The sequence below is a fragment of the Nonomuraea sp. NPDC050790 genome (assembly GCF_044456745.1).
Taxonomy (GTDB): Bacteria; Actinomycetota; Actinomycetes; order Streptosporangiales; family Streptosporangiaceae; genus Nonomuraea.
The window spans coordinates 1-229,722 of sequence record NZ_JBITGF010000003.1; the positions used below are offsets into that span (position 1 = coordinate 1).

At 70.9% G+C, this 229,722-nt stretch carries 199 protein-coding genes and 1 other RNA gene (1 of these 200 only partly in view); 85 read left to right on the forward strand and 115 right to left on the reverse strand.

What is annotated here, in order from left to right; translation table 11 throughout:
- Positions 1-90: 90 nt before the first annotated feature.
- Both ACIBEJ_RS14920 and ACIBEJ_RS14925 read right to left on the reverse strand, forming a co-directional pair.
- The gene (locus ACIBEJ_RS14920; protein ID WP_397183265.1) at positions 91-3,195 is read right to left on the reverse strand and encodes a DUF4153 domain-containing protein; all 3,105 of its coding nucleotides are present in this window, start codon (positions 3,193-3,195) and stop codon (positions 91-93) included.
- A complete protein-coding gene (locus tag ACIBEJ_RS14925) occupies positions 3,192-3,866 on the reverse strand; it encodes a response regulator (protein ID WP_397183266.1) in 675 nt (224 codons plus the stop codon). Before ACIBEJ_RS14925 ends, ACIBEJ_RS14920 begins: the two co-directional genes overlap by 4 nt.
- A gap of 73 nt (positions 3,867-3,939) precedes the next feature.
- Between ACIBEJ_RS14925 and ACIBEJ_RS14930 the strand changes: the two genes are divergently transcribed.
- A complete protein-coding gene (locus ACIBEJ_RS14930; RefSeq protein WP_397183267.1) occupies positions 3,940-4,800 on the forward strand; it encodes an arylamine N-acetyltransferase in 861 nt (286 codons plus the stop codon).
- Here ACIBEJ_RS14930 and ACIBEJ_RS14935 read toward each other — a convergent pair.
- Positions 4,760-6,055 carry an alpha/beta hydrolase gene (locus tag ACIBEJ_RS14935; RefSeq protein ID WP_397183268.1) on the reverse strand — a complete coding sequence of 432 codons (1,296 nt, stop codon included), beginning with the start codon at positions 6,053-6,055 and terminating at the stop codon, positions 4,760-4,762. The two genes, ACIBEJ_RS14930 and ACIBEJ_RS14935, sit on opposite strands and share 41 nt — an antisense overlap.
- 378 nt (positions 6,056-6,433) lie before the next feature.
- Between ACIBEJ_RS14935 and ACIBEJ_RS14940 the strand changes: the two genes are divergently transcribed.
- Positions 6,434-8,701 (forward strand): protein kinase, encoded by a 2,268-nt coding sequence (locus ACIBEJ_RS14940; RefSeq protein ID WP_397183269.1) that lies wholly within the window; start codon positions 6,434-6,436, stop codon positions 8,699-8,701.
- 91 nt (positions 8,702-8,792) lie between these two features.
- A complete protein-coding gene (locus ACIBEJ_RS14945) occupies positions 8,793-8,984 on the forward strand; it encodes a hypothetical protein (protein ID WP_397183270.1) in 192 nt (63 codons plus the stop codon).
- Between the two features lie 49 nt (positions 8,985-9,033).
- On the opposite strand, the gene ACIBEJ_RS14950 is transcribed toward ACIBEJ_RS14945, so the two are convergent.
- Both ACIBEJ_RS14950 and ACIBEJ_RS14955 read right to left on the reverse strand, forming a co-directional pair.
- Complete coding sequence (locus ACIBEJ_RS14950; protein ID WP_397183271.1) at positions 9,034-9,342, reverse strand: DUF3817 domain-containing protein; 309 nt, start codon at positions 9,340-9,342, stop codon at positions 9,034-9,036.
- 8 nt (positions 9,343-9,350) lie between these two features.
- Entirely contained in the window at positions 9,351-10,133 is a 783-nt protein-coding gene (locus ACIBEJ_RS14955; RefSeq protein WP_397183272.1) for an SURF1 family protein, read from the reverse strand.
- 103 nt (positions 10,134-10,236) lie between these two features.
- Between ACIBEJ_RS14955 and ACIBEJ_RS14960 the strand changes: the two genes are divergently transcribed.
- The 5 genes from ACIBEJ_RS14960 to ACIBEJ_RS14980 all read left to right on the forward strand — a co-directional run bounded on the left by ACIBEJ_RS14960 (position 10,237) and on the right by ACIBEJ_RS14980 (position 16,677).
- The gene (locus tag ACIBEJ_RS14960; protein WP_397183273.1) at positions 10,237-10,404 is read left to right on the forward strand and encodes a hypothetical protein; all 168 of its coding nucleotides are present in this window, start codon (positions 10,237-10,239) and stop codon (positions 10,402-10,404) included.
- 124 nt (positions 10,405-10,528) lie between these two features.
- Positions 10,529-11,347 (forward strand): M24 family metallopeptidase, encoded by an 819-nt coding sequence (locus tag ACIBEJ_RS14965; protein ID WP_397183275.1) that lies wholly within the window; start codon positions 10,529-10,531, stop codon positions 11,345-11,347.
- On the forward strand, positions 11,344-12,219 hold the full coding sequence (locus tag ACIBEJ_RS14970) for a metal-dependent hydrolase (protein WP_397183276.1): 876 nt from the start codon (positions 11,344-11,346) through the stop codon (positions 12,217-12,219). Before ACIBEJ_RS14965 ends, ACIBEJ_RS14970 begins: the two co-directional genes overlap by 4 nt.
- The gene (locus ACIBEJ_RS14975) at positions 12,212-13,666 is read left to right on the forward strand and encodes a flavin-containing monooxygenase (RefSeq protein ID WP_397183277.1); all 1,455 of its coding nucleotides are present in this window, start codon (positions 12,212-12,214) and stop codon (positions 13,664-13,666) included. The genes ACIBEJ_RS14970 and ACIBEJ_RS14975 overlap by 8 nt, the downstream gene beginning before the upstream one ends.
- Positions 13,667-13,722: 56 nt before the next feature.
- The gene (locus ACIBEJ_RS14980) at positions 13,723-16,677 is read left to right on the forward strand and encodes a hypothetical protein (RefSeq protein ID WP_397183278.1); all 2,955 of its coding nucleotides are present in this window, start codon (positions 13,723-13,725) and stop codon (positions 16,675-16,677) included.
- A gap of 273 nt (positions 16,678-16,950) precedes the next feature.
- Here the strand turns inward: ACIBEJ_RS14980 and ACIBEJ_RS14985 are convergent, their stop codons facing one another.
- Both ACIBEJ_RS14985 and ggt read right to left on the reverse strand, forming a co-directional pair.
- Positions 16,951-18,471 carry an alkaline phosphatase family protein gene (locus ACIBEJ_RS14985; protein ID WP_397183279.1) on the reverse strand — a complete coding sequence of 507 codons (1,521 nt, stop codon included), beginning with the start codon at positions 18,469-18,471 and terminating at the stop codon, positions 16,951-16,953.
- Positions 18,468-20,195, reverse strand: coding sequence for a gamma-glutamyltransferase (ggt, locus tag ACIBEJ_RS14990; RefSeq protein WP_397183280.1), 1,728 nt, complete (start codon positions 20,193-20,195; stop codon positions 18,468-18,470). The genes ACIBEJ_RS14985 and ggt overlap by 4 nt, the downstream gene beginning before the upstream one ends.
- 94 nt (positions 20,196-20,289) lie before the next feature.
- Here ggt and ACIBEJ_RS14995 point away from each other — a divergent pair, with 94 nt between their 5' ends.
- Together ACIBEJ_RS14995 and ACIBEJ_RS15000 are read left to right on the forward strand one after the other, a co-directional pair.
- Entirely contained in the window at positions 20,290-21,390 is a 1,101-nt protein-coding gene (locus tag ACIBEJ_RS14995; RefSeq protein ID WP_397183281.1) for a sensor histidine kinase, read from the forward strand.
- Positions 21,387-22,034, forward strand: coding sequence for a response regulator (locus ACIBEJ_RS15000; protein WP_397183282.1), 648 nt, complete (start codon positions 21,387-21,389; stop codon positions 22,032-22,034). Before ACIBEJ_RS14995 ends, ACIBEJ_RS15000 begins: the two co-directional genes overlap by 4 nt.
- Before the next feature lie 9 nt (positions 22,035-22,043).
- Here the strand turns inward: ACIBEJ_RS15000 and ACIBEJ_RS15005 are convergent, their stop codons facing one another.
- On the reverse strand, positions 22,044-22,427 hold the full coding sequence (locus ACIBEJ_RS15005) for a helix-turn-helix domain-containing protein (RefSeq protein WP_397183283.1): 384 nt from the start codon (positions 22,425-22,427) through the stop codon (positions 22,044-22,046).
- 133 nt (positions 22,428-22,560) lie between these two features.
- On the opposite strand from ACIBEJ_RS15005, the gene ACIBEJ_RS15010 reads away from it, so the two are divergent.
- From ACIBEJ_RS15010 to ACIBEJ_RS15025, 4 genes are all read left to right on the forward strand, one after another.
- Entirely contained in the window at positions 22,561-22,785 is a 225-nt protein-coding gene (locus ACIBEJ_RS15010) for an SHOCT domain-containing protein (protein WP_397183284.1), read from the forward strand.
- Positions 22,786-22,885: 100 nt separating this feature from the next.
- A complete protein-coding gene (locus tag ACIBEJ_RS15015) occupies positions 22,886-23,827 on the forward strand; it encodes a sulfite exporter TauE/SafE family protein (RefSeq protein ID WP_397183285.1) in 942 nt (313 codons plus the stop codon).
- Positions 23,828-23,884: 57 nt separating this feature from the next.
- Entirely contained in the window at positions 23,885-25,267 is a 1,383-nt protein-coding gene (locus tag ACIBEJ_RS15020; protein WP_397183286.1) for a sel1 repeat family protein, read from the forward strand.
- Positions 25,268-25,672: 405 nt separating this feature from the next.
- Positions 25,673-26,569 carry a hypothetical protein gene (locus ACIBEJ_RS15025; RefSeq protein WP_397183287.1) on the forward strand — a complete coding sequence of 299 codons (897 nt, stop codon included), beginning with the start codon at positions 25,673-25,675 and terminating at the stop codon, positions 26,567-26,569.
- A 481-nt stretch (positions 26,570-27,050) separates the two neighbouring features.
- Here ACIBEJ_RS15025 and ACIBEJ_RS15030 read toward each other — a convergent pair whose 3' ends face one another.
- Positions 27,051-27,422, reverse strand: a complete 372-nt coding sequence (locus ACIBEJ_RS15030) for a VOC family protein (RefSeq protein WP_397183288.1) — start codon at positions 27,420-27,422, stop codon at positions 27,051-27,053.
- A gap of 60 nt (positions 27,423-27,482) precedes the next feature.
- On the opposite strand from ACIBEJ_RS15030, the gene ACIBEJ_RS15035 reads away from it, so the two are divergent.
- Together ACIBEJ_RS15035 and ACIBEJ_RS15040 are read left to right on the forward strand one after the other, a co-directional pair.
- Positions 27,483-27,800 (forward strand): PadR family transcriptional regulator, encoded by a 318-nt coding sequence (locus ACIBEJ_RS15035; RefSeq protein ID WP_397183289.1) that lies wholly within the window; start codon positions 27,483-27,485, stop codon positions 27,798-27,800.
- A complete protein-coding gene (locus tag ACIBEJ_RS15040; protein ID WP_397183290.1) occupies positions 27,797-28,246 on the forward strand; it encodes a VOC family protein in 450 nt (149 codons plus the stop codon). Before ACIBEJ_RS15035 ends, ACIBEJ_RS15040 begins: the two co-directional genes overlap by 4 nt.
- A gap of 332 nt (positions 28,247-28,578) precedes the next feature.
- On the opposite strand, the gene ald is transcribed toward ACIBEJ_RS15040, so the two are convergent.
- Entirely contained in the window at positions 28,579-29,694 is a 1,116-nt protein-coding gene (gene ald / locus ACIBEJ_RS15045; protein WP_397183291.1) for an alanine dehydrogenase, read from the reverse strand.
- 49 nt (positions 29,695-29,743) lie between these two features.
- Positions 29,744-31,126, reverse strand: a complete 1,383-nt coding sequence (locus ACIBEJ_RS15050) for an aspartate aminotransferase family protein (protein ID WP_397183292.1) — start codon at positions 31,124-31,126, stop codon at positions 29,744-29,746.
- A gap of 222 nt (positions 31,127-31,348) precedes the next feature.
- Between ACIBEJ_RS15050 and ACIBEJ_RS15055 the strand changes: the two genes are divergently transcribed.
- The 3 genes from ACIBEJ_RS15055 (at position 31,349) to ACIBEJ_RS15065 (ending at position 34,197) form a co-directional block, all read left to right on the forward strand.
- Positions 31,349-32,704, forward strand: coding sequence for a dipeptidase (locus ACIBEJ_RS15055; protein WP_397183293.1), 1,356 nt, complete (start codon positions 31,349-31,351; stop codon positions 32,702-32,704).
- Between the two features lie 154 nt (positions 32,705-32,858).
- Entirely contained in the window at positions 32,859-33,707 is an 849-nt protein-coding gene (locus ACIBEJ_RS15060; RefSeq protein ID WP_397183294.1) for a lysostaphin resistance A-like protein, read from the forward strand.
- Between the two features lie 16 nt (positions 33,708-33,723).
- Entirely contained in the window at positions 33,724-34,197 is a 474-nt protein-coding gene (locus tag ACIBEJ_RS15065) for a hypothetical protein (RefSeq protein WP_397183295.1), read from the forward strand.
- Here the strand turns inward: ACIBEJ_RS15065 and ACIBEJ_RS15070 are convergent.
- The 7 genes from ACIBEJ_RS15070 to ACIBEJ_RS15100 form a co-directional block, all read right to left on the reverse strand.
- Positions 34,092-35,093, reverse strand: a complete 1,002-nt coding sequence (locus ACIBEJ_RS15070; RefSeq protein WP_397183296.1) for a hypothetical protein — start codon at positions 35,091-35,093, stop codon at positions 34,092-34,094. The two genes, ACIBEJ_RS15065 and ACIBEJ_RS15070, sit on opposite strands and share 106 nt — an antisense overlap.
- A 43-nt stretch (positions 35,094-35,136) precedes the next feature.
- A complete protein-coding gene (locus tag ACIBEJ_RS15075; RefSeq protein WP_397183297.1) occupies positions 35,137-36,291 on the reverse strand; it encodes an MFS transporter in 1,155 nt (384 codons plus the stop codon).
- Positions 36,292-36,313: 22 nt separating this feature from the next.
- Positions 36,314-36,775 (reverse strand): RrF2 family transcriptional regulator, encoded by a 462-nt coding sequence (locus ACIBEJ_RS15080; RefSeq protein WP_397183298.1) that lies wholly within the window; start codon positions 36,773-36,775, stop codon positions 36,314-36,316.
- A gap of 23 nt (positions 36,776-36,798) precedes the next feature.
- Positions 36,799-37,365: a TetR/AcrR family transcriptional regulator gene (locus ACIBEJ_RS15085; RefSeq protein WP_397183299.1), complete on the reverse strand. Its 567-nt coding sequence runs from the start codon at positions 37,363-37,365 to the stop codon at positions 36,799-36,801.
- Positions 37,362-39,605 (reverse strand): YhgE/Pip family protein, encoded by a 2,244-nt coding sequence (locus ACIBEJ_RS15090; protein WP_397183300.1) that lies wholly within the window; start codon positions 39,603-39,605, stop codon positions 37,362-37,364. The genes ACIBEJ_RS15085 and ACIBEJ_RS15090 overlap by 4 nt, the downstream gene beginning before the upstream one ends.
- Positions 39,602-40,168, reverse strand: coding sequence for an ATP-binding cassette domain-containing protein (locus tag ACIBEJ_RS15095; RefSeq protein ID WP_397183301.1), 567 nt, complete (start codon positions 40,166-40,168; stop codon positions 39,602-39,604). Before ACIBEJ_RS15095 ends, ACIBEJ_RS15090 begins: the two co-directional genes overlap by 4 nt.
- Before the next feature lie 189 nt (positions 40,169-40,357).
- Entirely contained in the window at positions 40,358-40,879 is a 522-nt protein-coding gene (locus ACIBEJ_RS15100) for a cysteine dioxygenase (protein WP_397183302.1), read from the reverse strand.
- Positions 40,880-40,978: 99 nt separating this feature from the next.
- Here ACIBEJ_RS15100 and ACIBEJ_RS15105 point away from each other — a divergent pair, with 99 nt between their 5' ends.
- Together ACIBEJ_RS15105 and ACIBEJ_RS15110 are read left to right on the forward strand one after the other, a co-directional pair.
- The gene (locus ACIBEJ_RS15105; RefSeq protein ID WP_397183303.1) at positions 40,979-41,845 is read left to right on the forward strand and encodes a LysR family transcriptional regulator; all 867 of its coding nucleotides are present in this window, start codon (positions 40,979-40,981) and stop codon (positions 41,843-41,845) included.
- A gap of 273 nt (positions 41,846-42,118) precedes the next feature.
- Positions 42,119-42,736, forward strand: a complete 618-nt coding sequence (locus ACIBEJ_RS15110) for a LysE family translocator (protein WP_397183304.1) — start codon at positions 42,119-42,121, stop codon at positions 42,734-42,736.
- Here the strand turns inward: ACIBEJ_RS15110 and ACIBEJ_RS15115 are convergent.
- The 6 genes from ACIBEJ_RS15115 to ACIBEJ_RS15140 all read right to left on the reverse strand — a co-directional run bounded on the left by ACIBEJ_RS15115 (position 42,717) and on the right by ACIBEJ_RS15140 (position 49,545).
- On the reverse strand, positions 42,717-43,340 hold the full coding sequence (locus ACIBEJ_RS15115) for an HAD family hydrolase (protein ID WP_397183305.1): 624 nt from the start codon (positions 43,338-43,340) through the stop codon (positions 42,717-42,719). The two genes, ACIBEJ_RS15110 and ACIBEJ_RS15115, sit on opposite strands and share 20 nt — an antisense overlap.
- Before the next feature lie 69 nt (positions 43,341-43,409).
- Positions 43,410-44,984, reverse strand: a complete 1,575-nt coding sequence (locus tag ACIBEJ_RS15120; RefSeq protein ID WP_397183306.1) for an acyl-CoA synthetase — start codon at positions 44,982-44,984, stop codon at positions 43,410-43,412.
- A complete protein-coding gene (locus ACIBEJ_RS15125; protein ID WP_397184309.1) occupies positions 44,984-46,132 on the reverse strand; it encodes a thiolase domain-containing protein in 1,149 nt (382 codons plus the stop codon). The genes ACIBEJ_RS15120 and ACIBEJ_RS15125 overlap by 1 nt, the downstream gene beginning before the upstream one ends.
- Positions 46,132-47,115 carry a lipid-transfer protein gene (locus ACIBEJ_RS15130; RefSeq protein WP_397183307.1) on the reverse strand — a complete coding sequence of 328 codons (984 nt, stop codon included), beginning with the start codon at positions 47,113-47,115 and terminating at the stop codon, positions 46,132-46,134. The genes ACIBEJ_RS15125 and ACIBEJ_RS15130 overlap by 1 nt, the downstream gene beginning before the upstream one ends.
- Positions 47,115-48,011, reverse strand: a complete 897-nt coding sequence (locus ACIBEJ_RS15135) for a Zn-ribbon domain-containing OB-fold protein (protein WP_397183308.1) — start codon at positions 48,009-48,011, stop codon at positions 47,115-47,117. Before ACIBEJ_RS15135 ends, ACIBEJ_RS15130 begins: the two co-directional genes overlap by 1 nt.
- Positions 48,001-49,545, reverse strand: coding sequence for an acyl-CoA synthetase (locus tag ACIBEJ_RS15140; RefSeq protein WP_397183309.1), 1,545 nt, complete (start codon positions 49,543-49,545; stop codon positions 48,001-48,003). Before ACIBEJ_RS15140 ends, ACIBEJ_RS15135 begins: the two co-directional genes overlap by 11 nt.
- A 288-nt stretch (positions 49,546-49,833) precedes the next feature.
- On the opposite strand from ACIBEJ_RS15140, the gene ACIBEJ_RS15145 reads away from it, so the two are divergent.
- From ACIBEJ_RS15145 to ACIBEJ_RS15165, 5 genes are all read left to right on the forward strand, one after another.
- Positions 49,834-51,591, forward strand: coding sequence for a hypothetical protein (locus ACIBEJ_RS15145; protein WP_397183310.1), 1,758 nt, complete (start codon positions 49,834-49,836; stop codon positions 51,589-51,591).
- Positions 51,592-51,661: 70 nt separating this feature from the next.
- Positions 51,662-52,291 (forward strand): class F sortase, encoded by a 630-nt coding sequence (locus ACIBEJ_RS15150; protein ID WP_397183311.1) that lies wholly within the window; start codon positions 51,662-51,664, stop codon positions 52,289-52,291.
- A 47-nt stretch (positions 52,292-52,338) separates the two neighbouring features.
- Positions 52,339-53,148, forward strand: coding sequence for a crotonase/enoyl-CoA hydratase family protein (locus tag ACIBEJ_RS15155; protein ID WP_397183312.1), 810 nt, complete (start codon positions 52,339-52,341; stop codon positions 53,146-53,148).
- A 60-nt stretch (positions 53,149-53,208) separates the two neighbouring features.
- Positions 53,209-54,117 carry an RNA polymerase subunit sigma-70 gene (locus ACIBEJ_RS15160; protein WP_397183313.1) on the forward strand — a complete coding sequence of 303 codons (909 nt, stop codon included), beginning with the start codon at positions 53,209-53,211 and terminating at the stop codon, positions 54,115-54,117.
- A gap of 38 nt (positions 54,118-54,155) precedes the next feature.
- Complete coding sequence (locus tag ACIBEJ_RS15165; protein ID WP_397183314.1) at positions 54,156-54,557, forward strand: hypothetical protein; 402 nt, start codon at positions 54,156-54,158, stop codon at positions 54,555-54,557.
- Here the strand turns inward: ACIBEJ_RS15165 and ACIBEJ_RS15170 are convergent.
- Together ACIBEJ_RS15170 and ACIBEJ_RS15175 are read right to left on the reverse strand one after the other, a co-directional pair.
- Positions 54,544-55,647, reverse strand: a complete 1,104-nt coding sequence (locus ACIBEJ_RS15170) for an NAD(P)H-dependent flavin oxidoreductase (protein WP_397183315.1) — start codon at positions 55,645-55,647, stop codon at positions 54,544-54,546. The genes ACIBEJ_RS15165 and ACIBEJ_RS15170 overlap by 14 nt on opposite strands.
- A 167-nt stretch (positions 55,648-55,814) precedes the next feature.
- A complete protein-coding gene (locus ACIBEJ_RS15175; protein ID WP_397183316.1) occupies positions 55,815-56,726 on the reverse strand; it encodes a DUF3068 domain-containing protein in 912 nt (303 codons plus the stop codon).
- Positions 56,727-56,875: 149 nt separating this feature from the next.
- Here ACIBEJ_RS15175 and ACIBEJ_RS15180 point away from each other — a divergent pair, with 149 nt between their 5' ends.
- The gene (locus ACIBEJ_RS15180) at positions 56,876-57,595 is read left to right on the forward strand and encodes a methyltransferase domain-containing protein (RefSeq protein ID WP_397183317.1); all 720 of its coding nucleotides are present in this window, start codon (positions 56,876-56,878) and stop codon (positions 57,593-57,595) included.
- Positions 57,596-57,972: 377 nt separating this feature from the next.
- Positions 57,973-59,184 (forward strand): acyltransferase family protein, encoded by a 1,212-nt coding sequence (locus ACIBEJ_RS15185; RefSeq protein WP_397183318.1) that lies wholly within the window; start codon positions 57,973-57,975, stop codon positions 59,182-59,184.
- Here the strand turns inward: ACIBEJ_RS15185 and ACIBEJ_RS15190 are convergent.
- The 5 genes from ACIBEJ_RS15190 to ACIBEJ_RS15210 form a co-directional block, all read right to left on the reverse strand.
- Complete coding sequence (locus ACIBEJ_RS15190; protein WP_397183319.1) at positions 59,111-63,502, reverse strand: alpha-(1->3)-arabinofuranosyltransferase family protein; 4,392 nt, start codon at positions 63,500-63,502, stop codon at positions 59,111-59,113. The genes ACIBEJ_RS15185 and ACIBEJ_RS15190 overlap by 74 nt on opposite strands.
- On the reverse strand, positions 63,499-64,629 hold the full coding sequence (locus ACIBEJ_RS15195) for a glycosyltransferase family 4 protein (protein ID WP_397183320.1): 1,131 nt from the start codon (positions 64,627-64,629) through the stop codon (positions 63,499-63,501). The genes ACIBEJ_RS15190 and ACIBEJ_RS15195 overlap by 4 nt, the downstream gene beginning before the upstream one ends.
- Positions 64,626-65,429 carry a glycosyltransferase gene (locus tag ACIBEJ_RS15200; RefSeq protein WP_397183321.1) on the reverse strand — a complete coding sequence of 268 codons (804 nt, stop codon included), beginning with the start codon at positions 65,427-65,429 and terminating at the stop codon, positions 64,626-64,628. Before ACIBEJ_RS15200 ends, ACIBEJ_RS15195 begins: the two co-directional genes overlap by 4 nt.
- A gap of 10 nt (positions 65,430-65,439) precedes the next feature.
- Positions 65,440-65,574: a hypothetical protein gene (locus tag ACIBEJ_RS15205; protein WP_281395023.1), complete on the reverse strand. Its 135-nt coding sequence runs from the start codon at positions 65,572-65,574 to the stop codon at positions 65,440-65,442.
- A 149-nt stretch (positions 65,575-65,723) separates the two neighbouring features.
- Positions 65,724-67,262, reverse strand: coding sequence for a hypothetical protein (locus ACIBEJ_RS15210; RefSeq protein ID WP_397183322.1), 1,539 nt, complete (start codon positions 67,260-67,262; stop codon positions 65,724-65,726).
- A 73-nt stretch (positions 67,263-67,335) separates the two neighbouring features.
- Between ACIBEJ_RS15210 and ACIBEJ_RS15215 the strand changes: the two genes are divergently transcribed.
- Together ACIBEJ_RS15215 and ACIBEJ_RS15220 are read left to right on the forward strand one after the other, a co-directional pair.
- The gene (locus tag ACIBEJ_RS15215; RefSeq protein ID WP_397183323.1) at positions 67,336-69,156 is read left to right on the forward strand and encodes a hypothetical protein; all 1,821 of its coding nucleotides are present in this window, start codon (positions 67,336-67,338) and stop codon (positions 69,154-69,156) included.
- A gap of 51 nt (positions 69,157-69,207) precedes the next feature.
- Positions 69,208-70,614: a serine hydrolase gene (locus ACIBEJ_RS15220; protein WP_397183324.1), complete on the forward strand. Its 1,407-nt coding sequence runs from the start codon at positions 69,208-69,210 to the stop codon at positions 70,612-70,614.
- A gap of 49 nt (positions 70,615-70,663) precedes the next feature.
- Here ACIBEJ_RS15220 and ACIBEJ_RS15225 read toward each other — a convergent pair whose 3' ends face one another.
- On the reverse strand, positions 70,664-72,844 hold the full coding sequence (locus ACIBEJ_RS15225; RefSeq protein ID WP_397183325.1) for an acyl-CoA dehydrogenase: 2,181 nt from the start codon (positions 72,842-72,844) through the stop codon (positions 70,664-70,666).
- A 60-nt stretch (positions 72,845-72,904) separates the two neighbouring features.
- A complete protein-coding gene (locus tag ACIBEJ_RS15230) occupies positions 72,905-74,050 on the reverse strand; it encodes a hypothetical protein (RefSeq protein ID WP_397183326.1) in 1,146 nt (381 codons plus the stop codon).
- Between the two features lie 67 nt (positions 74,051-74,117).
- On the opposite strand from ACIBEJ_RS15230, the gene ACIBEJ_RS15235 reads away from it, so the two are divergent.
- The gene (locus ACIBEJ_RS15235) at positions 74,118-75,539 is read left to right on the forward strand and encodes an AMP-binding protein (protein WP_397183327.1); all 1,422 of its coding nucleotides are present in this window, start codon (positions 74,118-74,120) and stop codon (positions 75,537-75,539) included.
- 19 nt (positions 75,540-75,558) lie between these two features.
- Complete coding sequence (locus ACIBEJ_RS15240) at positions 75,559-76,626, forward strand: S1C family serine protease (RefSeq protein WP_397183328.1); 1,068 nt, start codon at positions 75,559-75,561, stop codon at positions 76,624-76,626.
- A gap of 13 nt (positions 76,627-76,639) precedes the next feature.
- Here ACIBEJ_RS15240 and ACIBEJ_RS15245 read toward each other — a convergent pair whose 3' ends face one another.
- Genes ACIBEJ_RS15245 through ACIBEJ_RS15260 form a run of 4 tightly spaced genes read right to left on the reverse strand, consistent with a single transcriptional unit; the run spans position 76,640 to position 82,119 of the window.
- Positions 76,640-77,179, reverse strand: coding sequence for an OmpA family protein (locus ACIBEJ_RS15245; protein ID WP_397183329.1), 540 nt, complete (start codon positions 77,177-77,179; stop codon positions 76,640-76,642).
- Positions 77,163-77,765: a hypothetical protein gene (locus ACIBEJ_RS15250; protein ID WP_397183330.1), complete on the reverse strand. Its 603-nt coding sequence runs from the start codon at positions 77,763-77,765 to the stop codon at positions 77,163-77,165. The genes ACIBEJ_RS15245 and ACIBEJ_RS15250 overlap by 17 nt, the downstream gene beginning before the upstream one ends.
- 24 nt (positions 77,766-77,789) lie before the next feature.
- Entirely contained in the window at positions 77,790-80,546 is a 2,757-nt protein-coding gene (locus tag ACIBEJ_RS15255) for a BTAD domain-containing putative transcriptional regulator (RefSeq protein ID WP_397183331.1), read from the reverse strand.
- A gap of 58 nt (positions 80,547-80,604) precedes the next feature.
- On the reverse strand, positions 80,605-82,119 hold the full coding sequence (locus ACIBEJ_RS15260; protein WP_397183333.1) for a protein kinase: 1,515 nt from the start codon (positions 82,117-82,119) through the stop codon (positions 80,605-80,607).
- A gap of 85 nt (positions 82,120-82,204) precedes the next feature.
- On the opposite strand from ACIBEJ_RS15260, the gene ACIBEJ_RS15265 reads away from it, so the two are divergent.
- Together ACIBEJ_RS15265 and ACIBEJ_RS15270 are read left to right on the forward strand one after the other, a co-directional pair.
- The gene (locus tag ACIBEJ_RS15265) at positions 82,205-82,909 is read left to right on the forward strand and encodes a helix-turn-helix domain-containing protein (protein ID WP_397183335.1); all 705 of its coding nucleotides are present in this window, start codon (positions 82,205-82,207) and stop codon (positions 82,907-82,909) included.
- A 55-nt stretch (positions 82,910-82,964) separates the two neighbouring features.
- Positions 82,965-83,510: a dihydrofolate reductase family protein gene (locus ACIBEJ_RS15270; RefSeq protein ID WP_397183336.1), complete on the forward strand. Its 546-nt coding sequence runs from the start codon at positions 82,965-82,967 to the stop codon at positions 83,508-83,510.
- Positions 83,511-83,567: 57 nt separating this feature from the next.
- Here ACIBEJ_RS15270 and ACIBEJ_RS15275 read toward each other — a convergent pair whose 3' ends face one another.
- Genes ACIBEJ_RS15275 through ACIBEJ_RS15290 form a run of 4 tightly spaced genes read right to left on the reverse strand, consistent with a single transcriptional unit; the run spans position 83,568 to position 88,886 of the window.
- A complete protein-coding gene (locus tag ACIBEJ_RS15275) occupies positions 83,568-85,283 on the reverse strand; it encodes an ABC transporter ATP-binding protein (protein WP_397183337.1) in 1,716 nt (571 codons plus the stop codon).
- Positions 85,283-87,028 carry an ABC transporter ATP-binding protein gene (locus ACIBEJ_RS15280; protein WP_397183339.1) on the reverse strand — a complete coding sequence of 582 codons (1,746 nt, stop codon included), beginning with the start codon at positions 87,026-87,028 and terminating at the stop codon, positions 85,283-85,285. Before ACIBEJ_RS15280 ends, ACIBEJ_RS15275 begins: the two co-directional genes overlap by 1 nt.
- The gene (locus ACIBEJ_RS15285; protein WP_397183340.1) at positions 87,025-87,399 is read right to left on the reverse strand and encodes a cupin; all 375 of its coding nucleotides are present in this window, start codon (positions 87,397-87,399) and stop codon (positions 87,025-87,027) included. Before ACIBEJ_RS15285 ends, ACIBEJ_RS15280 begins: the two co-directional genes overlap by 4 nt.
- Positions 87,396-88,886, reverse strand: coding sequence for an MFS transporter (locus ACIBEJ_RS15290; protein ID WP_397183341.1), 1,491 nt, complete (start codon positions 88,884-88,886; stop codon positions 87,396-87,398). The genes ACIBEJ_RS15285 and ACIBEJ_RS15290 overlap by 4 nt, the downstream gene beginning before the upstream one ends.
- Before the next feature lie 232 nt (positions 88,887-89,118).
- Between ACIBEJ_RS15290 and ACIBEJ_RS15295 the strand changes: the two genes are divergently transcribed.
- Positions 89,119-89,760 (forward strand): DUF2306 domain-containing protein, encoded by a 642-nt coding sequence (locus ACIBEJ_RS15295; protein WP_397183342.1) that lies wholly within the window; start codon positions 89,119-89,121, stop codon positions 89,758-89,760.
- 184 nt (positions 89,761-89,944) lie between these two features.
- Positions 89,945-90,346, forward strand: coding sequence for a hypothetical protein (locus tag ACIBEJ_RS15300; RefSeq protein ID WP_397183343.1), 402 nt, complete (start codon positions 89,945-89,947; stop codon positions 90,344-90,346).
- Here the strand turns inward: ACIBEJ_RS15300 and ACIBEJ_RS15305 are convergent.
- The 7 genes from ACIBEJ_RS15305 to ftsE form a co-directional block, all read right to left on the reverse strand.
- Positions 90,334-91,386, reverse strand: a complete 1,053-nt coding sequence (locus tag ACIBEJ_RS15305) for a hypothetical protein (RefSeq protein WP_397183344.1) — start codon at positions 91,384-91,386, stop codon at positions 90,334-90,336. The genes ACIBEJ_RS15300 and ACIBEJ_RS15305 overlap by 13 nt on opposite strands.
- Before the next feature lie 139 nt (positions 91,387-91,525).
- Positions 91,526-92,137, reverse strand: a complete 612-nt coding sequence (locus ACIBEJ_RS15310; protein WP_397183345.1) for a dihydrofolate reductase family protein — start codon at positions 92,135-92,137, stop codon at positions 91,526-91,528.
- A gap of 808 nt (positions 92,138-92,945) precedes the next feature.
- Positions 92,946-93,330: a transfer-messenger RNA gene (ssrA, locus tag ACIBEJ_RS15315) on the reverse strand.
- Positions 93,331-93,626: 296 nt separating this feature from the next.
- Complete coding sequence (locus ACIBEJ_RS15320) at positions 93,627-95,489, reverse strand: penicillin-binding transpeptidase domain-containing protein (protein WP_397183346.1); 1,863 nt, start codon at positions 95,487-95,489, stop codon at positions 93,627-93,629.
- Positions 95,486-95,953 (reverse strand): SsrA-binding protein SmpB, encoded by a 468-nt coding sequence (gene smpB, locus ACIBEJ_RS15325; RefSeq protein WP_397183347.1) that lies wholly within the window; start codon positions 95,951-95,953, stop codon positions 95,486-95,488. Before smpB ends, ACIBEJ_RS15320 begins: the two co-directional genes overlap by 4 nt.
- A gap of 23 nt (positions 95,954-95,976) precedes the next feature.
- Positions 95,977-96,882 carry a permease-like cell division protein FtsX gene (ftsX, locus tag ACIBEJ_RS15330; protein ID WP_397183348.1) on the reverse strand — a complete coding sequence of 302 codons (906 nt, stop codon included), beginning with the start codon at positions 96,880-96,882 and terminating at the stop codon, positions 95,977-95,979.
- A 19-nt stretch (positions 96,883-96,901) separates the two neighbouring features.
- Positions 96,902-97,591 carry a cell division ATP-binding protein FtsE gene (ftsE, locus tag ACIBEJ_RS15335; protein WP_091079803.1) on the reverse strand — a complete coding sequence of 230 codons (690 nt, stop codon included), beginning with the start codon at positions 97,589-97,591 and terminating at the stop codon, positions 96,902-96,904.
- Between the two features lie 202 nt (positions 97,592-97,793).
- Here ftsE and ACIBEJ_RS15340 point away from each other — a divergent pair, with 202 nt between their 5' ends.
- Positions 97,794-97,985 carry a hypothetical protein gene (locus ACIBEJ_RS15340; RefSeq protein WP_397183349.1) on the forward strand — a complete coding sequence of 64 codons (192 nt, stop codon included), beginning with the start codon at positions 97,794-97,796 and terminating at the stop codon, positions 97,983-97,985.
- Here the strand turns inward: ACIBEJ_RS15340 and prfB are convergent.
- Positions 97,971-99,086: a peptide chain release factor 2 gene (gene prfB, locus ACIBEJ_RS15345; protein ID WP_397183350.1), complete on the reverse strand. Its 1,116-nt coding sequence runs from the start codon at positions 99,084-99,086 to the stop codon at positions 97,971-97,973. The two genes, ACIBEJ_RS15340 and prfB, sit on opposite strands and share 15 nt — an antisense overlap.
- 47 nt (positions 99,087-99,133) lie before the next feature.
- Here prfB and ACIBEJ_RS15350 point away from each other — a divergent pair, with 47 nt between their 5' ends.
- Positions 99,134-100,159, forward strand: a complete 1,026-nt coding sequence (locus tag ACIBEJ_RS15350; protein ID WP_397183351.1) for a hypothetical protein — start codon at positions 99,134-99,136, stop codon at positions 100,157-100,159.
- A 169-nt stretch (positions 100,160-100,328) separates the two neighbouring features.
- Here the strand turns inward: ACIBEJ_RS15350 and ACIBEJ_RS15355 are convergent, their stop codons facing one another.
- Genes ACIBEJ_RS15355 through ACIBEJ_RS15370 form a run of 4 tightly spaced genes read right to left on the reverse strand, consistent with a single transcriptional unit; the run spans position 100,329 to position 106,821 of the window.
- Positions 100,329-105,197, reverse strand: coding sequence for an NAD-glutamate dehydrogenase (locus ACIBEJ_RS15355; protein ID WP_397183352.1), 4,869 nt, complete (start codon positions 105,195-105,197; stop codon positions 100,329-100,331).
- A gap of 47 nt (positions 105,198-105,244) precedes the next feature.
- Entirely contained in the window at positions 105,245-106,039 is a 795-nt protein-coding gene (locus ACIBEJ_RS15360) for a tryptophan 2,3-dioxygenase (RefSeq protein WP_397183353.1), read from the reverse strand.
- A 60-nt stretch (positions 106,040-106,099) separates the two neighbouring features.
- A complete protein-coding gene (locus ACIBEJ_RS15365) occupies positions 106,100-106,279 on the reverse strand; it encodes a zf-HC2 domain-containing protein (RefSeq protein WP_397183354.1) in 180 nt (59 codons plus the stop codon).
- Positions 106,279-106,821, reverse strand: coding sequence for a sigma-70 family RNA polymerase sigma factor (locus tag ACIBEJ_RS15370; protein ID WP_397183355.1), 543 nt, complete (start codon positions 106,819-106,821; stop codon positions 106,279-106,281). Before ACIBEJ_RS15370 ends, ACIBEJ_RS15365 begins: the two co-directional genes overlap by 1 nt.
- Before the next feature lie 109 nt (positions 106,822-106,930).
- Here ACIBEJ_RS15370 and ACIBEJ_RS15375 point away from each other — a divergent pair, with 109 nt between their 5' ends.
- The 5 genes from ACIBEJ_RS15375 to ACIBEJ_RS15395 all read left to right on the forward strand — a co-directional run bounded on the left by ACIBEJ_RS15375 (position 106,931) and on the right by ACIBEJ_RS15395 (position 111,863).
- Positions 106,931-107,542, forward strand: coding sequence for a DUF4142 domain-containing protein (locus ACIBEJ_RS15375; protein WP_397093965.1), 612 nt, complete (start codon positions 106,931-106,933; stop codon positions 107,540-107,542).
- Between the two features lie 17 nt (positions 107,543-107,559).
- Positions 107,560-109,005 carry a DUF1996 domain-containing protein gene (locus ACIBEJ_RS15380; protein ID WP_397183356.1) on the forward strand — a complete coding sequence of 482 codons (1,446 nt, stop codon included), beginning with the start codon at positions 107,560-107,562 and terminating at the stop codon, positions 109,003-109,005.
- Positions 109,006-109,062: 57 nt separating this feature from the next.
- Positions 109,063-109,785, forward strand: coding sequence for a hypothetical protein (locus ACIBEJ_RS15385; RefSeq protein WP_397183357.1), 723 nt, complete (start codon positions 109,063-109,065; stop codon positions 109,783-109,785).
- Between the two features lie 16 nt (positions 109,786-109,801).
- Complete coding sequence (locus ACIBEJ_RS15390) at positions 109,802-111,274, forward strand: NADH-ubiquinone oxidoreductase-F iron-sulfur binding region domain-containing protein (RefSeq protein ID WP_397183358.1); 1,473 nt, start codon at positions 109,802-109,804, stop codon at positions 111,272-111,274.
- Positions 111,275-111,395: 121 nt separating this feature from the next.
- The gene (locus ACIBEJ_RS15395; protein WP_397183359.1) at positions 111,396-111,863 is read left to right on the forward strand and encodes a hypothetical protein; all 468 of its coding nucleotides are present in this window, start codon (positions 111,396-111,398) and stop codon (positions 111,861-111,863) included.
- 5 nt (positions 111,864-111,868) lie between these two features.
- Here the strand turns inward: ACIBEJ_RS15395 and ACIBEJ_RS15400 are convergent, their stop codons facing one another.
- From ACIBEJ_RS15400 to ACIBEJ_RS15420, 5 genes are all read right to left on the reverse strand, one after another.
- Entirely contained in the window at positions 111,869-112,153 is a 285-nt protein-coding gene (locus ACIBEJ_RS15400; protein ID WP_397183360.1) for a hypothetical protein, read from the reverse strand.
- 196 nt (positions 112,154-112,349) lie between these two features.
- The gene (locus tag ACIBEJ_RS15405) at positions 112,350-113,312 is read right to left on the reverse strand and encodes an ABC transporter permease (protein ID WP_397183361.1); all 963 of its coding nucleotides are present in this window, start codon (positions 113,310-113,312) and stop codon (positions 112,350-112,352) included.
- Positions 113,309-114,796 carry a sugar ABC transporter ATP-binding protein gene (locus ACIBEJ_RS15410; protein WP_397183362.1) on the reverse strand — a complete coding sequence of 496 codons (1,488 nt, stop codon included), beginning with the start codon at positions 114,794-114,796 and terminating at the stop codon, positions 113,309-113,311. Before ACIBEJ_RS15410 ends, ACIBEJ_RS15405 begins: the two co-directional genes overlap by 4 nt.
- Positions 114,793-115,767 (reverse strand): sugar ABC transporter substrate-binding protein, encoded by a 975-nt coding sequence (locus tag ACIBEJ_RS15415; protein WP_397183363.1) that lies wholly within the window; start codon positions 115,765-115,767, stop codon positions 114,793-114,795. The genes ACIBEJ_RS15410 and ACIBEJ_RS15415 overlap by 4 nt, the downstream gene beginning before the upstream one ends.
- A complete protein-coding gene (locus ACIBEJ_RS15420; RefSeq protein WP_397183364.1) occupies positions 115,764-116,792 on the reverse strand; it encodes a LacI family DNA-binding transcriptional regulator in 1,029 nt (342 codons plus the stop codon). The genes ACIBEJ_RS15415 and ACIBEJ_RS15420 overlap by 4 nt, the downstream gene beginning before the upstream one ends.
- 194 nt (positions 116,793-116,986) lie before the next feature.
- On the opposite strand from ACIBEJ_RS15420, the gene ACIBEJ_RS15425 reads away from it, so the two are divergent.
- Together ACIBEJ_RS15425 and ACIBEJ_RS15430 are read left to right on the forward strand one after the other, a co-directional pair.
- Entirely contained in the window at positions 116,987-118,351 is a 1,365-nt protein-coding gene (locus tag ACIBEJ_RS15425; protein WP_397183365.1) for an FAD-binding oxidoreductase, read from the forward strand.
- A 19-nt stretch (positions 118,352-118,370) separates the two neighbouring features.
- On the forward strand, positions 118,371-119,003 hold the full coding sequence (locus tag ACIBEJ_RS15430; protein WP_397183366.1) for a GNAT family N-acetyltransferase: 633 nt from the start codon (positions 118,371-118,373) through the stop codon (positions 119,001-119,003).
- On the opposite strand, the gene ACIBEJ_RS15435 is transcribed toward ACIBEJ_RS15430, so the two are convergent.
- Entirely contained in the window at positions 118,960-119,934 is a 975-nt protein-coding gene (locus tag ACIBEJ_RS15435; RefSeq protein ID WP_397183367.1) for an AraC family transcriptional regulator, read from the reverse strand. The two genes, ACIBEJ_RS15430 and ACIBEJ_RS15435, sit on opposite strands and share 44 nt — an antisense overlap.
- Positions 119,935-120,023: 89 nt before the next feature.
- On the opposite strand from ACIBEJ_RS15435, the gene ACIBEJ_RS15440 reads away from it, so the two are divergent.
- Positions 120,024-120,581, forward strand: coding sequence for an NADPH-dependent FMN reductase (locus tag ACIBEJ_RS15440; protein WP_397183368.1), 558 nt, complete (start codon positions 120,024-120,026; stop codon positions 120,579-120,581).
- Here the strand turns inward: ACIBEJ_RS15440 and ACIBEJ_RS15445 are convergent.
- The 3 genes from ACIBEJ_RS15445 to ACIBEJ_RS15455 are packed head-to-tail and all read right to left on the reverse strand — an operon-like array spanning position 120,571 to position 124,346.
- On the reverse strand, positions 120,571-122,517 hold the full coding sequence (locus ACIBEJ_RS15445; protein ID WP_397183369.1) for an acetoacetate--CoA ligase: 1,947 nt from the start codon (positions 122,515-122,517) through the stop codon (positions 120,571-120,573). The two genes, ACIBEJ_RS15440 and ACIBEJ_RS15445, sit on opposite strands and share 11 nt — an antisense overlap.
- A gap of 57 nt (positions 122,518-122,574) precedes the next feature.
- Positions 122,575-123,432, reverse strand: coding sequence for a serine hydrolase (locus ACIBEJ_RS15450; RefSeq protein ID WP_397183370.1), 858 nt, complete (start codon positions 123,430-123,432; stop codon positions 122,575-122,577).
- Positions 123,429-124,346 (reverse strand): LysR family transcriptional regulator, encoded by a 918-nt coding sequence (locus ACIBEJ_RS15455; protein WP_397183371.1) that lies wholly within the window; start codon positions 124,344-124,346, stop codon positions 123,429-123,431. Before ACIBEJ_RS15455 ends, ACIBEJ_RS15450 begins: the two co-directional genes overlap by 4 nt.
- An 87-nt stretch (positions 124,347-124,433) precedes the next feature.
- On the opposite strand from ACIBEJ_RS15455, the gene ACIBEJ_RS15460 reads away from it, so the two are divergent.
- Positions 124,434-126,068, forward strand: coding sequence for a penicillin-binding transpeptidase domain-containing protein (locus ACIBEJ_RS15460; protein WP_397183372.1), 1,635 nt, complete (start codon positions 124,434-124,436; stop codon positions 126,066-126,068).
- Between the two features lie 572 nt (positions 126,069-126,640).
- On the opposite strand, the gene ACIBEJ_RS15465 is transcribed toward ACIBEJ_RS15460, so the two are convergent.
- Complete coding sequence (locus tag ACIBEJ_RS15465; RefSeq protein WP_397183373.1) at positions 126,641-127,348, reverse strand: HAD family hydrolase; 708 nt, start codon at positions 127,346-127,348, stop codon at positions 126,641-126,643.
- Between the two features lie 188 nt (positions 127,349-127,536).
- On the opposite strand from ACIBEJ_RS15465, the gene ACIBEJ_RS15470 reads away from it, so the two are divergent.
- The 3 genes from ACIBEJ_RS15470 (at position 127,537) to ACIBEJ_RS15480 (ending at position 130,743) form a co-directional block, all read left to right on the forward strand.
- Positions 127,537-128,883: a sensor histidine kinase gene (locus tag ACIBEJ_RS15470; RefSeq protein WP_397183374.1), complete on the forward strand. Its 1,347-nt coding sequence runs from the start codon at positions 127,537-127,539 to the stop codon at positions 128,881-128,883.
- Positions 128,873-129,568, forward strand: coding sequence for a response regulator (locus tag ACIBEJ_RS15475; protein WP_397183375.1), 696 nt, complete (start codon positions 128,873-128,875; stop codon positions 129,566-129,568). Before ACIBEJ_RS15470 ends, ACIBEJ_RS15475 begins: the two co-directional genes overlap by 11 nt.
- Before the next feature lie 107 nt (positions 129,569-129,675).
- Positions 129,676-130,743, forward strand: a complete 1,068-nt coding sequence (locus ACIBEJ_RS15480) for an ABC transporter permease (RefSeq protein ID WP_397183376.1) — start codon at positions 129,676-129,678, stop codon at positions 130,741-130,743.
- A gap of 4 nt (positions 130,744-130,747) precedes the next feature.
- Here ACIBEJ_RS15480 and ACIBEJ_RS15485 read toward each other — a convergent pair whose 3' ends face one another.
- The 12 genes from ACIBEJ_RS15485 to ACIBEJ_RS15540 form a co-directional block, all read right to left on the reverse strand.
- Positions 130,748-131,701 (reverse strand): DNA polymerase domain-containing protein, encoded by a 954-nt coding sequence (locus ACIBEJ_RS15485; protein ID WP_397183377.1) that lies wholly within the window; start codon positions 131,699-131,701, stop codon positions 130,748-130,750.
- Positions 131,702-131,717: 16 nt separating this feature from the next.
- Complete coding sequence (locus ACIBEJ_RS15490) at positions 131,718-132,344, reverse strand: HAD family hydrolase (RefSeq protein ID WP_397183378.1); 627 nt, start codon at positions 132,342-132,344, stop codon at positions 131,718-131,720.
- A 112-nt stretch (positions 132,345-132,456) separates the two neighbouring features.
- A complete protein-coding gene (locus tag ACIBEJ_RS15495) occupies positions 132,457-132,909 on the reverse strand; it encodes a DUF2690 domain-containing protein (protein ID WP_397183379.1) in 453 nt (150 codons plus the stop codon).
- Positions 132,910-133,007: 98 nt separating this feature from the next.
- The gene (locus tag ACIBEJ_RS15500) at positions 133,008-133,517 is read right to left on the reverse strand and encodes a DUF6912 family protein (RefSeq protein WP_397183380.1); all 510 of its coding nucleotides are present in this window, start codon (positions 133,515-133,517) and stop codon (positions 133,008-133,010) included.
- A 32-nt stretch (positions 133,518-133,549) separates the two neighbouring features.
- Entirely contained in the window at positions 133,550-134,218 is a 669-nt protein-coding gene (locus tag ACIBEJ_RS15505; RefSeq protein ID WP_397183381.1) for an HAD family hydrolase, read from the reverse strand.
- Between the two features lie 30 nt (positions 134,219-134,248).
- Positions 134,249-135,535, reverse strand: a complete 1,287-nt coding sequence (gene nagZ, locus ACIBEJ_RS15510; protein ID WP_397183382.1) for a beta-N-acetylhexosaminidase — start codon at positions 135,533-135,535, stop codon at positions 134,249-134,251.
- A 44-nt stretch (positions 135,536-135,579) separates the two neighbouring features.
- Complete coding sequence (gene ptsP, locus ACIBEJ_RS15515; protein ID WP_397183383.1) at positions 135,580-137,253, reverse strand: phosphoenolpyruvate--protein phosphotransferase; 1,674 nt, start codon at positions 137,251-137,253, stop codon at positions 135,580-135,582.
- Positions 137,250-137,507: an HPr family phosphocarrier protein gene (locus ACIBEJ_RS15520; RefSeq protein WP_397183384.1), complete on the reverse strand. Its 258-nt coding sequence runs from the start codon at positions 137,505-137,507 to the stop codon at positions 137,250-137,252. Before ACIBEJ_RS15520 ends, ptsP begins: the two co-directional genes overlap by 4 nt.
- A gap of 44 nt (positions 137,508-137,551) precedes the next feature.
- Positions 137,552-138,172 carry an HAD family hydrolase gene (locus tag ACIBEJ_RS15525; protein WP_397183385.1) on the reverse strand — a complete coding sequence of 207 codons (621 nt, stop codon included), beginning with the start codon at positions 138,170-138,172 and terminating at the stop codon, positions 137,552-137,554.
- Positions 138,173-138,177: 5 nt separating this feature from the next.
- A complete protein-coding gene (locus ACIBEJ_RS15530; protein ID WP_397183386.1) occupies positions 138,178-138,624 on the reverse strand; it encodes a PTS glucose transporter subunit IIA in 447 nt (148 codons plus the stop codon).
- An 11-nt stretch (positions 138,625-138,635) separates the two neighbouring features.
- Positions 138,636-138,872, reverse strand: coding sequence for a glucose PTS transporter subunit EIIB (locus ACIBEJ_RS15535; RefSeq protein WP_397183387.1), 237 nt, complete (start codon positions 138,870-138,872; stop codon positions 138,636-138,638).
- A 50-nt stretch (positions 138,873-138,922) separates the two neighbouring features.
- On the reverse strand, positions 138,923-139,957 hold the full coding sequence (locus ACIBEJ_RS15540; protein ID WP_397183388.1) for an SIS domain-containing protein: 1,035 nt from the start codon (positions 139,955-139,957) through the stop codon (positions 138,923-138,925).
- Between the two features lie 104 nt (positions 139,958-140,061).
- Between ACIBEJ_RS15540 and ACIBEJ_RS15545 the strand changes: the two genes are divergently transcribed.
- From ACIBEJ_RS15545 to ACIBEJ_RS15560, 4 genes are all read left to right on the forward strand, one after another.
- Entirely contained in the window at positions 140,062-140,799 is a 738-nt protein-coding gene (locus ACIBEJ_RS15545) for a GntR family transcriptional regulator (RefSeq protein ID WP_397183389.1), read from the forward strand.
- A gap of 11 nt (positions 140,800-140,810) precedes the next feature.
- Positions 140,811-142,151 (forward strand): PTS transporter subunit EIIC, encoded by a 1,341-nt coding sequence (locus ACIBEJ_RS15550; RefSeq protein WP_397183390.1) that lies wholly within the window; start codon positions 140,811-140,813, stop codon positions 142,149-142,151.
- Positions 142,152-142,523: 372 nt separating this feature from the next.
- Positions 142,524-143,819, forward strand: a complete 1,296-nt coding sequence (locus ACIBEJ_RS15555; RefSeq protein WP_397183391.1) for a PTS transporter subunit EIIC — start codon at positions 142,524-142,526, stop codon at positions 143,817-143,819.
- A 227-nt stretch (positions 143,820-144,046) separates the two neighbouring features.
- Entirely contained in the window at positions 144,047-144,466 is a 420-nt protein-coding gene (locus ACIBEJ_RS15560) for an Rv3235 family protein (protein WP_397183392.1), read from the forward strand.
- A 137-nt stretch (positions 144,467-144,603) separates the two neighbouring features.
- On the opposite strand, the gene secA is transcribed toward ACIBEJ_RS15560, so the two are convergent.
- Positions 144,604-147,396: a preprotein translocase subunit SecA gene (secA, locus tag ACIBEJ_RS15565; protein ID WP_397183394.1), complete on the reverse strand. Its 2,793-nt coding sequence runs from the start codon at positions 147,394-147,396 to the stop codon at positions 144,604-144,606.
- Between the two features lie 228 nt (positions 147,397-147,624).
- Here secA and ACIBEJ_RS15570 point away from each other — a divergent pair, with 228 nt between their 5' ends.
- A complete protein-coding gene (locus ACIBEJ_RS15570; protein ID WP_397183395.1) occupies positions 147,625-147,867 on the forward strand; it encodes an HGxxPAAW family protein in 243 nt (80 codons plus the stop codon).
- Positions 147,868-147,937: 70 nt separating this feature from the next.
- Entirely contained in the window at positions 147,938-149,137 is a 1,200-nt protein-coding gene (locus ACIBEJ_RS15575) for a winged helix-turn-helix domain-containing protein (protein WP_397183396.1), read from the forward strand.
- 793 nt (positions 149,138-149,930) lie between these two features.
- On the opposite strand, the gene ACIBEJ_RS15580 is transcribed toward ACIBEJ_RS15575, so the two are convergent.
- The 6 genes from ACIBEJ_RS15580 to mtrA form a co-directional block, all read right to left on the reverse strand.
- On the reverse strand, positions 149,931-150,632 hold the full coding sequence (locus ACIBEJ_RS15580) for a response regulator (RefSeq protein WP_397183397.1): 702 nt from the start codon (positions 150,630-150,632) through the stop codon (positions 149,931-149,933).
- A 374-nt stretch (positions 150,633-151,006) separates the two neighbouring features.
- The gene (gene hpf / locus ACIBEJ_RS15585) at positions 151,007-151,669 is read right to left on the reverse strand and encodes a ribosome hibernation-promoting factor, HPF/YfiA family (RefSeq protein WP_397183398.1); all 663 of its coding nucleotides are present in this window, start codon (positions 151,667-151,669) and stop codon (positions 151,007-151,009) included.
- A gap of 609 nt (positions 151,670-152,278) precedes the next feature.
- Positions 152,279-153,058 carry a ComF family protein gene (locus ACIBEJ_RS15590; protein WP_397183399.1) on the reverse strand — a complete coding sequence of 260 codons (780 nt, stop codon included), beginning with the start codon at positions 153,056-153,058 and terminating at the stop codon, positions 152,279-152,281.
- 112 nt (positions 153,059-153,170) lie between these two features.
- Entirely contained in the window at positions 153,171-154,847 is a 1,677-nt protein-coding gene (locus tag ACIBEJ_RS15595; protein WP_397183400.1) for an LpqB family beta-propeller domain-containing protein, read from the reverse strand.
- Complete coding sequence (gene mtrB, locus ACIBEJ_RS15600) at positions 154,837-156,579, reverse strand: MtrAB system histidine kinase MtrB (protein WP_397183401.1); 1,743 nt, start codon at positions 156,577-156,579, stop codon at positions 154,837-154,839. Before mtrB ends, ACIBEJ_RS15595 begins: the two co-directional genes overlap by 11 nt.
- 19 nt (positions 156,580-156,598) lie before the next feature.
- Complete coding sequence (gene mtrA / locus ACIBEJ_RS15605; protein WP_043620615.1) at positions 156,599-157,276, reverse strand: MtrAB system response regulator MtrA; 678 nt, start codon at positions 157,274-157,276, stop codon at positions 156,599-156,601.
- A 271-nt stretch (positions 157,277-157,547) separates the two neighbouring features.
- Here mtrA and ACIBEJ_RS15610 point away from each other — a divergent pair, with 271 nt between their 5' ends.
- The 5 genes from ACIBEJ_RS15610 to ACIBEJ_RS15630 are packed head-to-tail and all read left to right on the forward strand — an operon-like array spanning position 157,548 to position 162,951.
- On the forward strand, positions 157,548-158,858 hold the full coding sequence (locus ACIBEJ_RS15610) for a glycerophosphoryl diester phosphodiesterase membrane domain-containing protein (RefSeq protein WP_397183402.1): 1,311 nt from the start codon (positions 157,548-157,550) through the stop codon (positions 158,856-158,858).
- The gene (locus ACIBEJ_RS15615) at positions 158,855-159,460 is read left to right on the forward strand and encodes a DUF4129 domain-containing protein (protein WP_397183403.1); all 606 of its coding nucleotides are present in this window, start codon (positions 158,855-158,857) and stop codon (positions 159,458-159,460) included. Before ACIBEJ_RS15610 ends, ACIBEJ_RS15615 begins: the two co-directional genes overlap by 4 nt.
- The gene (locus tag ACIBEJ_RS15620) at positions 159,457-160,596 is read left to right on the forward strand and encodes a DUF4350 domain-containing protein (protein ID WP_397183404.1); all 1,140 of its coding nucleotides are present in this window, start codon (positions 159,457-159,459) and stop codon (positions 160,594-160,596) included. The genes ACIBEJ_RS15615 and ACIBEJ_RS15620 overlap by 4 nt, the downstream gene beginning before the upstream one ends.
- Positions 160,586-161,572, forward strand: a complete 987-nt coding sequence (locus ACIBEJ_RS15625; protein ID WP_397183405.1) for an AAA family ATPase — start codon at positions 160,586-160,588, stop codon at positions 161,570-161,572. The genes ACIBEJ_RS15620 and ACIBEJ_RS15625 overlap by 11 nt, the downstream gene beginning before the upstream one ends.
- Positions 161,572-162,951, forward strand: coding sequence for a DUF58 domain-containing protein (locus ACIBEJ_RS15630; protein ID WP_397183406.1), 1,380 nt, complete (start codon positions 161,572-161,574; stop codon positions 162,949-162,951). Before ACIBEJ_RS15625 ends, ACIBEJ_RS15630 begins: the two co-directional genes overlap by 1 nt.
- 18 nt (positions 162,952-162,969) lie before the next feature.
- Here ACIBEJ_RS15630 and ACIBEJ_RS15635 read toward each other — a convergent pair whose 3' ends face one another.
- Entirely contained in the window at positions 162,970-163,962 is a 993-nt protein-coding gene (locus ACIBEJ_RS15635) for a stage II sporulation protein M (RefSeq protein ID WP_397183407.1), read from the reverse strand.
- A gap of 30 nt (positions 163,963-163,992) precedes the next feature.
- Here ACIBEJ_RS15635 and ACIBEJ_RS15640 point away from each other — a divergent pair, with 30 nt between their 5' ends.
- Positions 163,993-165,255 carry an RDD family protein gene (locus tag ACIBEJ_RS15640; RefSeq protein ID WP_397183408.1) on the forward strand — a complete coding sequence of 421 codons (1,263 nt, stop codon included), beginning with the start codon at positions 163,993-163,995 and terminating at the stop codon, positions 165,253-165,255.
- Between the two features lie 86 nt (positions 165,256-165,341).
- Here ACIBEJ_RS15640 and ACIBEJ_RS15645 read toward each other — a convergent pair whose 3' ends face one another.
- From ACIBEJ_RS15645 to ACIBEJ_RS15655, 3 genes are all read right to left on the reverse strand, one after another.
- The gene (locus tag ACIBEJ_RS15645) at positions 165,342-166,643 is read right to left on the reverse strand and encodes an LVIVD repeat-containing protein (RefSeq protein ID WP_397184310.1); all 1,302 of its coding nucleotides are present in this window, start codon (positions 166,641-166,643) and stop codon (positions 165,342-165,344) included.
- 398 nt (positions 166,644-167,041) lie between these two features.
- On the reverse strand, positions 167,042-168,430 hold the full coding sequence (locus tag ACIBEJ_RS15650) for an LVIVD repeat-containing protein (protein WP_397184311.1): 1,389 nt from the start codon (positions 168,428-168,430) through the stop codon (positions 167,042-167,044).
- Between the two features lie 22 nt (positions 168,431-168,452).
- Complete coding sequence (locus tag ACIBEJ_RS15655) at positions 168,453-169,865, reverse strand: LVIVD repeat-containing protein (protein WP_397183409.1); 1,413 nt, start codon at positions 169,863-169,865, stop codon at positions 168,453-168,455.
- Between the two features lie 164 nt (positions 169,866-170,029).
- Between ACIBEJ_RS15655 and ACIBEJ_RS15660 the strand changes: the two genes are divergently transcribed.
- Positions 170,030-170,662, forward strand: a complete 633-nt coding sequence (locus tag ACIBEJ_RS15660) for a DUF305 domain-containing protein (RefSeq protein ID WP_397183410.1) — start codon at positions 170,030-170,032, stop codon at positions 170,660-170,662.
- Between the two features lie 92 nt (positions 170,663-170,754).
- On the opposite strand, the gene ACIBEJ_RS15665 is transcribed toward ACIBEJ_RS15660, so the two are convergent.
- The 3 genes from ACIBEJ_RS15665 to ahcY all read right to left on the reverse strand — a co-directional run bounded on the left by ACIBEJ_RS15665 (position 170,755) and on the right by ahcY (position 175,024).
- Positions 170,755-172,065, reverse strand: a complete 1,311-nt coding sequence (locus ACIBEJ_RS15665) for an LVIVD repeat-containing protein (RefSeq protein ID WP_397184312.1) — start codon at positions 172,063-172,065, stop codon at positions 170,755-170,757.
- Between the two features lie 147 nt (positions 172,066-172,212).
- On the reverse strand, positions 172,213-173,439 hold the full coding sequence (locus tag ACIBEJ_RS15670) for an adenosylhomocysteinase (protein ID WP_397183411.1): 1,227 nt from the start codon (positions 173,437-173,439) through the stop codon (positions 172,213-172,215).
- A gap of 157 nt (positions 173,440-173,596) precedes the next feature.
- Positions 173,597-175,024 (reverse strand): adenosylhomocysteinase, encoded by a 1,428-nt coding sequence (gene ahcY / locus ACIBEJ_RS15675; protein WP_397183412.1) that lies wholly within the window; start codon positions 175,022-175,024, stop codon positions 173,597-173,599.
- A gap of 101 nt (positions 175,025-175,125) precedes the next feature.
- Between ahcY and ACIBEJ_RS15680 the strand changes: the two genes are divergently transcribed.
- Genes ACIBEJ_RS15680 through ACIBEJ_RS15695 form a run of 4 tightly spaced genes read left to right on the forward strand, consistent with a single transcriptional unit; the run spans position 175,126 to position 179,846 of the window.
- Complete coding sequence (locus ACIBEJ_RS15680; protein WP_397183413.1) at positions 175,126-175,497, forward strand: MerR family DNA-binding transcriptional regulator; 372 nt, start codon at positions 175,126-175,128, stop codon at positions 175,495-175,497.
- 12 nt (positions 175,498-175,509) lie between these two features.
- The gene (locus ACIBEJ_RS15685) at positions 175,510-177,213 is read left to right on the forward strand and encodes an asparagine synthase-related protein (RefSeq protein ID WP_397183414.1); all 1,704 of its coding nucleotides are present in this window, start codon (positions 175,510-175,512) and stop codon (positions 177,211-177,213) included.
- 5 nt (positions 177,214-177,218) lie between these two features.
- Positions 177,219-177,695: a hypothetical protein gene (locus tag ACIBEJ_RS15690; protein ID WP_397183415.1), complete on the forward strand. Its 477-nt coding sequence runs from the start codon at positions 177,219-177,221 to the stop codon at positions 177,693-177,695.
- A 24-nt stretch (positions 177,696-177,719) separates the two neighbouring features.
- A complete protein-coding gene (locus tag ACIBEJ_RS15695; protein ID WP_397183416.1) occupies positions 177,720-179,846 on the forward strand; it encodes a protein kinase in 2,127 nt (708 codons plus the stop codon).
- A gap of 84 nt (positions 179,847-179,930) precedes the next feature.
- Here ACIBEJ_RS15695 and ACIBEJ_RS15700 read toward each other — a convergent pair whose 3' ends face one another.
- Genes ACIBEJ_RS15700 through ACIBEJ_RS15720 form a run of 5 tightly spaced genes read right to left on the reverse strand, consistent with a single transcriptional unit; the run spans position 179,931 to position 183,908 of the window.
- Positions 179,931-180,851: a cation diffusion facilitator family transporter gene (locus tag ACIBEJ_RS15700; protein WP_397183417.1), complete on the reverse strand. Its 921-nt coding sequence runs from the start codon at positions 180,849-180,851 to the stop codon at positions 179,931-179,933.
- Between the two features lie 41 nt (positions 180,852-180,892).
- On the reverse strand, positions 180,893-181,993 hold the full coding sequence (locus tag ACIBEJ_RS15705; protein ID WP_397183418.1) for a bifunctional phosphoglucose/phosphomannose isomerase: 1,101 nt from the start codon (positions 181,991-181,993) through the stop codon (positions 180,893-180,895).
- Entirely contained in the window at positions 181,990-182,163 is a 174-nt protein-coding gene (locus tag ACIBEJ_RS15710; RefSeq protein ID WP_397183419.1) for a Trm112 family protein, read from the reverse strand. Before ACIBEJ_RS15710 ends, ACIBEJ_RS15705 begins: the two co-directional genes overlap by 4 nt.
- The gene (locus ACIBEJ_RS15715) at positions 182,160-183,509 is read right to left on the reverse strand and encodes a phosphomannomutase/phosphoglucomutase (protein WP_397183420.1); all 1,350 of its coding nucleotides are present in this window, start codon (positions 183,507-183,509) and stop codon (positions 182,160-182,162) included. Before ACIBEJ_RS15715 ends, ACIBEJ_RS15710 begins: the two co-directional genes overlap by 4 nt.
- Before the next feature lie 30 nt (positions 183,510-183,539).
- Positions 183,540-183,908 (reverse strand): DUF3499 domain-containing protein, encoded by a 369-nt coding sequence (locus ACIBEJ_RS15720; RefSeq protein WP_184957752.1) that lies wholly within the window; start codon positions 183,906-183,908, stop codon positions 183,540-183,542.
- Positions 183,909-184,056: 148 nt separating this feature from the next.
- On the opposite strand from ACIBEJ_RS15720, the gene ACIBEJ_RS15725 reads away from it, so the two are divergent.
- Entirely contained in the window at positions 184,057-184,479 is a 423-nt protein-coding gene (locus tag ACIBEJ_RS15725) for a metallopeptidase family protein (RefSeq protein ID WP_397183421.1), read from the forward strand.
- Between the two features lie 64 nt (positions 184,480-184,543).
- Here the strand turns inward: ACIBEJ_RS15725 and ACIBEJ_RS15730 are convergent, their stop codons facing one another.
- Positions 184,544-184,804: a WhiB family transcriptional regulator gene (locus ACIBEJ_RS15730; RefSeq protein ID WP_049564653.1), complete on the reverse strand. Its 261-nt coding sequence runs from the start codon at positions 184,802-184,804 to the stop codon at positions 184,544-184,546.
- Positions 184,805-185,121: 317 nt separating this feature from the next.
- The gene (locus ACIBEJ_RS15735) at positions 185,122-187,083 is read right to left on the reverse strand and encodes a hypothetical protein (protein ID WP_397183422.1); all 1,962 of its coding nucleotides are present in this window, start codon (positions 187,081-187,083) and stop codon (positions 185,122-185,124) included.
- A 167-nt stretch (positions 187,084-187,250) separates the two neighbouring features.
- On the opposite strand from ACIBEJ_RS15735, the gene cofD reads away from it, so the two are divergent.
- The 4 genes from cofD to ACIBEJ_RS15755 all read left to right on the forward strand — a co-directional run bounded on the left by cofD (position 187,251) and on the right by ACIBEJ_RS15755 (position 190,605).
- Positions 187,251-188,189, forward strand: coding sequence for a 2-phospho-L-lactate transferase (cofD, locus tag ACIBEJ_RS15740; protein ID WP_397183423.1), 939 nt, complete (start codon positions 187,251-187,253; stop codon positions 188,187-188,189).
- Positions 188,186-189,343 (forward strand): coenzyme F420-0:L-glutamate ligase, encoded by a 1,158-nt coding sequence (locus tag ACIBEJ_RS15745; protein WP_397183424.1) that lies wholly within the window; start codon positions 188,186-188,188, stop codon positions 189,341-189,343. The genes cofD and ACIBEJ_RS15745 overlap by 4 nt, the downstream gene beginning before the upstream one ends.
- A gap of 97 nt (positions 189,344-189,440) precedes the next feature.
- Positions 189,441-190,178, forward strand: a complete 738-nt coding sequence (locus ACIBEJ_RS15750; protein WP_397183425.1) for a lytic polysaccharide monooxygenase — start codon at positions 189,441-189,443, stop codon at positions 190,176-190,178.
- A gap of 4 nt (positions 190,179-190,182) precedes the next feature.
- On the forward strand, positions 190,183-190,605 hold the full coding sequence (locus ACIBEJ_RS15755; protein WP_397183426.1) for a DoxX family protein: 423 nt from the start codon (positions 190,183-190,185) through the stop codon (positions 190,603-190,605).
- A 55-nt stretch (positions 190,606-190,660) separates the two neighbouring features.
- On the opposite strand, the gene ACIBEJ_RS15760 is transcribed toward ACIBEJ_RS15755, so the two are convergent.
- The gene (locus ACIBEJ_RS15760; protein ID WP_397183427.1) at positions 190,661-192,388 is read right to left on the reverse strand and encodes a substrate-binding and VWA domain-containing protein; all 1,728 of its coding nucleotides are present in this window, start codon (positions 192,386-192,388) and stop codon (positions 190,661-190,663) included.
- 81 nt (positions 192,389-192,469) lie between these two features.
- Positions 192,470-195,016: a bifunctional FO biosynthesis protein CofGH gene (locus ACIBEJ_RS15765; protein WP_397183428.1), complete on the reverse strand. Its 2,547-nt coding sequence runs from the start codon at positions 195,014-195,016 to the stop codon at positions 192,470-192,472.
- Positions 195,017-195,152: 136 nt separating this feature from the next.
- On the opposite strand from ACIBEJ_RS15765, the gene ACIBEJ_RS15770 reads away from it, so the two are divergent.
- Both ACIBEJ_RS15770 and ACIBEJ_RS15775 read left to right on the forward strand, forming a co-directional pair.
- A complete protein-coding gene (locus tag ACIBEJ_RS15770; protein ID WP_397183429.1) occupies positions 195,153-196,679 on the forward strand; it encodes an alpha/beta hydrolase in 1,527 nt (508 codons plus the stop codon).
- Between the two features lie 61 nt (positions 196,680-196,740).
- Entirely contained in the window at positions 196,741-197,637 is an 897-nt protein-coding gene (locus ACIBEJ_RS15775; protein WP_397183430.1) for a DNA-3-methyladenine glycosylase family protein, read from the forward strand.
- Between the two features lie 401 nt (positions 197,638-198,038).
- Here ACIBEJ_RS15775 and ACIBEJ_RS15780 read toward each other — a convergent pair whose 3' ends face one another.
- The 4 genes from ACIBEJ_RS15780 to ACIBEJ_RS15795 form a co-directional block, all read right to left on the reverse strand.
- Complete coding sequence (locus tag ACIBEJ_RS15780; protein WP_397184313.1) at positions 198,039-199,130, reverse strand: sugar phosphate nucleotidyltransferase; 1,092 nt, start codon at positions 199,128-199,130, stop codon at positions 198,039-198,041.
- A gap of 20 nt (positions 199,131-199,150) precedes the next feature.
- A complete protein-coding gene (locus ACIBEJ_RS15785; protein ID WP_397183431.1) occupies positions 199,151-200,269 on the reverse strand; it encodes a glycosyltransferase family 4 protein in 1,119 nt (372 codons plus the stop codon).
- A 94-nt stretch (positions 200,270-200,363) separates the two neighbouring features.
- Entirely contained in the window at positions 200,364-201,260 is an 897-nt protein-coding gene (locus ACIBEJ_RS15790; protein ID WP_397183432.1) for a lysylphosphatidylglycerol synthase domain-containing protein, read from the reverse strand.
- The gene (locus ACIBEJ_RS15795) at positions 201,257-202,078 is read right to left on the reverse strand and encodes a methyltransferase domain-containing protein (protein WP_397183433.1); all 822 of its coding nucleotides are present in this window, start codon (positions 202,076-202,078) and stop codon (positions 201,257-201,259) included. The genes ACIBEJ_RS15790 and ACIBEJ_RS15795 overlap by 4 nt, the downstream gene beginning before the upstream one ends.
- A 92-nt stretch (positions 202,079-202,170) precedes the next feature.
- Between ACIBEJ_RS15795 and ACIBEJ_RS15800 the strand changes: the two genes are divergently transcribed.
- The 3 genes from ACIBEJ_RS15800 to ACIBEJ_RS15810 are packed head-to-tail and all read left to right on the forward strand — an operon-like array spanning position 202,171 to position 205,277.
- Positions 202,171-203,223 carry an SPFH domain-containing protein gene (locus tag ACIBEJ_RS15800; RefSeq protein ID WP_397183434.1) on the forward strand — a complete coding sequence of 351 codons (1,053 nt, stop codon included), beginning with the start codon at positions 202,171-202,173 and terminating at the stop codon, positions 203,221-203,223.
- A gap of 20 nt (positions 203,224-203,243) precedes the next feature.
- Positions 203,244-204,314 carry a hypothetical protein gene (locus ACIBEJ_RS15805; RefSeq protein ID WP_397183435.1) on the forward strand — a complete coding sequence of 357 codons (1,071 nt, stop codon included), beginning with the start codon at positions 203,244-203,246 and terminating at the stop codon, positions 204,312-204,314.
- A gap of 9 nt (positions 204,315-204,323) precedes the next feature.
- Positions 204,324-205,277, forward strand: coding sequence for a YbhN family protein (locus ACIBEJ_RS15810; protein ID WP_397183436.1), 954 nt, complete (start codon positions 204,324-204,326; stop codon positions 205,275-205,277).
- Here the strand turns inward: ACIBEJ_RS15810 and ACIBEJ_RS15815 are convergent.
- From ACIBEJ_RS15815 to ACIBEJ_RS15830, 4 genes are read right to left on the reverse strand one after another with little or no spacing between them, the layout of a single operon-like run.
- Complete coding sequence (locus ACIBEJ_RS15815; protein ID WP_397183437.1) at positions 205,184-206,239, reverse strand: glycosyltransferase family 4 protein; 1,056 nt, start codon at positions 206,237-206,239, stop codon at positions 205,184-205,186. The two genes, ACIBEJ_RS15810 and ACIBEJ_RS15815, sit on opposite strands and share 94 nt — an antisense overlap.
- Positions 206,240-207,169 (reverse strand): glycosyltransferase family 2 protein, encoded by a 930-nt coding sequence (locus ACIBEJ_RS15820; protein ID WP_397183438.1) that lies wholly within the window; start codon positions 207,167-207,169, stop codon positions 206,240-206,242.
- Positions 207,170-207,211: 42 nt separating this feature from the next.
- Positions 207,212-208,114: a hypothetical protein gene (locus tag ACIBEJ_RS15825; protein ID WP_397183439.1), complete on the reverse strand. Its 903-nt coding sequence runs from the start codon at positions 208,112-208,114 to the stop codon at positions 207,212-207,214.
- Positions 208,115-208,160: 46 nt separating this feature from the next.
- Entirely contained in the window at positions 208,161-210,689 is a 2,529-nt protein-coding gene (locus ACIBEJ_RS15830) for a hypothetical protein (RefSeq protein WP_397183440.1), read from the reverse strand.
- Between the two features lie 110 nt (positions 210,690-210,799).
- Between ACIBEJ_RS15830 and ACIBEJ_RS15835 the strand changes: the two genes are divergently transcribed.
- The 4 genes from ACIBEJ_RS15835 to ACIBEJ_RS15850 all read left to right on the forward strand — a co-directional run bounded on the left by ACIBEJ_RS15835 (position 210,800) and on the right by ACIBEJ_RS15850 (position 216,524).
- Positions 210,800-212,359, forward strand: coding sequence for a hypothetical protein (locus ACIBEJ_RS15835; RefSeq protein ID WP_397183441.1), 1,560 nt, complete (start codon positions 210,800-210,802; stop codon positions 212,357-212,359).
- A gap of 215 nt (positions 212,360-212,574) precedes the next feature.
- Positions 212,575-214,197, forward strand: coding sequence for an LCP family protein (locus ACIBEJ_RS15840; RefSeq protein WP_397183442.1), 1,623 nt, complete (start codon positions 212,575-212,577; stop codon positions 214,195-214,197).
- A gap of 170 nt (positions 214,198-214,367) precedes the next feature.
- Entirely contained in the window at positions 214,368-215,507 is a 1,140-nt protein-coding gene (locus ACIBEJ_RS15845) for an acyltransferase family protein (protein ID WP_397183443.1), read from the forward strand.
- 108 nt (positions 215,508-215,615) lie between these two features.
- The gene (locus ACIBEJ_RS15850) at positions 215,616-216,524 is read left to right on the forward strand and encodes a glycosyltransferase (RefSeq protein ID WP_397183444.1); all 909 of its coding nucleotides are present in this window, start codon (positions 215,616-215,618) and stop codon (positions 216,522-216,524) included.
- Here the strand turns inward: ACIBEJ_RS15850 and ACIBEJ_RS15855 are convergent.
- The gene (locus tag ACIBEJ_RS15855) at positions 216,521-217,441 is read right to left on the reverse strand and encodes a hypothetical protein (RefSeq protein WP_397183445.1); all 921 of its coding nucleotides are present in this window, start codon (positions 217,439-217,441) and stop codon (positions 216,521-216,523) included. The two genes, ACIBEJ_RS15850 and ACIBEJ_RS15855, sit on opposite strands and share 4 nt — an antisense overlap.
- Positions 217,438-217,896 (reverse strand): RNA polymerase sigma factor, encoded by a 459-nt coding sequence (locus tag ACIBEJ_RS15860; RefSeq protein ID WP_397184314.1) that lies wholly within the window; start codon positions 217,894-217,896, stop codon positions 217,438-217,440. Before ACIBEJ_RS15860 ends, ACIBEJ_RS15855 begins: the two co-directional genes overlap by 4 nt.
- Positions 217,897-218,033: 137 nt before the next feature.
- Here ACIBEJ_RS15860 and ACIBEJ_RS15865 point away from each other — a divergent pair, with 137 nt between their 5' ends.
- A complete protein-coding gene (locus ACIBEJ_RS15865; protein WP_397183446.1) occupies positions 218,034-218,693 on the forward strand; it encodes an acetoacetate decarboxylase family protein in 660 nt (219 codons plus the stop codon).
- Here the strand turns inward: ACIBEJ_RS15865 and ACIBEJ_RS15870 are convergent.
- The 6 genes from ACIBEJ_RS15870 to ACIBEJ_RS15895 form a co-directional block, all read right to left on the reverse strand.
- A complete protein-coding gene (locus ACIBEJ_RS15870) occupies positions 218,690-219,571 on the reverse strand; it encodes a glycosyltransferase family 2 protein (protein ID WP_397183447.1) in 882 nt (293 codons plus the stop codon). The two genes, ACIBEJ_RS15865 and ACIBEJ_RS15870, sit on opposite strands and share 4 nt — an antisense overlap.
- Before the next feature lie 187 nt (positions 219,572-219,758).
- The gene (locus ACIBEJ_RS15875; protein WP_397183448.1) at positions 219,759-220,526 is read right to left on the reverse strand and encodes a CDP-alcohol phosphatidyltransferase family protein; all 768 of its coding nucleotides are present in this window, start codon (positions 220,524-220,526) and stop codon (positions 219,759-219,761) included.
- Entirely contained in the window at positions 220,504-221,562 is a 1,059-nt protein-coding gene (locus ACIBEJ_RS15880; RefSeq protein ID WP_397183449.1) for an iron-containing alcohol dehydrogenase family protein, read from the reverse strand. Before ACIBEJ_RS15880 ends, ACIBEJ_RS15875 begins: the two co-directional genes overlap by 23 nt.
- An 11-nt stretch (positions 221,563-221,573) precedes the next feature.
- Positions 221,574-222,305: a sugar phosphate nucleotidyltransferase gene (locus ACIBEJ_RS15885; protein WP_397183450.1), complete on the reverse strand. Its 732-nt coding sequence runs from the start codon at positions 222,303-222,305 to the stop codon at positions 221,574-221,576.
- A 78-nt stretch (positions 222,306-222,383) separates the two neighbouring features.
- Positions 222,384-223,007, reverse strand: coding sequence for a DUF5941 domain-containing protein (locus ACIBEJ_RS15890; RefSeq protein WP_397183451.1), 624 nt, complete (start codon positions 223,005-223,007; stop codon positions 222,384-222,386).
- Positions 223,004-224,458 (reverse strand): CDP-alcohol phosphatidyltransferase family protein, encoded by a 1,455-nt coding sequence (locus tag ACIBEJ_RS15895; RefSeq protein WP_397183452.1) that lies wholly within the window; start codon positions 224,456-224,458, stop codon positions 223,004-223,006. Before ACIBEJ_RS15895 ends, ACIBEJ_RS15890 begins: the two co-directional genes overlap by 4 nt.
- 95 nt (positions 224,459-224,553) lie before the next feature.
- On the opposite strand from ACIBEJ_RS15895, the gene ACIBEJ_RS15900 reads away from it, so the two are divergent.
- Both ACIBEJ_RS15900 and ACIBEJ_RS15905 read left to right on the forward strand, forming a co-directional pair.
- Positions 224,554-225,945, forward strand: coding sequence for an SDR family NAD(P)-dependent oxidoreductase (locus tag ACIBEJ_RS15900; RefSeq protein ID WP_397183453.1), 1,392 nt, complete (start codon positions 224,554-224,556; stop codon positions 225,943-225,945).
- 20 nt (positions 225,946-225,965) lie between these two features.
- Complete coding sequence (locus ACIBEJ_RS15905; protein ID WP_397183454.1) at positions 225,966-227,693, forward strand: CDP-glycerol glycerophosphotransferase family protein; 1,728 nt, start codon at positions 225,966-225,968, stop codon at positions 227,691-227,693.
- Here the strand turns inward: ACIBEJ_RS15905 and ACIBEJ_RS15910 are convergent.
- Complete coding sequence (locus tag ACIBEJ_RS15910; protein WP_397183455.1) at positions 227,656-228,672, reverse strand: glycosyltransferase family 2 protein; 1,017 nt, start codon at positions 228,670-228,672, stop codon at positions 227,656-227,658. The genes ACIBEJ_RS15905 and ACIBEJ_RS15910 overlap by 38 nt on opposite strands.
- Before the next feature lie 82 nt (positions 228,673-228,754).
- Here ACIBEJ_RS15910 and ACIBEJ_RS15915 point away from each other — a divergent pair, with 82 nt between their 5' ends.
- On the forward strand, positions 228,755-229,722 hold the 5' portion of the coding sequence (locus tag ACIBEJ_RS15915; RefSeq protein WP_397183456.1) for an LCP family protein. The gene runs 487 nt beyond the window's last position; 968 of the gene's 1,455 nt are visible here — the first part of the coding sequence; the start codon lies at positions 228,755-228,757; its stop codon lies off the right edge, out of view.

Sequence of the window (229,722 nt, forward strand, 5' to 3'; positions counted from 1 at the left end):
TCAGAAGGGCGTCTAAGTCTGTCTTCACACACCGACCATGGACGCCCTTCGCCATGCTCGCAGACGATTACCGACTTTCACATCAACGATCTAGCTGCCCCTGGTGCCCGGCACGCAGTTGGCCCGGACGTTCACCGGCTGTTTGGCGAGCAGTTCGCGGGCCTGCGAGCGGGCCAGGTTCCAGCCGTTCCACGGGTCGGGACGGTCCAGCTCGTTGGCCTGGACCACGTTGAACAGCACGCAACTGCGCTGCGGCTCCGGCAGCCTGACCAGCGCGGGCACGGCCTCCGCGCCCAGGTCGCCCAGGTAGTCGGAGTCCATCTGCGACACGCCGCGCACCGCCACCTGGGTTTCGGCCACGCGCAGGTCCGGGTTGACCATGGCGAAGGCGCCCAGGCCCAGGGCCGTCACCAGCACGATCGTGCGCGGCAGCCAGCCCGAGCCGCGGCCGGCCAGCCGGACCGCGCCGGCCAGCAGCACCAGCGCGAACACCGCGCCGAGCCACCAGACCGTGGCCTGCACCGAGATCCGCAGCCGCGACAGCCCGTACACCTCGGTGTAGAGGTCGATGCGGTGCAGCGCCGAGGCCAGGATGACCAGCGTCAGCGCGCACAGCACGCCCAACTGACCGGCCAGCAGCCAGCGCTCGCGCCGGCCGGTGCGCAACACGCCGCCGGCCACCGCCACCATGCCGAGCACGATCATGCTGACCAGGACGAGCTGGAAGAAGCCCTCCCTGGCGTACTCGGCGTAGGTCAGGCCCTCGGTGTTGAGCACGGTGGAGGCGCCGCCGAACAGGAACCTGATCTGCACCGCCACGAACGCCCCGAACAGCAGGTTCAGCGCGGTCAGCGGGACCAGCCAGACCGTCCGCGCGACCGCGAACTTGGCCCCGGGGCCCACCGGGTCCTTCACCGGCCGCAGCGCGACCAGCACCAGCGCCGACAGCAGCGCGCCGAACACCGCGAACAGCACGATGCGCGACGGCAGCGACTCCATCCAGTCGGGCGTCGCCGTCAGCCGCTCCAGGTAGGCGGCGAACACGCGGTCGGCCGAGGCGAACAGCAGCCCGAACCCCCCGACCAGCACCACCGCGATGCCCACGCCGACCATGGCCGGCATGATCCGCCGCCGGGCGACCAGGCGCTTCATGGGCCCGGCCAGCAGCCATGGCACCGGGCCCAGCGCGAGCAGCACCGACATGCCGCCCCTGATCACGCCCAGCCAGCCGGTGCCCGCGCCCGAGACCGCCAGCCCGATCAGCCCCGCCCCCGCCGTCACCATGAGCAGCACCAGCCAGTCGGCGTCCCTGATCACCGCCGTCGAGATCAGCCAGTAGCCGGTCAGCCCGAACGCCAGCGTCCACGGCGTCGCCCTGCGCAGCACCGCGGGCAGCGCCGCCGCCCCGAGCACCAGCGCGACCAGCACGAGTCCGAGCCCGCTCTGCGCGTCAGGCAGCGCCACCGCGGCGAACACCCCCGCTCCCGCCGCCGCCGGAAGCAGCCAGCGCGGCGTGTCCGGCAGTTCGGGCCGCGGCAGCAGGGGCGGCGGGGTGTAGGGGGGTGGCGGGGGGCCGTAGGCGCCCGGCGCGAGGGGCTGTGGAGGCTGCGGCCTCTTGTACGGCTGCCGCGCCGCCGTGTCGGCCGCCAGGACCGCGCCCACGGCGCCGCCCGCGGCCGTGGCCAGGACCAGCGTGACCACCGCGGCAATGCCACCGAACATGACACCCATGACACCGGCGGCGAACAGCCCGACCATGAAGCCGGCCACCAGCCCGATCAGGATCCCCCAGATCAACCGCCCAAGCCAGTTCCCCTGCCCGCCCCCGGCCGCCGCCCCTTGTCCCGGCGCGGCTCCCTCCCGTGGGCCGGGCCGCACGGCCGCCCCGTCTGCGGGAACGGCGGGCGGGCCGGTCCGGGTCACCGCCGCGGCCGCCGCCACCCCGGCTCCCACGGGCACTCCGCCTTCCAGCACGCCCTTCTGCGGCGGTGCGGGCACGGAAGGGGCGACCTTGGCCGTCGCCCCCGCCTCCGAGACCGCCCGGCTCGAGTCCGCCGCCACTGCCGCGTGAGTCGAGGTCGCCGCCGGGATCAGGTCCGCCGCCACGGCCGCCTGATCCGAGGTCGCGGCCGTGGGCGTCTCCTCAGCCTCGGTGAGTGCCCGGTCCGGGCGCTCACCCCCGCTCTCGACAGATGTGTCCGCCATCGAGGTCCTCCCCGGTAAGTCGACGACCATCCGGCATCCCGTGCCGTCGCCGATGTGGATGGAGCCGCCGTGCAGTTCGACGATCTCCTTGACGATGGCCAGCCCGAGCCCCGAGCCACCCGAGTCGGCCGCCCGGCCGGAGTCCAGCCGGGAGAAGCGTTCGAAGACCCGCGTCCTGGCCTCGGCGGGAATGCCGGGCCCCTCGTCGGCGACGGTGATGCGGACCCCGGCGCCCTCCCCGGTGCCCGTGATCGTGACCAGGGCGCCGGGCGGGCTGTGCCGTACCGCGTTGTCGAGGAGGTTGGCCAGCACCTGGGCCAGCAGGTCGGGGTCGGCGCGCACCACGAGGTCGGGCGGGATCCGCCCTTCCAGCCGCACGTCCTCGCGCGCCAGCCCCGCCTCACGCAACGCCTGCTCAAGCAGCGGCCCGAGCTCGATCGCCTCGGGCTCGATCAGCCTCGCGCCCGAGTCGAGCCGCGACAGGTCGAGCAGTTGCGTGACCAGGCGGCCGAGCCGTTCGGTCTGCGCGAGCACGGTGCTCATCGTGACGGGGTCGGGCGCGGAGACGCCGTCGACGACGTTCTCCAGTACGGCCCGCAGCCCCGTGATCGGCGTGCGCAGCTCGTGACTGACGTTGGCGATCAGCTCGCGGCGCTGTCTGTCGACCTCGGCCAGGTCGGCGGCCATCGCGTTGAACGCCCTGGCCAGCTCCCCCACCTCGTCGCGCGAGGTGGCGCGCACCCGCAGCGTGTAGCGGCCCTTGGCGATGGTCTGGGCCGCGGAGGCCATCTCGCGCAGCGGCTTGGTCATGCCTCTGGCCAGCCACTGGACCATGATCAGCGCGAGCAGGGCGGCGACCGCGATGCGCACCTCGCGCCCGAGGCCGGAGTTGATGCCGACCTCGTTGACGACGAACGCCACGCCCACGGCCAGCACGATGACCAGGCCCAGCTTGACCTTGATGCGGCCGAGGAAGTCGAGCGGCCTCATCGGCGCACCAGGGCGTAGCCCACGCCGTGCACCGTGCGCACGACGTCGGGGCCGAGCTTGCGGCGCAGCGCGCGCACGTGGCTGTCGACGGTCCTGGTGGCGGCGGCCTCGGAGAATCCCCACACGTCCGACAGCAGCCGGTCGCGCTCGAACACCTGGCCGGGCCGCTCGGCCAGGCGGCGCAGCAGGTCGAACTCGGTCCTGGTGAGCTGGGCCTCCACGCCGCCGACGAACACGCGGCGCGCGGCGGTGTCGATCTCCACCTCGCCCACGCGGATCACCGTGTCCTCCACGGCCAGTTGGGCGGCCCGCTCGACGCGGCGCAGCAGCGCGTGGATCCTGGCCACGAGTTCGCGCATGCTGAACGGCTTGGCGATGTAGTCGTCCGCGCCCACCCCCAGCCCGACCAGCACGTCGGTCTCGTCGCCGAGCGCCGTCAGCATCAGGACCGGCACCGGGCGGGCCGCCTGCATCCGGCGGCACACCTCCAGCCCGTCGAGGCCGGGCAGGAGGCGATCGAGGATGACCAGGTCGGGCTCGGCTCTGCCGTAGGAGGCCATCGCGCTCTCGCCGTCGCCGGCCACCTGGACGTCGAACCCCTCGGCGGCCAGCCGGTCGCGCAGCGCACGTGCGATCGTCTCGTCGTCTTCGACGACCAGGACCCTTTTCACGACTCGAAGCCTAGAAGGGGACTGTGCAGACGACACTCCGCAATTTGTGGACATCCCGTGCAGACTTGTCCTCGTGAACGTCGCCGCGTACCTCTCCCGCATCGGCCGCCCCGACCTCCTCAACGTCCCGCCCAGTGCCGACCACCTGCGTGAACTCCACGTCGCCCACATCGAACAGGTCTCCTACGAGGCCCTGGAGATCTGGCTCGGCCGGCCCACCACCGTCGACCCGCTGGAGTCCGCCGCCCGCATCATCGGCGGCCGTGGCGGCTACTGCTTCCACCTCAACGGCGCCTTCTCCCTCCTGGCCACGGCGCTCGGCTACGAGGTCACCAGACACGTCGGCGGCGCCCAGCAGGACGCCGCCGCCGGGCCGCGCGTCACCGGTAACCACCTCGTGCTGACGGTCCGCCTGCCGGACGGCGACTGGCTGGTCGACCTCGGTCTCGGCGACGGCCTGCACGAGCCGCTGCCGCTGGTCGCCGGAACCTACCGGCAAGGCCCCTTCGAGTACGTGCTGCGCCCCTCGGAGATCGCGCCCGGCGGCTGGCGCTTCGACCACGACCCGCGTGGCTCGTTCGTCGGCATGGACTTCGATCCCGCCCCCGTGGAGATGTCCGCCTTCGCCGCCAAGCACCACGAGCTGACCACCTCGCCCGACTCCGGCTTCGTCCGTGTCGCCGTCGCGCAGCGCCGCGACGCCGGCGGCGTGGACACCCTGCGCGGCCTGGTCCTGACCAGGGTCGGCGACCGCTCGCTCAGGACGACGATCACCACGCAGGCCGACTACTTCGCCGCGCTGGCCGACGTGTTCGGCCTGCCCATGGCCGACGTGGGGCCGCGCGACCGGGAGAAGCTGTGGCGCAGGCTCCAGGACGCCCAGGAGCGCTGGCTCAGCGGCAACGGCTCCCCGGCGCCGGCAGCGAGCCCTTGATCAGGTAGGCGTCCACGGCGGCGTCCACACATGGGTTCTTGCCGCCGTACGCGCCGTGGCGGTCGCCCTCCCAGGTGAGGAGCCGGGCCGAGGAGAGCTGCCCGGCCACGTCGCGCGCGTACGCGTAGACGCCGTCCGGGTCGCCGGTGTTGCCGACGACCAGGATCGGCGCGGCGCCCGCCCCGCTCAGGCGGCCGGCGTGCGGGTCGGCGGACCTCGGCCAGTAGGCGCAGTTGAGCAGCGCCTGCCAGACCGAGGACGGTCCGAACCTGGGCGAGTCGGCGGCGATCTTCCCGGCCAGGCGGTCGAGGTCGCGCCTGCCGTACCTCTCGGTGTAGTCCGCGCAGTTGATGGCGATGTTGGCGTCCTGGAAGTTGCTGAACCCGCTCTCCTGGCTGCCTCCGGCCAGCCACGCGGACATCTCCAGCATCGGCCGCCCGTCGCCCTCGTACGCCCTGGCCAGCGCGTTCTCCAGCTTGGGCCAGCCGTCGGGGCGGTAGAGACCGTACAGGACGGCCAGCCGCGCGGCCGGCTCGGTCAGCTCGCCGACCGGCAGCCCCGTGTCCAGGAAACGGTCGAAGCGGGCGAGCACCTCCTTTCCGCTCGCGCCGATCGGGCAGTCCGCGCGTGCCCCGCAGGCGTCGGCGAAGCGGCGCAGGCCCCTTTCGGTGCCGGCCATCTGGAGCCTGATCACCTCGTACTGGCTGAGCGTCGGGTTGCCGGGCGAGTCGAGCACCAGCCGCCCCACGTTCTGGGGGAACATGTCCGCGTACGTGGCCATGAGCGAACCGCCCCACGACAGCCCGAACGCGGTGAGCTTGTCCTCGCCGAGCGCCTGTCTGATCCGGTCCAGGTCGCGCGCGTGGTTCCTGGTGCCGAGGTACGGCAGGAGCGGCCCGGCGGCCTTCTCACAGGCGGCCGTCACCTTCTTGGCGGCGGCGAACGCGGCGTCCTTCTCCCTTTCGGTGTCCGGGGTTGGGTCGGCGGTGAACGCGGCGGCCAGGTCCTCCTCGGTGAGGCACCGGACCGGCGTGCTCCGGCCGACGCCGCGCGGGTCGTAGCCGATCAGGTCGTAGCGCTCGCCCAGGGTGTCGTGTGCCTTCGTGAGGATGCGGGGGAAGTCGAGGCCGGTCGCGCCGGGTCCGCCCGGGTTGAAGACCAGGCTGCCCAGGCGTCTGGCGGTGTCGCGGGCGGGGATGCGGGTGAGCGCCAGCGTGACGGTGCGGCTCTGGGGGTTGGCGTGGTCGATGGGCACGTCCAGGGTGCCGCACTCACGCGGACCGCACGGCGTCCACGCGATGGTGGTGTCAGACGTTGTCGAGGATGACGTGCCGTGGGATGACGTGCCGTGGGATGACGTGCCGTGGGATGACGTGCCGTGGGATGACGTGCCGTGGGATGACGTGCCGTGGGATGACGCTTTATGGGGTACGGCGGGCGGTGCGGCCTGGCAGCCGGCGGCCAGGATGAGGGCGATGGGAAGGAGTTTGCGCATGCTGTCGAGGGTGCCGGGAAGGCTGGGGGCCAACCCACCTCACCAGGCACGATTCCGGGTAAACACTTCGGTGTACCCCCCGTGCATGGCTATGCCCGGAGATATCCCGCTATCGTGCGTTGCGAAATGGGAGAAAGCATGAAGCTGGGCGGGCGCTATCGGCTGCTGAACCCCTTGGGCGAAGGGACGGTACGGCTGGCCTTCGACGAGGTGGCGCACCGTGACGTCGCCGTCAGGGACATGCGGGCGCAGCCGGCCGAGGAGGCCCGGCGGGCGCTCGGACTGCGGCATCCATCGATCGTCCCACTCCTCGACCTCGTGGAGGAGGAGGGCGGGCCGTGGCTGGTGACGGAGTTCGTGTCGGGGGCGTCGCTGGCGCGTACCGTGGACGCGAAGCGGCCGTTGCCGGAGCTCCAGGCCGCCCGCGCCGGGCTCTGCCTCCTGGAGGCGCTGACCACCGCGCACAGCGCCGGAATCGTGCACGGCAACCTCAACCCCGGCAAGGTCATGCTGACCGCCACCGGCCGAGCCGTCTTGACCGGCTTCGGCCTGCCGCACCCCGGCCTCCGCCCACCCGCCGACCTGTGGTCACTGGCGGCGACGCTGCACTTCGCCGTAGAGGGCCGCCCCCCAGGCACCGCCCCGGCCCCCGACCCCGAGCCGCTGCGCGCCCTGATCCGCGCCATGCTCGACCCCGCCGGGCCACCGTCCCTGGACGACATCACCTCCACTTTGACCCGCCTGGCCCTAAACCACCCCATCACCACAACCCACCCCCTCTCCTTCCCCACCAACCCATCACCCCCCACCCTCGCCCACCCGTCGCCCCCCGATCCTGGCCACCCCTCATCCCCCACCTTCGACCACCCCGCACCCCCCGATCCTGGCCACCCCTCATCCCCCACCTTCGATCACCCGGCGGCGCCCGTCCCCGGCTACCCGTCACCACCCATGCCCGGTCAGCCCTCACCCGCCGGCCCTGGCCACCCGGCGTCGCCCGACCCCGGCCAGCCGGCGGCACCTGACCTCGGCCACCCGGCGTCACCTCCCGACGCCTCGCCGCCCGCGGGCTTCGGTCACCCGGGCGACTCGGTGCCGCCTGTACTCGGTTACCCCGGCGAGACCCTGCCTCCCACCCCACCCCTGGGCGGTGATGCGGCCCACCCCGGCGGTGACGCGGCACACTTCGGCGGTGGCGCGGCCTACCTCGGCGGCCAGAGCGCCCCGGCACCCGACGCGCAGCCCCAGGCACCCACGCCGCCCGCCAAGTCCCGGCTGCTGGGCCTGCGCAAGGTGTTCGGCCGACGCCGCCAGTCTCCGCCCACTCCCGAGAACCCGCCGCCCCCCGAGCCGCCGCTCCCCGCACCACCCGTCATCACGCCCGCCCCCTACCCGCACCCCCAGGACGCCCCACCCCAGGGCAGCCCTTTCCCGCCACCCCAAGACGTCCCGCCCCAGGCCCCCATCACGCCACCCCAGAGCGGCCCTTCCCCGCAGTCCCACGACGCCTTCCCCACGCCTCCGGACGCGGCCTTCCCACCGCCTCCAAATGCGCCGTTCCCCCTGCCTCAGGACGCCCCGCACCAGGGCGCCCCCTTCCCGCCGCACTCCGACACGCCCTTCCCACCGCTTCGGGACACGACCTTCCCGCCCCCGGACGCGCCCTTCCCACCATCCGGCGCGTGGCCACCGCCCGCGCCCATGGCTGACGACGCCTACCCCACGCCTCCGGTCCCCGCCTCGCCCCTGTCGCCTGTCGACAGTTACCCGACACCGCCGGGCGACGGGTTCCCCACGCCGCAGCCCTTCACGCCGCAGCCCGACTTCCCCACGCCACCCGCCGAGCAACACACGGGCGGCACCGGTGACCTGCCCTACCCGTCGCCCTCGTGGCCCGTCGCCTACGACCCCGCCCCACCGCCCAGCGCGCACAAGCCGCGCCACGCCGCCCCCACCGACAAGGCCCTGGACCAGGTGATCGGCAAGACCGGCCCACTCCCCCCGGCCCAGGTGGCCGCGATCGGGCTGGCCGTACTGGATCAGTTGGTGGGGCTGCACGCGCGCGGCGAGCACCACGGCGACATCCGCCCCGGCAACATCCTGCTGTCGCCGTCGGGCCAGGCCATTCTCGTCCCGCCGCTGATGCCGAACGGGATCTCCGCCTACACCGCCCCCGAGGGCGCGACCGGCCCGGCCGCGGACATGTGGTCGCTGGGCGCGACGCTGTTCGCCGCGGTGGAGGGGCTGCCGCCGGCTCCGGGCGCGCCGCTGACGCGGGCGGGCGCGCTGGCGGCGGTCCTGTACGCGCTGCTGTCAGGCGACCCGGCGGCCAGACCGGCGCCGGGTCCGCTGCGCCAGGAGTTCCTGACCGTCTCCCAGAGCCTCGACCCACGCGACATATCGTGAATGGAACCCCTTCGGTCCCCCACTCGTTGGACCGAAGACGCACAATGTGAGAGAGGCGGGGCGCGGGCTCCGCGTTCGGAGGAAGTTGAGGATGTCGCCAATCCAGAAGTACGCCATAGGCGCGGGCGCCGCCGTACTGCTCTCGTGGATCTTCCTGCCGGGTTTCGTCACCCTGCTGATCCTCCTCGGCGTGGTCGCCGCTCCGGTGGTCGGCTACTTCATGCTCGACCCGTCCCAGCGTGAGCGGCTCAAGCGGGTGCGCAGGCGCGGCATCGGCAGCTAGCCAGGGAAGAAGGAGCGCGGCGAGGGCCAGGAGAGGGCCCTCGCCGTACTCACGCCTGCGCCAGCGCGGCCTGCACGCGCAGGGTCACCCTGCGCTCCACGTAGAACGACAGGAACGGCACCGTCCCGCCGAGCATGATCCCCAGCATGTACGGCCAGCTCCACCGCGCCTTCATGCCCAGGTTCATGACGGTGACCAGGTAGACCATGTACAGGAACCCGTGCACCTGCGCGATCACCAGCCCCGGCCACCACGTGACCTGGACGACGTAGTTGAGGAACATGCCCACGCAGAGCACGAGCAGCATCACGCCCACCATGTAGGCGAGCACCCGGAAGGGCTTGAGGGCGGACTCCACTTGTTTTCCTAACCTTCCAGAACCATCTCAGGGGACTGTCGAGCACGGCCCCGATCACCCCGTACGGCGTCGCGTACGAAGTGGAACCACATGAAGACGGCGAACCCCGCGAAGATCCACCAGTTGGCCGCATAGGCCGCGTTGCGCCACGTGAACGTGCCGCCGACGATCGGCGGTGACACCGAGACCGGGGCGAGCGCCCCGGAGGCGGGCTGCGCGACGACGAACCCGTTGCGCACCTTCTCGCCCTTCCACAGGTTGATCAGCTCACCCGTGGAGACGGTCTGCACCTGCCCCGCGGGCAGCCCTTCGGCGCGCCGCTGCACGCTGTCGGTCCCCTGCGGCGGCCGCAGCCTGCCGGCGACGTTCACGGTCCCGGCCGGTACGGCGGCGCCCGCGTCCCCGGCCGTCGCCACCCACCCGCGCACCACGGGCATGAGCGTCCCGTCGGCCAGCCGGAGCGGCGTGAGCACCCAGAACCCCTTGTCCCGCGCGACGTTGCCGCCCGGCGTGTCCACGCTTGGCTTGCGGTCGGCGACGAGGAGCTGGCGCCGCTCGTCGTAGACGCCCCGCGCGGTGACCTTGCGCCCGACGGCCGCGTTCTCGAAGCCCGCGCCCACCTTGGCCAGGCTGTCCACGGCGACCGGGGCGGGGTCGGTGGCGGCGTGCGGCTTGCCCGACTCCTGGAAGACCCCGAGCTGCCAGCGCCCGAGCAGGATGAACGCGACCAGGACCCCGATCGTGAGCAGATGCAGCCCGATCAGTCGTGGGGAGAACAGGGTCCTGAGCATGCTTCAAAGCTATCCGCCTGACCGGGTGGTCCGTCATCAGGGGCACCTACCAGTCCTGGCAAAAGGTGCAAACGGCTCACCCGTTCCGGCTAGAGTGCTGCGCATGTCTGACCAGCATCCCGACCCGGCCGGCAGCACGCAGCAGTTCCGGGCGTTCGCACAGCAGAACGAGCAGGACGGCGCGCGCAAGCGCTCGGCTGCCCTCCCCATCATCGCCGGCGTGGTCGTCCTCGCGATCATCGCGGTGGCGGTCTACCTCGTCCTGAAGTAACCCGACTCTGACCCAGCCAAGCGCCGACGGCCTCGCTCTCGGCGCTTTTCGTGTGCCCGGAGACGACTGGTGTGACCTGGCTCACTCTGGACCGGGCAACTCCGGCTGACTTACATTGGACAATGTGTCCAATAAGACTGCGGACCTTGAGCGCTTCCGCGAGCTGCAGCAGCTCGCCTACCGGGGCGCGGAGCACGTCGCCTCGCGGCTCGAACCCGGGGTGACCGAGCGCATGGCCGCCACCGCCCTGCGCAGGTGGCTGGAACGGCAGGGCGCCGACGACTGGTTCCATGTGCCGTTCGCGTGGTTCGGCGACCGGACGGCGTTCCGGAGGTTCCGGGTTCCGACCCAGTTCCTGCCGACGTCGCGGCGGCTCGAAGAGGGCATGCCGTTCGTCCTGGACTGCGCGCCGATCAAGGACGGGTATGTCGCGGACATCGGGTACTCGGGCCGCCTGGGCGACAACGCCGGCTGGGAGTCGCTGGACCGCGACCTGGCCGGGTTCCGGGGGAAGATCCTGGAGCTGGTGCGGGCCCGCCGTACCTTTCGCGACATCTACGCGGAGGTCGACCGGCTCATCGCCGAGCAGGGGTATCGAAACCGGCACAAGGTTTATCCCGGGCGGGTGATCGGGCATCAGGTCGCCCGTATCCGGCTGGGCGGGCCGCGTTTCGTGGTTTTCCGGTCGTTCGGCTTCAGGACGCTGCGTACCATCGGGCGCGAGCTCGTCAAGGAACGCCTGGAAGGCCGCTCGCCGCTCTGGGCGGGCGGGAAGGCCAGCGACCATCCGCCCACCCCCGGGCTGTGGGCCGTCGAGCCGCACCTGGGCACGGCGGACGACGCGGTCGGCGCCAAGTTCGAGGAACTGCTGGTCGTCACCGAGGATGACGCCTACTGGCTGGACGACGACCTCCCCCACGTCCACCGCTGGGAGTCCCGATGAGCGACACCTCGATCAGGCCGCGCCGGGTCAGGTTCTCATGGGAGGAGACGCCGCTGCACTGGGTGCCCGGCGACCCGTTCACCACACATCTGATCAACGGGCTGCACATGCTGTTGCCCGCCGGCGAGCGGTGGTTCGTGCACGTGTTCAAGCAGGCCCTGCCGTACATCCGCGACGAACGGCTGAAGGCCGAGGTCAAGGGCTTCATGGGGCAGGAGGGCACGCACGCGGTGGCGCACCAGCGCGTCCTGGAGCACATGAAGGAGCAGGGGCTCGACCCCGGGCCCTACGTCGAGAACGTCGAGTGGATCTTCGAGCGGATGCTCGGCGACGGCACGATGCCGCCGCTCGCGCGGACGTTCTGGCTGAAGGAGCGCATCGCGATCATCGCGGCCATCGAGCACTACACCGCGGTGCTCGGGCAGTGGATCCTGGACGCCCGGCCGCTCGACGAGGCGGGCGCCGACGCGGTCATGATGGACCTGCTGCGCTGGCACGGCGCCGAGGAGGTCGAGCACAGGAGCGTGGCGTTCGACCTGTTCACGCACCTCGACGGCTCCTACGCGCGGCGCACGCGGACGATGCTGGTCACCGGGCCGATGATCGTCCTGCTGCTGAAGCGGGGCGCCGGGTTCCTCATGGCCAACGACCCGATCGTGCGCGGGCGGCTGCGGGCGAAATGGACGCATTACTTCTACCGGGCCCACCAGGGGCGCGTGCCGACGATGCGGAGCCTGGCGCTGGCCGTACCGCGGTATCTGCGGCCCGGTTTCCACCCCAGCCAGGAGGGCGACCTGCGGCAGGCGCTCGACTACATCGCGATCTCCCCCGCCCACGCCGAGTTTGATTCTTACAGGAGGGCCAGTGACTAAACCGGGCATCGTGATCATCGGCTCGGGCTTCGCCGGCATCGGGATGGCGATCAAGCTCAAGGAGGCCGGCCACCACGACTTCGTCATCCTCGAAAAGGCCGACGACCTGGGCGGGACCTGGCGGGACAACGTCTACCCCGGCTGCGCGTGCGACGTGCCGTCGCACATGTACTCGTTTTCGTTCGAGCTGAATCCCGGCTGGTCGCGGATGTTCTCCCCACAGGACGAGATCTGGGAGTACATGCGGGCGTGCGTCGACAAGTACCACATCGGGCCGCATATCCGGTACGGCAGGCGCGTCGCCGGCCTGGAGTACGACGACGAGGCCAGGGAATGGCAGATCACCACCGAGGACGGCGCCACCCTGAGAGCCAATGCCGTGATCTCCGGCATCGGCGCCCTCCACATCCCGAAATTTCCCGAAATCAAGGGACGTGAGCTCTTCGCCGGGCCGTCCTTCCACTCCAGCGCCTGGGACCACTCCGTCGACCTGGCCGGAAAGCGCGTGGCCGTCATCGGGACCGGCGCCTCGGCCATCCAGTTCGTGCCCCAGATCGCCCCCGAGGCCGGGAAGCTCTTCCTCTTCCAGCGCACCCCGCCCTGGATCCAGGCCAAGCCCGACTTCGCCGTCCCCGGCGCCGTGCGCAAGGGACTGGCCCTGCCCGGCGCCGCCCGCCTGCTGCGCAACGCCATCTACTGGGGCCTGGAGACCCGCGCCCTCGGCTTCGCCGTAGACCCGAGGCTGATGAAGGTCCACGAGACCATGGCGCGCAGGCACCTCGCACGCCAGGTCGCCGACCCGCTGCTGCGCGCCAAGCTCACCCCCGACTACACCATCGGCTGCAAGCGGATCCTGCTGTCCAGCGACTACTATCCCGCCCTGACCAGGCCGAACGTCTCCCTGATCACCGACGGCATCACCGAGATCCGGGAGCGCTCGATCGTCGACGCGACCGGGACCGAACACGACGTCGACGTCATCGTCTACGGCACCGGCTTCAAGGTCACCGACTCCCTCCAGGAGCAGCGCATCGTCGGCAGGGGCGGCCGCAAGATCCAGGACGCCTGGCAGGACGGCATCGAGACCTACTACGGCATCACCACGGCCGGCTTCCCGAACCTGTTCTTCCTGCTCGGCCCCAACACCGGGCTCGGCCACAACTCGGTCGTCTTCATGATCGAGTCGCAGGTCCGCTACGTCATGAACTGCCTGCGCCTGCTGTCCAGGACCCAGGCCAGAGCCCTCGACGTCAGGCCCGGCCACCAGCGCGCCTTCCAGGACCGCCTGCACCGGCGCCTCGACCCGCTGGTCTGGAACTCCGGCGGCTGCCGCTCCTGGTATCTGGACGAGCACGGCGTCAACCGTACGGTCTGGCCCGGCTTCACCTTCGAGTACTGGGCCCGCACCCTCCGCGTCGACCCGGCCGCCTACGATCTCATCTACTGACCGCCGCTCGAACTCACCTACGAAAACTGTCGGTGACGATCTTTACAGTCTTCCGCATGACGACTGGGGCATGGGAGGCGGTCCGCAAGGCCGTCGACGCCTATGACATGCACGCGGTGGCCCGCCTGGCCGCCGGTTTCGGCGTGGACGAGCGCCGCGAGGTGGCCGTGGAGCTGGCGGCGTACCTGCCGGTGGCCCGCGCCAACGGCGAGCAGGACGAGGCGCGCCGCCGCGAGCGCGACATCGAGCGGTGGCAGGAGCTCCATGCCCGCGAGCCGGGGACGTCCATCTACAGCCTCCCCGAGGCCCAGGAACTCATGCGGCCCCGGGTTCTCGACCGCTGGATCGAGCCGATGCGCGTCGCCGGTGCCGCCACCCTGCCCGGCGCCGCCGCCGTGGCCGCCTGGCTCGGCCGCCGCGAGCTGCGCCGCAGGACCGCCCGCTGGGAGGAAACGGTCGACGACGTCCCGCACCTGCTCGCGGTCCTGACGGCCCGTCCCACCGCCTGGCAGTCCGATCTCGCGGTACGGCTCGCGCTCCGGCTGCGCGGCGCCCGCTTCGAGCCGGACAACCAGGTGCGGCTGGTGCTGGAGATGCTGCGCCGTACCGGGGCCGAGCCGCCCGCGCACGACCCGCTGACGCTGGCCTGGCTGGCCGCCTCCACCCCGTCGTCCGCGACGCTGGCCAAGGACGTGCTGCTCGACGCGATGGTGCCGCGGCTGTTCGAGACCGAGGGCGTGGGCAGGGCGCTGCGCGACTCCACCGAGTGGCCCAAGGCGCTGCACAAGCTAACCGCCCTGTCGCTGACCGGCGCGGCGCGGGTGTCCAGGAAGGCGTTGCTGTCGGGCTGCGTGGGCCGGTTCCTGCGCGGCGGGCAGGCGGCCGACCTGCGTTTCTTCGTACGACTGCACGACCTGCTCGACCCCACCGACGGCGAGGTGGCCGAGCGCGGGCGCGACTACCTGCGGCTGCTGCACTCCGCGCCGGGCAACGTGGCGGAGCTGGCGCTCAAGCGGGTGCGCAGGCTGGGCGAGCTGCCCGTCCAGGAGGCGGGCGAGGCGGTGCTGGGGCTGCTGTTCCGGCCGGAGGGCAAGCTGGTCGTGGCGGGGCTCGGCTGGCTGGAACGGCTGCTGCGCGACCCCGCCCACGATCTCGACGCCTACGCCGCCGCCCTGGCCACGGCGCTGGCGGGCGAGTCGGCGGCCGTGCGTGAGCGAGCGGTGAAGCTGGCGGTCAAACACCAGGCCCGCTTCAGCCCGCTGGGCGCCGAGACGATCCGGCAGGCCCTCGAACTCCTGCCCGCCGACCAGGGCGACACCCTCGCGGCGGCGTTCGGCGGCGAGGCCAACTCCCCCGAGCAGGCGCCCGCTCCCCTGCCGCCCCGATCGCTGCCCCGGCCCCCCGAGCCGGGCCGGTTCGAGAGCGCGCCGGCCACGCCGGAAGAGCTGGCGGAGCTCAGGCCGTCCCCGTACGACTGGGTGAGCTCCGAGCTGTGGCTCGACGCGTTCGTCCGGCTGGCGGACCGCGACCGTGCCGCGCTGGCCGCCGGGCTGGCGCCGCTGGCCGTTCAGTGCGACGACCTGCGGTACTGGACGTCGCCGTGGGGGGAGCCCGCCGACTGGGCCGTCGCCATGGCCAGGGAACTGAACGAACCGGGCGCGGAACGCACCGCCCCGTCCCGGGCGGGCCGTCCCGCGAGCGAGACGAGCCCGATGAGGGAGCAGATCCTGTCCAACCTCGGCGGCGTCCCGACCAGGACGATGGCCGAACGACTGCCCGAGCCGGAGATCTGTGACGCCTCGCGGTACGTGCCGGTGGCCCGGTTCGCGGAGGTCTACTCGGCGCTGCTGGACGGGCGGCTTCCGCCGTACCTGCTGGGCACGCCGAGCCGCGCGGACGGCGGGCTGGACGCGGCGGTGCTGGTGGAGCGGCTGGAGGGCTACCCGGACGGTGTCGTCCCGCTGCCGTGGGACCTGCGCCAGGCGTTGCTACGGCTGCGGCGCTCGGGCCGGGAGGAGCTGGTGGATCGCGCCCGTCGCCTACCCGGCGAGGCAGGCCGCCAGATCGCCAAGCGCCTGACCGACCGCCCCGCGGAACCCCGGGTCACACTGCGCTGGACAACCCAGGGCGACCACCCACATGTCGCGGCCGACCCGCAGGGCGACCACCCTCAGGGAGACAACCCGCACGGCGCAGCCGACTCGCAGGGCGCGGCCGACTCGCATGACGAGGCGGGCCAGCGCGCCGCCACCGACCCGCACACTGTCACCGACCCGGGTGTGGCCCGCGACCAGCGCGTCGTCTCGGGGGTCACCGGTGACCCGCGCGTCGTCGCCGAGATCATCCTCGCGCCGGAGGACCAGGCCCTGTTCGGCGACCTGCTGGCGGGGCGGGCGCGCGAGGAGTCGTGCGAGCGGCTGCTGCCCGTGCTGCCGGGGTACCGGGAGGTGGTGGCGGCGCGAACGGTGTACGCGCTGCTGTCCTCCTGGCCGATCAGCAGACCGGATCGGCAGGACCTGAATCGGCTGGCCTGTGCGGAAGGCCCCTGCGGGCCGGGCATGGGCCTGCTGCTGGCCTGGTCGCTGCTGTCCGGGGACCACGCGCCGCCGCCCACGAAGCAGTTCCTGTGGATGGCGGCCTCCGGCGATCTGCCGGGTGAGGAGGTGGGCAGACAGCTCGCGATCCTGCTCCCCCGCCTGCGGTCCAACCTCCCCGACCTGCTCCGCACCCTCGGAGAGCTGGCCGAGCAAGGGGCGCACCAGGAGGTGTGGCAGGTGATGACCGGCCTGCTGCCCGCCTACCTGCCCAGCGAACGCGCCACGACCGCCCACACCCGCCTGGTCGCCTTCGCCGCCGACGCCGCCGCCTGGGCGGGGGCACGCGGCGAACTCCCGGTGATCGCCGACCTGGCCGCCCGCACCCGCACCAGCGACCTGGTCCGCCACGCCCGCCGCCTCCACACCCACCTCACCAACCCACCCCCCGACCAACCCACCGCTCCGAACCTCTGATCATCCAGGACAAGGACAAAGACCCCTCGGGCCAACAGCACCGAGCTGAGGGCCCGCCGCCTAGGGCACGGGCCGAGCCGGGGGGTGGTGGGCCGGAACCCAGCGAGCCAAGCCACTGCCCCGGGCCGCACCACGGTGCCGAGGGTCATGACGTTCCCCCCGGGGGCGCGGGTGGGCCGAGAGTCTGCGGCGGGCCAAGGGTGTGCGGGCGGAGGGCAGGTGCGGGTGGGGTGCGCGTTGGGAGGTGGAGCGAGAGCGGGGTGATCGGGTGGGTTAGGGGTGGCGGGCTTGGGTGGCGGCGGTGCGGAAGGCGGGTGGGGTCTGTTCCAGGGCGCGGCGGTCCCGGGCGGGCCAGCTCACCCCCGCGAACACCGCAGGACGTCCCCGGAGCCGGGCGCGGACGCGGCGGGACAGTACGGCCAGGTCGCGGCAGTGGTCGGGCAGCGGGCCCTCGTACGGCTGGACAAGGGCGGCGTGGGCGGGGTCGGCCAGGCCACCGCCCAGCGGGAGGGCGTGGGAGGACAGGTCGGGCAGGTCGGTGCGCGGAGTGGAAAGGGTCAGGAGGGTGTCGAAGCGGGCGGCCGCGGCGTCCCGGGCGGTCAGCGGGGGATGGCCGGGGGCGAACAGGGCGCGCAGCGTGGCCGGGACGCTGGCGTGTTCCAGCGGGGCGGCGCACATCGTGCCCTTGGGGATCAGCGGGGAGACGATGACGGCGGGCACGCGGGGCCCCGAGGAGGAGAAGTCGAAGGCGGCGCTCTTCTTGTGGGCCAGCAGGCGCAGCAGGCGGGTCAGCAGCCCGGGAGACGAGCCGGGGTCGGGCAGGCCGGTCAGCGGCGGGGCGTGGTCGTACAGGCCGCCGTGCTCGTCGTAGGTGATGACGAACACGGTTCGGCCGAACGCCGAGGGGTTCGACCTCAGCGCCTCGTACACCGCGGCCACCAGCGACTCGGCGCGGGCGAAGTCGGTCGAGGGGCCGACCTGGTCCTTGGTCTGGTTGTTGCCGGGGTGCTGGCTGTTGGACGGACGGTCGTTGAGGCGGATCGGCGGCCGGTGGTTGGGCTCGATGAAGGAGTACGCGGGCAGCTCCCCGGCCGCCGCGTGCGCGGTGAACTCGGAGATGTCGAACCAGCGGGCGATCCTGTCGGCGCTGTTCCACAGGTTGGAGAAGGCCCACACCTGCGGCACGTCGTCGTGGTAGACGTGCCAGCCGTGACCGGCCGCCTCCAGCGTCTCGAAGATGGTCGGGTCGGTGTAGAAGCGGGGCTGGATGTTGGTCATCCCGTCGGAGGTGGCCGCGTGCAGGTAGTTGCGGTTGGGCCAGGTCTCCCCCGGCACCGAGCAGTGCCAGCGCGTGCACACCGCGAACTCCAGCGCCAGCCGCGCCAGCACCGGCACCCCAGCCGGGTCCTGGCAGCGCATGACCTCGGGCCCGACCCCGTGGACCGGCTCCTTCTTCGCGAACTTCGGATACACCCACTCGATCAGCGGCCCCAGCAGCCCGCCGAACCGCGGCTCGGCCAGCCCGCGCGCCTTGCGCTCGTGCGCGCTGACCCAGCCGCCGCCCAACTGCTCCATCGCCGCGTCGTGCGAGTGGTCGAAGTCCATCGTGGCGAGCGGCCCCGCGTCCGCGGAGGCCGCCACGGGCGGGCCGCCGTCCCAGCCTGGGCTGGTGTACGGCCCGCCGCCAAGCAACCCGTCATACCCCGGATCGGGATGGACGAGGTAGCCGAGCATGTGGTCGAAGGAACGGTTCTCCAGCATCAGCACGACGACATGCCGTACCTGTGAACTCATCGCGACGGATGCACCACCAGCGCGCTGCCGCCGCCGCGCCGGGCGGGTTCCGCGACCGCCTGCACCCGTCCCCGGCCGAGGAACTCGAGGGCGGTCGCCGCTCCGATCTCGGGGTTGGGCGCGAAGACGTGCCCGCGTTCCTGCAGGGCGGGTCCGTGCTGGGTGAGGAAGGCGGGCTCGGCCTGGGTGGCGGCGGTGTTGCGCTGCGTGGCGCGGGGTGCGGCCAGCGCGTCGGGCAGGTTCATGCCCAGGTCGTAGCGGTTGACGAGGATCTGCAGGACGGTGGTGATGATCGTGGAGCCACCGGGCGAGCCGACGGCCAGGACCGGCTTGCCGTGCTTGAACACCAGCGTGGGCGCCATCGAGGAGCGGGGGCGCTTGCCGGGGGCGGGCAGGTTGGGGTCGCCGGGCGCGGGGCCGAAGGTGAAGTCGGTCAGCTCGTTATTGAGCAGGACGCCGCGGCCGGGCACGACGATGCCGTTGCCGCCGGTGGACTCGATGGTGAGGTTGTAGGCGACGACGTTGCCCCATCTGTCGGCGACCGTGAGGTGGGTGGTCTCCGGGCCCTCGTCGGTCACGTCGGGCGCGGTGCCGGTGGACTGCTCGCAGTCGGAGTAGTCGCCGTCGGGCGAGCCGGGCGGCGCGGGGTGCGGCATGGCGCGCTCGCCGATGAGGCAGGAGCGCTCCTTGGCGAAGCCGTCCGACAGAAGCTCGCGCATGGGGACACCGGGGATGTCGCCGACGTACTTGCCCCGGTCGGCGAAGGCCAGCCTGGACGCCTCCAGGTACTCGTGCAGGCCGACCTGGGGCAGCGCCTCCAGGATGTTGAGCGCCTCGCCGACGGTGGAGCCGCCTGAGGACGGGGGCGCCATGCCGTACACCTGGAGGCCCTTGTACTCGACGCGGGTCGGTTCGCGCATCACCGTGCGGTAGGCCCGCAGGTCGGACATCTCCATGAGGCCGGGCCGCACGTTGCGGGTGGTGCCGGGGGTGAGCGGCGGGTTCTTGACCGTGGCGACGATCTCCTGGCCGAGGCGGCCGTCATAGAGCCAGTCGGTGCCGCGTCTGCCCAGCTCGCGGTAGGTGTCGGCGAGTTCGGGGTTGCGGAAGACGGAGCCCACGGGCGGTGGCGCGCCGTTCGGGAGGTAGAGCTTGGCGGTGGAGGCGATGTCCTTGAAGCGGGCGGCGTTCGCGGCGGTCTGGTCGTGGAAGGTCTGGTCCACGACGAAGCCCTTGGCGGCGACGTCGATGGCGGGTTTGAGCGCCTGCTTCAGGCTGATGGTGCCGAAGCGGCGCAGCGCCGTCTCCCACTGGGCGACCGTGCCGGGCACGCCCGCCGACAGGCCGCTGGTGACCGCCTCGTCGAACGGGATGCCTTCGAGCGAGGTCGGGGTCATGGCGCGCGGCGCGGTCTCGCGGCCGTCGATCGTGTAGACCTTACGGCGGGAGGCGTCGTAGTAGACCATGAAGCCGCCTCCGGCCAGCCCGGAGGAGTACGGCTCGGTGACGCCCAGCACCGCGCCCGCGGCTACGGCCGCGTCGATGGCGTTGCCGCCCCTCTTCAGCACGGCCACCGCGGCCTTGCTGGCGTCGAGGTCGACGGTGGACACGGCGCCGCCGTACCCCTCGGCGACCGGGACCTTCTGCTGGGGCTCGGCCATGGCGGGTGGCGCGGTGGTGAGCGTGAGGACGACTGCTGCTGCGGGAACGATCACTCGGCGCATGGTTCCCACAATCCACCAGGTACGCCTCCGGTGGTAGGGCCCCCTGCCACATCCAGAGGATGCGCTGGTCAGAATGCTGAAATAGCGTGGGGCCGTGAAGTCCCGACTCGACCCTTATCTGGCGCTCGTGCTGGCCGTCGCCCAGGTGGTGATCGGACAGGGCGCCGAGTGGGGGCAGCGCCTGGAGCGGGCCGCGCTCGACCCTTACGCCTACTCGCTGCTCCTGATCGGGCCCGCGCTGATCCTGGTGCGCCGCCGCTATCCCGTCGCCACGACCGCGATCACCCTGCTGGTGACCGCGGCGTACGTGGTGGGCGGCTATCCCTACGGGCCGATCTTCTTCACCCCCGCGGTGATGCTGTTCTGGCTGGTGATCGACGGCCGGAGGCTGGTCGCCTGGCTGCTGGCGGCGGGCATGTTCAGCTTCTTCGAGGCGTACGCCTGGGTGATCGGCAACCGCAGCCTCTTCCACGCCGTGTGGATCTCCACGGCGATGATGCTGCTGATGGTCATGGCCGAGCTGGTCAGGATCCTGCGCGAGCGGCGGGCCGAGCGGGCCAGGGCCGAGGAGGAGGAGGCCAGGCGGCAGGCCAGCGAGGAACGCCTGACGATGGCGCAGGAGCTCCACGACGTGCTCGCGCACAACATCTCGCTCATCCACGTCCAGGCCTCGACCGCGCTGCACCTCATCGACGACCGTCCCGACCAGGCCAGGACGGCGCTGGCCACGATCAAGACCGCCTCCAAGGAGGTGCTCGGCGAGATGCGCTCGGTCCTGAACGTGCTGCGCGAGGGCGCTCCGCGCTCCCCCACCTCGGGCCTGGACCATCTGGACAACCTCATCGAGCGCTCCGGTCTCGACGTCACGCTGAAGCGCGTGGGCTCGCGGCCGCTTCCGCCGCAGGTCGAGCGGGCGGCGTACCGGATCGTGCAGGAGTCGCTCACCAACGTCACGCGCCACGCCCCCGGCGCGAAGGTCACGGTCAGGCTGGAGTACGGCACGGCCGAGCTGACCGTCCTCGTCACCGACACGGGCGCCACCTCGCCCGCCCACCTGTCGGAGGACGGCAGCGGCAACGGCATCCCCGGCATGCGCGAGCGGGCCGCCGCCCTGGGCGGTTCGCTGGTCGCCGGCCCGGTCGGCAACGGCTTCCAGGTCGAGGCCAGACTGCCCCTACCTGAGGAGAACGCATGATCAAACTGCTGCTCGCCGACGACCAGGCGCTGGTGCGCGCGGGGTTCAAGGCGCTGCTGGACGCCCAGCCCGACATGAGCGTGGTCGCCGAGGCCGCCGACGGCGCGGAGGCGGTACGGCTGGCCGCCCAGCACACCCCCGACGTGGTCCTCATGGACATCCGGATGCCGGGCACCGACGGCCTGACCGCCACCCGCCAGATGCCGCCCGGCCCGAAGATCATTATTTTGACCACGTTCGAGCTGGACGAGTACGTCTTCGAGGCCCTGCGCGGCGGCGCCAGCGGCTTCCTGGTGAAGGACACCGAGCCGGCCGAGCTGATCCAGGCGGTCAGGGTCGTGGCCGACGGCGAGGCGCTGCTGTCGCCGAGCGTGACCAGGCGGCTCATCGCCGAGTACGCCACACGGGCCAAGGCGCCGGTCGCGACCGAGGGCCTGGACCAGCTCACCGACCGGGAGCGCGAGGTGCTGGCGCTGGTCGGCACCGGGATGACCAACGACGAGATCGCGGCCAAGCTGTTCATGTCGCCGGCGACGGCGAAGACCCATGTGAGCCGGGCGATGATGAAGCTCCACGCCAGGGACCGGGCACAGCTCGTGGTGATCGCCTACGAGTCTGGGCTGGTCAAGCCGGGCTGGCTCTGAGGACGCGGCTCAGGTCAGCGCCTCGACCAGCCGCAGGACGTCGGCGACGCGTCCGGGCCCGCCCAGGACGATCAGCTTGAGCGTGGCGCGTTCCTCGTTGTAGACCATCTCCAGCCGCAGCCCGGCCGCGGTGGCGGTCAGGGCGGTGCTCAGCCGGTCCATGTCGGGCCGGCTGACCGCGTCCACCTGGACGATCGCGGAGACCTCGACGTAGCGGTCCTGGCGGGGGCGCGAGGCGAGGGGCGCGCCGGTGAACTCCTCCAGGTCATCCCTGGAGATCCGGTACTGCTTGCCCACCTTCACCGCTCTCAGCCGGCCGTCGCGGACGTAGCCGCGCACGGTCTTGACGTGCAGATCCAGCAGGTCGGCGACCTGGCCCACAGTGAAGTCCATTCCCTATCACCCCCTCCAAGAGGGCAGTATAGGGATACGGCCAGCGTTGTACAGGCGAGCGCGACCGCCGTCCGATTCGCCCGCCGGGCTTGACGCCGACTCTGGAGGTACGACACCGAAGGAGGAGAGCGACATGTATGGACACTTCTTTCCGATCTTCCCGGTTTTCTGGGGGCTGTTCTGGGTGGCCGTGGTCGGGCTGGTCATCTGGGCCAAGCGCACCGGGCGGTTCGGGCCGCGCCGTACCGCGCCCGTCAGTCCCACCGCGTCGGCCGAGCAGATCCTCGCCGAGCGTTACGCGCGCGGCGAGATGAGCGACGACGAGTACATGGAGCGCATGGCGGTGCTCCGCTCCTAAACGCTCCACAGAGTGAAACCAGTGTCACTGGCCGCGTCTGAAAGGCCGGGGTTAGGCTTGTTGTCATGCGGCCCGACATCCCGGCTCCCCCGCGCTGAGCGTGGAGCCGGGCGCACTGTTCGTCAGTGGCCTCGTCGCCGGGCTGGTGGCGGGGACGGCTTCCTGCACTGCCGTGCAGGGTGGCCTCCTGGTCGGCCTGACCGGCGACCGATGCCGCGACGACCCCGGGCACGCCTGGCCGGTGGCCCAGTTCCTCACCGGCCGCCTGGTCGCCTACGTGCTGGCCGGAGCGCTGCTCGGCTGGCTCGGCGCCGCCGTGAAGCTGCCGCCGCAGGCCCGCGCGGGGCTGCTGGTCGCGGCCGGGATCATCGTGATCGTCTTCGCCGTCCGGCTGTTCCGGCGGCACACGGCCTGCACCCCACACAGAGCGCCACACAGAGCGCCACACAGCGCACCGCACAGCGCACCGCACAGGGCCCCGCGCAGGGGCGCCGCGCCGATCATGGGCGCGGCGACGATCCTGCTGCCGTGCGGGGTCACGCTCGGCACCGAGATGGTGGCCGTCTCCACGGGCTCCGCGCTGTCGGGCGCGGCCGTGATGGCCGGGCTGGTCGTGGGCAGCTCGCCGGCCTTCGCCCTGCTCGGCTACCTGTTGCGACGGCTGTCACGCACCCGCCTGGCCGCGTTCGCGGGGGTCGCCGCGGTCGCCGTCGGCCTCTGGACGATCGGCTCGGGCATCAGCCTCGGCGCGAGCTCCGGCTGGGCGCCCTCGCCCGCCCTGGCCATGACCGCGCGCGGCGAACAGAAGGTGGCGATCTGGGCCATGCAGGACGGCTACCGTCCCGCGATGGTCGAGGCGCGCGCGGGCGTACCCGTCGAGATCACCTTCCATCTGACCGGCCAGGGATGCACGCGCACGGTCACGCTCGCCGGCCGCGACCACACCCTCCCCGCCACGGTACGGCTCCCGCCCCAGCCCCCCGGCACCCTGCGATACGTCTGTTCCATGGGCATGTACACGGGTTTCATCCGCTTCTCCTGAGGCACCAGCTCTGCGATTACATTCCGCAGTCACCCGATTACATGTCACGCTGAGTGGATGTCGTGGTGGCAAGGAGAGGTGGCGGAGGCGGCCGTTCCGGCGCCCCGTACCGGAGACGAACCCGAGCTGATCGCCGACGCCCAGTCAGGCGACCCGCAGGCGGCCCATCGCCTGGGCAAGCACTACGCCCAGCGCGGCGACCGCTCGGCGGCGCGGCACTGGTGGGAGCGCGCCGCGGCGGCCGGCAACATCGACAGCGCCTACAACCTGGGCGTCTGGCACGAGAAGCACGGCAGCCTGGAGGAGGCCGTGTCCTGGTACGAACTGGCCGCGGGCACCGGCGACGCCGAGGCCGCGCTCAACCTCGCCACGCTCCTGCTGGAACAGCGCGGCGACCTGCCCGGCGCCAGGGCCTGGTACGACAAGGCCGCCCGCGCCGGCTCCCGCCAGGCCGCCCGCCGCCTGGCGCTGCTCAGCGAGGACGCCGGCGAGCAGAGCGCGGCCCGCGACTGGCACCGCAGGGCCGCCACCGACGGTGACGTCGCCTCCGCCCACGACCTCGGCTTCCTCGCCTACTCGGCCGGCGAGGACGAGGAGACCGTCAAGTGGTGGGAGTTCTCCGCCCGGGGCGGCCACGCCGAGGCCGCCTACCACCTCGGCCTGTTCCTCCAGGCCAGCCGCGACCCCGAGGGCGCCGAGGTCTACTACCGGCTGGCCGCCAAGAGCGAGCACCCCGGCGCCGCCTCCCAGCTCGGCGGCATCGCCCTGTCCCGGCGCGACCTGCGCACGGCCCGCGCCTGGTTCGAGCGCGCCGCCAACGCCGGTCGGCTGGAGGACCAGCGGATGGCCGGCTTCGTCTGCGTCGAGCTGAGCGACTCCCCCGCCGCCAGCCACTGGTTCGGCCGCGCCGCGGCCAGCGGCGACGCCGAGTCCGCCTTCAACTTCGGCCTGCTGCTGATCGCCGAGTTCGGCGACCTGGCGGGGGGCCAGCACTGGTTCCGCCAGGCCGCGCTGGCCGGCCACCACCGGGCGGCGATGGAGCTCGGCGGCCTGCTGTCGGCAGCGGGACACAACCACGAGGCGGAGCAGTGGCTGACCGACCCGCCGCCGCCCACCTGGGACCGCCTGGCCGAGCCCGAACTCCACGCCCGCGCCGAACTCGCCGCCGCCGCGACCGGCCGCCGCGGCGGAGTGGCGCTGAGCGTTGCCGAGCTGACCGAGATCCTCGGCACCTGGGACCTCGTCACCCGGCCGTTGCGCGACCACGCGGACGTGGTGGTGTGGCTGGTGGAGCGGAGCGGGTTGCACGCGGCGGCCATCGACCACCTGGCGTCGATCCGCACCACCCTCCTCCGCCCCGGCACCGCCCCCTGGCCCAGCCCCACCGAAGTCACCCACGTCCTCTCCACCGCCCGCGACCTACGCGCCCGCCTGCGCTGACGCCCCTTTTTCGTCGCTTCCGTTCTCTCCCTTCTTCCTCACCGTTTTCCGTTACGGCCAGCGCCACCCCACCCGCACCACCCCACCCGCACCACCGCACCCGCCCCGCGCCCGTCTGCGCTGACGCTTGTCTCTCGCCCCTTTCCGTTACGGCTAGCGCCACCCCACCCGCACCGCCGCACCCACCTCGCGCCCGTCGAGCGATGGTCGTGAGGGCTCACGGGGTTCTCGCCGTAACAACTACGCTCTGGGCCGGCTGGGCGTGCGGTTCTTGGCCGGGTGGCTCTTCGGGTGGCTTGGGCCGGGGCACAAGGGGGGCCTTGCTCTGCTTGGCCGGGGCACAGGGCCGGGCAGGGGGTGTGGTGCGTCCTATGTGAGGTGCGTTTCTGGGCTTGGGTGGGGTTGATGGTCAGATATTTCGTGATCCTGGTGCTGTTGGCGGTCGTGGCGCCGGGTGGACGGAACGAGGCTGGGCCGTCGGCGTCGTTCGAGGGTCGGGCGGAGCGGGCGTTGATGACCTGGCGGGGCGGGCCTGACGCGGTGTGGCAGGCCGGGTTCCATCCCCGTCAGGACTTGACCCTCATGTCGCCCGAGGTCACCGCTGCCCTGTCCGCCGACCCGCACCTCGGCCTCGACTACGACCCGCCCACCGCGACCGGCCCCGCCACAGGCACGATCCGCTGGGCCGACGGCGGCACGCTTGAGGTGCCGCTCGTCCCCGCCGACCAGGCCGCGTCCCGGCTGGCCAACCAGCGCCGGCTCCCCGGCAGGCCCTCCCTGAACCCGGTCTGCCAAGGCGGCCTCTCCACGGACGAACGCGAACGTCGCGCCGAAGAGTCGGGCACCGACCCGGCAAGGTGCAAGCAGGTGAAGGTGACCCGGATGACAGTGGAGACGGTCCCTGTGCGCACTCACCGGGGACTCGCCGACACCCCCGCCTGGCGTTTCGACATCGAAGGTCTTCCTGGGCCGATCCGGCAGGTCGCGGTCGCGGACGAGGCACTCGACACGACCCCGCCCGGCCTCGGCCCGACGACCCCGTTCGACGGCACCTTCGAGCAACGGCCGGACGGCGCGCTGACGATCCACCTCATTCACCTGGAGTGCGGCCGCCTGCTGGGCATGAACGTCCGCGAGGCGCCCGACGCCGTCGTGATCGAGCCCCGCACCCAGCCGTATGGCCCGCCCTGCTCCGGTTGGGCGTCGATCAAACAACGCCCCGTCCAGCTCACCAAGCCGCTCGCCAACCGCCCCCTCCTGGACGCCCGCACCGGCCGCCCCATCCCCCACGGCGCGCTGTAGCCCCTCTCTCCGGCCGCCTCTCCGCCAAGACCACCCAGCTGTAGCTCCTCTCTCCGGCCGCCTCTCCGTCAAGACCACCCGCTGTAGCTCCTCTCTCCGGCCGCCTCTCCGTCAAGACCACCCATCCGTTACGGCTGCCGCCACCCCACCCGCACCGCCGCACCCACCTCGCGCCCGTCGAGCGATGGTCGTGAGGGCTCACGGGGTCCTCGCCGCAACAACTCCACTCTGGGCCAATCGATCAGCCCGCCAGAGATCCCTCGACCTGTCACCCGAGACACCCGGAGAGCTGCCACCCCGAGACTTGGCCAGCACTGGACCGGGCGGGCGACACAGCACCGGACCGGGCGGGCGACACGGCGCTGGGTCGAGTGGGCAGGCGGCACGGCGCTGTGCCAGAGGGGCAGGCGGCACAGCGCTGGGCCGGAGGGGCGGGCGACACGGTGCTGGGTCAGGTGGGTGACGCAGGCTGGGTCAGGGGTTAGCGCTGGGTTAGGTGGAAGCGGTGGGACTCGTTGTCCAGGAAGACGGCCGACCAGCCCCACGGCTCCTGCTTGGGCGGGGTGTCGAAGACGACGCCGCGGGCGGCCAGGTCCTCGTGGGTCTTGACGATGTCCTCGGTGTCGAACAGCACGTAGTTGGGCTGCTCCTCGCTCAGCGCCGGCCACTCCGGGCCCGCCTTGAACAGGACGAGCCCGGGACCGCCCCCAGGCGGGGAGACCTCGATCCACCGGGTGTCGGGCCCGTAGGGCTGGTCCGTGGTGACCTCGAAGCCGACCTGGCGGGTCCAGAAGTCGAGGGCGGCGGCCTGGTCCTGGACGTAGAGCGTGACCTTGCTGACGTTGATCGCCACTGTGTCCTCCTCGGTTATATCCAGTTCGGATATAACCACTGTGGTGCTATGGTGTCAACCATGCTCACCACCGCCGGGTTTCACGTGCTCCTGGCACTGGCCGGCGAACCGGCGCACGGATACGCGATCATGCGGTTCGTCGAGCACGTCAGCGGCGGAGCGGTCAAACTGGGTCCTGGCACGCTCTACCGGACCATCAGCCGCCTGCTGGCCGACGGCCTGGTGGAGGAGACGGACGAAGGCGATCCGGCAGCCCCCCACGACGCCAGGCGCCGCTACTACCGGCTGACCCAGGCGGGTGAGGCGGCGGCCCGCGCCGAGGCCGAGCTCATGGCCCGCCTGGTGACGGCCGCACGAGAGGCTGGATTGGTCACGTGACGACGCTGAGGCCGCAGGGGCTGAGCCCGCACCTGTTCGTGCTCGACACCGAGAGCGCGATCGTGTTCTACAAGGCCGCGTTCGGCGCGGTGGAGGTGTTCAGAAACACGCTGCCCAACGGGGTGATCCTGTTCGTCGAACTGCAGGTCGGCGCAGGCCGCCTGCTGGTGAGCGAGGAGACACCGGAACTGGGCGCACTGGCACCCCCGACGGTGGGCGGCAGCCCGGTGCTGATCCTGCTGGAGGTGGACGATCCCGAGGCGGTGGAACACCAGGCCCTGGAGTCCGGCGCCATCTCGGAGATGCCCGTCCAGGAAGCCTTCTGGGGAGAAAAGTACGGGGTGCTCAGAGACCCCTTCGGCCACCGCTGGGCGGTAACGACAGCCCGCGAACAACTAACCCCAGACGACATACTCCACCAAACCCCAGACAACCCCACCCAATAACCCAAGCCCACAGCTCCGGGCAAAGCCATACAGAGCCCGACCGGCAAGCGAGCCAAAACCGGCCAGGAAAAGGACCGGCCCGGCGGAGAAGCGGGCCGGCAGAGGGACCATCCGGCAGAGGGCGGAAAACCCCGAGTCGCAGAAGCGGCTTAACCCCGGGGCCGGGCGAGGGTGGCCGACAAGTGGCGGGCGGGGCGCGCGTTGCGGTGGCCCGCCCCGCGCGGCCTGCCTGCCGTCACCCTGGAATGCCCCCGACCCCGTGCGGAGGGTGGGGGCAACCGGGCCGGCCGTAACAGAAAAGCCGTAACAGAAAGCCGCGACAGAAACAGCGGCTAGGCGGCGAGAACCTCGGCGACGGAAACGAACGGAAGAGAAAGAGCAACTCCAACCGGCGCGTTGGTGAGGGCGCCGTCGTGGGTGTTGAGGCCGAGGGCGAGGGCGGGGTCGGTTTGGAGGGCTTCCTTCCACCCCAGGTTGGCCAGCTTGACCGCATACGGCAGGGTCGCGTTGGTCAGCGCGTAGGTGGAGGTGTTGGCCACCGAGCCCGGCATGTTCGCCACGCAGTAGAACACCGAGTTGTGCACCATGTACGTCGGCTCGGCGTGCGTGGTCGGGCGGGAGTCCTCGAAGCAGCCGCCCTGGTCGATCGCGATGTCGACGAGCACGGAGCCCGGCTTCATACGCGACACCAGTTCGTTCGAGACCAGCGTCGGGGCCTTGGCGCCGGGGATGAGGACCGCGCCGACCACCAGGTCGGCCTGCAGGACCTCGCGCTCGATCGCGTAGGAGGTGGAGACGAGCGTCTTGAGCCGCCCCTGGTAGATGGCGTCGATGAAGCGCAGGCGGTCGACGTTGGTGTCGAGGACGGTGACGTCCGCGCCCATGCCGACGGCGATCTGCGCCGCGTTGAGGCCGGACACGCCGCCGCCGATGACGACGACCTTGGCGGGCGAGACGCCGGGCACGCCGCCCGGCAGCACGCCGCGCCCGCCGTTGAACCGCATCAGGTTGTACGCGCCGACCTGCGGAGCCAGCCGACCGGCCACCTCGGACATCGGGGCGAGCAGCGGAAGGGCGTTGCCCACCTGGACGGTCTCGTAGGCGATGCCGGTGACCTTGTTGTCGAGGAGCGCCTGGGCGCACTCCTTGCCCGCGGCCAGGTGGAGGTAGGTGAACAGCACCTGGCCCTCGCGCATGCGGTGGTACTCCTGGGCGATGGGCTCCTTGACCTTGAGCACCATGTCCGCCTCGCCCCACACGGCGTCGGCCGTGTCGAGGATCTTCGCGCCCGCGCCGAGGAACTCCTCGTCGGTGATGGACGAGCCGAGTCCGGCACCACGCTGGACGAAGACCTCGTGGCCACCGCGGGTGAGCTCGTGGACTCCCGCGGGGGTGGCGGCGACGCGGTACTCGTGGTTCTTGACCTCGGCAGGCACGCCGATCTTCATGGGTGGATCCTTTCGTTCTCCGGCACCACGCTGTGCCGGACGGAGGGTGTCAGAGGCGTTTCCACGCCTCGGTGAGGACGGAGCGCAGGATCGACTCGATCTCGTCGAACTCCTTCTCGCCCGCGATCAGCGGCGGCGCGAGCTGGATCACGGGGTCGCCCCGGTCGTCGGCGCGGCAGTAGAGGCCGGCGTCGTAGAGGGCGTGGGACAGGTAGCCGCGGATCAGCCGCTCGGACTCGGCGGCGTCGAAGGTGGCCTTGGTGTCCTTGTCCTTGACCAGCTCGATGCCCCAGAAGTAGCCGGAGCCGCGGACGTCGCCGACGATCGGCAGGTCCTTCAGGCTCTCAAGCTTGGCGCGGAAGACGGGCTCGTTGCGGGTGACGTGGCCGAGCAGGTCCTCGCGCTCGAAGATGTCGAGGTTGGCGAGGGCCACGGCGGCGCTGACCGGGTGGCCGCCGAAGGTGTAGCCGTGGGCGAACATGGTGTCGCCGCTCTTGAACGGCTCGAACAGCCGCTCGTGCACGATCGTCGCGCCGATCGGCGAGTAGCCGCTGGTCATGCCCTTGGCGCAGGTGATGATGTCGGGGACGTAGTCGAACTTCTGGCCGCCGAACATCGTGCCGAGCCGGCCGAAGGCGCAGATGACCTCGTCGGAGACGAGCAGCACGTCGTACTCGTCGCAGATCTCACGCAGGCGCTGGAAGTAGCCGGGCGGGGGCGGGAAGCAGCCGCCCGCGTTCTGCACCGGCTCGGCGAAGACGGCGGCCACGGTGTCCGGGCCCTCCATCTCGATGGCCTGGGCGACGCGGTCGGCGGCCCAGCGGCCGTACTGCTCCGGAGTCATCCCGGCGACGCCGGAGATCTCGTCCGCGCGGTAGTAGTTGGTGTTGGGCACCCGTACCGAGCCGGGCACGAGCGGCTCGAACATCTGCTTGAACGCGGGGATGCCGGTGATCGACAGGGCGCCCTGCGGGGTGCCGTGGTAGGCGATCTGGCGGCTGATGACCTTGTGCTTGAGCGGCTTGCCGACCATCTTGTAGTACTGCTTGGCCAGCTTCCACGCGGTCTCGACGGCCTCGCCGCCGCCGGTGGTGAAGAAGACGCGGTTGAGCTCGCCCGGCGTGTGCTCGGCCAGGCGGGCGGCCAGTTCCGCCGCCTTGGGGTGCGCGTAGGACCACAGCGGGAAGAAGGCCAGCTCCTGGGCCTGCTTGGCGGCGGCCTCCGCCAGCTCGCTGCGTCCGTGTCCGGCTTGGACGACGAAGAGCCCTGCCAGACCGTCGAGGTAGCGCTTGCCGTGGATGTCGTAGATGTACGAGCCCTCACCGCGCACGATGGTGGGGATCTCGTTCTGCTGGTAGGCGCTGTGCCTGGTGAAGTGCAGCCACAGGTTGTCTTGCGCGGCCTTGAGGACGTCGGATTCCGGCTGCGTCATGGTTATCTTCCCTCGTGTCTGAGCTCCCAACAGTCTGCCCTTTCACCTGCGGGATTGCCAAGTGAAAGCGTCGCATCAATATGCAAGAAAACCGAGATCCGCAGAACCTATATGTAACGGCAACGAAATCCGCAGGTAGATTGGCTTGGTCGGTTTCCACCCTGTGGAACCTTCTGTGATCCAATGAGTTGTTACTGTTAGACCGACCCGGGGGACCGTCCCGTGACTCCTGACCAGATCGAGAGCGCCGTCGCCGCCGCGATGCCGCAGGCCGTCGAGGAACTCAAGCGCCTCGCAGCCATCCCCTCCGTGGCCTTTCCCGGGCACCCCGCAGAGCCGGTTCACGCCGCAGCGGCGCTGACCGAGGAACTGCTGCGCTCCGCCGGCCTGCCGCGCGTGCAGCAGATCGCGGTCGAGGGAAGCTTCCCCGCGGTGTACGGCGAGGCGCCCGCCCCTCCCGGCGCCCCCACCGTCCTGCTGTATGCGCACTACGACGTACAGCCCGCCGGCGACCCGGCCGCGTGGCGCACCCCGCCGTTCGAGCCGACGCTCATCAACGGCCAGCTTTACGGCAGGGGCACCGCCGACGACAAGTCCGGCATCATCAGCCACGTGCTGGCGCTGCGCGCCTTCCAGGGCCGGTTCCCCGTGGGCATCAAGGTCATCATCGAGGGCCAGGAGGAGTACGCGGGCGAGCGCCTGGAGGCGTTCGTCGAGCGCAACCCCGACCTGCTGCGCGCCGACGCGATCGTGGTGGCCGACACCGGCAACCCGAAGATCGGCGACCCGTCGGTGACGACGTCGCTGCGTGGCATGGCCGCCTTCACCGTCGAGGTGCGCACGCTGAAGGAGGCCGTCCACAGCGGCTCGTTCGGCGGCGCGGCCCCCGACGCGCTGGCGGCGCTGATGCGCATGCTGACCTCCCTGCACGACGACAACGGCGACATCCGCGTCCCCGGCCTGCCGCGCGGCACCTTCCTCGGACAGGGCCCCTCGGAGGAGGAGTTCCGCCAGACCGCCGGCGTCCTGGACAACGTGGGCCTGGTCGGCTCGGGCACCCTGGCCGACCGCCTCTGGTCGTCCTACGCGATCACCGTCACCGGCCTGGACGTCCCGTCGGTCTCGGGCGCGATCAACGCCGTCCAGCCGGCGGCCAGGGCGCGCGTCACGGTCCGCATCCCGCCGGCCGCCGACCCCAAGACCACGGTGGACGCGGTCGTGGACTTCCTGCGCCAGGCGACCCCGTGGGGCGCGCAGGTCGGGTTCACCGACTTCACGGTGGGTTCCGGCTTCCAGGCGGACTCGGGCGGCAAGGCCCGCTCCGCCCTCAACCGCGCCATGGACCGCGCCTTCGGCCGCCCGCCGCGCGACGTGGGCGCGGGCGGCTCGATCCCGCTGGTGAACACGCTGCTCAAGCAGTTCCCCGCGGCGGAGATTCTGCTGTTCGGCGCCGAGGACGAGGACGCCGCCATCCACGCGCCGAACGAGCGGGTGGACCTGGAGGAGCTGCGCCGCGTCGCCACGACGGAGGCCCTGTTCCTGCACGAGCTGAGCCTGCCCTCAGCCCTGGGCGTCTAGCGTCTGGCTTCGACCGACCGGCCCGCTCCCCATCCGGGGGCGGGCCTTCAGCCGGGATCAGCACAAAGGTGGCCTGGGACATCCTGCTTTTGGAGGAGTGTCAGGTGGGGCGGATGCCGGAATGATGGTTGCCATGCCGTCCCCCGTGTCGCAAATGTCCCGTTCTCGCCTCGCCTTCGTGGTGGTGGGTGGTGCGCTGTTCCTTCTCGCGTACGGCTGGCTGATGCTGACCGGTCACACCGAGATCGTCCCGTCGTCCGACCCCGGCGCGCCGGGCATCACACTGTGGTCGGCGTTCGTGCCGGCGCTGGCCGCGATCGTGCTGGCGGTGCTGGTGCCGCCGAAGTCCGAGCCGCCGCTGCCGCTCCAGGAGTTGCCCCGCGCGCGGCTGGTCAGGGAGACCCAGGTCCTGGTGGCGGCCGCCGTGCTCATGGGGATCGCCGCGCCGTTCGCCGAGGGTCTGCTCTACCAGGGCGCGAAGGTCGTCTTCCTGCTGATCGTCCCGCTGGTGGCCTTCCGCCTGATCCGTGGCGGCGAGCCCAAGGCGAGGGCGATCCCGAAGCCGGTGACGTGGCTGGCGCCGCTGCCCGCCGTGGTCGCCTGGTTCGTGCTGTCGCAGCTCGGGCCGCTCGCTCCGCCGCCGCTGCCCGCCGAGTTGCCCGACATGGTCACGCTCGTCGTGCTCTCCCTGCTCACGATGCTGACGGCGAGTGTGCTGGAGGAGTTCTTCTACCGGGCGTGGCTGCAGACGCGGCTGGAGGTGCTGTTCGGCAGATGGCCGGCGATCATCGGCTCGTCCCTGGTGTTCGCGTTCATGCACACCACCCGGATCGACCCCGCCGACCCGCTGCTCGGCATCGCCACGATCATCGCCTTCCAGGGGGTGTTCGGGCTGCTGACCGGCTTCCTGTGGTCGCGCTACCGCAACCTGTGGGTGCCGATCTTCATCCACGTGGTGACGAACCTGATCTTCGTTCAGATGTTGCTGGGAGCGCTGACCTGACGGGATGATTCCGGGTATGGCACGTCACGACGCGCTGACGGCCGCGGTGATCGCGGCCGAGCGTGACGCCGACGCCGAGGGCTGGGACGGCTCGCACCGCCTGTATGCGCTGGCCGACCGCGACACCTACCTCGACGTCGCCTACCCCCTGGACGAGCCGCCGGACCTGCCGCCCGGCACGCTCGTGGCGATCCCGCTCACCCCGCTCGGCGCCGCCGTCCCTCTGCTGACCGAGCTGACCAAGGTGACCTGGCCGGCCGACGTGCGCGGGTGCGTGCTGGTCACCGAGGTGAGCGCCGGAGCCGACCTGGTCAGCGGGCCGCGGGGCAGGCGCATCCGCTGGGGCGCGGCTCATCTGGCCGTCGGCGTGCTGCGCGACGGCTATCACCTGTCCCTGTTGAGATTCCGCGACTCGCCCGAGCTGCGCTCGGCCTCCCGGGCGGCGGGTGACGTGGTGTCGTCCCTGCTGGCGAGCTTCGGCAGCGACTGACTCCGGACTGTCGGGCGGCGCCGGTAGGGGCGCGGGGCGAGGACCTCGTCGGTGCGGGTGTTGCCCGCTCCGAGCATCACGCCCGTCGCCGCCCGCGCGTGCTCGACCGCCGCGCCGTGCTCCCGGGTGATCCGCTCCACGCTCGTCCTCGTGGTGATGAGCTCTCTCAGCTCGTCGGCCAGCTTCCGGTCGTCGGCGCGGTCCTCGGGGGCGCCGTAGAGCTCGGCGATGCGGGTCAGCGCGCCCTCGTTCTGGGACAGCGACCTGGCCAGCAGCGCCTCCGGCTGTTCGATGCGGTAGTGGAAGTGGTTGTTCTGGACGTTGCCCCGGCCGACGACGACGCCGCGCGACTTGTTGACCACGATCTCGCCGCTCGGGCCGAGCACGCCCGTCAGCCGGGCCTGCTTCGGCGCCGACCTGGTGCTGACGGCGCTCCTGCCGGACAGGAGCCTGTCCGCCTGCCGGGCGAGCAGGGCGCTCATGGCCCGCGTGGCCGCGGCGTCGCCCGGGTCCCTGATGAGGGCGGAGAGCGCGCGGGTGTGGGCGGGGGTCGCGGTGAGCAGCTTCGGCAGCGAGACCGGGCGGTCGGCGAGCTTGTAGTGGTAGCGGTTGTGCTGCCGGTTGCGGTCGCCGACGACCACGCCGCAGGATCCGTTGATCTCGACCCGGCGCGTCCGGGCGTCCAGCACGGTCTCCTCGACGGTGACGCCGCCCGCGGCCTGGCGGCCGACGGTCAGCCTCGTCGCCGGTCGTTTCTTCGCCGCGCGCGTGGTCAGCAGCAACCGCCTGAACAGTTCGGCGCGCGGGGAAGGTCCCGGCGTCTCCTCGCGGGGTTCCGGTTCGGCCGCCTTGGGCGCCGGGCGCGTGACGGGTCGCTGGATCTGTCTTCTGTACATGCCATCCCCTCGGATCCACATGTCCCGCATGGATCCGCCGCCGTCAAGACGACATCTCGGTTACGGCATGGCGTGCCGTCCAGGCGAGGGAGAGGACGGCCAGCAGGGCGGCGGCGCCGTACATCCAGGTGGTGCCCGCGCCGAGGGCCAGGCCGCCGAGGACGGTGCCGAGCCCGATGCCGGCGTAGATCGCCGAGGAGTTCAGCGAGACGACGAGCGCGGACTCCGACGGCGCGGCGGCGATGAGGCGGTGCTGCTGCGGCGGGGTCTGGCACCAACTGCTCGCGCCCCACGCCGCCATCAGCACCCCGACCAGCACCGGCAGCCGCACGCCCGACGCGGCCAGCCAGGCCAGGACGGCCATGGTCGCCGCCATGAGCGTGTATCCGGTGGCCAGGACCCGGCGGGCGCCCCACCGGTCGGTGGCGTAGCCGGACAGCAGGTTGCCGGCGACGGCGCCCGCGCCGTACAGGAACAACATCGGGCCGATCGCCCCCACCCCCACGCCCGCCAGCGCGGGGACGCTGTAGGCGTAGGCCGTGTACGCCGCCCCCATCCCCAGCACGGTCAGCGGCAGCACCCGCACGACGGCGGGACGGCGCAGCACGGCGAGCCGGTCCCGCAGCGGCACCCTCGGCCCGCCGGGCAGTCCGGGCAACACGGCGCGGACCGCGGGGGCGGCGGCCAGCGCGAGCACGGCCACCAGCGCGAGCGCGCCCCGCCAGCTCAGTCGCTGGGCGGCGAGGCTGCCCAGCGGCACGCCGAGCGCGGTGGCGATCGTCAGCCCGCCCACCACCACGCTCAACGCCCGCGCCCGGTGCATCGGCGCGGCGAGCGAGGCCGCCACCGCGCCCGCGTTCGGCGTGTACGCGGCGGCGCCCAGCGCGGCCACCACCCGCGTCACCATGAGCACGGCCAGATCGGACGACAGCGCCGAGCCCAGGTTCGCCACCCCGAGCACGACCAGGGCGGCAACCAGCAGCGTGCGCCGCGGCACCCTGGCCGTGAGCGTGGCCAGCACCGGCGAGCCCAGCGCGTACGCCACCGCGAAGACCGTCACGGACTGCCCCGCCGCCCCCTCGGAGACCCCGAGGTCGGCGGCCATCTCCGGCAGGAACCCGGCCACCACGAAGGCGTCGGTCCCCACCGCGAACGTGCCGAGCGCCAGCACCCAACTTCTAATCGGGATAGTAGACATCCCCACTCTCCTCACGAAAAAGCTAGAGCCGGTCGAAGCGCTGACGCATCCGGTCCGCCGCACCGCGCGGCGCCGTGGCCACGAGGTCGGCCACGGTCTGCCCGGCCAGTTCCCGCCGCCAGGCCAGCTCCGCCCTGCGCATGGCCGTGGCCACCCCGCACGGCCGCTCGAACTCCGGCGACGGCTCCACCCCGCGCTGCCGGATCTCGGTGCAGCGAAATGCCTCGTCCGGCCCCTCCATCGCGGTCACGACGTCCATCAGCGTGATCCGCCCAGGCTCTCTGGCCAGCAGGAAACCACCTCCGGCCCCCGGCGCGGAGGTGAGGATGCCCGCCCTGACCAGCGCCTGAAGCCGCTTCTTCAGGTACTCCGGCGGCAGCTCGAACAGCGTCGCGAACTTGGCCGTGGACACCGGCCGCTCGCCGAGCCAGGCGAGCGTGAGGCAGCAGTGCAGCCCCCACTCCACTCCTTCACCGATCCGCATAACCGGGATAGTACACGTCCCGGTTAGCGGACCCTGCCGTGCAGGAGCTCGACCAGGGTCGCGTGGGTCTCCTCCAGCGGCCGCTCCGGGTGCATGACCCTGCGCTCGATCGAGACCGTCAGCACCATGCCGAAGATGGCCGTGGCCGCCGTCTCCACGTCGAGGTCGGCACGGACCTCGCCGCTCCTCGCCGCCTGGCGCAGCACCTCGGCGTAGACGCCGAGCGCCCGCGCGCGGAGCTGGGCCACCGCCTCCTGCCAGGCGGTACGCCACATCTCGGCCAGCAGCACCCGGGCGAACGGGCCGTACTGCTCGAAGAAGCGCAGTTGCCCGAGCACCACCGCGTCCAGGCGCTCCAGCGCGCTCGCGCCCACCGCCGCCGCCGACAGCGCCTCGGCCAGCTTGCCGATCGAGTGCTCCAGCAGGGCGCCGAACAGCCCTTCCTTGCTGCCGAAGTTGTAGAAGACGGTGCCCTTGGCCACACCGGCCCGGTCGGCGATCGCCTCGACCGTCGTGGCCGAGTAGCCCTGCTCGGCGATCAGCTCGATGGCCGCGCCGAACACCTTCATGCGGGTGTCGGCACGGCTCACAGCGACAGCTCCGGGTGCAGGCGCTTCACGGTCCAGACGCGGCTGCGCTCCACGGCGAGCGCGGTCAGCGCGAGCGCGAGCACGAGGAAGGCGGACAACACCCCGCAAGCCTGCCACACCACGGTCAGGTCGCCGCCGCTGATGAGCCTGCGCAGCGCCGAGACCACCCAGCTCATCGGCAGCCACGGCGAGATCGTCTGGAAGAAGCCGGGCGAGGTCTCGATCGGGTACGTGCCCGCCGCCGAGGTGAGCTGCAACATGAGCAGCGCCAGCGCGGCCACCCTGCCCGGCGCGCCGAGCAGCGCGTTGACCGCCTGGACGATCGCCATGAACGCCGCCGCGGTCAGCAGCAGCAGTCCTGCCACGCCCGCCCAGTGGGCCGCCTCCAGGCCGAGCGCGAACCGCAGCACCGCCAGCAGCACGCCCACCTGGGCCGCGCCCAGCGCCAGCGCGGGCAGCCAGCCGGACAGCACGATCCGCAGCGGGCCCGAGGTCCCGGCCAGGAGCCGCTGGTTGAGCGGCTTCAGCACCATGAACGCGATCATCGCCCCCACCCACAACGCCAGGGGCAGGAAGAACGGGGCGAACCCGGTTCCGTAGTTGGGCACCTCGTTGTCGACCGTCTTGGCCAGCCGTACCGGATCGCTCATGACGTCGGTGCGGGAGTCGCGCTGCTGGTCGGAGTAGTCGGGGATCTTCTCGGCGCCTTCGCCGAGGCCGTCGGCGAGGTCCTGCGAACCCTTGGTCAGCTTGGTCATGCCGTCGTCGACCTTGCCCGCGCCGTCGTGGAGCTTGTCCACGCCGTCGTGGAGCTGGGTGGCGCCGTCGCCGAGCTTGACCAGCCCGCCGCCGAGCTTGCCGATCCCGGCGGTGACCTGCGCGGACCCGTCCTGGAGCTTCGTGGCGGCGCCGTGCAGCTTGGTGACGCCCTGCCCGGCCTTGGTCGCGCCCGCGCCGAGCTTCGCCGCGCCGTCGGCCAGCTTGGACAGTCCCGCGTCGAGCGCGTCGACCTGCTCCCTGACCTGGTCGAGCTTGGGGCCCAGCTCGGGTGCCAGGGCGGCGATCTTGCGGGCGTTCGCGGCCAGCTCGCGGGCGCGTTCGGGCAGGGTCGAGGTGCCGCCGAGGCGTTCCTGGAGCTGCCCGGCCTGCTCGGCGGCGCGCTCCGCCGCGTTCGCGGTGCTCCTGAGCAGGCCGCGCAGCCGGGGATCGGAGTCGGCGTCCAGCAGGTCGAGCGCGGCCCGCGCCTGGGAGGCGGCCTCCTGGGCGTTGCCGCCGGTGCGGCCCGCCAGCCCCTCCAGGCCGTCGGCGAGCCGGTCGGCGGCGTCGGCGACCGCGTTGGCGGACTCGGCCACCCTGGGCCCGTACTCGTTGAGCACCGGCACGTACTTGCCGGCCAGCCGGTTGACCGTCCCGCGCTGCGCGTGCACCTGCTCGTATGCCTGCCGGTTGCCGTCGGCCAGCTTCCCCGCCCCGTCGCCAAGCTCGTCCAGGCCGCTCTTCAGCCTGCCCATCGCCTCCGTGGCTTTCCCGATGCCCTGGGTGACCTTGGCGGAGCCGTTCTGGAGCTTGGCGGTGGCGGCGTTGGCGCTGCCGAGTCCGACCGAGAGCTGCCTGGCGCCGTCCTCCGCGCTGCCGAGGCCGGTGTTGAGCTGGGAGACGCCGTCACCGGCCTTGACCGTGCCGTCGTGGAGCTCGCCCGCGCCGTCGGCCGCCTCGGTGGTCTTGTCGTGGATGTCGCCGATGGAGACGAAGACCTTGTCGAAGTAGTCGCGTACGGCGGTGCGCGCGGCGGCCGAGCGCACCTCGTTGAAGACCGCGTCGGAGATGGTGCCGACGATGTAGCTGCGGCCGGTGTCGACGCGCAGCCCGAGCCGCGCGGGCGACGGCGTGCCCTTGTCGTCGGAGGGCGAGGCGAGGTTGGCGCTGAAGTCGGCCGGGATCGTCAGCGACAGGTAGAAGCCGCCGTCGTTGACGCCGTCGGCCGCCTCCTGAGCGGTCACGCGGCGCCAGTCGAAGACCTCGCGCTCGGTCAGCTCGTCGGCCAGTTCCCGCCCGGCGTTGACGGTCTTGCCGTCCACGGTGGCCGGGCGGTCCTCCATGACCAGGGCCACGGGGACCCGGTCGAGGTTGCCCTGCGGGTCCCAGAACGACCACAGGTACAGGCCCGCGTACAACAGCGGCAGCACCACCACCGCCGCCAGCGCCGCCCTGGTCAGCCGGGAGCGCAACATCGCCTTCATGACAGCTCCACCAGCGTGTCGGCGTGCGCGGGCGCCTCGACGGTGGAGGCGACCACGGTGTGTCCCGCCGCGGTCAGGTCCCGCAGCGCCTGCCACACGGCCAGCCGCCGCTCGCCGGGCAGTCCGAGGTCCACGTTGTCGGCGACGATCACCTGGGGCTCGTCGAGCAGGGCCAGGGCGAGGCCGAGCCGTACCCGCTGCTCGCGGTCGAGCTCCCGCGTGAGCGCGCGCTCGTCCGCGACCACCCCCGCCGTCCGCAACACCTGGGTGTACGGCTTGCGCCGCCGCTCCCGCAGATGCTCCCTGACGGTGAGCGAACGATCCAGGTCGGTCACCCCGTCGACCAGCGCCAGCGCGGCGGCCCTGCGGATGGCGCGCGGCCGGGTCTGCCCGGCGACGCTGAGCGCGCCCTTCGTCGGCGTCATCCGCCCCGCCAGCGTGAGCAGCAGGCTCGTCCGCCCGCTGCCCGCCGGACCCGCGACCACCGTCAGAGTCCCTTTCCCGGACTCGAACGTGACCTCCGGGAACACCCCGTCCACCGCCAACCCCCTGGCGACAATCACGACACTCACCTCTTGAACTGACCAGTCAGTACAAAAGCGAGAGTACACCCGATTCCGGACCGGTGCGCAGGCGGGGACGGCGAAGGGCCGCCCGGGTGTGCTGGGCGGCCCTTCAGGTCCTGCGGTTGACGGATCGCGCGGCCGGCGGGTGCCGCCGCCGGCGGGTCGTGCGGCCGGCGGGTCGTGCGGCTAGCGGATCGGCAGGTCGTAGTAGCGGCGGACGCTGGAGCCGAGCCGGCCCACGTCGGCCCCGTAGACGTGGAGGGAGACGCCGATCTCGTCGCTGGTGTTCTCGACCTTGTGGATGTCGCCGGGCGGGGCGAAGCCGCTGACCTCACCGGGCTGGTTGGCGGCCCGGCCGATCTCCACCAGGTGGTCGCCCATGTCCCGGTAGAGCGTCTCGTACTCCACGCCGCTCAGGATGCCGAACGCGCACCAGGACACATGGTCGTGAATGCGCGTGTACTGGCCGGGCCGCCACACCACGGCCACGACGGAGAACTCCTCCTGCGTGTGCAACGGGAAGGAGTAGTAGGTGTCCGGGTTCCCGGCACGCTCCTCCTCGGTCAGCAGGTCGAGGCCGGGAAGGTTCAGCCGGAGGAAGTCCGCCACGGCGAAGGCGGTGTCCCGCGACTCCAGGTCCTTGGCCACGATGTCCCTGATTCCGGACACGAGCTGGTCGAGTCCGGGCCTGGCCAGCACGATTTCCATGGTCTCCCCCTCGGGAATGGTGTTATTCCGCCTTCCCCTTCTACGGTGCTCTAATGAGATTCATAGGTCCAACAGAAGTATTTGGGGATATTCATAGACATGCTTGATGTCACCCGGCTACGCGTGCTTGTCGCCGTTGCCCGCAGGGGCTCCCTGACCGCCGCGGCCAAGGATCTGCACTACTCGCAGCCCTCGGTCAGCCATCACCTGTCCCGCCTGGAGGCCGAGACGGGGGCCCAGCTCATCCAGCGCGCCGGCCGCGGCATCCGGCTCACCGAGGCCGGGCACCTGCTCGCCGAGCGGGCCGCCGAGATCATCACCCGCCTCGACGCCACCGCGGAGGAGCTCGCCGCCCACGTCGGACTGCGCTCTGGCCGGGTACGGCTGGCCGCCTTCCCCTCCGCCCTCGGCACCTTCGTTCCCCGGGCGGTCCGCCGGCTGTCGGCCGAGTACCCAGGACTCCAGCTCAGCCTGACCGAGACCGAACCGCCCGAGGCGCTGCGGCTGCTGCGGGCCGGGCGGGTGGACGTGGCGGTCATGTTCCGCTACGACGACACCGCGCCCGAGGACACCGGCGTCAGGATGCTGCACCTTCTCGACGACCCGAGCTACCTCGTCTCCCCCGAACCCTCAGGCCCGCTGGCCGAGCACGCCGATTCCCCGTGGATCGCCGGGTGCGACCGCTGCCGCAGCCACCTGCTCGACATCTGCGCCAAGGCGGGCTTCGAGCCGCGCATCTCCTTCACCAGCGACGACATCGTGGCCGTTCAGGCGTTGGTGGCGGCGGGGATGGGGCTGACGGTCCTGCCGGGCCTGGCCCTGAGCGCCCACCGCAGCTCGGCGGTGGAGGTGGCCGAAATACCCGGCTCGACCCGGCACGTCTTCGCCGCGACCTACGGCGACCCGCCCTACCCACCCGCCACCCAGGCCCTCCTCACCGCCCTCACCAACGCCTGGCCCGGCTGAACCGCACGTGGGGACGCGAGCTAACGACCGGCCCGTGCGGACGAGCCGGGACGTCCGCACGGGCTGGCAGACGGCCGCGCGGGACGAGCGCGGGGTGAGGGCCACGCGCGAGAACCACACGTATGGACGAGGAGCGACGAGCGCGCGGGGACCGGGACGGCCGGGGTGTGCGGACGGGACGGGCAGGATCGCCGGGGCGGGGCAGCCGGGGGTGGGGTGGGAAAGGTGTGGCGGGGGTGGGGGTGGGGACCCTACGCTCGGGTTATGCCGGACATGTCGACGCTTGCTGTGTTCTGTGTGGCCACGCTGGCCATCCTGGTCGTGCCGGGACCGGCGGTGCTGTTCATCGTGACCAGGAGCGTCGCGCAGGGCAGGGCGGCCGGGATGGTGTCGGTGCTCGGTGTCCACGCGGGCTCGCTGGTCCACGTGGCCGCCGCCGCGCTCGGGATCAGCGCGCTGCTGGCCGCCTCCGCCACCGCGTTCACGATCGTGAAGTTCGCCGGCGTCGCGTACCTGCTGTTCCTGGGGGTCAGGAAGCTGCTGTCCAAGCCGGTCGCCGAGGAGGCGGTCGAGTTCGCGGTGCAGTCGCGGCGGCGGATGTTCTGGGAGGGGTTCGTGGTCAACGTGCTCAACCCCAAGACGGCCATCTTCTTCCTGGCCTTCCTCCCGAACTTCACCAACCCGGACGCGGGCCCGATCGGCCCGCAGATCCTGCTGCTCGGCGCCATCTGGGTGGTTCTGGGCCTGGCCTCCGACGGCGTGGTCGCGCTGGCCTCGTCGGCGCTGGCCGGGCGGATGCGCCGGTCGATCCGGGCCAGGCGCCGGCTCGACGTGGGCAGCGGCGTCATCTACATCGGCCTGGCCGCGCTGCTCACCGGCGAGAAGGCATAGGCATGCCGTAGGTGCGGGCCAGCAGGTGCGCGCGCAGGGTGGGCAGTGAGGTGTAGTGGTGCGCCTGCAGCCCTTCGGCCAGCGCGCCCGCCACGTTGGCCGGGCGCGCGTCGACGAACATGATGCGGTCGGCGGGCAGGCCGAACCGCTCGACGCACCAGTGGTACGCCTCGGGTGACGGCTTGGCGTGGCCGATCCGGCTGGAGAGCCCGAGCACCTCGAAGCTCTCAAAGACTTCGGCATGATAAGTCGCGAAATATTGGGACAAGTCGCTGGGGATGTTGGACAGCAAACCCACTCGAATGCCTCGGTCGGCGAGGGCCCTGATGTAGTCCAGGAGTTCGCCGTCCACCCGGCTCCAACTGGCCACGTCCAGCGCGACCAGCGCGTCCGCGTCCTCGAACGACCTGCCCAGCCGCTCGCCCACGGCCTGCCAGTACTGCCGTCCGGTCAGCTCGCCCCGGTCGTAACCGTCGCGCGCGTCCCAGTAGGCGTTCCAGAACGCCGACCCCCTGACCCCCGCCGCCGCCTCGATCCCGGCACGGTCCTGCGCGGTCTGGCCAGGCGCGATGACCCCGAACAAGTCGAACAGCAGCGCTTCCACTCTTCCCCCGACATAGATGGCGGTATCGGGGGGCCATGGCACTCTATAGAGGCCCTGGAGCGATGGCCGTCACCGCCACGCCTGTTCGGCCGTCTCGCGTGCCCAGCGGTAGTCGGCCTTGCCCGCGGGAGAACGGACGATCTCCTCGACGAACGCGTAGGTCCGCGGCACCTTGTAGCTCGACAGCCGCTCCCTGCAGTGCGCGTCGAGGTCGGCCTGGGCCACCTCGACACCCGGTCTGGGCTCGACCACCGCGGCCACCCTGCTGCCCCAGCGCTCGTCCGGTATCCCGGTCACGACCGCGTCGAAGACCGCCGGATGCCCCTTGAGCACGGCCTCCACCTCTTCGGGGAAGACCTTCTCGCCGCCGGTGTTGATGCACTGGGAGCCGCGGCCGAAGATGTTGACGGTGCCGTCGGCGTCCACGGTGGCCAGGTCGCCGGTCAGCAGCCAGCGGGTGCCGTCGGCGTCGGTGACGAACGTGCGGGCGGTCTTCTCCGGGTCGTTGTAGTAGCCGAAGGCGACCCTGCCCGACTTGGCCACGGTGCCGAGCCGCCCCTCCGGGACCGGCTTCAGGCTCTCGTCCAGCACGGCCAGGTTGGCGGTGGCGTTCGGCTGGTAGCGCAGCCCCTTCTCCGGCGTGGAGCCCGCCACTCCCGAGGCGGTGTAGCCGGACTCGGTGGAGCCGAAGTTGTCGAGGATCATCACGTTCGGCAGCAGTTCCTGCAGCCGGTCGCGGACCGACCCGCTGAGGATCGCGCCGGTCGAGCTGATCACGAACAACGACGACAGATCGTAGGAACCGCCGGCCAGCGCCTCGGCCAGCGGCCTGGCCATCGCGTCGCCGGTGATGTTCATGGTGAACACCCGCTCGCGCTCGACCGTCCGCCACACCTCCTCGGCCTCGAACCTGCGCACGTACGCGATCGTCGCCCCCATCCACCAGGCGATGAACGTGCCCATCTGCGCCGCCCCGTGCATCAGCGGAGGCGCCGCCATCATCACCATCGGGTTGGCCTTGACCGCCTCCTCGACGACCTCCTGCGGGGTCGCGCGCGGCTCGCCGTACGGATTGCCGCCCCCGAACGCCATGAACAGGTCCTCGACGTGCCACATCGCGCCCTTGGGCATGCCGGTGGTGCCGCCGGTGTAGATGATGTAGACGTCCTGGCCGCTGCGCTCGGGGAAGCCGCGCGTCTCCGGCTGCCCTTCCAGCGCCTTCTCGTACGGCACCGCCCCCGCCGCCGGCCCGCCCACCGAGATCAGGTGCCGCAGCTTGGCCGCCTGGGGCGCCACCGCCGCCACCCGCCCGGCGAACTCCACGTCGTAGACCAGCGCCACGATGTCGGAGTCGTTGTAGAGGTAGAGCAGCTCGGCCTCGACGTAGCGGTAGTTGACGTTGATCGGCACCGCCCGCAGCTTGAGCGCGGCCAGCAGCCCGGCGACGTACTCGACGCCGTTGTACAGGTGCAGCCCGACGTGCTGGCCGGGGCCGACGCCGAGGCTCTCCAGGTAGTGCGCCAGCCGGTTCGCCTCGGCGTCCAGCTCGGCGTAGGTGCGGCGCTGGTCGCCGCAGACGAGCGCGACCCGCTCGCCGATGCGGTCGGTGAGCGCCTCGAACAGGTCCGCGTGGTTGAACTCCATCAGGGCTTCTCCCGTCCGACGACCCACATCGCGAAGAACTGGGCTCCCCCGCCGTACGCGTGGCCGAGCGCCCGCCTGGCGCCGTCCACCTGGTGCTCCCCCGCCATCCCCCGGACCTGCTGGGCCGCCTCGGCGAACCTGATCAGCCCGGAGGCGCCGATCGGGTTGGACGACAGGACGCCGCCCGAGGCGTTCCACGGGATGTCGCCGTCGAGGGCGGTCGCGCCGGATTCGGTGAGCTTCCATCCCTCGCCCTCGGCGGCGAAGCCGAGGTTCTCCAGCCACATGGGCTCGTACCACGAGAACGGCACGTAGGTCTCGGCCACGTCGATGTCGCGCCGCGGGTCGCTGATGCCGGCCTGCCGGTAGACGTCGGCGGCGCAGTCCTTGCCGCCCTGTGGGTTCACGGTGTCGCGACCGGCTCGGAAGATCGGCTCGGAGCGCATCGCCGTACCGTGGACCCATGCGGGCGTGCCGGTCACGGCCGACTCCGACGCGAGCACCATCGCGCAGGCGCCGTCGCTGGACGGGCAGGTCTCCAGGTAGCGGATGGGCTCCCAGAGCATGGGCGTGGACTCGACCATCTCGCGGTTGATGCCGGGGATCTTCAGGTGCGCGTAGGGGTTCTTCAGCGCGTTCTGACGGTCCTTGACGGCGACGAGCGTGCCGATGTGCTCGGGGGCGCCGGAGCGCCGCATGTACTCGCGGATGTGCGGGGCGAAGTAGCCGCCCGCGCCCACGACCAGCGAGGCGTTGAACGGCAGGTGCGTCGACAGCGCCCAGGTGGCGTTCGACTCCGACTGCTTCTCGAAGGCGACCACGAGGACCCGGTCGTGCACGCCGCCCTGGATCAGCGAGGCGCCGACCAGCCCGGTGGAGCCGCCGACCGATCCGGCCGTGTGCACGCGCATCATCGGCTTGCCCGCGGCGCCGAGCGCGTCGGCCAGGTACGCCTCCGGCATCATCACGCCCTCGAATAAGTCGGGCGCCTTGCCGATGACGACGGCGTCGATGTCCTTGAACGTCAGCCCGGCGTCCTCCAGGGCGCGCAGCGCGGCCTCGCGCACCAGCCCGGCGATGGAGACGTCGCCCCGCTTCGTGGTGTAGTGCGTCTGGCCGACGCCGATCACCGCGCAAGAGTTGCCCATCATGCCTCCAGGACGGTCACGAGGTTGTGCTGCAGGCAGGGACCGCCGGCGGCGTGGCCGACGGTGCGGGCGGCGCGGCCGTCGAGGATGTGCCCGGCGGCCTCGCCGATGCGGATCAGGCCGGTGGCCATCACGGGGTTGGCGGCGAGCGGGCCGCCGCTGGGGTTGATCACGGTCTCGGCGGGCAGTTCCAGCGCCTGCCTGAGGATGATCTCCTCGTGGGCGAACTGGGCGTGCAGCTCGGCGACCTCGACGCGGCCCTTGCCGACTCCCGCCGCGCGGGCGGCGTCGGCGGCGGAGGCCGAGCGGGACAGGTCGCGCATGCCGGGGTAGTGGGGTTCTATCCGGTGTGCGATGCCCCTGATGTAGGCGGGGTGCTCGCACAGCTCCCGCGCCCTGTCCCCGGCCGCCAGGACGAGCGCCGCGGCGCCGTCCGTGATGGGTGGCTCGTCGCCTTCCAGCGGAAGGTCCAGCGCGTAGGGGTTCGCCCGCCCGTCGGTACGGCTGCGCCGTACGATCTCGTCGAGCTCCTTCCCCGAGGCGCCCAGCGCCGAGCGCTGCAGGCCCGCCATCGAGAGCTGGTCGAGCCCGAGCGGTTCGAGGTAGTACGGGTCGAGCTGGAGCGTCATGATCGTGCGCAGGTCGCCGAGCGACGACTTGCCGAACCCGTAGACCAGCGCGGTGTCGACGTCGCCGTGCTGCAGGCGCACCCACGCCTCGTAGAGCGCCCAGGCGGCGTCCATCTCGACGTGGCTCTCGGAGATCGGCGGCCAGGCGCCGAGCGCGTCGAGCGCGGAGACGAACGAGAACGGCGCGCCGGCCAGGTAGTCGCAACTGCCCGAGCAGGTGAAGCCGAACGCGCGCAGCCCGGTCTTCTCGCGGATCTCGTCGATGACCGGGAGGATCAGCTCCGGCTCCGAGACGCCGGTGTCGTGGTCGGTGTGGTGGGTCTGGGCGAAGGCGACGACGGCCACATCGCGCATTAGAGCTCCGCGTCTGGTTCTCCGGTGGGGGTGAACCACCGGATGTTGGACATCGACAGGGTGCGCTCGGCCTCGGGCACCCATTCGGCGCGTACCCGCATGCCCTGGCGGACCTCGTGGGCGGGGACGCCGCCGACGAGGGCGATCATGGGGATGTCCGCGCCGTCCAGCAGGATGTAGGCGGAGACGAACGGCACCTCGGGGGCGCGCGGGTCGGGCAGGTTGTTGATGGCGAACGTGGTGATGGTGCCGGTGTCGGGCAGTTCCACCTCGTCGGTGATCGCGTTCCCGCATTCCGGGCAGGACAGGCGGTAGGGGACGTACACCTTGTCGCAGGTCGTGCACCGGCAGCCGGTGAAGACGCCGCGCCTGATCCCTTCGAGGAAGTGGGTGAGCGACCGGCTCGCGGTGATCCTGTACGCGGCCTTCACCGGCGAGACGATCTTCGTGACCTCGGGCGCGAAGTAGGCGATGTCGGTGATGTGGCCGCGGCGGGCCGTGCTCCAGACGGGACGCACCCGCGTGCCCGCCTCCAGCGCCTTGGCGTTGCCCGCGTCCACCGCGTGCAGCAGCGCCGTGTCCGCGCCGTCCAGACGGATCAGCGCCCAGGCGAAGGGCCGGTCCAGCGGATGCTGTTCGAGCGGCGTCTCCACCCAGGTCCAGGCGGTGACGGTGCCGGCCGGGCCGACCTCCACGTACTCGCCGGTGACCGGGTCGCCGCTGTCCGGGTCGTACTCCAGCGGCGGCACCAGCACCCTGCCCTCCGCCGTGCGGACCCCGACGATCCGCCCGTCGCGCAGCTCGGTCAGGAACCTGCCGATGACCGGACCCGTCGTCCGCGTGTATCCGCCGGGGAACTCCAGGACGTGGTCGGCGACCAGGGGCTCAGATGGCACGGCCGTGTCCCTCCCAGTAGGGCGCGCGCAGCTTGCGTTTGAGGAGCTTGCCGTTGGGTTCCCGCGGCATCTCCTCGATGAAGTCGATGGTCTTGGGCCACTTCATCCGCGCCAGCCGTCCCTCCAGCGAGGCGAGGATCTCCGCGGCCAGCTCGGGGCCGGGCTCACAGCCGTCGGCGGGCTCCACGACCGCCTTGATCTGCTCGCCCCAGTCCTCGTCGGGGATGCCGAAGACCGCCACGTCGGCGACCTTCGGGTGGATCATGAGCTCGTTCTCGATCTCGGCCGGGTAGATGTTCGCGCCGCCCGAGATGATCATGTCGGCCTTGCGGTCGCAGAGGAACAGGAAGCCGTCCTCGTCCAGGTATCCGATGTCGCCGACGGTGAAGTGGTCCTTGAGGCGGTTCGCCGCGGTCTTCTCGGGATCGCCCTTGTACTCGAAGGCGACGCCCATCATCTTCATGTAGATCGTCCCGGGGGTGCCCGTGGGCACCGGCTCACCCGCGTCGTCCACGATGAGCAGTTCGCTGATCGGCCAGGCTTTGCCGACCGTGCCCGGGTGCGCCTTCCAGTCCTGCGGGGTGGCCAGCGTGCCGCCGCCCTCGGTGGCGGCGTAGTACTCGTAGACCACCTCGCCCCACCAGTCGAGCATCTGGTGCTTGACCGGGACCGGGCAGGGGGCCGCCGCGTGGATCATCCACTTGAGTGAGGACAGGTCGTACTTCTCCCGCGTCTCGGCGGGCAGCGCGAGCAGCCGCTTGAAGTGGGTGGGGACCATGTGGGAGTTCGTCACGCCGTGGCGCTCACAGAGCCGCAGGGTCTCCTCGGCGTCCCATCGGTCCATGTAGACGAGCGTGTGTCCCATGTGCAGCGCCGTACCGCCGAACTGCGTGACGGCGGTGTGGTAGTTCGGCGCGGTCACGAGGTGCGCGTTGGGCCGGCCGGGCGTGATGCCGAACAACGTCAGCAGGAACGTCATCAGCTCCGCGCCGTCGTCGGGGTCCAGGCCGCTCAGCTTCCGCCGGACGCCCTTGGGCTTGCCGGTGGTGCCCGAGGTGTAGTGCATGGTCGCGCCCGCCGTGCGCTCCTGCGGCGCCGTGGCCGGCTGACCCGTGGTCAGCTCGTCCATCGGGCGGAACCCCTCGATCGGCTGTACGGCGAAGCGGCGGTGCGGCTCGATGACCTCGGCGCCCCTGGTGCCCTCGGCCGCGTAGCGCGGGTGCACGAAGAAGGCCCTGGCCTCGCTGTCCTCGACGATGTAGGCGATCTCGGGGCCGGTGAGATGCCAGTTGACCGGGGTGTAGTACCAGCCCGCCTGGAGCGCGGCCAGGTAGAGGACGAGACCGTCGGCGCCGTTGGGCACCAGGCCGCAGATGCCGTCGCCCGGCTGGAGCCCAAGCTCGCGCAGGCCGTGGACGAGCTGGTTGGAACGGGCTAAGAGGTCACCGGCCCGATGCTCGGTGCCGTCGGGGTCGACGGCGGCGATCCAGTCGGGATCCGCCTGCGCCAGCCGCCAGAATCCGAGCGTGCCCATCGCGCTCCCTCGTGTCGGGGGGTAGAGCTTCAGGCGAGCGTAACGCGCGATCGAAGCCCCGAGCAAGCGCTTGATTTCACAGGAGTCTCGCCCGCCTCACGACTCCGCTACAGTTACCGATTTGACCGCTTAGATGCCCAGACGTAATGAAATAGTCAAGAAACTTGGCATATGTCCACTTTGGGCACTTCTGTCACTTTCGTTGCGAGATGATGTTCGTCGCGAGGCGGCGTGTTCCCGAGCACGGGGGTCTCCTGAACCCCGCGCCGCCTCATCGATTGGGAGAACATGCGCTTCAACAAGTCCTTGGCGGCTGCCGGTGCCCTCGGCCTCGCCGTACTCACCGCGAGCCCGGCTCTCGCGGACACCCCCACGGACCTCCCCGTCGCCCCGGTCGAGACCACGTCTCCCGAGGCTCCGGCCGAGAAGCCCGCCGAGACGCCCAAGCCCTCAGAAAAGCCCTCCGCCAAGCCGTCGGCCAAGCCGTCACCTTCGGCATCCACGAAGGAGGCTCCGGAGAAGAAGGAGGTGGAGCAGAAGGGCTCCATCTCGCTGAGCAGCACCACGGCCAAGCCCGGCGAGGTCATCACGGTCTCGGTCACCTCTACGCGCGCGGCCATCACGGCCATCACCTCGCGCGGCTTCAACCCGCCGTCATGGAACGTGCCGGGCAAGCGCACGGAGTACCGCTTCCAGGTCCGCGTCGCCGACAACCCCGGCGAGCACCCGGTGGACGCCCACTTCGCCGACGGCTCCTCGGCCCGCGCGGTCCTGACCGTGCGGAAGGAGGCCGCCGCCAAGACGAGCATCACCGTCGACCGGTCCACCGCCAAGCCGGGTGACATCGTCAACGTGAGCGTCAAGTCGGACGGCCCCGACGTGAAGGCCATCACCTCGCGCGCCTTCTCCCCCGGCTCCTGGAACGTTCCAGCGGGCTACAAGGAGTACCGCTTCCAGGTCCGCGTCTCCGACGCCTACGGCGAGCAGGCGGTCGACGCCCACTTCGCCGACGGCTCCTACGCCCGCACGACCCTGACCGTCGAGAAGGCGGCCGAGGTCAAGTACGGCATCGCGGTCACCCCGAGCGCCGCCGAGCCCGGCGACAAGGTCTCCTACACGATCACCGGCAAGGCCGCCGACGCCTACATCGAGTCGCCGGCGTTCTGGGCGAAGATCACCGAGAACATGACGCTCGGCACCACCAGGACCGGCACCGTGCCGATCCGCCCGGACGCCAAGCCCGGCGTCCACCCGGTCGACGTCGTCTTCAAGGACGCCGCGGGCCGTACCGTGGGGACCGCCTCCACCACGATCACCGTGAAGAGCCCGGTCAAGCCGGTGCCGGTGACGGGCCTGAAGCTCGACCTGTCGCCGAACAAGATCGTCGCGGGCCAGAGCTACTACGCCGGCGTCACCACCACGAACGTCAAGGCGGGCGCCCGGGTCACCATCACCGACCCGGCCGGCCGCAAGCACGTCGTGCGCGTCGACGCCTGGGGCGAGGCCCACGTCAAGCTGACCTCGCCCAAGGGCACGCGACCCGGCGGCTACACCGTCAGGGCCGCGCTGGACAGCGGGCAGAGCACCTCCGCGCGCCTGACCGTGGTCAAGAAGCACCCGCACACGCAGCTCGCCCTGATCCTCGACCCGAACAAGGTCTACGCGGGCGGCTCGTTCACCGCCGTCGTGGCCACCTCGTCGTTCGGCAAGGCGACGAAGGCGACGATCACCGACCCGTCCGGCAAGCGGTTCACCGTGAAGGTCGGCAAGTCGGGCGTGGGCGCCAAGAAGTTCCACGTGCCCTCCAGCACCCGCGCGGGCACCTACTGGTTCAAGGCCAAGCTGGCCAACGGCGCCACCGACTGGGCGAAGCTCACCGTCAAGCCCCGCTACCGGGCCAGCGGCTTCACGCTGACGCCCAAGGGCGGCGCGGACACCGGCGGCGGCCTGCCCGAGGGCAACCCCGGCTACGGCGGCGTCGCGCTCGGCGGCATGCTGGTCGCGGGCTCGGCCATGTTCGTGCGCCGCCGCACCGACGAGAGCTGATCCCTTCCTGGGGGTACGGCTCGCGGGCCGTACCCCCTTTTCTCCTTCGCCGACTATCCGGGGGACAGTCATGATCAGGAGCACGCTGGTCCAGGCGGCGGCGGCCGTGCTGGTGTTCTCCGGCGGCCTGGCGGTCGCCGGTTCGTTCAAGGGCGAGCCCGCGCCCGCGCGGGCGGCCGAGCCGGCCGGGGCCGTCGCCGCGCCGCAGCGGGCGCCGATGTTCGCCGAGGCGGACACGGCCATGAAGCGGTCGGAGCCGGTCAGCGTCTCGATCGGGAGGATCGGGGTGAAGGACGCGCCGATCGAGCCGGTGGGGCTCAATCCGGACCAGTCGGTGGAGGTGCCGCCGCTGGAGCGTCCCGAACTGGTGGGCTGGTACCGGCACCGGCCGACGCCGGGTGAGATGGGGCCGGCCGTACTGCTGGGGCATGTGGACGCGCACGGGCGGCCCGCGGTCTTCCACAAGGCCGGCACGCTCGGACAGGGCGACACGATCGCGGTGAAGCGCGCGGACGGCTCGGTGGCGGAGTTCGCCGTGGACGCGGTGGAGCGGGTGGACAAGGACGCCTTCCCCACCGAGAAGGTGTACGGGGCGACAGAGGCGGCGGAACTGCGGCTGGTGACCTGCGGCGGCGCCTTCGACCCCGCGACGGGCCATTACGAGGACAACGTCATCGTCTACGCGCACCTCACCGTGTAACCTAGCAAGCGCTTGATACTTCAGCGCCTGCCTACGGAGGTCGCCCCGTGGAACTCCTGCCGATCAGCACCCCGCACTGCCGGATCGAACGCGACGGCCACGTCGTGGTCGTCACCATGAACCGGCCGGAGGCCCGCAACGCCCTGTCCTCCGACATGTTGATCGGCCTGGCCTCGGCCTGGGCCTACGTCTCGGCCGAGCCGGGCGTACGGGTGGCCGTGCTGACCGGCGCGGAGGGCACGTTCTGCGCCGGGGCCGACCTGAAGGCCATGGGTCGGCCGTCCAGCGACCCGGACGTCCAGGCCCGGGCGGCGCAGATCCCCAACTTCCACTGGAAGGGCCTGCTGCGGGAGGAACTGCCCACCAAGCCGATCGTCTGCGCGGCCGAGGGCTACGCGGTGGCCGGCGGCACCGAACTGCTCATCGGCACCGACCTGCGCGTCGTGGCCGAGTCGGCGACGCTGGGGCTGTTCGAGGCCAAGCGGGCGCTGTTCCCCATGGGCGGGGCGGCGATCCGCCTGCCGCGCCAGATCCCGTACTGCCACGCCATGGACCTCCTGCTGACCGGCCGCTCCGTCACCGCCTCGGAGGCGCTGGCCATGGGCCTGGTGAACCGGGTGGTGCCCGACGGCCAGGCGCTGGCGGTGGCCAGGGAGATCGCCGACGACATCGCGGCGTCGGGGCCGCTGGCCGTACAGGCGATTCTGCGCACGTACCGGGACACACTGGGCCTGGCCGAGCCGGAGGCGCTGAAGGTCTCCGACGAGTACGGCTGGCCGGTCATCGGCTCCGAGGACGCCCGCGAGGGCTCCCGGGCCTTCAAGGAAAAGCGCCCCGCCACCTACCACGGCACCTGAGCGCCGACGGCCTGGTCACGGTCGTTCCGGTCGGAAAAGGACGGCCGGTAGGGTGGCCGCATGGTGGAGGAGGCGGAGCGGTACCGGCGGGAGTTGCACGTCCACTGCTACCGCATGCTCGGCTCCTACACCGAGGCCGAGGACGCGGTGCAGGAGACGATGCTGCGCGCCTGGCGCGGGGCCGACACCTACGAGGGCCGCTCCACCTATCGCGCCTGGCTCTACAAGATCGCGACGCACGTCTGCCTCGACCTTCTCGGCAGGCGCAAGGAAGTGGTGCTGTCCGAGGCGCCGATGTCGGACGTGCCGTGGCTGGAGCCGTATCCCGACCAGCAGCTTCCCGAAGAGCTGGCCGTGGCCAGGGAGACCATCGAGCTGGCCTTCCTGGCGGTCATCCAGCACCTGCCGCCGCGCCAGCGGGCGGTGCTGGTCATGCGCGACGTGCTCGGCTGGCCGGCCGAGGAGACCGCGGAGTCGCTGGAGATGACGGTGCCGTCCGTCAAGAGCGCGCTCCAGCGTGGCCGGGCCACGCTGCGCAAGCACCTTCCCGAACGGCGCAGCGACTGGGCCGCGGCCACCGAGCCGAGCGCCGAGGAACGAGTCGTGCTCAAGCGGTTCGTCGAGGCGTCGATGAAGGCGGACATGGGCACGCTGGCGACCCTGCTGCGCGAGGACGCGTTGCAGGCGATGCCGCCGTCGATGCAGTTCTTCCCGGGGCGCCAGGCGATCCTGGACATGTGGTCGCCGGTCATGGCGGGCCAGGAGGCGTGGGGCGAGTGGCGGGCGCGTACCACCACCGCGAACAGGATGCCCGCGGTGGCCAACTACGTGCGGCGGCCGGGCGAGGAGTTCTTCACCGCGGTCAACCTCGACGTGCTGCGCGTCGAGGACGGCCTCATCGCCGAGATCACCACGTTCGGGCCCGAGACGCTGCCGACGTTCGGACTGCCGGAAAAAATCTACGACTGAGACCGATTCCTTTTTCCCGGCCTCCCGGTCATAAGGGCATGAACGCTTACGACAGGCTCATCGGCACCTGGAAAGTCTCCGGCGGCACCACCGGAACCGTCACCTACCGCTGGATGGAGGGGCGCAACTTCCTCATCCAGGACATCGCGATGGACAGCGAGACCGGGCCCGTGCTGGGCATGGAGGTCATCGGGCGCGAGATGCCGTTCGGCGCGGACAAGCCCGGCGACGAGGTCAAGTCCCGCTACTACGGCTCCGGCGGCGAGACCTACGACTACGTCTACGAACTCGACGGCGACACGCTGACGATCTGGGGCGGCGAGAAGGGCTCGCCCGCCTACTACCGGGGCACGTTCAGCGCCGACGGCAACACCCTGACCGGCGCCTGGCACTACCCGGGCGGCGGCGGGTACGACTCGGTCTCCGTCAGGGTTCCGTGATCCCGTCGAGCCGCTCGATCGCCTCGACGTACTCCTCGACCAGCCCGAACATCACCTCCTTGACCGGCCGGACCTGGTTGGTGATGCCGATGATCTGACCCGCCGGGAACGTGGCCAGCTCGGCGGCGTCGGATCTCCCGATCCGCCGCAACGCATCCGACACCAGCATGAACTGCAGCGGCATCGGCAACGTCCCTGGGGAGTCCGCGGCTTCCCAGGCGTCGGTCCACTCGTTCTTGAGCAGGCGGGCGGGCTTGCCCGTCCAACTGCGCGAGCGGACGGTGTCGCGCGAGGTGGCCTCGAGGATGCGCGCCTTGGCCATGGCCGGGGTGTCGGCCTCCTCGACGGTGAGCCAGAGCGAGCCCGTCCACACGCCGTCCGCGCCCAGCGCCATCCCGGCGGCCATCTGGCGGCCGTTGCCGATGCCGCCCGCGGCCAGGACCGGAACGTCCACCGCGTCCACCACCTGCGGGATCAGCACCATCGTGGAGATCTCCCCGGTGTGACCGCCCGCCTCGGTGCCCTGCGCGACCACGACGTCGACGCCCACCTCCACCTGCTTGAGCGCGTGGCGGGGGGTGGAGGCCAGCGCGGCCACCTTGACGCCATGCTGGTGCGCCAGCTCGACGACGTCGGCCGGAGGCGGTCCGAGGGCGTTGGCCAGCAGCGCGATCGGGTGCCGCAACGCCACCTCGACCTGCGGCCTGGCGGTGGCGTCCGTCCAGCCGAGCAGCACCTTGCCCGCGTCGGCCGAGCCCAGCGCGGGCACGTTGTGGCGCTGCAGGAGGTTCTCGACGAAGCTGCGGTGCGCTTCGGGGATCATCCCCTGCAGCCTGCCGACGAGCTCCTCGGGCGCGAAGTCCGCGCCCTCGTAGGAGGCGGGCATGACCACGTCCACGCCGTACGGCTTGCCGTCCACGTGGCCGTCGATCCAGTTGAGCTCCATCTCGAGCTCTTCCGGCGTGAAGTAGAGGGCGCCGAGCACACCCATGCCGCCCGCCCGGCTGACCGCGGCGACGACATCCCGGCAGTGGCTGAAGGCGAAGATCGGCAGTTCGATCCCGAACATCTCGGTGACACGGGTCCGCATGGCCTGACGTTAATCCCGACTTCACGTAAATTGCAACACGTTCTACTCTAGAACATGTCGTCGGTACTGGCCGGTAACATCTTGCAAGAACGTGTTCTAACTACGCTTCGTGGCGAAAACGAAAGACCCGCCCCCGCATTCGGGGACGGGCCTTTTCGGAACCTGGGTCAGCGGTCGGCGCGGCGGCCCACCAGGACGCCCACGAGAACGAAGGCGATCCCGACGATCAGTAGCACCAGCGGGATGATGTTCTGCAGCAGGTTGATCTGGCTCTTGCTCTTCTGGGCGCTGGAGACCAGGTCGCTGACGGTCTGGTCGGTCATCTTCGCCGTGGCCACGAAGGCCAGCGAGCGCTCGACGCCGTCCTGCGTCTTCAGCACCTCGTGGCGCTGCTGCTCCTGCTTGACCGGCGCGCCGGTGGCCGGCTCGATCCAGAAGGTGTTCTTGCCGTCGTAGTAGCGGTCGACCTGGACGTCGCCCTCCTCCGTCATGCCGAGCACGGAGGCCGGCGCGGTCAGGGTCTCGGTCTTGGTGGCGGGGATCTGCTGCTCGAAGACGTAGACGGGCAGGCCGTTCACCGTTTCCTCGCGCACGAACGTGGCGTCGAAGGCCTTCTGCACGCTGGAGTTGAACACCTTGTAGGTCTTCTTCTCCACGCCGAACGGGAACTTGTAGATCTGGCCCTCAAGGGTGACCGGGGCCTTCTTGACGTTGACGGCGCAGCAGTTCACGCCGGCGCCGGTGTACTTGTCGAAGGCGCTGCGGCGGTCCGACAGGTCGATCTGGGGACGCCGGTTGGTCACGTCGTTGACGACCGTGGCCTCGTCCCAGACGACCACGTCGTCCTTGGACTCCTTCACGTCGCCGCGGGTCGTGACGATGATGTCGAGGTCGGCGGTGAGGACCTTGAGGTCCTGCTTGGAGAAGTACTGCGCGCCCGTCGCCGTCAGCCGGGTGATGCCGAACTGGTTCGCCGGGGCGGCGATGATCTTTTCCGCCGCCCAGAACTTCACCAGCGGGGCTAATGCGATGAAGAACGCTCCGACCCCGATGAGAACGAGCGTGGAAATGCGACCCATCAACGGCTCCTAGAACGTGTTGTCGTATGGCCCGGCGCTAGGGCACCAAAGTATGACAGTGAGTGACATGCGTCACCGGGCGGTATAGAGCCGCAACCAAATCGATAGAAACAGGTTCTAACGTGGGTGGGGTTATGGGAGACAGGGTTATGGCAGACACTCCGGCACGCGCCGACCTCGCACGGTCCTTACGGCTGTTCCGCGCCTTCCGTGCCGAGCAGAGCGACGGGGAGGCGTACTACACGACGCTGGCCGCCGACACCGCCGCCCAGCTCGTCCGGTACGCCGACCTGGACGGCCGGACGGTCCTCGACGTGGGCGGCGGGCCCGGGTACTTCGCGCGCGAGTTCCGCCGCAGGGGCGCGCGGTGCGTGTGCGTGGACGTGAACGCGGGCGAACTGGCGGGCGGTGGGCTGCTGGGCAGCGCGATGGACCTGCCGTTCCGCGACGGCAGCGTGGACGTCTGCTTCTCGTCGAACGTGTTGGAACACGTGCCCTCCCCTTGGCGGATGGCCGCGGAGATGGCGCGCGTCACCCGCCCAGGCGGCCTGATCTTCCTCGCCTACACGAACTGGCTGTCGCCGTGGGGCGGGCACGAGACGTCCCCCTGGCACTACTTGGGCGGGAAGCGGGCCGCCCAGAAATACCACCACAAACACGGCAAGCCCCCCAAGAACCTCTACGGGGAGAGCCTCTACCCGGTCTCGGTGGCCGCCGGCCTCCACTGGGCCCGCACGGCCAGGGAGGTCGACCTCGTGGATGCCCTCCCCCGCTACCTGCCCTGGTGGTACCGCCCGATGCTGAAGGTCCCGATCGTCAGGGAGTTCGCAACGTGGAACCTGGTGCTCGTCCTGAGGAAACGCCCGTGAGAAAGCCCCCGGCAGACAAACTGGTAGCCGGCACCCCCCAAACCCCCACCCCCACCGACCAGCCGGCAGGCACCAGGCCACCCGAAGGCCACACGCCTACCAACCGATCGGCAGACACCAGCACGCCACCCGAGGGACACGCACCCACCAACCAGCCAGCAGACACCAGCACACCACCCGAGGGGCACGCACCCACTAACAAGCCGGTAGGCGTCGCGACGCCCTCCGATGGCGTGGCGCCTACCAACCGGTCGGCAGACACCGGCACACCCCGTGAGGGACACACACCCACCAACCAGCCGGTAGGCGTCGCGACGCCCTCCGATGACGTGGCGCCTACCAATCGGTCGGCAGGTGCTGAGACGCGCGCAGGCGGTGTGCCTGCCAAGCAGTCGGCAGGTGGTGAGGAGGTTGGGTCGGGGGCTGTTGGGGGGTTGGAGTCCGGGGGTGGGCGGGATGCGGCTTTGGATGGGGTTCGGGGGTTGGCGGCGCTTGGGGTGTGGTTGTTGCATGTGGGGGGCAACACCGGGGTCATCTACCGGGACGGGATGTTCGCCTGGATGACCACGCGGCTCGGGATCGCGGTGCCGATCTTCTTCCTGCTGTCCGGGCTGCTGCTGTTCCGGCCTTGGGCCAGGGCCTTCATCCAGGGGACGGCCGCGCCCAGTACGCCTCGGTATCTGTGGCGGCGGGTCGTGCGGGTCTTCCCCGCCTACTGGCTGGTCACGGCGCTGGCGCTCTGGGCCTGGAGTTCCCTGGACGGGTACGGCTGGGCCACCTGGATGCTCATGCTCCAGAACTACACCGACCAGACCCAGGCCCCCGACGGGCTCTACCAGATGTGGACCATGCCCATCGAGCTCGCCTTCTACCTGGCGCTGCCGCTGATCGCGTGGTGCCTCGGGCTGTGGGCGCGGCGGGGGAACCGGGCGGTGCGGCTGCTCGCGGGGATCGCCGTGCTGCCGGTGATCTCGGTGGCCACGGTCGTCGCGGCGCACGTGTGGGATCAGCCGCACATGGCGTTGTGGTTGCCCCACCACCTCATCTACTTCGCGGCCGGAATGGCCATGGCCGTCCTGTCGGTGTGGATCAAGGAGTCCCGGGCGCTGGACTCTCTGGCGCCTCAACTGCTGGTGCTGGCGGTGCTGCTGTACGCGATGCTCAGTACGGAACTGGCCGGGCCGAGGACGTTGACGCTGCCTTCGTTGTCCCAGTCGCTCTGGCGGATGGGGCTGGAGACGGCGGTGGCGATCCTGGTGGTGGCGCCGTTCGCGCTGGCGCCCAGGACCGACTCGTTGCGGTATCGGGTGCTGGGCAATCCCGTCTCCGCCTATCTGGGGCGGATCTCCTACAGCGTCTTCCTCTGGCACGCGCCCGTCATCACGCTGTACTACAAGGTGACGGACGCGGAGCCGTTCAACGGGAACTTCTGGCCCGTCGCGACCTTCACGCTGATCGGGACGCTGCTGATCAGTGCGGCGAGCTACCACCTGGTCGAGGAGACCGCGCTGCGGCTCACCGGGCGGCGGCGAGCTCCTGCTCCACCGCCGGAGCCTCCTGCTCGCGAACCGTACGCGGCGGCACGGTGACCAGCGCGCCGAACAGCGCGCCCATCGCGGCGCAGGCGAGCAACTGAGCCACCTGGTCGGCCAGGACCGGCACATCCAGCCGGATCCCGGCCGCCACGGCCACCGCTGCCAACACGAACAGCACCGCCCCCAGCCACGGCGACCCGACCACCCCCGCACCCCGCCGCGCCCCGTCCATCGCATCGGACGACACCCGCCCATCAACCGCCGCAGAAGCGGGCGAGCCGGGCAGGGACACGGACGCCGACACGCCTGCGGAGCCGCGCATCGGCACCCTGGACGCGGTCCCGCCTGTGGGGACGGACCCGGGTGTGGGGGCGGAGCTGGGTGTGGGGGCGGAGCTGGGTGTGGGGGCGGAGCTGGGTGTGGGGGCGGTGTCGGGCATGGGCGCGCCGCTGGAGAGCGCGGAAGCGGAGGAGGGGGTGGTTGGGGTTGCGTCGGGGTTCGGGGGTGTGGAGGTACGGCCGCGCCCAGGCGCACCAGCACCCGTGAAGGCGGGACGGAGGCGGGTCAGGAGGACCAGGGCGGTCATGGCCAGGACGGCCGCCATACCGGGCCAGCTCGCCACCCAGCCACCGAACGCCAGCCCCACCACGATCACGTACGGCACCCGCCACCGATCCAGCCGAGACCGCCCAGCCGGCGCCGTCTGCAGGACGTGCTCAGGCCGAGGCCCACGCATCACCAGCGCCAGCAGGGCAAGCCCGGCGATCCCCACCAGCCCAGCCGCCAAGGCCAGCCAATAGGTCCGATCCGGCCGGTACTCCAGCCGCACAGTCCCGGTGGTCCCGGCGGGCAGTTCCCAAGCCTGCTTCCAGCCGTCGATCCGCACCGGCCGCAGCGCCTGCCCGTCGAGCTCGGCCCGCCACCCCGCGTTGAAGTTCTCGTTGACGATGAGGAACGAGTCCTTGGGCGCGCTGACCCGCACCTCACGCAGCGAAGGCGTCCAGGTGCCCTGGACGGCTGCACCCGTGACGGCAGGCGAGCCCGCCTCCAGCGAGCCGACCATCAGGCTCGACACCGCCCAGGGCTCCCAGCCGGGAATCCTGACCCGGTTGTCGCCGGCGCCGACCGCCGCCTGCGAGCAGGCGACGAACCGGACGGGCCGCTGTTCCAGCAGGTCGGCGTAGGTGCCGCTGACCTTGGTGCGGACCGGCTTGCCGTTCAGCTGAAGGGTGGGTCCCTGACCGCAGCCCAGCCGGAACGGGATGCCCTCCGGGCGGCTCGCCGGGTTCACCCCGGGGATGATCAGTTCGGTGACCTGCAGCCGGCGGGAGGCGGCGAAGAAGCGGAGTTTGAGCGTGCGGGTGGTCATGGGCTTGAAGACGAGGTTGCCTCCGGCGTCGACGCGGGCCCCTCGGGTGGCGCCCTTGTCGCCGGTGACGATGACGTCGAGGGGTTCCTTGTCGCCGCCGGGACGGGCGATCTGGACGCGGGAGATCGTCTTCGGCTTCTTCCAGCCGATGGTCAGCGCGGGCTCGGCGTCGGGTCCCGCGGGGATCCAGGTGGTGGCGGCGTCGGCGTCGAAGGCGGCGCGGGGGCCGACGACCGGGTCCTTGCTGACCTGGGAGGTGCCCTTGACGCTCGGGAGGTCGTCGGTGAGGCGGGTGTAGCGGTCGACGAGCGCGGGGTCGCGCAGGACGGCGAAGCCGCTCATCGCGTTCTTGCCGGCGGAGGCGGCGGTGAAGGTGCGGTCGAAGCCGGCGCCCTCCTCGCCGGGGCGCTCCAGGAGGGGGTTGCAGATCCAGCGGGCCTGGTTGCGCATGCAGCGGGGGCGCTCGTCCACGCCGCGGTCCATGACGTAGACGTCGCCGGTGGCCTGCGGCAGCCGGATGGTACGGCCCGGCAGCAACCCCGGGATGGCGATCTCGCTGATGCCGACGCGCTCGACGAAGTTCCAGGTGGGGTTCGTGGTGGCGACGACCTTGATGCGCACCCATCCGGTGGAGCCGGAGGGGACGCGCAGCGTCTGGGGGCTGTTGGTCTGCTGGACGTCCTGGACGATCCGCCCGCCCTCGGTCTCCACGGCCACGGTCTTGATGGACTGGCCGAGCAGCACGTTGTTGGTGAAGGTCACCTGCATGCCGGGCAGCGTGCGTTCGGCGGGGAAGTCGAGGCGCAGCCATTCGCCCGAGGGCGGTTTCCAGCCGCTGGTCTCCCAGTTGGTCTCGTAGTCGCCGTCGAGGGCGGCCCACGGGCCGCGTCCCGAACTGCTGATGCCGGGTACGGCGCCGGCGTCGGCGGCCGAGGAGGAGGCGGTCACCGCGGACACGCCCTCGTACTCGGCCGTGGCGGTGTCGTCGAGCCAGCCGGATTCGAGCAGGTCGAGGGCGCGTACACCGGTGAAGTCGTCGCGCTGGTCGGCGGTGAGGGTCTGGGTCCAGTTGGAGCGGATCTCGCCGAAGTGGCGCTCGCGCAGCCGCAGGGCGTCGCTGACCACGGTGGGCGCCTCGCGGGTGCCGGCGTCGCCGTTGACCAGGACGGGCGAGTCGCCCAGCAGGCCGAGGTCGCCCATGGACAGCAGGGAGTCCGGCCCGCCGCGTACGGCCAGCGCGTCCCCGGCCGGGAGCACGCCGACCGCGCCCGAACTGCCCGACACCTCGTAGAGGTCGAGGGCCGGGAAGGGCCAGTCGACGGAGTTCTCGGCGTCGTCGGTCCTGGTGTCGCCCACCTCGCCGCCGAACGACTGCAGCCGGGTGATGCCGGGTGACTCGCGCAGCGTCTCGTAGATCCTGGTGGGGTAGGCGCCGGCGATGGCGGCCCGGTTCAGGTCGTTGCGTACCAGGAGGTAGCGCACGCCCATGCGGCGCAGGACCTCGGTGATGCCGGGTGAGCCGTGCCCGGCCGCGAAGCGCTGGTCGAGGGCGTCGAGCAGGCGGCTGAGCCCGATCGAGCCGGCCGCGGTCACCTGCCGGGTCGTCCAGCGGGCGGCGAACATGGGCTGCATGGGGTCGTCCATGGGCCGGCCCCACAGGTACTCGCCGAACTTGGCGCCGGGGACGACCAGGACGCCGTCGCCGCCGGCGTTCTCGTTGAGCCAGGTGGCGGCCTGGCGCCAGTAGAGCGGGACCTCCTTGAAGTGCCCGGGAGCGGCCAGGCCCTGGTTGAACACGGGCAGCACCAGGCAGGCGAAGGCGGTCGCGGCCACGGCCTTGACCGGCACGCGCACCTTGACGAGGAGGTGGGCCAGGCCGAGGGCGAGCGGCAGCCGTACCAGAGGGTCGAACTTGCGCAGGTTGCGCAGCGGGGCCAGCGGACCGTCGAGCAGCCAGCGCACGGGCTCGGCGACGACGGGCTCCAGCGCGCTCATGTGGCCGGCGGTCAGCGCGCTCACGCCGACGAGGAACAGCGCGATCACGAAGCCGCGCGCGGGCAGGTCGCGGTGGGCGAGGCCGGCCAGGCCGAGCGCGGCCAGCACGCCGGTCACGACGATCATGAGCGCGGAGGTCGCGATGGCGTAGCTCGCGGGCTGGGTGTCGACGCCGTTGACGGTCAGGAAGCGCACCCAGTCGGAGGCGCCGCGCAGCACGTTGGTCAGCGAGGTGACCTGCGTGGTGGCCGTGGAGGTCTCGGTGTAGGGCAGGAAGGAGAACGCGTAGCGGCCCACGAGCAGCAGCGGCAGCCACCAGAACAGCGTGGCCACGCCGACCGCGCCGCTCCACCAGGCCAGCATGCGCCAGCGCGGCACCGGCCTGGGCCTGGTCAGGATGTAGAGCACGGGGGCGACGAGCACGGCCAGCACGGCGACGGCGTTGACGCCGCCGCAGAGGGCCACGGCCAGGCCCGACCTGATCGCCGCCCTGGCCCGCTGGCCGGTCTCGGAGGCGGTCAGCAGCGGCAGCAGGATCCACGGCAGCATCGCGGCGGGCAGCCACTCGGCGGAGATCTCGCCGATGATCGACAGGGCGCGGGGCGCGAGCGCATAGGCCAGCGCGCCCGCGACGCGCGTGCCGGGGTTGCCGATGCCGAGCTGCCTGGCCAGCCGTTCCACGCCGAGGAACGAGACGCACATGAGCAGCGTCAGCCAGAGCCGCTGGGTGACCCAGGCGTCCAGGCCGAGCAGCTCGCCGAGGGCGAAGAACGGGCCCATGGGGAAGAGGTAGCCGGCGACCTGGTTCTGGAGCTGGCCGAAGTGCTGGAGGTCCCAGAGGTGGGCCAGGCGTTCCAGCCAGCCGACCGGGTTGAGCGCGAGGTCGATCTTGGTGTCCGCGATGATGTCACCCGGACTCGTGGTGAACGCCAGGACGGCGAAGCCGAGGCAGCAGAGCACCAGCCAGAGCCGGTGCCTGGCCCGCCCGCTGACCGGGGTGTCGTTCACGAAGGCTCCCAACCGAAGACCCGCATCGCGGCGACCGGGCGGCCGAGGGCGAGCGTGGCCAGCCGTTCCGCGCTGTTGTCCCAGCGGAACCTCGACGCCCAGCGCCGGCAGTTCGCGCCCTGGGTGTCGTCGAGCTCGTCGAGCGCGGCGGCGACGCCCTTGGCCAGGTCGGCGCCCTCGGGCACGAGCCAGCCCGTCTCGCCGTGGCGGATGGCGTCCCTGAGGCCGTCCACGTCGAAGGCGACCGTGGGCACGCCGAGCGCGGCGGCCTCCAGCACGCACAGTCCCCAGCCCTCGCCCTGGGAGGCGTTGACCTGCAGCCAGGCGGCCGAGATGAGGCGTTCCTTCTCGGCCTCGGACACGTAGCCGTGCATGGTCACGCCTTCCGGCAGCCGCGCGCGCAGCCGTTCCTCCTCGGGGCCGCGGCCGACGATGTCCACGGTCAGGCCCGGCCAGCGTTTGCGCAGCTCGGGCACGGCGTCGAGGAGCAGGTCGACGCGCTTGTGCGCGACCAGCCTGCCGACGCAGACCAGTTTGGGGGTACGGCTGCGCGCCGCCAGATGCTCCGTGCCCGGTTCGACGCCGTTGGGCACGATGTCGATCGGGCCCAGCCAGCCGAGCCGTTCGCGCATGGCGGCCACGGTCGAGGGGGAGACCGCGACGCTGCGCCGTCCCCGGTAGGTCCAGCGCGAGGCCGGGCCCTCCAGGAAGCAGCCCAGCACGGCCAGCCATCGCGGCAGATGCACGTCGAACTGCCGGTCGTGCACGTGGTGCACGACGCAGATCACCCTGGTACGGCGGGGCAGCACCCACGGCGTGAAGAACGGGATGCCGTTCTGGCAGTCGAGCACCACGTCGAACCTGTTCCTGCGGCGCAGCAGCCACGCCAGCACCAGGGGGTAGACGGTGAACAGGCCGCCCATTCTGGCCAGCCGTACCCCGTCGACGGTCTGGTGGCGCGCCTGGCCGGGGGCGCGCGCCGTCACGAAGCGCACCCGCGCGCCCGCGCGGGCGAAGCGCCTGGCCATCTGCCACGCGTAGGTCTCGGCGCCGCCGGCCGCCGGGTGCCACGGATCCCGCCAGTTGACGACGGCGACGCGCAGACCTTCGAGTTCGGACGGGATCACGAATATCCGACGGGGTCGGGCGCGTGCTCCCACGCCGGCTGGACGGCGCCGCGTGACTCGGCGCGCAGCCGTAGCCAGATCCCGCCGAGCTCCAGCAGGATCCCCGCACTGTGACGGGCCGGGGAGAAGCGCGATCCCGGCATGTCGTGCCACTGGATGGGGATCTCCATCGCCGCGGAGCCGAGCGCCGCGCAGCGGGCCAGGAACTCCACGTCGAAGGCGAACCCGGGCGTGCGCATACGTCCGGCGACCTCGCGGGCGAGCCGGCCGTCGAAGAACTTGAACCCGCACTGCGTGTCGCTCACCCCGCGGACGAGGCGGCGGGCGAGCGCGCGAAAGCCCACGGCGCCCAGCTCGCGGACCCGGCTGTGCCGGTTCTCGACCTCGCTGAACGTGTGCGCCCGGGAGCCGATGACCACGCGCTCCCCGGACAGGAGCAGGCCGATGGCCACGTCGAGCGCGTCGAGGTCGGTGGCCATGTCGGCGTCGCAGAACCCGACCAGCGGGGCCCGCGTCTCCAGAAGTCCCGCCCGCACCGCGGCGCCCTTGCCGGGGACGGGGCAGGCGATCAGGCGGACCGGGACCTCGCCTTCCGGCCACGTCTTGACGATCTCGGCTGTGGTGTCCGTGCTGTTGTTGTCGACGACGATGACGGCGGCCGGGAACGGCATTTGGGCAAGCTTCGCGCACAGCTGCAGGAGGCCCCCGGGGAGTCGTCGTTCCTCGTTGTAGGCCGGGACGACGATCTCAAGCAGTGGTGTACGGCTTACCCGCTCGTCCCCTCGGCGGGACGGCGGCATGACGTGCGGCTTACCGGTCGCCGTAGTTGTAAAGCGGCCTGTTGACAGGGGTCGCGGTAGAACCCGTGAGCGAGACGGTTGTCACCGTCGTCACCAGAGCGGCCACGGCGATGCCGATGATCGCTGCTAAGAGGATCTTGATCACGGGGGGTTCCTCCTCTTGCGGGCTGGGATGTGGGGGCCGTCACAAACCTAGAACCAATTCTAGCTACTCGGAAGTAGCTAGACGGAATCTTAATATTCCGGACTTGTCTACCAGGGGTGTCAACCAAGGCCGTAAACCCGGCGACGCCCCTACGGCCTCGCGCTTTCCACGGCGTAGAGGCGTAGTTCCGGGCGGTCCAATACCAGCCGGGCGCCGGGGAGTCGTTGTTCCCCCGCGTCCACCACCACGTACCTGATGCCCTCCTCGGCCAGCCGGCGCGGCTCCCCCAGCACCTTCGCCACCCTCTTGGCCCGCGAGTCCTCGGCCCCGACCACCAGCTCGCCCACCCGGACCGAGTCGTTGACCACCACCTCGCGGCCCGGCACGGCGAAGAACCGCTGCGCCGGATCGAGCACCGCCCGGCCGCCGTTCCACGGGAAGCGCCGGTAGGACTCGAACGGCAGCACCAGCACGTCCCCCCTCGCGGGGTCCGCACCGATGATCTCGCGCGCCTCCACCCAGCTCCTCGGGTACGGCACCGCCGCCAGCGCCCCCGACACCCCCCACGCCAGCCCGGGAACCACGGCCAGCGGCACCAGCACCAGGGCGGCGGCCCAGCGGGCGGTCACCCGGGCGGCGAGCATGCCCAGGCCAACGGCCGCCAGGAGAGCCAGCGGAGCTAGGTACTGCTGGGCGTCCCGCAGAACCGCGAACCCGCTCCAGACCCCGATGAGCCCCTTGAGCAGATCCCGGCCGGGCTCGGTGACCCCAAGACACGCGATCACCAACCCGACCCCCGCCCCGACGGCCAACCCGCGCCCAAACCCCACCACCTCCCCCTCGGGGTCTCTTGAGGTTGTCCTGAGGGCGGTCCAGAAGCCCGCGAGGCCCGCCAGGACCAGGGCCAGCCGGGCCGCCGCGGTCACCGGATGGTCGAAGCCCGGGGGAACGGCCCAGGCGTTCCAGATGCCGCCCAGCGACAGCAGGCTCACCACCGTGCCGAAGGGGCCGTCGGCACGGGCGGCGAAGGCGTCCACGCCGACCGGGTCGCCGGTCAGCCCGTCGGCCCTGGTCAACGCCGTCACCAGCCACGGCAGGCTGAACGCCACCAGCAACAACACCACGCCTCCGGCCCGCTTCCACCGCCCCGCCGTACCAAAAAACAGGGAGATGGCGGTGACGGCGGTGACGATCATCGCGGCGAAGCCGCCCACCGCGGCCGGCAGCAGCGCCACCGCGGGCAGGCGGCCGCGGGCCAGGGCGCGCACCACCCACGGCAGCCCCGCGTACCCGAGCAGCAACGCCCACTGCCCCATGAGCAGCCGCTCGGCCACGTACGGGTTCCACACGTAGAAGACCCCCGCCACCAGCCGCGGCGCCAGCGGGCCCGGCACCAGCAGCGCCGCCCCCGCGCAGCCCAGCGCGAAGACGCCGAGCAGCACCAGCTTCTGCACCAGGGACGCGGGCAGCACCTGGGCCAGGACGGTCACCACCAGGTCGCTCGGGACCGCGCGCGGCGCGCCGCCCGCCAGCCCGAAGGTGAACGGCGAGAAGGCGGGGTCGGGGACGAAGACCATGTCCTGGATGAGGATGTACCCGGGAGCGAGCCCCGGCCCGAGGCAGAGGGCGCCCAGGACGATGCCGACCAGGGCGGCCCACCACCCATAGCGCGACACCTGCGGAAACATTCCGATATAACACCACATCACAACCGGACAACGCCCATTCCATCAGGATCAACGGCGTCGTTAGCCTTCATCCGTGACGGCGGCGAGCGAGACCGTGGTGGAGCCCAGGCAGTGGCTGCGCGGCGACGGCGTGCTCGCGGCCGCGATGGTCATGGTCGCCGTCCAGCTCGTCTGGAAGTTCGACCTGGTCCGCAGGACCTACTTCAGGCAGGACGACTTCACCTTCATCGCCCGCGGCCTGGAGAACGGCCTGACCTGGGACTACCTCATGCGCGCCGAGTACGGGCACCTGATGCCCGGCCCGTTCGGCGTGCACTGGGCGATGGGCCGCCTCGGCGTCTACAACGACGTGCTGATGCACGTGATCACCATCGTGCTCATGGGCGCGGCGGCGCTCGCCCTGCTGCGCCTGCTCTTCCTCCTGTACGGCTCCCGCCCCGCCATCCTGATCCCCTTCGCCTTCTACCTGCTCACCCCGATGACGATCTCGTCGCTGTCCTGGTGGGCGGTGGTGATCGAGACCCTGCCGTTCCAGGTCGCGCTGCCGATGGCCCTGGCCGCGCACGTCCTGTACGTGCGCACGCGGCGCTTCCGCCACGCCCTCGCCGCCGCGGGCTGGACCGTCTTCGCGATGGTGTTCTTCGTCAAGGCCCCGTTCATCCCGGTGCTGGCGTTCGTGCTCACCGCGGGCTGGCTCGGCGGCGTACGCAGGTGGCAGTGGCCCGCCTGGGCCCTGTACGCGGCGGTCGTGGCCGGCTACGCGGCGATCCTGTTCCCCGCCGTGTTCACCTCGGTACAGCTCACCAACGACACCGTCCAGCCCAGCCTGCCCCCCCTCGCGGTGGCGGCGGCGTTCGCCTGGCGGCTGTTCTCGGGTTCGCTGGTGGCCTCCTCCTTCGGCGGGCCGTGGCGCTGGCACCCGATCGGCGACGACTACGCCATCGCCGCCACCCCCGACGCCGCCATCTGGGCGGGACTGGGCGCGGCGGCGCTGGTCGTGGCGCTGACCGTCCGCCACCGGCGCCGCGCGTGGCTGGCCTGGCTCATGCTGCTCGGCTACTTCCTGCTGGCCGACGTCGTCCCCGTCATGATCGGCAGGATCGAGCAGCTCGGCCCCGACCTGGGCGGCTTCGAGCTGCGCTACATCGCGCCCACGGCCTCGCTGCTCGCCGTCGTGCTGGCGCTGGCGTTCATCCCGCGCGAGGGTGAGCGCCCGCTGCGGATCGTGTGGATCCCGCTGGCCGCCGTCTTCGCCGCCGGTTCGATCTGGTCGATCACGCAGTACGCCCGCCTGCCCCTGGGCGAGCACGTCAAGTCCTACATCGAGACCGGCAGGGTCGCCCTGCGCAGGGCCCCGGAGGGCCTGGTCGTCCTGGACACCCACGTGCCCGCCAAGGTCGTCTACCCGATCTTCTTCTACGACTACGCGCTGGCCTCCAAGGTCCTCGGCCCGATCGCCACCCGCCCGGTCACCTGGGTGCGGCAGCTCGACGGCCCGCTGCGCAACCTCATGACCTTCGACGAGCGCGGACGGCTGCGCCCGGTGAACATCGAGGGCCTGACCGTCCCGCCCGGCGCCGCCTGCCGCCCGATCGGCTCCGTCCCCGAGCGTTTCCGCCTGCCGCTCCCGCTCCCCCAGGGCACCTGGACCGTCCAGGTCAGCTACCTCAACCCCCGCCCCGCCCGCCTGACACTCGGCCTGGGCAGTGGCTCGGCGCAGGTGGAGGCGGGCAAGGACCTCGGCTGGACGTACGCCACGGTGAAGGGCAGCGGCCAGGAGCTGACGATCAGCTCCCCGGGCGGCGCCCACCCCTGCGTGGGCGAGATCAGGATCGGCGTCCCCATGCCCGCCAAGAACGGCACCGCCATCCCCCTGCAACCCGTCACCGGCTGATCCCGCGAACCGGTGGGCGCCGACCAAGATCGGTAAATAGGATCAAGTCACATGTCATTCCTTCAGAAGAGCCGCCGAACCGCCGCGGGGGCCGCCGCCGGCACCCTCTTCCTGAGCCTCACCGCGCTGCCCGCGCAGGCCGCGGAGAGCGGGCAGGTCGCCCGTTTCCTCCAGCAGGCCATGGACAGGGCGCGCTTCCAGGAGGTGCTCGACCTGGCCCCGCCGGGCTCCTCGCAGGCGCGGGTGCTCGCCGCCGCTGCGCAGGAGAAGGAGGCCACGCCGCCCGAGACCTACGCCCGCCTGTTCGCCTCCGCCGACCCCAAGCCGATCGCGCAGCAGCCGCAGCTCGACGTCACCGTCCTCGAACTCGACCGCAGGGGCAGGCCGCTCTCCTCGGGGACCGTGCTCATGAGCCCGCAGCATCCGCGCGGCGTCGTGGTCCCCGTCGACCGGAACTTCCACACCACCGCGGTGCGCTGGCGCCAGTGGGACGACAACGGCTGGTACGCCAACCAGGGCAAGGGCACCATCGACATCGTGCCGGGTCGTGAGCAGGCGCCGATCGACTTCATGTCGCCCTACCCGGCCTCGGTGCTGAAGCTGATGGTCGCCTTCGGCGTGCTGCGCCTGGTCGACAAGGGCACGATCGCGCTGGCCGACACCTACGACTACCGGCCCACCGAGACCAGTTCCCTGTGCCAGGGCGACACCAGCAACACCGTGGCCAACTACCTGGAGTCCTCCCTCACCTCCTCCAACAACCCCGCCACCTGCGCGCTCGTCAAGCTCCTGCACGACAGGGGCGCGGTCGGCGAGCTCAACCAGACGTTCCAGGGCCTCGGCCTGGAGACCCTGCAGTTCAAGAACACCAACCCGGCCACCGGCGGGCGCTGGTCCAACCCGGTCACGATGAGCTCGCTCGACACGGCCAAGCTGCTCGCCCTGGTCAACGGGCTGCCGGGCAGGGCGTGGACCACTCCGGGCGGCAGGCCGGTGACCTCGGCCGTACTGAGCGCGTCCGCCCGCCAGGTGTTCAAGCGCCACCTCGCGGCGCAGGGCTGGAACGACATGCTCTCCTCCGCCAACCGGTGCGGCGCGGCGTACCCGGCGGCGGGCATCCCGCACGCCGTCGCGGAGCGCTGGATCGGCGCCGACGGCACGGTGACCGTCGCGGGTAACAAGTTCGGCCGTGACGTGCGCCCGTGCAACGCCAAGGCCGAGGTGACCTACTCCCACAAGACCGGCTGGGTCGGCAACTCCGGTGCCGACGCCGGCATCGTCAGGTCCCTGCCCGGCAAGGACGGCAGGCACTACATCGTCGTCGCCCTGACCAACCTCGGCACCCAGTACGTGGACGCGCACCGTCCGCCCGCCGAGCCCGGCCTGTTCCCGGTCACCTACACCGAGAAGCTCGCCAGGCTCGGGGCCGCGATCGACGCCTACGAGTCCGCCCGCTGACCGCCGTGAAAAAGGCCCGCCTCCCCCGGTCGAGGGGGAGGCGGAGCGGCTAGCGACCCGGCTCGGGGTCGCGGGGCAGGCCGAGCATGCGCTCGCCGATGATGTTGAGCTGCACCTCGGTGGTGCCGCCGTAGATGGTCATGGCCCTGGTCGCCAGCACGGCGCGGTTCCAGTAGCCGGCGTCGCCGAGCTTCATGTCGGCGGCGATCACCGCCTGGGCGCCGAGCAGGCCGACCGCGGTCTCGGACACGTGCTGCGCGTGCGAGGTGGACAGCAGCTTGCGCACCGACGCGTCGGCGCCCGGCTCCGTCCCGGCCAGTTGCTTGAGCGTGACCCGCAACGACAGCGCGTTGATCGAGTGGCCCTCGCAGATGACGCCCGCCAGCTCCACCGCCTCGACGGGGGTGAGCTCCCGGCCCAGGCGCGAGGTCAGGCCCAGCAGGTCGGACACGGAGGAACCGGTCCCGCCCGAGCCCGACGACAGCGAGACGCGCTCGTTGGACAGCGTGTTGCGGGCCACCCGCCAGCCGTCGTCGACCTGGCCGACCACCAGGTCGTCGGGGACGAAGACGTCGTCGAGGAACACCTCGTTGAACAGGTTCTCGCCGGTCATCTCGGTCAGCGGCCTGACCGTGACGCCCTCGCCCTTCATGTCGACGAGGAAGTACGTGATGCCGTCGTGCTTGGGCTTGGACGGGTCGGTACGCGCGATGCAGATGCCCCATTCGGCCACGTGCGCGACCGAGGTCCAGATCTTCTGGCCGTTCAGCCGCCAGCCGCCTTCGACCTTCTCCGCCTTCATCTGCACGTTGGCCAGGTCGGATCCGGCGCCGGGCTCGGAGAAGAGCTGGCACCAGATCATCTCGCCGCTGAGCGTCTTGGGCAGGAAGCGTTCCTGCTGCTCGGGCGTGCCGTACGTGGCGATCGAGGGCACCACCCACGCGCCGATGATCATCTGCGGGAGCCTGACCTTGGCGGCCTTGAGCTCCTGCTGGATGAGCACCTGCTCCAGCGGCTTGGCCGCGCGGCCCCACGGCTTGGGCAGGTGGGACATCACGAACCCCTGGGCGGCCAGGGCGCGCTTCTGCTCCTGTCCCTCCAGCTTCGCCAGTTCGGCGATCTCGGCGCGGATCGCGGTGCGCATCTCCTCGGCGCCCTCGGGCAGGTCGATCTCCATCTCGCGGGTGACGCCCTGCAGCGCCAGCGCGGTGACGGAGGCGGCCCACTCGGCGCTCGGGCCGAGCAGCGCGCGCAGGGTGAGCGCCCGGCGGTAGTACAGGTGGACGTCGTGCTCGAAGGTGTAGCCGATGCCGCCGAAGGTCTGGATGGCGTCCTTGGCGCACTGGACGGCGGCGTCCGGCGCCATGACGCCGGCGATCGCGGCGGCGTACTCCAGTTCGCGGCCCTCCGCGCGGGTGGCGTCCCACACGGTGGCCCTGGCCTGCTCCAGCGCCACCAGCATGCGGGAGAGCTTGTGCTTGATGCCCTGGAACTGCCCGATCGGGCGGCCGAACTGCTCGCGTACCTTGGCGTAGTCGGCGGCGGCCCACACGCACCACGACGCGAGCCCGGCGGCCTCGGCGCCCAGCAGGATCGCGGCGAGGTTGAGCACGTCGGGCCCCTCGACCCCGTCCAGAACCCGATCAGCCGGTACGGCTGCCGCCGCCACCTCCACCTTGGCCACCGAGCGCGTGATGTCCAGCGACCTGACCTCCGTCACGGTGGCGGCGGAGGCGTCGAGCGCGATCCATTCCTCGCCGTCGCCGGTGGACACCGGCAGGACGAGGATGTCGGCCATCGCACCGCCCAGGACGGGCTCGGCCGTACCGGAGACGACGAGGGAGCCGTCGGCGGCGCGCTCGCCCGTGAGCGCGGAGCCGAGCGCGACGGCGCCGGTGAGGGTGCCGTCGGCCAGGCCGGACAGCAGCCCGTGCTGCTTGGAGGCGTGGATGACGGCGCCGGCCAGCACCGTCGGGACGTACGGCCCCGGCGCCATCTTCTCGGCCAGCGCCTCGATCGCCACGGCGGCCTCCAGCAGCCCGTAGCCGGATCCGCCGTACTCCTCGGGCAGGTGCAGGCCCAGCAGCCCCTGCTCGGCCAGTCCAGGCCAGAACGCGGGGCGCTCGGCCTCCGTGCCGGATCGCAGCAGTTCGGCGGGGATGTTCCGCTCCGCCCAGCCGCTGACAGACTCGCGGAGCGCCTCGTGCTCCTCGCTCAACCCGATCGCCATTACTCATCCTCCAGCGCGTCCCGTGCCATGGCAGAACCATATTCTAGAGGATGCTTCTGTCTATAGCGGGCGGACCCCCTTCACGAGTGTCGTCAGATCGCGCCACTGCGTCTTGCGGGAGTCGGCCACGGTTGCCAGCATCATCGCCGGCTTCGTCTTGTTCACCTCGACCACGGCCACGACGGCCTGCGAGGTCTTGCCGCCGTAGGCGATCTCGTAGCCGAGCAGCCAGCCCTTGCCGGTGGCCAGCGCCTGCGAGCCCGTCCAGGTCAGCGTCGCCCCGGCGGGGAACTGCGTGCGCAGCGACCACCGCGCCGCCCGCACCGCCAGCTCGCGGTAGCCGGACTCCTCCTTGGGCTTGGTCTTGGGCGCCGCGATCGGGTACTTCGCCGAGACGATCATCGTGTACGGCCGCGCCACCTTCCCGATCCGCTGGGCCACGGTGAACGGCGCGTACGACTTGGCCTGCCACGGCGAGCCCAGCCGTGGATACACGATGCCCGTCTTGGTGTCGGCGACCAGGCCGATCACGACCGCGGCCTTGCCCTTGTAGGCGGGGAACGCCTTGGACTCGGGGACCGGCGGGAGCACCACCTCCGACGGGGGTGCTCCGGCCAGGCTGGCGGTGGAGGTGGCCCTGGCCGGGTTCGCGTCGGGGGTGTCGCCGGAGAAGACGACGAAGATGAGCAGGACCGCGATGATCGTGGCGATGACGGCGCCGACCATGTAGACGACGCGGAACGGGATCTCGCTGACGCCGCGCCTGGGCGGGGGCGGCGGCATGGGCGGGCGCGGCGGCGACACCCGAGGCACGGTCACCGTCTCGACGGCCGCCAACGACTTCCTGGCAGGCTGCTCGACAACTTCCGCGACCGGCTTCTCGACAGGCTTCTCGACCTGTTTCCCGGCAGGCTTCTCAGCAGGCTTCTCGACCCGCTTCTCGACCGGCCTCTCGGCCCGCTTTTCGCTCGGCTTCCCGGCCGGCTTTTCGCTCGGCTTCCCGGCCGGCTTCTCGACGGGTTTGAGGACCGGACGCCGGACGTGGACCGTGGTCGATTCGTCGACCTCCGGCTCAGCCTCCTCCGGCAGGACGATCCGCGGCATCTGGATGGTGTCGTCCGCCTCGGCGTCAGCGGGCACGACCACCCGCTGGAAGGGGGTGGTCGGAGCATCATAAGAGGGCACTTGGTCGCCGACGTCCGCCATGACCTCGAGGCTAGACGAGTTTGCGAGTGTTCCCGGGACAGAATCTAATTCTGTAGTGTCACCTGACATGAGGGGCTTTTACGAGATCGCCGCCGCCGACCCCGGACGACCCGCCCTCCTGGGAGTGGAGCCGACCACCTACGGCGCCCTGCTCGACCGCGCCAACCGCTTCTCCCACGGCCTGCGCGCGGCCGGAGTGGACCGGGGCGACGCCGTCGTCACCGTCCTACCCAACGGCCTCGACGCCCTGACCATGATGCTGGCCACGTACCAGATCGGCGCGTACCACGTGCCGGTCAACTGGCACTACACCGGCGAGGAGATCGACTACATCATCGCCGACTGCGGCGCCCGCGCCGTCTTCCGCGGCCCGGTCGGCGACCGCTTCGACCACCTGCCCGCGACCGCCCCCGAACACCGCCGCGCCGGATCGATGATGCTCTACACCTCCGGCACCACCGGCCGCCCCAAGGGCGTGCGCAGGCGGCTGCTCGACCTGGCCCCCGAGGACCTGCACCCCATCCTCATGCGCAAGAGCTGGCGGCACTTCGGCCTGCCCGCCGACGGGGTGCACCTGGTCTGCTCGCAGCTCTACCACTCGGCCCCCTACGGCCAGGTGATGATGGCCCTGCAGTACGGCCACGCGATCGTGGCGCTGGACCGCTTCGACGCCGAGGGCACGCTCCGCCTGGTCCAGGAGCACCGGGTGACGAACGCCTTCATGGTGCCGACCATGTTCCACCGGCTGCTGGCCGTACCGGATCGGGAGAAGTACGACCTGTCCTCGCTCACCCACCTCTACCACGGCGCGGCCCCGTGCCCGCCCGCGACGAAGCAGGCGATGATCGACTGGCTGGGCCCGGTGCTGTGGGAGTACTACGGCTCCACCGAGGCGGCCGTCGCCACCATGGTCTCCTCGCGCGAGTGGCTGGAGCGTCCCGGCACGGTGGGGCGCGCGCTGGACGGCATGTCGTTCACGATCGTGGACGAGGACGGCCGCGAGGCGGCGCCCGGCGCGCCCGGCCTTGTGTACATCGGCGGCATCAACCGCTTCGAGTACCACGGCGACCCCGCGAAGACCGCCGCGGCCATGCGCGAGCGCGCCTACACGCCCGGCGACATCGGCTACGTGGACGAGGACGGCTACCTCTTCCTGCTCGACCGCAGGACCGACCTGATCATCTCCGGCGGCGTCAACATCTACCCGGCCGAGATCGAGGCGGCGCTGCTGGAGCATCCGGCGGTGGCCGACGTGGCGGTGATCGGCGTGCCCGACCCCGAGTGGGGCCACAAGGTCGTCGCGCTCGTCCAGCCCGCGCCCGGCGCGACCCCGGGCGAGGAACTGACCGCCGCGCTGCTGGCCCACTGCGAGCCCCGGCTGGCCAGGCAAAAGCATCCCCGGCTCATCGAGTACCGGACATCTCTCCCCAGAACCCCCACCGGCAAGCTGAGCCGGAGCAACGTCAGAAAGGAGTATCTTTCCGCCTGACCTGGGAAGATACCCTCACATGAGGTTGATCGCGGCGGGTCTCGCCGTCGTCCTGGCCGCCGGGTGCGGCGCGTCCACCGGCACGGGTACGGCCACGCCGTCCGGCAGCCCGACGAGCGGCACCGCGACAGGCGGCACCCCGCAGGCGGCCGAGGGCACCCGCGAGATGGAAGCCGGCTACGAGCGGGTCATCACCCAGGTCCTGCCGTCGATCGTGCAGATCACCACCAAGGTCGGGCTCGGCTCCGGCATCGTGTACGACGCCGCCGGCCACGTGGTGACCAACGCCCACGTCGTCGGCCAGGCCACCGAGATGGAGGTGTCGCTGGCCACCGGCGGCACCCCGCGCAAGGCCAAGCTGGTCTCGTCGTTCCCGGCCGGCGACCTCGCGGTGATCAAGGTGGAGGATCCGAACGGGCTCCGGCCGGCCACGTTCGGCGACTCCTCCAAGCTGCGCGTGGGCCAGCTCGTCCTGGCGATGGGCAACCCGCTGGGCCTGTCCGGCAGCGTCACCGAGGGCATCGTCTCGGCGCTCGGCCGCACGGTCAGCGAACCGCAGAGCCCCGGCTCGCCCGGCGCGACGATCGCCGGCGCCATCCAGACCTCGGCCGCCATCAACCCCGGCAACAGCGGCGGCGCGCTGGTGGACATGTCCGGCCAGGTGATCGGCATCCCGACGCTGGGCGCCACCGACCCCGAGCTGGGCGGCGGCGCCGCGCCCGGCATCGGCTTCGCCATCCCGAGCAACACCGCGGCCGACATCGCCGGCCAGATCGTCAAGAGCGGCAAGGTCACCAACAGCCATCGTGCGGCGCTGGGCATCAGGGGGCGTACGGTCCTGGGCGAGAACGGCCGGCCCGTCGGCGTCGCGGTGGCCGGGGTGGAGCCGGGCGGCGCGGCGGCCAAGGCGGGCGTCGAGACCGGCGACGTGATCGTCTCGCTCAACGGCAAGCCCACGCCCACGATGTCCGACCTGTCGGAGATCCTCACCATGCTCAAGCCGGGCGACCAGGTCAAGGTCGAGGTGATCAGGCCGGACGGCACGACCGAGACCGTGACCGCCACGCTGGGCGAGCTCAAGGGCTGAGCGCGGCCGGGGATCAGCCGGCCGTCTTGACCGTGAAGACGATCTCGACGCGGCGGTTCTTGGCCCGGTTCTTCTGCTGGGGGCGGCCGTCGACCAGGTTGGGGAGTTTCGGGCGGGCCTCGCCGTACCCCTTGACCTCGAAGGTCTGACCGGACAGAGTGCGCTGGAGCGCCTGGCGGACCGCCTGGGCGCGGCGCAGCGACAGGGTGCGGTTGTAGGCGTCCTGGCCCTGGTCGTCGGTGTGGCCCTCGATCCTGACCACGCCACCCGCGCCCTCCGCGCGGATCCGCCCGGCGACGGCCTCCAGGCGCTGCCTGGCCTGGGCCGTCAGCGCCCACTTGTCCAGGGCGAACAGCACGTCGCTGGTCAGCGCCACGCGTACCTCGTCGCCCCGCTTGGTCTCGCTCTGGGCGCCGTCCAGGGACTCGGTCTCGGGGACGATGTCCTCGATCGGGAAGACCAGGTCCTCGACCGGGAGCGTGGCGGTGTCCGGCGGCGGGGTCGGCGACAGGGCGATCAGCAGGGCGGCGGCGAGGCTAGGAGACAGGGACATCGTTGAACACCCCGAGGTCGGCCATCTCCACGTTGACCTTGGTGACGTCGGCGGGTGGCGCGCCGTAGACGGCGTACATCTCCAGGGCGCCGCCGGCCTCGATGTGCTGGTTGACCCGGCTGCAGACGCAGGCGGCGTCCTGGCCGGCGCCGTTGCGGGCGACCCGGTGGCGCTTGCCGTTGACCGGGTCGATCAGGGAGACGGCCGAGGTGGTGAAGTCGAGCACGTCGCTGCCGAGGTTGGCGCCCACGTACCAGCTTCCCTTGGTGCCGACGTTGGTGACCGTCCAGGTCAGCGTGACGACCTTGCCCGTGCGCTTGAGCTGGGTAATGTCGATGCGCAGGTCGTTGTCGTCGTGCTTGATCTTCCGGCTGGTGATCGCCGTCAGCTCTCCGGTGGGCGCCTGGGTGGACGCCTCGGTGGGCTCCTCGCTGGGCGCCTCGGTGGCCCGCGTCGGCGTGGACTGCTGCGCGCTCGCCTGCTTCTCCTCGCCGCCCGTCCCCTGCCGCGCCTGGCCGGGCAGCATCCCGCAACTGGCCAGGGCGGGGAGCACCAGCAGCAGGGCGAGCTTGTTCCGCATCGTCATGTCACCTTTCTAGGAGGGCGACATTCAGGATCCGTATAGCCCGCGACGCCGCCGCGCCTCCTGCGCCAGCCCTTCCGCTTCGGTGAGGCCACGCTGGTCGCCAAGCAGGACAAACTCTCCCATAGCACGCTCAAGCCCCTCAACCGCCTCATCAATCTCATCGAGGTCGAGATGCGCTTCGGCCATCGCGAGCAGGGCCTGCCCGGCGCCTCTGCGGTCGCCGAAGGTCTCGAAGATCTCCAGGGCGGCCGCCGCGCTCCGGGGATCCGGCCGGCCCTCGGCCCGCGCGATCCGCGCCAGGACCAGCAGACCGGCCGCCTCGGGCAGCCGGTCGCCGAGCCGCCGGTTGATCCGCAGGCGGCGCTCGGCGTACTCGCGCGCCCGAGGCAGCCCGCGCGCGGACAGGTGCAGGTTCGCCAGGTCGAGCAGCGCCTCCGCCTCGCCGCGCGGATCGCCCAGGGCGAGGTAGCCGGCCAGCGCCTCCTCCAGCAGCGTGCCGTCGCCCTTCAGCGCGCCGAGCGCGCGCAGCGTGTCCGTCCTGCCGCGCTGGTCACCGGCCTGCTCGAAGACAGCCAGACAGCGGGCGTACGCGCGCTCGTCACCGGTCACCAGCCCCAGCCTGAGCGTGACCCTGGCCAGCTCCAGCCCCTCGACCAGCGGCAGGGCGGCACGCAGCGCCGCCGCGGCGGCCTCCAGGTTGCCCTCGATCCGGTGCAGGTCGGCCAGGCCGCGCAGGAGCAGTGCCTCGCCCTGTCGCTGGCCCGCCGCCCTGGCCGCGTCCAGGCCGGTGGCCGTGCTCTGGTGCCAGTCGTCGTGGTGGGCGCCCAGCTCGTAGAAGGGGGCCAGGTAGAAGGCCAGCCGCCAGGCCGCCTCGTGCAGGCCCGCGCCGTGGAGGTCGGCCACGCACGCGGTCAGGAACCGCCGCTCGGAACGCAGCCAGCCGGCCGACTCGCGCAGCAGGGTCGTCTCCAGCACCTGTTCCTCGGTCCGCGCGACGGTCCGGCCGGAACCCGGCTCGGCGGGCAGCAGCAGTTGCCTGGCCCGCCTGGCCCGATCGAGGATCTCCCCCGCCACCCCGGCCAGCGTCCCGGGGCCGCCGGCCGCCAGGAGTTCGGCGGCGTAGAGGCGGGTGAGGTCGTGCCAGCCGTAACGCTCCTGGCCCGACTCGTCGAGGCCGCGCGACTGCAGCAGTCCCGCCTCGGCCAGCGCCTCCAGGTCGCCGAACACCCACGAGGCGAAGTCCGGCGCCGACAGCGCGCCCAACCGCCGGAAGAGCGTGCGGTCCCGCTCGCCCAGCCCCTCGTAGCCCAGGGCCAGGCTGCCGCGCACCGCCAGGTCGCCCGCGCTCAGCTCGTCGAGGCGGCGCCGGGAGTCGCTCAGGCGGCCGGCCAGGTGTTCCAGGGTCCAGCCCGGTTTCCTGGCCAGGCGGGATCCGGCCACGCGCAGCGCGAGCGGCAGGTGGCCGCACAGCGCCGCGATCCGCTCCGCCGCCTCGGGCTCGGCCGTGACCCGCTCCCGCCCGGCGACGGCGCCGAGCAGGTCAACCGCCTCACGCGGGGCGAGCACGCCCAGTTCGCGGGCCCTGGACGCCTCCAGGCCCGACAGCGGGGAGCGGCTCGTGACCAGGGTCATGCTGCCGGCGCCCGTGGGCAGCAGCGGGCGTACCTGGGACTCGGTGGCGGCGTCGTCGAGCACGACGAGCAGCCGCCGTGCGGCCGTCATGCTCCGATAGAGCCGGACCCGCTCGGCCGGCGCGGCGGGCACCCCGCCCTCGGGGCAGCCGAGCGAGCGCAGCAGGTCCTCCAGCACCGCGCCGGGCGCGCGCTCGCGCAACGTCGCGAACAGCACGCCGCCGGTGAACGCGCCGCCCGCCGACGCCGCCGCGTGCACGGCGACCGCGGTCTTCCCGCACCCGGGCGGCCCGTGCAGGACCAGGTGGACGGGCGCGCCACCCGCTTCGGGCGCCGCCTCGCGCATCCACCGCAGCACGTCCTGCCGCCCGGTGAAGTCCGCGATGTCCGGCGGCGTCTCGCTGGGCGGGCGCGCGGGCGCTTCCTGCCCCGCCAGCACGTCGGCGTGCGCCCGCCGCAGCTCCTCCCCAGGCTCCAGGCCCAGCTCGTCCACGAGCACCCGCCGCGCCTGCTGGTAGGACTCCAGCGCCTCCGAGCGCCGCCCCGCCAGCCGCAGCGCCGTGACCAGGTGCGCCCAGGCGCGCTCGCGCAGCGGGTAGGCGGCGACCAGCGCCCGCAGCTCGCCGACCACCTCGCCGCCGCGCCCGAGCCTGAGGTCCAGCTCCACGCGCTCTTCGAGCGTCCGCAACCTGAGCTCCTCCAGCGGTACGGCATGCGCCCGCCGCAGCTCACCCGACTCCACGTCCGCCAGCGCGGCCCCACGCCACAGCCCGAGCGCCGCCCGCAACCGCTCGGCCGCCTCGGCCAGGCTCCCGGCCTCCCTGGCCCGCCTGCCCTGCTCCACCAGCCGCTCGAACCGGTGCCAGTCGACCAGATCGGGCTCGACCGCCAGCAGGTAGCCGCCGGGCACCGTCGTGATGCCGTCCACCACCTTGCGCAGCGCGCTCACGTACACGCGCAGCACGGGCTCGGCGGAGGCGGGCGGCGCGCCGTCCCACACGACGGCCATGAGCCGCTCGATCGGCACCATCCTGCCGGGCGACAGCAGCAGCGCCGCCAGCAGCGCGCGGTGCTTGGCGGGGCCGGGCGGCGGGGTGCCGTCCGGCAGCATGAGCGGCCCGAGCACCCCGAAGGCCACGGCATCACTCACGACTGGACCGGTTCGTCGCGCACGGCGCTGCCCGCTCGCCGCTCTGCCCGCTCGTCGCTCACGGCTCTACCGGCTCCAGCGTGAACGCGTTGAACCGCACCCGCATCGCCCGCTCGCCCGAGGGCGCCGCGTGCACCCCTGCCGCCGTGTCCAGGTGGGCCCGGTCGGTGTCGCGCACCTCGCCGACCTTGCGGCCGTTGACCCACATGCCGAGGGTGGCCCTGCCGTCCTCCCGGGTGCACCGTGCGGTGACGCTGGTCTCCGCGGCGGGCTTCACGCGGGCGGGGCCGTACAGGATGGCGGGTTCGGCGCCCGCGCGGCGCTTGACGATCGTGGCCTGCCCCGCCGCGCTCACCGAGAACTCGTAGCGGTCGCCCGCCCGCTCCGTCCCGTGGCACCACACGCCGAACTCGCCCGCGCCCTCCTCGACGCGCGCCCGCGCGCTGACCGTGACGCCCTGCTCGGGCTCCTCCCGCGGCGCCGACTTCCACAGCCGCCACCCCGGCCTGGCGGTCAGCACGTACGCCTCCCCGTCCACCCGCGCCTCGCCGCCCTGCGAGGCCCCGACCTCCCACGCCTGCCCGAACCCCGCGCGGTACGGCCACGTCTCCCCCAGCAGCGCCGGCACGGCCACCGCCGCTCCACCCGCGACCAGCACCGCGAGCCCGCCGGCCAGCCACCACTTCCACCGCCCGCGAGGCCGCCCCGGCCCCGGCTGCGGCTGCGGCTGCGCGGGGACGGTCCACGTGCGCTCCACCACCTGGCTGGCCTCGGCCGGCGCCGACCGCCCGGTCCCGAGGAGCGCGTCCAGCAACTGCTGCGCCGTGGGCCGCGCGGCCGGATCCTTGGCCAGCGCCCACTCCACGAGCCCGCGCATCGGCTGGTCGAGCCCGTCGAGGTTCGGCCCCTCGTTGACGATCCTGTACAGCACCTCGTGCGGCGCGCCGCCGCCGAACGGCAGCCGGCCCGTCCCGGCGAAGGCGATCACCCCGCCCCACGCGTAGACGTCGGCGGCGGGCGTCACCGGCTCGGCCCGCACCTGCTCGGGCGCCATGAACGCGGGCGTCCCCAGCACGACCTGGCTGGCCAGGCTCTGCGCGTCCACGAGCTGGGCGATGCCGAAGTCGATCACCCTGGGCCCGAGCGGCGACAGCAGCACGTTGGACGGCTTGAGGTCGCGGTGCACGACCCCGGCTCCGTGGATCGCGCTCAGCGCCGTCGCGATCCCGACCGCGAGCGCCTCCAGGTTGGCGCCGGAGAAGGCCCCCTGCTCGCGTACGGCGGCGGCCAGGTCGGGCCCCTTCACGTACTCGGTGACCAGGTAGGCCGTCTCCCCGTCCAGTCCCGCGTCGATCACCGGCGCCGTGCAGAACCGGGCGACCCTGCGCGCCGCGGCCACCTCGCGCTCGAACCGCCGCCGGAACGCCGCCTCCCTGGCCAGTTGCGGATGGATCACCTTGACCGCCGCCATGCCGCCCGTGGGCCCGGTGGCCAGGTAGACCTCGCCCATGCCGCCCCGGCCGAGCAACCGCCGCAGCGTGTACCCGCCCACCACCCGTTCCGTACCGTTCATAGCAGGACACACATTAGCCAGATACCGCTTTTCCCGGACGCTCCGTGCATGCCAGACTGCCCGGACACCGGCCAGGAGGGACTCGATGGGCCTGCACGTCGAAAGCCGGCCGTCCGACTCGCCCTATGTCGATCGGGTATGGCGGAGCCGCAGCTCCGATGTCGCCCGGATGATGTCCGTCGCGGCGGCCCGGTGGGACCTCGTCTTCTGGGAGCACCGGGGGCAGGTCAGCGCCGCCGTACAGGGGCCCGAGACGCTCGCGCGCCCGGCGCCCGTCCCCGAGGAGGCGACGTTCTTCGGCATCACCTTCTCCCTCGGCACCCTGATGCCGCACCTGCCGATCGACCGGCTCGTCAACGGCTCCGCCGCGATCCCCGACCCCACCGCCAGGTCGTTCTGGCTGAAGGGCTCGACCTGGCACGTGCCCGGCTACGACGACGCCGAGGCGTTCGTCGCACGGCTGGCCCGCGAGGACGTCCTGGCCCGCGACCCGGTCGTCGCCGCCGCGCTCGACGGCGGCCGTCCCGACCTGTCCGAGCGCACCCTCCAGCGCCGCTTCCTGGCGGCGACCGGCCTGACCCGCGGCGCCGTACGCCAGATCGACCGCGCGCGGCAGGCAGCGATCCTCCTCCAGGAGGGGCGGCCCGCCCAGGACGTGGTCCACCGGCTCGGCTACTTCGACCAGCCGCACCTGTCACGCTCGCTGACCCGCTACATCGGCAGGACCGCCACGCGACTGGCCGGCCCGCAGCCCCTAGCGGAGCCGCTGTCGCTTCTGTACAAGACGTGAGCCCCGGGGCCCGCCTACCCTGCCACTCGGATCGACCGACCTAAGGAGCACCGCGATGGCCAGGATCATCTCCAGTTTCTTCATCTCCCTCGACGGCGTGGTCGAGTCGCCCGACCAGTGGCACTTCCCCTACTGGAGCGATGAGATGGGCGCCGTGGTCATGGAGGGCATGAGCAGCGCCGCGGGCTACCTCATGGGCAGGACCCTGTACGACGAGTGGTCCTCCTACTGGCCCACCGCGGAGGCCGACCCCGAGGCCGGCCGCTCGCTCAACGAGAGCCGCAAGTACGTCGTGTCCAACAGCCTGGAGAAGGCCGACTGGAACAACACCACGATCATCTCCGGCGACGTCGAGGCCGGGATCCGTGAGCTGAAGGAGACGACCGAGGGCGACATCCAGATGTCCGGCTCGGCGACGACGGTCCGCTGGCTGCTGGCCCACGACCTCCTGGACCAGCTCAACCTGCTCGTCCACCCCATTGTGGTGGGTCATGGCAAGCGCCTGTTCGAGGACACGCCGACCCATCCGCTGAAGCTCACCAACTCGGTGACCTTCGACACCGGCGTGCTGAACCTCTCCTACGTCCCCGCCCCCCGCTGACCGCTCACCAGAACCCACCCACCGCCCCGCTGTAGAGCACGGCCGGGGCTCGGTGAGTCAGGAGCTGTCCGTGGCGGCCGCCGCCAGGTCCCAGAAGCCGGCGTAGCGCCCACCGCGCCGCAGCAGCTCGTCGTGGCCGCCTTCCTCCACGATCCCGCCGCCGTCGAGGAAGACGATGCGGTCGGCGCGGCGCACCGTCCGCATCCGGTGCGCCACCATCACCACGGTACGGCCGGCCATCAGGCGTTCTATCCCCTGGTGAACGGCCGTCTCGTTGACCGGGTCCAGGGCTGAGGTCACCTCGTCCAGCAGCACGACGGGCGCGTCCTTCAGCAGCGCCCGCGCGATCGAGACCCGCTGGCGCTCGCCGCCCGACAGCAGCGCGCCGCCCTCGCCGACGTGCGTGTCCCAGCCTCCGGGCAACCGTTCGATCACCTCGTCGAGCCGGGCGGCGGTGGCGGCGGCCCGTACCTCCTCGGCGGTGGCGCCGGGACGGCCGAGCCGTACGTTCTCCTCGATGGTGCCGGCGAAGAGGTAGACGTCCTGGAAGACGATGGCGATCCGCTCCATCAGGGCCTCGGTGCTGATGGAGCGCACGTCCACGCCGCCCATGCGGACGGCGCCCGCGTCCACGTCGTAGAAGCGGGCCAGCAGTTGCAGCAGGGTGCTTTTGCCCGCGCCCGACGGCCCGACCACGGCCAGCCGCTGCCCCTGCGGCACGGACAGCGACACGCCGTCGAGCACCGTGCGCTCGCCGTGCCGGAAGGTGACCGACGCGAACTCCAGGTCGTGGCGCTCGGGCAGGACCGGTTCGCGGGGTTCCGGCAGCGGTTCGGTACGCAGCACCGCGTCGAGCCTGGTCAGCTCGGCACGCGCGGCGCGTACCTTGCCGCCGATGTCCGACAGCGACAGCAGCGGGTCGGCGCTGCGGGCGGCCAGCACGAGGATCGCCAGCACCTCCGCCACTCCGACGCCCCCGCCAAGGGCCAGGTAGGCGCCCAGGACCAGCAGCGCCGTGAAGATCGCCTGCACCGCGAGCGTCAGCGCCACCGCCCCCGACAACGCCGACACCACGGTACGGCGGGCCGCGCGCTCCAGCTCGCGCAACGCGTCGTCGAGCAGCCGGAACCGCTCGCGGGTCCGGCCACCGGCGCGCAGCACCGGCTGGGCCTGCACGTACTCGATCACCCGCCCGGTCGCCTCGTGGCCGCGCTCGGCCATCCGGGTGTCGGCGGCGGCCATCGAGCGTCCCGCCCAGACCTGGATCGCCGCCACGACCGGCACGGCGACCAGCGCGGCCAGCCCCATCTGCCAGTTGAAGGCGAGCATCACCGCCACGATCGTCAGCGGCGTCACGGCGGCCGCGACGAACGGCGACAGCAGGTGCGCGATCACACTCATCGCCTGCAGCACGCCCTCCCCCGCCATGACCGACACCTGTCCGACCCGCGCGGCGCTGTACCAGCCGATGGGCAGCCTGGCCAGGTGCCCGCCGAGTCGGTGGTACATGCCGCGCAACAGCGAGATCCCCATCCGGAACCCGGACAGGTCGGCGAAATAGCGCAGCGCGGCATACGCGGCGACCGCGATCCCGAACCCGGCCAGCCACGGCACGGCCGCACCCGGCGCGGGCCCGAACAACGCGCGCAGCACCGGGACCAGCAGCGCGTACGACAGCCCCTCGGCCACCGCGGTCGCCGTCATCAGCGCCACCGTGCGGCGCAACGGCCGGGCGTACTCCTCGCCCAGCACCCGGATCAACAGGCGGATCATCAGAGCTCGTCTCCCTGCGGTGCTTGATGGGACTGCCAGAACGCGGCGAACCCGCCGCCCCGCGCCAGCAGCTCGGCGGGCCGGCCGCGCTCGGCGATCACCCCGTCTTCCAGCAGTACGACGGTGTCGGCGTCGGCGACCGTCTCCAGGCGGTGGGCGATGACCAGGATCGTGCGCTCGCCCGCCAGCCGGGACAGCTCCCTGCGCACCGCGTGCTCGGTGTGCGGGTCGGCGAAGGAGGTCGCCTCGTCGAGCACCAGGACGGGCGCGTCGGCGAGCAGCGCGCGGGCCAGCGAGATCCGCTGCGCCTCGCCGCCCGACAGCTTCACCTCCTCGCCGATCACGGTGTCGTAGCCGCGTGGCAGTTCGAGGATCCGGTCGTGGATGTTGGCCAGGCGGGCGGCGCGTACCACGTCGCCGGGGTCGGCGTGCGGCACGGCCAGCGCGATGTTGTCGGCGACCGAGGCGCGCAGCAGGCGCACGTCCTGGAAGACGAAGGAGACCATCCGGTGGAGCTCCCGGTCGCCGAGTTCGCGCAGATCGACTCCGCCCAGCGTGACCGTGCCGTGGCTCGGGTCGAAGAACCTGGGCAGCAACTGGACCAGCGTGGATTTGCCGCTTCCCGACGGGCCGACGACGGCGGTGACCGTACCCGGTTCCAGGACGAGGTCGATCCCGCGCAGGACCTCGTGGTCGGCGTCGTAGCCGAAACGGACCCCGCGCAGCTCCACCCGGTGCCCCCGCGGCGTGACCGGGTGGAGGGGTTCGGGCAGCGGCGGCACCGCGAGCACGTCCTTGATCCGGCCGACCGCGCGCCCGGCGGCCTGCATCTCGTCGAAGCCGTGGCCGAGCGCGGCCACCGGGGCGGTCAGCCCCAGCCCGAGCAGCAGGAAGGGCAGGAGGTCCGCCGGCGCGAGCCCGCCGGAGGTGATCAGGACCGTGCCGCCGACGAGCACCACCAGCAGCACGAACGGCGGCGACAGCACCACCTGCATGGCCGCGCCGATCCCGGAGATCCCGTAGACGAGCCGGGAGAAGATGTCGACGAACTCGTCCACCGCCGTCACGAACCTGCGGTGGGCCCGCCCCGACCCGCCGAACGCCTTCACCACCGCGATCCCCTGCACGAACTCCACGACCGAGCTGGTGATCCGTCCCATGGCCGCGTCGAACGCCTTCTGCTCGCGCAGCCGGGCGGGCGTCATCATCAGGGGCACCAGGGCCAGCGCCAGCACGACCGGGATCAGCGTGACCAGCGTGAGCCGCCAGTCGACCAGGAACAGGTAGACGAGCGACACGAGCGGGACCACGAAGGCGGAGACCAGCTCGCCGGGGGTGTGGGCGATGAACGGATGCACGGCGGCCACGTCGTCCCCGACCACCTTGGCCAGCTCGCCGCTGCTCCTGCGGGAGAACCAGCCGATCGGCACCTCTCCCAGTCTGGCCGCGAGCCGTCTGCGGAACATCAGTTGCACCCGGCCGTCGACCAGGTGTCCGATGCCCGAGGAGGCCCCGGTGAACAGCAGCCTGACGAACAGGCCGGCCGCGCCGGCGAGCACGACCGTCCAGACGTGGCCGTGGTCGATCGGGCCCGGCGACAGCAGCGTACGGCCCAGCTCGACCACGGCCAGCAGCGGAGCCAGCCCCGCGACGGCGCCGACGACCTGGAGCAGGACGACGGCGGCGAAGCTCCACGCGTGGGGGCGCAGCAGCTCGGCCATGGTGGGTTGCTCGGTGGCGTTCATCGCTTCTCCAGGCGGCTGCCGCGCGGAAGGGTGACGGCCAGGATGTTGCTGGGGATGTCCAGCTCGATGCGGTGCCAGCGTCCACGCGGGACCACGGCCGCGGTGCCGGCGATCAGCCTGATCTCTTCCTCTTCCTGGTCGGGGTGTTCCGGGCGCAGGTAGAGGCGGAACTTTCCGATGAGGCAGGTGATCAGTTCCTCGGCCTCGGGGTGGATCTCCCAGTGGTCGGAGTGGACGTCCGCTCCTGTCTTGGCGTGCTGGACGGTCATCCGCCAGCCGTCCTGGGTGGGGGGTGGGGTGGCGATCTTGACCTGGCCGTCGTGGTGGAGGTGGAGGGAGGAGGCGAACAGATCTATCGGGGTGACGGTCACTTCGACACAGCCTTTCCGCTTTGTTCAGGCATGCTTCGTCCCTCAAGTTCGGCTTGGCCGCCTCCAGAAGCGGCTCGGCCGCCTCCAGGAGCGGCTTGGCCGCGAAGGACGGTGGCGGCGATGAGGACGGCTACGGCCAGGAGCGCGGCGCAGAGGGTGAGGCTGAAGGCGTATCCGTCGGTGAGGGTCTGGGGCGTCACCATCTGGCCGGTGCGCTGGTGCGCGACGGTCCCGAGGACGGCCAGCCCGAACGAGGCGCCGAGCTGGCGTGAGCTGTTGAGCAGGCCGGAGGCGGTGCCACTCTCGTGCGCCGCGACCCCCGTGGTGGCGGCGGATACCAGCGGCCCGAGGCACAGCCCCAGCCCGGTCCCGACCACGATCGAGGGCACGAGCACGTCGGTGGCGAAGGCGCCATCCGGACTGATCATCCCGAACCAGGCGAACCCCGCCCCGGTCAGCAGCCCACCCGCGATCAGCAGGCTCCGGGGCGCGAACCGGTAACCGAGCCGGACCGCGAGCACCGACCCGGCGACCACCGCGAGGGCCATCGGGAGGAACATGAGCCCGGTCAGCGCCGGTCCCGTCCCGAGCACGCGCTGGAGATAGAGGGAGGCGAAATAGAAGGACGCCGCCATGGCCGCCCCGGCCAGCAGGTTGAACAGGTTCGCACCCAGGACCGACCGGCTGGCGAACAGGCCGAGCCGTACCAGAGGCTCACGCTTGGTGGTCAGCTCGACCCGCACGAACGCGACCAGCAGCGCGACCGCGACCACCAGCGTCACCACCGTAGTCGGCGAGGTCCAAGCATGATGTTCGGTACGCACGACGCCGAACACCAGCAGCGTCACGCCCGCCGTGGCCAGGATCGCCCCGAGCACGTCCGGCCTCCCGCCACCCCGTCCCCCGTCGCCCCTTCCGCCACCATCGGCGGCGACCCCACGCCAGGCCAGGGCCAGCGCCCCTGCGGCCATCGGCACGTTCACGAACATCACCCAGCGCCAGCTCGCGTACTCCGTGAGCAGACCCCCGATCAGGACGCCGAGCGCGCCACCGGCGGCGTTCGTCGCACTCCAGATCCCGAAGGCCCGCACCCGGCTCCTGCCTCCGGGAAACGTCGTGGCCAGCAGCGACAACGCGGCCGGAGCCAGTGCCGCGGCCCCCACGCCCTGGACGGCCCGCGCGGCGACCAGCTGGCCGGCCTCCTGGGCGAACCCGCCCAGCAGCGAAGCGAGTCCGAACAACGCGAGCCCGAACAGCAGGACCCGCCTGCGGCCGTAGCGGTCGGCGGCCTTGCCACCGAGCAGGAGCAGGCCGCCGAAGGTGAGCGCGTAGGCGTGGATCACCCAGGTCAGCCCGACCGCGCCGAAGCCGAGCCCGGCAGCGATCTCGGGCAGGCCGACGTTCACCACGGACAGGTCGAGCGACACCATGAACTGCACGACGGCGACCGTGGCGAGGATGAGCCCGGCGCGGGCTGAGGTTCCCATGCCCGCCATCGTGCTCGCGCCGCAGCTCAGAGGCGTCGTACCCGTGAAGTCAATTGCCCCTACCGCCGAGGCACCAGCGGACCGCCAAACTACGACCCAGGGAGTAGTCCCGTCGCCTTGATCGCCCTCGCAAGCGGACCCCACTCCCCGAGGCGGAGCAAGGGTGCCCCCAGGGCCGCTCTCAGGGAAGCACCCGATGTCCATCCGATCCCACCCGGATCAAGCTGTGCACATGCGGATCAGCCGGGCCGGTTGGGCCCTCATGACGGCGCTGTCGCTGTTCATCGTCTTCGTAGCCGCGAAGTACCTGACCTTCGACCCGTCGGTGTACTTCGAACAGCAACGCGAGATCTACATCGACCGCGCCCTCCCCCTCGGCCTGCACGTCACCGGCGCGATCGTCGCGCTGGCGATCGGCCCCCTCCAGTTCGCCACCCCGATACGCCGCCGCCTGCCCCGCCTACACCGCACCATCGGCATCCTGTACCTCCTGGGCTGCCTGGCCGGCGGAATAGGCGGCCTCCTCCTGGCACCCACCGCCCACGGCGGCCCCATCGCCACCGCCGGATTCATCGGCCTGGCCGTAAGCTGGCTGGTCACCGGCACCATGGGCCTGTACATGATCCGCACCGGCCGAGTGGCCGACCACCGCCGCTGGATGATCCGCAGCTTCGCCCTCACCTTCTCCGCCGTGACACTGCGCCTCATGCTCATCGGGTACGCCACACTGTCCGCGGCCGGCCTCATCACCCTGGACTTCACCACGGCCTACGTGGCGATCGCCTGGCTGTGCTGGGTCCCGAACCTCCTGATAGCCCTCCACTTCACCCGCTCCGCAAAACACCCCCAACCCAGAGAAAGCATCACCGTGTAGCCCTTACCCATCCGTTGATGACCAGCACGGTTGACAGGACCGGGTAAGCCTCGATCGTGACGCCCGCCGTCGACTACGCGAAGACCTCAAACCAGCTCAACCCTGGAGCTGTCACGTTTGCCGCCGAAGCCTCGATATCTCAGCATCGGGCACACCTCCGCCCGACCAGCCCGAGAGGTACACGGTGGACCTTGTCACGGTGCTCATGTCGACCCTGCTCTCGGCCTTGTGGCAGATCTTCCGCCGCCCCATCCTCCTGGGCCTGCTCATCCTCGGCTTCCTGCTGATCGGCATCGGCACCCTGTGGGCGTCCACGGCCGCGAACGGCTGGTGGCAGGACTTCCTCCTCAACGCCGGAGTGAACCTCATCTTCGTCGGAGCCGTCGACCTGCTCATCCTCAGCGTGATCGCCCGAGGCCTGCTCCAGAGCAACCCACCCGCCTCCCCCGAAGACCGACAGGCTCTCGAACTCTGGCGCATACCGCTGTCACACCTGCAGGAGGTCAGCGAGGCCCTACGCGCATGGCAGGCGCTCTCCCCCGACACCAACCCACCGGACAGGCCCTCCCCGGATCAGCGGCGGTAGGCCCAGATCGCGCCACCGCGGCCGGACGGTGCCGCGCCGACCGCCCAGACGGAGCTGCTCCCCAGTTGAGCGGCAAGGTCACGAACCGACGCCTTCTTGTCCGGCGGCGCGGGGAACACCCCCGGCTCCACCCCGTCGACCCCGATGTGCAGGAACCTGCTGCCCCCGCCCTTGGCGTCGTAGACGATCCAGGCCCCGCCCATCCCGTCCGGCTCCGCCTGGGCACGAGGCTGGAAACCCGGTTCCGCACGCACCTCGAACGCCCAACTACCCGGATAGCCGGACAGCAGCAAAGTCTGGCCGCAGAAGGAACGCTTCGCGGTGCCGCACGGCCAGGCGGCCCATCCGACCGCCATCACCCGCCCCGTCTCCCCGTCGACCGCGACATCCGTCAGCTCCGAGATCTGGCCCGGATGCGCGGACGGGACCGCCGGAAGCGCTTCTGCTCGCCAGGCGGTGCCGTTCCAGCGGGCCAGCGCCGCCGTACCCCTGGTCGAGCCCGCCGCCCACTTGCCGTCGAGCCCCTTGACCACGATCGGCGTGGGCACCTTCCGCCACACCGACCCGGCCAGGCGCCGCAGAGTGGACCGCGCCTTCCATCCCGCCTGGCCCGCCGACGGGAACACGTTGGAGTTCTCGATGACCCACAGGTTCTGCCCGATGGAGTACGCCCGATCCACCCGGCCATGGCTCCACCGCTTGACCAGCCACCGCCTGCCGTCCCAGCGGGCGTAGCGCGCGGCCCCGAACGCCCACACCCTGGTGTCGGACGCCGACGCCAGCCGCTTCACCCGGAACCCCGGCCCGGCGACCCGCTTGAACCCAGAGCGCCCGCCCTTGAGCAGAAGCGGCTCCTTGAGCCGCGTCCCAGCCACCCAGACCGCCCCACCCTGCGTGACCGTCACGGCGTCGTAGGAGTCGCGGCGGTCGTGGTGGACGACACTCCACTGACCTTTCGTCGTTACGGCATGCGCCGCGACCGGCCCGGCGGCGGCGACGAAGACGACGGCTGCGGCGGCACCACGTAACCAGAACCTCATGCAGGTGAGACGCGCCTGGGAGGCGAAAGGTTGGCATCCAGCCACCGGCCCTCCCCGAAGCCACTGAGCGCCTGGGGCCCCAACGACTCGCTGCGCCGCTGAGTCGCGCTCCAGGGACGTCCTTCGCGAGGCGCCCGGTTCAGGGGCGGCGGTAGCACAGGATGACGGCGCCGGTGGCGGGGATGGTGGTGGCGTGGGAAAGCTGCCACGTCGACGTGAGTCCGTCGGGCAGCAGGCGTACTCCGCCACCGAGGGTCGCCGGCATCACGGCCATGTGGAGTTCGTCGATCAGGTCGGCCTGGAGCAGTGCCTTGATGATGCTGGCGCTGTTGATGACGAGAATGTCGCGGCCCGGCGCGCCCTTGAGGGAACGCACCTCTTCTTCGAGGTCACGTGAGACGCGGGCGTTGCTCCATTGGGTCTTGTCCAGGTCGGCTTGCTGCAGGGTGGTGGAGATGACCACCTTCTCGACTGTGGCGAGCCAGTTGCCCAGGTCACGGGTACGGGCCGAGCTGTTCGGGTCGCTGGTCAGGCCGGGCCAGACGGCGGTGAAGCCCTCCCAGTTGACGCGACCGACGAGCGCGGTGCTCACGCCTCGCCAGATTCCCTCGTACATGAGCTCGCTCTGCTCGCTGCTGATGTGCTGCATGGCCCAGCTCATGTCGTCGTCGGGGCCGGTGCTGGTGTAGCCGTCCATCGAGACGACGGCGTCGGCGATGACCTTGCGCTGCTGTCCGGTGTTCTCCGGCATGGCGAGATCCCCTTCTCACGGTCAAAACAGTGTCCTATGGACGCTGTCTATGTCACACTCTCAGCGCGGCAGCAACCATTTCTGAAGGATCACTCGGACAGCACCGTCCAACCGTCGCGGGGTCCACACCCCCCGGACACAACGCCTGACAGACAAGATCAGGTCAGTGGACCTCTTCGTTGCCTGTCGACTTCAGGGACGCCTTGAGGCTCTCCTGGGCGCCTACGACGTGCGGTTGGGCATAAGAAAACCCGGCCCACCAGGAGCCGGGTGGTAAGTGCTGGCAGGGCCCGATTCAGTCTCCGTAGCGGGAGCCGATTCGGCACAGCCACCCCGAAGGTCACAAGTAGGCACCGACGGTCCCAGGTCGCCGTCGATGAACGACCTCAGCGACGTCGAACGCGTCCAACCCAGCCGAATCAGACGATCATCGCCGATCGGCAGTGCTACGACCGCCTCGTGGAAGGTGAGCTCACCAAGCAAGACCGCGCCTGCTTGGCATCTCCAATCAAGCGCGCAAGCCGCGCGCCGCAGGCGTGCCTGATCAGGACGCCCGAGCGCAGCGAGGACCCCGGGGGCGGGGTGGGCTGCAACTGCCCAACCGCCGTCTCCTGAACCAGGCGTTCTTCCAACGCCTCTACCTCGACACAGACGGTGTGGCCAGCGACGCCCCGACAGCACCCCTTGCACCCGTGCTCCACGTCCAACGCAAAAACGGCGGTGTCCCGAAGGACACCGCCGTTGATCAAACAAACCTCCGCGCTACTCGCCACCGCCCTAGAAGGAGGGTGTTCGAGTAACACATCTTGGGTGGAGGTGGCGGGAATCGAACCCGCGTCCTTCAACCCCAAACCAGGGCTTCTCCGGGCGCAGCCTGCTTAACGTGTTCTCAGCCCCGGCGCTCACGCAGGCGCGTCGCCGACAGGCTCAGCCACTGTTTGTTTTCCCGCTCTCCCCCGTGGCCGGGTCGAGCGGTGGAGCCCTCTAACGATGCCAGGCCCTGAGCCGAGGGCGTGCTCAGGCTGACAGAGGTTTCGCTACTTAGGCAGCGAGAGCCAGGGAACCCTGGCTGACCTCGGAGTGCTTCTTATTGGCACTTATTGTTTGCGGTCACAGTGTTAACGAGGTTATGTCCGCCGTCCTCGGCCCGCTTCCCCTGACTTGCAAGGTCAAAGTCGAAGCCAGTCACCCCCATGTTCAGTTGTCAACACGGCCCAACATGCGGCCGAGCAACAAGAAGATACAACTCACAACACCACCAACGCCAACTCATATTCCAGCGGACATGCCGAAACCCCGGAGACACGGCAACTTCAGCACGCGTCCCCGGGGTCGACCGGCAGGGTCGAGCCGGTCCGGACGGCAGGACTTCCCCCGAGATGAAGTCCTGTCTCGTCACGGTGACCGGGTCCGCAACCCCCCGAGCGGCCCCAGTCATCCACTAAGACGCGACGCGAGGCCCGTTTGGTTGCTCTCCGTCACAAGAAAATTACTGGGGGTTACGCAGGGCTCCGAAGAAGCGTCCCGCGGTGGCCGCGGCGTCGGAGTTCTTGGCCAGTACGGCTACCGCCACATCCCCCTGCCACCCGACGAACCACCCGAGCTGCTGGCTGGGCAGGGCGGCGGCAACGCCGTACACACGACCGGCTCCTCCCTGCGCGGCCGGTGCGCTGGCGACGCCCGCCTTCATCATCGCGGTGAGGGCGGTGCGGACGGCGGGGTCGACCGGCACGCTGGCGGGCGGCTCGGCGGCGACCTGCTCGGCGGCGGGGTCGGGACGGTCGGGGCTGGTGACCAGCGACGGCGGCCGCCACGTGCCGGACTTGACCGCCGCGGCCACGAGCGCCATGGACAGCGGGCTGACCTCGACGTTCTGGCCGGCGATGGCCTGGGCCTTCTCGGCGTCGGTGGCCAGGCTGGGCATCTTGCCGGTGAACGCCTTGAGGGGGAGCTGCCAGTTGACGCCGATGCCGTACGCCTCGGCGCTGCGCTTGAGCTGCTCGGGCTTGACCCGGCGGGCCAGCGAGGCGAGGGCGGTGACGCAGCCGCGCGCGAAGCTCTCCTGGAAGGTGGCGGTGGGCTGCTGCGTCTGGCCGCTGGTCAGGACGAACCTGGCGCCGCCCACGGTCCGCTCGGCGGGGCAGCGCAGCCGCTGGCCGGGCTTGACGCCGGCCTTGATCAGGGCGTCGGCCGCGACGATGGAGAAGGCGGTGCCGGCCGGGTACTTGCCGCCCAGGGCGTCCTTGACCTGGCCCATGTCCTTGGCGCCCACCGCGAGGATCTCGCCGGTGGAGGCTTTGACGGCGACGAGCGTGCCGGACTGGGTGGTGCTCACGGCGGTGTCGGCGGCCTGCTGGGTGAGGCTGTCGAGGGTGGTGTGGACCGGGCCGTTCGGGCGGCCGGGCCATTCCTTCAGGACGGCGACGTCCTCGCCGGTCTTGAGGTCGAGGGTGATCACCTGGGTCTTCGTGGAGCCCGTCAGATGGTTCTGGTACGCCTTCTGCAGCCCGTTACGGCCGACCGAGTCGCCGGCCCGCTGCGGCCCGCCCAGCTTGACCTCGGTCTCCGGCGTGAGCGCGCCCACCTTGCCGACGATGTCGCGCGGCGGAGCCGGGTCGACCGGCTGGTCCTGGGGCTGGACGTGGACCTTCGGCCGGATCTCCTCGATCTTCTGCTGCACCTGCAGGTAGCGGTCGCGGCCGAACGTGGCGAGCTGCACGAAGTCGCCCGGCGGCGAGGACCTGACCCGGCTCAGCAGCCGGTCCTCGGCGAAGCCGGTGATCGTGGCGAGCTGCTTGACGACGCTGGAGGTCTGGTCGCCGAGCGCGGACGGGGTCACGCCGACGACGTACAGCCTGCCGGGCCGCTGGAGCGCCTCGCCGGTACGGTCGACGACCTTCTGGCGGGGCTCGGAACTAGGGCGTACGGCGAGCCGCTGGCCGTCCTTGAGCTGCGGATGCAGCACCGACTGCGACCAGCGCACCTTCCACAGACCGTTGACCAGGTGCAACGGGAGCGTGCTCTCGTACTCCCAGAGCGGGCTGTTCTCGCCCAGGTCGACCTCGGCGCCGAACCGGGCCGTCGTGGCGTCGCCCTGGCGGCTGAGCGACTTCACGCGGAACCGGAAGGACGCGGCGTCAAGGTCGAGCTTGGCGGCTTCGAGCGCCTTGCGGACGACGGCCGGGTCCCCGTCGGCGCGGCTGGCGGCCAGCTCGTAGTCCTCCGACTGCCAGCCGACCAGGAAGTCGCGCACGGCCTCGTGTGCGGACGGCTCCGCGAAGCAGCCGGTCAGCGTCATGCTCGCGGCCGTCAACGAGACGGCCGCGGCGAGGGTACGGCGGGCCCTTCTCATCGGTTGCGTTGCCGTAGGGCCCTGGCCATCTCGCGCTTGGCCTGCTGTTCGGCCAGGGTCTGCCGCTTGTCCCAGTCTTTCTTGCCTCGGGCGACGCCGATCTCGACCTTGGCCTTGCCGTCCTTGAAGTAGAGCTGCAGCGGCACGATCGTCAGCCCGCCCTCCTTCGTCTTGGCGGCCAGCTTGTCGATCTCCTTGCGGTGCAGGAGCAGCTTGCGCTTGCGGCGGGCGGCATGGTTGGTCCACGTCCCCTGCGCGTACTCGGGGATGTGGACGTTCATGAGCCACGCTTCGCCGTCGTCGATGCTGGCGTAGCCGTCGGCGAGCGAGGCGCGGCCCTCGCGCAGCGACTTCACCTCGGTGCCCTGCAGCACGAGCCCCGCCTCGAAGGTGTCCTCGACGTGGAAGTCGTGCCGGGCACGCTTGTTCTGGGCGATGACCTTCCGCCCGGTCTCACGTGGCATGGTTCGACTGTACCGGCGTTCCGCTACACCCTGAGGTATCGGCGGAGCGTCACGAACGAGGCGAGCACACAGATGAACACGCCGATCGCCATCGTGGCCGAGATGACCGAGGCCACGGAGTCCCAGCCCAGAGCGGTGCTGGTGCCCAGGTACTTGGTCAGCGACTCGAAGATGAAGACCTTCGTGACGATCAGCATGACCGCCGCGACGACACCGCCGACCAGGCCGGCGATGACGCCCTCCATGACGAACGGCAACTGGATGTACAGGTTCGAGGCCCCGACCAGGCGCATGATGCCGGTTTCCCGGCGTCTGTTGTAGGCCGACAACCGGACGGTGTTGCCGATCAGCAGAGCGGCGGCGAGCACCAGGACGATGGCCACGATGACGGCGGCCCATCTCAGGGTGTCGAGCATCTCGAAGAACTTGCCGATCAGGTCCTTGTGGTTGATGACCTGGGCGATGCCGGTCTTGCCGGTCAACTGCTGGATGACCGGCTGGTAGTTGTCCGGGTCGTGCAGTTTCACGCGGAACGACTCCGGCATGTCCTCCTGGCGGGCGGCCTGGACGAGCGCCTGGTTGCTGCCGAAGGACTGCTGGAAGTTCTTGAAGGCCGCAGCCTGGTCCTCGAAGATCACATCCTTGACACCCTGGATGCCCTGGATCTCGCCCTTGAGCGTCTCGACCTGGGTCGGCGAAGCTCCCTTGCCCTTACAGGCGGGCATGGCGGAGTCCTTGCTGCACAGGAAGACCGAGATTTCGACCTTGTCGTACCAGAAGGTCTTCATCATGCCGACCTGGGTGTTGATCAACAGGCCGACACCCAGCATCGCCATGCCGACCGCGACCGTGATGATCACCGCGATGGTCATGGTCAGGTTACGGCGGAGGCCGATCCAGACCTCGGAGAAGATGAAGTTCGCCCGCATGTTGTGTCTGTAACTCCTGTCAGTACGCCTGGCCGTAGACGCCACGCGACTGGTCGCGGACGATCTTGCCGTCCTCGAGTTCCACGACCCTCTTGCGCATGGAGTCGACGATGGCCGCGTCGTGCGTGGCCATCACGACCGTCGTACCGGTCCGGTTGATGCGGTCGAGCACCTTCATGATGCCGATGCTCGTCGCGGGGTCGATGTTGCCCGTCGGCTCGTCGGCCAGCAGGATCATGGGCCGGTTGACGAAGGCGCGGGCCATGGCGACACGCTGCTGCTCGCCGCCGGACAGCTCGTCGGGCATGCGGTGCGCCTTGCCTTCGAGGCCGACCAGCTCGATGACTTCCGGGACCACCTTGCGGATGAACCGCCGCGGCTTTCCGATGACCTCGAGCGCGAACGCCACGTTCTCGTAGACGTTCTTGTTCGGGAGCAGCCGGAAGTCCTGGAAGACGCAGCCGATACGGCGGCGCAGGTGCGGCACCTTGAAGTTCGACAGCCGGGCCAGATCCTTGCCTGCGACATGGATCGCACCCGAGTTGGGCCGCTCTTCCTTGAGGATCAGGCGGAGAAAGGTGGACTTGCCTGATCCCGAGGGACCGACGAGGAACACGAACTCGCCCTTGTCCACGTCAACGGAGACGTGGTCGAGAGCGGGCCGGTTCTGGTTCGCGTAGACCTTGGTGACATTATCGAAATGGATCACGAGAGCATCACGGCATGCCAGTCTAGGGGTCAGGACGGAAGCAAGGGTGGCACATGCCCACTTCCCGCCGCGGCCCACCGGGGGCGTCCATCTTTACTGATGATCGACGTTCCGATTGGCCAGAGCACAGTCTAGGGGGAAGACTGGCATGGAACGTCCATAACGGAAACAAAACGATTGTGCGGCTACACTTGGGGCTGACATGAGTTGCGAAGACCTCGTCTGCGCGCGCTGCGCCCATCCGGTCATCGAGGGCCGCTGCGCGCTTTGCCGCGCCAACCGTGAACGGATGCACCAGCACGGATTCGGCGGGCTCTCCCCCGCCGTGATCGTCCTGGTGCTGCTCGTACTGCTGTTTTTCGCCCTGGCGGCCAGGCACCTAGTTGGCGCCTGACTCCTGGCGGCGCATCCAGCGGATCTCCGACTCGATGAACCCGTCGAGGTCGCCGTCGAGCACGGCGGTCGGGTTGCCCGCCTCGGTGCCGGTCCGCAGGTCCTTCACGATCTGGTAGGGGTGCAGCACGTAGTTGCGGATCTGCGTGCCCCATGAGGTGGTCGTGGCGCCGCGCAGCTCCGACATCTTCTCCGCCTCCTCCTGCCGCTTGCGCTCCAGCAGCTTGGCCTGCAGCACCGCCATCGCGGTGGCGCGGTTCTGGAGCTGGGAGCGCTCGTTCTGGCAGGAGACCACGATGCCGCTCGGCAGGTGGGTGATGCGCACCGCCGAGTCGGTGGTGTTGACGCCCTGGCCGCCGGGGCCGCTGGAGCGGTAGACGTCGACGCGGAGCTCGTCCTCGTTGATGTCGATGTGGTCGGTCTGCTCCACCACGGGGACGATGTCCACGCCCGCGAAGGACGTCTGGCGCCGGCCCTGGTTGTCGAAGGGGCTGATGCGGACGAGGCGGTGGGTGCCGTGCTCGCCGCGTAGCGTGCCGTAGGCGTAGGGGGCCTTGACGGTGAAGGTGGCGGACTTGATGCCGGCCTCCTCCGCGTAGGAGGTCTCGTAGACCTCGGTGGAGTAGCCCTTGCGCTCGGCCCAGCGCAGGTACATGCGCAGCAGCATCTCCGCCCAGTCGGCCGCGTCGACGCCGCCGGCCTGGGAGTTGATCGTGATCAGCGCCTCGCGCGCGTCGTACTCGCCCGACAGCAGCGTGCGGACCTCCATCGCGCCCATGTCGGCGCGCAGCGTGGCCAGCTCCTTGTCGGCCTCGGTCCTGGTGTCCTCGTCGCCCTCCTCGGCGGCCAGCTCGTAGAGGACGGTCAGGTCCTCGATGCGCCGGCTGAGGCCCTCGACCCGGTTGAGCTCGCCCTGCAGGTGAGAGAGCTTGCTGGTCACCTTCTGCGCCTTGTCGGGGTCGTCCCACAGATCCGGCGCGGCAACCTGCTCCTCCAGCTCCTCGATCTGCTTGCGCATCGCGTCGAGGTCGAGCACGTCCTGGATGCTCCGGAGCGTGCCCGCGAGCTCGTTGATCTCTTCTGCCGGATCGATGACTGCCACGTCTCCCAAGGGTACGCGACCCTCGCCCGCCCGAATAACATGGCGAGGTGCGTGCTTACGGTCGGCGGAAGGTGCTGGCGCTCGCCGCCGGCCTGCTGGCCGCGGTGGTCGCCTGCTCGGGCTCGCCTGACGCGACGCCCACGAAGGCCGCGAACGTCTCCGGCGGGCCGGTCACCGCCTCGCCCACGACCTCGCCCGAGACGCCGGCCATCACGCCGCAGGAGGCGCGCGAGATCTTCACCGAGATCACCGCGACCGACAACGTGCTGCGCATGGCCGGTGATCTCAGGTTCGACGTCGACCTGACCCGTGACGGGCAGCGCGACCTCACCTCGGCCGCGTTCGAGTCGAGCGACGGCCGTCCGCCGCTGCGCTCGTGGGGGGAGCCGACGATGCTCGTGCCGCGCTTCCCGGCGGACGCGGCCGCGCCGTGGTTCAGCGTGCTGGTGGCGCGCGACGGGCAACCGACCTTCCTCATCTTCGCCAAGTCGTCCGACAAGTGGCGGCTGAGCTCGGCGGCGCGGCTGCTGCCCGGGGAGAAGGCGCCCGAGGTCGAGGTGGACGCGCAGGGCTACGCCACACCGGTGACGCCCGATGACAAGAGCGTGCTGATCGGGCCCAAGTTCATGGCGCCGTTGCATGCCACGGTGGCCGAGGCGGGCTCGGGCGGGGTGGCCGCCGATCTGCTGGCGGCGGGGCCGTACACGACGGAGATCGCGGCGCAGATCGCCACGGACCGGGCGCGCTGGGAGCAGGACGGGTTCACCTACGACTCGATCCTGAGCGCGGGCGAGTACCCGGTGTTCGCGCTGCGCACCAAGGACGGCGGCGCGCTGATCCAGTACACGCTGACCAGGACCTCCACGACCACACCCGCGACGAAGAGCGCGGAGAGCGACGGCATCCCGGTGCCGGACGCCGCGCGGTGGGCGATCTCGGACTCCAAGCTGCGGCGGTCGCTGAAGGTGTCGGAGATCCACCAGTACGCGACGTCCGTCCCGCCCGCGTCCGCCCCCACCCGCGCCGAAGTCATCGCCCACGACGGCGGCGTCACGCGCGCCTCCGGCGACTAGATCCTCCTGCTCAAACCCTTCTTCCGTTACGGCAAGCCAACTGAGCGCCTCCCGACGCCGTGGGTGGCCGCCGATCGTCGGGCGCTTCTCACGTCGGACGTGGCCGCGCGCCGCGACGCCGTACCGTTGACCGATCCCGGGCCCCGAAGCGGGACCCGGGCTCGTCAGCTCAGCCCGCGTGGGGCAGGTTGCTGGCGCTGACCAGCGTGCGGATGGCGCGCAGGGCGACCGACAGCGTGGCGAGGTCGAAGTTGTCGCTCTCCCAGATCTCCGACAGCGTCTGCCTGGCCCGGCCGACCGCCGCCGAGTTCGACTCCGACCAGCGGGCCAGCCGCTCCTCCGGAGAGGCGCCCGGCGCCGTGTGGGCCAGGACGTCGCGGGTGAGAGAGGCGTGGGCGGCGTACAGGTCGTCGCGGAGGGCGGAGCGGGCCATGGCGTTCCACCGGTTGTCGCGGGGCAGCGCGATGACGCGTTCGCGTAGCTGGGCGAGCTGGAGCCGGTCGGCCAGGTCAAAGTAAACCTCGGCCACCTCGTTGACCGGCCGGTCCGTCAGCGAGCTGACCTCGACCAGGTCGAACGTGGAGTAGGCGGGCACCATCGCGGCCACCCGCTCGGCCAGCTCCAGCGGCACCCCGCGGGCCACGAACGCGTCCCTGCGCTCCTCGAACGCGGCCAGGTCGGGGCCGGTGAGCATCTTGGGGATGTGCGAGAGCAGCCCGTTGACGCCCTTGACGAAGAAGCTCACGGCGCCGGACAGGTCCATCGGCGGGCGGCGGTTGTTGAGCAGCCACCGGGTGCCGCGCTCGGCGAGCTTGCGCGCCTCCAGCAGCATGGCGATCTGCGTGGAGGTGTCCACCTTGTTGTCGAGCGACTCGACCTGGCGGTAGAAGCTGGCCAGGTCGAAGACCTCGCGGGTGACCAGCCAGGCCCGCACGATGTCGGGCGTGGAGGCGCCGGTCTCCTCGCCGAGGCGGAACATGACCGTGGTGCCCGCCGAGTTGACCAGCTCGTTCACCACGCAGGTGGTGATGATCTCGCGGCGCAGCGGGTGCGCGTCCATGTAGGAGCGGAAGCGCTCGCGCAGCGCCGACGGGAAGTACGACACCAGCCAGGGGGCCAGCGCGGGGTCGTCGGGCAGGTCGGAGCCGAGCAGTTCGGCGTCGACCACGAGCTTGGTGTAGGCGAGCATGACCGAGAACTCCGGCGCGGTCAGGCCGAGCCTGGCCTGGCGGCGTTCGGCGAGTTGCTTGTCCGACGGCAGGAACTCCAGCTCGCGGCTGACGAGTCCCTCGCGCTCCAGCTTGCGCAGGTAGCGGGCGTGGATGTGGAGCATCTCCGGCCCCTGGGCGCGGGCCGCGGCCAGGACCACGTTCTGGTTGTAGTTGTCGCGCAGGACCAGGTCGGCGACCTCGTCGGTCATCGAGGTGAAGACCTGGTTGCGCTGCTTGTCGGTCAGCTCGCCGTCGCGTACGACCTGGTCGAGCAGGATCTTGATGTTGACCTCGTGGTCGGAGGTGTCGACTCCGGCGGAGTTGTCGATGAAGTCGGTGTTGACCAGGCCGCCGTTGAGCGCGAACTCGATGCGGGCGAGCTGGGTGAAGCCCAGGTTGCCGCCCTCGCCGATGACCTTGCAGCGCAGCTCGGCGGCGTTGACCCGCAGCCCGTCGTTGGCCTTGTCGCCGACGTCGGCGTTGGACTCGGCGACGGCCTTGACGTAGGTGCCGATGCCGCCGTTCCACAGCAGGTCGACGGGGGCCTTGAGGATGGCGCTGATCAGCTCGTTGGGCGTCATCGAGGTGATGCCGTCCGCGATGCCCAGCGCCTGCCGGATCTGCGGGGTGAGCTGCACGGACTTGGCGGTGCGCGGGAAGACGCCGCCGCCGGCCGAGATCAGGTCGGCGTCGTAGTCGGCCCAGGAGCTGCGCGGCAGCTCGAACAGCCGGCGCCGCTCGGCGTAGGAGCGGGCCGCGTCGGGGTCGGGGTCGATGAAGATGTGCCGGTGGTCGAAGGCGGCCACGAGCCTGATGTGCTGGGACAGCAGCATGCCGTTGCCGAAGACGTCGCCGGACATGTCGCCGATGCCGGCCACGGTGAAGTCGGTGCGCTGGATGTCCACGCCGGTGGTGCGGAAGTGGTACTTCACCGACTCCCAGGCGCCGCGTGCCGTGATGCCCATGGCCTTGTGGTCGTAGCCGACGGACCCGCCTGAGGCGAACGCGTCGCCGAGCCAAAACCCGTACTCCTTGGCGACGCTGTTGGCGATGTCGGAGAACGTCGCGGTGCCCTTGTCGGCGGCGACGACCAGGTAGGTGTCGTCGCCGTCGTGCCTGACGGTGTCGGGCGGCGGCACGACCTTGCCGTCCACCAGGTTGTCGGTGACGTCGAGCAGGCCGGAGATGAACGTGCGGTAGCAGTCGATGCCCTCGGCCATCAACTCCTCCCTGCCGCCGCCGGCCGGCGGGCGCTTGACCACGAATCCGCCCTTGGAGCCCGTGGGCACGATGACGGTGTTCTTCACCATCTGCGCCTTGACCAGGCCGAGGATCTCGGTCCTGAAGTCCTCCATGCGGTCCGACCAGCGCAGGCCGCCACGCGCGACCTTGCCGAAGCGCAGGTGCACGCCCTCGACCCGCGGCGAGTAGACGAAGATCTCGTACTTCGGCCGGGGCAGCGGGAGCACGCTGATCGCCAGCGGGTCGAACTTCAGCGAGATGTACGGCTTGCGCTGCCCGTCGGCCCCGGTCTGGAAGTAGTTCGTGCGCAGGGTGGCCTGGATCATCTCCAGGTAGGCGCGCAGGATGCGGTCCTCGTCGAGCGAGGCCACCTCGTCCAGCGCGCCCAGGATCTCCTCGGTGAGCGCCTCGACCAGGTCGGCGCGGACCTCGTCGGAGCGCCTCGGGTCGAGCCTGGCCTCGAACAGGCGGACCAGGAGCCTGGCAAGCCGTACGTTGCCGCCGAGCACGCGCTCCATGTAGCGCTGGCTGAAGGTGGTGCCGGCCTGGCGCAGGTACTTGGCGTAGACGCGCAGGATCTCGACCTGCTCCCAGGTGAGCCCCGCCGACAGCACGAGCGCGTTGAAGTTGTCGGCCTGGATCTCGCCCTTCCACAGCGCCGACAGCGCGTCCTGGAACAGGCGCTTGAAGTCGTTGCGGTCGACCTCGGCCGAGGGCGTGTAGTGCAGCCCGAAGTCGTAGATCCAGGCGTTCTTGGTGGCCGGGTCGTTGTCCCTGTCCACCTCGTACGGCCGCTCGTCGACCACCTCGACGCCGAGGCGCTGGATGAGCGGGAGCACCTTGGACAGGGAGATCGGGGCGCCGAGCTTGTAGATCTTGAGCCGGCGCTCGCCCTCCGCGGCGTCGTAGGGCTCGTAGAGGTTGATGCCGACCTCGTCGGTGGCGCCGACGAGCTGCTCCAGCCTGCGCAGGTCGACGACGGCCATCTTCGGCGGGAAGTCGGCCTTGTACCCCTCGGGGAAGGCGGACTGGTAGCGCCGGATGAGGCCGGGCGCCTCCTCCTCCGAGGTCATCTCGGACAGGGCGGTGGCCAGGTCGTCCTCCCAGGAGCGGGTGATCGCGGCCAGCCGCGACTCCAGCTCCTCCAGGTCCACGCGGGGCGGCGGCAACTGCTTGCCGCGCTCCCCCCGCACGACCACGTGCAGGCGGGCCAGCGCGGACTCGCCGATCATCGCGCTGTAGTCGAGCGTGCTGCCGCCGAGGGCCTTGAGCAGGAGCTCCTGCATCTTGAGCCGGACCTTGGTGGTGTAGCGGTCGCGCGGCAGGTAGATGAGGCAGGAGATGTAGCGGCCGTAGTCGTCGCGCCGCAGGAACAGCCTGACCTGCTTGCGCTCGCGCAGCCGCAGCACGCCCATCGCGATCGGGACGAGCTGCTCGACCGAGGTCTGGAACAGCTCGTCACGCGGGAAGGTCTCCAGGATCTCGATGAGGTCCTTGCCGTCGTGGCTGTCGGCGGCCAGGCCCGCCTGCTCCAGCACGTCGGCGAGCTTGCGGCGCAGCACCGGGATGCGCGAGATCGACTCGTTGTACGCCACGTGCGTGAACAGGCCGAGGAAACGGCGCTCGCCGACCACCTCGCCGTCGGGCGAGAACAGCTTGACCCCGATGTAGTCGAGGTAGGCGGCCCGGTGCACGGTCGCCCGCGAGTTGGCCTTGGTGATGATGAGCAACTGCTTCTCGCGGGCCTTGGCGCGTACCTCGGCGGGCAGCGCGGAGAAGCTCTCCGAGCCCACCTTGTCGTCGCGCAGGATGCCCAGCGCCGCGCCCGGCAGCGAGCGCAGCGCCTCGCCCTCGTCGGTGTCCTCCAGGCGGTACTCGCGGTAGCCGAGGAAGGTGAAGTGCCCGTCGGCGAGCCAGCGCAGCAGGTCGAGGCTGTCCTCGACCTCGGCAGGCTCCAGCGGCGGCGGGTTGAGCGTGAGGTCCTCCGCGGTCTGCACGGCCAGCGCCCGCATCTTGGCGAAGTCCTCGACCGCGTGGCGCACGTCGGCCAGGACGCGCTGGAGGTCGGCTTCGAGCCGCTTGAGCACCTCGGGGTCGGCCTGGCGGTCGATCTCGATGTGGATCCACGACTCGACCAGCATCTGCCCGGTCGCGTCCTCCTGGCCGCGGCCGAGCATCTTGCCGGTCATGTCGCGGCGCACCCGCATCTGCGGGTGGACGACCAGGTGGATGCCGATGTCGAGGCGGTCCAGCTCCATCGTCACCGAGTCCACCAGGAACGGCATGTCGTCGGTCACGACCTCGACCACCGAGTGCCCGGGGTCCCAGCCGTTGTCCTCCAAGGTGGGCGTGAACGCCCTGACCACCGCCCTGCCCTGCGGTCGCACCTCGGCAAGCTGCTTGTGCGACATCGCCGGGCCGTACACGTCAATGGGGTTGCGGTCGAGCAGGTCCTCCGGGGCGACATGCCGGTAGTAGACGCGCAGGAAGGCCAGCGCCTCCTCGGGGGTCACGTGGTCGTTTCCTGCGGCGCATCTCTGGGCGGCTCGCTGGAGCAGCTCATCCTTGGCCTCGTCGAGCGGCATCTCGCTCTCACTCCTTTGTGAGGGTTCGCCAAACGTCACCTGGTTGTTCATAGCCAGGCTCTCAGTTCCCACAGCAGGGGGAAGTAGTGCAGGCGCGTCCTGCCTCGCAGGTAGGGCGCGCCGGTCGAGCCACCGGTGCCGGACTTGGTGCCGATCTGGCGCTCGACCATCTGGACGTGCCGCATCCGCCAGAGCTGAGCGGTCTCGTCGTGGGTCAGCAGGTCTTCGGCCAGTTGCCACAGGTCGTCGTGCGACCGGCGGTCCCTCGCCACGGCCAGCAGCGAATCCATGATCTCCGCGTCGGAGACCGGCAGATCACGCTGGGAGAGGGCGGTGAGATAAGCATCCCACAGCGTGGGTTCGTCGAGCCGCCTGCGCAGCCTGGCGAGTTCTTCCTCGCTGGCGTGCCTGAGGCGGTCGAGATAGCGGGGGTCCTTGGCGCCGGACAGGAACTCCAGCTCCCGGAACTGCACCGACTGGAATCCGCTGGCCGGCGACAGCTTCGAGCGGAACGCCAGGAAGTCCTGGGGCGTCATCGTCTCCAGGACGTCGACCTGCTGGACGAGCACCCGCTCGACCGCGTGCACCCGCTGGAAGACGTGCCTGGCCTGCCACAGCTCGCCGTTGAACATGGCCGCGCGGGCCGCCTCCAGCTCGTGCAGGAGCAGCTTGAACCACAGCTCGTAGACCTGGTGGACGGTGATGAACAGCAGCTCGTCGGGGGCCTGCGACTGGGGTTGCTGCTGTGCGAGCAGGTCCGTCAGGCGCAGATAGCCGCCATAGGAGAGCTGCCCGCCCTCTTCGCCGAACCGCCTGTCTGGGGGGTCAGCGTTGAACCCCACCGGGCACCTCCCCCAACTTCTACCGGCCCTACCGATACCACCTCAAAAGGAACCTCTACGTCAATGCGAGTCTTCCGAGGCGGTGGGGGAATGCTTGAGTTCGTCCAGCAGCTCGGGAACCTCGTTCAGCTCCACGAGCTCTGCCTGACAGTCCTGGCAGGTCTCGAGGTGGCGCTCGAACGCCTCGTGCTCCTCTTCGTCAAGGACACCGAGGGCATAAGCCGCCACCTCGTGGTGCATCAGCCCGCCGCCCCCTTCTCACGCAGAAGTTCGCGCAGTGCCCTGATCCCGTAGTACAGCCGGGACTTGACAGTGCCGGGCGGGATCCCCAGAATCTCCGCCGCTTCACTTATCGTACGGTCCCGTAGGTAGGTCTGTTCAATGACTTCGCGGTGTTCGTCCGACAGAGCGCGCATCGCGTCGGCGACGACGATCGCCGACAGCGCCCGATCGGAGGCGTCGGGCACGGCGACGGTATCCACCTCCGGGGGTTCTACCTCCTGTGGCCGGGCGCTACGGCGGCGGCGCCCGTCGATCACTATGCGGCGGGCCACCGTCAGCAGCCACGCCCAGATGAGGCTGGGTTCCCATTGCAGTCTCGCCGAGTTCCGCCAGGCACGGACGATCGTCTCCTGGACGACGTCCTCCGCCCATTGGAGGTCGTTTCCGGTCGCCTTGCGCACGTGGCGCAGGAGCGGGCCGCGAAACTCCTGGTAGAGCACCAAGATGCGATGCTCCTCGTCGGCGTCTGTACCGTCGAAGTGAGCTAGCACGGCCCACATCTTTACACCTTCGTTACCACTTCGGTAGTCACTCCGATAACTCCAGTCAATTCTGACTATCTCCCCCTAATAGGTGAACCGGCCCCCGCAAGCCCGCGTATCCCCGACCATGCGTAGGTTTCGCCGCCGATTGGGGGCGGGAGAGTTCTTCATGCTCGGCTCGTTCGCCGTGGCGGCCGTGGTGACGGTCCTGCTGGTGCTGCCTCCCGGCAGCACGACGGCGCAGGCGGGCTGGACGATGACGGATTCCGGCCCGCTCGGGCCCGCCGACCGCGATCTCCTGATCAAGGTACGGCAGGCCGGACTCTGGGAGATCCCCACCAGCCAGCAGGCCCAGCAACGCGGCCAGAGCGCCCGGCTCAAGGAGGTCGCCGGGCACATCATCGAGGACCACCTCAAGCTCGACGTCGAGGTCAGGGCCGTGGCCGCGGAGCTCGACGTCGCGCTGCCCAGCACCGCCTCGGCCGACCAGCAGACCTGGATGGCGCAGATCTCCGCCGCCTCGGCCGCCGACTACGACCGCGAGTACACCAACCTGCTGCGCCAGGCGCACGGCAAGGTCTTCTCGGTCGTGGCGGCCGTCCGGGCGGGAACGCGCAACGACGAGGTCAGGAAGTTCGCCGCCAAGGCGAACGCCGCGGTGCTCAGGCACATGACGCTGCTGGAGTCGATCGGCCTGGTCAACTACTCCGACCTGCCCGAACCCCCGGCACCGCGCTAACCCGAAGGAGAGATGCGATGAGCAGATCCAAACCCGTGGCTGCGGCCGTGTCCGCGCTGGCCCTGGTGGCCGGCGGGCTGGTGTCCGCGGCCGTCATCGGCGTGGTCCCCGCGCGAGCCGACCACTGCGATCCGGCCGAGCAGGGCCGCCAGCAGTCCCAGAACCGGCAGGCCGACGAGCAGAATCCGGCCGACCAGAACCGCCAAGGCGACCAGAACCAGCAAGGCGACCAAAATCAGCAAGGGGACCAGAACCAGCAGGGCGACCAGAACCAGCAGGGCGACCAGAACGGTCAGGGCGACCCGCAGAACGATCCCCAGAACGACCCGCAGAACAATCCGCAGAACGACCCTCAGGGCGACCAGGGCGCTCCGCAGGACGACCTCGGCTCCGGTGGCGGGATCGCTCCCCCTGCCCTGTCGCCGGATCCCGAGCAGGCGGACAGCCGTACCCGATCACGGGAGCCCAGCAGGGCGCCCACCCGCACCCCGTCACAGAACCCCAGCCAGGACCCCAGCCAGGATCCCTCCCAGGACCCCTCCCAGGACCCCGGCGACGACCCGTCGCAGGAGCCGTCGCCCTCGCCCAGCCAGGACGAGGAGGAGGAGTGCGCGGACCTGGGCCCGTTCGTGGCGGACTTCATCGACATCAGGCGGGTCAGGCCGAACTCCCGCGGCAACCTGCTGCAGGCCAGGGGCTCGTTCGTGTCCGCCTGCGGCACCAACGGCAACGGCCACAACAATCCCGACAACTTCATCGTCGCGCCCGGTGTCCGCAACGGCGCCCACCACCTGCACGACTACGTGGGCAACCTGTCCACGGACGCCTTCTCCACCGACGAGAGCCTCGCCGCCGCCGGCACCACCTGCCGCCTGGGCGACAAATCCACATATTTCTGGCCGGTGCTCCGCGACCGCAAGGTCGACGACAACGCCGGCGACCCGGACGGCAACGTCGGCCGCGTGCTGCGCCCCCGCTCGGTCACGCTGCAGTTCCGCGCCGCCACCAGGAGCCGGGTGGTCGCGATGCCCAGGTTCCTCAGGCTGATCACCGGTGACGCCAAGGCCGCCACGAACGGCGGCGCCAACGCCCGAGCCCAGTGGACCTGCACCGGGTTCACCAACCGGATCACCACCCAGTACCCGCTGTGCCCGCGCTTCAGCCAGGTCGTACGCGTCCTGGACTTCCCGAGCTGCTGGGACGGCCAGAACACCGACAGCGCCAACCACCGCACGCACGTCGTCTTCCCCGGCCAGGGCGGCTGTCCCCAGGGCACCAGGGCCGTGCCCCAGCTACGGATGGTCCTGACGTACAACGTGCCGCAGGGCCCCTCCTACGCCCTCGACGCCTTCCCCGAACAGAAGCACAACCCGGTCACCGACCACGCGGACTTCGCCAACGTGATGCCTGACCGGCTGATGGCCTTCGCCGTCAACTGCATCAACCGCGGGCGCCGCTGCTAGCGCCCCGGCGGCGGCGCTCCCCCGAGTCGCACCCTCAACCGACCCTGGGAGGAACGCATGCTCCACCGACGAAATCCCCGGCACGCGCCGTCCAAACTGGACACGCGACCGGTCCGCCTCGGCCTGACGGCCGGGATCACCGCGCTGCTTCTGTCCTGCTACGCGCTGGCCAGATCGCCCCGCGGACTGGAACTGCTGGGCTTCCTCGATTTCTACGTCGGCGTGATCGCCCTGGTGACGCTGACCGCGACCGTGGCCCTCGGCCTCATCGCCACCGAGCGGGTCTTCCTGTCCGCCCGCCATCGCGTGTACGCGCAGTTCGCCCACCGGATCGTGGCCATGGCCGGGATGGCGGCGCTGGCCACGCACGTCGCCATGAAGATCGAACGGCCGCCGGTGCTCGGCGCCGTGGCGGCCGGGCTGCTCGTCATCTCCGCTACCAGCGGGCTGCTGCGCGGCATGTTCGCCGGGTCCCCGCAGCCGTGGATCTGGCGCTCGCTGCACGCCTGCGCGTACCTGGCCTGGCCCATCGCGGTCCTGCACGGGCTGACCGCCGGGCGGCCGCCGACGGCGTGGGTCACCTGGTCGTACGTGGCGTGCCTGGCGGCCGTGGGCGCCGCCTTGCTGGTGCGGGTGGTGGCCACGATCGTACGGCCGCCGGCCGTACCTGAACCCGTCGAGGCGCCGGAAGCGGTGCCGCAGACGCGCACCGAACCCCAGGTCCCCGAGGCGCCCGTCAGCCTCGACGCCGCTCGCCGGAAGTTCCGGGCGGCGGGCTGAGAAAGGAGTCCCACCGATGATTCCGCACAGGGTGCCGCGTGTTCAGCGGCTCGGACCCGCCAGGATCACCGCCGGCCTCGACCACTGCCGGCGGCTCGACCTGCCCGCCCACCGCACCGTCCACGGCACGCCCGCCCCGCGCGACCTCGAAACCCTCCTCGCCCAGGTCGAGGAGGTCGATCTGCGCGGGCGGGGCGGCGCCGCCTTCCCGTTCGCGCGCAAGATGCGGGCCGTCGCCGAGGCGGCCGGGGCGCGCGAGAGCGTCGTGCTGGTCAACGCCGTGGAGGGCGAGCCGGCCAGCTCCAAGGACGCGATGCTGCTCGTGCGCACGCCGCACCTGGTGCTCGACGGCGCGGTGCTGGCCGCCGAGGCGCTGCACGCCCGCGAGGTGGTGATCGCCACCGTCGAGGGCGAGGTCGGCGAGGGCTCCATGGCCGCGGCGGTGGCCGAACGCAAGGCCGCCGCCGTCGCGGGAGCCGAGGAGAGCCACCTGCGCATCAGGGTGGTCGGGTTGCCGGAGCGGTTCATCTCCGGAGAGGGCGGGGCGCTGGTGCGCGGGGTGAACGGCCTCGAAGCCACGCCGCCGGGACGCAAGAAGCGGGCCAGCAACTCCGGCGTGAACGGGTTACCGACGCTGCTGTCCAACGCCGAGACGTTCGCGCAGGTGGCCCTGCTGGCCGAGCTGGGCACGCAGGCCTACGCCGACGCCGGCACCTCCCGCGAGCCCGGCACCCTGCTGCTCACCGTGAGCGGCGGCGCCGCGTCCGAGTCCGTCGTCGAGGTGGCCGCCGGCATGCCCCTGTCGACCGTCTTGGACCTGTGCGACGCCGAACCCGGCGACGGCGTCCTGGTCGGCGGCTACCACGGCGCCTGGCTCGACCCCGCCGCCGCCGCGGCGGCCAGCGTGTCCCGCGAGGGCATGAAACTGGCCGGAGGCGAGCTCGGGGCCGGGATCGTGGTCCCGATAGGCACCGCCACCTGCCCGTTGGGCGAGGCCGCCCGCGTGGCTTCGTACCTGTCCGCCCAGTCCTCGGGTCAGTGCGGCCCGTGCCGCCTCGGCCTGCCCGACGTGGCGCGCACCCTGGGCTCGCTGACGTCCGGCTCGGGGTCTCCTGATGCGGTACGGCGGGCCGTACGCGCGATCGAGAGACGCGGCGCCTGCTTCCACCCCGACGGAACGGCCCGCTTCATCCTCTCGGCCCTGGACGTGTTCGCCGACGACATCGCCGCCCACCAGGACGCCGGCACCTGCGGCCGCCCGGTCCGCGGCGTCCTCCCGTTACCGGACGCGGCCCCGGAACCCGAATACCGCCTGGACGTCGACTGGACCCGCTGCCAGGGCCACGGCCTGTGCGCCCACCTGCTCCCCGAGTTCGTGGACCTGGACGACTTCGGCTACCCAAGCTTCCGCCCGGTGCCCGAATGGATGCTGAAGGAGGCCAAACGAACAGTAGGCATGTGCCCCGCCCTCGCCCTCCGCCTCGCCTGACCACCCGGAAGTTTGCGTCGTGGGAGGTGATTCTTCCACCGCCGCAACCGGTGGAGACCACGCGCTCGCGAGCGACCCCGCATCATCGCTTCGACGAGAAGCGGGCAGATGAGGAGTGGACTTGCACGGCGCAACGGTGAAGCTCGTGGTGATAGGGATTCTCGTGATCGGCACGGCTCCGGAAAGCTGCCGTGGCAGCACGACCGATCCGCCGCGCACCAGCGCGGACGGCTGCTTTCAAGAGGTGGCGATCGAGGGTGTCCGCTTCGGCAGCGCGGCTCCCAGGGTGCGGGTGCAGGTGTATCAGACCTGCACCACACCGGATGTGATCGCCACGCAGCTCACGCGCGTTCAGGTGTCGTACAAGGCGAGCCGGTTCGGCGGGGAGTGGCTGAAAGCCGGGTACGAGCAGTTTCACGAGCCGCCGGGACGCGAGCACGTCTACTCGTATGCGCTGTCGCCGTGCAAGTCGGGGCGCTACAGGGTGGAGGTGGCGCAGGCGGGGACGTTCGACACGGGCAAGGAGTTCCGTGCGACCGATGAACAGACCACGTCGGTGAACTGCGAGGACGCCAGGGACATCGCGTAGGCGGATCAGAAGAGCCAGAGTCGGCGGCGGCGCCGGCGGCGAAGTTCGCGTTGTTCCTCGATCCGCTTCAGGAACTTGGCTTCGCCGTCGGGGTCGCCGCCGAACTGGCAGCGTACCGATCCTGAACCGTGCGGGATCACGCCGATCGCCCAATGTCCGGCCGCGTCCGGTGCGGCCTGGGTGATGTTGAGAGTGGTGTACGCCGGCTCGGTCGTGAGGTCGGCTTCTTCGCCCGGCCAGACTCCCCAACCAGAGCGCCACCACGCCACGGTCCACACCTGGTCAGCCATGCCTTCGATGATACGACCGGGACCTGCCGCGGATCGGGGGTGTTGCTCAGGTCCGGGCCATGTGCGAAAACCACGGCAACCCGACCTACCCGGACGCGCATCGGGCCTCAGGGCGGGGGCAGGCCGCGTGCGACCGGTGGTCCTGTTCCCGCGTCCAGCACGTGGCGCCGGGTGAGTGTGACGGTGGTCAAGGACGTCAGGGAGCGACCGCGAGTTTGCGGGCCAGTCTCAGGCGGTAGGCGTCCAGGACCACGGCGACCAGGATGACCAGGCCGGTGATGATCTGGCGTTCGAAGTCGGACACGCCCATCAGCAGCAGGCCGTTGGTCAGGACGCCCAGGAGGCAGGCGCCGAGGAAGGTGCCGACCATGGAGCCTCGGCCGCCCATCAGCGAGGCTCCGCCGATGACCACGGCGGCGATCGCGTTCAGTTCGTAGCCCTGGCCGAGGATGGGGCTGGCGATGTTGAGGCGGGCCATGTAGAGGATCGCCGCGACGCCCACGGTGAAGCCGGCGATCACGAAGGCCGCGATCTTGATGCGGGAGGTCCGGTGACCGGACAGGCGTACCGCCTCCTCGTTGTTGCCGGTCGCGTAGACGAGGCGGCCGAACACCGTGCGGGAGAGCACGAACCAGCCCGCGGCGACCAGCAGCACCGCGACCCAGAACACCGCGGGGATGCCGATCAGGGTGAGCGTGCCGAAGTCGTTCAGGGCGGCGGGGAGGTTGTAGATGGTGGCGGCGTCGGTGTAGCGCTCGGCCGCGCCGCGGGCGATGTTGAGCATGGCGAGGGTCACGATGAAGGACGGGACCCGCCACTGTTCGGAGATGAAGCCGTTCAGCCAGCCGACCACCCCGCCGACGAGCACGCTGATCAGGATGGCGCCGACCAGGGTGGCGGCGGAGGACGATCCGGCCATCATGGTGCCGGAGACGACCGCGCACAGCGCCATCGAGGAGCCGACCGACAGGTCGATGCCGCCGACCAGGATCACGAACGTCATGCCGACGGCCAGCACGGTGTTCAGGGTGATCTGGGTCATGATGTTGCGGAGGTTCTGCTCGGTGGCGAAGTTCGGGGCGGCGAGGACGAAGAAGCCCGCGAGCAGGACCAGGGCGACGCCGATGCCCGCCTCGCCGAGAACGAGCCGTTTGATCATGAGTGGTCACCGTTCTTGAGGTAGCCCGAGTAGGCCAGCGTGAGGATGCGCTCGGCGTCGAAGTCGGCCCTGGCGACCTCTCCGGCGATCTTGCCGCGGGAGAAGACGAGGATGCGGTCGCAGATGCCCATCAGCTCGGGCAGGTCGGAGGAGACGACGAGCAGGGCCTTGCCCTCCGCGGCCAGGCCGAGCAGCAGCTCGTGGATCTCGTACTTGGCGCCGACGTCGATGCCTCGGGTGGGTTCGTCCACGATGAGGATGTCGGATCCGGCGTTGAGCCATTTGGCCAGGACGACCTTCTGCTGGTTGCCGCCGGACAGCGTGCGTACCTGCTGGGCGACCCCGGACGAGCGCAGGTGCAGGCGGCTGCCCAGGCGCTCGGCGACGGCGCGTTCCCGCGTGAAGGACAGCAGGGCGCCGCGCAGCTTGGCCAGGGTCACGTTGGCGCTGACGGGCAGGTCGAGCACCAGGCCCTGCGACTTGCGGTCCTCGGTGAGCAGGCTGATGCCGTGCCGCACGGCATCCTTGGGGTGCCGTATTCGCACCTTCTTGCCGTAAAGCTCGATATTTCCGGAGGTGGCCGGGTCTGCTCCGAAAATCGCCCGCATCGCCTCGGTACGGCCCGCCCCCACCAACCCGGCGACCCCCACCACCTCCCCCGCCCGCACCGAGAACGACAGCGGCCCCTCGAACCCGCTGACCCGCAGCCCGGTGACCCTGAGCACCTCCGGGCCCTCCGCCCGCTCGGGCAGCGGCGGATACTCCTGGGCCAGATCCCGCCCCACCATCGCCCGCACCAGGTCGGGCGCGCTCACCCCGGCCATCGGACGGCTCATGACACTGCGCCCGTTCCGCAGCACGGTGACCCGATCGGCCAGCTCCAGCACCTCCTGCAGGTGGTGCGAGATGTAGACGATCGCCACGCCGCGCTCGCGCAGCCCGCGCAGGATCCCGAACAATCGCCCCGACTCGCGCGAGGTGAGCGTCGCCGTCGGCTCGTCCATGATCAGAATCCTGGCCTCGACCGAGATCGCCTTGGCGATCTCCACGAGCTGCATCTGCGCGATGCCGAGCCGCTCGACGGGCGTGTCGGGTGCGACGTCCAGCCCGATCTCGGCCGGCAGCGCCGCCGCGTCCGCGCGCAGCCGCCGCCGGTCGACCACCCCCGCCCTGCGCGGGAGCGCGCGCAGGAAGAGGTTCTCCGCCACCGTCAGGTACGGCAGCAGCGCCAGCTCCTGATGAACGACCGAGATCCCCACCGCCAGCGCGTCGCCCGCGCTCCCGGGCGTGTAGGGCCGCCCGTCGAGCGTCATCGACCCGCCGTCCGCCGGATGGATCCCGGCCAGCACCTTGACCAGCGTCGACTTGCCGGCGCCGTTCTCGCCGACCAGGGCGTGGATCTCCCCCGCCCGCAGGTCCAGGTCGACGCCGTCGAGCGCCACCACGCCGGGGAAGCGCTTGAGCAGGCCGGTGACCTTCATCATCCGACGTTGTCCTTGGTGATCAGCTTGATCTCGGTCTTCTGCCAGCCGCTGAGGTTCTCGCCCGCGATCATCCTCATTGCGTAGTCGATGCCGTTGGCGGCCTGCTGCGCGCCGTACTGGTCGAGGGTGGACACGACCGCGCCGCTCCTGACGTAGGAGGCGATGGCCGGGATGTTGTCGAAGGCGGCCACCTTGATCTGATCCTTCCTGCCCTGCTCCTCGATGGCCTTGAGCGCGCCGAGCGCCATGTTGTCGTTGGCGGCCAGGACGCCCTTGATGCCGGGGTGGGCGGTGAGCATGTTGCCGAAGACGGTGTGGGCCTCGTTGGTCTCCCAGTGGGCGGTCTTGGAGTCGACCAGCTTGAGGCCGCCCGCCTTGATCGCGTCCTCGAACCCGGCCTTGCGCTGGGCGGCGTTGGCCGCGCCGGGGTTGCCCTCCAGGATGACCACCTCGGCGTCCTTGCCGACGGCCTTGACCAGCTCCATCCCGGACTGCTTGGCGCCCTCGCGGTTGTCGGGCCCGACGAACGGCACCTTGTCGGCGATCCCGGCCGACTTCATCGCGCCCTCCTCCAGTTGGACGTCGATGTTGACGACCTTCACGCCGGAGTCGACGGCGCGCTTGAGCGGGGCGACCAGCGCGCGCGAGTCGGCCGGGGCGATCACGATCGCCTTGGCCTGCTGCGTCACGCACTTCTCGATCGCGGCGACCTGGTTGTCGATGTCGGTCTCGTTCTGGATGCCGACCACGCTGAGCGTGAGGTCGCCCCGCTTGGCCGCGTGTTCCTCCGCGCCCTTCTGCATCTGCTGGAAGAACTCGTTGGCCAGCGACTTCATCACCAGGCACACGCCCGGCTTCTCCCCCGGCTCGGGCGCCGCGGCGCTCTGCCCGCCGGACGGGGCGCCGCCCTCCCTGCCGCACGCGGCGAGCGCGAGCGCCAGACCGGCCACGACGACGATCTTCTTGTTCATCTGGTTTCTCCTTCAGCATGGTCGTCCACACCGCCGACCGGATCGGGACAGCCGCACGAGCCCCGCCGGATCAGCGTCGCCTCCAGCACCACCCGCTCTCCCACCGCTTCCTGCCCGCCGATCCGGGCGACCAGCAGCTCGACGGCCCGGCGGCCGAGCGCCTCGATCGGCTGGCGCATGGTGGTGAGCGCGGGAACCGTGTACGACGAGGCCGCGATCCCGTCGAACGAACACAGCGCGACGTCGCCGGGAACGCTCAGCCCGAGCTCGGCCGCCGCCCGCATCACCCCGATGGCCTGCTCGTCACTGGTCACGAACAACGCCGTGGGCCGGTCCTCGCGCGACAGCAGCGCCCGCCCGCTCAGGTACCCCTGCCGCCGCCCGAACGGCCCGTGCGCCAGCGGCATCCGCGAAGGGTCGAGCCCCGCCTCGGTCAGCGCCCGCGCCCACCCGGCGACCCGGTCGACGGTGGGGTGGATGTCCTTGGGCCCGGCCACGCAGCCGATCCGCCGCTGCCCGTGGCCGAGCAGGTGGCGGGTGGCCTGGTGGGCACCGCCCGCGTTGTCGAGCAGCAGGTGGCTGGCGGTGGTGTCGTCGAGTTCGCGGTCCAGGACGATGCAGGGCACCCGGGAGGCGGCCAGCAGCGAGCGCCAGGCGCGCGGCCCGTGGGCGGGGATGAGGATGAGCCCGTCCACCTGCCGGTCGATCAGCGTCCGCACGTACGCGGCCTCGCGCTCGTCGTCGTCCATGGCGTTGCCGAGCAGCAGGGTCAGGCCGTGCTCGAAGGCGACGTCCTCGATCTCGCGGGCCAGCTCGGCGAAGAACGGATTGGCGTTGTCGGGCACGACGAGCCCGATCGTGTGGGTACGGCTGGTGCGCAGCGACCTGGCCACGACGTTCGGCCGGTAACCGAGCTCGTCGATGGCGCGCAGCACGCGCTCGCGGGTGTGCGGGGCGACGTTGCGCGGCCCGTTGTTGAGCACGTAGCTGACGACGGCCTCGGAGGTTCCGGCCAGCCGTGCCACATCCCGGCGTGTGACCACTGCGGTTGCGCCCTTCGGTCCTAGCAACTCGTGTTGATTTCGCAGTATTCGTCCGCCTCCCAGGGTTGGCAACACGTGTAGATGGGACGTTATCCAGGTGTTACCCCGGTTTCCCGGTCCGACAAGGTGACGTACTCGTAACCAACCCGGCGGTCTCCGGCGTCGTCCCATGAACCGTGAACCGTCGTGACTTTCTGGGCGCCGCCGCGCTGGTCCCCCTGTCCCTGTCCACCGCGCCGCCCGACTGGACGAGGTTGCGCCGCGAGCTCGAAGGCACGCTGGTACGCCCCGGCGACGCCGCCTACGACCGGTCGAAGCGGCTGTACAACCCGGCCTTCGACCGCGTCCGGCCAGGCGGGATCGCGTACTGCGAGACCTCGCGGGACGTGGCGAGATGTCTCGCCTTCGCCCGGCGCACCGGCGTCGCGGTCACCGCGCGCTCCGGCGGTCACTCCTACGCGGGCTGGTCCACCGGCTCCGGCCTGGTCGTGGACCTGTCGCGGATGAACGCCGTCCGTTACCGCGCGGGCACGGCCACGATCGGCCCGGGCGCCAAGCTCATGGACGTCTACACCAAGCTGGCCGCCCACGGCGTGAGCATCCCGGCCGGATCCTGCCCCACGGTCGGCGTGGGCGGACTCGCGCTGGGCGGCGGGATCGGGGCGGTCTCCAGGAAGTACGGGCTGACCTGCGACCGGCTGGTGTCGGTGCGGGTGGTCACCGCCGACGGGCGAGTCCTGGACTGCGACGCGAACCGGCACCCGGCGCTGTTCTGGGCCTGCCGCGGCGGAGGCGGCGGCAACTTCGGCGTGGCCACCTCGTTCACCTTCCGCACCCACACCGCCCGCGAGATCGGGCACTTCTTCCTGCGCTGGCCCTGGTCGAGGGCGGCCGCGGCGGTCGCGGCCTGGCAGTCCTGGGCGCCGGTCGCGCCCGACGAGCTGTGGTCGTCGCTGCATCTGGTACGCGACCGCGGCGGCCTGCACGTCCAGTTGGCCGGGACCTACCTGGGCGGCCTGACCGGGCTCAACCGGCACCTCGCGGCCCTGGTGGCCAGGGTGGGGGCGCCGCAGTCGCGCACGGCGCGGGTGGTGCCGTACCTGACCGCGATGCAGATCATGGCCGGCGGCCCGGGACTGCGCACGACGTTCTCCGCGAAGTCGCACATCGCCTACGGCAAGCTGCCCGCGGCGGGCATCTCCAAGCTGGTCGCCTGGGTGGCCAAGCCGGGGCAGCACGCGGTCCTGCTGGACGCCTTCGGCGGCGCCATCGGCCGGGTCGGCGCGCGCGACACCGCCTTCCCGCACCGGGCGGCGCTCTACAGCGTGCAGTACTACGCCGACGGCACCTCCCGCACCTGGCTGCGCGGCGTCCACGGCGAGCTGCGGCCCTTCCTGGGCGACCACGCCTACGTGAACTACATCGACCCCGACCTGACCGCCTGGCGCCCGGCCTATTACGGTCCGAACGCCGCCCGGCTCGCCCAGGTCAAGGCCGCCTACGACCCCGGCCGGGTATTTCGGTTGCCCCAGGGCGTCTAGCTGGCATAAACCTGCAGGCATGCGTCACTGGCCTCTGTTCGACCTCAGGATCACCACACCCAACCTCGAGCTCCGCATGCCCACCTTCGCCGAGCTCGACGAACTGGCGGAGCGCGCGGCGGAAGGCGTGCACGAGGAGGGGTTCATGCCCTTCCTCATGCCGTGGACGGAGGCCGAGCCGCAGGAGCGGGCCAAGGCGACCGTGCTCTACCACTTCAAGTGCTGGGGCTCCTGGAAGCCGGAGGACTGGGCGGCCAACTTCGTGGTCGTGCGCGACGGCGAGGTGGTCGGCACGCAGGAGCTGGCGGCCACGGACTTCGCGGTCAAGCGCGAGGTGGTCACCGGATCGTGGCTGGGCCGCCGCTTCCACGGCCAGGGCATCGGCACCGAGATGCGCAGAGCCGTGCTGCACCTGGCCTTCGAGGGGCTGGGCGCGCAGTGGGCCACCACGACGGCGTTCGAGGACAACCTGCCCTCGCTCGGCGTGACCAGGAAGCTCGGCTACCGGGAGGACGGCATGCAGCTCGACACCCGCAAGGGCGAGGCGGTGCCGAGCCTGCGCTTCCGCATGGCCCGCGAGGACTGGAAGCCCGCGGAGGGCTACACGGTCACCGGGCTGGAGCCGTGCCTGCCGCATCTGGGAGCGGGCTGACCGCCGGCAGGCGGCACGACTCGCGGCGGAATCTGCCGGGGGCGAGGCCGTACTCGCGCTTGAAGGCGTTCGCGAAGGCGAACTCCGAGCCGTAGCCGACCCGTGCGGAGATCTCCCCGAGCGGCGCGTCGCTCTCGCGCAGCAGGTGGGCGGCCATGCCCAGCCGCCACCACGTCACGTAGGCGAGCGGCGGCTGACCGACCAGTTGCGTGAAGCGGCGGGAGAAGGCGGCCCGCGACAGGCCCGCCTCGCGGCCCAGCGCCTCGACCGTCCACGGCGCCGTCGGTTCGCGGTGGATGGCGTCGAGCGCGGCCCTGATCGAGGGGTCGGTCAGCGCCCGCGCCCAGTTGTCGACCTTGCACTGCTCGTGGGAGCCGTCGAACCAGGTACGCAGGATCAGCAGCAGGAGCATGTCCAGCAGCGAGGAGACGAGCAGGTCGGCCCCGGCGCGCGGGCGGTCGATCTCGGCCCCGAGCAGGTCGACGGCGGCCCGCAGCTCCGCGTGGTGCCCGAGGCGGGCCGGCAGGTGGACGACCTCGGGCAGCGAGCGCAGGAGCGGGTGGAGCCTTTCCGGGTCGAGGCGGTAGCCGCCGCCCAGCAACACCGTGCTCAGGCCGTCGCCGCCCAGGACGGCGGAGGAGAACAGCTCGCGCTCCCCCTCGCCGCAGTCGGCGGTGGCGATCGCGCTGTCGGGCGAGTCGGCCAGCACGTAGGGATGGCCCTGCGGCAGGAAGACGACGTCGCCGACGCTCAGCGCGATGGGCTCGCCCTCGGGCGGGAGCAGCCAGCACGAGCCCTGGAGGACCACCTGGAACCCGGCGGTGCCCGCGGCGGCGGGGAAGGAGTGGCCCCAGGGAGCGCGCCACTCGACGCGGACCGAGTTGGCCCGCCCGACGCGCATGGAGGCGATCACGTCACTTAGGAGATCCACACCAGAAGTGTACTCCCCGAGACGCTCGCGTATAAAACGCAGACAGCAGCGCATTGGATGTCTCCATCCAGGCTCCTACCCTGGAACACATGACGAAGATCGGCATCATCATCGGCAGCACCCGTCCCGGCCGCAACGGCGAGGCCGTCGCCCGCTGGGTCCACGAACTGGCCACCAAGCGCGGCGACGCCGCGTACGAACTGATCGACCTGAAGGACCACGAGCTACCGCATCTTGACGAGACGATGCCGGCGGCCACCGGGGTGTACGACCGGCCGCACACCAAGACCTGGGCGGAGACGATCGCGGCCTACGACGGCTTCGTCTTCGTGACCCCCGAGTACAACCGGGGCACACCGGGCGTGCTGAAGACCGCCATCGACTTCCTGTACGCCGAGTGGAACGACAAGTCCGCCGGAGTGGTCGGCTACGGGGTGAGCGGCGGCGTACGCGCGGCCGAGCACCTCCGGCAGGTGCTCGGCCAGGTCAAGGTGGCCAACGTGCAGGCCGGGGTGGAGCTGCTGCTGCACGCCGACTTCGAGAACTTCAGCGACTTCAGGCCACGCGCCCACCAGGAGGACCAGGTCACGATGATGCTCGACCAGGTCGTCTCCTGGAGCAGGGCGCTGGCCGCGGTCAGGGCCTGAAGTGCCGCAGCACCTCGGGGTTGGCCATGGCGTCGGGGTTGGCGGCCTGCTCGACGGGGGTGCCGAGCAGGATCTTGCGCACCGGCACCTCCAGCTTCTTGCCCGACAGCGTCCGCGGGATGCCGGGCACCTCGCGGATCTCGTTGGGCACGTGCCGGGGTGACAACTCCTCGCGCAGCGTCGTCTTCAGCGCCGCGACCAGCTCGTCGGTCAGCGCGGCGCCCTCGACGAGGGTGACGTAGAGCAGCAGGCGGCCCTCCTGGCCGAGCTGCCCCGTGTCGATGACCAGGCTGTCGGCGATCTCCTCGAAGCGCTCAACGACCCGGTAGAACTCGCTGGTGCCCATCCGCACGCCGCCGCGGTTGAGCGTCGAGTCGGATCGGCCGTAGATCACGCAGGAGCCATCCTCGTTGATCTTGATCCAGTCGCCGTGCCGCCAGACGCCCGGGTAGACGTCGAAGTAGCTGTCGCGGTAGCGCTCGCCGTCGGGGTCGTTCCAGAACATCACCGGCATCGACGGCATCGGCGCGGTCAGCACCAGCTCGCCCACCTCGCCGATCACCGGCTTGCCCGCCGGGTCGTAGGCGGCGATCGCCGCGCCCAGCGACCGGCACGGGATCACGCCGGCCCTGATCTCGTGCAGCGGTGTGGCGCCGACGAAGCCGGTGCACACGTCGGTGCCGCCGGAGAACGAGCCCAGCGGCACGCCGGGCAGCGCCTCGGCCACCCACGCGAAACCCTCCGGCGGCAGGGGCGAGCCGGTCGAGCCGATCCCGCGCAGCCGGTCGAGGCCGGCCGGCCGTACGCCGGACTTCATCGAGGCGATGATGTACGGCGCGCCCACCCCGAAGTACGTGACCCCCTCGGCGGCGGCGATCGTCCACAGGTCGTTGGGCGCCCCGTCGTAAAGGACCGGCACCGCGTCCACCAGCAGGGCCCCGATGAGGTAGTTCCACATCATCCAGCCGGTGGTGGTGTACCAGAAGAACACATCCCCCTCACCGAGGTCCTGGTGGAAGGAGAGCGACTTCAGGTGCTCCAGCACCACGCCGCCGTGCCCGTGCACGATCGGCTTGGGCAGTCCTGTGGTGCCGCTGGAGTACAGGATCCACAGCGGATGGCCGAACGGCACGCGCTCGAACTCCAGCGGCCCTTCCTCGGCGCGCAGCCCCTCCCAGCCGACCACCTCGCCGGACGGCACCGCGGCGGCGTGTCCGGGCGCGGGCTCGGCCCGCTGAGGCGGGCGGCCCTCCTCGGCGGCGCTCAGGTAGGGGATCCACACGGTCGCGCGCAGCGACGGCAGCGCGGCGGCGATCTCGGCCACGGCGGCCGAGCGGTCGAAGCTCTTGCCGTTGTACGCGTAGCCGTCGACCGCGATCAGCACCTTGGGCGCGATCTGCCGGAACCGGTCGACGATGCTGGGCACCCCGAAGTCGGGCGAGCCCGCCGACCAGATCGCCCCCAGCGAGGCCGTGGCCAGGAAGGCGATGAGCGCCTGCGGGATGTTGGGCAGGTACGCCGCGACGCGGTCGCCGCGTCCGACGCCGAGCCGCACCAGGCCGGCGCGGACCCTGGCCACCTCCGCGCGCAGCTCGTCGTAGCCGATCTCCTGGCGGGCGCCGTCCTCGGAGACGAAGACGACCGCGGTGCCCTCGCCGCGGGCCAGCGCGTTCTCGGCGTAGTTCAGCGAGGAACCGGTGAACCATTCCGCGCCGGGCATCGTCCCAGTGATGACGGGCCCGTCACCACGCTCACCGACCACCCCGAAGTGGTCCCAGATCGACTGCCAGAACTCCTCCGGGCGCTCGACCGACCACTGCCACACGTCCTCGTACCGCGCGCCGGTCCTGCCCTGCTCGCGCAGGTAGGCGGTCAGCTTGGCCCGCCCGGCCACCTCGGCGGTCGGCTCCCAGACAAGTGCACCTTCCTCAACCATGCGCCCATCCTGTCGTTCACCAGGTGGAAAGTCACACGCGACCGCCCACACATCCGGCTACCTTCTCAGGTGGTCGACCGCCATATGCGCCGCCGTGCCGATGACCGCGTCGGCCCTCGGCTGGTTCACCGCGGGGCTGAACGATCGGGTGAAAACGGCCACGGCGTAGCGGCCGCCATCGGGATACTCCACTACCCCGGCTTCGTTGCGGATAGTCGGCAGTGTGCCGGTCTTTCCGCTGACGTCCACGTCGTCGTACGGGAAGCCCGCCGCCAGCCGGTGCGGCCAGACCTGGAGCCCGAACACCTCGCGCATCCACCCGCACAGCTCGGCCGAGGCCGCCTCGTCCCGCCAGATCATCGCGAACAGCCGCGCCAGCTCCCGCGGCGTGCTGCGATTGGTCCGCGCGGGGTCCAGCGCCCGCATCCTGGCCAGCTCGTCGAGGTCCTGGAACGGCCAGTTGTGCCCGCTGTCCTCCGCCATGCTGTCCAGCATCGTCGCGCCGTTCATGTTCACCCGGGTGCCGTCCAGCCCGAACTCCGCCAGCATCGTGTTGACCGCGTCCAGCCCGACCCGCTCGACCAGCACGTCGGCGGAGGCGTTGTCGCTCACCGCGATCATCAGGTACGCCAGGTCGCGCAGCGACATCGTCACCTCGTCCCGCATCGCCGACAACCCCGTCGGCCCCGAGGTGCGCCCCGCCACCGGCACCACCACCCGCTCCGTCAGGTCGACCAGCCCCGCGTCGGCCTGCCTGCACAGCTCCACGAGCAGCGGCACCTTGAACACCGAGGCGATCGGCCTGGACTCGTCCTGCTGGTAGCCGCACTCGCGCCCGCCATCGATGTCGACGGCGTGCAGCCACCCCTCGACACCGGCCGCCGCGAACACCTCGCCCAGCTCGATCTCGCTCATGCCAGCGCCCCCGGCCTGCGGCTGACCCGCCGTGCGGGCGCCGAGCTCTGTTCCGCCATCCCGGCGCTCTCCTTCAGTGTTCGTACGGCTGCCGCCGAGAAGCCCGCCACCGTGTCGGAGGCCACCCGCCAGGCGGTGGAGACCCGGTAGGACAGCGGCGAGCCGATCAGCGGCCGCCACACCAGCCCCGGGGACTCCTGCCGCGGCCCGAACGCCACCGCGGCGCCTGCCATGACCAACCCGAGACCGGACCCTTCGTGCACCTGCGCGGGAACGTACCCACGGCGACGGCATTCTGCCAGCGCCTCCGCGTGCATGCCCGGCTCCCCCTCCTTCGGCGGCATGAGCAGCTCGCGCCCGGCCAGGTCGGCCAGGTGCACCTCGGCGCGCTGGGCCAGGTCGTCGCCCTCGGCCAGCAGCACGCCCTGGGCCTGGACGAGCGTCTGGCCGAAGTACAGGCCGGGGGCGGTCACCGGGTGGCGGACCAGGCCGACGTCGATCGTGCCGGCGGCGAGGGCGGTCACCTGGTCGGCGGTCCAGATCTCGGCGGGCGCCAGCCGTACCTCTGGGTGGCTCTCGCGGAAGCCCGCGACGAGCGCGGCGATCACCGCGGCGGCCAGGTCGGGCGGGACCCCCACCTTGAGCACCGCGCCGTCGCCGTGCCTGGCCAGCTCGCGCAGGCGGTCGACCCTGGCGACGATCTCGCGGGCCTCGCCGAGCAGGAGCCGGCCGGCCTCGGTGAGGCGGACCTGGCGCGCGGAGCGGTCGAACAGGCGCACGCCGAGCTCCTCCTCCAGGCGCTTGATGCGCTGGCTGAGCGGCGGCTGGGCCATGCCGAGGCGGATGGCGGCGTTGCCGAAGTGAAGTTCCTCCGCCACCACGGTGAAGTAGCGCAGATGCCGGACGAGGTCCATGGCCAGCGATGATATCCAGATTTATATGCCGCCATGGCTTATATCCGTATTGGACATGCTTTGGGGGCTTCTGGTGTCCTCTGCGTCATGGCTATGACAGGGGGACGGATGCTGGGCGAGCTGCGGCAGGAAGGCGCGCCACGACGACGGCGGCGCAGGTGGCCGTGGGTGGTCGCGGGGCTGCTCGTGCCCGCCGTCGCCGCGGGCGGCGTCGTCTGGGCCCTGCGCACCGAGGGTACGGCGGAGCGGACCGCCGACGCCTACCTGGCGGCCTGGTCGGCCAACGACTACGCGGCCATGAAGGAACTGGTGGCCGATCCGCCCAAGGACTTCGTCCAGTGGCACGAACGGCTGCGCCGCGACCTCAAGGTGGAACGGCAGACGTTCACCGCGATCAGGACCGGCGGAGTGTTCGCCGCCACCGCCGCTGACCTCGGCTACGAGACGTTCGGCGCCAGGCTCGTCGGGCGGGGGCCCGACCTGGACTACGAGGGCAAGCTCAACCTGGTCGAGAAGGACCGCCGCTGGAAGGTCGCCTGGACGCCCGCCACCCTCCACCCCGACCTCAAGCCCGGCCGGACCCTGCGGCTGGAGATGGGCGAGGACGAGAGCGTGCCCGTGCTCGCCGCCGGCGGCCGGCGCATCGACGGCGCCGCCGACGTGCCCGGGTCCGTGCAGCAGATCGTGGGCGGGCTGAAGGCGAAGTACACCGACTGGCTGCGCGTGCCCAACGCCGCCAAGATCAACCTGTACGAGGACGGCGACAAGCTGGTCAAAACCCTCGCCGAGGTCAGCGCGGCCAAGCGGGAGCCGTTCCAGACCACGCTCGACCTGCGCGTGCACGCGGCCGGCGCCAAGGCGCTCAAGCTCACCAAGAAGCCCGCCGCACTGGTCGCCATGCGCCCCTCGACCGGCGAGATCCTGGCCGTCGTCAACAACCGGGGCGGGTTCGACCGGGCGCTCATGGGCAAGTACCCGCCCGGCTCCACCTTCAAGGTCGTCACCGCCTCCGCACTGGTCGCCGGCGGCGTCTCGGCAGGCCAGACGGTCAAGTGCCCCGCCGAGCAGAACATCGGCGGCTTCCGCTTCCACAACGCCGGCTACCGCGACTACGGCAGCCTGCCGTTCCGCGACGCCTTCGCCCACTCGTGCAACACCACCTTCGGCGCCATGACCGTGGACTCGCTCGGCGCCTCCCGGTTGGCGAAGGTGGCCGGCGACTTCGGCTTCGGCGTGCCCATCAACCCCGGAGTGCCCGCGGTGCGGGCCGACTTCCCCGCCGCCAAGGACGACACCGACCTGGCCTCCGCCTCCATCGGCCAGGGCCGGGTCCTCGCCTCGCCCCTGAACATGGCCACGGTCGCCGCCGCCATCGCCTCCGGCACGTGGCGCCCGCCGCGTCTGGTCCCCGAGCGCCTGGTCCCGACCAAGGGCGAAGCCCGGCGCCCGCTGGAGGAAGGCGTCCTGAAGGCCCTGCGCACACTGATGCCCGCCGTAGTCTCCGAGGGCACCGCCCAGGGCGCCCCCTTCCCCTCGGGTACGGCCGGCAAGACCGGCACCGCCGAGTACGGCTCCGGCAAGGAACCACCCGCCCACTCCTGGTTCATCGGCTACAAGGGAGACCTGGCCTTCTCGGTCCTGGTGGAAGGAGGCGGCGCCGGCTCCGCAGTGGCCGCCCCCATAGCCGCCCACTTCCTAACCAACCTCCCCACCCCCAGCTAACCCGACCACCCCCTCCCCCAGCCAACCCCCACCACCACCCCAACACCCCGCACCCCCAGCCAACCCCCAACACCCCGCACCACCGGCTCACCCGCCACCCAAACACCCCGCACCACCGGCTAACCCGCCACCTCCCGGGCCTGGACACAACTACCCGGCAGCGCCCTCGGCCCCTACCCCGGGCACAACTACCCGGTTTCCAGGTCTGCGAAGGAGCGCCCAGCGATCGGGCGGATGCCGAGGCGCTCCCTGAGCAGCGGCCCACCACCCGCGCCACCCCCAGATCCCGGGTAGTTGTGCCCGGTCGGCGGAGGAGACCGGCGCACGGGGCAACGTCACGGCGCTCGTGCCCGGCGAGAGCCCCCACCACACGCCGCCGCCACCCTCCGGATCCCGGGTAGTTGTGCCCGGGCCGTGGAGAAGTCCGCGGCGTCTGGGCCGACGACGGGCTTGTGTCAGGTGAGCCTCCGGCCTCTTGGGAGACCGGGTAGTTGTGCCCTGGATCCCAAGGGGTCTCGGGTAGTTGTGCTTGCGCGCGTAGAAGGGCCGGGGCGCCAAGGAGAGGGGTGGGGTTAGACGGCTTTGCGGTCGAGGGGGGAGGTGAGGCCGGCTACGGCGGCGACGACCTCGGAGGCGTTGGTCAGGTCGGGCAGGACCAAGTCGGCCCCCGCCTCACGAAGTTCGGAGGCCATGGAGCGCCCGGAAGCCACCCCGATCACCGCCGCCCCACCGATCTTGGCCGCCTGCACGTCCCGCGTCGAGTCGCCGATCACCACGGTGTTGGCCACCGTGAACGGCGTGCCCGCCCGCTGCTTGGCCCGCCCCTGCGCCACCTGCAACAGGGTGGCCTTCGGGTAGACCTCCTCGCCGTACCCGCCCAGGTCGAAGTCGATGTACTTGTCCAGCCCGAACGCCTTCAGCTTGTGCACCGCGTTGCTCTTGATGGTCCCGGTCAGCACGGTCTGCATGACCCCGTCGAGCCGGGCCACCGCCTTCAAGGCGTCCTTGGCCCCGGGCATCATCCGCCCCTCCTTGGCCAGCCGCTTACGCCGGTCGGCGAAGGCCATGGCCAGCGCCGACAGGAACTTGGGCAGGTGGTCGTCCTCCGCCACGATCCCGTTGACGGCCAGCGTCTCGAAGACGATCTCGGAGTCGGGCCGCCCCAGCGCCGGCGCCAGCTTGACCAGGGGCCGCCCGGTCACGATCCGGAAGGCCTCCGCGTAGGCGTCGCGGGTCACGATCGCGACGTCGACCAGCGTGAGGTCGACGTTCCAGAGCACAAGGCGGTTGATGGCAGCCTCCTGAGGGGGTCCATAGAAGGGTACGGCTCCCGCACCCGCGAAGCTGCCCCGCGAGGGCATTTAAGCATGATTGCCGGTAGTGACGCCTTCTGCGAAGAAAACCGGAACCGGCGGCGACACGCAAGAATCGATCAAGCTTCTGATCTGCGAAAACTTATATTGACCCCGTGAGCGCCACCGTACGCCTCCGGCCGACGGCCCGATTCCTGACGGGTGATCTGATCTGGATCATCCCGCTGGCCGTCGTGAGCTGGGTCCTGGCGAACCTGTGGCCGCCGCACCAGCCCTGGGCGGACCTGGCGATGTCCGCCGCCCTGCTGGCGCCGATGATGTGGCGTCACCTGTATCCGGTGGGCGTGTTCATGCTGGTGTCCGGGCTCGCACTGCTGCAGATGCTCAACGGCTGGCCGCCGCTGCTGGCCGACCTGAGCATCTGCGTCGCGCTGGCGACCCTTGCCGTGAGCCGTCCCCTCGTGATCTCGCTGCCCGCGCTGATCATCACCTGCGCGGGCCACGTGATCTGGACGCTGGCCTACCCGACGTCGCTGGTGCCGCTTCCGTGGATGGCCAACCAGTTGTTGTTCATCGTGCTGGTCTGGTTCGCCGGACGGTACGTGCTGGCCAAGCGCATGGTCATGCAGGGCATCAGGGAACGCCTGCTGCTCGCCGAGCGGGCCAGGGAGAGCGAGTCCCGCGAGGCGGTCGGCCGCGAACGGCTGCGCATCGCCCGCGACCTGCACGACAGCGTGGCGCACAACGTGACCGTGATGGTCACGCAGGCCGAGGGTGCGCGGCTGGCGCTCGACGCCGACCCGGCGGGCGCCAAGACGGCGCTCGGGCAGATCGCGGACTGCGGCCGCGCCGCCCTCGGTGACATGCGCGAACTGGTGAGCGCCCTGCGCGGCGCCTGCCCACGCCCGTGGGCCAGGGCGATCGACGACCTGGTCCGCCGCATCAGGCGCAGCGGTGTCCGCGACATCGCGGTACGCGTCGAGGGCGACCCGGACACCGCGCCCGACGAGGTGCTCCTGGCCGCCCAGCAGGTCGTCGGCGAGGCGCTCACCAACGTGCTCAAGCACGCGGGACGCGGCGTCGCGGCCTCGGTGTCGGCCTCCTTCGCCGCGGACGTGGCATACGTGAAGGTCGAGGACGACGGCGGCGGCCCGCTCGCGAACGCCTCCCTGCCGACCGGCGGCAACGGCCTGCTCGGGCTGCGGGAGCGGGTGTGCGGGCTCGGCGGTGAGCTCCGCGCGGGTCCGCGGCGCGGGGGCGGCTTCGTGGTCGAGGCCCGCCTGCCGTATCGCACCTCCCTGTCCTACGCGGCCGAGGCCCGCCCGCCGTACACGAAGGAGAACGGCGACCCGGCCCGAAAGGGGAACGGCGACGCGGCCCGGAAGGAGAGCGGCGACGCGGCGCGAAAGGCAAGCGGCCCAGCGGCCGGAAAGGAGAGCGGCCAGGCGGCGGAGAAGGGGAACGGCGATGCGGCGAGGAGGGGGAGCGGCGATGCGGCCTGATGGTGAGAACCTCCTGCGGGTCCTGCTCGTGGACGACCAGGAGTTGATCCGCGCGGGCGTGCGGATGGTGCTGCGGTCGGCGCCGGACCTCCTGGTGGTCGGCGAGGCGTCGGACGGCGCGCGGGCGCTGGAGGCGCTGCGCGAGGCACCGGCCGACGTCGTGCTCATGGACGTGCGCATGCACAACATGGACGGAATCGAGGCCACCGCCCGCATGCGTACCGACTTCCCCGCCACGTGCGTGGTGCTGCTGACCGCCTTCGACGAGGACGGCCTGGTCAGGGCGGGGCTGGCGGCGGGGGCGGACGGGTTCGTGCTCAAGGACGCGCCGCCGGAGGAACTGTTGCGCGCGATCCGCACGGTCGCCGACGGCGGCGCCTACGTCTCCCCCGTGCTCGCCAAGCGCCTGCTCGACGACTTCCGCCCCAACCTCTACGAGGCCCCGGTGTCCGCGGCCGGCCTAGACGAGCTGACCCGGCGCGAGCAGGAGGTGTTCACGCTGGTGGCGCGCGGGCTGACGAACTCCCAGATCGCCGAGCGGCTGTCGCTGTCGCCGGTCACCGTGCGCACCCACGTGGACAACGTGCTCGGCAAGCTGCACCTGCCGCACCGCAGCCGCCTCATCGTCTTCGCCTACGAGAACGGCCTGGTACGGCCTCAGCGTTTCGATGAGCCGCCAGCGTGAAGATGGTTGCCGCGACCGTCACTGGGGATGACGAAAAGCGACATTTCGCGACATAGCGTGATTTTTCGGAGGTTAACGCTATGTGGAAGTGCGCCATAGGGCGTCACATGATGTGCCTGGCCGCGTGCCTGGCCGCCGTCGTCACCGGTTCGGTCCTCATCGTGACCGCCTGGATCGGCAACGGCACCGAGTCGGGGCGGCTGACCCAATGCTTCTCGTCCGAGCGCATGGACCTCGCCGTACTGCCCGCCGGCTTCCCCGCCCAGGGCACGCCGCCGCCGATCCCCACCCAGACGATCGCCGCCCTGCGCACCATCCCCGGCGTCAGCGCCGTGCGCGAGGTGCGCGGCGGCACCGTCCACGCGAGCTGGCCCCAGGCGAACGCCACCCCGATGGAGGTCGTCGCGCTGCCCGCCAACGGCCTGCCCATGCTGCCCGTCATCGGCGGCAGGCCGCCCGCCGCCCACGGCGAGGCCGTCGTGGACGAGGAGACCGCCGCCTCCTACGGCCTCGGCGTCGGCAGCACCGTCACCGTCACCGACCCGCGCGGCGCGCTGGTCGACCTGCGCGTGAGCGGCGTACTCCAGGTGGACATGAACAAGGACATGATCGTCAGGGGTACGCTCGGCCTCACCCCGCAGACCGCCGCCACCCTCGTCAGCCCGATCAGGCTCAGCGGCCTCCAGGTGACCCTCGACTCCGCCTCGCTCGCCGGGCCGGTCCGCGACCAGGTCGCCGACCGGCTGGGCGCCGGCTACACCGTCTACACCCGCCAGGACGTCGCCGCCAAGCGCAGCGCCGACGCCGGGGTCCTGAGCATCGTGCTGGCGACGCTCGGCATGACCGTCACCACGGTCGGCGCGGTCGCGAGCTGCTCCACGCTCGGCCGCCTGCGCTCCTACCTCCGCCAGTCCGCCGGCGCCCAGGTCGCCACCCAGGGCAGGCGGCGCATCCGCCGCATGATGGTCTACGACCGGCTCATCGGCTTCGCCACCGCGACGACCGCGGGCGCGGGACTGGTCATCGGCACGCTCGTCCTGCTCGCGGGATCGGGCGCCGACCTGCCGTGCCTCAGCGTGTTCGCGATCTCCTCGACGCTCATGCTGCTGCCCCTGGCCGCCTACGGCTGCGCGATGGTCCTCGCGCCCATCCCCGCGCTCCTGCGCAGCTCCTGAACGCTCAGGAGTCCTTGCGCGCGCGGGCGGCGCGGCGCTTGCCCTCGTGCATGGCCTGGACCCGGGCGATCGGGATCGTGTGGCCCTCGGCGACCAGGTCGTCGGGCAGGCGCTGGGGCTCGGGCATGGCCTCGGCCCACGGGTCGGCGCCGCCCAGCAGGCCGGGCGCGGTGTGGATGGTGAAGTCCGCCGGGCTCACCCGCTCCAGATCCTCCCACGCGACGGGGAAGGAGACGGTGGCGCCGGGCCGTACCCTCGGGCTGTAGGCCGCGACCACGGTCGCGCCGCCCGCGCGGGTGGAGTCGAGGAAGACCTTGCCGCCGCGGTCCTCGCGGATGAACGCGGTGGTCGCCAGCTCGGGGTCGAGCCGCTCGGCGCGCGCGGCGACCGCGCGCGTCGCCGCGGCGAGGTCCTCGACGCCGGTGCCCTCGGCGACCGGCACGAACACGTGCACGCCCTTGGCGCCGCTGGTCTTGACCGCCCCCTCCAGCCCGTCCGCCCGCAACGCCGCCCGCACCAGCAGCGCGGCCTGTACGGCCAGCCCGAACGCCCCGTCCTCGGCCGGAGGATCGAGGTCGAGGATGAGATGCGTGGGCCGGTCCCCGAGAAACAGCGCGGGGTGGTATTCGACGGCCCGCTGGTTGGCGAACCACAGCAGCGTCCGCCGGTCGCCGCACACGGCGTAGCGGACCTCGCGATGGGAGCTCTCGGCCCAGTGGGTGACGCTGTCGACCCACTCCGGCGCGTACTTGGGCAGGTTCTTCTGCATGAACGGTGGCTGACCCGGGCGTACGCGGATCACCGACAGCGCCCGGCCGGCCAGCGCGGGCACGATCCTGTCGCTCACCGCGTCGAGGTAGTCGACCAGGTCACGCTTGGTGGCCTCGGCCCCGTCGAACAGCGGCTGGCCGAGGTTGCTGAACTCGACCCCGTCGCGCGTCTCTTCCACCTTGCCCACGGCCCTGCCGCCTTTCTCACACGTAGGACAGAGCCTCTGCCAGGGTGTCGACGACGGGCAACCCCGTGGCCTGGAGGTCGGCCCTGGTGGTCATGCCGCCGGTGTAGAGGACGGCCTGGGCGCCGACGTGCCGGGCGGCCAGCCCGTCGTCCACGCTGTCGCCGATCACCAGGACGTCGGCGGGGCGCACGCCGATGGCGGCCAGATGCGCGCTCATGTGCTCCGCCTTCTCGCCTCCGGTGGTGCCGAGCAATCCGTCGATCCTGGTGAAGTGCTGGTGGATCGCGAACGACTCGACCAGCGGCACGAGGTGCGCGTGCGGCGCCATCGAGCAGAGCGACTGCGTGCCGTCCCAGCCCCGCAACGTCGCCAGGGCGTCGGCGGCCAGGCCGCAGGCGACGCTCAGCCGGAAGTAGTGCTCGTGGAAGCCGACGTCGAGCCGCTCCCACTCGCCCTCCTCCAGCGCGCGGCCGAGCATGCGCTCATAGGCCAGCCAGATCGGGCGGGTGTAGACGGCGCGGAAGCCGTCGGCGTCGAGTATGGGCAGGTCGTAGGGCTTGAAGACCTCGTTGGTCGCCCCGACGACCGCGTCTATGTCGTGGTAGAGGGTACCGTTCCAGTCCCAGATGATGTGCTTCGTCATGTCAGGACAATCGTATCGGCCGGGTGCGACATTCCGGTGAACGCGGCGGAGCCGCGACCCGACGGGTCACGGCTCCGCCGCCCGCGAACTGATCAGCCGCGAGCCATGGTGATCAGCCGCAGGCCTGTGCGGTCTTTCCGTTGGCCCAGAGCTTGGTGCGCTTGGCCACGGCGTAGCCCCAGGCGCAGATGTTCGCGCCGCCGATCATGTCGCCCCAGTGGTGGCCGCCGTTGCCCTTGCCGTAGTCGAAATGGACCATCCTGTTGCCGTTGCCGTTGGGCTTGGCCAGGACGACGCGGATGATGCCGCTGTCGAGCGGGGACACCCAGATCTCGGTCCAGTTGGTCTTGCACTTGCGCGACCACATGAGCTTGATCGTGCCGTACTTGCTCTTCGAGCCCTTCTGCACCAGCGTGCTCTGCCGCGCGACGATCGCCGAGGCGGCACAGCCGGTCTTGTACGGGTCCTGCTTGTCGTAGTTCCGAGCGGCGTGCGCGGCGGGAGACATCATGGCCAGAAGCGCCCCCGTGGCCGCCACTCCGGCTACTGCGGCTCGGATTCTCACTGAGACGGACTCCTTCGTGTTATCCGGCGGGTAAACCCCGGCAGCCTACAAGAAATCATCACGTAAGAGTCAAGAAGAATCTGCGATTTGGGACGGCCCTAACTGGTGAACAGGTGGGGGATCTCCTGGGTCGCGTACCACATCAGCTCGTGCGCCTCGGCCCCGTCCAAGGTGAAGCGGGCGTCGTCGTCGCCGTCGTCGGCGGCGGGGAGCGCGGCGATGGCCGCCTCGATGTCGGGGATGGCGTAGAGGTCGTCCACGTGGGCCGCGGCGACCTTGGACAGGGGGATCGAGTCCGCCAGCCGTACCCTGGCCCGCTCGGCCAGGTCCACGCCCATGGTGAGGGCCCCGTCGGGGACCTCGGCCGCGACCACCACCCGCCGCGGGGCGGCGTCCACGCCGTCGGCGCGGTCGGCGGCCAGCATGCGCAGCGAGGCGCGGGCCGCCTCGGTGAGCGCCACGTATTCGAGCTCCTCCGTGTCGCCCGAGGCGTACCACTCGGTCAGCGCGGGGGTGACCGCGTAGCCGATCAACGGGGCCGGGCCGATCTCGCCCGCGGCGACGGCCTTGGCCAGCGCGGGGAGCGTGCACGGCAGATAGACGCGCATGATGTGCCTTTCCGAGAAATCAAGAGCTCTTATCATGCCCGCCGCAGCGGCAGGCGGAGGAGCGTCTCGAGTTCGGCGATGGTCGTGTCCGCGTCGCGGTGGTGGATGCCGGTGAGGCCGAGGCCGCGGGCGGCGGTGATGTTCGCCTCGATGTCGTCGACGAACACGCAGCTCCCGCCAGGCAGGCCCACCAGCCCGAGCGCGTGCTGGAAGATGCGCGGCTCCGGTTTGCGCATGCCCACCTCGCCGGAGATCACCACGGCGTCGAAGACCTCGTCCCAGCCGTCACGCTGGTAGGTGTCGGACCACGAGTTCGACAGCAGGCAGGTCCTGATCCCGGCCTTTTTCGCCAGCCTCAGCATGTCGTACATGACGTCCACCCGGTCGAACGCGGCGAACATCCGCACCAGCAGCCCCTCGGCCTCCGGCGGCAGCCCGTCCACCGTTCGCAGCCGCGCCGCCAGGTCCCGCTCGAACGCCGCGCCCGAGATCTCCCCGCGCTCCAGCGCGTGGACGACGTTCTCGCCCTGGCCGTTGTAAGCCTGGTCGACCAGTTCGCGCATGACCTCGCGGTAGTGGTTGCCGTCGATGCGGTCGGCCTCGATCCACTTGGCGATCGCCGCGGACAGGTTCGTCGTGAGCACGCCGCCCCAGTCGATCAGCACCCCTGTGATCACGGAGACCTCCCGGTGTTGGAACATCGTTCTAGGATAATTCCCCGTGAACGCCGGCTAACCGGCGGCGCGCGCGGCCAGCTTCCTGTGCTTGGCCGAGCGCAGCACCTTCGCGGCCTGCTCGGCCGAGGCCCGGGGCGCCTCGGTCAGGAAGCCGCGGTTCTTCCGCAGCGTGAGCAGCCTGGTCACCGACGCGTCCAGCCGCGCCGCGGAGATCCGGCCCGACTTCACCGCTCCCAGCACCGCGTTGTACGCCTTCGGGAAGTCGGCCGGCATGAGCAGCAGGTCGGCCCCGGCCAGGATGGCGCGTACCGCCACCTCGCCGTCGCCGTACTTCTTGCGCACCCCGGCCATGTTCAGGGCGTCGGTGGAGATCACGCCCTTGAAGCCGAGCTCGTCGCGCAGCAGCCCGGTCAGGATGGGCCTGGACAGCGTGGCCGGGTCGCCAGACCTGTCCAGCTTCGGCATCACGATGTGCGCGCTCATGACCGCGTCCACGCCCGCCTCGATCGCGGCCCTGAACGGCGGCGCGTCCAGCTTCTCCCACTGTGCCCGGGTGTGCTTGATCACCGGGAGCCCGGTGTGGCTGTCGGTGGCGGTGTCGCCGTGCCCGGGGAAGTGCTTGGCGGTGCTGGCCACCCCGGACTCGCCGAAGCCCTTGACCGCCGCGCTCACCATCCTGGCGACCTTGGCCGGGTCGTCGCCGAACGCCCTCCGGCCGATCACGGGGTTGCGCGGGTTGAGGTTCACGTCGGCGACCGGCGCGAAGTCGAGGTTGACGCCGAGCGCCTTCAGCTCGTCGCCGGTGGCCTTGGCGACCGCCCGCGAGAACTCCGTGTCCCCGGTGGCGCCGATCCGGTCGGCGCTCGGCAGATCGGTCATCAGCGCCGACATCCGCGAGACGAGGCCGTTCTCCTGGTCGGTGCCGATGAGCAGCGGGACCCGCCTGGAGGCGTCCTGCAGCCCGTTGGCCAGCCGGACGACCTGCGCGCTGCTCTTGACGTTGGCCGGGAAGAGGATCACGCCGCCCAGGTGGTACTTGGCGACGACCTTGGCGGGCGTCTGGGCGCCGAACCTGGCCTGGTTCTCGCCGGAGACGGTGTCGGCGGCGGTGCCGTAGACGACGGGCATGAACAGTTGCCCGACCTTCTCCTCCCTGCTCATCGCCGCGACCAGCCGCTCGACCTCGCCCGCCGTGGGCTTGGACGGGGCGGAGACGGAGGCGGCGGGGCTCGGGGGCGCGGCGGCCGAGGCCGAGCTCGGCGCCGCCGGCCCGCCCCCTCCGCCCGCGCACGCGGCCAGGGCGAGGACGAGCATGCCTGCGGTGCCGATGCGTCCAACCATGTCCAACACGGTAACCGGGCTCAGCCGTGCGAGCGTCCCGGGGGCTAAAGTCCGAGCTCCGCGAGTCCGGGCAGGTTCGAGCGTGCCGCCGCGCGCGCGTGCCGCGCCGTCGCCTGCCTCCTGGCCGCGTACGCCGCGCGCCCGCACTCGTCCAGCGTGCTCACCGCCAGCGCCGCCCGTACGGCCGGCAGCGCGGCGGCGCTCATCGACAGCGAGCTCACCCCGAGCCCGGCCAGCACGCAGGCCAGCACCGGATCGGCCGCCGACTCCCCGCAGACCCCGCACGGCCGCCCGTTGTCGGCGGCGGCGGTGGCGGTGGCCGCGACGAGGTCGAGCAGCGCCGGCTGCCACGGGTCCTGCAGCCCGGCCAGGGCGCCCACCTGCCGGTCGGCGGCGAAGGTGTACTGAGACAGGTCGTTGGTCCCGATCGAGAAGAAGTCGACCTCCTGGGCGAGCCTGTCCGCGCGCAGCGCCGCCGCCGGCACCTCGATCATCACGCCCGCGCTCGGCAGCCCCGCGGCCCGGCAGGCCCCGGCGAACCACCTGGCCTCCTCGGCCGTGGCCACCATCGGCGCCATGACCTGCAGCTCCGCCTCGGTGCCGAGCGCCGCGGCGGCCAGCGCCGCCAGTTGCACGGCCATCACCTCGGGATGCACGCGGAACATCCGCAGCCCCCGCTCCCCCAGCGCCGGGTTCGGCTCGGGCGCGGGCGGCTTCAGGAAGGCCAGCGGCTTGTCGGCCCCGGCGTCCAGCGTCCGCACCACGACCTTGCCGCCGGGGAACGCCTCCAGCACCGCCCGGTAGGCGGCCTCCTGCTCCTCGAGCGAGGGAGCCTGCGCGCGGTCCAGGAACAGGAACTCCGTGCGGTAGAGCCCCACGCCCTCGGCGCCGTTGGCCAGCGCGGGGTCGAGGTCGGCCGGGCCGCCGACGTTGGCCAGGAGCGGCACCGGATGCCCGTCCTTGGTGCGGCCGGGGCCGCGGACCGCGGCGATCGCCGCCCGCCTGCTCTCCTGCGCCCCCTCCGCGGTGGCCACGTCGTCGTCGGACGGCTCCAGCCGTACCTCTCCGGTGGAGCCGTCGACCAGCACGCGGGCGCCCGGCGTGATCGTCGTCGCGCCCGCGCAGGCCACGACGGCGGGCACGCCCATCGCCCTGGCCAGGATCGCGGTGTGGCTGGTCGGCCCGCCCTCCTCGGTCACGAACGCGGCCACCACGTCCTTCGACAGCAGCGCGGTGTCGGCGGGCGCGAGGTCACGGGCGATCAGCACGTACGGCTCCGCCGCCTCCACCGGCACCCCCGGCAGCGGTTGCCCGGTCAGCCGGGCGATCACCCGGTCGCGGATGTCGTCGAGGTCGGCGACCCGCTCCCCGAGATACCCGCCGGCCCCGGCCAGCATCTCCCGGTACCTGCCGAACGCCTCGTAGACGGCCCTCGGCGCGGCCAGTCCGCCGTCGACGAGCGACTTGACGCCCACGATCAGCCCGGGGTCCTCGGCCATAAGGGCCTGCGCCTGCAGGATCTCCCTGGCCTCGCCACCGGCCTTGTCGCCGCGGGCCTCCAGGGCCCCGGCGACCTGCTTGAGCGCGGCCAGAGCGCGCTCCTTCTCCTGGTCGGCCTCGCCGGAGTAGGTCTGGCCCGCGGGGGGTTCGGGCACCGAGGCCGTCAGGACGTACGCGGGACCGTGACCGATCCCCTGGCTGACCCCCGTCCCCTTCATGCCGTCTCGGCTATCTTGACCAGCTCTTCGAGCACGGCCTCGGCACCCTCGCCGTCGGCCGTGATCACGACGGTCTCGCCCTGGCGGACGTCCAGCCCCATGACCGACAGGATGCTCTTCGCGTTGACCTGGGGGCCGCCGGCCTTGCCCACGGTGACGTCCATCGTGGCCTTGGCGGCCGTCTGTACGAACGTCGCCGCCGGACGGGCGTGCAGGCCCACTTCCGCGGCGATGACGGCCTTGCGCTCTGCCATGAGACTTTCCTCCTTGATGATGGCGGTCCAGACCAGTTTGAACCTTAGGTGAAGGGCGGCCACTCGACCGCTGTGAGATCGGCCACCACGATGTCGGCGCCGGCCAGCTCGTGATCGGCGTAGGAGGTGGCGACGCCGACGACGCGCATCCCGGCCGCCTTGGCCGCCGCGATGCCGGCCAGCGAGTCCTCGAACACCACGCAGTCGGCCGGATCGGCGCCCAGCCGCTCGGCCCCCAGCAGGAAGCCCGCCGGGTCCGGCTTGCCGACCGCCACGTCCTCCGCCGTCACGAGCTCCCTGATCAGCTCGCGTACGCCCACCTGCTCCAGGCGCTGCTCGGCCCAGAACCGGCCGGCCGAGGTGACCAGGCCGATGGGCGAGCCGTACGCGGCGACCTTGCGGACCAGCTCGGCCGCGCCCGGAACCGGCACGATCTCCGGCAGCTCCGGGTGGTCGTCGTAGCCGTAGACCTCGCTGATCAGCTCCTCGACGTCGTGGCCGGGGAACACCTCGGGGATGACGTCGCGGCCCCGGCGGCCCATGAAGACGCGGACGTCCTGCTTGAGGTCGTGCTTGTCGAGCAGCAACTGCCACATGGCCATGCTGCGGGCCTCGGTGTTGATGAGCGTCCCGTCCAGGTCGAACAGGGCCGTGTCGACTCCCACCGGAGCTAGTCCCACCTGAAGAGCTCGTCCCCCACGTGAACCTCCCCCTCCGCGACGCCGGTCACCGACTCGGCCGCCGCATCCAGTGCGACCACCGGGCAGACCGGCGAGCGGCCGCCGGCCTCGATGGCCGCGGGGTCCCAGGCGACGACCGGCTGACCGGCGCTGACCCGGTCCCCCTCGGCCGCCAGCAACTGGAACCCCTCCCCCTTGAGCTGGACGGTGTCGATGCCCAGGTGCACCAGCACGCCTCTGCCGTCGTCCCCCACGATGACGTAGGCATGCGGATGCAGTTTCATGATTTTTCCGGGTATCGGGGCAACTGCCTTGCCCGGTCCCCGCAAGGGGTCGATGGCCGTGCCCGGCCCCACCATGCCCGCGGAGAAGACCGGATCGGGCACGGCCGCCAACCCCACTGCTGCCCCCTCGACCGGGGCGAGAACAGTCGTCATGGTCTCGCCCTCTAACCGATGATGTCCTCGATGTCGCTGGCGATCGTGTCGGCCTCGGGCCCCACGACGACCTGGACCACGTTCCCCGCCGCCATCACGCCGTGGGCGCCCGCCGCCTTGAGCGCGGCCTGGTCCACCTTCGCGGCGTCGTGCACCTCGGTGCGCAGGCGCGTGATGCAGGGCTCGATCTCGATGATGTTCTCGGCGCCGCCGAGTCCCGCGATGATCGCGTTTACGTCCGTCGCCATCCGGTCCTCCTCCTGAATACTCTCCGACCAGGCTAAACGACGCTCCGTGATCAGTCGGTCTGGGTCACCTTGTTGAGTCCGCGCGGCGCGTCGGGGTCGATGCCGAGCCTGCGGGCCAGCGACTCGGTCAGCAACTGACCGGGCACGATCAGGCCCATCGGGGCCACCCACTCGGGCAGGTCGGGACCGTTCAGGGCGGCGGTGCCCGCGCCGGCGAGAGCCGTACCTCCGCCGATGGTGAAGGCGGACGCGCCCGCGGCCACGACGCGCTCGGCGAGCGCGACGGTGCCCGCGAGGGTCGGGCTGTTCTCCGCGGCGACCAGCAGCGCGGGGGTGTCGGCGTCGACGACGGCGATCGGACCGTGCAGGAGGTCGGCGTAGGACAGGCCCATGGCGTGCAGGTAGCAGGCCTCCTTGAGCTTGAGCGCGGTCTCCAGCGCGGTCGAGAACGCCATGCCGCGGCCGGAGACGACCACGCCCGGCTTGTCCGACAGGCCCTCGACCACGGCGTCGAGGTCGCCCGGGTCGGTGATCAGCTTCTCCACCGCGTCGGGGACCTTCTGCAGGTCGTCGGCGTCCACGTCCGCGCCCAGGCCCAGGGCGAGCACGGCCAGCGCGGCGAGCTGCGTGGTGTAGGTCTTGGTCGCCGGTACGGCCTTCTCCTCGCCGGCCAGCGTGACCAGGGCCAGGTCGGCGGCCTGGGCGAGCGGGCTGTCCGGACCGCCGTTGGTGACGCCCACGGTCTTGGCGCCGCAGTCCTTGGCCCAGGCCAGGGTCTCGACGATCTCCTCGGTGCGGCCCGACTGCGAGATGGCCACGGCCAGGACGCCGTCGAGGTCGAGCTTGCGCTTGTAGGTGGTCGCGATGGACGGCGCGGCGAGCGCGGAGAGGCGACCCGCGTGTGATTCGACCAGGTAGCGGCCGTAGACTGCGGCATTGTCCGAGGTACCGCGCGCGATGAAGAGCAACTGACGGGTCTGCTCGCCCAGCGCCCTGACCTCATCGACTCTGGGGAGCAAGGAGTCCAGGGTGGCCCGCAGCGCCGCGGGCTGCTCGGCGATCTCGCTGCGCATCTTCGTGGTCATCTTGTCCTCATCGGCTTGACTGATAATTCCGGCATGTGGTCTAGTCCGGACTAGACCAGTACGAACCATAGCTCATCGACCAGGTCAGATCGAGGGGAGGATCCGTGGCGCACATCGATCCGGACAGCCCGGTGCCCAAGTACTTCCAACTGCGCGAGATCCTGCTGGACCTCATCGACAGCAACGAGCTCAGCATCGGCGCGGCGATCCCGTCCGAGCGCGAGCTCTGCCAGCGTTTCGGCCTGTCCAGAATGACGGTACGGCAGGCCGTCGACCACCTGGTGTCCGAGGGGAGACTGCACCGGGTGCCGGGAAAGGGCACCTTCGTCGCCCGCCCCAAGATCGAGCTGGCGCTCCAGCTCACCTCGTTCACCGACGACATGCGCGCCCGCGGCATGGAGCCCGGCTCCCGCGACCTGGACCGCCGGGTCGTGCGCGCCAGCGCCCACCTGGCCAAGGAACTGGGCATCCAGCCCGGCGAGGAGGTCCACTTCATCGAGCGGCTGCGTACCGCCGACGGGGAACCCCTGTCCATCGAGCGCGCGCACATCCCGGTGAAGCTGGCCCCCGACCTGGCCGACCACGACCTTTCCGACAGATCCCTGTATGAGCTGCTGGAGAGCCAGTACGGCCTCGTCATGGACGCCGGAGAGCTCACCATCGACGGCGGCATCGCCGACCCCAGCGACGCCGACCTGCTGAAGCTGCCGCGCGGCGGAGCCGTACTCCTGCTCCAGCGCCGGTCCTTCTCCGGCGGCGTCTGCGCCGAACTGGGCGTGTCCACCTACCGGGCCGACCGCTACCAGTTGCGCACCATCCTGGAAATGCCCGCTCGACGCTGAGGACCCCCGCAGTGAACGAGACCACCGCGGCCGCTCCGTCGCCGCTCTCCCGCGTCATGAACGTGCTGCAGCGGTTAGGCCGCTCCCTCATGCTCCCGATCGCCGCGCTGCCCGCGGCCGGGTTGCTGATGCGCTTCGGCCAGCCCGACATGCTCGGCTCCAACGGCGCCGCGCCGGGCGGCCTGGCCGACGTCGCGGGATTCGCCTGGATGAGCAGCGTCGCCGCGGTCATCGACGCCGCGGGCTCCGCCCTGTTCGAGAACCTCCCGCTGATCTTCGCCGTCGGCGTCGCCATCGGCTTCGCCCGCAGGTCCGACGGCAGCACCGCGCTCGCCGCCGTCGTCGGCTACCTGGTCTTCGACCGCGTCACCAAGGTCATGTTCTTCGGCTCCGGCATCCGCGACACCGTGCTGATCAGGGAGGCCACGCCCGAAGGCGTCAAGGAGATCATCGACTACGGCCTGCAGAACCCCACCAAGGTCCTCGGCGGCATCATGATGGGCCTGGTCGCGGCCCTGCTCTGGCAACGCTTCTACCGCATCAAACTGCCCTCGTGGCTGGCCTTCTTCGGCGGGCGGCGGTTCGTGCCGATCATCACCTCCATCGTCGCCCTCCTGCTCGGCGTCGTCGTCGGCTGGGCCTGGCCGCTGCTCGGCGAATGGATCTCCCACGCGGGCGAGGGTCTCGCCAACCTCGGCCCGCTCGGCGCGGGCATCTACGGCCTCGTCAACCGGCTGCTCATCCCCCTCGGCCTGCACCACTTCGTCAACTCCATCGTCTGGTACGTCGTGCCGCAGTGCGAGGTCGGCGGCCGGGTCTACAGCGGCGACTGGAACTGCTACTTCGCCGGCGACCCGAACGCCGGGGAGTTCATGGCCGGGTTCTTCCCGGTGATGATGTTCGCGCTGCCCGCCGCGGCGCTGGCCATGTGGCGCGCGGCCCCCAAACACCGGCGCGCGACCGTGGGCGGCATCATGCTCTCGGCCGCCCTCGCCTCCTTCGTCACCGGCGTCACCGAGCCGATCGAGTTCGCCTTCATCTTCGTGGCGCCGCTGCTGCTGGTCGTGCACGCCCTTCTGACCGGGGCGGCGATGGCGCTGACCGCGCTGATCGGTGGCCAGTTGGGCTTCGGCTTCTCGGCCGGGCTGCTGGACATGCTGCTCAACATCGGCAAGTCCAACACCCAGAACGTGGTCGGGATCCTGGTGCTGGGGGTGGTGTACGGCGTCGTCTACTACGTCGTCTTCACGTTCCTGATCCGGCGCTTCAACTTCATGACACCGGGCCGCGAACCAGAACCCGACCTGGACTCCGGCGAAACCACCCCAACCCCCCGAACCCACGACCCCTAACCCCCACGCAACCCACCGCACCAGCGCCACGGGCCTCCCTTGGCCTTGGCCTCCGCTGCCCCACCCCCACCAGCGCGTAGCCCGCCCGCCCTCGCGTTGTCCACCTGATGGGGCCACCCTGGGCCCGCGCAACCCCACCCCACCAGCGCGTCGCCTGTCGGGCGCTCCAGCCAGTCCCTGACCCCGCCCCCACGCGGGCCGCCACACCCCGCGTGTCTTCCAATGCAGGCCCTTCTCCCTGGGGTTGCCCGGAGTGGTCCGCCCCGGCAACCCCGGCTGTGGAGGGCCGCTTGGGGTGGTTCGGTCCTGGTTTTGGGGTGCGTGCGCGTGGTAGGAATCCTCCATCCCCCGGCTGATCTTCCGGGGGGAACCATGAGCACCACGAGCGCCGAGGCCGGCACGTCCTTCTGGGGCTCCGCCTTCGCCGTCCTGCAGCGCATCGGCCGTTCCCTCATGCTGCCCATCGCCGTCCTTCCGGCCGCCGGCCTCCTGCTCAGGTTCGGACAGGACGACCTGCTGGGCCGTACCGACAACGCCTTCCTTGACCGGGTGGCCGCGATCTTCGCGGCGGCCGGCGGGGCGCTGTTCGACAACCTGCCGCTGCTGTTCGCGCTGGGCGTGGCGATCGGGTTCGCGAAGAAGGCGGATGGATCGACGGCTCTGGCGGCTTTGGTGGGGTATCTGGTGTTCGACCAGGTGACGCGGCGGATGTTCTTCGAGTCGAGCGCGCCGGCCGTACACGACAAGGTCACGCAGACCCTCGCGGACGGCACAAGGGTCATCAACCAGGCGGCCTCCGCGCAACCCACGGGGGTGCTCGGCGGCATCCTGATCGGGCTCGTGGCCGCCGTCCTATGGCAGCGCTACTACCGGATCAAGCTCCCCACCTGGCTGGCCTTCTTCGGCGGCAGGCGGTTCGTCCCCATCGTGACGGCCGTGGCCGCTCTGGCGCTCGGTGTCGTCATCGGCCTGATCTGGCCGCCGATCGGCCAGGCCCTCACCTCCTTCGGCGACTGGCTGGCCACCAACTCCGCCCTCGGCGCCGGTGTGTACGGCGTGGCCAACCGCTTCCTCATCCCCCTCGGCCTGCACCACTTCATCAACTCGATCGTCTGGACCGTCATCCCGGAGTGCACGGTCAACGGCGTCCACGCGGCCGGCGACCTCAAGTGCTACGCCATCGGCCAGCAGGGCGCGGGCATCTTCATGACCGGCTTCTTCCCGGTGCTGATGTTCGGCATCCCCGGCGCGGCCCTGGCCATCTGGCGCGCGGCGCCCAAGCACCGGCGGGCCGCGGTGGGCAGCATCATGGTCGGCGGCGCGCTGACGGCGTTCGTGACGGGCATCACCGAGCCGGTCGAGTTCGCGTTCATCTTCGTGGCGCCGCTGCTGTTCGTCGCCCACGCGTTGCTGACCGGGGCGTCGATGGCGCTGATGGCCGCGCTGGACACGCGGCTCGGCTTCAACTTCTCGGCGGGACTGTTCGACATGCTCCTGAACGCCAGCAAGTCGAACACGTGGGGCCTCGGCCTGATCATCCTGATCGGACTGGCCTATTTCGCGCTGTATTACGTCTTGTTCTCGTTCCTGATCCGGCGCCTGAACATCCCCACCCCCGGCCGCGAGCCGGAGGACACGCCCAGTCCGGCGGATTCCACCGCGGCCTGACCGCGGGTTTCACGGCGTCCGAAAGGATTTCGCGCCGGTCGCAAGCCCGCGCCGCCCGTCCCTAACACGATCATGCGCGGCAAACCTGGAGCCCCAACCAGAGATGATCTTTTTCGCCATTCTCCGCATACCGGCGGTCCCGGCGAGAAAGTCCGGTGCCGGAGTATCTGACGGCGTGGCCGAAAACTCCTTCTTACGACTCCGATCCGACCCCCTGAAGGAGCCCCGTGTCCCCAGAAATCGGAATCCTCCCGCTGCCCGAGCCGCCCTACGACGGCGACCGGCCCCGCGTCGACGGCTCGCTGGCCCTGAAGCCGTTCATCTGGGGCCCGTCGGGAGCGCAGCCGGACGAGCGGCGGCTGCGGCTGTTCGGGCAGGCGCTGGCCGAGGTGCTGTCCGGGCGGCGACCGGCCGAGAACCTCGCCGACCGGTTCACCGACCGGGCCTACCACGAACTGCTCCATGCTGGGCGCATGCTGGAGACCGAACGGCCGCCGTTCGTCGGGGTGCCGCACGTCAACGAGCCGAGGGACGGGGCGATCGAGATGTGCCTGCTGGTGCACGGCGGCGACCGCAGCCGCGTGCTGGCCGTGCGCCTGGAGCGCCGGGGAGTCCAGTGGGTGTGCACCGACTTCGAGACCGCCTGACACGCGGCAGCCGTACCGGAAAATCGCCTTGAGACCGCTGTACGCGCGAAAGGCCGTACCCGCGAATGTACGCGCGAAAGGCCGTACCCGCGAAAAAGGTCCCCCGCACCCGGCGGGGGACCTTTCGCAGTGCTCGGCTAGGCGGCGGTGTTCTTGGGGTCGCCGTGGCAGCGCTTGAACTTCTTGCCCGAGCCGCACGGGCACGGCGCGTTGCGCTCGACGTTGCCGTAGGCGGCGCGCTCGGCGGCGGTCGTGCGGACCTTGGTGTGCTCGACCTCGCCCTGCTCACCGGGCGCGGAGTACTCCAGCTCGGCGGGACGCTCGGGGCCGCGCAGGCCGCGCGCGATGATCGAGCGGGTCTCGGCCATCATCGTGTCCTCCTCCTCGACGATCGGGTTCTCCTGAACCTCGACCTCGATGTTGAAGAGGAAGCCGACCGAGTCCTCCTTGATGCCCTCAAGCATCCCGGAGAACATCTCGAAGCCCTCGCGCTGGTACTCGATCTGCGGGTCCTTCTGCGCGTAGGCCCGCATGCCGATGCCCTCGCGCAGGTAGTCCATCTCGTAGAGGTGCTCGCGCCACTTGCGGTCGAGGACCGACAGGATGACGCGGCGCTCGAACTCGCGGGTCGCCTCGGGGCCGAGCTCCTCCTCGCGCCGGTCGTACGCCTTGAGCGCGTCCTCCTTGACCTTCGCGGTGATCAGCTCGGCGGTCAGCTCCTCACGGCCGCCGGCCTCCTCGACCAGGTCCTCCAGCTTGATCGAGACCGGGTAGAGCTCGCCGAACGCCTTCCACAGCTTGTCGAGGTCCCACTCCTCGGCGAAGCCCTCCGCGGTGGCGCCGGCCACGTAGCCCTCGACCACGTCGCCGATGAAGCCGCGCACCTGCTCGTGCAGGTCGGCGCCTTCGAGGACGCGGTGGCGCTCGGCGTAGATGACCTTGCGCTGGCGGTTCATGACCTCGTCGTACTTCAGAACTTCCTTGCGGATCTCGAAGTTCTGCTGCTCGACCTGGTGCTGGGCGGAGGCGATGGCCTTGGAGACGATGCCGGACTCGATCGGCTGGTCGTCCGGGATGTTGAGCCTGGTCATGATCATCTCGACCCTGGCCGAGTTGAACAGGCGCATCAGGTCGTCGCCGAGCGAGAGGTAGAAACGGGACTCGCCCGGGTCGCCCTGGCGGCCGGCGCGACCGCGCAACTGGTTGTCGATGCGGCGCGACTCGTGGCGCTCGGTGCCCAGGACGTACAGGCCGCCCAGCTCGGTCACCTCGTCGTGCTCCGCCTGCACCGCGCTCTTGGTCTTCTCCAGCGCCTCCGGCCAGGCCTTCTCGTACTCCTCCGGAGTGTCGACCGGGTCGAGGCCCTTGGCGCGCAGGTCGAGGTCGGCACGGAACTCGACGTTGCCGCCGAGCATGATGTCGGTGCCTCGTCCGGCCATGTTGGTCGCGACGGTGACGGCGCCCTTGCGGCCCGCCTCGGCCACGATCGCGGCCTCGCGCGCGTGGTTCTTCGCGTTGAGCACCTCATGCTGTACGCCGCGCCGCTTGAGCGCCTTCGACAGCCTCTCGGACTTCTCCACCGAAGTGGTGCCGATCAGGACCGGCTGACCGGCCCTGTTGCGCTCGACGATGTCCTCGACCACGGCGGCGAACTTGGCGTCCTCGGTCTTGTAGACCACGTCCGCCTGGTCCTTGCGGATCATCGGGCGGTTGGTCGGGATCGGGACCACGCCGAGCTTGTAGGTCTGGTGGAACTCGTTGGCCTCGGTGACGGCGGTGCCGGTCATGCCGGACAGCTTCTCGTAGAGGCGGAAGTAGTTCTGGAGGGTGACGGTGGCGAGCGTCTGGTTCTCGTCCTTGACCTTCACGCTCTCCTTGGCCTCGATGGCCTGGTGCATGCCCTCGTTGTAGCGCCGGCCGTGCAGGATGCGGCCGGTGAACTCGTCGACGATGAGCACCTCGCCGTCGGCGACGATGTAGTCCTTGTCCTTCTTGAACAGTTCCTTCGCCTTCAGGGCGTTGTTCAGGAAGCCGACCAGGTGGGTGTGCTCGGGCTTGTACAGGTTGTCGATGCCGAGCCAGTCCTCGACCTTGGCGACGCCGTCCTCGAGGATGCCGACGGTGCGCTTCTTCTCGTCGACGATGTAGTCGCCGGTGCTCTCCTCGCCCGGGTTCTTGGCCTCGACGCCGCGGCGGAGCCTGGGAACGATCTTGGCGAACTCGGCGTACCACTTGCCGGACTGCTCGCCGGGGCCGGAGATGATCAGCGGCGTACGGGCCTCGTCGATGAGGATGGAGTCGACCTCGTCGACGATGGCGAAGTTGTGGCCGCGCTGCACGCACTCGTCCAGCGACCACGCCATGTTGTCGCGCAGGTAGTCGAAGCCGAACTCGTTGTTGGTGCCGTAGGTGATGTCCGCCTCGTACTGCTTGCGCCGCTCGTCGGGCTGCTGGCCGGACAGGATCATCCCGACCTCGAGGCCGAGGAAGCGGTAGATGCGGCCCATGTTCTCGGCGCCGACGCGTACCAGGTAGTCGTTCACGGTGATGACGTGGACGCCCTTGCCGGCGAGCGCGTTCAGGTAGGCCGGGAGCGTACAGGTGAGGGTCTTGCCCTCACCGGTCTTCATCTCCGCGATGTTGCCCATGTGGAGCGCGGCCCCACCCATGATCTGCACGTCGAAGTGCCGCTGGCCGAGCACGCGCCTGGCGCCCTCGCGCACGGTCGCGAACGCTTCGGGAAGCAGATCGTCAAGGGACTCGCCGTCGGCGTAGCGCTGTTTGTACTCGTCCGTGAGCGCGCGCAGTTCCGCGTCGGACATACTCCTGAAGTCGTCCTCGATGGAGTTGACCTGATCGGCGATGCGCTTCAGCTTGCGGAGGGTCTTGCCTTCGCCGGCACGTAGGATCTTGTCGAGAATGGCTGCCACTTTATGTAAAGCTCCTCGCAGGTCTACCCCGGCGGCGCCGCCAGGAGGAGAGGCCGAGACAAACTTCCCCGTTGCCATCGTAGGCGGTCTCGCTACCAGACACAGCCAATGCGACGGGCCACCCGCATCCCCCTTCTGGGAGAATGGTGTTTCGGCAGAGCGTATGCCGAAGTAGACCGATCTCGCACCAATGACTGGCTGGCGGGAGAACATAGGAAGGACAAGGCCATGTCAGGCGGACAAAACCTAGGCAATCACGCCGGCCGCGCGTCGTCTTGGCTCGCTGTGACGGTCGCCCTCGCGGGCTTCGTCGTCGCCGGGATCGGCATGCCCCTGGAGAGCTGGCTGATGATCTGGATCGGCATCGGCCTCGTCGTCGTGGGCGCCATCCTCGCGCTCGTGTTCGACATCATGTCGGACGTCGTCATCGACGCGCCGCGGGTCGGCATGCGAGCAGAACACCACCGCTAGGACCTCCACGACGGCGGGCACCCGGGCGGTGCCCGCCGTTCTGTCGGTACCCCCCGTTACCATTCCCGACATGCTCCTGACCGCCGACGACGCCCGCCGCATCATCCTGCGCGCCCAGGGCCTGCTGGGCTCGGACGGACGCAAGGGCGGCCCGCACGCCGTGCTGCGCAGGCTCGGCGCCGTGCAGCTCGACACCGTCTCGGTGCTGGCCCGCTCCCACGAACTGGTCGCCTACGCCCGGCTGGGCCCGGTCGGCAGGCAGAAGGTCGAGCGCGCCTACTGGCACGACCCCGCCCAGAGCTTCGAGTACTGGTGCCACGCCGCCTGCATCCTGCCCATCGAGCACTGGCCGCTCTACTCCTTCCGCCGCCGCGCGTACCGCGAGCGCCGCTTCCGCTGGCACCAGGTCCCCGACGGCGTGGACAAACTCCTCGACCAGGTACGGCAGAGCGGCCCCATCACCACCGCCGACGTCGGCGGCGCCAAGAACGGCGGCCCCTGGTGGGACTGGTCCGACTCCAAGGTCGGCCTGGAGTGGCTGCTCGACATCGGCGAACTCGTCTGCACCCGCCGCGTGGGCTGGCGGCGCGTCTACGACCTGGCCGAACGTGCCGTCCCCGCCGACCTGCTGGCCCAGGACCTCACCGACGAGCAGTGCGTCGTACGGCTGGCCGGTGTGGCGGGCCGTTCCCTGGGCGTGGCCACCACCACCGACCTCGTCGACTTCCTGCGCGTGCGCAACCACCACCGCTCGATCCTGGAGGAGTCCCTGGCCTCCGGCGCGGCCGGGCTGTTGCCGGTGGAGGTCGCCGGTTGGGGCCAGAAGGGCAAGCCCGCCAAGGCGTGGGCCGACCCGGTCGCCCTGGAATCCGCCCCGCGCGGCCGCCACCGCGCCACGCTGGTCTCCCCGTTCGACTCGCTCATCTGGCACCGGGGTCGCACGTCACGCGTGTTCGGCTTCGACTACACGCTGGAGCTGTACGTCCCCAAGCACAAGCGCGTCCACGGCTACTTCACCATGCCGATCCTGGCCGGAGGCAGACTCATCGGCCGCGTGGACCCGGGCCGAGAGGGCACCACCTTCGTGGCCCGCCAGATCAGCCTGGAGCCCGGCCTGTCGGTGGCCAAGTGGGGCGACCAGGTCCGCGATGCGCTGTGGGAGGCGGCATCGTGGGTCGGCTGCGACACCATCCGAGTAGACCGCGCCGACCCCTCCCTAACCACCTACCTAACCCTCACCCCAACCCCTCCACCCGACCACACCCTCTAACCCCTCCCCCTCCGCCCAACCACACCCCTAACCCGACCACCCCGCTTGCCCTCCCACTGAACCCGAGCGCCAACCCAGTCCCGCGGACGGCACCCACTCCGAGGCCCACCCCTCCGACCCCGAAGCCCACCGCTCGGGACCCGGGGCACCCCGTTTGCCCTGGCCCCCTGCCTGCCCGTGGCGTCAGGCTCCCTGCTCGGGCACCCGGGTTACCCAGACACCTGCGTGCCGCAGGGCGCCACGCGTCCCTTCCGGGACACTCGTGTGCCCAACCCTTCGCACGGGGTGGTGGAGAGCGTGACGCCAGGGGCGGGACGAAGGCGAAACCGCGAGGCAGGCGGAGGCCAGAGCGGGGGCGCAGCGGCGAACCGTGAGGCGGGCGTGGACCGGCGGCGAGGGCCGAGCTTCCAAGCACGCGACTGGGGGTTCGCGGGCCTGCGGGCGGACGCGACTGAGGGACCGCGGCATTCCCGGGGAAGGAACGCGGGCACAGGGAAGGGGTCGCAGGCGTGGCGCCCAGGGAGCAGCGACTAGGGCTCGCGTGCCTGGACCCAGGAGGTGAGGAGGGCCCGCCACTTAGGGGTTCGCGGGCCTGCGGCCCAGCGGGCGACGCGACTGAGGGACCGGGCAGGCTTGGGGCAGGAACGCGGGCACACGGAAGGGGTCGCAGGCCGGGGAAGGCGCGCGGGTGAGGACCGCAAGGGTAAGGGCCGGGGAGGGGCACGGCGGGTGAGGGGATCGCGGTCCTGGTGGGGCGATCCCCTGGGGTGGTGGCTTGGGAGGGCGGGGCGGGTCAGGTTATTTCGAGCATGCGCTCGCGGACCGCGTAGACCACGGCCTCCATGCGTGAGTGCAGTTGCAGCTTGTCCAGGATGTTGCGGACGTGGTTCTTCACCGTGTTCTCGGAGATGAAGAGCTGCTTGGCGATCTCCCGGTTGTTCATGCCCTTGGCCACCAGGCGTAGCACCTCCATCTCGCGCTCGGTCAGGCGCGGGACGGGGAGCTGGGGTGGGCGTTCGGCCTCCTTGCGGCTCATGTTGGCGAACTCGGTGATGAGCTTGGCGGCCATGGCGGGGTTGATGAGGGACTGGCCCTCGTACACCCCGCGCACGGCGTCGGGCACGTCGTTGATCTGGACGTCCTTCAGCAGGTAGCCGGTGGCTCCGGCCTTGATGGCCTCGAAGAGGTCCTCTTCCTCGTCGCTCACGGTCAGCATGATGATGCGCGTGCTCGGGACCGAGGCCTTGATGCCCTTGGTGGCCTCGATCCCGTCCTGGCGCGGCATCCGCACGTCCATGAGCGCGACGTCGGGCATGAGGCGGTCGGCCATCTCGACCGCCTCCTGACCGTCGCTCGCCTCTCCGACCACCTCGATGTCGGCCTCAGCGGCCAGTGCCAGCGCGAGACTGCGCCTGATCAGCTCGTGATCGTCCACGATCAGCACGCGGATGGGCTCGTCTCGCTCCGGCGTGGGGGTCTCGCCGCTGTCAGTCACGGAGCCCCCTCAGCCGCTCGTCGGCCGAGTGTCCTCGCCTGCCCCGCATGGTCACGGAGCCTCCTTCGGCTCCGCGACCGCCGCCTGCGGCCTGATCCGTCCGTGACCGGCGCCGCGCGGGATGTCACGCACGGCGCCGCTGTCCTTGATCCGCTCGATCACACGGCCTCCCTGATCGGCCGCGCGACGGTGTGGTCGTCGCTTCGCGTGGGCTCGCCGATGGGAACTCCTCGCCGGAGGGCTTGGAGTTCGCAACCGCGAACGCTTCGCTCGCTCACGTCTCCTCCTCGTGGGGGGCCAGAGCCGTTGAACCGCCAATGATGGCACGGGTGCCGCGGTCCTAGGGTGGTCGAGAAGATCTTCTGGACCGGCGATCAGGGCTCGATGAGCCTCAACACGCCGTAGTTGTAGCCGCGCCGGTTGTACACGACGCTCGGCTGACCGCTCTCCTTGTCACGGAACAGATAGAAGTCGTGGCCGACCAGTTCCATCTCGAGGAGGGCCTGGTCGATGGTCATGGGTTCCGCTTTGTGGCTCTTCTCCCTGACGATGAGCGGCCCGTCGCCGTCCATCTCGATGGGGACGATGTCGTCGTACTGCTTGTCGTCAGGCAGGTTGTCCTCTTCGGGTTCTGCCTGCTCGGGGACCACCTTGGCCTTGCGCGGCGCCGTTTCCGCGACGTCGCCGAGGGGCGCGGTCAGCTCCGCCACCGAGGGGATGGCGTGGTTGCCGTGGTGGACCTTGCGGCGGTCGGCCAGCCTCCTGAGGCGGCCTTCCAGTTTGTCGAGGGCGATGTCGAGGGCGGCGAATCGGTCGTCGGCCGACGCCTCGGCGCGAATCGCCGGGCCTCGGGAGTGAATGGTCAGCTCGACGCGCTCACGCTGGTCGGTGATGCGCGGATTGCGCTCCTTCGACACCTCCACATCGACTCGAATGAGCTTGTTGTCCAGACGCTCGATCCTGGCCAGCTTGGTCGTCACCAAGTCGCGGAACCGGTCACTCACTCCTGTGTGCCGACCCTTGACGATGATGTCCATGCAACAGCCCCCCTTCGTCTAACGACTGAGAAAGAGCACCCGACGACGAGCCTGCCGGGTGGGGTCTTCTGTCTGCCTTTCTGTCACCGTTACCCTCTTCCGACGTTTCATTACCGGGAACTCGGTGTATGGCACCCGCCCGGCCGACCTGGTCTTCGACCCCACATTCGCCTGCTGAGGATTTCGCAGCTCTGCTGCCACTACTGCCCTTCTCTCCTGACGAGGGACATCTGGACCCTCGGGAAGGCAGGACTTACCCCTAAGCCGCACCGTGATCGGTCGACAAAGAGTCGCCTTACGTGGACCGTTTAGCCTGCGGCTGGCATCGGCTAGCAGAGCCGGGAGCCCCGGCCCTGCGCAACCACGGACCCGAACGGGTGCCATGTCAGAACGCTATCCGCATCGGGAAGGAATGTCAGCCGGAGGATCGGTCAAAGGATCACTTTCCGTGATTTTCTCTCGTCTTACATGAGGCGTGGGATGCCCCTTTTGGTGGGGCCGTATCCCTTATGGACGGGCCTCTCTAGAGGGGTGAGCTGCCACGGCGCGTGGACCAGGCAAGGGATATGTGGCCCTGAGGTGAGACTGGCCACAGACCGTCATTCTCACCTAGCGTGACGGTAAAGCGTTGCAAGATCTTCGGCGTGTCGCGGCGAGCGTCACGGCCGCCACCACGTCCCATCCCGCCGCCCGCAGCGCCCGCGCGGCCTCGGCGAGGGTGGCGCCGGTCGTCACGATGTCGTCCACAAGGACCGCAGAGGCCCCTGGAGCGCCTCGCAGCCGATCGGTAACCCTGAGAGACGACCGGAGATTGTCGGCCCGCTCCGTGGCGCTCAGGCCCGCCTGATCGGCAACGCGCCGCGCCTGCGCCAGCCCGGGAACCAGCACCGCCCCCACCCCCACGGCCCGCATCCGGGCAGCGGCCAGCTCCCCCAGCCGCCCCACCGGATCATGCCCACGCCCCCGCACGGCCCGCCCCGCACTCGGCACCGGCACCACCACAACGCCACGATCCCGCCCGAAAGTCCCACCCCACCCACCCGCCAAGAGCCGCCCGGACGGCCCGGCTCGCCCACCCAACGCCGCCAGGGCCGTCAACGCCGTGTACGCCAGCACGTCCCCCAGCGGCACCGCCAGCCCGGTCTGCCCACGCTCCTTGTAGGCCAGGATCGCCTCCCGCAGCGACCCCGAGTAGTCACCCGCCGACCAGCACCGGGGCAGCCCGTCAGGCACCGGAACCGGCATCCGCGAGGCCACCGACCCAACCCACCCGGCCAGGCAGCCGTCACACACCCGCCCCATATGGGCCAGACCGCATCCCAGGCAGACCTGAGGCGCCAGCACGTCGAGCAACGCAGCGAACATGACGGACAGCATGCCGATCGTCACCGACAGTTTTCGGCAAGCCCACTCCGCGGGCCGCACCGCAGACGGGCTCACCCCGTCGAGACACACGACACCGAGCGCAAGCCCACTCCACCGGCCGCACCACAGGCGGGGCTCACCCCAGGGGGAAGATCGGCTCCTGGGAGGCTTCCTTGACCCGGGTGACCCACCCCTGCTGGTCCTTGAAGGCCAGAATCTCCGCCTCGCCACCTGTGGTCTCGTCCAGCGTCCCGGCCAGAATCTGCGGCCCCAGCGCCGCGATCGAGTCGAGCCGCTTGTCGGAGGTCACCGTCGTCGTCTCCCCGTCCCCGACGTCGATCTCCATGAGCGTCTGCCCGGCCTTGCCCGACACCAGCACGAGCAGATGCTCCCCATCCCGCCAGGCGATGTCCTTGACGCTCTCCCCCTGCCGCACGGTGAGCATCGGCTGGAAGTTGCCGAGCATCAGCCCCAGGCTGCCCCCGGTGATGGCCCCCACCCGGACTTCCCTGTCACCCACACCGGCGGCCACCCGCACGCCGTCCCGCGAGATCCGCAGGTCGGTGACGTCCTTGCCGTCGAGGTCGGGCGCGGCCACCCGGGTGGGCGCCGCGCGGTGGTCGCGGCGCAGCACCGCCCCCGTGCTCTTCTCGAACGCCCACAACGACCCGTCGCGATGCCAGGACGGCGCGGTGAGCCGCCCCTCCATGACCCGCGCCCACTTCCCCGCCGGGTTGACCGGCGCGACGTAGATGCCGTCGGCGCCCACCGCCGCGACCTCGTCGCCGTCTTTGGACAGGGCCTGGCCGGTGTAGCCGTTGGGCTTGCCCGCCTCGCCGTTGACCGCGTTGCCCGCGCCGTCGGTGCTGGTGAAGTGCACCGCGCCGCCGGTGGTGTAGTAGGCGGGGCTCTTCATGGACGGGTACCAGGACTGGGCGGCGTCGGCGTTGATCCCCAGGATGTACGGCTCGCCGTTGTGCGTGATGTCGATGGTCGGCGCCGCGGTGACCTTCTCCAGGCTGGCCCGGAGCTGGGCCTTGAAGCCGTCGGTGTCGGCCAGGGCGGGCGCGCCGCTGAGCCCGATGACGACCTTGTCGTCGGTGGCGGTGATGGTGTCCACGGCGACGTTGCCGGTCAGCGCGGTGGCCACGGCGCCGCGCAGCGCGCTGCTGGGCCCCTTGAGCAGCCGCTCGATGATCGTCTCGGCCAGGGTCTCACCCGGCTTGAGCCGCAGGTGGACCGCGTCGGAGACCAGCAGCCCGTCGGGCGCGGGCGCCCCGTTGAGGTAGTAGAGCAGCGTGGGCCGGTAGGCCCGGTCGACGTCGGCGGCCCGCATCACCAGCCCGTTGTCCAGCCCGTCCACGCGCCAGCCGCCCGACTCCTTCTTGAGGATGTACTCGCCGTTGAAGGTCCGCCCGTCGGACACGTACCGGTCGTCGTCCTCGATGCGCGCGATCTGGTTGCCGGTGACCTTGACCAGCCCGTTGCCCTCCTTGACGTCGGCCTCGTCGATCACGGTGATCGGCCCCACCGGCCGCCACGCGTTGCGCGCCTTCTGCGTCATGTACTGCAGCAGCGTCGTCGGGTCGTCGGGATAGGCGGCCATGGCGGCGAGCATCCCCTTGACGACGTCCTGGGGAGTCCAGTCGTTCTCGGGCGGGGAGACGATCAGGCGTACGAACGGCTTGGTCAGGTCCGCGCCCGCGACCTCCTCGGGCGCGGTGGGGCTGCCGACCGGGATGACCGCGCACCCGCACGACAGCACGAACGCCAGCGTGAGCACCGCGGCGAGGATCCGCCTGCTACTCGTCATGGACGTCTCCCGTGGCCGCGGTGAGCACCGGAGTCATGTGCCCGCGCCAGGTGCGCCGCATCTCGACCTCGGGCGGCACCAGCGACAGCGGCGAGCCCTTCAGGTCGGACCCCGCCGCCCTGGGCAGCGTCAGGCGGAACTGCGAGCCGTCGCCGGGCTGTCCCCACGCCTGCAGCCAGCCGCCGTGCAGCGTGGCGTCCTCGCGCGAGATGGCCAGGCCGAGCCCGGTGCCGCCGATGGTCCTGGCCCGTGAGGGGTCGGCCCGCCAGAAGCGGTCGAAGACCATGTTGTCCTCGCCGGGCTTCAGACCAACCCCATGATCACGTACGGCGACCGCCACCGCGTCCCTGTCGCCCCCCACCGACACCACGATCTCCTTGCCCTCGCCGTGCTCGATGGCGTTGAACAGCAGGTTGCGCAGGATCCGCTCGACCCGGCGGCTGTCGATCTCGGCCATGCAGGGCTCGTTGGGCAGCCGCAGCTCGAAGCGGGTGGAGTGACGCTCGGCCAGCGCCTCGGAGTCGGCGATGGCGCGCAGGACGACGTCGCGCACGTCGGTGGAGTCGAGGTCGAGCGTGGCCGCTCCGGCGTCGTAGCGGCTGATCTCCAGCAGGTCGGCCAGCATCGACTCGAAGCGTTCGAGCTGCGCCTGCATGAGCTCGGCCGAGCGCGAGGCCATCGGGTCGAAGTCCTCGCGGGCGTCGTAGAGCAGGTCGGCGGCCATGCGCACGGTGGTCAGCGGGGTGCGCAGCTCGTGCGAGACGTCGGAGACGAACTGCCGCTGGACCTGCGACAGCTCCTCCAACTGGTGGATCTTCAGCGCGAGGTTGGCGGCCATCTCGTTGAAGGAGGTGGCCAGGCGGGCCAGGTCGTCCTCGCCGCGCACCTTGAGCCGTTCGTCGAGCTTGCCCGAGGCCAGGCGTTCGGCGGCCTGGCGGGCCAGCCGTACCGGAGTGACGACCTGACGGGCGACCAGGTAGGCGATGGCGGCAAGCAGGAGCACCAGGCCGACGCCCACGACGACCAGCAACTGGCGCACGGACGTGAGCATCTCCCCTTCCTGCGTGAGCGGGAAGAAGTGGTAGATCTGGTAGTTCTGGAAGCCGGTCCCGTCGGGGACGCTGATGACGACGCCGGTGGCCAGGGTGGGGCGCGACTCGCCCTTCACCGGGATGGTGGTCAGCCACGACTGGGGCGTGTCGAAGCGCTGGCGCTTGACCTCGCGGTCGAGCAGCTCGCGCAGCGGGACCGGGATGTCGGCGGGCTCGACGTTGCCGATGGCGCGGGACCTGCCGGGCTGGTGCGGGTTGAGGACGAGCAGGTCGTAGCGCAGGCGCGGGGCGTTCTCGCTGACGCCGGCGATGGCGTTGAGCACCTGGTCGAGCGGGTCGGGCGGCTGCTTCTTGCCCGCTTCGTCGGCCTTGGCGTCATCCGGCTGCTTCTGGGTGAGCGCGGCCACGATCTGGGTGCGGTCGCTGAGCGCCTCGTTCATCGCCGCGCGGGCGCGTCCGTCGATGACGCTGTCGTTGATCTCCTGGAACAGGAAGGCGCCCAGCACCGCCACGACCGTAATGGAGATCACCAGCGTGCTGGTGACCACCTGGAGCTGGAGGGAGCGGCGCCAGACGCGTCTGACCGTGCCCACCGCGCGCCGGGTCCGCCGCCGTACGCCGCCGAGGATCTGGCGGAGCGTACGGCGGCGGCGACCGGCCTTCTTCGTCGTCGGGGGCATGGCTCGCAGTGGTCCGGCGCTAGGCCGGCCCGGCCTTGTATCCCACGCCGCGCACCGTCACCACGATCTCCGGGTGCTCGGGGTCCTTCTCGATCTTGGCCCGCAGCCGCTGGACGTGCACGTTGACCAGACGGGTGTCGGCCGCGTGCCGGTAGCCCCAGACCTGCTCCAGCAGGACCTCACGGGTGAAGACCTGGCGCGGCTTGCGAGCCAGCGCGACGAGCAGGTCGAACTCCAGCGGGGTGAGGTTGATGGTCTCCTCGCCGCGCTTGACGGAGTGGCCCGCCACGTCGATGGTGATGTCGCCGATCTGCAGGATCTCGGGCGTCGGCTCGTCGGTACGGCGCAGCCGCGCCCGCACCCGAGCCACGAGTTCCTTCGGCTTGAACGGCTTGACGATGTAGTCGTCGGCCCCGGACTCGAGTCCGAGCACGACGTCGATCGTGTCGCTCTTGGCGGTGAGCATCACGATCGGAACCCCCGACTCCGCCCTGATCCTGCGCGCGACGTCGATGCCATCCGCCCCCGGCAGCATCAGGTCGAGCAGAACCAGGTCCGGGCGTGTATCCCGGAACGCGTCGAGGGCCTTGTCGCCGTCGGAGACAAAGGATGGTTCGAAGCCTTCTCCGCGCAACACGATGCCAAGCATCTCGGCGAGAGCGGCGTCGTCGTCGACGACCAGCACGCGACCTTTCATGGCCCCTCATTCGTTCTACGCATTGTGGGACATACCCGCATGGTTGCTGTAGGTTACCCTTGCCCAGCTCATGGGTGTGACTCCAGCACTTCAAAAGCCGAATTTTAGACTTGCAGCGGCGTCCACCTTCTCAGTCTGCGGTAACCAGCCGACTTTCGGCCATCCCTGAAGTTCAGCTCGGGCCGGAAACACCCTGGAATGCAGGGGTAGTTCAGTCGCGCGAAACGACCGCGTGACCCCAATGAGTCGCCCACCATGCCAGGATTGGGATATGTCAGACGGTCCTTCGCCCGAGAGGCCACCAGGATGGTCGGCCGACCAGCCCCCACCCTACGGCGCTCCGCCGGCTTCCCCATGGACCGCGCCCGGTTCCGGGCCGCAGCCGGTCTCCTACGGCCAGCCGTACGGTGACCAGCCGCCCCCGCCCCCGCCCTACGGCGCGCGGCAACAGCCTCCCCCGCCCCCGCACGGAGCGCAGCCGCACCAGACGCTGCCGCCGCCGCCCGGATACGGCCACCAGCAGCACGGCCAGCAGTACGGCCAGCAGTACGGTCACCAGCCGCCGCCACAGCACCTGAGGCCCGGCATCATCCCGCTGCGCCCGCTGGGGCTCGGCGACATCCTCGACGGCTCGATCAAGTTCATCCGCTCCAACCCGAAGGCCATCCTCGGCATCTCGGCCCTGGGCGCGGCCCTCGCCGCGGTGCCCGTGGCGATCGCCACCGCGGTGCTGAACGGCCAGGTGACCTCGCTCAGCCGCGACCCGGAGAGCGTCAGCAGCGGCGGGGTGATCACCACTCTCGTCGCCGGCTACAGCGGCATCCTCATCTCGCTGGTCGTCAGCTTCGTCGTGACCACGGTGCTCACCGGCATCCTGACCCGCATCCTCGGCCGCTCGGTCTTCGGCGGCAAGATCACGCCCGGCGAGGCGTGGAACCTGGTCAAGGGCAGGATCGGGGCGCTGTTCGGCGTCGTGGTGCTGGTCGGGCTGGTGATGCTGGCGCCGGTCGTGCCGATCGTGGGCCTCTTCGCGCTCCTCGTGGCCAACACCAGCTCCCCGCAGGACGCGTTCGGCCTGATCGGGCTGGGCCTGCTGATGATCCTGCTCTACGCCGTGTACGCGCTGTTCTTCAACACCAGGTTCGCCTTCGCCGCGCCCATCGTGGTGCTGGAGGGCCGCGGCCCGGTCGAGGCCATGAAGCGCTCGTGGCGGCTGGTCTCCGGCGACTTCTGGCGCGTGCTCGGCATCCTGCTCCTGACCGGGATCCTGGCCTACCTGGTCAGCAGCGTGCTGAGCGTGCCGTTCTCCCTGGCCTCGTCGCTGCTGGGCGTGACCGGCTCCGACGGCGTCGGCGTGATCGCCCTCAGCGCCGTCCTGCTCGCGATCGGCTCCACGCTGGCGGCGATGATCGTCTATCCGTTCCAGGCGGCGGTCGCCGGCCTGCTCTACGCCGACCGCCGGATGCGCAGCGAGGCCTTCGACCTGGTCCTGCAGACCGCGGCGATCGAGCAGCAGCGACAGGGGTGGGTGCACTCCTCCGCCGACGAGCTCTGGCACCCGTCGAACGCCGCCCGGTCGTGACACCGATAGGCCGGGACGAGGCGCAGCGACGCGCCGCGGAGGAGCTGCTCAGGCCCGAGTACGAGAAGGAGGGGCTGGTCGCCCGCATCACCCGCGCGGTCGACCAGTTCATCGGCGACCTGCTGGACGCCGCGACGGGCGGCGGCCCCATCGGCGGCGTCGTCGCGGCGATCCTCATCGGGCTGATCATCCTCGGCGTCGCCGCGCTGGTCGTCTGGCGGCTGCGCAAGACGACCAGGCGCAACGCCGACGCCTCCGGCCTCGTCTTCGACGAGCGCACGCTGACCGCCGCCGAGCACCGCGCGCTGGCCGAGCGGCTGGCCGCCGAGCAGCGCTGGAGCGAGGCACAGCAGGAACGCCTGCGCGCCATCGCCCGCGACCTGGAGGAGCGCGCGCTGGTGAACGGCATGCCCGGCCGTACCGCGGACGAGCTGGCGGCCGAGGCCGGAGCGGCGCTGCCCGCGTTCGCCGGCGAGCTGGCCGCGGCGGCCCGCTCCTTCGACGACGTCACCTACGGCGGCGTGCCGGGCACCCCGGACGCCTATCAGGCGATGACCTCACTGGACCAGCGGCTCCAGGCGGCGAAGCCGGTGCTGGCATGAGCGTGAGCACCTCGCCCACCACGGGTTCGGCGTGGCGGGCCGGCCGGTTCTGGATCGCCCTCGGGGCGCTCATCGTGCTGGTCGCCGTCATCGGCGTGGCCCTCGCGCCGGGCACCCGCGAGCCGCGCCGCCTCGACCCCGCCGACACCTCGCTGGAGGGTTCGAAGGCGCTGGCCGAGCTGCTGCGCGAGCGCGGCGTCACCGTCGACAGGGTCGACTCGGTCGACGCCGCCATCGCCAAGGGGGACGGCAGGCTCCTGCTGGTCACCCACACCGCCTCCTTCGACTGGCAGCAGCTCGACCGGCTCGCGCAGATCAAGGGCGACCGCGTGATCGTCGGCGACCTGGACGGGCGCGACGTGCTGGCTCCTGGCGTCACGCCCGCGTACGAGCCGGCCCGCGTGCGTTCCAGGGAGCCCGAGTGCGGCCTGCCGGCCGCGCGCGCCGCGGGCAGCGCCTACCTGGGCGGCGACCTGTTCAGGGGCGCCAACGGCTGCTACCCCGGGCCCGAGGGGTCGGCGCTGGTCCAGGTTCCGGGCGAGGGCGGCACGGTCACCGTGCTCGGCGACGGCAGCTTCATGACCAACAAGCACCTGGCCGAGGACGGCAACGCCGCCCTCGCGCTCAACCTGCTCGGGACCAAACCGGCCGTCACCTGGCTGGTGCGCCCCGCACTGCCGCCGGCCGGCGACCTGGCCGGGGTCGGCGGCAAGTCGCTGGGCGAGCTGGTTCCCCCCAGCGTCCCGTGGGCGGTGGTCGCCGCGTGCCTGGCCGTGCTCGTGGCCGCCTTCTGGCGCGGGCGCAGGCTCGGGCCGGTCGTCGCGGAGAAGCTGCCCGTCGTGGTGCGGGCCGCCGAGACCGTCGAGGGCAGGGGCCGCCTCTACCGGGCCAGGCGGGCCAGGGAGCGGGCCGCCGCCGTGCTCAGGGCCGGGACCGTCGACCGGCTGACGCCGCGGGTCGGGCTCGCGCCCGGCGCCGGTCAGCACGAGGTCGTGGCGGCGCTCGCCGTACGGACGGGACAGGACGCGCAGCAGATCGGCGGCGCGCTGTACGGCCCGCCGCCCGCCGACGACGCCGGGCTCGTCGCCCTGGCCGGATACTTGGACTTCATCGAAAGGATCGTCCGTGAACACTGAGGAGACGACGCGCGTCGCCGCCGCCGCCCGGGGCGACTCGGCCAAGGAAGCGCTGGGCGCGCTGCGTGCCGAGGTGTCCAAGGTCGTGGTCGGCCAGGACGCGGTGGTGACGGGGCTGGTCATCGCGCTGCTGTGCCGGGGGCACGTGCTGCTCGAAGGCGTGCCGGGCGTGGCCAAGACCCTGATGGTGCGCACGCTGTCTGCGGCGCTCTCGCTGGACTTCAAGCGGGTGCAGTTCACCCCCGACCTGATGCCGGGCGACGTGACCGGGTCGCTGATCTACGACGCGAAGACCGCCGAGTTCGAGTTCCGCGAGGGACCCGTCTTCACCAACCTCATGCTCGCCGACGAGATCAACCGCACGCCGCCCAAGACGCAGGCCGCGCTGCTGGAGGCCATGGAGGAGCGGCAGGTCAGCGTCGAGGGCGCCGCGCGCAAGCTGCCCGACCCGTTCGTGGTGTGCGCCACCCAGAACCCCGTCGAGTACGAGGGCACCTATCAGCTTCCCGAGGCCCAGCTCGACCGGTTCCTGCTCAAGCTGACCGTGCCGCTGCCGCCGCGCGAGCAGGAGATCGCGGTGCTCCAGCGCCACGCGGGCGGCTTCGACCCGCGCGACCTGTCGGAGGTCAAGCCGGTCGCCACCGCCGAGGACCTCGCCGCGGGCCGTGAGGCCGTCGCCAAGGTGCACGTGGCGCCCGAGGTGCTCGGCTACATCGTCGACGTCTGCCGCGCCACCCGTAACTCGCCGTCGCTGCAGCTCGGCGTCTCGCCGCGTGGCGCCACCGCGCTGCTGGCGGCCTCGCGGGCGTGGGCGTGGCTGTCCGGCCGGCCGTACGTCACTCCCGACGACGTCAAGGCGCTGGCCCGTCCGGCGCTGCGGCACCGCATCCAGCTCAGGCCGGAGGCCGAGCTGGAGGGCGCGACCGCCGACGGCCTGCTCGACGGCATTCTGGCCTCGGTCCCGGTCCCACGCTGATGGCGCTCACGGGGCGGGCCGCGCTGGTCGCGGCGGTGGGGATCGTGGTGGTGCTGATCGCGCCCGAGCCCGGGTTCGCGCTGCTCGGCTGGCTGCTCGTGCTGGCCGCCGCGATCACCGTGGACCTGGTGTTCGCGGGCTCCGTGCGCCCGCTGCGCTTCCACCGCTCAGGCGACAATCTGGTACGGCTCGGCCAGTCCGGCACCGTCGAGCTGGTCGTGGAGAACCCCGGCACCCGCAGGGTCCAGGGCGTGCTCAGGGACGCCTGGCCCCCCTCGGCCGGAGCCGCGCCGCGCGAGCTGCGGCTGGACGTGCCGGCCGGCGAGCGCCGCCGCCTGGTGGTGACGCTGACCCCGACCCGCCGCGGCGACCGGGCCTCCGCCTCGGTGACCGTCCGCTCGGTGGGCCCGCTGGGCCTGGCCGCCAGGCAGGGCGCCCACAGCGCCCCCTGGTCGGTACGCGTGCTGCCGCCGTTCCTCTCCCGCAAGCACCTGCCCTCGCGCCTGGCCAAGCTGCGCGAGCTGGAAGGCCAGCACCCGGCGCTGGTACGCGGCCAGGGCACCGAGTTCGACTCGCTGCGCGAGTACGTGGTCGGCGACGACGTGCGCTCGATCGACTGGCGGGCCAGCGCCCGCCGCCACGACGTGGTGGTCCGCACGTGGCGTCCGGAACGCGACCGCCGGGTCCTCATCGTCCTGGACACCGGCCGCACCTCCGCCGGCCGCGTGGGCGCCGCCCCGGTCCCGCTGACCGGCGACACCGGCAGGGCCTCGCTGGAGTCGCTCGCCCCCTCCGACGTGGCCCGCCCCGTCCCCGGCTGGCCGCGCCTGGACTGGTCGATGGACGCCGCGCTGCTGCTGGCCGCCCTGGCCGCCCGCGCCGGCGACCGCGTCGACTTCCTGGCCTACGACCGCGCGGTGCGCGCCTGGGTCTCCGGCGCCTCCCGCACGGAACTGCTCACGGCGCTCGTCAACGCCATGGCCCCCATCGAGGCGGAGCTCATCGAGGCCGACTCCCCCGGCATGGTGGCCAACATCCTGTCGCGCGCGAAGCGCCGCTGCCTGGTGGTCCTGCTGACCGACCTCAACGCCTCGGCGCTGGACGAGGGCCTGATGCCGGTGCTGCCGCAGTTGTCCTCGCGCCACCTGGTGCTGGTGGCGGGCGTGTCCGACCCCGCGGTGGCCGACATGGCCGCGCGCAAGGGCACGGCCGAGGAGGTGTACGACGCGGCGGCGGCCGAGTACACCCGCATCGAACGCCGCCGGATCACCGCCCGGCTGCGCCGCCACGGGGTCGAGGTCGTGGACGCCGCCCCGGAGGACATCGCCCCGGCCCTCGCCGACGCGTACCTGGCCCTGAAGGCCGCCGGGCGCCTCTGATCCCTCAGTCCTGGCTCGTCAGGCCGTCGGGGCCAGGTCGGGGGCGCGTTCCAGGTCGCCGGTCTCCTGGGCGCGCACCGCCCGCCGGCCGTAGAAGATCACGTAGGCCAGGAAGGCGGCCTCCGCGAGCACCCCGATGGCGATGCGGGCCCAGGTGGGCAGCCCGGACGGGGTGACGAACGCCTCGATGAGGCCGGACACGAACAGCACCACCACCAGGCCCATCGCCACGCTCATCACCGCCCTGCCCTGCTCGGCCAGCGCCTCCGAGCGCCGTCTGGGGCCTGGGTCGATCACCGTCCAGCCCAGTTTCAGTCCCACCGCCGCGGCCAGGAAGACCGCCGTCAGCTCCAGCAGGCCGTGCGGGGTGATCAGGCCGAAGAAGATGTCCAGCTTGCCCCTGGAGGCCATGAGCCCGCCGGAGACGGCCACGTTGACGGCGTTCTGGAACAGGAAGTACGGGATCGGCAGGCCCATGAAGATGGCCCCGATCAGCATGAGCGCGGCCACCCACGCGTTGTTGATCCACACCCGGCTGGCGAAGGAGGCGGCCGGGTTCTCGGAGTAGTAGTCGGCGAAGTCGTGCTCCACCAACTGGGTGATCTCCTCCGGGGTGGCGATCGCGCGCTGCACCTCCGGGTCGCCCGCCACCCACGCGCCCATCACCCACGCCACGGCGACGAACGCCACCGTAGCGCCCAGCCACCACCACCGCGCCCGATAGGCCACCACGGGGAAGGACACCGTGAAGAAGCGCGCGAACTCCCGCCACGCCGGCACGTGCGCCCCCGTCACCGCCGAGCGCGCCCGCGCCACCAGGGCCGACAGCCGCCCGGCCAGCATCGCGTCGGTCGAGGCCGAGCGGACGATGGACAGGTGCGTCGACACCCGCTGGTACAGCTCGACGAGCTCGTCGACCTCCGCCCCGGTCAGCCGGCCGCGGTGCTTGACCAGATGCTCCAGCCGATCCCAGGTGGGACGGTGTGCGGCGATGAACGCGTCGATATCCACCCGACCATTGTCACCGACTAGGCTCCCGGTATGTCCGAGGTTGTGACGGGAGACGCCGTCGTCGTCGAAGTACGCGTGGCGCAGATGCCCTCCCGCGCCGCCGCGGTCCTGCTCGACATGCTGGTCCAGGCCACTCTGATGATCGGTTTCGCCGTCCTGCTGATCAACTTCGCGGGCATCAGCGACTCCGCGTTGTTCGCCGCGGCCAACATCGTCATGGTCGTGCTGGTGATGGTCGGCTACCCCGTGCTCTTCGAGACCGTCACCCGCGGGCGCAGCCTGGGCAAGATGGCGCTCGGCCTGCGGGTCGTGGGCGACGACGGCAGTCCTGAGCGCTTCCGTCAGGCGTTGATGCGGGGGCTGGCGGGCGTCATGGAGTTCTGGATGTTCTCCGGGGCGCCGGCGCTGATCTCGTCGCTGATCTCGCAGCGGGGCAAGCGGCTCGGTGACGTGTTCGCCGGGACGATCGTGATCTCGGAGCGCGCGCCTCGGGACAACTCGCAGGCGATCGTGATGCCGCCCCGGCTGGCCGCCTGGGCGACGACGCTGGAGCTGTCACAGTTGCCCGACGAGGTGGCCGCCGCCGCCCGCCAGTACCTGACCCGCTACTACGACCTCGCCCCCGCCGTACAGCACGAGATGGGCATGCGCATCGCCCACCAGGTCGCCTCCTACGTCTCGCCGGCCGCTCCGGGTGGTGTGCCGCCGCACGCGTACCTGAGCGCCGTCCTGGCCGAGCGCCGCCGCCGAGAGGAGGTACGGCTGGCCCGCCAGACCCGCCACACCCCGTCTCCTTGGCCCCAGCCCCAGGTCCCTCCCCAGCCCCCCGGTGCCTTCCACCCCCAGCCCACGCCACCCGCCGTCCCTCACCCCCAGGTGATTCCTCACCCCCAGGCCATGCCAGCGCCCCCCGGTGTCCCTCACCCCCAGACCATGCCAGCACCTCCCGGTGTCCCTCACCCCCAGACCATGGCAGCGCCTCCCGGTGTTCCACACCCCCAGCCCGCGCCGCCGCCCCAGCCTTGGCAGCAGGCCGGCTCTTACCCGCCGCCGCCTTCGCCGAGCCCGTGGGCCCTGCCGGGGCAGCCGGTGCCCGCGCAGCAGGCGGCTCAGCCGGTGACCGGATGGCACCCCGGCCCCACCCTCCCGGAACCACCGCCGGGACCCGGCTACCAGGCCCCTCAGCACCCCGTGACGCACCCCATTCCCGGCGCCCAGGGGCAGATGCCGGACCGGCGCCCCGCGCCGGAGGAGCCTCCGGTCACGCCGGGCGGCTTCGCACCGCCCGCCTAGGGCAAGCCCGAGCACGCCCCCGCTCGACGGCTTCCGCCCGCCCGGGGCAGCCCTGCCTGCCCATGAACGTCTAGCGCCGCGCGGGCTCAGTAGCCGTACTGGGTCTGGGTGTTGAGGATCTTGAGGGTGACCTTCTTGGCCGGGTCGGTGCGTGGGTCGTCGATGCGGAGCACGTCCAGCCCCTTCTGGATGTCGCTGCTGTAGACGTGCCCGTTGTAGTAGTAGGCCGACCAGGACCCGGCGATGTCCCTGCCCTGGTACGGCGGGCGCTCGAAGTACCCGATCTCCTGTGGCTTGTCCGGGTCGGTGAAGTCGACGAACGACACGCCGCCCTGGTACCACGCCTGGACCATGATGTCCTTGCCCTTGACCGGGAGGAGCGAGCCGTTGTGGGCGACGCAGTTCTGGCGCTTGTCCTGGACCCGGGGGATCTTGAAGTACCCCCGCTTGACGAGTGTGCTGCCGGAGATGTCGTAGACGGCGTCGGCGCCCCGCTCGGGCCCGGTGGACTTGTCGCAGACGCCCATGGCGCCCCCGCCGAGCTCGTCGGTGAAGATGACTCTGGTGCCCGCGTTGTTGAACGTGGCCGAGTGCCAGAAGGCGAAGTTCCCGTCGGTGACGCGGGTGGTGACCTTGGGCTTCTCCCGGTCGGCGATGTCCAGCAGCACCCCGTCGCCCATGCAGGCTCCGGCGGCGAGGTCCTTCGCGGGGTAGACGGTGATGTCGTGGCAGCCGGAGGTGGTGGGCCCGCCGGACTGCTCGGGGAAGAGCACGGGCGTGGCGACGACCTTGGCGGCGGCCGGCTTGTCCAGCGGCACCTTGACGATGGAGATCTTGTCGTGCGGCGGCTTGCACCCGGCGAGGATGTCACCGGGCCCATAGGAGGAGACGTAGAGGTAGGCCGCCTTGCCCTTCTTGTCCGGCACCAGCGTGTGCGTGTGGGACCCACAGGCCGTCTTCACGGCCTTGAGGTACTTGGGCCGAGACTTGTCGCTGATGTCGAAGATCCGGACGCCCTCCCAGGACTTCTTGTCCGTGGGCGAGCCATAGTCACTGGAACACGACTCCCCGGAACGCGACTCGTCCACGGAAAGGAACAGCAGCTTCCCGAGAACGGACACGTCGTTCTGCGCCCCGGGACAGGACACCCGGCTGAGTATCCGCGGCTTGGCGGGATCCCCGATGTCGTAGACGGTGAACCCGTTGTAGTTCCCCTGGTACGCGTACCGCCCCTGGAAGGCGAGGTCGGTGTTGTAGGCGTCCTCGGTGGCGAAGGGGGCCTGCTTGGGCACGTTGGCCAGGTGCTTGACGTTGGCGCTCGCCTCGGGCTTCTCAGCCGCCTGGACGGGTACGGCCCCCAGCAGGGCCAGTCCGGCGACCGCTGACATCAACACCCTGCCGACTCTGGAAACCACACAGACCTCCCCTGATCACCTGTTGTCCCACTATGTCAGCAATCTTGACCGTGACGGCGCGCGACCCCGTCCGACGTGAGAAGCGACCCCCACGATCGGCGCCCGCGCACGGCGGCGGGTGGCGGTGGGACGGCTTGCCGTACGGGATGGATCGGGAGCGCAGGCGCACGCCCCCACACACACAGCAGACAGAGGGGAAAAGCGCTCGCAGAGCGCGCCGCACGAAGCCGAGCAGAGCAGGGCGAAGCGGGACGAGAAGCAGAAAAGAGCGGGACGAGAAGCAGATAAAGAGAAGGGCGCTCGCCCCCACGAAGGGCGTGGGGGCGAGCGCTCAAGGATGAGGTGTCGAGGCCGAAACCAGCCGAGTTGGGCTAGTGGGGCCAGCCCCACTCGCGGTAGGACTCCTGGGTTTGGACGTTGAGGCGGTCGGTGCGGACGCGGTCGGCGCCGCGGACCAGGGGGTCGTTGATCTTGAGCACGTCGAGACCGTTGTGGAAGTCGGCGGCGTAGACGTACCCGTTGTAGTAGTACGCCGACCAGATGCCGCCGCCGCCCTGGCTGGCCGGGCCGCGCTCGAAGTAGCCGAACTCACGCGGCCGCGAGATGTCCGTGAAGTCCACGAACGACACGCCGCCCTGGTACCAGGCCTGGACCATGATGTCCTTGCCCTTGACCGGGATGAGCGAGCCGTTGTGGGCCACGCAGTTCTCGCTGTCGGCCTGGTGGCGCGGGATTTTGAAGTAGCTGCGGAACTTGAGCTGTCCCCTGCGAATGTCGTAGTAGGCGTTGGCCCCGCGGTTCGGGCCGGTCGCCTCGTTGCAGGTGGCCGCGCCGCCGCCGCCGAGCTCGTCGGTGAAGACGACCTTCTTGCCATCGTTGGTGAACGTCGCCGAGTGCCAGAACGCGAAGTTCGGGTCGGTGGTCCTTGCGGTCACCTTCGGGTTGAGCCGGTCGCGGATGTCGAACAGCACGCCGTCACCCATGCACGCGCCGGCCGCGGTGTCCTTCTCGGCGTAGACGGTGATGTCGTGGCAGCCGCTGGTGGGCACCAGCAGGCCGGGCTGGGTCTCGTTGCCGCCGTCGGGGAAGACGACCGGCGTCGCGGCCACGTACGCGGCCGTCGGCTCGCGCAGCGGGACCTTGATGATCGAGATCTTGTCGTGCGGCGTCCCGCAGTCGGGGAAGTTGTCCGCGGGCAGGTACGACGACACGTAGACGTAGACGTTGCGCCGGCGGTCGTGGCCCTTGCCCGGCACCAGGGTCAGCGTGTGCGAGCCGCAGTTCGTCTCGACCGACTTGATGTACTTGGGGTTGGCCTTGTCGCTGACGTCGAAGATGCGGACGCCCTCCCACGATTCCTTGATCGTGGCGCTCTGGCCGGTGCTGCTGCAGGAGTCGTTGTTGCGGGAGGAGTCGACGGCGGCGAAGAGCAGGTCGCCGTAGACGGAGACGTCCATCTGCGCGCCGGGGCAGACCACGGAGCTGACGACCTTGGTCTGCTTCGGGTTGCTGATGTCGTAGATGGAGAAACCGCCGTAGTTGCCGACGTAGGCGTAGTTGCCCTGGAAGGCGATGTCGGTGTTGATGGTGGCGGCGATCGGGGCCGGCTTGGGCACCGTCAGGACGTGCGAGACGTTCGGGCTGGTCACCACCGTGTCGACCGGTGGGATGTCATTGGCGAGCGCGACCGTGGGCAGCGCCGTCGCCGCGAGGGCGACGGCGGCACCGACCGCGACGAGTAACCGCCGGGGCTTGGACAACAGCAAGAGAGGATCCTTCTGGTCAGTCGTGGTCGTGGCCGTGGCCACGGTCCGGGTAGGAGGTCTGGGTCTGCGGGTTGAGGCTGTCGAGGCGCACGTGCTTGGCCCGGTCGGTACGACGGTCGTCGATGCTCAGCACGTCGAGTCCGAGGTTGAAGTCGGAGCCGTAGATGTGGCCGTTGTAGTAGTAGGCCGACCAGTGGCCGCCGGCCAGGGCCGGAGCGGTGTTGTCGGGGCCGCGCTCGTACCAGCCGATCTCCTTCGGGCGGGCCGAGTCGGTGAAGTCGACGATCGAGATGCCGCCCTGGTACCAGGCTTGGACCATGATGTCCTTGCCCTTGACCGGGATGAGCGAGCCGTTGTGGGCGACGCAGTTCTCGGTGTCGGCCTGCGGCCGCGGGATCTTGAAGTAGCTGCGGAACTGCAACTGGCCGCGGACGATGTCGTAGTAGGCGTTGGCGCCGCGGTTCGGGCCGATGATGGTGTTGCAGGTGGCCGCGCTGCCGCCGCCGAGCTCGTCGGTGAAGACGACCTTGTTGCCGCGGTTGTTGAAGGTCGCCGAGTGCCAGAACGCGAAGTTGACGTCGTCCCGGACGGTGGCGGTGACCTTGGGGTTGAGGCGGTCGGAGATGTCCATCAGGATGCCCTCGCCCATGCAGGCGCCGGCGGCGATGTCCTTCTCGGCGTAGACGGTGATGTCGTGGCAGCCGGTGGTGGCGGACTTGCCGTCCGGGTAGGGCAGCGGGACGCCGGGGTTGCCGCCGTCGGGGAAGAGCACGGGCGTGGCGGCGACCGCGGCGGCGCTCGGGTTACGCAGCGGCACCTTGACGATCGAGATCTTGTCGTGCGGAAGCTGGCAGTCGGGGTACTCGGCCCTGGGGCTGTAGGACGAGACGTACACGTAGAGGTTGCGCCGGCGGTCGTGGCCCTTGCCGGGCACGAGGCTCAGCGTGTGCGAGCCGCAGTTGGTCTCGACCGACTTGATGTAGCGCGGGTTGCGCTTGTCGCTGATGTCGAAGATCCGGATGCCCTCCCAGGACTCCTTGATCGTCGCACTCTGCGAGGTGCTGTTGCAGGAGTCGTTGTTGCGGGAGGAGTCCACGGCGGCGAAGAGCAGGTCGCCGTAGACCGAGACGTCCATCTGGCCGCCCGGACAGATCACGGTGCTGACCAGCGACGTCCGCGAGGGACGCCGGATGTCGTAGATGGAGAAGCCGTAGTAGTTGCCGACGTAGGCGTAGTTGTCCTGGAAGGCCATGTCGGTGTTGATGTCCGCCAGTGCGGCGGGCTTCGGCACGTTGGTGACCTGCCGCATGTTGTCGCTCATGACCACTTCGCCCGGAGCGGGGATGTCGGCCGCCTGAGCGGGCAGGACACCTCCAACCAGGGCAAGAGCGGCGCCGATCACGATGAGGGCCCTGCGGGGGGATAACACCTAGTCCTCCTATAAAGGGGGCATAAATGAAGAAATTTTCGTACGAAAAGGGTCAGAAGGCCAGCGCGCAAGCTGTCAAAGTTTGTAGCAATTTGCCGTCTTCCACCCGGCGCGGTCGTCGTCTAGAGTGCGCATTCACGGCATGGGGTAGTCAGGGAGGCCAGTTGCGCGTCGCGCTCATCGTCGTCATGGGCGCGGTCGTCGCCCTCGCCGGTTGCAGCAGCGAGAAGGACACACCCCCTCGCGCCGACTCCACGGCTCCCGTCATCGCGCCCGGCCGGCCCGGCGAGGAAGCCAGGACGCTGTCGCCCTCCGAGGCCGTCACGGCGGTGCCGTCCCCGACGGCCAACGCCGGGGACATCAAGTTCATGCAGGACATGATCATCCATCACCGCCAGGCGCTGGACATGTCGGTACTCGCCCCGAACCGCGCCGAGGCGCCCAAGGTCAAGTCGCTCGCCTCGCGCATCAAGGACGCCCAGGGCCCCGAGATCCAGTACATGACCACCTGGCTCCAGGAGCAGAGCCAGAAGGTGCCCGAGCACCACGCCCAGCACCAGGCCATGCCCGGCATGGCCACGCCGGAGCAGATGGAGTCGCTGAAGGCCGCCACCGGCAAGGCGTTCGACAAGCTCTTCCTCGACCTGATGATCCAGCACCACCTGGGCGCGCTCACGATGACCAAGCAGGTGCTCAAGGACGGTTCGCACATCAGGGTCGAGGAACTGGCCAACGACGTGGGCGTCACCCAGGCGGCCGAGATCCGCCGCATGCAGCGGATCCAGGCCGAGCTCTAGAAGCCCGGATGCAGCGGATCCAGGCCGAACCCTGGAAACCCCCCAGGGGGTACGGCCCGCCGGGCCGCGGGCCGTACCCGGGGGAAGGGTCCTTACCAGCCGCGCTCGGGATAGCGGGCCTGGGTCTGGGCGTTGAGCAGGGGCACCCGGACGCGGTTGGCCGAGTTCGTCCGCCGGTCGTCGACCTTGAGCACGTCGAAGCCGCGGGCGATCTCGCTGCCGTAGATGTAGCCGTTGTAGTAGTACGTGGACCAGTAGCCGCCCAGCACGAGCTGCGACGGGTCGACCGGGCCCTGGTCGTAGAAGGCGATCTCCCTGGGCCGCGAGGAGTCGGTGAAGTCCCACACCGACAGGCCGCCCTGGTACCACGCCTGGACCATGATGTCGCGGCCCTTCACCGGCAGCAGCGAGCCGTTGTGGGCGACGCAGTTCTCCTGGTTGGTCTGCAGGCGGGAGATCTTGTAGTAGCTCTTGAAGACGAGGCGGTGTCCGCGGATCTCGTAGATGGCGTCGGCGCCGAGGTGCGGGCCCTGCGCGGCGGTGCACATGGGCGCGGTGCCGCCGCCGAGCTCGTCGGTGAAGACGACCTTGTCACCGTCGTTGTTGAACGTGGCCGAGTGCCAGAACGCGAAGTTCGGGTCGGTCGTCCTCGCCTTGATCCGTGGCCGTTCCCGGTCGCGGATGTCGAAGATCACGCCATCGCCCATGCAGGCTCCGGCCGCGATGTCCTTCTCGGCGTAGACGGTGATGTCGTGGCAGCCGGAGGTGGGCAGCAGCAGGCCAGGCTGCGTCTCGTTGCCGCCGTCGGGGAAGACGACCGGGGTGGCGACCAGCGCGGCCGCGGCCGGGTTCGCGATCGGCACCTTCACGATCGAGATCTTGTCGTGCGGCGGCTGGCAGTCGGGGAAGTTGTCCGCGGGCTGGTACGAGGAGACGTAGACGTAGAAGAACTTCTTCGCGTCGCGTCCCTTGGCGGGCACGAGGGTGTGCGTGTGCGAGCCGCAGTTCGTCTCGACCGACTTGACGTACCTGGGGTTGGTCTTGTCGCTGACGTCGAAGATCCGGATGCCCTCCCACGACTCCTTGACCGTCGCGCTCTGCGAGGTGCTCTGGCAGGAGTCGTTGTTGCGGGAGGCGTCGACGGAGGTGACCAGGAGGTTGCCCAGGATCGTCACGTCCATCTGGCCGCCGGGGCAGCTCACCGAGCTGACGAGCTGAGGCGACTTCGGATTCCTGATGTTGTAGATGGAGAACCCGTTGAAGTTGCCGACATAGGCGTAGTCCCCCTGGAAGGCGAGGTCACTGTTGACGGCCGCACCCGGCGCGAGGCCGAGGTGCGCTTCCAGGCGGATGTTGTCGCTTTTGACGACGTCGTCGGCGGCGTACGCGGGCGTCCCGGCCATGACGGTGGCCAAAGCCAGGGCTGCAAGGGCAGCCAGGCGGGAGGGTAAGGCGGTGATTCTCACCGGAGGCCTCCTACGGATGGAAGTGCCCCGAATTATCCGCCTATCTCGTGATCGAACTGGGGTTTGTCCGCTTTCTGTCACACATCAGGAGCCGTAGCGCCACGAGTGCAGGTACTCCTCCTGCTCGGCGGTGAGCGTGTCGATCTCCACCCCGGTCGCGGCCAGCTTGAGCCGCGCGACCTCCACGTCGATCTCCCCCGGTACGTCGTAGACGCCGGGAGCCAGCCCGGCCCGCTCCTTGGCCAGCCACGCCACGGCCAGCGCCTCGGCGGAGAACGACAGGTCCATGACCGCCGCGGGATGCCCCTCGGCCGCCGTCAGGTTGACCAGCCGCCCCTCGGCCAGCAGCAGCAGGCGGCGCCCGTCGGCCAGCACGTACTCGTCGGTGCTGGGCCGTACGCCCCGGTGGACCTCCACACCGAGCGCGTCGAGCGCCCGCACGTCGATCTCCACGTCGAAGTGCCCGGCGTTGGCCAGGATCGCGCCGTCCTTCATGACCGCGAGATGCTCGCCCCTGATCACGTCCCGGTTGCCGGTGACGGTGATGAACACGTCGCCGTCCTCGGCCGCCCGCCCCATCCCCATGACCTCATAGCCCTGGAGCGTGGCGTCCAGCGCCTTGACCGGATCCACCTCGGTGACGACGACCCGCGCCCCGAGCCCCTTGGCCCGCTCGGCCACACCGCGCCCGCAGTAGCCGAACCCGGCCACGACCACGGTCTTCCCGGCCAGCATGGTGTTGGTGGCGCGGATGATCCCGTCGAGCGTGGACTGCCCGGTGCCGTACCGGTTGTCGAACATCCGCTTGGTCCGCGTGTCGTTGACCGCGACGACGGGAAACCGCAAAGCTCCCTCGGCGGCCATCTGCCGGAGCCGGATCACCCCGGTGGTGGTCTCCTCACACCCCCCGGACACCCGGGACAGCAGGTCGGTCCGCTCGGTGTGCAGGATGTTGACAAGATCACACCCATCATCGAGCACCAGATCCGGCGAGATGTCCAGCGCTTGATGAATATGCCGGTAGTAGGTCCCAAGATCCACCCCAGCCCGCGCATAAACGGAAATGTCATACCCGGCCAGCGCCTCGGCCACGTCATCCTGAGTGGACAGCGGATTGGAGGCGGCAAGGGCGATCCGAGCACCCCCAGCCCGCAACGCCCCCATGAGCACAGCGGTCTCGGCGGTCACATGCAGACAGGCCGCGATGGTCAACCCGGAAAGCGGCTTCTCATCGTCGAAGCGCGCCCCGATGGCGGTCAGCACGGGCATGGCCCGAGCCGCCCAACTGATCCGCCGCTCCCCCAGATCCATCGACATCTCCCATGTACGGCGGCGCCCCCAAGACCACCCAGGCGGTCAAGGGGGCGCCGTGACGGCGAGTACCACGTCCGACGTGAGAAGCGACCCCCACGATCGGCGCCCGCCGGGGTCGGCGGGTGGCGTGGGGGCGGCTACGCCGTAACGGAAATCAGTACCGATAGTGGTCGGGCTTGTAGGGGCCTTCGACGTCGACGCCGATGTACTCGGCCTGCTCCTTGGTGAGCGTGGTGAGCTTGACGCCGAGCGCGTCGAGGTGGAGGCGGGCGACCTTCTCGTCCAGGTGCTTGGGCAGCACGTAGACCCCGATCGGGTACTCCTCGGTCTTGGTGAAGAGCTCGATCTGCGCGATCACCTGGTTGGTGAAGGAGTTCGACATGACGAAGCTCGGGTGGCCGGTGGCGCAGCCGAGGTTCATCAGGCGGCCCTCGGCCAGCACGATGATGCTGTGGCCGTCGGGGAAGATCCACTCGTCGACCTGGGGCTTGATGTTGTTGCGGACGATGCCCTCGGTCTTGGCGAGACCGGCCATGTCGATCTCGTTGTCGAAGTGGCCGATGTTGGAGACGATCGCCTGGTGCTTCATCTTCGCCATATGGTCGGCGCGGATGATGTCGAAGTTGCCGGTCGTGGTCACGAAGATGTCCGCGATGCCGACGACCTCGTCCAGTGTGGTGACCTGGAAGCCGTCCATGGCCGCCTGGAGGGCGCAGATCGGGTCGATCTCGGTGACGATGACGCGGGCGCCCTGACCCTTGAGCGCCTCGGCGCAGCCCTTGCCGACGTCGCCGTAGCCGCAGATGACCGCGACCTTGCCGCCGATCAGCACGTCGGTGGCGCGGTTGAGGCCGTCGAGCACGGAGTGGCGGCAGCCGTACTTGTTGTCGAACTTCGACTTGGTGACCGAGTCGTTGACGTTGATGGCCGGGAACAGCAGCGTGCCGTTCTTGAACATCTCGTACAGGCGGTGGACGCCGGTCGTCGTCTCCTCGGTGACGCCCTTGATCCGCTCGGCGGTCTTGGTCCAGCGCTTCTCGTCGCCGACCGTGCGCTTGAGCAGGTCGATGATGACGTGCCACTCCTCCGGGTCGTTCTCGGTGGCGGAGGGCACGGCGCCGGCCTTCTCGTACTCGGCGCCCCGGTGGACCAGCAGCGTGGCGTCGCCGCCGTCGTCCAGGATCATGTTGGGGCCGTCACCGCCCGGCCAGGCGAGGGCCTGGTCGGTGCACCACCAGTACTCCTCCAGCGTCTCGCCCTTCCAGGCGAAGACCGGCACACCCTTGGGGTCGTCCACGGTGCCCTCGGGGCCCACGACGACCGCGGCGGCGGCGTGGTCCTGGGTGGAGAAGATGTTGCAGCTCACCCAGCGGACCTCGGCGCCCAGCGCGACCAGCGTCTCGATGAGCACGGCGGTCTGGATCGTCATGTGCAGCGAGCCCATGATCTTCGCGCCGCGCAGGGGCTGGGAGGCCGCGTACTCCTTGCGTACCGCCATGAGCCCGGGCATCTCGTGCTCGGCGAGCCGGATCTCCTTGCGGCCGAACTCGGCCAGCGAAAGGTCGGCGACCTTGAAGTCCATCTGGGTTCCCCTCGTGTCACGAAGTTGTCGCCGTCGAGTTTAGGCACCAGGTGAAGCCGGTCGCGACTCAGAGACCCCGAATCTGACGTAAGAATGTAAGGATGCGGATTACGGAGGCTGCGAAGCGGCTCGGAATGTCGCCCAGAATGCTCAGATACCGCGAAGCGCTGGGCCTTCTGCCCCCGGTACGCGAGCAGGGCGCCCACCGCCGCTTCGGCGAGGAAGAACTCCAGGCCGTCGCCCAGGGCGTCGAGCTGGAGCGGCGCTTCGACGTCTCCCCGGCGGAGCTGGCCTTCGCGCTGCGCGTGCTGAGCGAGCCCGCCGTGGCCCAGGCCGTACGTGAGCTGGGCATCCGCATCGGCCGGCTCCAGGCTCCGCGCCGCGCCCTCGACTTCGAGAAGGAGAAGGCGCTGCGGCTTCTGCGAACTTCCGGGCAGGCCCCCGCATCCAACCCGAGGAAAGGTGATCGCTAACACGGGGGCATCATGAGGGTTTTCCTGGCTGTTTCCGCACGTCCACACCGCCTGGAGGCCCTTGGCCAGGCGGTCCGTCGTGCCCGCGACGCGATCGGGGCGACCTTTCCCGTCGCCGCCGAGCGGATCAGGGCGAGCGAGTGGATCTCCTCGAACGGCGGCGTCCACGTCCTCACCTGGACCAACGAACCCGGCTGGGAACCGGCCACCGGACCGGACGGCATCACCGTCGTCGCCGGCCACCACCCGGGCGAGCCCGGCCGGGAACCCGCCACCTGGCAGCCGGGCTGCTTCGCCCTCCTGCGCGCGGGCGAGCACGGGATCACCGCCTCGACCTCGATCGCGCCCGCCGACCCCGTCTACCACGCCGAGACGCCCGACCTGTTCGTCGTGGGAAACCGCGCCCTCCTGGTACGGCTGGCCGCCCACGGCGAGGTCCGCTACGACGTGGCGGCCCTGCAGTCCGTGGCCAGGCAGGGCTACTTCCTGTCCGAGGAGACCCCCTACGCCGGGGTCCGCGCCCTGCCTCCGGCCTCCGAACTGGCGGCGGGCGAGCGGCTGACGGTGACCACGGAGCCGCTGCCGGTGGGGCGTGGCCGTACCGGCGCAGCGCAGGTGGCCGAGCGCATGTTGGAGGCGGTGCGGCCCCTCGCCGGCGGCCGGGATCGGGTGCGCGTCACGCTGACCGGCGGCCGCGACAGCCGCCTGATCGCGGCGCTGCTGCACGGGGCGGGCATCCCGTTCCGCGCCTTCACCTCGGGCTTCGACGACCACCCCGACGTGGTGGTGGCCCGCGAGGTGGCCGCGGCGCTCGGCGTCGAGCACGACGTGACCACGCCGGTGCTGACGCAGGGGAACGAGCTGTCGGTCGTGCACCCGGCCGACCGCGTCCACCACGTGCTGCGCGCCTGCGAGGGCATGCTGTCGGCCTACGAGAACATCACCGCCGACGCCCCCTACAGCGACGTCCCCCGGCTGGGCGGACACAACGGGGAGATCCTGCGCGGCGGCTACCTGTCCGGCATGGAGGAGGCCACCCCCGAGGCGATCCGCCGGCGCACCGAGACGCTGTTCCTGGCCCACCGCGGCCTGTTCACGGACACGGCCAACGACCATGCGGAGGAACTGTCCTGGAGCTCGGACGCCCTTCACGTGCCCGACCACCTGTACGTGCGCTTCCGCGTGGGCCGCTGGCACGCCGCCGCGCGCGCCGCGATGTTGCGCCAGGGCACACCGGTGCAGCCGTTCCTGGACAACCGGGTGGTCCGCGCGGCGCTCGGCATGGACCCCGGCGTGCGCCGGTCGGAGCGGCTGGTCCACCGCCTGATCAGGACGTTCGCGCCACCGCTGGCCGAGCTGCCGCTGGAGGGCCGGCCGTGGCGCTTCCGCACCGAGGGCCGGTTCGCCCGCTGGCGCAACAAGGCGGCCCGCCACATCTCCGCGCCGCGGCCCAAGCCCTGGAACTGGCGGACGGAACCAGGTCAGGAGCTCGCCGAGGAACTGCGCGAGACGATCGTCGCCTGCTCCCGGCTGGGCGAGATCGTCCGCCTGGACAAGGTGCCCGCGCTGTTCGACGGCGGCAGGCTGGTCAAGCCCGCGCTCGTCTGGCATCTGTACACCGTCGCCGGCCTGCTCGGCGCCGATCTCACCGCTCCGGGAACCGCTTCGCGCGGGCGGGTGACGGTGCCAACCAAGCGTCCGTTGATGGCGTCATAACAAGCATGAAAGAGCTGCTGATGGCAGTGGTCCTCGCCATCTCACCCGCGCACGCGGGCACCGCTCAGACCGTCAAGGTCTACTTCTCGAAGGGTTACGGCATCCCCGGCAAGGCTGTGGCCGTCACCCGCAAGGCGCCCGACCGGGGCGTCGCCCGATTCGCCCTCCTGGAGCTGATCAACGGCCCCACCGAGGCGGAGAAGCGCCGGGGTCTCCATTCCGAGCTGGGCGGCCAGATCCGCGGCCGCTCCGACTGCGGCGCCGACTTCATGCTGAAGATCACCTCAGGAACGGCGACGCTGCGCTTCTGCCGGACGGTCTTCGGGCTCGGCGTGGGCGGCGACGCGCGGATCCTGCACACGATCGACAAGACGTTGCTGCAGTTCAGGAGCGTGAAGAAGGTCGTGACCCTGGACAGGGAGGGCCGGTGTCTGTTCGACACGACCGATGCCGGGACATCCTGTCTGACCGGGCACGAGTAGCCCGATTCCTCTAATATCCCGTGAATGCAGCCCCTGACGTCTGATGATCCGCAGACGATCGCCGGCTACCGCCTGCGTGGCCGGCTGGGCGACGGCGGTCAAGGCGTGGTCTACCTCGCCGAGGCCGCCGACGGCCGGCGGCTCGCACTGAAGGTGCTGCACTCCGGGGGCGGCTCCCCGTTACGCGAGCGCTTCGCCAAGGAACTCGCCGCCGCCCAGCGCGTCTCCCCCGCCTGGATCGCCCGCATCGTCGACGCCTCACTCGACGGACCCCGCCCCTACATCGCCAGCGAGTACGTGGAGGGCCCCAGCCTCGCCCGCGCCGTCTCCTCCGACGGCCCGTTCGCGCCCGAACCCCTGTTCCGGCTGGCCTCCGGGCTCATGATGGCGCTGGCCGCCATCCACCGGGCCGGGATCGTCCACCGCGACCTCAAGCCGGCCAACGTGCTGCTCGGACCCGACGGGCCGCGCCTGATCGACTTCGGCGTGGCCCGTACCTCCGACATGACCGCCACCACCTCGGGCAACGTCGTCGGCACGCCGCTCTACCTGGCCCCCGAGTCGTTCCTCGGCCACCGCGCCGAGCCCCCCTCCGACGTGTTCGCCTGGGGCGCGGTCGTGTACTTCGCCGCCACGGGCCGCCACGCCTTCCACGCGGCGGAGATCCCCGCCGTCATGCACCGCATCCTCAACGACACCCCCGACCTGTCCCCGCTGCCGCACCCGCTGCGCGCCCCGGTCGCCGCGGCCCTGGCCAAGGACCCCGCCACCCGTCCCACCGCCGCCGGCCTCCTCCTCGAACTCACCACCATCGGCCACCCCCCGGCGCCCAAAAAGCACCCGGCCCCCACACCTCCCGCTCACGAGCAGGAGCCGGTCTCCGCGCCCGGCCCGCCCGCCCAGAACCGGGAACCGGACCGCGTCCAGCCTCCGCCGCCCGTCCCGGTCAAGGCGCGTGGGCGGGCGGTGCGGGTCGTGGGGGCGCTGGTGGGTGTCGCCGCCGCCGTGGGCGGCGTCTTCGCCGTCAGGGCCTTCGACTCCGGTACGGCTCCCGCCGCCCTGCCACCGGAAGCCGCGGCATCCCTGTCAGCCGAGCCGCCCGCAGTGGGCGAACCGGCCGGACAGGCCACCGAGGGCCCCGCCACCCCCGCGCCCACCCGCGACCCGGGCGCAACCACCGGCCCGAGCGGAACCGCCGGCCCCAGCGGAACCGCCGACCCGAGCGGAACCGCTGATCCTGGCGGGACCGTTGATCCAGGCGGAACCGCCGACCCGGGTGGGACCGCTGACCCGGGTGAGACGGCCGATCCTGGCGGGACCGCCGACCCGGGTGGAACCGCTGAACCGGGCACCACCCGGCCTCCGGCTGGGGCGGCCTCGCCGTACCCGCAGGAGCAGACCACGGGGAACGTGCGGATCTACTACAACCTGCCCAGGGCAGCGCACGCCGCCCGCGCCGCGAAGCTGGTCGCGGCCGGGTTCCAGCCGGCGTCGCTGAGCCTGGCGCCGGGCGAGCGGTACACGGCGGTGTGGGTCAGGCGGCAGGGGCCGCCGCCGAGGTTGTTCCACGGCCTTGGCCCGGAGGCCACGAAGCGCTTCCTGGCCCGTTCGATGGCCGCCGGTTACCGGGTCAAGCTCATCGTGGGCGTGGGCCCGTGGCGGCACGCGACGTACGCGGGCGTGATGGTCAAGCAGGGCGCCACCGCCCATAACCACAGCTACTGGCGGATGACCGAGGCCCAGTTCCGCGACCGGCTCCGCCACTACCAGGACCGCGGCCGCATGGCCCTGCGCTGGGTCTCGGCCTACGGCCCCGCGGCGGACCGCCGCTACGCCGCCGTCTGGGAGCCCAATGCGACCACCGGCTGGCAGGCCACCGTGAACCTGGGCTGGGCCGAGCACAAGCGCGCCTACGACCGCCTGCACGCCAGGGGCTACCGCCCGATGATGGTGGCTGCCACCCCGGATCGCAGGTACACCGCCGTGTGGCGCAAGAACGACAGCGCCTACTTCCACTACGGCGACCTCACCCCGGCCGCCTACCGCACCAAACTCCACCAGATCGCCCAGAAGGGCTACTACCCGGCCGCCCTCCAGGTCTCGGGCACCGCCCAGCACCCCTACTTCACCGCGGTCTGGGCCCCGAGATAGCCACGGGAAACGCCGAGGCCGCCTGGGCCCTGGAATACGCCGGCGCCTGGGCCCCGGGACAGCCCGGGGACCCAGGTCGCGGGGTCAGGCGGTGGGGGTGCGGTCCAGGTCCGGTTCCAGGTAGATGACGCGGGCGATCGGCACCGCCGCCCTGATGCGCTGCTCGGCCTCGTCGATGCCGCGCGCCACCTCGGCCGCGGTGTCGTCGTGCTCGACCGCGATCTTGGCGGCCACCAGCAGTTCCTCCGGCCCGAGGTGCAGCGTGCGCATGTGGATCACGCGGGTGACCTCGGGGGCGTTCTGCAGCGCGGTCCTGATCTGGACCTCGACGTCGGGCGAGGCGCCCTCGCCCAGCAGCAGCGACTTGGTCTCGATGGCCAGGATGATCGCGATGATGCCGAGCAGCACGCCGATCATCAGGGTGCCGACGGCGTCCCAGACCGGGTCGCCGGTGATGGCCGCCATCGAGACGCCGAACAGGGCGAAGATGAGGCCCAGCAGCGCGCCGAGGTCCTCCAGGACGATGACCGGCAGCTCGGGTGACTTCGAGCGGCGGATGAACTCCACCCAGCCCTGCTTGCCGCGTACCGCGTTGGACTCCTTGATCGCGGTGCGGAAGGAGAACGACTCGGCGATGATCGCGAAGATCAGCACGCCGATGGCCCAGTTGAGGTTGCCCAGCGGGTCGTGCGAGCTGAGCTTGTGGATGCCCTCGTAGATCGAGAAGGCCGAGCCGATCGTGAACAGCACGACGGCCACGACGAACGCGTAGAAGTAGCGCTCACGGCCGTACCCGAAGGGGTGCTCCTTGGTCCGCTCACGCTGGGCCCGCTTGCCACCGATCAGCAGCAGGGCCTGATTGCCCGAGTCCGCGACCGAGTGGATGGACTCCGCCAGCATCGAGGACGAGCCGGTGAATACGAAGGCCACGAACTTGGCCACGGCGATGGCCAGGTTCGCGGCCAGAGCCGCGACGATCGCTTTGGTACCGCCACTCGCGCTCACTGCGAATCTCCACTCATAGGTCGATCGAACAATCCCGGATCTTATTGCGAAATTCTCGCCTTAAGTTCTGTGATCGCTGTCACTGGAGTCGGATCGATACCGTAGCCGAGCGCCAGATAGGTGCTGGCGAAGTCGCCCAGGGCGATGAGGGAGGCCAGCCGTTCGAGGGGATGGGCGCCTTCTGCGGCGAGTTCGGTGACCGCGACGTCGCGGTCGCGCGCCATCCGCACGGACGCCTCGCGCCGCCGCGTCACCTGCGGGTGCTCGTCGGCGTCGCGCATCATCACCAGCCGCAGCGAGCGCCCGGCGTCGTCGGCGAAGATGTCGCGCCTGGCCAGCGGGCCGTCGAAGGCGACGACCTGGTTGTGGTTGGCCTCGGGCAGTTCGCCGAAGACCGCGGGGTACTTGGCGTTCTCGTTGAGCTGACACGCCAGCCGGTACGCCGCGACGCCGCTGACCTGCGAGGAACCCCAGATCATCGGCACGCTCTCGGCCAGCTCCATAGCCAGTTGCTTGCCCGGGTTGATGAACGACTCGCTGGAGGGGCGGCAGCGGTGCGCGATGTCCTCCAGCGACTTGGCCACGCCCTCGATCAGCGTCTCGTCCGCGCGCACCAGTCCCAGCCCGGCCGCGGCCACGATCAGGGGTACGGCCAGCAGCCACACGTTGGCCCTCGGCTGCCCGGTCGCCTGGACCGGAACCAAGATGCCGCCGCCCTGCCTGGCCACCGACTCGATCGGTGAGCCGGGACTGGCGACGGCCACGAGCGTGCAGCCCCGCCTGACCGCCTCGGTGGCGGCCGACAGCGTCTCCTCGGTGCGGCCGGAGGCCGACACGGCGATCACCAGGTCGGTCGCGCCCACCCAGCCGGGAAGCTGGTAGGAGCGGACGGTCACGATCGGCAGCGGCGCGCCCTGTCCGGCGACCGCCGCCAGGATGTCCCCGACGATCGCCGAGCCGCCCATGCCCACGACCACGACGGCGCGCGGACGGCCGCGCAGCTCGGCGAGGCCGGCCTCCGCGGCGGCCCGCTGCCCCATCCGCACCTGCGCGGCGGAGTCGGCGACCGCCAGCAGCATGCCGCCGGGATCGTTGTCGGTAAGGAATCGCTGGTCATCGAGCCGGTCGGACTCCCAATTCACGGAGTCCTGGCCTCGTCGACCAGCAGGACGGGGATGTCGTCGCGGACCGGGTAGACGCGACCGCATCCGGTGCAGGCCAGCTCGTCTGTTTCGGCCTCGGCACGCAGCGCGGACTTGCACGCCGGGCAGGCCAGGATCTCGAGCAGCCAGTCGTCGATCTTCACTTTCAACTCCTTACGACGGCGAGGACCTCGTCCCTGATCGCCGTCATCTTGCCTTCGTCGGCCGCTTCGGTGTTGAGCCTGAGCAGCGGCTCGGTGTTGGACGCACGCAGATTGAACCACCAGCCGGACCCGGTCACGGTCAGCCCGTCGAGCTCGTCGAAGGAGCCCCGGCCGCCGAACGTCTCGCGGACCCTGGCCAGCGCACCCGCCTGGTCGGCGACGGTGCTGTTGATCTCGCCTGAGGCGTGGTAGCGCGAGTACGCGGCCACGACCTCCGACAACGTGCTCGCCTGCTCCCCGAGGGCGGCCAGCACGTGCATGGCGGCCAGCATCCCCGAGTCGGCGAACCAGAAGTCGCGGAAGTAGTAGTGGGCGGAGTGCTCCCCGCCGAAGACGGCGCCGGTGCGGGCCATCTCGGCCTTGATGAAGGAGTGGCCCACGCGGGTGCGTACCGGGACTCCGCCGTGCTCGCGGACGATCTCCGGGACGCCCTGCGAGGTGATCAGGTTGTGGATGATCTTCGCGCCCGGGTGCTTGGCCAGTTCCCTGGCGGCGACCAGTGCGGTGATCGCCGACGGCGAGACCGAGCGGCCCCGCTCGTCGACCACCCAGCAGCGGTCGGCGTCGCCGTCGAAGGCCAGGCCGAGGTCGGCGCCGGTCTCGGTGACCGCGCGCTGCAGGTCGAGCAGGTTGTCCGGCTCCAGCGGGTTGGCCTCGTGGTTGGGGAAGGTGCCGTCGAGCTCGAAGAAGAGCGGCGTCACCTCGATCGGCAGGCCCTCGAAGACCGCGGGCACCGTGTGGCCGCCCATCGCGTTTCCGGCGTCGACCACCACCCGCAGGGGGCGGATCGCGCTCAGGTCGACCAGCGCGCGCAGATGCGCGGCGTAGCCGTGGAGCAGGTCCTTCTCGGTGACGGAGCCGCGGGCCGCGCCCGGCTCCAGGCCGGAGCCGAGCAGTTCCGCGGCGCGCTCGCGCACGGCGGTGAGCCCGGTGTCGGCGCCGACCGGGACCGCGCCCGCGTGGCACATCTTCATGCCGTTGTAGCGGGCCGGGTTGTGGCTGGCGGTGAACATCACGCCGGGCAGGTCGAGGCTGCCGCTGGCGTAGTAGAGCAGGTCGGTGGAGCCGAGGCCGGCGTCGATCACGTCCGCGCCGCGTCCGGTGGCGCCCCTGATGAAGGCGGCGGTCAGCCCCGCTCCCGAGGTCCGCATGTCCCGCGCCACGACCAGCGACGTCGCGCCGGTCACGTCGACGAAGGCCGCCCCCACGGCTTCGGCGATCGGCTCGTCCAGCTCGTCAGGCACCACGCCGCGTACGTCGTAGGCCTTGAAGATCTTGGCGAGATCGCCCACTCCAGCTCCTAGGTCGTCGTTGAGACGAGCCTACCGGTCGCCACGCTGCTGCTGGGCGGAGCGGAGCACGCGCAGGTGGCCCCTGCGGCCGACCTCGACCCCCTGGCCTACGGGTTCGGTGCCGGACGGGCTCGGTCTGGCCGCCTCCCTGACCGCGTTGGCGAGCGCTTCGAGATCGTCGGAACTGGGTGAGGCGCCGTCCGTGGGCAACCGCACCACCTCCCAGCCGCGGGGGGCGGTGAGCCGTTCGGCGTGCTCGGCGCACAGGTCATAGCAGTGCGGCTCGGCGTACGTCGCCAGAGGGCCGAGTACAGCGGTCGAGTCGGCGTATACGTACGTGAGCGTGAAGACGGCAGGCTGGCTGCAAGCGGTGCGGGAACAGCGGCGGACGGGGCTCACGGAGGGACCGTATCTGGTAAGAGTCCGAGGCGCCACTATCTGAGCGCTCTTAACGAGCGTGTCGCCACAATTCGGACACCTGTCGCATCCTTTACACCCACCTGTACCAATGCGGCCCTACGGCGGCCGCTCCTCGTAAACTGTGCGGATGACTCCACGACGCCGTGACCGCCACGGTCGCGGACTTCGAGGCCCGCTGGCTCCCTCGCACGTGCCGATCGCGAAGTCCAGGGGCGAGCGCTTCGACGACTTCGTCCTGGACGCCGTCGAGCGGCTCAAGCCGCGCTGGGGAACACAACTGGCGGCGGTGGAGTTCGCCGTCGAGGAGGTGCCGCCGCTGAGCGAGCTCGGGGACGGCCCCGGCCGCTCCGGCCCGATCCCCTTCGGCCGCGCTGAGCCGGCCCGCGGCGCCCATCCGGCCTCCGTGGTGGTCTACCGGCGCCCGCTGGAGGCCCGCTCGCGCGACAGGGAGACGCTGGGCGCGCTGGTGCACGACACGGTGGTGGAGCAGGTGGCGTTCCTGCTGGGCCGCTCGCCCGACGAGGTCGATCCGGGCTACGACACCCACTGATCGGGAAAACCGCGAGGGGCCACGCGGCTGATGCCACGTGACCCCTCGATCCGGATGTTTCCGCCTATACGGCCTGACGCTTGATCCGCCGACGTTCCCGCTCGGACAACCCTCCCCAGATGCCGAACCGCTCGTCGTGTTCCAGCGCGTATTCCAGGCACTCGGCTCGGACCTCACACGAACGGCAGACCTTTTTGGCCTCGCGTGTGGAGCCGCCCTTCTCCGGGAAGAACGCCTCCGGGTCCGTCTGCGCACACAGCGCGCGCTCCTGCCAGCCGAGTTCTTCCGCATCAAGCTGGTCCTGTGCGATGACCAGATCGGTCACTGCACACCTCCCTGCCGCCTGCCCGCAATGGAGCCCCCCATGAACGCCTTCCTTATTACCCACCCACTGGAAGGCGTAACAACATGGTTGTAATTACACGCGCGTGCCGTACGTGACGTCAAGCGGCATGCCGGTATCCGGGGAAAGACCAGTGCTCGCCCCGGTGTGCTTGGCATGTGATGTTCGCGCCCGGCGGTTTCCATGAACCATGGCCTGGACCTGGCGTGTTCAGCGCTCTCAGCGGTCGGAACCGTACCAGGGCGGGATTGACCCCCACCCGTGGCCCACCTTCTCTCTAGCCGTGCTTTGCCGCTCGGTTACCTGCGGGGCTCGTTGGGGGTGTATATGGCGGTGGGATCGATGGGGTCGTCCCCGTGCCTGGGCGGGTCGTTCAGCGCGTCGCCGCCCCGGAAAGCCGCCTGGTCAAGCCGGACGGTCGACTCGGCCGGATTCTCCGCGCCGCCGTTCCAGCCGGGCTGGTAGGGCTGCTGCTGGGGGTGGCCGAAAGGGTCGTCGTAGCTCCCCGGCTGGCCGCCCGTGTAGTCGGGCACGCGCAGGTCGGGCGCGGTTCCGGCGGTCGAGTGCTGGTAGTGCTCGGCCTGCTGATAGGCGTCGAGGAGCTGCTGGGAGCGGGGGTCCACCGGGGGGTCGGGCTCCTGGTACTGCTGGGCGTACTCCTGGCCCGACATGCCGGTGAACGGCTGGCCCTGCTGCTCGAACGCGGGCGGGCGCTCGTAGTACGGGGTGGCGGAGTCCTGGGGCGGGGCGTACGGATTGGGCTCCGGCGGGGGGAAGGAGCTCGGGGTCGCGTAGGCGTCCTGGGGCGGGGCGTAGGGGTCGGGGGTGTTGTACGCGCCGGACTGGGGCTGCTGGCGGTAGACGTCCGGCTGGCTGTCGGCCGGGACGTAGGGGGCCGGGGTGTAGCCGGAGTCGGGCAGCGTCTCCGACGGCGTGTAGCCGCCCGAGGGGGGCAGGGTGTCGGAGGGGGCGTAGGCGCTGGACGGGGGTGCGGTGTCCACCGTGTTGTAGCCGCCGCTCTGGGGCGTCTCGGGCGCGTAGACGTTCGGGGTGTCCTGCGCGGAGTAGCCGGACGGGGTGTACGCGCCGCTCTGCGCGGGCTGGGCGTACTGCTGGGAGTCCTGGCCGTACTGCTGGGGCTCAGGGGCGTACTGCTGAGGCTCCTGGCTGTACTGCTGGGGCTCGGGCGCGTACTGCTGGGAGTCCGGGGCGTACTGCTGGGGGTCCGGGGCGGCGGGGAGTGCGGCTCTGGGCTGCGGCGCGGGCGGCTCGGGGGCGGCGGGCTGCTGGAAGTTCGCGTACGCCTCCTGCTCGGCCCCGAAGCCCTGGCCGAACTGCCGGCCCGGATCGGGCTGGCCGAACTGCTGGCCCGGCTGGGCGTAGGGCTGGCCCGGGTCGGTCCCGGTGAAGCCCTGGCCGGGGACCTGCGGGCTCTGGCCGGGCTGCGCGTAACCGGGCTGGGCGTAGGCGGGGTGCTGACCCGTCGCCGGTTGCTGGCCCGGTGCCGGTTGCTGGCCGGGCGCGGAGTGCTGGCCGGGCGCAGAGGTCTGACCAGGGGCGGAGGTCTGACCAGGGGCGGAGGGCTGGCCTGCGGCGGAGGGCTGGCCGGACGGGGGCTGCTGGCCGGACGGGGGCTGCTGGCCGAACTGCTGGCCCGGGGCGGGCTGGGCGAACGCCTGGCCCGAGGCGGGCTGCTGGGCGTATTCGGGCTGGCCGAAACCGGGCTGCTGAGGGAAGCTGGGTTGCTGGGCGAAGCTCTGCTGGCCGTACCCCTGCGGCTGGCCGAAGCCGGGCTGCGGCGAGAACGTCGTCACGGGACGGCGCGCGGGCAGGGCCTGCGGCATGAGGTAGAGCGCGGCCAGGACCGTCAGGGCGAGCGTGGGCAGGCCGGTGAGCAGGAGCTCCAGGATGGAGCGGAAGCCGTCGCCCGCGAACAGGGCCACGAACAGGGCCAGGACCCCGAACAGCACCATCGCCGCCAGCGTGATCGCCGCGGTCATCGTGGCCGCCCGCGCGGACTTGGCCGGGCTGCCGAGCTTGGTCAGCAGCAGCACCGCGCCGACCAGCAGCGCGATCGTGACCGGGCTGGTCAGGCTGGAGAAGTAGATGGCGCCGCGCTCGGAGAGACCGATGCTCGATCCGTAGGCACCGTCTCCACCGATCAGAAACCGGCCAATAGCCACCAGCGTGGACGTGACTCCGGCCGCCAGCATGATCCAGGCGGCCGGCTCTCTCAGCCGGGCGACGTCAAGTTTGCTCACAACTACCCCCATCGAGCCCTTTGGCCCGCAGTGGAGTTTGCCACATGACCGACTTACGCGGCGGGGAACCCAGGAGGCTCATCCATCACATGTCCCGCATTGAGAGGATTTTTCTGGCATGGGGAGGGGTAAGACTGACCTCTGGGACAGATGGAAGACTGGGTGACATGCACATCGTGTCCCTCGCCGGCGGCATCGGCGGCGCCCGCTTCCTGCGCGGCCTGCGCGCCACCGCCCCCGACGCCCAGATCACCGTCATCGGCAACACCGGCGACGACATCACCCTGTTCGGCCTGCGGGTCTGCCCCGACCTGGACACCGTCATGTACACGCTGGGCGGCGGCATCAACGAGGAGCAGGGCTGGGGCAGGGAGAAGGAGACCCACACGGTCAAGGAGGAGCTGGCCGCGTACGGGGTGGAGCCGCAGTGGTTCGGGCTCGGCGACCGCGACTTCGCCACCCACATCGTGCGCTCGCAGATGCTGGAGGCCGGCTACCCGCTCTCGCAGATCACCGAGGCGCTGTGCGCGCGCTGGCAGCCCGGCGTACGGCTGCTGCCGATGAGCGACGACCGCTGCGAGACCCACGTGGTGATCACCGATGAGCAGGGGCGGCGGGCGATCCACTTCCAGGAGTGGTGGGTCAGGCTGCGCGCCTCGGTCCCGGCCGAGTCGATCGCGCTGATCGGCGCCGACACCGCGCGGCCCGCGCCCGGCGTCCTGGAGGCGATCGCGGAGGCGGACGTGGTGATCCTCCCGCCGTCGAACCCGGTCGTGAGCATCGGCACGATCCTCCAGGTCCCCGGCATCAGGGACGCGCTGCTGGCCAAGACCGTGGTGGGCGTCTCCCCGATCATCGGCGGCGCGCCCGTGCGCGGCATGGCCGACGCCTGCCTGACCGCGATCGGGGTGGAGACCAGCGCCCAGGCGGTGCTGGAGCTGTACGGGGCGGACCTGGTCGACGGCTGGCTGGTCGCGCCCGAGGACGACGGGGTGGCCGTGGCCGGCATCCGGGTGGCGGCCCGCCCGCTGATCATGCACGACGCCGAGTCCGCCGCCGACATCGCCCGCGCCGCCCTCGACCTCGCCCTGGACCTCAACCGATGACCACACCGCCGCACCCGCAGGCACCGAGCACCGGCCAGGAGGGGCTGCCGTCCGAGGGTTTTCAGGTGCTGCCGGTCGCCGGGTTGCCGGACGTGCGGCCCGGTGACGACCTGGCCGGGATGCTCGACGGGGCAGGGCTGCGTCCCGGTGACATCGTGGTCATCACCTCGAAGATCGTCAGCAAGGCCGAGGGCAGGCTGCGTCACGCCCCCGACCGCACCAGCGCGATCGAGGAGGAGACCGAGCGCGTGGTGGCCAGGCGCGGCGACATGGTCATCGCGCAGACCCGCCACGGCTTCGTCATGGCCGCCGCGGGCGTGGACAACTCCAACGTCGCCCCTGGCACCGTCCTGCTCCTGCCCGAGGACAGCGACGCCTCCGCCCGCCGCATCCGCGCGGGCCTCCCCCGCGGCGTCGGCGTGATCATCTCCGACACGTTCGGTCGCCCGTGGCGCAACGGCCTCGCCGACGTGGCCATCGGTGCCGCCGGCGTGCTCCCCCTGGAGGACTTCCGCGGCGGTGAGGACTCCTACGGCAACCCCCTCAACGCCACCGTCACCGCCCTGGCCGACGAGATCGCGGCGGCGGCCGAGCTGGTCAAGGGCAAGCTGGCGGGCGTCCCGGTCGCGGTGGTGCGCGGCCTGGCGCACCTGGTGACCGAGGAGGACGGCCCCGGTGTGCGCCCGCTGATCCGCCCCGCCGACGAGGACCTGTTCCGCTACGGCTCCCGCGACGTGGTCGCCGCCCGCCGCACGGTCCGCGACTTCACCGCCGACCCGGTGGACCCGTCCCTGGTACGGCAGGCCGTGCAGGCCGCCTTCACCGCCCCCGGCGCGGAGCGCACCCGGTTCGTCCTGGTGGAGACGCCGGCCGTACGGGAGAAGCTGGTGGACGCCCCGTACCTGGTCGTGCCCTGCGTGACCGAGCCGGGTGAGGAGGCGGCGGCCAGGGCGGGCGCGGCGGTGCAGAACCTGCTGGTCCAGCTCGCCATGGAGGGCCTCGGCTCGGCGTGGCTGCCGCCGACCGGCGGCGAGGAGGTTCTGGATCTCCCTGAGGGCTGGCGGCCGATCGGCCTGGTGGCCGTGGGCCGTCCCGCGACCCGGCCCGCCGACCGGGAGCCCCAGGATTTCGCCGCCCGCATCGTGCTGCGCTGATCTGACTTGAGCCCACACTTAGGGGTAAAGCAGGCATTTACCCTTAGGAAACTTTCCTTTATGTTCGGGGTATCCCCCCATGTAGAGGAGCATTTGTATGAGAAGGGTGCTCACGTTAGCCAGCGCGATGCTCGTGGCGATATCCGCCACGGTCTTCGTCGCCTCCCCCGCGATGGCCCACGGGTACGTCAACTCACCTCCGAGCCGGCAGTACAACTGCAAGCTCGGCAAGGTGCCGAACTGCGGCCCCATCGTCTGGGAACCCCAGAGCGTCGAAGGCGCGAAGGGTCAGCGCAACTGCCACGCCGGTGACTCCCGCTGGGCCCCGCTCAGCGACGAGAGCAAGCCGTGGCCGGTGACGAACGTCGGCTCGTCCACCAGCTTCAGCTGGACGTTCACCGCCCGCCACGCGACGCTGTCGTACGAGTACTACATCGGCAACACCCGCGTCGGGTACGTCGCAGGGAACGGCCAGCAACCTGGGGCCACGGTCACGCACAACGTGAACCTGTCCGGCTTCAGCGGCCGTCAGAAGGTCCTGGCCATCTGGAACATCGCCGACACCGCGATGGCGTTCTACGCCTGTGTGGACGTCAACATCGGTGGCGGCGGCCCCGGCCAGCCCACCCCCACTCCCACCCCGACGACCCCGACCCCGACGCCGACGCCGACCCCGACCGCCACCAACCCCGGCGGCACCTGGGCGGCCGGCACCGCGTACGCACCGGGCAACACCGTCACCTATGGCGGATCGTCCTACCGTTGCCTCCAGTCCCACACCGCGATAGCAGGATGGGAACCTCCCAATGTCCCGGCTCTTTGGCAGCGGATCTGAATCCGTGGAACAGCAGGTTCGTGACGCGGTGGTGTCACTGTTCCGCATCGTGGTCGGACTGCTGTTCGCCTGCCACGGCGCCGCCAAGCTCTTCGGAGTGCTCGGCGGACCCCGTGGCGGCACTCCACCGGCCTTCCTCGAATGGCCGTCATGGTGGGCGGCGGTGATCGAACTCGTCGCCGGCGGTCTGGTCCTCCTGGGCCTGGCCACCCGCGCGGCGGCGTTCCTCGCCGCCGGTGAGATGGCGTACGCCTATTTCACCGTCCACCAGCCCAAGGGGCTCTTCCCCCTCATCAACGGCGGTGAGCTGGCCGCCCTCTTCTGCTGGTCGTTCCTGATTCTCGTGCTCTTCGGGAGCGGCCCGTGGTCGCTGGACTCGGTGGTGGCACACCTCCGCCGCCGCACGAAGGTTCCACAAGGCCCCTAGTGGTCTGAGAACGGGCACCCGCTCCGTGCGGCGGGTCGGCGGGTGCCCGCGGGCCTCACGTGCTCTTGCACGTGGGGTGGCACAACCGGCGGGCGAGCGCCGCCAGGAACACCTCGATGATCTCCCCGGGCTCCCGCGCGACGTGCAGCGAGCCGTTGGTGGCCGTGGTGATCTCCGACAGCGCCGCGCGGTCCACCCCCGAGCCGAAGGCGATCACGACGATCTGCACCGGCTTGTCGGGGTCCCACTCCTCGCGCAGGCGGTCGAGCAGCGCCCGGCGGTTCAGGCCCTTGCCGTCGTCCCTGCCCGCGGTGATGACGAGGAGCGTGTTGTTCATCTCCTCGCGGAACTCGGCGCCGACCTCGCGAAAGCCGCTCAGGATCGCGTCGTTCAGCGAGCTGTCGAGATCCGGGTGCGCGGTGATGGCCGAGGTCAGCTCGTCGAGCCTGCCGCGCCGTACGACCTGCCCCGACTCCGGCTCGTTGATCGGGCCCAGGCCCACACGCTCGCGATATCCCTTGGTACGGCCCAGCGTGTCGGCGAACTCCCACATCCCCATGTGCGTCGAGTCGGGGAAGAGCTGCAGCCCGATCTTCGCCGCGGCCAGGGCGGTCCCGAGCCGGTCGGTCATGTGCTTGGAGGTGTCGGCCAGCACCAGGATGTTGGTCGGCGGCGCCAGCCTGCTCCACGCCTGCAGTGCCGCGTCGATCTCGTCCGGCGAGATCGACGGCCGGGTGCGCGGCGTCTCCGCGGGGATCTGCGGGCCGGGCGAGATCGGCCCGAGCGTGCCGTCGCCGGAGCGGAACCCGGCCCTGCGCACGAGTTCCTGCGCCTCGTCGCCGCGCAGCCAGTCGGCGAAGACCGTGGACGCCTCGGCCACCTCGGGGTCGGTGGCGGTCACCACGTAGGGGTAGTCCAGGCTGATGGTGCCCTCGCGCGGGTGCAGCGCGACCACCGGGTCGGCGGAGGGCCGCCGGTTGTGCTCGCGCACCGACTGCTCGGGGACGATCACCACCGGCCGCTGCCAGAAGGCCCGGTCGTCCACGGCCGCGAGCATCGTGCGGTAGTCGGGCGCGGAGCCGGCCTGCGCCCAGCGGACGAACGCGGTCAGCGCCCGGTCGGCCGAGGCGCCGGTGCCGACGACGTCCCTGGCCGCGGCCACGGTGGCGATGCCCGCTCCGGCCAGCGAGGGGTCGGGCACGCGTACCACGTCGGGCTCGTTCTCGTTGGGGCGCAGCCGCCCGCGCACGGTCGAGGGGAAGACCATGCGCCAGTTCATCTCCGTCCTGCCCACCGCGAAGCGCTCGGCCAGCGACTGGCGGGTGGCGAAGACCAGCGGCGAGGTCGCCACCGTGCTCTGGCCGGCCGGCAGCGCGCTGGCACCCTGCTTGCGGGCCAGCCTGATCCAGGCGGAGGAGTCGGCGATCCAGCCGTCGGGCCGCTGGCGCAGCACGCCCGCGCGGTCGCCGATCAGCGTGCGCAGCACGGTCGCCGGCGGCTGCTCGGTCACCTGGACGAGGACGCAGCGTCCGCCCGTGGCCGTCCTCGTCTCGTTGAAGCGCTCGGCCGCCTGCATCGCCACCGGCGCCACATCCACCGCGGCGGCCACACTGACCAGAACAGGCTCTCGCGTCGAACATAAGGGTCCGCCACCGCCGAAGACGACCACGAAACCGGCGACCAGAACGGCCACGACCGCCAGCCCCGCCAGCATGCCCCGGCCGAGCGCCTGCCTCCGTCGCTGCTCAGGCGCCGGAGCGGCGCGGTGTCGAGCCAACCGCACGGTGCTACCTCTCCATTCGGGAGTGACGATTCTCCCAGCGCCGCCCGGGGGCGGCGCAAGGTCAGGTAGAACTTGTTATAACTAAACGATCCTGAGGACGCTACGGCAGACGCCGTCGCTCTTGGCGGAGGCGGCCAGCCTCTCCTCGCCGGGCCTGCCGTACTCGGTGGTGCGCTGGCGGAAGGGACGGCCGGTCGGCGCGACCATCTCGCCGATCTCGGTGATCGTCTTGTAGGAGCCGTTCTCCGAACCGGCCATGCGGCTGATCGTCTCCTCCATGAGCGTGCCGCCCAGGTCGTTGACGCCGCCCTGGAGCACCTGGCGGCACAGGTCGTCCTGGAGCTTCACCCACGAGCACTGGATGTTCTTGATCGAGCCGTGCAGAAGGATCCTGGCCAGCGCGTGGACGGCGCGGTTCTCCTGCGCGGTGGGGCCTGGCCTGGCGATGCCGGCCAGGTAGATCGGGGCGCTGTGGTGCACGAACGGCAGCAGCACGAACTCCGAGAAGCCGCCGGTCTCCGCCTGCAGGCTCCTGATCAGCTTGATGTGCTTGACCCAGTGCAGGTGGTTGTCGACGTGGCCGTACATCATCGTCGAGGTCGTCGGCAGGCCGACCTTGTGCGCGGTGGTGATGACCTCGACCCACTCCCTGGTCGGCAGCTTGCCCTTGGTCAGGACCCAGCGCACGTCGTCGTCCAGGATCTCCGCGGCGGTCCCGGGCAGCGAGTCCACCCCCGCCTCCTTCGCCGCGCGCAGCCAGTCCTCGATCGAGAGGTTGGTACGGCTGGCCCCGTTGACCACCTCCATCGGCGAGAAGGCGTGCACGTGCATGCCGGGCGTCCGCGCCTTGACCGCCTTCGCGATGTCGAAGTAGGCGGTGCCCGGCAGGTCCGGATGGATGCCGCCCTGCATGCAGACCTCGGTCGCGCCGGCCTGCCACGCCTCCGCGGCCCGGTCGGCGACCTGGTCGAGGCTGAGGGTGTAGGCGTCGGCGTCGGTACGCCGCTGCGCGAACGCGCAGAAGCGGCAGCCGGTGTAGCAGACGTTGGTGAAGTTGATGTTCCGGTTGACCACGAAGGTCACGTCGTCGCCCGCGACCTCGCGGCGCAGGTCGTCGGCGATGCGGGCCAGCTCGTCCAGCGCCTCGCCGTCGGCGCCGAGCAGCGCCACCGCCTCGGCGTCGGTCAGGCCCGCCGGATCGGTGGCGGCGCGGCGCAGCGCCTGGCTCAGGTCGCCCAGGATCGCCGCGGGCCCGGCGGCGGGCAGCCGCTCGCGCAGCGCGTCCCAGTCGCCGTAGACGTGGTCGAAGTCGTCGCGGCGGTCGTTCGTGCGGCCCTCGGTGTCCACGGCGGTGTGCAGGTCCACCCGTCCCGAGGCGGAGAAGCCGCCGTCGGGCTCCTGCCACGGGATGCCCTTCAGCACCGCGTCCGGCCTGGCCAGGCCGGTCTCCGGGTCGGCCAGCGCGCTGATGTGCGCCATCACCCGGGGATCGGTCCAGGGCTCGCCGGCCAGCACGTACTCCGGGTAGAGGGTCAGGCGCTCGCGCAGGCCGTACCCGGCGGCGGCGGTGCGCTCGGCCAGGTCGTCGATCTGCGGCCACGGCTGCTCGGGGCTGACGTGGTCGGGGGTGACCGGCGAGACGCCGCCCCAGTCGTCGATCCCGGCCCTGACCATCAGCTCGAACTCGCCGCCGATGAGGTTCGGCGGCGCCTGGATGCGCATCCTCGGGCCGAGCACCAGCCGCGCGACGGCGATCGTGGCGGCCAGTTCCCGCAGGTCGGCGTCGGGCATGCCGCGCATGGCCGTGTCCGGCTTGGCGCGGAAGTTCTGGACGATGACCTCCTGGACGCCGCCATACTCCCTGGCGACCTTCCTGATCGCGAAGATCGACTCGGCGCGGTCCTGGACGGTCTCGCCGATCCCGATCAGCACGCCGGTCGTGAACGGCACGTTCGACCGGCCGGCGTCCTCCAGCACCCGCAGCCGCACCGCCGGGTCCTTGTCCGGCGAGCCGTAGTGCGCCTGGCCCTTCTCGGTGAACAATCGCGTGGAGGTGGTCTCCAGCATCATCCCCATCGACCCGGCGACCGGCTTCAGCCGCTGGAAGTCGCGCCAGGTGAGCGCGCCCGGGTTCAGGTGCGGCAGCAGCCCCGTCTCCTCCAGCACCCGGATCGCCATCGCGCGGACGTAGGAGATCGTGTCGTCGTAACCGTGGGCGTCCAGCCACTCCCGCGCCTGGTGCCAGCGGTCCTCGGGCCGGTCGCCCAGCGTGAACAACGCCTCCTTGCACCCCAGCGCGGCGCCCTGGCGGGCGATCTCCAGCACCTCGTCCGGGCTGAGGAACGGCGCGGGCAGCTTGTGCGGGGCCGTGGCGAAGGTGCAATAGCCGCAGCGGTCGCGGCACAACCGGCTCAGCGGGATGAACACGTTCTTGCTGTAGGTGATCACCCCGTCCCGCCCGGCGTTGCGCAGCCCGGCGTCACGGACGCGGCCGGCGTGTTCGAGCAAGGTGTCGAGGTGCCCGTCTCGGGCGTGCAGCAGCACGGTCGCCTCGGTGACGTCGAGCGCCTTGCCGTCGCGGGCGCGGGCGAGCGCCCTGCGCAGGGCGGAATCACTGACCACAGTCATAGCGGCACGATACGGCCCTCTGGGTCTGCGTACCGCACCCAGCCCTGGTATGAGGCGCGCTCCTCCCTGTGACCTACTCCTCCAACCCTCCTCAGGACCCATTCCCTTACCGGGCCCGGCAACTGATGATCAAGTCATGCGACGATTCGCCGCCCTGTTAACAGGGCTGTTGGTTCCCCTGTCCCTTCTGAGCCCCACGGCCACGGCCGCGACGCCGTCCAAACCGGCCATCGCGTGGGCGCCGTGCCCGGAGGATCCGGCCGTGGAATGCGGGGCGCTGGCCGTACCCGTGGACTGGAACAACCCCGCGAGCGGCACCTTCGAGGTCGGCGTCGCGCGGCGCAAGGCCACCGACCCCTCCGCCAGGATCGGCGTGCTCGTGCTCGGCGCGGGCGGGCCCGGCGGGTCCGGGGTCGAGGAGGTGCTCTTCGCCAACGACTACCTCAGCCCCGAGCTCGTGCGCCGCTTCGACGTCATCGGCCTCGACCCGCGCGGCACCAACCGCAGCAACCCGGTCGTCTGCTCCACCGCGGTGCTGGCCGAGGCGCCCTTCCCGCTGATGCGGAGCCAGGCCGACTTCGACCGGCGGCTGGCCTACAACGAGCGGCTGCGCGCCGACTGCCGGGCGCGTACCGGGCCGGTCTTCGACCACGTCGACTCGCTCAGCACCGCCAAGGACCTCGACGCCTTCCGCGCCGCGCTCGGCGAGCGGCAGATCAGCTACTGGGGCGGCTCCTACGGCACCCTGCTCGGCCAGCTCTACGCCGAGAACTTCCCCCACCGCGTACGCGCGCTGACGCTCGACAGCACCATGGACCACAGCCTCGGCACCCGCGGCTTCATGGACACCGAGTCGTGGGGCGCGCAGGACGCCTTCGACGAGTTCGTCGCCTGGTGCAAGCGGGAGAGCACCTGCCTGCAGCACGGCAAGGACCTGCGGGCGATCTGGAAGGACCTGCTGGGCCGCGCCGACCGCGGCGAGATCGGCGTCCCCGGCCAGCCGGACGCCAAGCTCACCGCGTTCGAGATCATCAGCTACGCCGTGGGCAACTTCTACGACCCGCGCGGCTGGCCCAGGCTCTCGCAGACCATCGACGAACTGCTCGGCGGCGGGACGGTGAGCGACGCCGCCCTGACCGTCGACCGTACGCAGGAGGTCGCCCGGAACCCGTTCCAGATCTTCTGCCTGGACTTCCGCCTGCCGGTGCGCGACTACCGCGAGTGGAACGCGCACGTGCGGCGCCAGAACAAGATCGCGCCCGACATGCGCTACAGCAGCCTGGCGATCTTCCCGGTGGTCAGTTGCCTCGGGCAGCCCGCCCCGATCCCCAACCCGCAGCACGAGCTGAAGGTCCGCACCAAGACCCCGCTGCTGGTGGCCAACTCGCTGCACGACCCGGCCACAGTCTACCCGTGGGCGCTCGGCACCGCCCGGCAGCTCGGCCGATACGGCCGCCTGCTCACCTACGAGGGCTGGGGCCACATCGTCTACGGCCGAGGCGAATGCGCGACCGGGACGATCGACGCGTACCTGCTCTCCCAGCGCCTGCCCGCGCCCGGCGCCCGCTGCCCGGCGGTGCCTCCGGCCGAGCTGAGTTCCCGTTCGCTGCGCGAGTTCACGCCGCCGAAGCCCGGCACCCCGGGATGGGGCTTCCCCTCCTGATTTGGTACGGCTGACGCCCGCGCGGTCATCCAGGCCGCGCGGGTACGGGCACACTGGAGGCGTGAAAGAGCGAGCCTGGACACCTGACGAGCCCGTCGACGTGGGCCTCGTCATGGGTCCGCACCGGCGCGGCGGCGGCGACCCGACCTGGCGGCAGGGGCACGACGGCGCGATCTGGCGCACGTCCCGCACGCCCGCCGGTCCCGGCACGCTGCGCGTCTCGCTCAGGTCCTCCACCGTGTACGGCCACGCCTGGGGCCCCGGGGCGGACTGGCTCCTGGAGACGTTGCCGGCGTTGCTGGGCGCTGAGGACGATGTCGCCGGATTTGTCGTGAAACATGCGGTTTTGGAGGACGTTGCCCGGAAATATGCGGGCTTGCGGCTTGGGCGGACCGGGCGGGTGATGGAGGCTCTCGTGCCCGCCGTCCTGGAGCAGAAGGTCGTCGGCCGGGAGGCGTGGCGGGCCTGGCGCTGGCTCCTCACCCGCTACGGCGAACCCGCGCCCGGCCCGGCCCCCGAAGGCATGCGGGTCATCCCGGAGCCCGACGTCTGGCGCGAGATCCCGGCCTGGGATTGGCACCGGTCGGGGGCGGAAGCCGTGCGGGCGAAGACCATCGCCACCGCCGCCTGGCACGCGTCCAAGCTGGAGTCCGCCCCGACCAGCGCCGAGGCCGACCGCCTGCTCCGCACCCTGCCCGGCATCGGCGTGTGGACCTCCGCCGAGGTACGCCAGCGCGCCTTCGGCGACCCGGACGCGGTCAGCGTGGGCGACTTCCACCTGGCCAAGATCGTCGGCTACGCGCTGACCGGCGAGAAGACCGACGACCCCGGCATGATGCGCCTCCTGGAGCCCTACACCGGCCACCGCCACCGCGCCACGGTCCTCATCGGCCTGACCGGCCTCCGCCCCCCACCCCACGGCCCCCGCATGCCCATCCGCGACTACCGCAACTTCTAACCCCACCACCGCCCACAGAAAACCCCAGCTCGCGACCACCGAACCACCCGGCCAGAGCGCCCCGTGCGCCTCCGCGCCACCGGCGACGGTCTCCGGAGCGCCACCTGCCAAGAGCCTCGGCGCCCCGGCCAGAGCGCCACATGCGCCTCCGAGCCACCGCCCCACGGACGACGGTCACCGGAGCGCCACCTGCCAAGAGCCCTCGGCGCCCCGAGGGAGCGCCTGGTCAGGAGGCCGGGATGGAGCTGCCCGGCCCCCGGGGGTGAGGATGCCGGGACCCCGGAGGGGCGCCCAGACCGGAGGGGTGCCGAGACCGGTGGGATGCCGGAGCCGGAGCAGTGCCGGGGCTGGAGGGGTGTCGGGGCTGGAGGGGGGTGGGGGCTGGAGGGGGGTGGGGTGGGTTAGACGTCGCTGGAGTAGCGGACGGCGCAGTCCGGGAGTTGGATGTCGGGCCAGACCCGGATCCCGGCCTGCAGTTCGTTGCCCGCCCCCACCACGGCCCGGTCCCCGATCAACGCGTCCCGCACCACCGCACCGGCCGCGATCCGGGCCCCCGCGCCCACCACCGAGTCGGTCACCGTCGCACCCGCCCCGACCACGCAGGAGTCCAGCAGGATGCTGCCCGTCACCGTCGCCCCCGCCTCCACCCGGGCCCCGGCGCCCACCACGGTGCCGCCCACCGCCTTGGCCTCGGGGGACAGCAGGGCGCCCGGCAGCGCGAGGTGCTCGCCGGTCGGCCCAGGCAGCGCCGGTGAGGCGAGCTTGCCCAGCACCAGGTCACGCGAGCCCTGGACCAGCGCCGCCGGTGTGCCGACGTCCAGCCAGTACGTGCGGTCGGCGTACCCGAGCACGAGTTCGCCCGACTCGATGAGCCCGGGGAAGGTCTCCCGTTCCACGGACACCACCTCGCCCGCCGGGATCGAGTCGATCACCGACCGGGTGAACACGTAGCAGCCCGCGTTGATGCGGTTGGTGACCGGGTTGGGCGTCTTCTCCAGGAAGGCGGTGACCCGGCCCGAGGAGTCGGTGGGCACGCAGCCGAACCGCGAAGGGTCGTCGACCTCGGTGAGGTGGAGGGTGACGGCGGCCTGCCGTTCCACGTGGGTGCGTATCTGGTCGCCGATGTCGTGGCCGGACAGGATGTCGCCGTTGAGCACCAGCACGGGCGCGTCGGGCGGGACGCTCAGCGCCTGCGCGGCGTTGCGGATGGCGCCGCCGGTGCCGAGGGGCGTCTCCTCGGTCATGTACTCCAGCGAGAGCCCGAAGTCGGCGCCGTCGCCGAAGACCGGCTCGAACATCGACGCCTTGTAGGAGGTGGCGAAGACGATGCGGCGCACCCCGAACGAGCGGGCGCGCGCGAGCTGGTGCGCCAGGAACGGCACACCCGCGGTCGGCAGCAGCGGCTTGGGCGTGCCCAGTGTCAGCGGGCGCAGGCGCGTGCCCTGCCCCCCGACCAGGAGGATCGCCTCGAGGCCAGGCAAAGAGCTCTCCATCACTCCGCGAGGTTATCCAACTATTCGACCGCCCGTTGATAGGAGCTGAGATGCGCCTCGGCCGAGGCGTCCCAGGTGAATTCGCGGGCCCGCGCGAGTCCGGCCCGCTGGAGCTGCTCCCGCCGTTCGGGGGAGGCCAGGAGCTGGCCGAGCGCCCCGGCGATGCTGTCGGCGTCCGGCTCGCTGTACGCCACCGCGTCCCCGCCCACTTCGGGCAGCGAGGTGCGGTGGGTGGTCAGCACGGGCGTGCCGCAGGCCATGGCTTCCAGCACCGGAAGCCCGAACCCCTCGCCCTTGGACGGAAAGGCCACCACGAGCGCGCCGCCGAGGAACCCGCGCAGGTCCGGGCTGCGCAGGTAGCCGGGGCGGATGACCCGGACGGTGGCCTCGACCTCCCGGCAGGCGGCGTCGACGTCGTCCTCGTGCACGCCGCCGCCGATCACCAGCGCGGGCGGGTCGGGCAGGCTCTTGACGGCCATGGCGAAGCCGCGGATGAGATTGGGAACGTTCTTACGCGGTTCCAGGGCGCCGAGAAAGGCGACGTAGGGCTGGTCGCGCAGCCCGCACCGCTCGGCCGCGCGCCTGGTCTCCTCGACGGTCGGCGGGTGGAAGATCTCCTGGTCGACGCCGTGGTAGGCGACGTCGATGCGGGTGGGGTCGGCGGCCAGGACGCGGACGAGCTCGTCGCGGGTGGCCTTGGACGGGACGATGACCCGCCGGGCGTGTCGCACCGCGGTGCGGGTGGCCGAGCGGAAGAAGGACGCCTTGACCGTGCCGTGCTGGTCGGGCTCGGTGAACCAGGTGACGTCGTGGACGGTCACCACCGTCGGCAGGCCGGAGCGAAGCGGAATGGAGTAGTAGGGCGCGTGGATCACGTCGGCGCCGGCCTGCCGGGCGAGCAGCGGCACGCCGGTCTGCTCCCAGGCGAGCCTGGCGGCCCGGTTGGTGATGGCGACGGGGCCCGGCAGGATCCGCGCTGAGGGCGCCAGCCTGCCGTAGCGTTCGGCGTCGGAACGCTGACAGACCACCGCGAGATCGGCGCCGGCCCGGTGAAGGGCGCCGATGAGGCCGTCTACATATCGGATCAACGCACCGCGGTCGGCGGGGACCGCGGCGGCATCGACAAGCACGCGAGGCATTACGAAGATCTTCTCCCCTCAAGATCAACGTGGGACCGGTTGTCCCCCTCTCTTGTTCAGCCTAAGACCAGCGTCCCCAAAAACGTGGTCCAAATCACACACGGTCGCGACGCGCCACCAATCCGGCGATACCCGCGCAGATCACATCGCCGACGATGATGACGATCCGCGACACCAGGGCCACGGCGATCGCCGAGCCGCGGTCCATGACCGGTGACAGCACCGCCACCATGGCCACCTCGCGCACCCCGGCCCCCGCGGGCACGACGAACGTCAGGATGCCCAGGCACCACGACAGCGCGAACGCGCCGATCGCGAAGAGCACCCCGGTCTGCGGCGCGACGAAGTACAGGTGCAGGCCGTAGGCGGCCCATCCGGCCAGCGCCCAGCCGAGCGCGGTCAGCATGCCGCGCCGGGTGAGCGGGCGTTCGAGCGGCTCGCGCTTCAGCCTGCGCAGCCCGAACCCGATCAGCGCGTTGATGACCTTGGGCTCCAGCAGTACGAGGATCACCGGCAGGGCCAGCAGCAGCCAGCCGTAGCGGTCCCAGCCGAGGGTGCCGAGCGTGACGATCAGACCGGTGGCCAGTTGGATCGGCATCATCAGGAAGAACGCGGCGGCGCTGCGCGAGCGGGGCACGCCGAGCTCGCGGCCCATCTCCATCTGCGCGATCACCGGCCAGACCGCGCCCGGGATGTACTTGCCGAGCTGGCCGACGAAGAAGACCTTCGCCGCGGGCCTCAGCGGCAGCGGCGAGCCCAGGTCGGCCAGGAGCGTGCGCCACGTGAGCATCGCGCCCAGCAGCGCCGCGATGACCGCGACCAGCGAGGCGGCGACCATGGGCCAGGACAGCGCGGCGAACCCGGCGGCCACGGCGTCCCACTGGGAGGCGACCGCCCAGGCGCCGAAGCCCAGGGCGACGGCCAGGAAGCCGAACCTGACGACCCTCTTCACCACGGAGCGGCGTGCCGTGCGCGGCTCCGCCGTACTCAAAGCACTCTTTCCGGCGGTTGCGGGAGCGCGGCGCCGCGCGGGCGGCGCGGCGTCTTGGTGGCCACCCACAGGTAGGTCGGCACCAGCGGGAGGAGCAGCCTGAGGACCTCACGGGGGGTTTTCGCCAGTACGGCCCGCGCCACCCTGCCCAGCGCGCCGGGGAACAGCTCCCCACCGGCGAAGCGGGTCGGCGTGGCCAGCACGGGGAGGGTGTAGTCCCAGACGTGGAAGGCGCGCAGCATGCGCTTGAGCCCGCGCCGGGTGCGGAAGCGCTCGTAGTAGTGGTCGGCGCGGCCGGAGGCGCGCACGTAGCGGTCGGCCAGCGACGGCGGCAGGTACGACAGGAACGGCAGCTTGTAGTGCGGTTCCATGATGCCGAGCCGGTTGCCGAGGCCGAGGTAGAGCACGCCGTCGTCGGCCAGGACCCGGTGCATCTCGGCGACGACCGCGTCGGGGTCGACCACGTGCTCGTAGATGTGGTTGAAGACCAGCACGTCCACCGAGCGGTCGGGGAACGGCAGCGCCGTCCCGTCACCGCAGACGAACGCCACCCGCTCGCCGAAGCGGTCGGCGGCCTTGCGCAGTCCGGGCACGTCGATGTCGATGCCCAGCGTGTGCTTGGCGCCCGCGTCGGCCAGTTCGTCGGCGATGAACCCGGCCGAGCAGCCCACGTCGCCCACGGTCAGCCCGGCGAGCGGCCCGTGGAAGTGCTCCAGAACCGCGATGATCTTCGCGGCCTTACGGCGGCGCTTGCCCTCGTCGAGCATCGCCGCCTGGAACTCGGAGTATTCGAGCTGCTGTTGCCTGGTCCCAGCCATGATGCCCAACAGTACCGGGCTCGCGCGTCAACCCGATGTCAAACGCCCTTTGGTACCGTGCCCGCCAGATATTTCCGACCACTGGGGGAAATGTGGGCGTATTCGATAAGATCCGCGGCGAGTTCATCGACATCGTGGAATGGCTCGACGACAGCCGCGACACCATCGTCTGGCGCTTCCCCCGCCACGAGAACGAGATCAAGATGGGCGCCCGCCTGGTCGTGCGCGAGTCGCAGGTCGCCGTCTTCGTCAACGAGGGCCAGGTCGCCGACATCTTCCCGCCCGGCACGTACACGCTCGAAACCCAGAACCTGCCGATCCTGTCCACGCTCAAGGGCTGGAAGCACGGCTTCCGCTCCCCCTTCAAGGCCGAGGTGTACTTCGTCGGCACCCGCCTGTACGCCGACTTCAAGTGGGGCACCCAGAACCCGGTCATCGTCCGGGACGCCGAGTTCGGCCCGGTACGGCTGCGCGCCTTCGGCGCCTACTCCGCCCGCGTCACCGACGCCAGGAAGCTGCTGACCGAGCTGGCCGGGACCGACCAGCGGTTCAGGACCGAGGAGGTCGAGGGCTACCTCCGCCAGATGGTCGTCGGCCGCCTCGCCCCGGCCCTGGCCACCGCCGGGGTGCCGCTGCTCGACCTGGCCGCCAACCAGCACGAGATGGGCCGCCGCCTGGCCGAGGCGCTCACCGCCGACCTCGCGGGGGTCGGCATCGCGATCCCCAGCTTCAGCTTCGAGAACATCTCGCTGCCGCCCGAGGTCGAGCAGGCCCTGGACAAGCGGGCCCAGATGGGCATCGTCGGCGACCTGGGACGTTACGCCCAGTTCCAGGCGGCCAACGCGGTCGAGGCCGCCGCCGACAACCCCAACGGCGCCATGGGACTCGGCGTCGGCATGGTGGCGGGCCAGCAGGCGGCCTCGGCCTTCGCACCGGCCCCGCCGCCGCTGCCGTCGGCGCAGTGGTACGTCGGCGTCGGCGGCGAGCGCAGGGGCCCCTACGACCAGGCCGCGCTCGGCAACGCCGGCCTCACCCCCGACACGCTGGTGTGGAAGGCCGGGATGGCGCAGTGGGCGCCCGCCCGGGACGTCCCCGAGCTGGCCGGGCTGCTCGCCCAGACGCCTCCGCCGCTGCCGCCCGCCTGAACCGCAGAAAGGCTCCGGATTTGTCCTCCCCCGCACCGACCACCCATCCGTGCACGGGCTGTGGCGCGAGCGTCGCCTACGCTCCCGGCACCAGCGTGCTGCGCTGCCCGTACTGCGGTTTCGAGCAGCGCATCGCCGCCCCGGCGCGGGCCGTGCGCGAGCACGACTACGCCGCCTTCCTGGCCAAGCCGCGCGTGGCGGCGGTAGCCGTACATCAGAGTGCCTGTCCCGGGTGTGGCGCGCGCACGGAGAGCGACGCGCTGTCGAAGAGCTGCCAGTTCTGCGGGACCGCGCTGGTCGCCGACACCACGGCGGGCGAGCAGGTGGCGCCCGAGGCGGTGGTGCCGTTCGCGCTGGACAAGAACGGCTCGCGCGCGGCCCTGCGCGGCTGGGTGAAGTCCCGCTGGTTCGCCCCGAACCGCCTCAAGAAGGTCAGCGAGGCGGAGTCGATGAAGTCCACGTACGTCCCGCACTGGACCTTCGACTCCGGGACCACCTCCGACTACACCGGCTCGCGCGGCGAGCACTACTACGTCACCGAGACCTACACCGAGAACGGCGAGACCAAGACCCGCCAGGTGCGCAAGACCCGCTGGTGGCCGGCCTCCGGCACGGTCTCGCGGCACTTCGACGACGTGCTCGTGGCCGCCACCCACCGGGTCACGCCCGAGCAACTGGCCGAGCTGGAGCCGTGGCCGACCGGCCAGGCCCTCCCCTTCGAGCCCGCCTACATCTCCGGCCACCACACCCTGCGCTACGACGTCGAGCCCGAGCAGGGCCTGGAGAGCGCCAAGCAGGAGATGGCCGAGGTCATCAGGCAGGACTGCCGCCGCGACATCGGCGGCGACGAGCAGCGCGTGAGCACGGTCGACACGACGTACACCGACGTCAGGTTCAAGCTCCTGCTGCTGCCGGTGTGGATCGGCTGCTACCTGTTCGGCGGCAGGACGTACCAGGTCCTCATCAACGGCGTCACCGGGGAGGTTCAGGGCCAACGCCCCTATAGCTGGGTCAAAATCACCCTTACCGTGCTGGCCGTCGCCGCACTCATCGGCCTCGTCGTCTGGCTAATCGTCGCCAACCGCGCGTAGATTTGGCGAATGCTCCGCCGCCTGCTGCGTGTCCTGCTCGCGCTCGTCGCGCTCGGATTCCTCGGGTACGGCCTGGCCAGAAACTGGGACGAGACCACGGCCGCGCTGTCGGGACTGTCGCCCTGGGCGCTGGCGGGGGCGTTCGCCGCGGTGCTGGCCGGGCAGTTCTGCATGCTGGTCGCCTGGCGTGAGGTGCTGGCCGGGCTGGGCTCGCCGCTGTCGTTGCGGGTGAGCGGGCGGATCATGTTCGTGGGCCAGCTCGGCAAGTACATCCCCGGCTCGGTCTGGGCCTACGCGGCGATGATGGACCTCGGGCGCGACCACGGCAGCCCGCCGCGGCGCACGTTCGCCTGCATCTCGCTGGCACTGGTGATCAACCTCGGGGTGGCGCTGACGATCGCCGCCGCCACGCTGGCCACGCACGAGGCGCTGCGCAAGGCGTGGTACCTGCTGCTGATCGTCCCGGTAATCGTGGTGTGCCTGCATCCCAAGGTGCTCACCTGGGGGCTCAACCTGGCGCTCCGGCTGGCGCGCAAGGAGCCGCTGGAGAGCGTCCTGCCGGGCCGTACCGTGCTGGTGGCGGCGGCGTGGACGGCGCTCGGCTGGCTGATCTACGGCGTCCACACCATGCTGCTGGCCGGGCGGTGGGACCTCTACGTGCTGGCAACCGGCGCCTACGCCTTCGCCTGGGCGACCGGGCTGCTGACGTTCGTGGTGCCCGCCGGGGTGGGGGTGCGCGAGGGCGCGCTGGTGCTGGTGTTCACCCCGCTGATCGGCACGGGCGCGGCGTTCGCGGTGGCGCTGCTGTCGCGGGTGGCGTTCACGCTGGCCGACGCCGTCGCGGCCGGGATCGCGTTCCTGCTCGGGCGTCAGGAGTCCAGCAAGGCCGCGGTGTACTCCGACCAGAACGGCTCCGGATCCACCGATCTGACCCCCGAGCGCAACCCGACCGGGTCGGCGTAGAGCCGCTCGATCGCCTTCCTGAGCCCCTCGACGTCCTCCGGCTCGACCAGCAGTCCGTCCACGCCGTCGGTGATGTGGTCGGCGAGCGCGCCGACGCGGGTGGCGATCACCGGGACGCCGTGCTCGTGGCCCAGCCACACGTTCTGGCTGGCGGTGGCGTTGCGGTAGGGCAGGACCAGGGCGTCGGCGCGGGCGAACAGCTTCGGCACGTCCTCGGCCGCCACGTACCCGGGCCGCAGCTCCACCCGGTCGCCGAGACCCAGCTCCGCGATCAGCCGCTCGGTCTCCTCCAGCCCGCCCCAGAACTCCCCGGCGACGGTCAGCCCCACGCCGTCGGGCAGCGCCCTGAGCAGCAGGTCCAGCCCCTTGTACGGCCGGACGATCCCAAAGAAGAGCAGATTGTTGTGGACTTGCCCCGATTTTTCGGCATTTTTCGAGGGAAGGTGGGGTGCCATCGCGGCCACCCGGACGGGCTTGGCCGTGAGCTCCGCGGCCAGCGCCGCCTGCTGAGCCGAGTGCGCCAGCACCCGGTCCACCCGCTTGAGCAGCGCCTTCATCAGCGGCCCGTCATACGGCTTGCGCTCATGCGGCAGCACGTTGTGGCACAGGGCCACGGTGGTGGTCTTGCCCGCTATGCCGTACAAGATCCCCAGATAAGCGGGCACCTGCACCGGGCTGAGCACCGCGAAGACCACCAGGTCCGCGCTGCGCAGCCGCCGCCCGCACGTCACCCACCCGTCCGGCCGCCGCCAGTCGAGCCTGCGCAGCGTCTTCGGGTACGGCAGGCCCTCAGGAGCCGAGATCGTCTGCCGGCCGGGATAGAGGAAGCCCGGATACTGGGCCTTCCACGACTCGATCACCACGTCGTGCCCCAGCGCGCTCAGCCGGTGCGCCAGCTCGGTGGTGTGCTGCGCCCCGCCGCCCTTGTACGGGTACGTCGGGCCGACGATCGCGATCCGCACCTACTCTCCCCTGCTCCGCACGATCAGGTCGGCCAGCAGCGCGACCGAGCCGATCAGCAGGCCCGACAGGAAGATCATCACGGTGTTGGCCGGGAAGTAGAACGGGTGCTGGACCATGTCCCACACGCCCTTGACGAACCCGATGGCGACCAGCCACAACGCCGGAGGCATCAGCACCTTCAGCGGGTTGAAGTACATGATCATCCGCAGGACCTGCAGGATGTAGCGGTAGGCGTCGGAGATGAAGCTGAACTTCGACTTGCCCGCCCGCTTGGCGTAGTCGATCGGCAGGTAGTAGACGTCGTGCTGGTTCGACAGGAACGATAGCGTGATCGTCGTGACACACGAGAACCCGGGCGGCAGCAGCCGCAGGTACGGCCGCGCCACCGACTTGCGGAAGGCCCGCAGGCCGGAGTTGAGATCCGGGATCTTCTGCCCGGCCAGCTTCTCGGCGACCTTCCTGATCACCCACTTGGCCGGGACCCGCAGCAGCTTGTGTGAGCCCTCCTCCGACGTGCGCGCGCCCACGACCTGGTCGATCGTCTGGTCCTTCTCCAGGATCTGGACCAGGTCGGGGATGCGCTCGTTCGGGTAGGTCATGTCGGCGTCGGTCCACACGACGATCTCGCCGCGCGCCTCCTGGGTGCCGATCCTGCGCACGGTGCCCGACCCCCCGTTGCGGTGGAACGCCCGGATCCGCATGTGCGGGAACCTCGGGGCGGCCTCCTGCAGCTTCGCCAGCGTCGCGTCGGTCGAGCAGTCGTCGACGGCCACGAGCTCGTAGGTGTAGCCGCTGGAGTCCATCGCCTTGGTGATTCGCTCGACCTCGTCGATGACGTGATCCTGCTCGTTGTAGCAGGGCAGGACGATCGTGACGTACGGCGCTTCTTCCACGGCGGGTCCACTCTGGGGGGTCTCAGGCGTGCTCACGTGGGTCGAGGTTACTCTGCCCAGCGCGACGCGGCGTCCACATCAGCGATGACGGGAAACCTGCTCCACCCCCGGAAGACCCCGCAGAGCTGGCCTGATCCGGTCGAACACCGACGGGTCGGACAGCACGAGATGGAAGATCTCCCCCACGTCCGGCGTCGTGCTCGCGTAGCTGACCCGCCGCCAGTTCTCGATCGCGTGCCCGCGCGACTCCAGGTAGACCTTCTTCACGCCCGGCAGCGTACGCAGGGCCTCGAAGACCGCGTCCCGCTCGTGGTCGGTGATCGCGCCCCGGCCGGAGCAGTTGGCGGGGCCGCAGAGCTCGACCTTCGCGTGCGCCTTGCCCGCCCAGAAGTCCGTCCGCCAGACCCTCGCCGTGGCGATCCCGGGCAGCTTCGCCAGCTTGGGGCCCAGGTTCACGTTCGGGACCTTGACGTCCGCCCTGAAGGAGGCCGGGATGGAGCCCTTCTTCGCCGGTACGCCGTCCTCGCGGGCGTTGCGGTAGGACTCCTCCGCGGAGACGTACCGCACGCCGGACAGGCCGGGCAGCCGCTTCAGCAGCCGCTCGATCTTCCGCTTCTGCTCGTCGCTCGGGCCGCGGCCCTCGCACTTCTTCTGGAGCTCGGCCTTCGAGCACAGGTAGACCGTCAGACGGCCCGTCGTCGGCCAGGCGGCCTTCGGGACCGGGAGCGGCGACACCGCGACCGCGACCACGCCGTCCGCGCCGGTCCCGGACTCCGCGCTCACGTCGCCCGGCTCCGCGCCCCTGCTTTCGGACGCGCTCTCGGACGCGCTCTCGGACGTGCTCTCAGACGCGCTCTCAGGCGCCTCGTTGGCCGAGGTCTCGCCCAGCACCCTGTCCGCCGGGGCGTCGGCCGCAGCCGCGCCCATTCCACTGGTCGCCAGCGCCGTCGTTAACGCCGCGACCACCCACGTACGCCTCATGGCGACACATAATCGCGATCACCCACGATCCAGGTCAAATGGTGTTTTACGGACGGGACATCCAGACGTTGATCCGGAGGTTCCAGGTACCGTTGGGCGGCGCGGTCAGCGAACGTTCGTCCTGGCGCGCGGCCAGGGCCATGACCTGCTCGAACGGTCCGTAGGTCCGCACCTGGTCGGCGTCGGCGGCAAGCAGCACCGGGGTACGGCCGGCCCGTCGCACCCCCTCGACCAGACGCAGTACGTCGTCCTCCGAAGCGGTGTCCGACCCCGTCACCCGCTCGACCTCCGCCGCCGGGACCCCGCACATGCCGCGCACCACCTGGGTGAAGCGGTCGGCCGTCACCCGCTCGACGAGCAGCACGGAGGCGTCGCGCGGGATCGCCCGACACATCGCCTCGACCGCCGCGCGCTCGCCCCGCTCGATCGGGGTGAACGCGGTGCCGATCGAGGTCACGACCGGCGGAACCAGGATGAGGACCGTGCCGATCCCGGCCACCCAGGTCTGGACGCGCGTGCCGTACCCGAGCCTGCGGGCCTTGTCGCGCACCCAGTCCAGCCCCCACACCGCCAGCACGACCAGCCCGGGAATCACCACCGGGACGAGGCGGCGCGCGGCCCACGGCTGGTCCGGCGTGATCTCGGGACGCAGCAGCGTGGTGACCGTCGTCCACCCGATGACCGCCAGCGGCAGCAGCCACTCGAAGGAGGCGGCGTCGCGCAGCAGCCTGCGCACCAGAACGGCGGCCGCCACCGTGGCCAGCACGACGACCGGGACGCCCACGTACCAGATCACCCAGTAGAGCGACTCGTCGAAGTACAGCCGGGTACCGTCGATCGGCAGCCCGTTGGCCTTCTGGGTCTCCTCGATGAAGCGCGCCGTGCGCAGGTCGTCGGTGTTGCCCGGCGTCCGGTGCACCGTCTGGATCCACGGCCGCACCGCGAAGCCGACCATCACCAGGCCGACCAGCGCCGCCCCGGCCTCCGGCAGCCGCCTTGGCAGCCTGACGCGGCCCAGCCGGGGGGCGACAGCCGTACCCACGAGCGTCAGAACCAGGACGACGCCGCAGATCACCAGCAGCGGCCCGACCGAGCGGGACAGATACGCCAGGTACGGCCGCGCGAAGGCATAGGCCGCCAGAAACCCCAGCCCGACCCCCAGGCCCAGCCCCACGAGCAGCGGCACCCCCAACACGCCGACCGGCCGCCGAAACCGGCTCATGGCGACCAGCAGCCCGGCGAACGCCAGCACGGGCAGCACGTCCCGCAACCCGTCGATCCTGACCAGAGTGGCCAGCCCGAACACCAGCCCCGCCAGCCCCCCAACCCACCAACCAGCCCCGCCTACCCCCCCACCGCCCGCCGCACCACCACTCCCCGCCGCGTCGCCCCCGCTCGCCGCGCCACCACTCCCCGCCGCGTCGCCACCCCCCGCGCTACCGCTCGCCGCACCACCACTCCCCGCCGCACCACCACTCCCCGCCGCACCACCACTCCTCGCCGCGTCGCCCCCGCTCGCCGCGCCGCCACTCCCCGCTGCGGACCCCTCGGTGGTCGAAACCGGAGGGACAGTAGCTCCACCAGCGCCTTCCTCGGGAAGGACAGCATGTGCCGCTGTGGTGCGCCCTGTCCCCTCGGCCGCGACCACACCCGACGACCCGCCCCCACGCGACCCACCACCCCCAGGCAAGTCGCTGCCCCCGGACGAGCCGCCACCCCCGGGCAAACCGCCACCCCCGCGCGAGCCAGTCCCGCGCGGGCGACCGGCGGCGCGCGAGACGCCGAGTTCGCGGGACCGGGCGAGGAGGTCGGGTGGGTGGGGGGTCCAGATGCGGGTCAGGGCGTCGTGGGCCAGGGCGAGGCCGCCGAACAGCAGAATCAGCGACGGGATCTCGCTGAACGTGGTGCGCGAGGTGTAGAGGATCGGCATGCTCACCGCGAACGCCAGCGCCGCCACCGGCGCCCAACGTCCGCCCGCCAGCCGGGCCGCCACTCCGCCGACCGTCAGCACGGCCAGCGCCCCCAGCATCGCGGGCCCGAGCAGCAGCGCCCCGAGCCAGTCGGCCGCCGAGTAGAGCATGGGCGGGCCCGCCATGAACTGCGGCACCACCGCCCCGCCGAAGTCGAAGAACCCGACGCTGCCGAAGACCAGCGACGGGTCGGGGCCGCCGAACGCCTGTTCCTGGCGCGGGATGGGCAGGGAGCCGTGCTCGGCGATCCAGATGGTGTACTGCGCGTAGGTGGCGGGGTCGCGGCGGACGATGAGCTGTTCGCTGTGGAAGATCGCGTTGAAGACGCCGGAGCCCGCCGCGATCACCAGCACCGCGGCCATCTGCCGCCCGGTGGCCTCCACCGCCTCGGGCAGCCGCCGCAGGCCCGCCCAGCACAGCAGCGCGATCACCGGCAGCGCCAGCACCACCGTGAACACCGGCCGGAACGCCCCCGCCATCAGCAGCGGCAGCCCGGCCAGCAGCCATCCGGCCACCGCCAGGGCAGGCAGCAACGAGACCGCCGCGAGCACCCGGCCCGCCGACGGCCTCCGCGTCTCGTCGGGCCGGAGCCAGGAGGGTGCCATCGCTGATCGCGAGGGTATCCAACGGGGCCGACAACACGCCCGCATGAGATCGCGAAACGTATGGAAGCCGGTAGCGTACGGCCGGACGGCGGCGACACAGGGGGAGGGCCGTGCAGGAGGCAACACCGGACAAGCCCGGCACACCACACCCGGCCCCGGAGGAAGCCGACGCCGCGGGCCAGGCGACCGGGCAACCCGACCCGACAACCCAGGGGCCCAACCACACGGAGCAGGGGGCCGGGCAAGCCGACCTCGCGACCCGGGCGGCGGACCATGCCGGTCCCACCGGCACGAAGACAGGCCGACCGGGCCTGGTCGCGTTCGTGGGGCAGGTCGTGTCACGGCATCGCTGGTTTCTGGGGCTGTTCGTCCTGGGTGCCGCACTGCGCCTGGTGACGATGCTGGGGTTCCGTCCCGCCCTCTGGTTCCCCGACTCCTACACCTACATCGTCACCGTCTTCCGCCCCCGCCCCGACCTGGTACGCCCGGCCGGCTACTCCATGTTCCTCAAGCTGCTGGAACCGTTCCACAGCTTCGCCGCCGTCACCGCCGTGCAGCACCTCATGGGCCTGGCCGTCGCGGTGATGATCTACCTGGCCGCCAGAAGGGCCCGCCTCTGGGTCAGGACGCTGGCCACGGCCCCGGTCCTCCTGGACGCGTACCAGATCGAGCTGGAGCATCTGCTCGTCTCGGACACCCTGTTCATGTTCCTGGTCACCGCCGCCGTGGTCCTGGCGATCCGCGGCGGCCAGACCTGGCGTACGGCGACCGCCATCGGCCTCCTGCTGGCCGCCGCCACCCTCACCAGGACGATCGGCCAGCCCCTGGTCGTGTTGCTGGCCTGCTGGTTCCTGCTGCGCAGGCATCTCGCCCTGGCCGGGATCATGCTGGCCGCCGCGCTGGTGCCGGTCATGGCGTACATGGGCTGGTTCTACGCCACCTACGACCGCGTCGGCCTGGTCGGCGCCAACGGCGTCTTCCTGTACGCCAGGACCCAGTCGTTCGCCGACTGCCGCAAGATGGACCCGCCGCCCGATCTGCGCGTGTTGTGCGACCCCCGGCCGCCGGAGGAGCGCCCGCCTTCGCAGGAGTACCTCTGGTCGAGGGACTCCCCGCTGGTCATGCTGCCGGGCATCACGTTCTCGCGGGCCAACGACGCGCTGGCGGGGCGCTTCGCCATGCTGGCCGTCCGTTCGCAGCCGCTCGACTACGCCGCCTCGATCGCCTCCGAGCTGGCCCGCACGTTCACCTGGGGCCGCCCGGTCTACCCCGACCAGGAGATCTACGACTACTACCAGTTCCCCTCAAGGGACCCGAGCCCACCAGGCCGGGAGGCGGCGCAGCTCGGCGTCGAGCTGGCCACGCGCTACGAGGGCGGGCCGATCATGACCAGGGTGGTCGAGCCGTACGCGGGGTGGATGCGGGCCTACCAGGACGTGGCGCGGCTGCCGGGGACCGTCCTGCTGCTGGTGCTCCTCGCGGCGCCGGTCCTGTCCGTAATTCGCCGCCGACCGGAAATGGAGTGGCTCGTGCCCTGGTCGACGGCGTGGGCGCTGCTCGTGGTCCCGGCGGCGGTGGCCGAATTCGACTACCGGTACGTGCTGCCCGCCGTACCTCTGGCCTGTCTTGCTTTGGCTCTTCGCAGCCGCTCCGACCTGCCGAAACAGTAAAGACTTTCACGCTGATATTCCACGAAATGTCCAGGTCTGAGTATGCTTTGGGCCTGTAACATCACGCTGGGGTCACGGCCGATTCGGTCGTTCGTGGCTCCGAGCACGCCGTACGTGACCTAGTCTCGTGCCGCAAGTGTGCGACCGAGCCAGCAAGATGCGGCCTGGCGAATTCTTCGAATAGAGGAGGGCCGTGTTGGAGCTGAGGGGGGCGTATGAGTGACCATCGGAGTGCGTCCGTCCAGGACAGAAGGAACGCCCAGACCGACCCGGGCGGCATGCGCGGCCCGCGACGGGCGGCGGCGCCGCCGCTGCCCCCCGACGACCAGCCGCCCCGCGGCCGCCGCGCCAAGAGCGGCGGCGGGCCGAACAAGATGCGCATCCTGGCCTGGGTCAGCATCGGGCTCACCGGCGTGGTCGTGGCGGGCTCGCTGACCGGCTATACGCTCTATCGCGACGCGCTCGGCGCCATCAACACGCGCAGCGTCGACGACAAGATCGTCAACCCGCGACCGGCCAACTCCAGCGGCGCGCTCAACATCCTCCTGGTCGGCTCCGACACCCGCGAGGGCGAGGGCAACGCCCGCTACGGCCAGCTCGACGCCCGCCGCGGCGCGGGCAAGCGCACCGACACGATCATCCTGATGCACATCTCGCCCAACCGCGACGGCGCCAAGCTCATCAGCTTCCCGCGCGACTCGATGGTCGACATCCCGCGCTGCAAGAACGAGGCGACCGGCGCGATCATGCCGCCCCAGCGCCAGATGATCAACTCGGCCTACAACACGGGCGGCATCGCCTGCACGATCTCCACGCTGGAGACGCTGACCGGCATCCGCATCCACCACTACGCCGAGGTCGACTTCAGCGGGTTCAAGAACATCGTCGACGCCCTCGGCGGCATCGAGATCTGCCTCAAGAGCGGCGTCGACGACAAGAAGTCCAAGCTCGTGCTGCCGCCGGGAAGGTCCGTGCTCGACGGCGAGAAGGCGCTCGGCTTCGTGCGGCTGCGCAACTACGGCGACGGCAGCGACATCCAGCGCATCCGCCGCCAGCAGCTCTTCCTCGGCAAGGTCGTCGCCAAGGCCACCAGCAGCGAGCTGCTGACGAACGTCCCCAGGCTCTCAAGCTTCGTGAAGGCCGCGGGCCAGTCGGTCACCATGGACCCGGACCTGGCCGACGACCCGCAGAAGCTCATCCAGATCGCGCAGAGCGCGGCCAAGATGACCGCGGGCGACGTCAAGTTCATCACGGTGCCGTGGGGCCCCGACCCCGCCGACGCCAACCGCGTGGTCTGGAAGCAGCCCGCCGCCAACGAGCTCTTCAACATGATCAGGACCGACGTCGACATCGCGGTGCCCGAGCCCAGCGCCAGCGCCTCGGCCAAGCCGAAGATCACGGTCAAGCCCGAGCAGGTCGAGGTCCAGGTGCTCAACGGCACCGCCACGCAGGGCAAGGCCAGAGAGGTCGCCGACCAGCTCACCAAGGAGGGCTTCCGGGTCGTCAGCCTGGGCAACTACAAGCCCGCCACCGGCAGCGTGACCAAGAGCGAGCTGCGCTACGGCAAGAAGGCCGCCAACGGCGAGGACTACGCCGCCGTCGTGGGCAAGGCGACCTCTCCGGCCGTCACCCCCACCAAGGGCGCCGTGAAGCCGCTGACCACCGAGCCCTACACCTCCACCGTCCCGCCCGCCAAGCCCGTCGAGGGCGCCGGCAAGCCGCCGCTGATCCAGTTGGTCGTCGGCGACGACTGGAAGGGTGTGAGGGTGACCAAGGTGTCGGAAGACGTCAAGCAGAACACGGTCAGCGCGAACCAGTCCAACGTGTGCATCTCCTAACCTCCAAGTTCCCTGTAAATAGGGGGTTCTTGGCCTACCTTCAGCGACAGGAGTGTCCAGCGGCGCTAAAGTTGTGAGGTCGGCGACTGCGCTCGTACGGCGTCGGCCAGGCGTCAGTCGAGACGGGCGGTCGCGTTCCCCCGACCCCGAACGAACTGAGCGTCTTCCACGTGACTGACACCCGGTCTTCCGTCCCTGCCACGAGCATCGAGCAGCAAGACACCACCGACGCCAAGAACCGGTGGCCGCTGCCAGGGCAGGACGCGGAGTTCTGGGGGCACCGGAAGGAAGAGCAGGAGCAGCCGCGTCCGGCCAAGAAGCGCGACCCTTATCTCGACAACGTGAAGTTCGTGCTCATCGCGCTGGTGGTCGTCGGCCATTCGCTGGTGCCGACGCTCAACACCGACTCCTCGCGGTCGCTGTACATCTTCATCTACATGTTCCACATGCCGCTGTTCGTGCTGATCAGCGGTTACCTGTCGCGCAACTTCTGGAACTCCAACGCCAAGACCAACAAGCTCGTCGACACGTTCGTGATCCCGTACGTGATCGTCGAGGTCGGCTACGCCGTGCTCCGCACCTCGCTCGGGCAGAAGTGGAGCCTGACGATCATCGATCCGGCGTGGCTCAACTGGTACCTGCTGGCGCTGCTGTTCTGGCGGCTGTCCACGCCGGTGTGGAAGCGGATGAAGTTCCCCATCCCGGTGGCCATCGCGATCTACCTGTTCGCCGGGTTCTCGCAGATCAGCGGCGACTTCAGCATGGACCGCTTCTTCGGCCTGCTGCCGTTCTTCGTGATCGGCCTGGTCATGCAGCCCGAGCACTTCGAGCTGCTCAACCGCAGGTGGATCAAGATCGTCTCGGCGGTCACGCTGGTCGGCGCCGCGGCGAGCGCGATCCTGGTGGCCAGGTTCGACCCCTCGCTCAAGCCGTTCTACTTCAAGCACAGCTACCAGGACATGGACCTGTCGTGGTGGATGGGTCTCGGCCTGCGCAGCGCCCTGCTGATCTGCTCGCTGGCGATGTGCTTCGCCGTGCTGTCGCTGGTCCCGCGGAGCGAGACCTGGTACTCCGACCTCGGCACCCGCACGCTCTACGCCTACCTGCTCCACGGCATCCCCGTGCTGATCGCCAAGGACCAGGGCTGGCTCGACCTGCCCTGGTTGCAGGGGCCGCTGGGTGTGCTGGCGATCAGTTCCAGCGCGTTCGCCCTGGCGATCGTCCTGTGCCTGCCGGAGACGCGGACCGTTTTCAAGTGGATCATTGAGCCGCGCCTGACCTGGCTATACCGCCGCCCTTCCGGAAGTTAATCGTCAGTTCCCCCTCCCTTCACCTGAGTGACCCGGGCAAACCTCAGCATCAGAGACATGCGGGTATGTGTCGCGACGATTGACCATCATCCCGAGGATGCCAGGATCATGCACCGGCAGATCCGTGCGCTCCTCGATGCGGACCACGACATCACGTACGTGGCCCCGTTCACCTATTTCAACGTGACGCCACCGCATCCGATCACCGCGATCGACGTACCACGCGGCGCCGGGCACGGCCGGGCGCGCTCGGCCCTGCGCCGCGGCGTCAGAGGCGCGGACCTACTGCTCGTCCACGACGCGGACCTGCTGCGCGCCCTGCCCTACCGGCATCCGCCGGTGGTCTGGGACGTACGCGAACCGGCCGACGCCCGGCGCGCCGCCCGCGCGGAGCGCCGCCACCACGTGATCTCGCCATCCGTGGTGCCAGAGGCCACCCTGGTGTCGCCCGCCCCTCCCCCTCCGGGCGACACCAGGGTGGTCCACCTCGGCCGCCTGACGGCCGAGCGCGGCGCCGCCGAGCTCATCGCGCTCGCCGAACGGCTGGTGCCGCACGGCATCCGCCTCGACCTCATCGGCCAGGCCGACCGCGAGGCGCGGGTGCTGCTGCGCGACGCCCAGCGGGTCGGCCTGCTCGACTGGTACGGCCACGTGCCCAACCGCCACGCCCTGCGCATGGTCGAGGGCGCCCTGGCCGGCATCTCGCTGGCCCCGGCCGACGTCACGGGCGTGCCGACCAAGGTGCTCGACTACATGGGGCGCGGCGTGCCCGTCATCACCACGCCCCAGTCGGGCACGCTGGTGCAGACCGCTCGCTGCGGGCTCGTCGTCCCTTTTGACGTGGAGTCGGTACGGCACGCCGTACTGGACCTCAAGGAGGACCCCGACCGCAGGGCCAACATGGCCGCCCGCGGCCACACCTATGCCCGCCTGCACCACCACTGGCCCGACCACGCCCCGGCCTTCGTGGCCAGGATGGAGTCGCTGGCCGGGGTGGCGCACTCGCTGGCGGTCTAGAAGCGGGCGAGGTCGAAGGTCGCGTCGACCAGCCGGACGGCGCGAACCTGGGGGTCGTCCAGGAGCTTGCGCAACTCGTCGATCCTCGCGCCCGTGTCGATGTAGGCGTGGGCCAGGCCGTCCTTGGCCGCCTTGCGGACGCGTTCGAGGGTGAGGTCGAAGTCGCGCAGCATGCTCGCGTCGGAGTTCTGGAGGATCTTGTCCCACGCGCGGAACTCCGCCAGGTTGGCCGTGGGCGTCACATCGTGGCACATGCCGGACTTGGGCATCACGTTGCTGCGACTCCACATCCCCGCCTCGAACGTGATCGGCACGGACCCGGGCCGGGCCTCATAGACGATGCGCTCGGGACACGCGTTGTAGCGGCGGCCGAAGGCGACGAGCTGTTCGGCCGTCAGCGGTGCGGTGAACTCCACGGTGGCCAGGGCCCGCAGGCGCTTCGGCAGCCCGTCGAGGAGCTCGCGGGTCTTCGCCTTGTCCACCGGGCCCTTGTGTCCGACCATGCTCAGCGCCGTCGTCAGCGTGGTGTTGCCCTCGTTGCCGAGCGGCAGGTGGCCGAGCGTGCCGAAGAGGTTCTGCGTGATCGAGTACGGGACGGCGGCGCTGCCGGAGAAACCGCCGTAGGCCCGGATCTGGCTGGCCCGCACGGTCATGCTCATCGCCCACGGGGTCACCTCGCAGCACTCCTCGTCCACGATCCGATAGGCCGGGTTGTAGATCTTGAAAGCGGTGCCGAAGACGTTCTCCATGCGATCCGCGCGTCCGCCCGCCTTCTGGAACATGATCGGCGCCACCACCAGCACCAGCGCCAGCGCCACCAGCCCGGCCAGTACGATCGAGGCCGTCTTGAGCAGGCCGCGGCGCACCGCCTTCCTGGTGGTTCTGGGGTCGAAGTCGGGCAGGTCCAGGTCGTTCATCGGGAGGCTCCATACAGCTCGGAGAACGCGGCGCGGGCCCGCCACACCGCGGTCTTGATCGTGTTGTGCTTCTTGCCGGTCATCGCGGCCACCTCGACCATGGAGAAGCCCTCCAGGTAGACGAGTTCCAGCAGCCGCCGGTGCCGGCCGGGGAGGCGGTCGAGGATGTCGCGTACCTCCAGGGCCGCCAGGTCGAGGGCGGGGACGCCGAGCTCGTCCGGGTCGGGCAAGGGCAGTTCGACGCGGCGGCGCCGTACGTGGTCGAGCAGGACGTTGCGGGCGATGGCCAGCAGCCAGGCGGCCGGGTTCTCGCCACGCCAGCCGAGCATCGCCCGGGTGGCCTTGACGAAGGTCTCCTGGGCGAGGTCCTCGGCCAGGTGGGGGTCGCGGGTCCGGCGCAGCAGGAACCCGCACACGAGCGGCCAATGCTCGCGATAGAGCTCCTCGATGATGATGGCCTCCGCGTTCTGGGGACAGTCACATCAGACCAGACGGCATCCGGACAGGAATGGTCACATCGCTTCGCGGTTGATGTACTGGGGGCATGGCATCGCATCTGATCCAGGGCCGAACGGTGAGTCTGCCTGTCCGGGTGAGAGACGCGACGGTCTGCAGCACGATGTATCCGGTACGCGCCGACGCCGCCAGGGCGGTGATCGCCTACTCGGGACTGGACGTGGCCGAGGTCTTCCCCGGCAAGGCCATCTGCACGCTGATCTTCGTCGACTACCGCGACGGCGACCTGGACACCTACCACGAGTTCGGGGTGGCGTTCATGGTCCGGCGGCCGGGCCCGACGAGCGCGGGGGGCCTGTCCGATCTGCGGAACGCCGCGGCGTTCATCCACTGGCTCCCCGTGGACCAGTCGTTCACGATGGAGGCCGGCCGTTCGATGTGGGGCTTCCCCAAGGAACTGGCCGAGATCGACCTGAGACTGTCCTCCCCCTACAAGCGCTGCATCGTCCGCAAGGACGGCCGCCTGGTCATCGACCTGCTGCTGAAGCCGGGCTTCCCGGTGCCCAGGCCGGCCGTACCGCTGACCGCCTACACACACCGCGACGGCGTCACGAGAGAGGTCCCCGCCGAGATGGCGGGGAGAGGGGTGCGCGTACGGCCGGGAGGCGCCCTCGTCCGGCTGGGCAACCACCCGATCGCCAAGGAGCTGAGCGAGCTGGGCCTGCCGAAGCGGGCCCTGCTGAGCACGACGATGGACCGGGCGAGCATGTCCTTCGGAGCGGCGATGGACCTCTAGACGATGGGCGGGCGGCCGAGCTTCACCATGCGCCAGGCGGTCTTCCACGCCATCGGACGGCGTTCGCCCGCGGGCGTGCGCAGACCCTCGGCGAAGCCGGTGAACCACGCCCGCAGCGCCGTGCCCGAGCGTTCGCGCACCAGCGTGAGCACGACCCAGTTGACCAGGTAGAGCGCGGCCAGCGGCCAGGGCAGGTTGCGCCGGGCCAGCCAGACGCGGTTGCGCGCGTTGAGCCGGTAGAACTCGGCGTGGCGGGTCGGCGGCACCTGCGGGTGGTACATGACGGTCTCGGCGTCGTACTCGATCCGGTAGCCCTCGCCGAGCAGCCGCCAGGCCAGGTCGGTCTCCTCGTGGGCGTAGAAGAAGCGCTCGGGCAGCCCGCCGACCTGGAGGAAGGCAGAACGGCGGATGGCCGAGGCGCCCCCGAGGAACGTGGTGACCGGCGAGGAGCGCTGCGGGTCGCCCGCGCGCAGGCGCGGCACGTGGCGCCGCTGGCCCACGCCGCCGTCGGGGTCCATCACCCGGAAGGAGATGACGGCCAGGTCGGGCTCGGTGGCGAAGCGGTCGCGCACGTGGGCGACGACCTTCTGGTTGGCGTACCAGCCGTCGTCGTCGAGGAACAGCACGACGTCGCCCGAGCACTCCTCGACACCCCGGTTACGTCCGGCCGGGATGCCGGTGTTGTGCTCAAGGCGGACCGTCTTCACGATCGCGGCCGAGCCCTCGGGTGGCGTCGCCGTCACCTCGGGCACGTCGGCCCCGTTGCCCACGATCACCACCTCGACGTCGCCGTCGACCTGGTTGAGCGCGGAATCGACCGCCCGGTTCAGCTCCGCGACCCGGTTGCCCATGGTGAGGATGACGCACGAGATCTTCAACGGGTCATCACCTTGACGCGTTGAGAGCACGAGCGGAGCATTCTTTCATGATCACCGAGTCTGCTGGTATGCATATTTCCTGATATTGGTGGAGCTAAGCGTATCGGAACCGTGGGTGAACCCCCACCGAACGGCGGACGTCCGATCAATACGACGGACGCCGAGCCTGCGCGGTTCCGACATGGGCTCACGCAAGCCGCCTCGACGCCAGGATGCTCACCAGGTGCAACACCATCTGGAGTGCCGCGGCTACCAGGCAGGCTACGGTGAGTACACGGGTCGCCGTGAGGTTTCCCGCCACTTGGTCGATCACCGCCGCACCCAGCGCCAGCAGGGACAACTCGATCGGCTGCACGATCCGGTGAAACTTCGTCGCCGACAGGACGCGCCGCCCCAGCCCGAGCAGGCCGGAGCGGAACTGCCCCACCGACGCCTCGCTGGCCGACTCCAGCCCGCCCTTGGCGCGGGCCACGTCGACCAGGTCGGTCTCGGCCTTGATGAGGATCGCGCCGAGGGCGGCGGCGAAGCCCATCACGGTGTACCAGTCGGGCAGCACCTGCGACGCCCGCCAGCCCAGCCCGGCCAGCACCGCGGCCTCGGTGAAGTAGGCGCCCACCCGGTCGAGGTAGACGCCGGTCAGCGAGGTCTTGCCGGTCCAGCGGGCCAGTTCGCCGTCGGAGCAGTCGAGCAGCAGGTACACCTGCACGAGCAGGGCGGCCAGCAAGGCGCCCCAGATCCCGGGCAGCGCCATCGCGAAGCCCGCCAGGACCCCGGCGACCGTCATCACCCAGGTGAGCTGGTTCGGCGTGACCCGGGTCTTGGCCAGCAGCCAGGTGACCCGGATCGAGATGGCGCGCATGTAGAGCACGCCCGCCCAGTGCTCGCCGTTCTTGCGGTCGAGGTGGCCCTCCGGCTGGGCGACCGCGCGCAGCTCAGCTACCGAAGGCCCGGACATAGTCCGCCACCCGTCCGCGCACCTCGGATTCCGACAGCCGCATGTGCTCCAGGATCGTGTAGCGACCCGGGCGGGTGGAGGGCGCCAGCATGACGGCCTCGGTGAACTGCTCCTCGCTCAGCCCGATGTCACCGGGGGTGACGGGCAGGCGGTGCTGCCTGAGGCAGTCGACGACCTGCTGCAGCCGACCGGAGTCGTCGCGCAGGAAGTAGCAGAACGCCGTGCCGATCCCGGCGAGCTCGCCGTGATTGGAGGTGCCGGGGAAAAGCTGATCCACGGCATGAAGGATCTCATGATCCCCGCCACTCGAAGGACGGGATGACCCGGCGATTACCATCGACATGCCGGACAAGATCAAGGATTCGGCCAGGACCGTCAGGAAGGCGTCGGACTCGATGGAGTCCGTGCGGCCGATCAGCGCCTCCGCCGCGGTCCGCGCCATCGAGCAGGCCAGCCCGTCGATCGGCTCGCCCCGCTCGACGTTGGCGAGCTGCCAGTCGTCGATCGCCGACAGGTTGCTGATCACGTCGCCCACGCCCGAGCGCACCAGCGACTCCGGCGCGGCGTGCACGAAGTCGAGGTCGACCAGGATCGCCAGCGGCATCGGCACGCCGAACGAGCCCTTGCCGCCCTCGTAGACCAGCGAGGCGGTGGGCGAGCAGATGCCGTCGTGCGAGAGGTTCGTGGCCACCGCGACCATGGGGATGCCGGCCAGCGACGCGGCGTACTTGGTGGCGTCGATCGTGCGCCCGCCGCCGACGCCCACGACCACCTCGTAGGCGCCCTTGCGCAGGTCGGCGCCGAGCGAGACGGCCGCGTCGACGGAGCCGTCGGCCACGCGGAAGACCTCGGCCTGATCGAGCGTGGGGGCGATCAGGCCCTCGATGTGGTCGCCCTGGCCCGGCCCCACGGCGACCGCGACCCTGCCGGAGGTGGCCACCCGGCTGTCGCTGAGCAGCGCGCCCAACTGGGCCACCGCGCCGCGCCGTACCTCCATGGTGAGCGGCGCGGGCAGCATCCGTGCGAGAAGCGGCATCTGCGCCTCCCTCAGTAATTGACGGCTATGGTGCGAGCCTTGGCCAGGTCGTCGTGGTTATCCACTTCGACCCAGTCGACCTCGCCGATGGGCGCGGCGTGGATGTGCTCGCCACGGTTGACCATCTCCTGGTAGCCGTCCTCGTAGTAGAGCTGCGGGTCGCGCTCGAAGGTGGTCCTGAGCGCGTCGGCCAGGCGGTCGGCGGCGGCGGGACGGATCAGCGTGGCGCCGATGTACTCGCCGTAGGCCTCGGCGGGGTCCATCAGCTTGGTGATGCGTTTGAGCGAGCCGCCCTCCAGGGTGACCTTCATCTCCTCGTCGGCCAGCTTCTTCACGTCGTCGACGGCCAGCAGGATGTCGCTGGTCTCCGGCGCCGACAGCAGCGTCTTCTCGACCGAGACGGGGTGGACGGTGTCGCCGTTGACCAGCAGCGCGCCCTGCGCGAAGTAGTCGCGCGCGCACCACAGGGAGTAGGCGTTGTTCCACTCCTCGGCCTTGTCGTTGTACACGAGCGTGAGGTTGACGCCGTGGCGCTCCTCCAGCGCGGCCTTGCGCTCCTCGACCGCCCCGGCCGCGTAGCCGATGATCACCACGACGTCGCGCAGCCCGACCTCGGCGAAGTTGCGCAGCGAGATGTCCATGATCGTGGTCTCACCGTCGACCGGCACGAGCGCCTTAGGCAGCGTGTCGGTGTACGGCCGCAGGCGTCGTCCGGCTCCAGCGGCCAGCACCATTCCCAGCAACGTGCACTCCTCAGTCGAGCGTGACTCTTCAGGCCCCAAAGGTTAGTTGCCTTTTCGCCCTGCGAGGGTAATCCGCTCTTAGTCCTGTGTTCCCATATCCGTTGCTTCCACCCCAGATCTGGGCGCGGCAAGCCAGCAGGTGACGCTTTCCCAGCCGAACAGTAGCCACAGGTACGCGGCCAGCACCGCGAACCCCGCCGACGGCAGCGACACGAGTACGGCCAGCGAGACGGCGATCATCCGCCCCTCCCACCCGAGCCCGAAGGTCGTCAGCCAGGGCGGAGGATAGACCCGCTGCCTGATCCGGTAGACCAGGTCGTAGTGGTGGAAGGCCATCGCGCCGAGCAGCAGGAAGACCAGCACCGGATGGACCGCGTGCCCGAACCCGCAGCAGGCCACGAAGGTGTACTCGATGACCCGCAGGATCGGCGGGCACAGCCAGTCGAGCCGCCCGTCGTGGGGCGCGCTGCTGCCGGGCCCGGCCAGCAGCAGGGTGACCGCGGGCGCGAAGACCGCCAGCCCGTTGGCGCCGCCCACGCCGATCACCAGCAGGATGCCGGTGACGAACGCGCCCGCGATGAGCGGCGGCAGCGGCGGCAGTTGCCCGGCGACCAGCGCGCCCATGCCGCGCGAGAGCGGCCCGTCGTCGCGGTAGGCGACGACGGTGCTGGCGGGCACCGGGGTCATGTGGACCGAGATCATGCCATCGACCTCGCGATCCGCCCGGCGAGCGTGTAGAGGGCGGCGACGCCGCCCCAGGCGAGCAACGACAGGAAGGTGACGCGGGCGTTGAACACCGCGGCGGTGATCGCGATCAGCGCCATCCGCTCCCCGATCGGCAGGACGATCATCTTCTTCAGCCAGCGGGTGACGCGCTCGCGCTCCATGCGCTGGGCCAGGCCGAGCACGCCCTGTTTCGGCACCGAGACGCGCCCGCCGTCGGCCGACTCCAGCAGCGAGCGCGACGGGCGGGCGAAGGACGCGCCGACGCGCGCGGCGTCGGCGACCGCGCCGCCGAAGGAGAAGTCGATGGTGTGCCTGACCACCTGGAGGATCATGGCCGCCGCGGCCAGGTACCAGATGGCGCCGGGTCCGCCGCCGGTCCAGGGCAGCCCCGCCGCGTACCCGAAGGCCAGACCGACGTAGACCACGTACTCCTTCAGCCGGTCGGCCATCGCGTCGACCCAGGAGCCGAGCGGCGAGAAGGTGCGCGTGTAGCGGGCCACCTGCCCGTCGAGGCAGTCGAGCACGAACGACAGGTAGAGCAGCACCGCTCCGGCGATCTGCGCCTCGCGGGTGCCCGCGGAGAACCACACGGCGGCCAGTACGGCCAGCCCGATCGAGATCCCGGTGATGGCGTTGGGCGTGAGCCGGAGCCGGGCCGCGGGCCTGATGAGGTGGCGCGACCAGGTGGAGACGAAGTGGGTGGCGAAGAAGCCGTCGTCGGCCTTGACCGCGAAGTCGAGCCGCACCCGCCTCTCGTCCACCTCGGCCAGCCGTTCGATGGCGTTGTCGGCGGAGGACTGCGCGGTGACCCGGTCGGAGTGCAGCGGCCCGATCGCCGCCGCGCGCACCCGCACGCCGGAGCGGACCAGCCCGACCAGCAGCAGGTCGATCGCCTCGACGGGGGTGACGGGGCCGAGCCGTCCGGTCTCGGCCAGGTCCGCGAGTTCCTCCGCGACCTCGGCCAGGCAGCCGAGGTCGGCCTCGCCGGCCTGGAGGACGCCGCGGAAGGTGGCGTTGGCCTCGGGGACCAGGTGGAACGAGCTGCCGGCGGCCACGATCTTGCCGCCCTCGACGCGTACGGGCGGCCGCAGGGGCGCGGCGGAGGCGTCGTGGCTGACCAGCGCCGCCGAGTCACGCGCCGGATGTTCGAGCACCAGCGCGAGCGCCTCGGTGTGGGCGATCAGATCGGCGGGCAGCAGCGCGACCGGCCCGGTGGAGACGCGCGCCAGCTTGGCCACGCCGCGCAGGTCGGAGCTGAGCCCGTTGCCGGACGACAGCACCTGCACGTCACGCACGGACAGCGTGACGAGCTGGTCGCTCATCCGGTCGAGCAGGGTTCCGTCGGCGCAGGAGAGCCTGGCGGCCGGGGTCGTGGCGAGGACGACCACGGACGTGGCAGTGGTCTCTCGCGTGAGTGAATCGGGCAAAGCGCAGGTCTCCTCCCAGTCGCGAGGGAGTGCGTGGACACAGCGTAGCGATCCGGCGACGCGATATCACGGATCAGGACCGTTACGCTCGCGGCATGGACTCTCGGTTGCGCTCTGTAGGGGTCGTTCTCGCCGGCGGGGTCGGTCAGCGTGTCGGGCTCGACACGCCCAAGCAGCTCATCAAGATCGCCGGGCGGACGATCCTGGAGCACACGCTGGCCCTGTTCGACGCGGCGCCGGAGATCGACGAGATCGTGGTGCTGATGACCCCCGGGTTCACCGACCAGGTCGAGGAGATCGTGGCCAGGGGCCGCTACGGCAAGGTCAGCAAGATCATCGAGGGCGGCGCGAGCCGTACCGAGACGACGTGGCGGGCGCTGAAGGCGCTCGGCCCGCAGGAGTGCAACGTGCTCCTGCACGACGCTGTGCGGCCGCTCCTGGAGCCCCGGATCCTCACCGAGTGTGTCCGGGCCCTGGAGACCTATTCGGCGGTGGACGTGGCCATTCCGAGCTCCGACACGGTCGTCGTGGCGGTGCCGGGGCCGCGCGGGGAGATCATCCGCGACATCCCCGACCGGTCGCGGCTGCGGCGCGGGCAGACGCCGCAGTGCTTCCGGCTGTCGGTGATCCGCGAGGCGTACGAGCGGGCCTTCGCCGACCCCGACTTCGACAAGCAGCCGGCCACCGACGACTGCGGCGTGGTGCTGCGCTACCTGCCGGACGTGCCGATCTACATCGTGCCGGGCAGCGAGCACAACATGAAGGTGACGCACCCGGTCGACGTGTACATCGCCGACAAGCTCTTCCAGCTCGCCGCGGCCGGCGCGCCGGCGCCGCACCCGCGCGACTACCGCGAGGCGCTGGCCGGGCGGAGCGTGGTCGTCTTCGGCGGCAGCTACGGCATCGGCGCCGACGTGGTGGACCTGGCCCGCGGCCACGGCGCCGAGGTGCACTCCTTCTCGCGCACGCAGAACGGCGTGCGGGTCGAGGACCACACCTCGGTGGCCAAGGCGCTGGCCCAGGTCGGCCGGGTCGACTACGTGGTCAACACCGCCGGCGTGCTGCACATGGGCAAGCTGGCCGAGGTCACCGACGAGACGATCGCCGACACGGTCGGGGTCAACTATCTCGGCCCGGTCAACGTGGCCCGCGCCGCGTACCCGCATCTGCGTGAGAGCGGCGGCTGCCTGCTGCTCTACACCTCCTCCAGCTACACCAGGGGCCGCGCCGACTACAGCCTCTACTCCTCGACGAAGGCGGCCGTGGTCAACCTGACCCAGGCGCTGGCCGACGAGTGGGCCGGCGACGGCATCCGGGTCAACTGCGTCAATCCGGAGCGCACCAGCACACCCATGCGCGAACGTGCCTTCGGCGAGGAACCCGCCCACACGCTGCTGTCTCCGCGCGCCGTCGCCCAGACCTCCCTTGACGTGCTGATTTCCAACCTGACGGGTCAGGTGATCGACGTCCGGCTCGACGCGCCATAGAAGTGTTACTGTCCGAACGCATGCGGAGACTCTGTGTCAAGGTCGTGCTTCTGGGCAGCTATCCGGTCCTGATGCTGGCCGCACTGTGGCCGCATCCGCTGCTGTTCGCCGCCGTGGCCGCGCTCTCCTACCTCGCCGAGCACGTCGCGCCCCGCGCGGCCAGGCCGTTCACCGAGATGCTCACGCGGGTGCACCTGGGCGTCACGGTGCGCTTCGTGATCAGGGAGATGGCCGCGGTGCTCCTCGTGGCCAAGACCGCGGGCGCGGGTTCGCCGTGGCTCGCGGCACTGGCCGCCGGGCTGCTCGCCATGCACGGGGTGCGGGCCGTGCAGACCGGCCTTGCCATACGGCTGCGCCGCGCCGTCGCGACCATGCCGGTCACCACCCGCGGCCTGGACGTCACCGCGCTCAACCTCCCCAAGACGCCGCCGGACCTCCTCACCAACTACCGCGGCGTGCGCTTCCTCTACCTCGACGCGCTGCCCGTGCTCGGCGCCGCCGTGGGCGGCCCGGCCGCCGCCGCGGGCGCGGGCCTCGGCCTGCTGCTGGGCTGCGCCGGAGTGTTCGCCCTCATCCCCTACGTACGGCGGGCCGCCCCCCTGACCGACGCCGCCCGCATCCTGGCCGTCGTGGAAAGGCAGGTCAGGGACTACCACCCCGAGGTCATCCTGTACTTCAGCGGCGCCAACGAGGCCGCCTACCAGGCCAGGATGTGGCTGGCCACGCTGGAGCGCATCGACCGCAGGGCCATCGTGGTCCTGCGCGAGCGCGGCCTGGCCGACCGGCTCGGCCCGACCACGCTGCCGGTCGTGTGCATCCCGTCGTCGGCCGACCTCATGGGCTTCCACGCGCTGAGCAGCGCCCGGGTGTGCCTGTACGTGGCCAACGTCGGCAAGAACATCCACATGCTGCGCATCCCCGGCCTGCGCAGCGTCTTCGTCGGGCACGGCGACAGCGACAAGGAGGCGTCGTTCAACCCGTTCTCCCGGGTGTACGACGAGGTGTGGGTGGCCGGCCCCGCCGGGCGCGACCGGTACCGGCGGGCCAGGGTGGGAGTGCGTGACGAGAACGTGCACGAGGTGGGGCGGCCCCAGTTGGAGGGGATCTCGACCGGGGGGCCCGGCCTGCCGTACCGGACGGTGCTGTACGCGCCGACCTGGGAAGGGTGGACCGACGACCTGCACCACACGTCGCTGACCACGATGGGGCCGAGGATCGTGCGGGCCCTGCTGGAGCACCGGCCGGGGCTGCGGATCGTCTACAAGCCGCACCCGCTGACCGGCCACCGGGACGCGGCGGCCGCCAGGGCCCACGCGGAGATCGTGGCGATGCTGGACGCGGCCGAACTGGCCAGGTCGAAGGCCAGGCATCCGTCGGGCGGAGCGCTTCCCGCGCCGGTCAAGCACCTTGTGGTGACGAAGACCGATCTGTACGACTGCTTCAACCAGGCGGACCTGATGATCACCGACATCTCCAGCGTGGTGGCCGACTTCCTGGCCAGCGGCAAGCCGTACGCGGTGACGAACGTGTCGGGGATGGCCGAGAAAGCCTTCCACGAGCGTTACCCGACGACCGGCGCCGGGGTGTTGCTGGGCCAGGACCTCGCGGCCCTGGCCGGGTTCTTGGACGGGGAGGACACGCTGGCGGGCACGCGGCGCAAGCTGCGTGCCTACCTGCTGGGCCCGGACGAGCCGGATGCCCTGACGCGGTTCAACGCGGCGGTCGAGCGAGCTTTCTGGGACTCGTGAGGAAGCCCCAGCCCCAGGAGACGTGCATGGTCGCGTACACCAGCGGGAGCCTGAGCTTGGCCGCGCCCGGCAGGCCGCTGCCGGTCAGCGCGGAGCCGGCCGCGATGGCCAGCGCGTAGCCGCCGGGGACGATCAGCGCGAGCGGGAAGAACGGCGAGACGACCAGGCCCAGCGCCATCGCCAGCACCGCGGCGGGCGGGGCGAGGTAGCGCAGGTTGATCGTGCCCTCGTGGGTGCGGGAGACCACCCGGCGCCAGCGGCCGTAGTGGAAGTACTGCTTGGCCAGGGCCTTCACGTTGGGCCGCGGCCGGTAGGAGACCCGCATCCTGGGCTGGAACCACACCAGGCCGCCGGTCTGGCGGATGCGGTGGTTCATCTCCCAGTCCTGGGCGCGCTGGAAGTGCTCGTCGTAGCCGCCGACGCGCTCCAGCGCCTCCCTGCGGAAGACGCCCAGGTAGACGGTGTCGGCGGGGCCGGCCGTACCTCCGACGTGGAAGGCGGCGGCGCCGACGCCGATCTTCGAGGTCATCGCGCACGCGACGGCCTGCTCGAAGGGCGTGATCCCCTCGGCGGCCATGATGCCGCCGACGTTGTCGGCGCCGGTCTCCACCAGCGTCTCCACGGCCACGCGCAGGTAGTCGTCGGGCAGCATGGCGTGCCCGTCGACCCTTGCGATGATCTTGTTGCGGGAGGCGCCGATGGCGGCGTTGAGCGCGTTGGGGGTGCGCCCGGTGGGGTTGGGGACCACCGTGACCCGCCGGTCGGCCGCCGCGATGGCGTCGGCGACCTCCTGCGTACGGTCGTGGGAGGGTCCTACGGCCAGCACGACCTCGATCTCGCCCGGGTATCGCTGGGACAGGATCATGTCGACGGCCTCTTGGAGGTGCCGCTCCTCGTTGAGGATGGGCATGACGACGGAGATGGGTGGCCAGGCGCGCGTATCCGCGTGCGCGTGCGGCGAGTCGGGCAACTGCTTCATGGCGGGCCTCACGCTACTGTACGAGCAGGGGAGGAAGGCAATCGAAAGCCAGATCCCTCCGGCAGCATAAAGGGGGCAGTGCATGGGCGACCCGGGCGAGGAGGACGCGGGAGTGCACGTGGGCGGCGACGCCTACGGCGGCGTCAGGCTCGCGAGCGGCCGCAAGCGGAAGCCCGCAAAGAGCGCCAAGGCCCGGCGGCGCAACCTGCTGGTCGCGGGCGCGCTGTCGACGGCGGTGCTGGTCGGCACCGGTGTGGTGTGGGCGACGCCGCGCCAGATCGCCGGCGTGGACGCCGGAATCACCGAGTCGGCCCCCACGAGCGCCATGAACATCCTGCTGGTCGGCGTGGACAAGCGTGACGACCTCACCCGCAAGCAGCAGAACCAGTTGAAGCTGGGCCGCGAGAGCGGCGAGCGCACCGACACCATGATGGTGATCCACCTGTCGGCCGACCACCGCAAGGTGACCGTGGTCAGCCTCCCCCGCGACACCTGGACCGAGATCCCCGGCAAGGGCCAGCACAAGATCAACTCTGCCTACCAGTTCGGCGGCGCGCCGCTGGCCGTCAAGGCGGTGCAGCAGGCGACCGGGCTGAAGATCCACCGCTACATCGAGGTCAACGTCCTCGGCTTCATCGACGTGGTCGACTCGCTCGGCGGGGTGACCGTCTGCACGCCGGTGCCGATCAACGACCCGAAGACCGGGCTCAACCTCGCCGCGGGCACCCACGAGCTGGCCGGCACCCAGGCGCTCGGCTACGCGCGCACCCGCGCGACCGTGCGCTCCGACCTCGACCGCATCGACCGCCAGCAGCAGGTCATCTCGGCGCTGCTCAACAAGGCGCTCAGCGCCGGCACGCTGGGCAACCCGGCGCGGCTGGCCGCGTTCGTCAACTCCACGCTCAGGACCATCAAGATCGACCCGGACGACGGGCTGCTGGGCCTGGCCACGCAGATGCGCGACGTGTCGCTGGACGACGTGCGCTTCGCCACCGTCCCGCTGGCCGACCTCGACTTCAAGACGCCGACCGGCGAGTCGGCGGTGCTGTG

Coding starts and splice junctions, on each gene's coding strand:
- ACIBEJ_RS14920 (WP_397183265.1), bottom strand. CDS start 3,195: ATGAGGCCGCTCGACTTCCTCGGCCGCATCAAGGTCAAGCTGGGCCTG.
- ACIBEJ_RS14940 (WP_397183269.1), top strand. CDS start 6,434: ATGAAGCTGGGCGGGCGCTATCGGCTGCTGAACCCCTTGGGCGAAGGG.
- ACIBEJ_RS14945 (WP_397183270.1), top strand. CDS start 8,793: ATGTCGCCAATCCAGAAGTACGCCATAGGCGCGGGCGCCGCCGTACTG.
- ACIBEJ_RS14955 (WP_397183272.1), bottom strand. CDS start 10,133: ATGCTCAGGACCCTGTTCTCCCCACGACTGATCGGGCTGCATCTGCTC.
- ACIBEJ_RS14960 (WP_397183273.1), top strand. CDS start 10,237: ATGTCTGACCAGCATCCCGACCCGGCCGGCAGCACGCAGCAGTTCCGG.
- ACIBEJ_RS14970 (WP_397183276.1), top strand. CDS start 11,344: ATGAGCGACACCTCGATCAGGCCGCGCCGGGTCAGGTTCTCATGGGAG.
- ACIBEJ_RS14980 (WP_397183278.1), top strand. CDS start 13,723: ATGACGACTGGGGCATGGGAGGCGGTCCGCAAGGCCGTCGACGCCTAT.
- ACIBEJ_RS14985 (WP_397183279.1), bottom strand. CDS start 18,471: ATGAGTTCACAGGTACGGCATGTCGTCGTGCTGATGCTGGAGAACCGT.
- ggt (WP_397183280.1), bottom strand. CDS start 20,195: ATGCGCCGAGTGATCGTTCCCGCAGCAGCAGTCGTCCTCACGCTCACC.
- ACIBEJ_RS15000 (WP_397183282.1), top strand. CDS start 21,387: ATGATCAAACTGCTGCTCGCCGACGACCAGGCGCTGGTGCGCGCGGGG.
- ACIBEJ_RS15005 (WP_397183283.1), bottom strand. CDS start 22,427: ATGGACTTCACTGTGGGCCAGGTCGCCGACCTGCTGGATCTGCACGTC.
- ACIBEJ_RS15010 (WP_397183284.1), top strand. CDS start 22,561: ATGTATGGACACTTCTTTCCGATCTTCCCGGTTTTCTGGGGGCTGTTC.
- ACIBEJ_RS15020 (WP_397183286.1), top strand. CDS start 23,885: ATGTCGTGGTGGCAAGGAGAGGTGGCGGAGGCGGCCGTTCCGGCGCCC.
- ACIBEJ_RS15025 (WP_397183287.1), top strand. CDS start 25,673: ATGGTCAGATATTTCGTGATCCTGGTGCTGTTGGCGGTCGTGGCGCCG.
- ACIBEJ_RS15035 (WP_397183289.1), top strand. CDS start 27,483: ATGCTCACCACCGCCGGGTTTCACGTGCTCCTGGCACTGGCCGGCGAA.
- ald (WP_397183291.1), bottom strand. CDS start 29,694: ATGAAGATCGGCGTGCCTGCCGAGGTCAAGAACCACGAGTACCGCGTC.
- ACIBEJ_RS15050 (WP_397183292.1), bottom strand. CDS start 31,126: ATGACGCAGCCGGAATCCGACGTCCTCAAGGCCGCGCAAGACAACCTG.
- ACIBEJ_RS15060 (WP_397183294.1), top strand. CDS start 32,859: ATGTCCCGTTCTCGCCTCGCCTTCGTGGTGGTGGGTGGTGCGCTGTTC.
- ACIBEJ_RS15065 (WP_397183295.1), top strand. CDS start 33,724: ATGGCACGTCACGACGCGCTGACGGCCGCGGTGATCGCGGCCGAGCGT.
- ACIBEJ_RS15070 (WP_397183296.1), bottom strand. CDS start 35,093: ATGTACAGAAGACAGATCCAGCGACCCGTCACGCGCCCGGCGCCCAAG.
- ACIBEJ_RS15075 (WP_397183297.1), bottom strand. CDS start 36,291: ATGTCTACTATCCCGATTAGAAGTTGGGTGCTGGCGCTCGGCACGTTC.
- ACIBEJ_RS15080 (WP_397183298.1), bottom strand. CDS start 36,775: ATGCGGATCGGTGAAGGAGTGGAGTGGGGGCTGCACTGCTGCCTCACG.
- ACIBEJ_RS15090 (WP_397183300.1), bottom strand. CDS start 39,605: ATGAAGGCGATGTTGCGCTCCCGGCTGACCAGGGCGGCGCTGGCGGCG.
- ACIBEJ_RS15100 (WP_397183302.1), bottom strand. CDS start 40,879: ATGGAAATCGTGCTGGCCAGGCCCGGACTCGACCAGCTCGTGTCCGGA.
- ACIBEJ_RS15105 (WP_397183303.1), top strand. CDS start 40,979: ATGCTTGATGTCACCCGGCTACGCGTGCTTGTCGCCGTTGCCCGCAGG.
- ACIBEJ_RS15110 (WP_397183304.1), top strand. CDS start 42,119: ATGTCGACGCTTGCTGTGTTCTGTGTGGCCACGCTGGCCATCCTGGTC.
- ACIBEJ_RS15120 (WP_397183306.1), bottom strand. CDS start 44,984: ATGGAGTTCAACCACGCGGACCTGTTCGAGGCGCTCACCGACCGCATC.
- ACIBEJ_RS15125 (WP_397184309.1), bottom strand. CDS start 46,132: ATGGGCAACTCTTGCGCGGTGATCGGCGTCGGCCAGACGCACTACACC.
- ACIBEJ_RS15130 (WP_397183307.1), bottom strand. CDS start 47,115: ATGCGCGATGTGGCCGTCGTCGCCTTCGCCCAGACCCACCACACCGAC.
- ACIBEJ_RS15140 (WP_397183309.1), bottom strand. CDS start 49,545: ATGGGCACGCTCGGATTCTGGCGGCTGGCGCAGGCGGATCCCGACTGG.
- ACIBEJ_RS15145 (WP_397183310.1), top strand. CDS start 49,834: ATGCGCTTCAACAAGTCCTTGGCGGCTGCCGGTGCCCTCGGCCTCGCC.
- ACIBEJ_RS15150 (WP_397183311.1), top strand. CDS start 51,662: ATGATCAGGAGCACGCTGGTCCAGGCGGCGGCGGCCGTGCTGGTGTTC.
- ACIBEJ_RS15160 (WP_397183313.1), top strand. CDS start 53,209: ATGGTGGAGGAGGCGGAGCGGTACCGGCGGGAGTTGCACGTCCACTGC.
- ACIBEJ_RS15165 (WP_397183314.1), top strand. CDS start 54,156: ATGAACGCTTACGACAGGCTCATCGGCACCTGGAAAGTCTCCGGCGGC.
- ACIBEJ_RS15170 (WP_397183315.1), bottom strand. CDS start 55,647: ATGCGGACCCGTGTCACCGAGATGTTCGGGATCGAACTGCCGATCTTC.
- ACIBEJ_RS15175 (WP_397183316.1), bottom strand. CDS start 56,726: ATGGGTCGCATTTCCACGCTCGTTCTCATCGGGGTCGGAGCGTTCTTC.
- ACIBEJ_RS15180 (WP_397183317.1), top strand. CDS start 56,876: ATGGCAGACACTCCGGCACGCGCCGACCTCGCACGGTCCTTACGGCTG.
- ACIBEJ_RS15200 (WP_397183321.1), bottom strand. CDS start 65,429: ATGCCGCCGTCCCGCCGAGGGGACGAGCGGGTAAGCCGTACACCACTG.
- ACIBEJ_RS15210 (WP_397183322.1), bottom strand. CDS start 67,262: ATGTTTCCGCAGGTGTCGCGCTATGGGTGGTGGGCCGCCCTGGTCGGC.
- ACIBEJ_RS15220 (WP_397183324.1), top strand. CDS start 69,208: ATGTCATTCCTTCAGAAGAGCCGCCGAACCGCCGCGGGGGCCGCCGCC.
- ACIBEJ_RS15225 (WP_397183325.1), bottom strand. CDS start 72,844: ATGGCGATCGGGTTGAGCGAGGAGCACGAGGCGCTCCGCGAGTCTGTC.
- ACIBEJ_RS15230 (WP_397183326.1), bottom strand. CDS start 74,050: ATGGCGGACGTCGGCGACCAAGTGCCCTCTTATGATGCTCCGACCACC.
- ACIBEJ_RS15235 (WP_397183327.1), top strand. CDS start 74,118: ATGAGGGGCTTTTACGAGATCGCCGCCGCCGACCCCGGACGACCCGCC.
- ACIBEJ_RS15240 (WP_397183328.1), top strand. CDS start 75,559: ATGAGGTTGATCGCGGCGGGTCTCGCCGTCGTCCTGGCCGCCGGGTGC.
- ACIBEJ_RS15245 (WP_397183329.1), bottom strand. CDS start 77,179: ATGTCCCTGTCTCCTAGCCTCGCCGCCGCCCTGCTGATCGCCCTGTCG.
- ACIBEJ_RS15250 (WP_397183330.1), bottom strand. CDS start 77,765: ATGACGATGCGGAACAAGCTCGCCCTGCTGCTGGTGCTCCCCGCCCTG.
- ACIBEJ_RS15260 (WP_397183333.1), bottom strand. CDS start 82,119: ATGAACGGTACGGAACGGGTGGTGGGCGGGTACACGCTGCGGCGGTTG.
- ACIBEJ_RS15265 (WP_397183335.1), top strand. CDS start 82,205: ATGGGCCTGCACGTCGAAAGCCGGCCGTCCGACTCGCCCTATGTCGAT.
- ACIBEJ_RS15270 (WP_397183336.1), top strand. CDS start 82,965: ATGGCCAGGATCATCTCCAGTTTCTTCATCTCCCTCGACGGCGTGGTC.
- ACIBEJ_RS15275 (WP_397183337.1), bottom strand. CDS start 85,283: ATGATCCGCCTGTTGATCCGGGTGCTGGGCGAGGAGTACGCCCGGCCG.
- ACIBEJ_RS15280 (WP_397183339.1), bottom strand. CDS start 87,028: ATGAACGCCACCGAGCAACCCACCATGGCCGAGCTGCTGCGCCCCCAC.
- ACIBEJ_RS15290 (WP_397183341.1), bottom strand. CDS start 88,886: ATGGGAACCTCAGCCCGCGCCGGGCTCATCCTCGCCACGGTCGCCGTC.
- ACIBEJ_RS15295 (WP_397183342.1), top strand. CDS start 89,119: ATGCGGATCAGCCGGGCCGGTTGGGCCCTCATGACGGCGCTGTCGCTG.
- ACIBEJ_RS15305 (WP_397183344.1), bottom strand. CDS start 91,386: ATGAGGTTCTGGTTACGTGGTGCCGCCGCAGCCGTCGTCTTCGTCGCC.
- ACIBEJ_RS15310 (WP_397183345.1), bottom strand. CDS start 92,137: ATGCCGGAGAACACCGGACAGCAGCGCAAGGTCATCGCCGACGCCGTC.
- ACIBEJ_RS15320 (WP_397183346.1), bottom strand. CDS start 95,489: ATGAGAAGGGCCCGCCGTACCCTCGCCGCGGCCGTCTCGTTGACGGCC.
- smpB (WP_397183347.1), bottom strand. CDS start 95,953: ATGCCACGTGAGACCGGGCGGAAGGTCATCGCCCAGAACAAGCGTGCC.
- ftsX (WP_397183348.1), bottom strand. CDS start 96,882: ATGCGGGCGAACTTCATCTTCTCCGAGGTCTGGATCGGCCTCCGCCGT.
- ACIBEJ_RS15340 (WP_397183349.1), top strand. CDS start 97,794: ATGAGTTGCGAAGACCTCGTCTGCGCGCGCTGCGCCCATCCGGTCATC.
- ACIBEJ_RS15355 (WP_397183352.1), bottom strand. CDS start 105,197: ATGCCGCTCGACGAGGCCAAGGATGAGCTGCTCCAGCGAGCCGCCCAG.
- ACIBEJ_RS15365 (WP_397183354.1), bottom strand. CDS start 106,279: ATGCACCACGAGGTGGCGGCTTATGCCCTCGGTGTCCTTGACGAAGAG.
- ACIBEJ_RS15370 (WP_397183355.1), bottom strand. CDS start 106,821: ATGTGGGCCGTGCTAGCTCACTTCGACGGTACAGACGCCGACGAGGAG.
- ACIBEJ_RS15375 (WP_397093965.1), top strand. CDS start 106,931: ATGCGTAGGTTTCGCCGCCGATTGGGGGCGGGAGAGTTCTTCATGCTC.
- ACIBEJ_RS15380 (WP_397183356.1), top strand. CDS start 107,560: ATGAGCAGATCCAAACCCGTGGCTGCGGCCGTGTCCGCGCTGGCCCTG.
- ACIBEJ_RS15385 (WP_397183357.1), top strand. CDS start 109,063: ATGCTCCACCGACGAAATCCCCGGCACGCGCCGTCCAAACTGGACACG.
- ACIBEJ_RS15390 (WP_397183358.1), top strand. CDS start 109,802: ATGATTCCGCACAGGGTGCCGCGTGTTCAGCGGCTCGGACCCGCCAGG.
- ACIBEJ_RS15400 (WP_397183360.1), bottom strand. CDS start 112,153: ATGGCTGACCAGGTGTGGACCGTGGCGTGGTGGCGCTCTGGTTGGGGA.
- ACIBEJ_RS15405 (WP_397183361.1), bottom strand. CDS start 113,312: ATGATCAAACGGCTCGTTCTCGGCGAGGCGGGCATCGGCGTCGCCCTG.
- ACIBEJ_RS15410 (WP_397183362.1), bottom strand. CDS start 114,796: ATGATGAAGGTCACCGGCCTGCTCAAGCGCTTCCCCGGCGTGGTGGCG.
- ACIBEJ_RS15415 (WP_397183363.1), bottom strand. CDS start 115,767: ATGAACAAGAAGATCGTCGTCGTGGCCGGTCTGGCGCTCGCGCTCGCC.
- ACIBEJ_RS15430 (WP_397183366.1), top strand. CDS start 118,371: ATGCGTCACTGGCCTCTGTTCGACCTCAGGATCACCACACCCAACCTC.
- ACIBEJ_RS15440 (WP_397183368.1), top strand. CDS start 120,024: ATGACGAAGATCGGCATCATCATCGGCAGCACCCGTCCCGGCCGCAAC.
- ACIBEJ_RS15445 (WP_397183369.1), bottom strand. CDS start 122,517: ATGGTTGAGGAAGGTGCACTTGTCTGGGAGCCGACCGCCGAGGTGGCC.
- ACIBEJ_RS15450 (WP_397183370.1), bottom strand. CDS start 123,432: ATGAGCGAGATCGAGCTGGGCGAGGTGTTCGCGGCGGCCGGTGTCGAG.
- ACIBEJ_RS15455 (WP_397183371.1), bottom strand. CDS start 124,346: ATGGACCTCGTCCGGCATCTGCGCTACTTCACCGTGGTGGCGGAGGAA.
- ACIBEJ_RS15460 (WP_397183372.1), top strand. CDS start 124,434: ATGGCTATGACAGGGGGACGGATGCTGGGCGAGCTGCGGCAGGAAGGC.
- ACIBEJ_RS15475 (WP_397183375.1), top strand. CDS start 128,873: ATGCGGCCTGATGGTGAGAACCTCCTGCGGGTCCTGCTCGTGGACGAC.
- ACIBEJ_RS15480 (WP_397183376.1), top strand. CDS start 129,676: ATGATGTGCCTGGCCGCGTGCCTGGCCGCCGTCGTCACCGGTTCGGTC.
- ACIBEJ_RS15490 (WP_397183378.1), bottom strand. CDS start 132,344: ATGACGAAGCACATCATCTGGGACTGGAACGGTACCCTCTACCACGAC.
- ACIBEJ_RS15500 (WP_397183380.1), bottom strand. CDS start 133,517: ATGCGCGTCTATCTGCCGTGCACGCTCCCCGCGCTGGCCAAGGCCGTC.
- ACIBEJ_RS15505 (WP_397183381.1), bottom strand. CDS start 134,218: ATGTTCCAACACCGGGAGGTCTCCGTGATCACAGGGGTGCTGATCGAC.
- nagZ (WP_397183382.1), bottom strand. CDS start 135,535: ATGGTTGGACGCATCGGCACCGCAGGCATGCTCGTCCTCGCCCTGGCC.
- ptsP (WP_397183383.1), bottom strand. CDS start 137,253: ATGAAGGGGACGGGGGTCAGCCAGGGGATCGGTCACGGTCCCGCGTAC.
- ACIBEJ_RS15520 (WP_397183384.1), bottom strand. CDS start 137,507: ATGGCAGAGCGCAAGGCCGTCATCGCCGCGGAAGTGGGCCTGCACGCC.
- ACIBEJ_RS15530 (WP_397183386.1), bottom strand. CDS start 138,624: ATGACGACTGTTCTCGCCCCGGTCGAGGGGGCAGCAGTGGGGTTGGCG.
- ACIBEJ_RS15535 (WP_397183387.1), bottom strand. CDS start 138,872: ATGGCGACGGACGTAAACGCGATCATCGCGGGACTCGGCGGCGCCGAG.
- ACIBEJ_RS15540 (WP_397183388.1), bottom strand. CDS start 139,957: ATGACCACGAAGATGCGCAGCGAGATCGCCGAGCAGCCCGCGGCGCTG.
- ACIBEJ_RS15555 (WP_397183391.1), top strand. CDS start 142,524: ATGAGCACCACGAGCGCCGAGGCCGGCACGTCCTTCTGGGGCTCCGCC.
- ACIBEJ_RS15570 (WP_397183395.1), top strand. CDS start 147,625: ATGTCAGGCGGACAAAACCTAGGCAATCACGCCGGCCGCGCGTCGTCT.
- ACIBEJ_RS15575 (WP_397183396.1), top strand. CDS start 147,938: ATGCTCCTGACCGCCGACGACGCCCGCCGCATCATCCTGCGCGCCCAG.
- hpf (WP_397183398.1), bottom strand. CDS start 151,669: ATGGACATCATCGTCAAGGGTCGGCACACAGGAGTGAGTGACCGGTTC.
- ACIBEJ_RS15595 (WP_397183400.1), bottom strand. CDS start 154,847: ATGACGAGTAGCAGGCGGATCCTCGCCGCGGTGCTCACGCTGGCGTTC.
- mtrB (WP_397183401.1), bottom strand. CDS start 156,579: ATGCCCCCGACGACGAAGAAGGCCGGTCGCCGCCGCCGTACGCTCCGC.
- mtrA (WP_043620615.1), bottom strand. CDS start 157,276: ATGAAAGGTCGCGTGCTGGTCGTCGACGACGACGCCGCTCTCGCCGAG.
- ACIBEJ_RS15610 (WP_397183402.1), top strand. CDS start 157,548: ATGTCAGACGGTCCTTCGCCCGAGAGGCCACCAGGATGGTCGGCCGAC.
- ACIBEJ_RS15620 (WP_397183404.1), top strand. CDS start 159,457: ATGAGCGTGAGCACCTCGCCCACCACGGGTTCGGCGTGGCGGGCCGGC.
- ACIBEJ_RS15630 (WP_397183406.1), top strand. CDS start 161,572: ATGGCGCTCACGGGGCGGGCCGCGCTGGTCGCGGCGGTGGGGATCGTG.
- ACIBEJ_RS15640 (WP_397183408.1), top strand. CDS start 163,993: ATGTCCGAGGTTGTGACGGGAGACGCCGTCGTCGTCGAAGTACGCGTG.
- ACIBEJ_RS15645 (WP_397184310.1), bottom strand. CDS start 166,643: ATGTCAGCGGTCGCCGGACTGGCCCTGCTGGGGGCCGTACCCGTCCAG.
- ACIBEJ_RS15665 (WP_397184312.1), bottom strand. CDS start 172,065: ATGGCCGGGACGCCCGCGTACGCCGCCGACGACGTCGTCAAAAGCGAC.
- ACIBEJ_RS15670 (WP_397183411.1), bottom strand. CDS start 173,439: ATGGATCTGGGGGAGCGGCGGATCAGTTGGGCGGCTCGGGCCATGCCC.
- ahcY (WP_397183412.1), bottom strand. CDS start 175,024: ATGGACTTCAAGGTCGCCGACCTTTCGCTGGCCGAGTTCGGCCGCAAG.
- ACIBEJ_RS15680 (WP_397183413.1), top strand. CDS start 175,126: ATGCGGATTACGGAGGCTGCGAAGCGGCTCGGAATGTCGCCCAGAATG.
- ACIBEJ_RS15685 (WP_397183414.1), top strand. CDS start 175,510: ATGAGGGTTTTCCTGGCTGTTTCCGCACGTCCACACCGCCTGGAGGCC.
- ACIBEJ_RS15690 (WP_397183415.1), top strand. CDS start 177,219: ATGAAAGAGCTGCTGATGGCAGTGGTCCTCGCCATCTCACCCGCGCAC.
- ACIBEJ_RS15695 (WP_397183416.1), top strand. CDS start 177,720: ATGCAGCCCCTGACGTCTGATGATCCGCAGACGATCGCCGGCTACCGC.
- ACIBEJ_RS15725 (WP_397183421.1), top strand. CDS start 184,057: ATGACTCCACGACGCCGTGACCGCCACGGTCGCGGACTTCGAGGCCCG.
- cofD (WP_397183423.1), top strand. CDS start 187,251: ATGCACATCGTGTCCCTCGCCGGCGGCATCGGCGGCGCCCGCTTCCTG.
- ACIBEJ_RS15745 (WP_397183424.1), top strand. CDS start 188,186: ATGACCACACCGCCGCACCCGCAGGCACCGAGCACCGGCCAGGAGGGG.
- ACIBEJ_RS15750 (WP_397183425.1), top strand. CDS start 189,441: ATGAGAAGGGTGCTCACGTTAGCCAGCGCGATGCTCGTGGCGATATCC.
- ACIBEJ_RS15765 (WP_397183428.1), bottom strand. CDS start 195,016: ATGACTGTGGTCAGTGATTCCGCCCTGCGCAGGGCGCTCGCCCGCGCC.
- ACIBEJ_RS15770 (WP_397183429.1), top strand. CDS start 195,153: ATGCGACGATTCGCCGCCCTGTTAACAGGGCTGTTGGTTCCCCTGTCC.
- ACIBEJ_RS15780 (WP_397184313.1), bottom strand. CDS start 199,130: ATGGAGAGCTCTTTGCCTGGCCTCGAGGCGATCCTCCTGGTCGGGGGG.
- ACIBEJ_RS15785 (WP_397183431.1), bottom strand. CDS start 200,269: ATGCCTCGCGTGCTTGTCGATGCCGCCGCGGTCCCCGCCGACCGCGGT.
- ACIBEJ_RS15795 (WP_397183433.1), bottom strand. CDS start 202,078: ATGGCTGGGACCAGGCAACAGCAGCTCGAATACTCCGAGTTCCAGGCG.
- ACIBEJ_RS15810 (WP_397183436.1), top strand. CDS start 204,324: ATGCTCCGCCGCCTGCTGCGTGTCCTGCTCGCGCTCGTCGCGCTCGGA.
- ACIBEJ_RS15825 (WP_397183439.1), bottom strand. CDS start 208,114: ATGAGGCGTACGTGGGTGGTCGCGGCGTTAACGACGGCGCTGGCGACC.
- ACIBEJ_RS15830 (WP_397183440.1), bottom strand. CDS start 210,689: ATGGCACCCTCCTGGCTCCGGCCCGACGAGACGCGGAGGCCGTCGGCG.
- ACIBEJ_RS15840 (WP_397183442.1), top strand. CDS start 212,575: ATGAGTGACCATCGGAGTGCGTCCGTCCAGGACAGAAGGAACGCCCAG.
- ACIBEJ_RS15850 (WP_397183444.1), top strand. CDS start 215,616: ATGCACCGGCAGATCCGTGCGCTCCTCGATGCGGACCACGACATCACG.
- ACIBEJ_RS15855 (WP_397183445.1), bottom strand. CDS start 217,441: ATGAACGACCTGGACCTGCCCGACTTCGACCCCAGAACCACCAGGAAG.
- ACIBEJ_RS15875 (WP_397183448.1), bottom strand. CDS start 220,526: ATGTCCGGGCCTTCGGTAGCTGAGCTGCGCGCGGTCGCCCAGCCGGAG.
- ACIBEJ_RS15880 (WP_397183449.1), bottom strand. CDS start 221,562: ATGCCGCTTCTCGCACGGATGCTGCCCGCGCCGCTCACCATGGAGGTA.
- ACIBEJ_RS15890 (WP_397183451.1), bottom strand. CDS start 223,007: ATGATCTCGGTCCACATGACCCCGGTGCCCGCCAGCACCGTCGTCGCC.
- ACIBEJ_RS15900 (WP_397183453.1), top strand. CDS start 224,554: ATGGACTCTCGGTTGCGCTCTGTAGGGGTCGTTCTCGCCGGCGGGGTC.
- ACIBEJ_RS15905 (WP_397183454.1), top strand. CDS start 225,966: ATGCGGAGACTCTGTGTCAAGGTCGTGCTTCTGGGCAGCTATCCGGTC.
- ACIBEJ_RS15910 (WP_397183455.1), bottom strand. CDS start 228,672: ATGAAGCAGTTGCCCGACTCGCCGCACGCGCACGCGGATACGCGCGCC.